Origin of the sequence: Flavobacterium oreochromis, from assembly GCF_019565455.1 — a bacterium.
GTDB classification, from domain to species: domain Bacteria; phylum Bacteroidota; class Bacteroidia; order Flavobacteriales; family Flavobacteriaceae; genus Flavobacterium; species Flavobacterium oreochromis.
This window is the reverse complement of sequence record NZ_CP067377.1, coordinates 1-230,686: the sequence shown is the minus strand read 5'-3', so window position 1 is coordinate 230,686 and position 230,686 is coordinate 1. Positions and strand designations below refer to the sequence as shown.

Annotated in this window: 215 protein-coding genes, 8 tRNA genes, 4 rRNA genes, 28 pseudogenes and 1 CRISPR repeat array (1 of these 256 cut by a window edge); of the genes and pseudogenes, 177 read left to right on the top strand and 78 right to left on the bottom strand. The window is 30.5% G+C overall.

All coding sequences use genetic code 11. From position 1 onward, the window contains the following. The 3 genes in view from pbpC to JJC03_RS01180 are tightly spaced (at most 45 nt apart) and all read left to right on the top strand, a layout consistent with a single transcriptional unit that may run on beyond the window. Positions 1–1,064, top strand: the final stretch of a protein-coding gene (pbpC, locus tag JJC03_RS01190) for a penicillin-binding protein 1C (RefSeq protein ID WP_235873842.1). Its footprint begins 1,327 nt before the window's first position; 1,064 of the gene's 2,391 nt are visible here — the last part of the coding sequence; its start codon lies beyond the left edge, outside the window; the stop codon is at positions 1,062–1,064. Positions 1,065–1,109: 45 nt separating this feature from the next. Next, positions 1,110–1,886 carry a UbiA prenyltransferase family protein gene (locus JJC03_RS01185; RefSeq protein WP_235873841.1) on the top strand — a complete coding sequence of 259 codons (777 nt, stop codon included), beginning with the start codon at positions 1,110–1,112 and terminating at the stop codon, positions 1,884–1,886. Then, positions 1,876–2,106 (top strand): hypothetical protein, encoded by a 231-nt coding sequence (locus JJC03_RS01180; protein ID WP_088445015.1) that lies wholly within the window; start codon positions 1,876–1,878, stop codon positions 2,104–2,106. The genes JJC03_RS01185 and JJC03_RS01180 overlap by 11 nt, the downstream gene beginning before the upstream one ends. Here the strand turns inward: JJC03_RS01180 and JJC03_RS01175 are convergent. The 15 genes from JJC03_RS01175 to JJC03_RS01110 all read right to left on the bottom strand — a co-directional run bounded on the left by JJC03_RS01175 (position 2,096) and on the right by JJC03_RS01110 (position 13,575). Then, entirely contained in the window at positions 2,096–2,536 is a 441-nt protein-coding gene (locus JJC03_RS01175) for an SRPBCC family protein (protein WP_235873840.1), read from the bottom strand. The genes JJC03_RS01180 and JJC03_RS01175 overlap by 11 nt on opposite strands. A gap of 108 nt (positions 2,537–2,644) precedes the next feature. Continuing rightward, complete coding sequence (locus tag JJC03_RS01170; protein ID WP_235874321.1) at positions 2,645–3,625, bottom strand: TIGR01777 family oxidoreductase; 981 nt, start codon at positions 3,623–3,625, stop codon at positions 2,645–2,647. After that, positions 3,619–4,104 carry a hypothetical protein gene (locus JJC03_RS17095; protein ID WP_258932057.1) on the bottom strand — a complete coding sequence of 162 codons (486 nt, stop codon included), beginning with the start codon at positions 4,102–4,104 and terminating at the stop codon, positions 3,619–3,621. Before JJC03_RS17095 ends, JJC03_RS01170 begins: the two co-directional genes overlap by 7 nt. Before the next feature lie 169 nt (positions 4,105–4,273). After that, entirely contained in the window at positions 4,274–4,435 is a 162-nt protein-coding gene (locus JJC03_RS17090; RefSeq protein WP_258932056.1) for a hypothetical protein, read from the bottom strand. Positions 4,436–4,487: 52 nt separating this feature from the next. Beyond that, complete coding sequence (locus JJC03_RS01160) at positions 4,488–4,868, bottom strand: hypothetical protein (RefSeq protein WP_103714846.1); 381 nt, start codon at positions 4,866–4,868, stop codon at positions 4,488–4,490. 7 nt (positions 4,869–4,875) lie between these two features. Beyond that, complete coding sequence (locus JJC03_RS01155) at positions 4,876–5,232, bottom strand: hypothetical protein (RefSeq protein ID WP_235873839.1); 357 nt, start codon at positions 5,230–5,232, stop codon at positions 4,876–4,878. Then, positions 5,213–5,944 carry a YqjF family protein gene (locus JJC03_RS01150; RefSeq protein ID WP_235873838.1) on the bottom strand — a complete coding sequence of 244 codons (732 nt, stop codon included), beginning with the start codon at positions 5,942–5,944 and terminating at the stop codon, positions 5,213–5,215. Before JJC03_RS01150 ends, JJC03_RS01155 begins: the two co-directional genes overlap by 20 nt. Before the next feature lie 65 nt (positions 5,945–6,009). Beyond that, a complete protein-coding gene (locus JJC03_RS01145; RefSeq protein ID WP_088400234.1) occupies positions 6,010–6,513 on the bottom strand; it encodes a GbsR/MarR family transcriptional regulator in 504 nt (167 codons plus the stop codon). Positions 6,514–6,612: 99 nt separating this feature from the next. Next, positions 6,613–7,350: a hypothetical protein gene (locus JJC03_RS01140; RefSeq protein WP_235873837.1), complete on the bottom strand. Its 738-nt coding sequence runs from the start codon at positions 7,348–7,350 to the stop codon at positions 6,613–6,615. A 1,046-nt stretch (positions 7,351–8,396) separates the two neighbouring features. Continuing rightward, positions 8,397–9,074, bottom strand: coding sequence for a SanA/YdcF family protein (locus JJC03_RS01135; RefSeq protein ID WP_258932055.1), 678 nt, complete (start codon positions 9,072–9,074; stop codon positions 8,397–8,399). A 57-nt stretch (positions 9,075–9,131) separates the two neighbouring features. Next, entirely contained in the window at positions 9,132–11,159 is a 2,028-nt protein-coding gene (locus JJC03_RS01130) for a M3 family metallopeptidase (protein WP_235873836.1), read from the bottom strand. A gap of 230 nt (positions 11,160–11,389) precedes the next feature. Beyond that, positions 11,390–11,872: a 5-(carboxyamino)imidazole ribonucleotide mutase gene (gene purE, locus JJC03_RS01125; RefSeq protein WP_088400238.1), complete on the bottom strand. Its 483-nt coding sequence runs from the start codon at positions 11,870–11,872 to the stop codon at positions 11,390–11,392. A gap of 57 nt (positions 11,873–11,929) precedes the next feature. Next, positions 11,930–12,130 (bottom strand): hypothetical protein, encoded by a 201-nt coding sequence (locus JJC03_RS01120; RefSeq protein WP_235873835.1) that lies wholly within the window; start codon positions 12,128–12,130, stop codon positions 11,930–11,932. Positions 12,131–12,229: 99 nt separating this feature from the next. Continuing rightward, on the bottom strand, positions 12,230–12,391 hold the full coding sequence (locus JJC03_RS01115) for a hypothetical protein (protein ID WP_235873834.1): 162 nt from the start codon (positions 12,389–12,391) through the stop codon (positions 12,230–12,232). Positions 12,392–12,417: 26 nt separating this feature from the next. Then, entirely contained in the window at positions 12,418–13,575 is a 1,158-nt protein-coding gene (locus JJC03_RS01110; protein ID WP_088445020.1) for a 5-(carboxyamino)imidazole ribonucleotide synthase, read from the bottom strand. Between the two features lie 719 nt (positions 13,576–14,294). Between JJC03_RS01110 and hpt the strand changes: the two genes are divergently transcribed. The 5 genes from hpt (at position 14,295) to JJC03_RS01085 (ending at position 19,201) form a co-directional block, all read left to right on the top strand. Further along, the gene (hpt, locus tag JJC03_RS01105; RefSeq protein WP_088400244.1) at positions 14,295–14,828 is read left to right on the top strand and encodes a hypoxanthine phosphoribosyltransferase; all 534 of its coding nucleotides are present in this window, start codon (positions 14,295–14,297) and stop codon (positions 14,826–14,828) included. A gap of 37 nt (positions 14,829–14,865) precedes the next feature. Then, positions 14,866–15,438, top strand: coding sequence for an adenylate kinase (locus JJC03_RS01100; RefSeq protein WP_088400246.1), 573 nt, complete (start codon positions 14,866–14,868; stop codon positions 15,436–15,438). A 113-nt stretch (positions 15,439–15,551) separates the two neighbouring features. Beyond that, positions 15,552–16,835: a hemolysin family protein gene (locus JJC03_RS01095; RefSeq protein ID WP_088400248.1), complete on the top strand. Its 1,284-nt coding sequence runs from the start codon at positions 15,552–15,554 to the stop codon at positions 16,833–16,835. A gap of 65 nt (positions 16,836–16,900) precedes the next feature. Further along, positions 16,901–17,908, top strand: coding sequence for a GTPase ObgE (gene obgE / locus JJC03_RS01090; protein WP_088400250.1), 1,008 nt, complete (start codon positions 16,901–16,903; stop codon positions 17,906–17,908). Between the two features lie 36 nt (positions 17,909–17,944). Continuing rightward, a complete protein-coding gene (locus JJC03_RS01085) occupies positions 17,945–19,201 on the top strand; it encodes a M43 family zinc metalloprotease (RefSeq protein WP_088400252.1) in 1,257 nt (418 codons plus the stop codon). A gap of 582 nt (positions 19,202–19,783) precedes the next feature. On the opposite strand, the gene JJC03_RS17085 is transcribed toward JJC03_RS01085, so the two are convergent. Both JJC03_RS17085 and JJC03_RS01080 read right to left on the bottom strand, forming a co-directional pair. Beyond that, the gene (locus JJC03_RS17085; protein ID WP_258932053.1) at positions 19,784–19,909 is read right to left on the bottom strand and encodes a hypothetical protein; all 126 of its coding nucleotides are present in this window, start codon (positions 19,907–19,909) and stop codon (positions 19,784–19,786) included. Positions 19,910–20,000: 91 nt separating this feature from the next. Continuing rightward, on the bottom strand, positions 20,001–21,458 hold the full coding sequence (locus JJC03_RS01080; protein WP_088445023.1) for a M28 family metallopeptidase: 1,458 nt from the start codon (positions 21,456–21,458) through the stop codon (positions 20,001–20,003). Between the two features lie 548 nt (positions 21,459–22,006). Between JJC03_RS01080 and JJC03_RS01075 the strand changes: the two genes are divergently transcribed. The 15 genes and pseudogenes from JJC03_RS01075 to JJC03_RS01005 all read left to right on the top strand — a co-directional run bounded on the left by JJC03_RS01075 (position 22,007) and on the right by JJC03_RS01005 (position 49,523). Next, entirely contained in the window at positions 22,007–22,723 is a 717-nt protein-coding gene (locus tag JJC03_RS01075) for a ribosome-inactivating family protein (RefSeq protein ID WP_235873833.1), read from the top strand. Positions 22,724–22,735: 12 nt separating this feature from the next. Beyond that, positions 22,736–23,287 (top strand): hypothetical protein, encoded by a 552-nt coding sequence (locus tag JJC03_RS01070; RefSeq protein ID WP_235873832.1) that lies wholly within the window; start codon positions 22,736–22,738, stop codon positions 23,285–23,287. A gap of 113 nt (positions 23,288–23,400) precedes the next feature. Continuing rightward, on the top strand, positions 23,401–23,916 hold the full coding sequence (locus tag JJC03_RS01065) for a hypothetical protein (protein WP_103715482.1): 516 nt from the start codon (positions 23,401–23,403) through the stop codon (positions 23,914–23,916). 135 nt (positions 23,917–24,051) lie between these two features. Then, positions 24,052–24,837 carry a hypothetical protein gene (locus tag JJC03_RS01060; RefSeq protein WP_088398894.1) on the top strand — a complete coding sequence of 262 codons (786 nt, stop codon included), beginning with the start codon at positions 24,052–24,054 and terminating at the stop codon, positions 24,835–24,837. Between the two features lie 79 nt (positions 24,838–24,916). After that, positions 24,917–25,402 carry a hypothetical protein gene (locus JJC03_RS01055; RefSeq protein WP_235873831.1) on the top strand — a complete coding sequence of 162 codons (486 nt, stop codon included), beginning with the start codon at positions 24,917–24,919 and terminating at the stop codon, positions 25,400–25,402. 2 nt (positions 25,403–25,404) lie between these two features. After that, complete coding sequence (locus JJC03_RS01050) at positions 25,405–35,085, top strand: S8 family serine peptidase (RefSeq protein ID WP_235873830.1); 9,681 nt, start codon at positions 25,405–25,407, stop codon at positions 35,083–35,085. A gap of 148 nt (positions 35,086–35,233) precedes the next feature. Next, positions 35,234–37,384, top strand: a pseudogene (locus tag JJC03_RS01045) (S46 family peptidase). 255 nt (positions 37,385–37,639) lie between these two features. After that, entirely contained in the window at positions 37,640–38,635 is a 996-nt protein-coding gene (locus tag JJC03_RS01040; RefSeq protein ID WP_258932052.1) for a hypothetical protein, read from the top strand. Then, entirely contained in the window at positions 38,598–40,835 is a 2,238-nt protein-coding gene (locus JJC03_RS01035) for a hypothetical protein (protein ID WP_235873829.1), read from the top strand. The genes JJC03_RS01040 and JJC03_RS01035 overlap by 38 nt, the downstream gene beginning before the upstream one ends. Positions 40,836–40,839: 4 nt before the next feature. Beyond that, positions 40,840–41,511, top strand: coding sequence for a tetratricopeptide repeat protein (locus JJC03_RS01030; protein WP_235820633.1), 672 nt, complete (start codon positions 40,840–40,842; stop codon positions 41,509–41,511). A gap of 628 nt (positions 41,512–42,139) precedes the next feature. After that, entirely contained in the window at positions 42,140–43,372 is a 1,233-nt protein-coding gene (locus JJC03_RS01025; protein WP_235873828.1) for a hypothetical protein, read from the top strand. A 311-nt stretch (positions 43,373–43,683) separates the two neighbouring features. Further along, positions 43,684–45,039, top strand: coding sequence for a hypothetical protein (locus JJC03_RS01020; protein WP_235873827.1), 1,356 nt, complete (start codon positions 43,684–43,686; stop codon positions 45,037–45,039). Positions 45,040–45,041: 2 nt separating this feature from the next. Then, on the top strand, positions 45,042–45,605 hold the full coding sequence (locus JJC03_RS01015) for a hypothetical protein (protein ID WP_235873826.1): 564 nt from the start codon (positions 45,042–45,044) through the stop codon (positions 45,603–45,605). A 231-nt stretch (positions 45,606–45,836) separates the two neighbouring features. After that, a CRISPR array of direct repeats spans positions 45,837–46,597; the repeat unit is 36 nt; unit sequence GTTGTGAAAGCCCTTATTTTGAAGGGTAAATACAAC. A gap of 289 nt (positions 46,598–46,886) precedes the next feature. Next, the gene (locus tag JJC03_RS01010) at positions 46,887–48,242 is read left to right on the top strand and encodes a UDP-N-acetylmuramate--L-alanine ligase (protein WP_088445325.1); all 1,356 of its coding nucleotides are present in this window, start codon (positions 46,887–46,889) and stop codon (positions 48,240–48,242) included. Between the two features lie 972 nt (positions 48,243–49,214). Further along, a complete protein-coding gene (locus tag JJC03_RS01005; protein ID WP_235873825.1) occupies positions 49,215–49,523 on the top strand; it encodes a GIY-YIG nuclease family protein in 309 nt (102 codons plus the stop codon). Between the two features lie 795 nt (positions 49,524–50,318). Here JJC03_RS01005 and JJC03_RS01000 read toward each other — a convergent pair. From JJC03_RS01000 to JJC03_RS00925, 17 genes and pseudogenes are all read right to left on the bottom strand, one after another. Next, positions 50,319–51,722 carry an MATE family efflux transporter gene (locus JJC03_RS01000; protein ID WP_235873824.1) on the bottom strand — a complete coding sequence of 468 codons (1,404 nt, stop codon included), beginning with the start codon at positions 51,720–51,722 and terminating at the stop codon, positions 50,319–50,321. Then, positions 51,716–52,351: an IucA/IucC family C-terminal-domain containing protein gene (locus JJC03_RS00995; protein WP_374226255.1), complete on the bottom strand. Its 636-nt coding sequence runs from the start codon at positions 52,349–52,351 to the stop codon at positions 51,716–51,718. Before JJC03_RS00995 ends, JJC03_RS01000 begins: the two co-directional genes overlap by 7 nt. A 42-nt stretch (positions 52,352–52,393) precedes the next feature. After that, positions 52,394–53,508 (bottom strand): annotated as a pseudogene (locus tag JJC03_RS00990) (IucA/IucC family protein); the annotation flags it as partial. Positions 53,509–53,721: 213 nt separating this feature from the next. Further along, positions 53,722–54,318: a GNAT family N-acetyltransferase gene (locus JJC03_RS00985; protein WP_088398883.1), complete on the bottom strand. Its 597-nt coding sequence runs from the start codon at positions 54,316–54,318 to the stop codon at positions 53,722–53,724. Between the two features lie 11 nt (positions 54,319–54,329). Further along, positions 54,330–54,863 carry an IucA/IucC family C-terminal-domain containing protein gene (locus JJC03_RS00980; RefSeq protein ID WP_258932566.1) on the bottom strand — a complete coding sequence of 178 codons (534 nt, stop codon included), beginning with the start codon at positions 54,861–54,863 and terminating at the stop codon, positions 54,330–54,332. Positions 54,864–54,922: 59 nt separating this feature from the next. Further along, positions 54,923–56,668: a GNAT family N-acetyltransferase gene (locus tag JJC03_RS00975; RefSeq protein WP_235873821.1), complete on the bottom strand. Its 1,746-nt coding sequence runs from the start codon at positions 56,666–56,668 to the stop codon at positions 54,923–54,925. A 79-nt stretch (positions 56,669–56,747) separates the two neighbouring features. After that, positions 56,748–57,386: an acyltransferase family protein gene (locus JJC03_RS00970; protein WP_235873820.1), complete on the bottom strand. Its 639-nt coding sequence runs from the start codon at positions 57,384–57,386 to the stop codon at positions 56,748–56,750. Further along, complete coding sequence (locus JJC03_RS00965) at positions 57,356–57,841, bottom strand: heparan-alpha-glucosaminide N-acetyltransferase domain-containing protein (protein ID WP_235873819.1); 486 nt, start codon at positions 57,839–57,841, stop codon at positions 57,356–57,358. The genes JJC03_RS00970 and JJC03_RS00965 overlap by 31 nt, the downstream gene beginning before the upstream one ends. Further along, positions 57,841–58,680, bottom strand: a complete 840-nt coding sequence (locus JJC03_RS17080) for a SidA/IucD/PvdA family monooxygenase (protein ID WP_258932565.1) — start codon at positions 58,678–58,680, stop codon at positions 57,841–57,843. Before JJC03_RS17080 ends, JJC03_RS00965 begins: the two co-directional genes overlap by 1 nt. A 26-nt stretch (positions 58,681–58,706) precedes the next feature. After that, positions 58,707–59,162, bottom strand: coding sequence for a SidA/IucD/PvdA family monooxygenase (locus tag JJC03_RS17075; protein ID WP_258932050.1), 456 nt, complete (start codon positions 59,160–59,162; stop codon positions 58,707–58,709). A gap of 6 nt (positions 59,163–59,168) precedes the next feature. Continuing rightward, positions 59,169–59,978: a pyridoxal phosphate-dependent decarboxylase family protein gene (locus JJC03_RS00955; protein WP_235873818.1), complete on the bottom strand. Its 810-nt coding sequence runs from the start codon at positions 59,976–59,978 to the stop codon at positions 59,169–59,171. Between the two features lie 50 nt (positions 59,979–60,028). Beyond that, positions 60,029–60,436: a pyridoxal-dependent decarboxylase gene (locus JJC03_RS00950; RefSeq protein WP_258932564.1), complete on the bottom strand. Its 408-nt coding sequence runs from the start codon at positions 60,434–60,436 to the stop codon at positions 60,029–60,031. 472 nt (positions 60,437–60,908) lie between these two features. Further along, positions 60,909–61,523, bottom strand: a complete 615-nt coding sequence (locus JJC03_RS00945; RefSeq protein ID WP_088398878.1) for a LuxR C-terminal-related transcriptional regulator — start codon at positions 61,521–61,523, stop codon at positions 60,909–60,911. Positions 61,524–61,559: 36 nt separating this feature from the next. Next, positions 61,560–61,907 carry a DUF6686 family protein gene (locus tag JJC03_RS00940; RefSeq protein WP_088444274.1) on the bottom strand — a complete coding sequence of 116 codons (348 nt, stop codon included), beginning with the start codon at positions 61,905–61,907 and terminating at the stop codon, positions 61,560–61,562. Between the two features lie 2 nt (positions 61,908–61,909). Beyond that, positions 61,910–63,031 carry a PepSY-associated TM helix domain-containing protein gene (locus JJC03_RS00935; protein ID WP_088444275.1) on the bottom strand — a complete coding sequence of 374 codons (1,122 nt, stop codon included), beginning with the start codon at positions 63,029–63,031 and terminating at the stop codon, positions 61,910–61,912. Positions 63,032–63,088: 57 nt separating this feature from the next. Continuing rightward, positions 63,089–63,577 (bottom strand): TonB-dependent receptor domain-containing protein, encoded by a 489-nt coding sequence (locus JJC03_RS00930; RefSeq protein WP_374226254.1) that lies wholly within the window; start codon positions 63,575–63,577, stop codon positions 63,089–63,091. A gap of 17 nt (positions 63,578–63,594) precedes the next feature. Continuing rightward, positions 63,595–65,193 carry a TonB-dependent siderophore receptor gene (locus tag JJC03_RS00925; RefSeq protein WP_235873817.1) on the bottom strand — a complete coding sequence of 533 codons (1,599 nt, stop codon included), beginning with the start codon at positions 65,191–65,193 and terminating at the stop codon, positions 63,595–63,597. A 146-nt stretch (positions 65,194–65,339) separates the two neighbouring features. On the opposite strand from JJC03_RS00925, the gene radC reads away from it, so the two are divergent. The 6 genes from radC to JJC03_RS00895 all read left to right on the top strand — a co-directional run bounded on the left by radC (position 65,340) and on the right by JJC03_RS00895 (position 69,844). Beyond that, positions 65,340–66,023: a RadC family protein gene (gene radC, locus JJC03_RS00920; RefSeq protein WP_088398874.1), complete on the top strand. Its 684-nt coding sequence runs from the start codon at positions 65,340–65,342 to the stop codon at positions 66,021–66,023. Then, positions 66,024–66,653 (top strand): ABC transporter ATP-binding protein, encoded by a 630-nt coding sequence (locus tag JJC03_RS00915; RefSeq protein ID WP_088444277.1) that lies wholly within the window; start codon positions 66,024–66,026, stop codon positions 66,651–66,653. After that, on the top strand, positions 66,650–67,849 hold the full coding sequence (locus JJC03_RS00910) for an ABC transporter permease (RefSeq protein ID WP_235873816.1): 1,200 nt from the start codon (positions 66,650–66,652) through the stop codon (positions 67,847–67,849). The genes JJC03_RS00915 and JJC03_RS00910 overlap by 4 nt, the downstream gene beginning before the upstream one ends. Next, complete coding sequence (locus JJC03_RS00905) at positions 67,842–68,321, top strand: hypothetical protein (RefSeq protein ID WP_088398871.1); 480 nt, start codon at positions 67,842–67,844, stop codon at positions 68,319–68,321. The genes JJC03_RS00910 and JJC03_RS00905 overlap by 8 nt, the downstream gene beginning before the upstream one ends. A 121-nt stretch (positions 68,322–68,442) precedes the next feature. Continuing rightward, entirely contained in the window at positions 68,443–69,132 is a 690-nt protein-coding gene (locus JJC03_RS00900; RefSeq protein ID WP_088444278.1) for a YjjG family noncanonical pyrimidine nucleotidase, read from the top strand. 1 nt (position 69,133) lies between these two features. Beyond that, the gene (locus JJC03_RS00895) at positions 69,134–69,844 is read left to right on the top strand and encodes a hypothetical protein (protein WP_235819321.1); all 711 of its coding nucleotides are present in this window, start codon (positions 69,134–69,136) and stop codon (positions 69,842–69,844) included. A gap of 49 nt (positions 69,845–69,893) precedes the next feature. Here the strand turns inward: JJC03_RS00895 and JJC03_RS00890 are convergent, their stop codons facing one another. Then, complete coding sequence (locus JJC03_RS00890; protein ID WP_088444279.1) at positions 69,894–70,730, bottom strand: hypothetical protein; 837 nt, start codon at positions 70,728–70,730, stop codon at positions 69,894–69,896. Positions 70,731–71,149: 419 nt separating this feature from the next. Here JJC03_RS00890 and JJC03_RS00885 point away from each other — a divergent pair, with 419 nt between their 5' ends. Beyond that, entirely contained in the window at positions 71,150–71,860 is a 711-nt protein-coding gene (locus JJC03_RS00885; RefSeq protein ID WP_235873815.1) for a C1 family peptidase, read from the top strand. A 374-nt stretch (positions 71,861–72,234) separates the two neighbouring features. On the opposite strand, the gene JJC03_RS00880 is transcribed toward JJC03_RS00885, so the two are convergent. Beyond that, positions 72,235–73,512, bottom strand: a complete 1,278-nt coding sequence (locus tag JJC03_RS00880) for a replication-associated recombination protein A (protein WP_088398209.1) — start codon at positions 73,510–73,512, stop codon at positions 72,235–72,237. Positions 73,513–73,867: 355 nt separating this feature from the next. Here JJC03_RS00880 and JJC03_RS00875 point away from each other — a divergent pair, with 355 nt between their 5' ends. Beyond that, positions 73,868–74,428, top strand: coding sequence for a rhomboid family intramembrane serine protease (locus tag JJC03_RS00875; protein WP_309597712.1), 561 nt, complete (start codon positions 73,868–73,870; stop codon positions 74,426–74,428). A gap of 34 nt (positions 74,429–74,462) precedes the next feature. Here the strand turns inward: JJC03_RS00875 and rlmB are convergent. The 6 genes and pseudogenes from rlmB to JJC03_RS00850 all read right to left on the bottom strand — a co-directional run bounded on the left by rlmB (position 74,463) and on the right by JJC03_RS00850 (position 81,678). Beyond that, positions 74,463–75,198: pseudogene (rlmB, locus tag JJC03_RS00870) on the bottom strand (23S rRNA (guanosine(2251)-2'-O)-methyltransferase RlmB). 59 nt (positions 75,199–75,257) lie between these two features. Then, a complete protein-coding gene (locus JJC03_RS00865) occupies positions 75,258–76,733 on the bottom strand; it encodes a SusD/RagB family nutrient-binding outer membrane lipoprotein (protein ID WP_103714518.1) in 1,476 nt (491 codons plus the stop codon). A gap of 1 nt (position 76,734) precedes the next feature. After that, a complete protein-coding gene (locus JJC03_RS00860) occupies positions 76,735–79,233 on the bottom strand; it encodes a TonB-dependent receptor domain-containing protein (RefSeq protein WP_258932048.1) in 2,499 nt (832 codons plus the stop codon). Further along, positions 79,181–79,948, bottom strand: a complete 768-nt coding sequence (locus JJC03_RS17070) for a TonB-dependent receptor plug domain-containing protein (protein WP_258932046.1) — start codon at positions 79,946–79,948, stop codon at positions 79,181–79,183. Before JJC03_RS17070 ends, JJC03_RS00860 begins: the two co-directional genes overlap by 53 nt. Before the next feature lie 78 nt (positions 79,949–80,026). Continuing rightward, entirely contained in the window at positions 80,027–80,938 is a 912-nt protein-coding gene (locus tag JJC03_RS19055) for a BamA/TamA family outer membrane protein (protein WP_374226253.1), read from the bottom strand. Positions 80,939–81,258: 320 nt separating this feature from the next. Then, complete coding sequence (locus tag JJC03_RS00850; RefSeq protein WP_235873814.1) at positions 81,259–81,678, bottom strand: hypothetical protein; 420 nt, start codon at positions 81,676–81,678, stop codon at positions 81,259–81,261. A gap of 169 nt (positions 81,679–81,847) precedes the next feature. Between JJC03_RS00850 and rpsL the strand changes: the two genes are divergently transcribed. The 37 genes and pseudogenes from rpsL to ctlX all read left to right on the top strand — a co-directional run bounded on the left by rpsL (position 81,848) and on the right by ctlX (position 105,664). Next, complete coding sequence (rpsL, locus tag JJC03_RS00845) at positions 81,848–82,228, top strand: 30S ribosomal protein S12 (protein WP_014166289.1); 381 nt, start codon at positions 81,848–81,850, stop codon at positions 82,226–82,228. A gap of 80 nt (positions 82,229–82,308) precedes the next feature. Then, a complete protein-coding gene (gene rpsG, locus JJC03_RS00840; RefSeq protein WP_088398200.1) occupies positions 82,309–82,785 on the top strand; it encodes a 30S ribosomal protein S7 in 477 nt (158 codons plus the stop codon). An 11-nt stretch (positions 82,786–82,796) separates the two neighbouring features. After that, positions 82,797–84,941 carry an elongation factor G gene (gene fusA, locus JJC03_RS00835; RefSeq protein ID WP_088398199.1) on the top strand — a complete coding sequence of 715 codons (2,145 nt, stop codon included), beginning with the start codon at positions 82,797–82,799 and terminating at the stop codon, positions 84,939–84,941. An 11-nt stretch (positions 84,942–84,952) separates the two neighbouring features. Further along, on the top strand, positions 84,953–85,258 hold the full coding sequence (gene rpsJ / locus JJC03_RS00830; RefSeq protein ID WP_014166286.1) for a 30S ribosomal protein S10: 306 nt from the start codon (positions 84,953–84,955) through the stop codon (positions 85,256–85,258). A gap of 116 nt (positions 85,259–85,374) precedes the next feature. Further along, entirely contained in the window at positions 85,375–85,992 is a 618-nt protein-coding gene (gene rplC, locus JJC03_RS00825; protein WP_235873813.1) for a 50S ribosomal protein L3, read from the top strand. Continuing rightward, positions 85,992–86,620, top strand: a pseudogene (rplD, locus tag JJC03_RS00820) (50S ribosomal protein L4). Before rplC ends, rplD begins: the two are co-directional and overlap by 1 nt. Positions 86,621–86,626: 6 nt before the next feature. Then, positions 86,627–86,914, top strand: a complete 288-nt coding sequence (gene rplW, locus JJC03_RS00815) for a 50S ribosomal protein L23 (RefSeq protein WP_088398196.1) — start codon at positions 86,627–86,629, stop codon at positions 86,912–86,914. Positions 86,915–86,924: 10 nt separating this feature from the next. Beyond that, on the top strand, positions 86,925–87,749 hold the full coding sequence (gene rplB, locus JJC03_RS00810) for a 50S ribosomal protein L2 (RefSeq protein WP_088444284.1): 825 nt from the start codon (positions 86,925–86,927) through the stop codon (positions 87,747–87,749). Between the two features lie 6 nt (positions 87,750–87,755). Further along, positions 87,756–88,034, top strand: a complete 279-nt coding sequence (gene rpsS, locus JJC03_RS00805) for a 30S ribosomal protein S19 (RefSeq protein ID WP_014166281.1) — start codon at positions 87,756–87,758, stop codon at positions 88,032–88,034. An 8-nt stretch (positions 88,035–88,042) separates the two neighbouring features. After that, positions 88,043–88,453 carry a 50S ribosomal protein L22 gene (gene rplV, locus JJC03_RS00800; protein ID WP_088398194.1) on the top strand — a complete coding sequence of 137 codons (411 nt, stop codon included), beginning with the start codon at positions 88,043–88,045 and terminating at the stop codon, positions 88,451–88,453. A gap of 5 nt (positions 88,454–88,458) precedes the next feature. Continuing rightward, entirely contained in the window at positions 88,459–89,202 is a 744-nt protein-coding gene (rpsC, locus tag JJC03_RS00795; RefSeq protein WP_088398193.1) for a 30S ribosomal protein S3, read from the top strand. 18 nt (positions 89,203–89,220) lie between these two features. Further along, positions 89,221–89,646, top strand: coding sequence for a 50S ribosomal protein L16 (gene rplP, locus JJC03_RS00790; RefSeq protein WP_060383161.1), 426 nt, complete (start codon positions 89,221–89,223; stop codon positions 89,644–89,646). A gap of 12 nt (positions 89,647–89,658) precedes the next feature. Continuing rightward, a complete protein-coding gene (gene rpmC, locus JJC03_RS00785) occupies positions 89,659–89,850 on the top strand; it encodes a 50S ribosomal protein L29 (protein WP_014166277.1) in 192 nt (63 codons plus the stop codon). A gap of 18 nt (positions 89,851–89,868) precedes the next feature. After that, complete coding sequence (rpsQ, locus tag JJC03_RS00780; protein WP_088398192.1) at positions 89,869–90,126, top strand: 30S ribosomal protein S17; 258 nt, start codon at positions 89,869–89,871, stop codon at positions 90,124–90,126. Between the two features lie 2 nt (positions 90,127–90,128). Then, positions 90,129–90,496, top strand: a pseudogene (gene rplN / locus JJC03_RS00775) (50S ribosomal protein L14). A gap of 11 nt (positions 90,497–90,507) precedes the next feature. After that, entirely contained in the window at positions 90,508–90,819 is a 312-nt protein-coding gene (gene rplX, locus JJC03_RS00770) for a 50S ribosomal protein L24 (RefSeq protein WP_088398191.1), read from the top strand. Positions 90,820–90,821: 2 nt separating this feature from the next. After that, positions 90,822–91,373, top strand: a complete 552-nt coding sequence (gene rplE / locus JJC03_RS00765) for a 50S ribosomal protein L5 (protein WP_088398190.1) — start codon at positions 90,822–90,824, stop codon at positions 91,371–91,373. Between the two features lie 3 nt (positions 91,374–91,376). Further along, positions 91,377–91,646 carry a 30S ribosomal protein S14 gene (gene rpsN, locus JJC03_RS00760; protein WP_088398189.1) on the top strand — a complete coding sequence of 90 codons (270 nt, stop codon included), beginning with the start codon at positions 91,377–91,379 and terminating at the stop codon, positions 91,644–91,646. Between the two features lie 80 nt (positions 91,647–91,726). After that, positions 91,727–92,125, top strand: a complete 399-nt coding sequence (rpsH, locus tag JJC03_RS00755) for a 30S ribosomal protein S8 (RefSeq protein WP_088398188.1) — start codon at positions 91,727–91,729, stop codon at positions 92,123–92,125. Positions 92,126–92,138: 13 nt separating this feature from the next. After that, the gene (gene rplF / locus JJC03_RS00750) at positions 92,139–92,684 is read left to right on the top strand and encodes a 50S ribosomal protein L6 (RefSeq protein WP_088398187.1); all 546 of its coding nucleotides are present in this window, start codon (positions 92,139–92,141) and stop codon (positions 92,682–92,684) included. 11 nt (positions 92,685–92,695) lie between these two features. Beyond that, positions 92,696–93,049 carry a 50S ribosomal protein L18 gene (gene rplR, locus JJC03_RS00745; protein ID WP_088398186.1) on the top strand — a complete coding sequence of 118 codons (354 nt, stop codon included), beginning with the start codon at positions 92,696–92,698 and terminating at the stop codon, positions 93,047–93,049. A 6-nt stretch (positions 93,050–93,055) separates the two neighbouring features. After that, positions 93,056–93,580 carry a 30S ribosomal protein S5 gene (gene rpsE, locus JJC03_RS00740; protein ID WP_088398185.1) on the top strand — a complete coding sequence of 175 codons (525 nt, stop codon included), beginning with the start codon at positions 93,056–93,058 and terminating at the stop codon, positions 93,578–93,580. Positions 93,581–93,592: 12 nt separating this feature from the next. After that, a complete protein-coding gene (gene rpmD / locus JJC03_RS00735) occupies positions 93,593–93,775 on the top strand; it encodes a 50S ribosomal protein L30 (RefSeq protein WP_088398184.1) in 183 nt (60 codons plus the stop codon). Between the two features lie 12 nt (positions 93,776–93,787). Further along, a pseudogene (gene rplO, locus JJC03_RS00730) lies at positions 93,788–94,239 on the top strand (50S ribosomal protein L15). Between the two features lie 14 nt (positions 94,240–94,253). Then, positions 94,254–95,600, top strand: coding sequence for a preprotein translocase subunit SecY (gene secY / locus JJC03_RS00725; protein WP_088398182.1), 1,347 nt, complete (start codon positions 94,254–94,256; stop codon positions 95,598–95,600). Position 95,601: 1 nt separating this feature from the next. Then, positions 95,602–95,817 carry a translation initiation factor IF-1 gene (gene infA, locus JJC03_RS00720; protein ID WP_026725626.1) on the top strand — a complete coding sequence of 72 codons (216 nt, stop codon included), beginning with the start codon at positions 95,602–95,604 and terminating at the stop codon, positions 95,815–95,817. 1 nt (position 95,818) lies between these two features. Further along, complete coding sequence (gene ykgO / locus JJC03_RS00715) at positions 95,819–95,935, top strand: type B 50S ribosomal protein L36 (RefSeq protein ID WP_014166264.1); 117 nt, start codon at positions 95,819–95,821, stop codon at positions 95,933–95,935. Between the two features lie 2 nt (positions 95,936–95,937). Beyond that, a pseudogene (rpsM, locus tag JJC03_RS00710) lies at positions 95,938–96,311 on the top strand (30S ribosomal protein S13). 11 nt (positions 96,312–96,322) lie between these two features. After that, complete coding sequence (rpsK, locus tag JJC03_RS00705; RefSeq protein WP_088390203.1) at positions 96,323–96,706, top strand: 30S ribosomal protein S11; 384 nt, start codon at positions 96,323–96,325, stop codon at positions 96,704–96,706. 121 nt (positions 96,707–96,827) lie between these two features. Next, positions 96,828–97,432: pseudogene (gene rpsD, locus JJC03_RS00700) on the top strand (30S ribosomal protein S4). Between the two features lie 25 nt (positions 97,433–97,457). After that, the gene (locus JJC03_RS00695) at positions 97,458–98,450 is read left to right on the top strand and encodes a DNA-directed RNA polymerase subunit alpha (RefSeq protein ID WP_088390205.1); all 993 of its coding nucleotides are present in this window, start codon (positions 97,458–97,460) and stop codon (positions 98,448–98,450) included. Positions 98,451–98,511: 61 nt separating this feature from the next. Next, on the top strand, positions 98,512–98,997 hold the full coding sequence (gene rplQ, locus JJC03_RS00690; protein WP_235873811.1) for a 50S ribosomal protein L17: 486 nt from the start codon (positions 98,512–98,514) through the stop codon (positions 98,995–98,997). An 89-nt stretch (positions 98,998–99,086) separates the two neighbouring features. Further along, a pseudogene (gene carA, locus JJC03_RS00685) lies at positions 99,087–100,195 on the top strand (glutamine-hydrolyzing carbamoyl-phosphate synthase small subunit). Positions 100,196–100,254: 59 nt separating this feature from the next. Next, the gene (gene eno, locus JJC03_RS00680; RefSeq protein ID WP_235873809.1) at positions 100,255–101,547 is read left to right on the top strand and encodes a phosphopyruvate hydratase; all 1,293 of its coding nucleotides are present in this window, start codon (positions 100,255–100,257) and stop codon (positions 101,545–101,547) included. A 703-nt stretch (positions 101,548–102,250) separates the two neighbouring features. Then, the gene (locus tag JJC03_RS00675) at positions 102,251–103,534 is read left to right on the top strand and encodes a citrate synthase (RefSeq protein ID WP_235873808.1); all 1,284 of its coding nucleotides are present in this window, start codon (positions 102,251–102,253) and stop codon (positions 103,532–103,534) included. A gap of 124 nt (positions 103,535–103,658) precedes the next feature. Continuing rightward, positions 103,659–104,615: an arginase gene (locus JJC03_RS00670; RefSeq protein WP_088398177.1), complete on the top strand. Its 957-nt coding sequence runs from the start codon at positions 103,659–103,661 to the stop codon at positions 104,613–104,615. A gap of 88 nt (positions 104,616–104,703) precedes the next feature. Next, a pseudogene (ctlX, locus tag JJC03_RS00665) lies at positions 104,704–105,664 on the top strand (citrulline utilization hydrolase CtlX). Between the two features lie 107 nt (positions 105,665–105,771). Here the strand turns inward: ctlX and JJC03_RS00660 are convergent. Continuing rightward, a complete protein-coding gene (locus tag JJC03_RS00660) occupies positions 105,772–106,407 on the bottom strand; it encodes a MarC family NAAT transporter (RefSeq protein WP_088398175.1) in 636 nt (211 codons plus the stop codon). Positions 106,408–106,517: 110 nt separating this feature from the next. Here JJC03_RS00660 and JJC03_RS00655 point away from each other — a divergent pair, with 110 nt between their 5' ends. Beyond that, positions 106,518–106,874, top strand: a complete 357-nt coding sequence (locus JJC03_RS00655) for a CoA-binding protein (protein ID WP_088398174.1) — start codon at positions 106,518–106,520, stop codon at positions 106,872–106,874. 100 nt (positions 106,875–106,974) lie between these two features. On the opposite strand, the pseudogene JJC03_RS00650 reads toward JJC03_RS00655, so the two are convergent. After that, a pseudogene (locus JJC03_RS00650) lies at positions 106,975–108,494 on the bottom strand (sodium:solute symporter). A gap of 137 nt (positions 108,495–108,631) precedes the next feature. Here JJC03_RS00650 and JJC03_RS00645 point away from each other — a divergent pair. From JJC03_RS00645 to JJC03_RS19360, 33 genes and pseudogenes are all read left to right on the top strand, one after another. Beyond that, a complete protein-coding gene (locus JJC03_RS00645; protein WP_235873807.1) occupies positions 108,632–109,009 on the top strand; it encodes a hypothetical protein in 378 nt (125 codons plus the stop codon). After that, on the top strand, positions 108,997–109,152 hold the full coding sequence (locus tag JJC03_RS00640) for a hypothetical protein (protein WP_165764194.1): 156 nt from the start codon (positions 108,997–108,999) through the stop codon (positions 109,150–109,152). Before JJC03_RS00645 ends, JJC03_RS00640 begins: the two co-directional genes overlap by 13 nt. Positions 109,153–109,236: 84 nt before the next feature. Continuing rightward, entirely contained in the window at positions 109,237–109,857 is a 621-nt protein-coding gene (recR, locus tag JJC03_RS00635) for a recombination mediator RecR (protein ID WP_088398171.1), read from the top strand. 178 nt (positions 109,858–110,035) lie between these two features. Next, positions 110,036–110,821, top strand: coding sequence for a polysaccharide biosynthesis/export family protein (locus JJC03_RS00630; RefSeq protein ID WP_088444319.1), 786 nt, complete (start codon positions 110,036–110,038; stop codon positions 110,819–110,821). Continuing rightward, positions 110,821–111,090: a hypothetical protein gene (locus JJC03_RS18505; protein ID WP_309597711.1), complete on the top strand. Its 270-nt coding sequence runs from the start codon at positions 110,821–110,823 to the stop codon at positions 111,088–111,090. Before JJC03_RS00630 ends, JJC03_RS18505 begins: the two co-directional genes overlap by 1 nt. 8 nt (positions 111,091–111,098) lie before the next feature. Further along, entirely contained in the window at positions 111,099–112,253 is a 1,155-nt protein-coding gene (locus JJC03_RS18500; RefSeq protein ID WP_309597710.1) for a GumC domain-containing protein, read from the top strand. 119 nt (positions 112,254–112,372) lie between these two features. Further along, on the top strand, positions 112,373–112,633 hold the full coding sequence (locus JJC03_RS18495) for a YveK family protein (RefSeq protein WP_309597709.1): 261 nt from the start codon (positions 112,373–112,375) through the stop codon (positions 112,631–112,633). Continuing rightward, a complete protein-coding gene (locus tag JJC03_RS18490; RefSeq protein WP_309597708.1) occupies positions 112,633–113,289 on the top strand; it encodes a tyrosine-protein kinase family protein in 657 nt (218 codons plus the stop codon). The genes JJC03_RS18495 and JJC03_RS18490 overlap by 1 nt, the downstream gene beginning before the upstream one ends. A gap of 1 nt (position 113,290) precedes the next feature. Continuing rightward, positions 113,291–114,256, top strand: coding sequence for an SDR family oxidoreductase (locus JJC03_RS00620; protein WP_088398169.1), 966 nt, complete (start codon positions 113,291–113,293; stop codon positions 114,254–114,256). Between the two features lie 7 nt (positions 114,257–114,263). Further along, a pseudogene (locus JJC03_RS00615) lies at positions 114,264–115,534 on the top strand (nucleotide sugar dehydrogenase). A gap of 31 nt (positions 115,535–115,565) precedes the next feature. Further along, positions 115,566–116,929: pseudogene (locus JJC03_RS00610) on the top strand (nucleotide sugar dehydrogenase). 13 nt (positions 116,930–116,942) lie between these two features. Beyond that, positions 116,943–117,992: a dTDP-glucose 4,6-dehydratase gene (rfbB, locus tag JJC03_RS00605; RefSeq protein WP_103714529.1), complete on the top strand. Its 1,050-nt coding sequence runs from the start codon at positions 116,943–116,945 to the stop codon at positions 117,990–117,992. 69 nt (positions 117,993–118,061) lie between these two features. After that, positions 118,062–118,934, top strand: coding sequence for a glucose-1-phosphate thymidylyltransferase RfbA (gene rfbA / locus JJC03_RS00600; RefSeq protein ID WP_235873806.1), 873 nt, complete (start codon positions 118,062–118,064; stop codon positions 118,932–118,934). Positions 118,935–118,944: 10 nt separating this feature from the next. Then, the gene (locus tag JJC03_RS00595) at positions 118,945–119,946 is read left to right on the top strand and encodes a mannose-1-phosphate guanylyltransferase (protein WP_088444290.1); all 1,002 of its coding nucleotides are present in this window, start codon (positions 118,945–118,947) and stop codon (positions 119,944–119,946) included. Between the two features lie 5 nt (positions 119,947–119,951). Then, positions 119,952–120,293, top strand: coding sequence for a phosphomannose isomerase type II C-terminal cupin domain (locus JJC03_RS00590; protein ID WP_088444291.1), 342 nt, complete (start codon positions 119,952–119,954; stop codon positions 120,291–120,293). A gap of 9 nt (positions 120,294–120,302) precedes the next feature. After that, positions 120,303–121,055: an oligosaccharide flippase family protein gene (locus JJC03_RS00585; RefSeq protein WP_235873804.1), complete on the top strand. Its 753-nt coding sequence runs from the start codon at positions 120,303–120,305 to the stop codon at positions 121,053–121,055. 2 nt (positions 121,056–121,057) lie between these two features. Continuing rightward, on the top strand, positions 121,058–121,561 hold the full coding sequence (locus JJC03_RS00580; protein WP_235873803.1) for a hypothetical protein: 504 nt from the start codon (positions 121,058–121,060) through the stop codon (positions 121,559–121,561). 183 nt (positions 121,562–121,744) lie between these two features. After that, positions 121,745–122,266 carry a hypothetical protein gene (locus tag JJC03_RS00575; RefSeq protein ID WP_235873802.1) on the top strand — a complete coding sequence of 174 codons (522 nt, stop codon included), beginning with the start codon at positions 121,745–121,747 and terminating at the stop codon, positions 122,264–122,266. A gap of 310 nt (positions 122,267–122,576) precedes the next feature. Continuing rightward, the gene (wzy, locus tag JJC03_RS00570; RefSeq protein WP_235873801.1) at positions 122,577–122,930 is read left to right on the top strand and encodes an O-antigen polysaccharide polymerase Wzy; all 354 of its coding nucleotides are present in this window, start codon (positions 122,577–122,579) and stop codon (positions 122,928–122,930) included. Beyond that, a complete protein-coding gene (locus JJC03_RS00565) occupies positions 122,876–123,970 on the top strand; it encodes a glycosyltransferase (RefSeq protein ID WP_088444294.1) in 1,095 nt (364 codons plus the stop codon). Before wzy ends, JJC03_RS00565 begins: the two co-directional genes overlap by 55 nt. 589 nt (positions 123,971–124,559) lie before the next feature. Next, positions 124,560–125,345 carry a glycosyltransferase family 4 protein gene (locus JJC03_RS00560; RefSeq protein ID WP_235873800.1) on the top strand — a complete coding sequence of 262 codons (786 nt, stop codon included), beginning with the start codon at positions 124,560–124,562 and terminating at the stop codon, positions 125,343–125,345. Continuing rightward, positions 125,335–125,619, top strand: coding sequence for an LbetaH domain-containing protein (locus tag JJC03_RS00555; RefSeq protein WP_235873799.1), 285 nt, complete (start codon positions 125,335–125,337; stop codon positions 125,617–125,619). The genes JJC03_RS00560 and JJC03_RS00555 overlap by 11 nt, the downstream gene beginning before the upstream one ends. Further along, positions 125,603–125,932 carry a DapH/DapD/GlmU-related protein gene (locus JJC03_RS18485; protein ID WP_235873798.1) on the top strand — a complete coding sequence of 110 codons (330 nt, stop codon included), beginning with the start codon at positions 125,603–125,605 and terminating at the stop codon, positions 125,930–125,932. The genes JJC03_RS00555 and JJC03_RS18485 overlap by 17 nt, the downstream gene beginning before the upstream one ends. An 83-nt stretch (positions 125,933–126,015) precedes the next feature. Further along, a complete protein-coding gene (locus tag JJC03_RS00545; protein ID WP_088444297.1) occupies positions 126,016–127,149 on the top strand; it encodes an NAD-dependent epimerase/dehydratase family protein in 1,134 nt (377 codons plus the stop codon). Continuing rightward, a complete protein-coding gene (locus tag JJC03_RS00540; RefSeq protein ID WP_235873797.1) occupies positions 127,149–129,089 on the top strand; it encodes a WaaS/CpsH family glycosyltransferase in 1,941 nt (646 codons plus the stop codon). Before JJC03_RS00545 ends, JJC03_RS00540 begins: the two co-directional genes overlap by 1 nt. Then, positions 129,089–130,045: an MraY family glycosyltransferase gene (locus tag JJC03_RS00535; protein WP_235873796.1), complete on the top strand. Its 957-nt coding sequence runs from the start codon at positions 129,089–129,091 to the stop codon at positions 130,043–130,045. The genes JJC03_RS00540 and JJC03_RS00535 overlap by 1 nt, the downstream gene beginning before the upstream one ends. Continuing rightward, positions 130,045–130,482: a cupin domain-containing protein gene (locus JJC03_RS00530; RefSeq protein WP_235873794.1), complete on the top strand. Its 438-nt coding sequence runs from the start codon at positions 130,045–130,047 to the stop codon at positions 130,480–130,482. The genes JJC03_RS00535 and JJC03_RS00530 overlap by 1 nt, the downstream gene beginning before the upstream one ends. Further along, positions 130,478–131,598, top strand: a pseudogene (locus tag JJC03_RS00525) (DegT/DnrJ/EryC1/StrS family aminotransferase). Before JJC03_RS00530 ends, JJC03_RS00525 begins: the two are co-directional and overlap by 5 nt. Positions 131,599–131,624: 26 nt before the next feature. Then, complete coding sequence (locus JJC03_RS00520; RefSeq protein WP_374226241.1) at positions 131,625–133,598, top strand: polysaccharide biosynthesis protein; 1,974 nt, start codon at positions 131,625–131,627, stop codon at positions 133,596–133,598. Between the two features lie 3 nt (positions 133,599–133,601). Then, entirely contained in the window at positions 133,602–134,378 is a 777-nt protein-coding gene (locus JJC03_RS00515; protein ID WP_103715372.1) for a polysaccharide biosynthesis/export family protein, read from the top strand. 8 nt (positions 134,379–134,386) lie between these two features. Continuing rightward, a complete protein-coding gene (locus tag JJC03_RS00510) occupies positions 134,387–135,064 on the top strand; it encodes a Wzz/FepE/Etk N-terminal domain-containing protein (RefSeq protein ID WP_235873793.1) in 678 nt (225 codons plus the stop codon). A gap of 77 nt (positions 135,065–135,141) precedes the next feature. Continuing rightward, the gene (locus tag JJC03_RS00505) at positions 135,142–136,734 is read left to right on the top strand and encodes a polysaccharide biosynthesis tyrosine autokinase (RefSeq protein ID WP_235873792.1); all 1,593 of its coding nucleotides are present in this window, start codon (positions 135,142–135,144) and stop codon (positions 136,732–136,734) included. Between the two features lie 1,910 nt (positions 136,735–138,644). Further along, a pseudogene (locus tag JJC03_RS19360) lies at positions 138,645–138,968 on the top strand (hypothetical protein); the annotation flags it as partial. A gap of 910 nt (positions 138,969–139,878) precedes the next feature. On the opposite strand, the gene JJC03_RS00495 reads toward JJC03_RS19360, so the two are convergent. Next, a complete protein-coding gene (locus JJC03_RS00495; protein ID WP_088398149.1) occupies positions 139,879–140,622 on the bottom strand; it encodes a tyrosine-protein phosphatase in 744 nt (247 codons plus the stop codon). A 127-nt stretch (positions 140,623–140,749) separates the two neighbouring features. Between JJC03_RS00495 and JJC03_RS00490 the strand changes: the two are divergent. From JJC03_RS00490 to JJC03_RS00305, 42 genes and pseudogenes are all read left to right on the top strand, one after another. Further along, positions 140,750–141,612, top strand: a pseudogene (locus JJC03_RS00490) (ABC transporter permease). A gap of 15 nt (positions 141,613–141,627) precedes the next feature. Further along, positions 141,628–142,353: pseudogene (locus tag JJC03_RS00485) on the top strand (ABC transporter ATP-binding protein); the annotation flags it as partial. Further along, positions 142,349–142,717: a hypothetical protein gene (locus JJC03_RS00480; protein ID WP_235873791.1), complete on the top strand. Its 369-nt coding sequence runs from the start codon at positions 142,349–142,351 to the stop codon at positions 142,715–142,717. The pseudogene JJC03_RS00485 and the gene JJC03_RS00480, both read left to right, overlap by 5 nt. Continuing rightward, entirely contained in the window at positions 142,711–142,890 is a 180-nt protein-coding gene (locus JJC03_RS00475) for a hypothetical protein (protein ID WP_235873790.1), read from the top strand. Before JJC03_RS00480 ends, JJC03_RS00475 begins: the two co-directional genes overlap by 7 nt. A gap of 1 nt (position 142,891) precedes the next feature. Further along, the gene (locus JJC03_RS00470) at positions 142,892–143,569 is read left to right on the top strand and encodes an FkbM family methyltransferase (protein WP_088398146.1); all 678 of its coding nucleotides are present in this window, start codon (positions 142,892–142,894) and stop codon (positions 143,567–143,569) included. Position 143,570: 1 nt separating this feature from the next. Next, a complete protein-coding gene (locus JJC03_RS00465) occupies positions 143,571–144,578 on the top strand; it encodes a glycosyltransferase (protein WP_088398145.1) in 1,008 nt (335 codons plus the stop codon). Between the two features lie 7 nt (positions 144,579–144,585). Then, entirely contained in the window at positions 144,586–145,482 is an 897-nt protein-coding gene (locus tag JJC03_RS00460; protein WP_088398144.1) for a glycosyltransferase family 2 protein, read from the top strand. After that, positions 145,470–145,628: a hypothetical protein gene (locus tag JJC03_RS00455; protein ID WP_235873788.1), complete on the top strand. Its 159-nt coding sequence runs from the start codon at positions 145,470–145,472 to the stop codon at positions 145,626–145,628. Before JJC03_RS00460 ends, JJC03_RS00455 begins: the two co-directional genes overlap by 13 nt. Positions 145,629–145,657: 29 nt before the next feature. Further along, positions 145,658–146,137 (top strand): methyltransferase domain-containing protein, encoded by a 480-nt coding sequence (locus JJC03_RS00450; RefSeq protein WP_374226252.1) that lies wholly within the window; start codon positions 145,658–145,660, stop codon positions 146,135–146,137. Positions 146,138–146,504: 367 nt separating this feature from the next. Continuing rightward, a complete protein-coding gene (locus JJC03_RS00445; protein WP_088399109.1) occupies positions 146,505–147,176 on the top strand; it encodes an acylneuraminate cytidylyltransferase family protein in 672 nt (223 codons plus the stop codon). Positions 147,177–147,185: 9 nt separating this feature from the next. Continuing rightward, positions 147,186–148,226 carry an N-acetylneuraminate synthase gene (gene neuB / locus JJC03_RS00440; RefSeq protein WP_088399111.1) on the top strand — a complete coding sequence of 347 codons (1,041 nt, stop codon included), beginning with the start codon at positions 147,186–147,188 and terminating at the stop codon, positions 148,224–148,226. Further along, a complete protein-coding gene (locus JJC03_RS00435) occupies positions 148,226–148,804 on the top strand; it encodes an LbetaH domain-containing protein (protein WP_088399113.1) in 579 nt (192 codons plus the stop codon). Before neuB ends, JJC03_RS00435 begins: the two co-directional genes overlap by 1 nt. Before the next feature lie 40 nt (positions 148,805–148,844). Then, positions 148,845–149,665: pseudogene (neuC, locus tag JJC03_RS19045) on the top strand (UDP-N-acetylglucosamine 2-epimerase). After that, the gene (locus tag JJC03_RS18470) at positions 149,644–149,976 is read left to right on the top strand and encodes a UDP-N-acetylglucosamine 2-epimerase (RefSeq protein WP_309597705.1); all 333 of its coding nucleotides are present in this window, start codon (positions 149,644–149,646) and stop codon (positions 149,974–149,976) included. The pseudogene neuC and the gene JJC03_RS18470 overlap by 22 nt, the downstream one beginning before the upstream one ends. Further along, on the top strand, positions 149,973–150,473 hold the full coding sequence (locus JJC03_RS17060; protein WP_258932040.1) for a hypothetical protein: 501 nt from the start codon (positions 149,973–149,975) through the stop codon (positions 150,471–150,473). The genes JJC03_RS18470 and JJC03_RS17060 overlap by 4 nt, the downstream gene beginning before the upstream one ends. After that, positions 150,470–151,366 carry a CDP-glycerol glycerophosphotransferase family protein gene (locus tag JJC03_RS17055; RefSeq protein ID WP_258932039.1) on the top strand — a complete coding sequence of 299 codons (897 nt, stop codon included), beginning with the start codon at positions 150,470–150,472 and terminating at the stop codon, positions 151,364–151,366. The genes JJC03_RS17060 and JJC03_RS17055 overlap by 4 nt, the downstream gene beginning before the upstream one ends. Position 151,367: 1 nt before the next feature. Beyond that, positions 151,368–152,123 carry a class I SAM-dependent methyltransferase gene (locus tag JJC03_RS00420; protein WP_088399117.1) on the top strand — a complete coding sequence of 252 codons (756 nt, stop codon included), beginning with the start codon at positions 151,368–151,370 and terminating at the stop codon, positions 152,121–152,123. Then, positions 152,123–152,926, top strand: coding sequence for a hypothetical protein (locus JJC03_RS00415; RefSeq protein ID WP_088399119.1), 804 nt, complete (start codon positions 152,123–152,125; stop codon positions 152,924–152,926). Before JJC03_RS00420 ends, JJC03_RS00415 begins: the two co-directional genes overlap by 1 nt. Before the next feature lie 13 nt (positions 152,927–152,939). Beyond that, entirely contained in the window at positions 152,940–153,293 is a 354-nt protein-coding gene (locus JJC03_RS00410; RefSeq protein WP_235873786.1) for a glycosyltransferase, read from the top strand. After that, positions 153,251–153,685, top strand: a complete 435-nt coding sequence (locus JJC03_RS00405) for a glycosyltransferase family protein (RefSeq protein WP_235873785.1) — start codon at positions 153,251–153,253, stop codon at positions 153,683–153,685. The genes JJC03_RS00410 and JJC03_RS00405 overlap by 43 nt, the downstream gene beginning before the upstream one ends. 180 nt (positions 153,686–153,865) lie before the next feature. Next, positions 153,866–154,657: an acyltransferase gene (locus JJC03_RS00400; RefSeq protein WP_235873784.1), complete on the top strand. Its 792-nt coding sequence runs from the start codon at positions 153,866–153,868 to the stop codon at positions 154,655–154,657. Next, a pseudogene (rffA, locus tag JJC03_RS00395) lies at positions 154,654–155,771 on the top strand (dTDP-4-amino-4,6-dideoxygalactose transaminase). Before JJC03_RS00400 ends, rffA begins: the two are co-directional and overlap by 4 nt. A 10-nt stretch (positions 155,772–155,781) precedes the next feature. Then, positions 155,782–156,165 carry a hypothetical protein gene (locus JJC03_RS00390; protein ID WP_235873783.1) on the top strand — a complete coding sequence of 128 codons (384 nt, stop codon included), beginning with the start codon at positions 155,782–155,784 and terminating at the stop codon, positions 156,163–156,165. Positions 156,166–156,366: 201 nt separating this feature from the next. Next, entirely contained in the window at positions 156,367–156,771 is a 405-nt protein-coding gene (locus tag JJC03_RS00385; RefSeq protein WP_235873782.1) for a hypothetical protein, read from the top strand. Between the two features lie 199 nt (positions 156,772–156,970). Beyond that, positions 156,971–157,648, top strand: coding sequence for a glycosyltransferase family protein (locus JJC03_RS17050; protein WP_258932037.1), 678 nt, complete (start codon positions 156,971–156,973; stop codon positions 157,646–157,648). Positions 157,649–157,661: 13 nt separating this feature from the next. Continuing rightward, entirely contained in the window at positions 157,662–158,045 is a 384-nt protein-coding gene (locus tag JJC03_RS17045; RefSeq protein ID WP_258932036.1) for a glycosyltransferase, read from the top strand. Continuing rightward, the gene (locus JJC03_RS00375) at positions 158,042–159,184 is read left to right on the top strand and encodes a glycosyltransferase family 4 protein (protein ID WP_088399125.1); all 1,143 of its coding nucleotides are present in this window, start codon (positions 158,042–158,044) and stop codon (positions 159,182–159,184) included. The genes JJC03_RS17045 and JJC03_RS00375 overlap by 4 nt, the downstream gene beginning before the upstream one ends. Beyond that, complete coding sequence (locus JJC03_RS00370; protein WP_088399127.1) at positions 159,181–160,710, top strand: glycosyltransferase family 2 protein; 1,530 nt, start codon at positions 159,181–159,183, stop codon at positions 160,708–160,710. Before JJC03_RS00375 ends, JJC03_RS00370 begins: the two co-directional genes overlap by 4 nt. Continuing rightward, positions 160,710–161,696, top strand: coding sequence for a glycosyltransferase family 2 protein (locus tag JJC03_RS00365; protein WP_235873781.1), 987 nt, complete (start codon positions 160,710–160,712; stop codon positions 161,694–161,696). The genes JJC03_RS00370 and JJC03_RS00365 overlap by 1 nt, the downstream gene beginning before the upstream one ends. Positions 161,697–161,707: 11 nt before the next feature. After that, the gene (locus tag JJC03_RS00360; protein ID WP_088399131.1) at positions 161,708–162,841 is read left to right on the top strand and encodes a glycosyltransferase; all 1,134 of its coding nucleotides are present in this window, start codon (positions 161,708–161,710) and stop codon (positions 162,839–162,841) included. Beyond that, positions 162,838–163,287, top strand: a complete 450-nt coding sequence (locus JJC03_RS00355; protein ID WP_235873780.1) for a glycosyltransferase — start codon at positions 162,838–162,840, stop codon at positions 163,285–163,287. The genes JJC03_RS00360 and JJC03_RS00355 overlap by 4 nt, the downstream gene beginning before the upstream one ends. Before the next feature lie 20 nt (positions 163,288–163,307). Beyond that, on the top strand, positions 163,308–163,895 hold the full coding sequence (locus tag JJC03_RS00350; RefSeq protein ID WP_235873779.1) for a glycosyltransferase: 588 nt from the start codon (positions 163,308–163,310) through the stop codon (positions 163,893–163,895). Positions 163,896–164,005: 110 nt separating this feature from the next. Then, on the top strand, positions 164,006–165,226 hold the full coding sequence (locus JJC03_RS00345) for an O-antigen ligase family protein (RefSeq protein ID WP_235873777.1): 1,221 nt from the start codon (positions 164,006–164,008) through the stop codon (positions 165,224–165,226). Then, complete coding sequence (locus JJC03_RS00340; protein WP_103715593.1) at positions 165,216–166,172, top strand: glycosyltransferase family 2 protein; 957 nt, start codon at positions 165,216–165,218, stop codon at positions 166,170–166,172. The genes JJC03_RS00345 and JJC03_RS00340 overlap by 11 nt, the downstream gene beginning before the upstream one ends. Next, positions 166,159–166,833, top strand: coding sequence for a hypothetical protein (locus tag JJC03_RS00335; protein WP_235873776.1), 675 nt, complete (start codon positions 166,159–166,161; stop codon positions 166,831–166,833). Before JJC03_RS00340 ends, JJC03_RS00335 begins: the two co-directional genes overlap by 14 nt. Before the next feature lie 335 nt (positions 166,834–167,168). Then, the gene (locus JJC03_RS00330; protein ID WP_235873775.1) at positions 167,169–167,486 is read left to right on the top strand and encodes a hypothetical protein; all 318 of its coding nucleotides are present in this window, start codon (positions 167,169–167,171) and stop codon (positions 167,484–167,486) included. Then, positions 167,483–167,743 carry a hypothetical protein gene (locus JJC03_RS00325; RefSeq protein WP_235873774.1) on the top strand — a complete coding sequence of 87 codons (261 nt, stop codon included), beginning with the start codon at positions 167,483–167,485 and terminating at the stop codon, positions 167,741–167,743. Before JJC03_RS00330 ends, JJC03_RS00325 begins: the two co-directional genes overlap by 4 nt. Then, entirely contained in the window at positions 167,744–167,941 is a 198-nt protein-coding gene (locus JJC03_RS00320; protein WP_235873773.1) for a hypothetical protein, read from the top strand. 35 nt (positions 167,942–167,976) lie between these two features. After that, positions 167,977–168,420, top strand: a pseudogene (locus tag JJC03_RS19040) (class I SAM-dependent methyltransferase); the annotation flags it as partial. A 1-nt stretch (position 168,421) separates the two neighbouring features. Continuing rightward, positions 168,422–168,760 (top strand): hypothetical protein, encoded by a 339-nt coding sequence (locus JJC03_RS18465; protein ID WP_309597703.1) that lies wholly within the window; start codon positions 168,422–168,424, stop codon positions 168,758–168,760. Next, a complete protein-coding gene (locus JJC03_RS00310; RefSeq protein WP_309597775.1) occupies positions 168,730–169,428 on the top strand; it encodes a glycosyltransferase family 4 protein in 699 nt (232 codons plus the stop codon). The genes JJC03_RS18465 and JJC03_RS00310 overlap by 31 nt, the downstream gene beginning before the upstream one ends. 171 nt (positions 169,429–169,599) lie before the next feature. Beyond that, complete coding sequence (locus JJC03_RS00305; RefSeq protein ID WP_235874313.1) at positions 169,600–170,928, top strand: exopolysaccharide biosynthesis polyprenyl glycosylphosphotransferase; 1,329 nt, start codon at positions 169,600–169,602, stop codon at positions 170,926–170,928. A 141-nt stretch (positions 170,929–171,069) separates the two neighbouring features. Here JJC03_RS00305 and JJC03_RS19355 read toward each other — a convergent pair whose 3' ends face one another. The 3 genes from JJC03_RS19355 to JJC03_RS00295 are packed head-to-tail and all read right to left on the bottom strand — an operon-like array spanning position 171,070 to position 173,313. Continuing rightward, a complete protein-coding gene (locus JJC03_RS19355) occupies positions 171,070–171,327 on the bottom strand; it encodes a hypothetical protein (RefSeq protein ID WP_445297851.1) in 258 nt (85 codons plus the stop codon). Between the two features lie 44 nt (positions 171,328–171,371). After that, a complete protein-coding gene (locus tag JJC03_RS00300; protein WP_258932034.1) occupies positions 171,372–172,178 on the bottom strand; it encodes a lipoprotein N-acyltransferase Lnb domain-containing protein in 807 nt (268 codons plus the stop codon). 58 nt (positions 172,179–172,236) lie between these two features. Then, on the bottom strand, positions 172,237–173,313 hold the full coding sequence (locus JJC03_RS00295; protein ID WP_103715629.1) for a putative type IX sorting system protein PorV2: 1,077 nt from the start codon (positions 173,311–173,313) through the stop codon (positions 172,237–172,239). Positions 173,314–173,425: 112 nt separating this feature from the next. Here JJC03_RS00295 and JJC03_RS00290 point away from each other — a divergent pair. Both JJC03_RS00290 and JJC03_RS00285 read left to right on the top strand, forming a co-directional pair. Next, positions 173,426–174,165 (top strand): annotated as a pseudogene (locus JJC03_RS00290) (CDP-alcohol phosphatidyltransferase family protein). Continuing rightward, a complete protein-coding gene (locus JJC03_RS00285) occupies positions 174,166–175,020 on the top strand; it encodes a glycoside hydrolase family 25 protein (RefSeq protein WP_235873772.1) in 855 nt (284 codons plus the stop codon). A gap of 127 nt (positions 175,021–175,147) precedes the next feature. Here the strand turns inward: JJC03_RS00285 and JJC03_RS00280 are convergent, their stop codons facing one another. Then, positions 175,148–175,891 (bottom strand): M43 family zinc metalloprotease, encoded by a 744-nt coding sequence (locus JJC03_RS00280; protein ID WP_235873771.1) that lies wholly within the window; start codon positions 175,889–175,891, stop codon positions 175,148–175,150. A gap of 956 nt (positions 175,892–176,847) precedes the next feature. Here JJC03_RS00280 and JJC03_RS00275 point away from each other — a divergent pair. The 8 genes from JJC03_RS00275 (at position 176,848) to JJC03_RS00250 (ending at position 184,406) form a co-directional block, all read left to right on the top strand. Beyond that, entirely contained in the window at positions 176,848–179,139 is a 2,292-nt protein-coding gene (locus tag JJC03_RS00275; RefSeq protein ID WP_088399157.1) for a TonB-dependent siderophore receptor, read from the top strand. Between the two features lie 128 nt (positions 179,140–179,267). After that, positions 179,268–180,107, top strand: a complete 840-nt coding sequence (locus JJC03_RS17040; RefSeq protein WP_258932033.1) for an ankyrin repeat domain-containing protein — start codon at positions 179,268–179,270, stop codon at positions 180,105–180,107. Between the two features lie 11 nt (positions 180,108–180,118). Further along, positions 180,119–180,487: an ankyrin repeat domain-containing protein gene (locus tag JJC03_RS17035; RefSeq protein WP_258932032.1), complete on the top strand. Its 369-nt coding sequence runs from the start codon at positions 180,119–180,121 to the stop codon at positions 180,485–180,487. A gap of 5 nt (positions 180,488–180,492) precedes the next feature. Next, positions 180,493–180,744: a hypothetical protein gene (locus JJC03_RS17030; RefSeq protein ID WP_258932031.1), complete on the top strand. Its 252-nt coding sequence runs from the start codon at positions 180,493–180,495 to the stop codon at positions 180,742–180,744. Between the two features lie 3 nt (positions 180,745–180,747). Then, positions 180,748–181,224, top strand: a complete 477-nt coding sequence (locus JJC03_RS00265; RefSeq protein ID WP_088399161.1) for a DUF2271 domain-containing protein — start codon at positions 180,748–180,750, stop codon at positions 181,222–181,224. A 7-nt stretch (positions 181,225–181,231) separates the two neighbouring features. Beyond that, positions 181,232–181,765 carry a PepSY-associated TM helix domain-containing protein gene (locus JJC03_RS00260; protein WP_235873770.1) on the top strand — a complete coding sequence of 178 codons (534 nt, stop codon included), beginning with the start codon at positions 181,232–181,234 and terminating at the stop codon, positions 181,763–181,765. Between the two features lie 8 nt (positions 181,766–181,773). Continuing rightward, entirely contained in the window at positions 181,774–183,429 is a 1,656-nt protein-coding gene (locus tag JJC03_RS00255) for an NADPH cytochrome P450 oxidoreductase family protein (protein WP_235873769.1), read from the top strand. Positions 183,430–183,509: 80 nt separating this feature from the next. Next, positions 183,510–184,406, top strand: a complete 897-nt coding sequence (locus tag JJC03_RS00250; RefSeq protein ID WP_374226239.1) for an FAD:protein FMN transferase — start codon at positions 183,510–183,512, stop codon at positions 184,404–184,406. 711 nt (positions 184,407–185,117) lie between these two features. Here the strand turns inward: JJC03_RS00250 and JJC03_RS00245 are convergent. The 5 genes and pseudogenes from JJC03_RS00245 to JJC03_RS00225 form a co-directional block, all read right to left on the bottom strand. Continuing rightward, a complete protein-coding gene (locus tag JJC03_RS00245) occupies positions 185,118–186,320 on the bottom strand; it encodes an IS256 family transposase (RefSeq protein WP_235873768.1) in 1,203 nt (400 codons plus the stop codon). Positions 186,321–186,527: 207 nt separating this feature from the next. After that, the gene (gene lptB, locus JJC03_RS00240) at positions 186,528–187,268 is read right to left on the bottom strand and encodes an LPS export ABC transporter ATP-binding protein (protein ID WP_088399169.1); all 741 of its coding nucleotides are present in this window, start codon (positions 187,266–187,268) and stop codon (positions 186,528–186,530) included. Between the two features lie 95 nt (positions 187,269–187,363). Continuing rightward, positions 187,364–187,725, bottom strand: a pseudogene (locus JJC03_RS00235) (carboxymuconolactone decarboxylase family protein). Beyond that, a pseudogene (gene tatC, locus JJC03_RS00230) lies at positions 187,718–188,534 on the bottom strand (twin-arginine translocase subunit TatC). The pseudogenes JJC03_RS00235 and tatC overlap by 8 nt, the downstream one beginning before the upstream one ends. Continuing rightward, positions 188,535–189,501 (bottom strand): annotated as a pseudogene (locus JJC03_RS00225) (KpsF/GutQ family sugar-phosphate isomerase). A 236-nt stretch (positions 189,502–189,737) separates the two neighbouring features. Here JJC03_RS00225 and recQ point away from each other — a divergent pair. Continuing rightward, positions 189,738–191,933: pseudogene (gene recQ / locus JJC03_RS00220) on the top strand (DNA helicase RecQ). Positions 191,934–192,587: 654 nt separating this feature from the next. Here the strand turns inward: recQ and JJC03_RS00215 are convergent. The 6 genes from JJC03_RS00215 to JJC03_RS00190 all read right to left on the bottom strand — a co-directional run bounded on the left by JJC03_RS00215 (position 192,588) and on the right by JJC03_RS00190 (position 193,174). After that, positions 192,588–192,660, bottom strand: a tRNA-Lys gene (locus tag JJC03_RS00215). 20 nt (positions 192,661–192,680) lie between these two features. Further along, positions 192,681–192,753 (bottom strand) — tRNA-Lys (locus JJC03_RS00210). Between the two features lie 28 nt (positions 192,754–192,781). Beyond that, positions 192,782–192,866 (bottom strand) — tRNA-Leu (locus JJC03_RS00205). A gap of 38 nt (positions 192,867–192,904) precedes the next feature. Continuing rightward, positions 192,905–192,977: transfer RNA gene (locus JJC03_RS00200), tRNA-Lys, on the bottom strand. A 20-nt stretch (positions 192,978–192,997) separates the two neighbouring features. Then, a tRNA-Lys gene (locus JJC03_RS00195) sits at positions 192,998–193,071 on the bottom strand. Between the two features lie 30 nt (positions 193,072–193,101). Then, positions 193,102–193,174, bottom strand: a tRNA-Lys gene (locus JJC03_RS00190). Between the two features lie 125 nt (positions 193,175–193,299). Here JJC03_RS00190 and JJC03_RS18460 point away from each other — a divergent pair. Continuing rightward, complete coding sequence (locus tag JJC03_RS18460) at positions 193,300–193,527, top strand: shikimate kinase (protein ID WP_309597702.1); 228 nt, start codon at positions 193,300–193,302, stop codon at positions 193,525–193,527. 2 nt (positions 193,528–193,529) lie between these two features. Continuing rightward, positions 193,530–193,820 carry a shikimate kinase gene (locus JJC03_RS18455; RefSeq protein ID WP_309597701.1) on the top strand — a complete coding sequence of 97 codons (291 nt, stop codon included), beginning with the start codon at positions 193,530–193,532 and terminating at the stop codon, positions 193,818–193,820. Here the strand turns inward: JJC03_RS18455 and JJC03_RS00180 are convergent. From JJC03_RS00180 to JJC03_RS00170, 3 genes are read right to left on the bottom strand one after another with little or no spacing between them, the layout of a single operon-like run. Then, positions 193,808–194,305, bottom strand: a complete 498-nt coding sequence (locus JJC03_RS00180) for a phosphoribosyltransferase domain-containing protein (protein WP_088400209.1) — start codon at positions 194,303–194,305, stop codon at positions 193,808–193,810. The genes JJC03_RS18455 and JJC03_RS00180 overlap by 13 nt on opposite strands. 8 nt (positions 194,306–194,313) lie before the next feature. Then, positions 194,314–194,895 (bottom strand): class I SAM-dependent methyltransferase, encoded by a 582-nt coding sequence (locus JJC03_RS00175; RefSeq protein WP_088445346.1) that lies wholly within the window; start codon positions 194,893–194,895, stop codon positions 194,314–194,316. Next, complete coding sequence (locus tag JJC03_RS00170; protein ID WP_088400205.1) at positions 194,882–195,277, bottom strand: RNA-binding S4 domain-containing protein; 396 nt, start codon at positions 195,275–195,277, stop codon at positions 194,882–194,884. Before JJC03_RS00170 ends, JJC03_RS00175 begins: the two co-directional genes overlap by 14 nt. Before the next feature lie 76 nt (positions 195,278–195,353). Between JJC03_RS00170 and JJC03_RS00165 the strand changes: the two genes are divergently transcribed. Next, positions 195,354–196,286, top strand: coding sequence for an FKBP-type peptidyl-prolyl cis-trans isomerase (locus tag JJC03_RS00165; RefSeq protein WP_123867188.1), 933 nt, complete (start codon positions 195,354–195,356; stop codon positions 196,284–196,286). 61 nt (positions 196,287–196,347) lie between these two features. Here the strand turns inward: JJC03_RS00165 and JJC03_RS00160 are convergent, their stop codons facing one another. The 5 genes and pseudogenes from JJC03_RS00160 to JJC03_RS18450 form a co-directional block, all read right to left on the bottom strand. After that, positions 196,348–196,998: an alpha/beta hydrolase gene (locus JJC03_RS00160; RefSeq protein WP_235873767.1), complete on the bottom strand. Its 651-nt coding sequence runs from the start codon at positions 196,996–196,998 to the stop codon at positions 196,348–196,350. Then, complete coding sequence (locus JJC03_RS00155) at positions 196,998–197,333, bottom strand: hypothetical protein (RefSeq protein WP_088400199.1); 336 nt, start codon at positions 197,331–197,333, stop codon at positions 196,998–197,000. The genes JJC03_RS00160 and JJC03_RS00155 overlap by 1 nt, the downstream gene beginning before the upstream one ends. After that, on the bottom strand, positions 197,333–198,589 hold the full coding sequence (locus JJC03_RS00150; RefSeq protein WP_088400215.1) for a dihydroorotase: 1,257 nt from the start codon (positions 198,587–198,589) through the stop codon (positions 197,333–197,335). Before JJC03_RS00150 ends, JJC03_RS00155 begins: the two co-directional genes overlap by 1 nt. Then, a pseudogene (locus JJC03_RS00145) lies at positions 198,586–200,507 on the bottom strand (BatA domain-containing protein). The gene JJC03_RS00150 and the pseudogene JJC03_RS00145 overlap by 4 nt, the downstream one beginning before the upstream one ends. Before the next feature lie 102 nt (positions 200,508–200,609). Further along, positions 200,610–200,870, bottom strand: a complete 261-nt coding sequence (locus JJC03_RS18450) for a hypothetical protein (RefSeq protein WP_309597700.1) — start codon at positions 200,868–200,870, stop codon at positions 200,610–200,612. A gap of 489 nt (positions 200,871–201,359) precedes the next feature. Here JJC03_RS18450 and JJC03_RS00135 point away from each other — a divergent pair, with 489 nt between their 5' ends. Both JJC03_RS00135 and JJC03_RS00130 read left to right on the top strand, forming a co-directional pair. Further along, on the top strand, positions 201,360–201,644 hold the full coding sequence (locus JJC03_RS00135) for a hypothetical protein (protein ID WP_235873766.1): 285 nt from the start codon (positions 201,360–201,362) through the stop codon (positions 201,642–201,644). Between the two features lie 124 nt (positions 201,645–201,768). Further along, positions 201,769–203,415: an ATP-binding protein gene (locus JJC03_RS00130; protein ID WP_235873765.1), complete on the top strand. Its 1,647-nt coding sequence runs from the start codon at positions 201,769–201,771 to the stop codon at positions 203,413–203,415. Between the two features lie 148 nt (positions 203,416–203,563). Here JJC03_RS00130 and JJC03_RS00125 read toward each other — a convergent pair whose 3' ends face one another. From JJC03_RS00125 to JJC03_RS00100, 6 genes and pseudogenes are all read right to left on the bottom strand, one after another. Next, positions 203,564–204,940, bottom strand: a complete 1,377-nt coding sequence (locus JJC03_RS00125) for a DEAD/DEAH box helicase (RefSeq protein WP_235873764.1) — start codon at positions 204,938–204,940, stop codon at positions 203,564–203,566. A gap of 786 nt (positions 204,941–205,726) precedes the next feature. Beyond that, positions 205,727–206,845 (bottom strand): DNA polymerase III subunit beta, encoded by a 1,119-nt coding sequence (gene dnaN, locus JJC03_RS00120; RefSeq protein WP_088400189.1) that lies wholly within the window; start codon positions 206,843–206,845, stop codon positions 205,727–205,729. Positions 206,846–206,944: 99 nt separating this feature from the next. After that, the gene (gene gldG, locus JJC03_RS00115; RefSeq protein ID WP_088400187.1) at positions 206,945–208,612 is read right to left on the bottom strand and encodes a gliding motility-associated ABC transporter substrate-binding protein GldG; all 1,668 of its coding nucleotides are present in this window, start codon (positions 208,610–208,612) and stop codon (positions 206,945–206,947) included. Between the two features lie 33 nt (positions 208,613–208,645). Next, positions 208,646–209,344, bottom strand: coding sequence for a gliding motility-associated ABC transporter permease subunit GldF (gene gldF / locus JJC03_RS00110; protein WP_235873763.1), 699 nt, complete (start codon positions 209,342–209,344; stop codon positions 208,646–208,648). Positions 209,345–209,416: 72 nt separating this feature from the next. Continuing rightward, positions 209,417–209,712 (bottom strand): annotated as a pseudogene (locus JJC03_RS00105) (putative quinol monooxygenase). A gap of 35 nt (positions 209,713–209,747) precedes the next feature. Beyond that, complete coding sequence (locus JJC03_RS00100) at positions 209,748–210,569, bottom strand: SAM hydrolase/SAM-dependent halogenase family protein (RefSeq protein ID WP_088400181.1); 822 nt, start codon at positions 210,567–210,569, stop codon at positions 209,748–209,750. A 94-nt stretch (positions 210,570–210,663) separates the two neighbouring features. Here JJC03_RS00100 and JJC03_RS00095 point away from each other — a divergent pair, with 94 nt between their 5' ends. After that, positions 210,664–211,614, top strand: a complete 951-nt coding sequence (locus tag JJC03_RS00095) for a PhoH family protein (RefSeq protein ID WP_088400179.1) — start codon at positions 210,664–210,666, stop codon at positions 211,612–211,614. Positions 211,615–211,779: 165 nt separating this feature from the next. Here JJC03_RS00095 and JJC03_RS00090 read toward each other — a convergent pair whose 3' ends face one another. The 3 genes from JJC03_RS00090 to JJC03_RS00085 are packed head-to-tail and all read right to left on the bottom strand — an operon-like array spanning position 211,780 to position 213,412. Beyond that, on the bottom strand, positions 211,780–212,208 hold the full coding sequence (locus JJC03_RS00090; RefSeq protein ID WP_088400177.1) for an Rrf2 family transcriptional regulator: 429 nt from the start codon (positions 212,206–212,208) through the stop codon (positions 211,780–211,782). Positions 212,209–212,216: 8 nt separating this feature from the next. Further along, the gene (locus JJC03_RS17025) at positions 212,217–212,612 is read right to left on the bottom strand and encodes a ferredoxin reductase domain-containing protein (protein WP_258932029.1); all 396 of its coding nucleotides are present in this window, start codon (positions 212,610–212,612) and stop codon (positions 212,217–212,219) included. Between the two features lie 8 nt (positions 212,613–212,620). Beyond that, complete coding sequence (locus JJC03_RS00085; protein WP_258932028.1) at positions 212,621–213,412, bottom strand: globin domain-containing protein; 792 nt, start codon at positions 213,410–213,412, stop codon at positions 212,621–212,623. Positions 213,413–213,572: 160 nt separating this feature from the next. Between JJC03_RS00085 and JJC03_RS00080 the strand changes: the two genes are divergently transcribed. The 9 genes from JJC03_RS00080 (at position 213,573) to JJC03_RS17015 (ending at position 221,061) form a co-directional block, all read left to right on the top strand. After that, entirely contained in the window at positions 213,573–214,565 is a 993-nt protein-coding gene (locus JJC03_RS00080; RefSeq protein ID WP_235873762.1) for a phosphoribosylaminoimidazolesuccinocarboxamide synthase, read from the top strand. Between the two features lie 46 nt (positions 214,566–214,611). Further along, positions 214,612–214,845 (top strand): hypothetical protein, encoded by a 234-nt coding sequence (locus tag JJC03_RS00075; protein ID WP_235873761.1) that lies wholly within the window; start codon positions 214,612–214,614, stop codon positions 214,843–214,845. A 241-nt stretch (positions 214,846–215,086) separates the two neighbouring features. Beyond that, positions 215,087–216,022: a hypothetical protein gene (locus JJC03_RS00070; protein WP_235873760.1), complete on the top strand. Its 936-nt coding sequence runs from the start codon at positions 215,087–215,089 to the stop codon at positions 216,020–216,022. Between the two features lie 602 nt (positions 216,023–216,624). Then, a complete protein-coding gene (locus JJC03_RS00065; protein ID WP_123895765.1) occupies positions 216,625–218,031 on the top strand; it encodes a hypothetical protein in 1,407 nt (468 codons plus the stop codon). Between the two features lie 393 nt (positions 218,032–218,424). After that, the gene (locus JJC03_RS00060; protein WP_258932026.1) at positions 218,425–218,919 is read left to right on the top strand and encodes a cyclase family protein; all 495 of its coding nucleotides are present in this window, start codon (positions 218,425–218,427) and stop codon (positions 218,917–218,919) included. Then, the gene (locus JJC03_RS17020) at positions 218,892–219,185 is read left to right on the top strand and encodes a cyclase family protein (RefSeq protein WP_258932025.1); all 294 of its coding nucleotides are present in this window, start codon (positions 218,892–218,894) and stop codon (positions 219,183–219,185) included. The genes JJC03_RS00060 and JJC03_RS17020 overlap by 28 nt, the downstream gene beginning before the upstream one ends. Before the next feature lie 572 nt (positions 219,186–219,757). Further along, positions 219,758–220,090: a hypothetical protein gene (locus JJC03_RS00055; protein WP_235873759.1), complete on the top strand. Its 333-nt coding sequence runs from the start codon at positions 219,758–219,760 to the stop codon at positions 220,088–220,090. After that, the gene (locus tag JJC03_RS00050) at positions 220,053–220,310 is read left to right on the top strand and encodes a hypothetical protein (RefSeq protein ID WP_235873758.1); all 258 of its coding nucleotides are present in this window, start codon (positions 220,053–220,055) and stop codon (positions 220,308–220,310) included. The genes JJC03_RS00055 and JJC03_RS00050 overlap by 38 nt, the downstream gene beginning before the upstream one ends. Next, positions 220,279–221,061, top strand: a complete 783-nt coding sequence (locus tag JJC03_RS17015; protein ID WP_309597773.1) for a M43 family zinc metalloprotease — start codon at positions 220,279–220,281, stop codon at positions 221,059–221,061. The genes JJC03_RS00050 and JJC03_RS17015 overlap by 32 nt, the downstream gene beginning before the upstream one ends. Positions 221,062–221,179: 118 nt before the next feature. On the opposite strand, the pseudogene JJC03_RS00040 reads toward JJC03_RS17015, so the two are convergent. After that, positions 221,180–222,266: pseudogene (locus JJC03_RS00040) on the bottom strand (M42 family metallopeptidase). A 186-nt stretch (positions 222,267–222,452) separates the two neighbouring features. On the opposite strand from JJC03_RS00040, the gene JJC03_RS00035 reads away from it, so the two are divergent. From JJC03_RS00035 to JJC03_RS00005, 7 genes are all read left to right on the top strand, one after another. Continuing rightward, the gene (locus JJC03_RS00035; RefSeq protein WP_309597772.1) at positions 222,453–223,058 is read left to right on the top strand and encodes a DUF4294 domain-containing protein; all 606 of its coding nucleotides are present in this window, start codon (positions 222,453–222,455) and stop codon (positions 223,056–223,058) included. 751 nt (positions 223,059–223,809) lie between these two features. Next, positions 223,810–225,326, top strand: a 16S ribosomal RNA gene (locus tag JJC03_RS00030). Positions 225,327–225,395: 69 nt separating this feature from the next. Then, a tRNA-Ile gene (locus JJC03_RS00025) sits at positions 225,396–225,469 on the top strand. Between the two features lie 90 nt (positions 225,470–225,559). Next, positions 225,560–225,633, top strand: a tRNA-Ala gene (locus JJC03_RS00020). Positions 225,634–225,803: 170 nt separating this feature from the next. Beyond that, a 23S ribosomal RNA gene (locus tag JJC03_RS00015) occupies positions 225,804–228,674 on the top strand. A 172-nt stretch (positions 228,675–228,846) separates the two neighbouring features. After that, a 5S ribosomal RNA gene (gene rrf / locus JJC03_RS00010) occupies positions 228,847–228,956 on the top strand. Positions 228,957–229,289: 333 nt separating this feature from the next. Beyond that, positions 229,290–230,686, top strand: a 16S ribosomal RNA gene (locus JJC03_RS00005). Together the 16S, 23S and 5S rRNA genes with 2 tRNA genes alongside form the textbook arrangement of a ribosomal RNA operon.

Genomic DNA, 230,686 nt, shown 5'->3' with positions numbered 1-230,686 from the left:
ATCATTATGGTTTGTCATTAATTTTAGGTGGAGCCGAAAGTAACTTGTGGGATTTGAGTAGAACGTATGCCAATCTTACATCAACTTTAAATTTTTATCAAAGCAACAAAAAATATCGAACTTCAGAATTTTGTGAAATCAATTATAAAAAAGATTTTGTACAAGATTTTGGAAATGATCAAGACGAAAAAAATATAGTAGGGGCAGGAGCTATCTATTTAACTTATCAAGCGATGAAAGAAGTAAACCGTCCAGCAGAAGATGAAGCTTGGCGTTTTTATGATTCTTCTCTCCAAATTGCTTGGAAAACGGGAACAAGCTTTGGGAACCGAGATGCGTGGGCTATAGGGACAAACCGTGATTATGTGGTAGGCATTTGGGTAGGAAATGCTTCAGGGGAAGGTAGACCACAACTAACAGGTATTGATAGTGCGGCACCTGTTTTGTTTGATGTTTTTAATTTGTTGCCTAGAAAAAAATGGTTTTCTCAACCACAAGATTTAGTTTCGGTAGATTGTTGCGTTCTAAGCGGATATTTGGCTAAGGATGATTGTCCAAAAGTAAAACAACTCATTCCTAAAAGCGGAATGAAAACCAAAGTGTGTCCATATCATAAAATCATACATTTGGATAAAACTGGGCAATATCGTGTGAATAGCACTTGTGAAGAGGTCGATAATATTGTTACCCAGTCATGGTTTGTGTTGCCTCCTGTGATGGAATGGTATTATAAAGGGTTTCACATTGATTATAAATCACTACCACCTTTTCGTTCCGATTGTCAAGGAGCAAATGTAAGTTCTATGGGGTTTATTTATCCAAAAGCAAATAGCAAAATATACCTCACTAAAAATTTTGAAGGCAAAATCCAACCAGTGATTTTTAAAGTAGCACATTCTAATCGAGAATCAAAAATATATTGGTACATTGATAACGAATTTAAAGGTACAACTGAAACCTTTCATGAAATGCCAATTATAACCTCTACTGGAAAGCATTTAGTAACCGTTGTAGATGAAAAAGGAACTGAATTAAAACAGTACGTGATTATTGAAAATGAATAGATTGCTCCATAAGTTTTTGATTTTTATCTCATCGGAAGTATTCATGTGGCTTTTGCAGTTTTTGCTTTTGTCCAAATCACTGCTGAGGAATTCCAACTTCAAATAGATAAAAACATAAGTTGGTTTGCTTTTTTTGGGACAATTGTTGGTTACAATTTTATCAAATATGATGAATTAGCTAGAGTCAAAAAAGTGGTTTGGCATACTCAGCTGAGGTTAGTTGTTTTGCTAAGTTTTGTGTCAGCTATTGTTTGTGGGTATTATTTTTTTCAACTGAACAGATTAACACAACTGACAGCAGTAGTGTCGTTGTTGCTCACAGGGTTTTATGCCCTGCCCATAGTGCCTAAAAAGACCAACTTTAGAAACTGGAGTGGAGTCAAAATTTATCTAGTAGCATTAAGTTGGGCAATTGTAACGGTGTTATTGCCTGTTTTTTATTCAGAAACGTTGATTGGAGAATCGATATGGATATATTTCCTGCAACGATTTCTGATTGTATTTGTACTAATGCTTATTTTTGAAATAGTCGATTTATCTAAAGATGCTTTAAGTTTACAAACCATTCCGCAACAAATAGGAGTGAAGAAAACAAAATGGTTGGGGTATGTTTTGTTGGTGATAGTTATAGGTTTAGAAATGAATTTTAATTTTAAATTTCAAATTTCGAATGTATTAATTGCTATGGCTTTGTTTTTTGCCACTCCCAATAGTTTGAAATATTATACGTCGTTTTGGGTAGAAGCGATACCGATTGTTTGGTGGGTGTTTAATCTTTTTGAATTAGAAACTATTTTTAGAATTTTCGAAGATGAAAGTTAGAAATTATTTTGATGTTGCCCATTATTTAGGTATTTATCAGATACGTTTAAGAATGTTAGAAGAAGGGGTTACAAAACCAACGCCCGAAGGAGAAATAATTATAAGAACAATTGTTGAAAAACTTTCGAAGATGCCGTTGGATGAAAAAATTATTTTATCGGATAAAAAAATGTTTGATAGTAATGGAAACTTAATTGTTGATTTTAATATTATGAGTTAATTTTCAAAAACTCATTCCTTTCCTCAATCAATTTTCTCAAATATTTTTTCAAAACCAAAAAATCAAAAAATCTGCCTAGCAATCCATAAGGAACTGAATAATGAATCGTGTCTATCATTAAAGTCATATTTCCTTGTTCAATAAATTGATGATGAACAAAAGACTTAAAATGTCCATCAACCATTTCATCAGTAAACGAATCGTATTTGTTCATTTGAGTTATTAAGCTTTTATGGGTTAGATAGCATCCAAAATGTTTTCCTCGCCAAGTAACTGTTTCTCCTTCTTCTATAAGTCCGTTTTGTTTTCCTGCGATTATTCTTTCATTGGTAGATGCCAATGATTCTTTGTGGAAATCTAAATTTCTAGAGGCGTTGAATACCGTTTGTATTTTTGAATTGATAATGGTTTTTAGATGGAGTGTGGTCATTTTTATCAAGTTATTTGTTACACAGAGTCACACAAAGTTTAATTCACAGAGCTACACAAAGTTTTTTTAGCGAACATTACGATTACTTTGTGTTCCTTGTGGTTAAGGTTAATTATTACTTGATAGTAATTTTTCTTTGTGAAACTTCGTGCCTACTTTGTGGAACTCTGTGTAACTATTTTTATATAACAATTCCTTAAACGCCTCCCTCAAATCTCCAAATTTAAAAACAAATCCATTTTCTAATAATCGCTTCGGAATCACATTACGGCTTTTTAAAACCAACTCAGTTTCTGTTCCTATGATTTTAGCACCAAATTCTAACATTCGCTTGCCTAGAGGTGTTCCAAAAGGGATATTCATTTCTTTTCGAAGTGTTTTCATAAAAGTCTTGTTTTGCACAGGCGTTGGTGAAACAATGTTGATGACTCCTGTGATTTCTTTTTCGATGATAAATGCCAATGCCCTTGCAAAATCTTCTTCGTGTATCCAACTGATGAATTGTTTCCCGTTTCCTTGTTTACCACCAAATCCCATTTGTGTTAGGTTTTTTAGCGGTAGAAAAGCACCTCCTTTTTTGCCTAATACGATAGAAGTTCGTAAAGCGGTTTTCAATGTGTTAGGCGTTGCGGTTTCAAAAAAAGCGTGTTCCCAAGATTTGGCTACATTCATAGAAAAATCATCACCAATTTCACCTGTATATTCATCCATCTGTTTGTCTTCAGAATGACGATAAATGGTAGATGTGGAAGAGTTTAACCAATGTTTAGGCGGATGCTCACATTGCAAAACAGCTTGGTTTAGAATTTTTGTGCTATCAATTCGGGAAGAAAGAATTGTTTTTTTGTTTTCTTCATTGTACCTGCAATCTACAGATTTTCCTGCAAGATTGATTAAGACATCTGTATTTTCTAATTGTTTTTCCCAACCCGTTAATGTTTTTGCATTCCAATGTACGTAATGAACATTGTCTTTTGTTTTAGCTCTTCCACGAGTTAGAACAATGATTTCATTATTGTCTTTTTTGAAGTACTCCACAAGAACTTGCCCTAAAAAACCTGTTCCTGCACTAATAACTATTTTCATAATACTTGATTTAAAATGAGAAAAAGAATGAGGAGTCGATATAATACCCAAGTAGCTGATAGATACTTTGGAAGTTGTAAAATTGTTATTCTTTTAGTATGTTCGGCTAACATTAGTGTTACAGTGATTCCAAACCAAGCCAATGCTACCATTGGATTTATTTTTATAAATAGGCTACTCAAAAGAATAGGGGTGAGCAATAGACAACCGTATAATGAAACGGTCATTACATTGCCTAAGTAATTCAAGATTGTTTTATAATCCCGATTCAAAAGAAAAAGACTTTGAAATACAAGTTGTCCTATGGCAATTGCTGCTTCTCTGCTGATATTGCTTTTTGGGATAAAAGGAATGTCTTCAGAAAATTTGAAAAACACTATGGTTGTTATACCTAAGCCAAAAAATAGATAAAATAATCTGTACTTTACGTTGAAAGAAGGTTCGCATTTGCAAGATTGTTCTTTCTTTTCAGTACTCGGCATTATTACTTTTCGGTTATAAGAAATAAAAGAATAGAATTTCTTTAGTAAAAAGTTAATAGCTTTAAATTCTCCAATGGTTTTAATTAAAGGAAAAGAATGACCAATAATTTTGAGTAAACTATCTATACCATAAATGACTTTTTGGTTTTGATAATCGATTAATGCAATCTCATTTGCTATCTAAGAAAGGAATTTCGTGAGTATTGATTTCTTGATAGGGTTTTCTACCATTTTTATCCAACATTCCTGTAGCTATAAACGCAGAAGTGTAGGTTTGGCATAACGGACATTCTTCGTAGTAGAGGATGGTTTGGTTTTTTAGCGTTTTCATCTCATTTTTTTAAAACCCCGACAGATTTTTAAAACCTGTCGGGTTTAATTCTTTATGCTGTTTGGAAGTTTGCATCTCTATTTTGACGGGCTTTTCTTTTTCCTCTAAAGAATAAGTACAAATTGAAGAAAAGCATTATACCTAAGTAAATAGAAAAACCACCAATTTTATAACTCAAATCTTCCACCAGTTCTTGATAGGTGTTTTGCGTAAGGCTTAATTCTAAAATCATTAACGCAAAACCAAGGTTTAGTAAATAAAATCCAGTTTCAAATAATTTGTTGGTCGCCAACGCAATTTCTTCTCTTCCATTAAAAATGTCTAGCATAAATGTTTTGCTATTTTTGAATAATGTTTTTGACACATAATAGGTTAAGAAAAAAGCAATAGGTAAATAAAAAGCATAACCGATTAAAATTTTTGAAGTTTCCATAATAGTGTTATTTAATTAATTTTTGAACGTAATTGGTAAGTATATAAATGTTTGAATAATGTAAGAACGAAAGGATGAAGGCAATAGTTGCTACTTTGATAGATAGTATTTCAATGAGTTGTTCTATAGTGAAAATTTCTTTCCAAGTGATTAATGTAGTGGCGGCATAGCCAATATTGACTAAATAATAACCAACCAATAAAACTTTATTAATCTGTTGACACAATTCTGAATGGTCAGGGATTAATCTGTCAACGTAGATATTTCCGTTTCGATAACAAATTTTTCCAACCACTAGAATAATGTAAAATATTATCGCTAGAAAAATAGAATAAGCAATGATGTTATAATTGTTTGTTTCCATTGGTTTTGATTTTTCTTTTGTTCTCCACACTAATTTCAGAACCTTCGGCAAGAAATACTGAAACAGGTTCTACGTCATTAAGAAAAGCAAAGTCGTTTCCATACACACTTTCAAAATCAACATCTATTTCATAATTTTTAATGTGATACTGATTCCATTTGGGGTGCTTTACTTCGTATTCATAGGTTTTTTTGTCATTATATTTAGTGTAACCAAAATAATGTTCCATTATAAATTCGGCTTCGCTCCCTTCTTCAATCGGCATCAGAAAATCATAAGCATTCACTTTGATGAAATTGGTCTTTTGTTGATTTTGCCAACTGTAACTTACTTGGAGTACTTCGGCTTCCAATTTATTTTGATGGTTCATTACCCGTGTTCTGTAATGTTCTTTGTAAAAAGTATTGGCTACAAAAGTGATGGCCCTTTTTGGTACAATTTCTTGGATAAAAACCACACCTCGTTTCCATTGACCATTTTCAAAACGTTTTACATAAAAACGAAGATTTACTTCTTCAAAATCAGTGTGTTTCGGAATTCGAAGTCCTAATACTTTAGTATCATTGAACATAAATCCTACTAAACTCACAAAACAGTTACCATTCCAAATGTCGAGTTCTGTTCCTGCTGGAAGGTATTTTTCTAAATTCTTTGGATCAATGACATAATTTGCCATTACCAAATTGTTCCATTGTGCGGTTAGAAAGCTCATAACTTTTAATTTTTATTGTTTGTTTTAAACTTTCAGAAAAAAATGAAAGTTTTGATTAAATTTTTTTACTTCATAAATTTAACTAACAACTGCGCTAACCAATTGTCTTTGTATTCCGTGATTTTATCCAAAACATTATCTGCTTTTAAAACAAAATCATAGAGTTTAGTGGTTTGCTCCACAAAATGTTTTTCTTCAGCAGAAGCATTGGCATCAATAGAAGATACTTCTTTTAAAACTTTCAGAGCAGGTTTGATTTCGCGTTTACTTCTTTCTCTAGAAATTTTTACCGCTAATTCGTCTAAATCTTTTTCAGCTGTAAAAAACTCACGACGTTCACCCGCTTTAAATTCTTTGTAGACAATTCCCCAATCCATTAAAGCACGAATATTCATACTTGCATTTCCTCGAGAAATTTGTAATTCCTCCATAATGTCCTCCATCGAAACCGCTTCGTTAGAGACCATCAACAAGGCGTGAATCTGAGCCATCGTTTTGTTGATGCCCCATTGAGATCCTAATGCACCCCAAGTTTGAACGAATTTATTTTTTGCTTCTCTGAATTCCATAGTACAAATGTATAACAAAGTTTTTAAACTTTCAAAAAAAAATGAAAGTTTATTTGTTTTCTGAACTTTAATAAGTTGTTTTTGAGTTAATAGTTTGTATTATATGTTAATAGCGTTTGATAATTCATTGTGAATGTAATTGAAATAATATGTTTTTATGTTTTTCAGGTAAAATTTTAAAGTAGGTATATCAATTTTTTGTAGAATGAAATCAATTATTTCTTTAGTTGTACTTTCATTTTTGTTATAATGATAAGTAGTTTGAACTACAGTTTTAAGAAATTTAATTTCGTCTAATTGATGTGCAATTTCTTTGTATTGATTAAAAATTTCTAGATTGTGAGAACTAGCTAACATGTCAAAGAGGTCATTTTCTTTGCCATCTAATTTTTTAATTTCAAAATAGAAATCAAAAGCTTCAATATTTCCGCTTTGATAACTATAACGTGCATTTGTTAGCACAGCTTGTCTGTATTTTTTGAATTTTTCCGTGCTTGCATTTTCTTTGATAAAATTATAATGCTCAATAGAATAGATGTATTTTCCGTACTCAGATAATATTTCAGCAAGTTTTAGATTGTCCTTGTTTTGTGTGTATAGATCAATTAATATTTCAGCATACGGCAGGTCGTATTCAGTTTTGGAATTTCCAGCTATTTGTTCAAGGCAATAATTTTCAGCTAATTCAGTTTCATTATTTTTTAGCAACTCTTTTATTAATAATATATTGTATGCGTTTTGAAATCTTCTAGGTTTGAAATTGTTGGAATATTTTGCAAAGAGATTATTTTCAGTGAAAATAATTAAAATGATAGAGTCTAATTCGTAGGCTAACAAAGGGAAATTTTCTTTGTAATTTGAATAAAGTGCTTGGTGTTTTTCTTCTAAATATTGAATAAAAAAGTTTTTTTGAAACTCATTTGTTTTTGATAATTCATAAACATTTTTGCAAAGTTTAAATCGTTTATGTGGAATTTAGGTTCAAAAATTGAATCGATAAAAAAACGAATTGCATTTTGCCATTCTTCAATTTCTTTAATATTAAAAAGTGATTTTAGTTTGACATTGTATAAATTTTCAATAAGCTTAGTAATACGTGTGCTTGTAATATAATAGGAATAATTAAACTCCTCTATTTCGTGGATTAAAAAATTAAAGAGGCTATGGTTTTCAGGAGTAAATTTTAAAAAGATGAAATCTAAAATAGGCTTTAGTGAAACATTAAGATTATCTACAATCTTTTTGACTTCGCTTGTTTCAACTTTTTTTCTTTTTCCAATAATTGAAGTTATGCTTTCTTGTATAGTGTTTTTTATGAAACTTTTATCAATAATAATTGTACTGCTTTCAAAATGTTTTTTGAAATTAAATGCTAATTCTTTGTTTTTATTTAAAGTTTTTGATAGCCAATTTCTTAAATCTTCTGCATTGATTTTTTCAAGGATTTCATCGGTTTCTGAAAGTTTCTTTTTGGGAGCTTTTTTTACAACTGATTTTTCACTTCTGTTTTCAGATACAAAAGTAACTAAAGCAATTATGTGTGTGCAAATTCCGCCTAAATCACAATCGCAACTTGTTGATTTTATATTTTTTTATTATCTAGTACTAATTGTACGTCGTAGCTTTTATTAGCTTCATCTACATAAGCAACGAAATTGTTTTTTTCTAATTCGTCTAAATCTCTAACATTTAGTTTTTTTTGCTGATTTTAATTTTAGTTTATGTTCGGTAATAAAATTAGAAATTGTCATTGGTAGTGATTTGATTTGTTAGAATAAATATGTGAATGTTATATTAATTTTAGAGTTGAAGCACTATTCTATATCGCTTGGCAATCCAGATTTTTTTTAAAAAAACGGTAAAAACTAGTTCAATCATAGATTTTACCTTTTATCCTCTTTACTATAATTTGATATTCCATCTATAGGTATTTGTGTTCCTAAGAATTTAGGTTTTCGATTTCTTAAAACATCTATAAATGCTTTCAATCTAGAAAAGTATTCCCTAAATCGAGCGTAATTGTAACCTTTGTATTGCCCATTATCAGCAGAATACCCCACAGATTTTACACCTAATTTATTGCCTATAAAAATAGCTCTATTTAAATGGTATTTTTGTGATATTAAAATAGCTTGATTGATTTTGAAAATAGTTTTTGCTCTGCTCATTGTAGAGTAGGTGTCAAAACCCGCATAGTCAAGATAGATTTTAGTGGTATCAACACCATGCTGGTAACAGTAGGTTTTCATTACAGTTAGTTCGTCATATTCTTCTCTACCATTATCGCCAGAGAGTAAAATTTTGTTTATTTTCTTGGATCGATACAGTCGAATACCAGCATCTAATCTGTCTTTTAGGTATTTACTGGGTTTATCACCCTTTATACCTGCTCCAAATATGATACCTGCACTCGTTGTTGGAAGATTTTTGGATGAATTGTAAATTAATGAATTTGTTACCTTTTTTACGTAGCTATTTACACCTATACTACTTATGATTCCAATTAATGTGATAAGTATAATCTTTTTGAGGTGTTTTTTAAAGATAGTATAAACTTTCAAAATGAATGTTTTTAGAAACCTGTCAATTGAAAAAACTGACAGGTTTAGTGTAAATAATTATAGTAACCCCGCTCTTTTTAATAAAGCTTCTGGTTTAGGTTCTTGTCCTCTGAATTTTTTGTATAAAGTCATAGGATGATCTGTGCCTCCTTGTGATAAGACATAGTCTCTAAATTTTTCCGCTACTTCTTTATTGAAAATGCCATTTTCTTTGAAATAGTCAAAAGCATCAGCATCTAAAACCTCGGCCCATTTGTAGCTGTAATAGCCAGATGAATAACCCCCTTGGAATATGTGAGAGAAAGAAACACTCATACAGTTTTCTGCTACATCAGGATATAATGCTGTATTTTGCATCGATTCTTTTTCAAAAGATTTTACGTTAGAAATTCCACTTGGATCCTGACTATGAAAATCCATATCTAATAAACCAAAACTCAATTGACGTAATGTTGCCATTCCTTCTAAAAAGCTTGCGCTTTCTTTAATTTTATCTACATATTCCTGTGGAATCACCTCTCCAGTTTCATAATGTTTGGCAAATAGAGCTAAAGCCTCTGGTTCGTAACACCAGTTTTCCATTACTTGACTTGGAAGTTCCACAAAGTCCCAATAAACAGATGTTCCTGAAAGACTTGGATAAGTTGTATTTGCCAACATTCCATGTAGTGCATGTCCAAATTCATGAAATAGGGTGGTTACTTCATTAAATGTTAATAAAGATGGTTTTGTAGGGGTAGGTTTAGTAAAGTTGCATACAATAGAAACATGTGGGCGTTCGTTTATTCCATTTTGAATGTATTGGTGTTTGAAAGAGGTCATCCAAGCACCATTTCGTTTCCCTTGTCTAGGGAAATAGTCAGAATAGAAAATAGCGACTAAGTCACCGTTTCTATCTGTCACTTCAAAGGTATGTACTTCTTCATGGTATTTGTCAATATCGAATACTTCAGTGAAAGTTAAGCCAAATAACTTGTTTGCAATTTCAAAAGCGCCAGCTTGCACTTTTTGAAGCTCAAAATAAGGTTTTAACTTTTCGTCATCTAAATTGAAAAGTTCTTGTTTTAATTTTTCTGAGTAATAAGCGCCATCCCATTTTTGTAATTGCTCTATATTGTCAATTTTTTTAGCAAATGCAGACAGCTGTGTATATTCTCTTGCAGCAGCAGGCTTTGCTTTGGTTAAAAGATCATTTAGGAAAGATTTGACTTTTTCTGGCGTTTGCGCCATACGTTCTTCAAGAACAAAATGAGCATGTGTAGGATAGCCTAACAAGTTTGCTCGTTCATGTCGTAGGTTTGCAATTTTTATCACGATTTCCTCATTATTGAAATCATTATTTTGAAATGCTTTTTTACCGTATGCAATAGAAAGCTCTTTTCGCAATGCTCTGTTTTCAGCATAGGTTACAAAAGGAAGGTAACTAGGCATATTTAATGTAAATAACCAGCCTTCTTTGTTTTTACTTTTTGCTAAGGCTTCCGCGGTTTCAATAGTGTCTTCTGGTAATCCTTTTAAGTCTTCTTTGTTAGTTATGACTAATTCATAATTGTTTGTTTCAGCTAATACGTTTTCTCCAAACTTTAAGCTTAATTTAGATAATTCAGCGTCAATTTCACGTAAGCGGTTTTTCTTGTCTTCAGGAAGTAATGCTCCATTACGAGTAAAACCTTTGTATTTTTTGTCAAGTAAAGTGACTTGTTCTGTAGTTAATTCTAATGAATCTTTATGTTCGTAAACTTTTTTGATACGATTAAATAAGTCTGTATTTAAAGTAATATCGTTACTGAATTCTGTTAGTAGTGGGGAAATTTCTTGTGCGATTTGTTGCATTTCTTCAGAAGTTTCGGCTGAATTTAGATTAAAGAAAATACTGGTAATTCGATCTAATGTTTGTCCACTAAATTCTAATGCTTCAATGGTATTTTGAAAAGTAGGTAATCCTGGATTTGTAATAATTGTATTAATTTCTTGTTTTGCTAATAATATTCCTGCTTCAATTGCAGGTTTGTAATCTCCCATTTTTATTGAGCTAAAAGGAGCTGTGTCGTATTTTGTTTGAAATTTATTTATTAAAATTTCCATAATATTATATTTTTTTAATTTTTTTGTGAAATGATAAAATATTTGTATGTTTGATTTATCTCTTTTGAGTGATTTGCTAAGAAGTTATAATGTTTTAAAAAATAGATATTGATTTAGCCCAATCGGTATTCATTCATGTTTGTGTTATTTTTAAGCTCCAATTGCCACTGGAGCTTTTTTTATGCCGAAATTAAAGAAAAAGGTATAAAAAAATCCCTACAGGGATTTTTCTATTTTTTTAGATTTTCTGCTGCAGTTAGTACAGCTTGTTTTAAGCCTTCCTTATAGGTTATTATTTTATTCAATATGGATTGATTTTGTGATCCTATGATTTGCGCTGCCAAAATTCCTGCATTTTTGGCCCCATTTAAAGCTACTGTTGCTACAGGTACACCACCAGGCATTTGTAAAATCGACAATACTGAATCCCATCCGTCTATCGAATTACTTGATTTTACTGGTACACCTATTACGGGTAACGGACTCATTGAGGCTACCATACCTGGTAAATGTGCGGCTCCACCTGCACCGGCTATAATCACTGCTACATCTCTTTTGTGTGCATTGTTGCTAAAATCAAATAATTTCTCAGGGGTACGGTGTGCAGATACGATATCGACTTCGGTTTCTATTCCAAATTCTGCTAATATATTTATGGCATCCTGCATGACTGGCATGTCTGAAATACTGCCCATTACGATGGCTACTTTCATTTTTAGGCCCCCCTATCCCCCAAGGGGGAATCCTATTAGAGGGAAATAGGTTTTATGTTAATTGGTTTTTATGTTATAATCAAAAACTTCAAAATTACTACTTTCTGATTCTTTTATCAATACGACTTGTTCGGTAGTTTTTCTCTTTTCATACTCTACATATAATTTATATCTAATTGCTAAATTATTGTTGGAATATTCCTTTTCGATAATTTCCTTTTTGATCAATTTACCACAAAAATTGTTTTTTGTTTCCATTATATCTTTAAACTTTACAAAAGGTGTTTTTTTGATAAAACCTAAAACTAATCATTTTACTTAAAAAATTTATATTGTTTTGATTAGAGTAGAAAGAATTTAAAATTTCATCAGGAGTATAAATTTTCTCTTTTTATTTGTTGATTTTGATAATACTTTTCCATTTTTATCTACTACTACTTCATTAACATTTTTTTTATTTTGAGAATGAATTGATAGAGTAGTTAAAAGAAAAAATAAAATTGGTAATTGTATTTTCATTTTTAAAATTTATTTTAAAAAGTTTCCTAAGAACTAATCACTCGAATACTATTTTTTACTTCTTCAGCAATCCGTCTAGCTTCCTTCATATCTTCGTTAACAATGGTAACATGTCCCATTTTGCGGAAAGGTCGTGTTTCGCGTTTTCCGTAAATATGTGGGGTTACACCATCGATAGCCATGATTTTTTCAATGTTTTCATAAATAACTTGTCCAGAATAACCTTCTTCTCCTACTAAATTTACCATAATTCCTGCTGTTTTGCTAGCAGTGCTACCTAATGGTAAGTTTAAGATAGCACGTAAATGCTGTTCGAACTGTGAAGTGTAACTGGCTTCTATACTATAATGACCAGAATTATGTGGTCGAGGAGCTACTTCGTTAACTAAAATTTCATCATTTTCAGTCTGAAACATTTCTACTGCTAATAAGCCAACATGATCCATAGTTTTAGAAACACGAAGTGCAATTTCTTGTGCTTTCTTTGCTAACTCCTCACTTATTCTAGCTGGACAAATAGTATATTCTACTTGGTTGGCTTCTGGATGAAATTCCATTTCTACGACAGGATAGGTTTTAACTTCTCCTTTTGGACTGCGTGCTACGATAACAGCTAATTCATTTTTAAATGGAATAAGGGCTTCTGCCAAGCATTCAACTTCAGGTAAATGAATTAAATCCATTGTTGAACGAACAATTTTTACTCCATTTCCATCATAACCACCTTGAGCAGCTTTCCAAACAAAAGGAAAATCCAATTCATTCTTTTCTAAAGCTTTTTTTAAATCGTTTATATCTACAAATCGTATATAAGCTGAGGTTGGGATATTATTTTCGGTATAAAAATCTTTTTGGCATCCTTTGTTTTGAATTAATCGTAATGTTTTAGGGGAGGGGAAAATAGGTAAGCCATCCTCCTCTAATTTTTCTAGAGCATCTAAGTTTACATGTTCAATTTCAATAGTTAATAAATCAACCATTTTTCCGAATTCATAAACGGTATTAAAATCCATTAAACTTCCTTTATAAAAGGTGTTGCATCCCATTCGTGAGGGAGCTTCTTCATTCGGGTCTAAAATAAATGTTTGGATGTCAAATTTTCGTGTTTCATACAGGAGCATTTTTCCTAATTGACCACCTCCTAATATTCCCAATTTAAAATCGGAAGAAAAATAATAATTCATTGTAGTTGTTGTGTTGTGTTGCGCAAATATACTATTTTTTAAAAACGCATTTAGGTAAAATATTAACACAAAAAAAAATACCCCGTTTGGGAAGGGTATTTTAATGAAAGACGACTTTGGGTTAAAAGTACGCTTTGAAATAAGTAGGGTGTTTGTATAGTTTTTTAGTTTGTTTTGCTTGATTCAAAATTAGAGAAAAATCTGTTAAAGAATATACGGTAAAACCGTATGTTTTGTTAAAGTTTATTTTTCTTGTTTTGGTTGTTAGCTAAAGTGTTGAAATTGAATGTTTTTTGTTGGATTTTTGTTTAATGAAATAGATCGAATTATTTGTCTGTTTATTGTTATTTCTGAATCAAAATAATCATGATAATTATTTTTTAATGTTACTTGTGTTTAAACTAAATTATAAGAAGAAAATGAAGGAATGATGTTTTAACTGTACATGATTTTATTGAATATGTAATTCAAATAGAGATGTTTTGAATTGTTCTTTTTGAATTAGATGAGGTTTTAGTTTTTACTGATTTTAAATTCTGATAAAATATTAAAAGAAATTGTTTGGTTTATTAGTTAATCAAGGGAAAGGTAATAAGTGTTTTAGGTGTTAAAATTGTTTTAAAAGAGTGTGAAAAGTAGATAAAAACTTAAGGGCTAAAAATCTTAAATCTAAAATCTTTATATTATCTTTGCCGTTTATTTTTTTAAACAACACAAAAATGGAGATTAAGTTACACGATAAATATTTTAAACCGTTTATCGGGTTTGAAGAACTTGATTTCGCTATAGCTAATTTAGCCCAGCAAATCAAAAACGATTTTCAAGAAGAAGTACCCGTTTTTATAGGAGTACTCAATGGCTCGTTCATGTTCTTATCAGATTTAATGAAACACTATGACTCTTCTTGTGAGGTTTCCTTTGTGAAATTAGCCTCTTATGAAGGAATTAGCACAACTCATGAAGTAAAACAGTTAATTGGTCTAAATCAAGATTTGCAAGGTAGAAGTGTAGTTATAGTAGAAGATATTGTAGATACAGGGAATACGATAGAGGAGTTAAAAAATATTTTTAAAAATCAGGGAGTTAAAAGGCTGAAGATAGCTACTTTATTTTTTAAACCAGAAGCTTATACAAAAGAGATTAAATTAGACTACGTAGGGATTAGAATACCTAACAAGTTTATTGTGGGGTATGGGTTAGATTATGATGGATTAGGTAGGAATTTAAAAGAAGTGTACCAGTTAGCAGAATAACAATATAAGAATAACAAAATAAAAAATTTAGAATAAAATGATTAATATCGTTCTTTTCGGAAAACCTGGAGCAGGAAAAGGGACTCAAGCTGAATTTTTAACAAAAAAATACAATTTAACCCATTTATCTACTGGAGATATATTCCGTTTTAATATTAAAAGTGAGACAGAGTTAGGAATGTTAGCTAAATCTTATATTGATAAAGGAGATTTAGTGCCAGATGATGTTACTATTAATATGTTACAATCAGAAGTAGAAAAAAATCCTAATTCACTTGGTTTTTTATTCGATGGTTTTCCTAGAACTATTGCTCAAGCAGAAGCACTTGATAGTTTCTTGATAAGTAAAAATCAGACTGTAACAGCTACTATTGCTTTAGAAGCAGATGATGAAATATTAGTACAACGTTTATTAGAACGTGGAAAAACATCAGGACGTACAGATGATCAAGATGAAGAAAAAATAAGAAATAGATACCAAGAATATAATGAAAAAACAGCCCCTTTAATTGGTTATTACCAAAATAAAGGAAGATTTCACGCAGTAGATGGTATTGGAACAATTGAAGAGGTTACAAAACGATTAAGCTCAGTGATAGAGAATTTATAAGATTTAGTTTTTGGTTTTAAGTTTCAAGTTCAAGTGTTATATTTGTAAATAAAATGTTATATTTTAAATGTTTTGTAACTTAAAATCTTGAGTGAATCAAACGAAGATAATTAATGGAAATAGTCATAATATTCTTGCTGATACTGTTAAATGGAGTTTTTTCCATGTCAGAGATCGCACTCATATCAGCAAGAAAAAATAGGTTAGAAACCGCTGCCAAAAAAGGTAATACGAGTGCGAAAACAGCATTGGATCTTGCTAATTCACCAAATAAGTTTTTATCAACTGTACAGATAGGAATTACCTTAATAGGAATTTTAACAGGTATTTATTCAGGAGATAAAATTACACATGATGTACAAGAATTCTTTGCAATTTATCCTATGACTGCTCCGTATTCTAAAAGTTTAGGAACAGGTGTAGTAGTAGTGGTATTAACTTTTTTTTCATTAGTGTTAGGAGAATTGCTACCTAAAAGAATTGGTTTAAATTATCCTGAAATGATAGCAAAAGCTGTAGCTGTACCAATGAAAATGATTTCGGTAATAACGGCTCCTTTTATTTGGTTATTAACCACCTCGACTGAGTTTATATTAAAAGTTTTAAATATTAAACCAACTGCAGACGGTAAAGTTACAGAAGAAGAAATAAAAGCTATTATCAAAGAAGGTACGGAAGGAGGAGAAGTACAAGAAATCGAACAAGATATTGTAGAGCGCGTTTTTCATATTGGAGATAGAAAAGTTAACTCCTTAATGACACACCGTAAATCAGTTGTTTATCTTTCATTAGAAGATCAAGTAAGTGAGTTGAAATTGCAAGTTTTGGAAGAATTACATTCAGTATATCCTGTTTGTAAAGATAACTTAGACAATGTCGTTGGAGTTGTTTTCTTAAAAGATTTATTTGCAAGTTTTGAAAAAGGAGGTGATTTTGATTTACGTTCTATAACAAAAGAGCCCGTTTATTTTATAGAACATACATCTGCTTATAAAGCATTAGAAAATTTTAAAAAGACAAAAGTACATTATGCTTTTGTAACGGATGAGTATGGAGTCCTGCAAGGTATAATTACTCTTAATGATATTTTAGAAGCACTAGTAGGAGATGCCGCAGAGTTTTATGAAGAAGAATTTCAATTAATAGCCAGAGAAGATGGTAGTTGGTTAGTAGATGGACATTATTCATTACATGATTTTTTGACTTACTTTGATATGGATGATTTAATTAATGATTATGAAGTCACAACAGTAAGTGGTTTAATTATGACAGAATTAGGTTCTATTCCTAAAGTAGGAGAAAAACTCATTTGGAATCGAATGGAATTGGAAGTAATAGATATGGATGGAGTAAAAATAGATAAAGTAATTGTTCGTTCATTAAAAGAAATAAATTAGTTTATGATCGCAGTTTTCAGCTATAGCAGTTGAAAACTGCGATTTTGACTGAATAGTAAAAAGTTATGACAGAAGGGAATTTTGTAGATTATGTAAAAATATATGCAGCTTCAGGTAAAGGAGGTAAAGGATCTTCTCACTTACATAGGGAGAAATTTATTGAAAAAGGAGGACCTGATGGAGGTGACGGTGGTCGAGGAGGACATGTTATATTAGTAGGTAATAAGAATCTATGGACATTATTTCATTTAAAGTTTCTAAGACATGTTAAAGCAGGTCATGGAGGAGATGGTGGTTCTTCTCGTTCCACAGGACATGATGGGGAAGATAAATTTGTAGAAGTACCTTTAGGAACTGTTGTAAAAGATAAAGATACAGATGAAGTATTATTTGAAATTACAGAAGATGGACAAAAAGAAATTTTAGTAAAAGGAGGAAAAGGAGGGTTAGGTAACTGGCATTTTAGAAGCGCAACGAATCAGACACCTAGATATGCTCAACCAGGAATGCCAGGTAATGAGATTGATGTTATTCTAGAATTAAAAGTTTTAGCAGATGTAGGTCTAGTAGGGTTTCCTAATGCTGGAAAGTCTACATTATTGTCTGTGTTAACTTCTGCTAAACCTAAGATAGCAGATTATCCTTTTACAACATTAAAACCTAATTTAGGAATTGTAGCATATCGTAATTTTCAATCTTTTGTTATTGCTGATATTCCAGGAATTATAGAAGGAGCAGCAGAAGGTCGTGGCTTAGGACATTATTTTTTACGCCATATTGAACGTAATTCTACTTTACTATTTTTAATTCCAGTTGATGCAGATGATATTAGAGCACAATATGATGTGTTGATTGATGAATTACGTAGGTATAATCCAGAACTTTTAGATAAGGATCGCTTAGTAGTTATATCTAAATCAGATATGTTAGATGATGAGTTAAGGTCAGAAATGAAACAGCAATTAGATCAGGATTTAAAAGGTATTCAATATTTGTTTATTTCTTCTGTAGCCCAACAAGGAATAATTGAGCTAAAAGATAAATTATGGCAAATGCTTAATACGGCAGATTAGATTTTTTTAAAAAAATTAACATATATTATTTAAGTGATGAAGATAAGTTTTAAGTTGTTTTTATTGGTTTCCGTTTTAGGATTTGCACAGAATAGAGAATGTGGTATGCAGTCCTATATGGACAAATATTTAAAAGACTCAAAAAATAGAGCCATTCATTATGATTTACAAGAAAAATTTCAGAAGAGGCTTTTAAAAAATACAACGGAAAAAGCAGAATTAAGTAAGCTGGCTGATCCCATAAAAATACCCGTTGCTGTTCACTTTCCCATGTTAACTTCGGCTACTGAACAAGATAAAAAATGTATATTAGATTTAGTACAAAGCCAATTAGATATATTAAATGCGGATTATAATGCAACTAATAAAGATATTTCTAAATGGAATGAAAACACAAGTCTATATCCTAATATTTTTAGTGGCAAAATGAATGTTCAATTTATTTTGGCTACAAAAAATCACCCAAAAGTAACAGGTTTAATAGATGGTATGCCTGCTATCACTTTTGGAACGAATTTTTTAGGAGGAACTGATTCTGATTTAACATGGAAGGGTTATATGAATTTTGTGATTCGTGATCTTGGTTCTGATGAGTTAGGACATTCCCCTTTAGGAGGAAAACCTTCACAAGGACATACCGTAGTAATTAATACCTATTGCTTTGGTAGTGGAGCAGGTTGTCCCGGATATAAGCCTGCAACAAGATTTAATTTAGGTAGAACATTAACACATGAATTAGGACATTTCTTTAATTTGAAGCATACTTTTGCAAATAATGATGGTTGTGGAGATGATGATGATGGTATAGCAGATACCCCAAAAATTGCTATATCAAGCTCTGGTTGTCCTAAAGTAGGCTCAATTCCAGGATGTGTGCCAAATCAGAAAGCGTTAACTATGAATTATATGGATTATGTAGATGATGCTTGTATGTATATGTTTACAGAAGGACAAGCTCTTGTTATGAAAAGTTATTATGATGTAATATCAAGTCAGTTTGTTAAAAATGTTTTTGACTCAGTTCCAGTAGTTGTAGTTGATCCTCAAGTAAAAAAAGATTTTAGTATTCATCCAGTTCCTCTTGATGATATATTAAATGTCAGATTTGAAAAAGCACCATCTTCTTGTGCTATTCAAATTATTGATAGAGTAGGTAGAATGGTTTATGAAGTAAACGATACGCAAGTAGAAATAGAAGAAAAATATGACATGTCTTTTTTAACAACAGGAGTTTATTTTGTAGTGTTAAAGTTTGATAATCAAGAGGTTATTAAGAAGATAATGAAACGGTAAAAAATATTATGACTGTTCCTAAATAATCAATACAGATTATTAAACAGAAATAGATAAATTAAAGAGGCTGTCCTAAAAGTAAAAAATCAACACACAGTTTGTCACTCCGACGGAAGGAGGATTTTCATAGTCAGTACTATGTGATTTCTCCCCTTGGTCAAAATGACAAGATTGCGGACTTTTTGGACAGCCTCTTTTTATTTTTATAAGTTTTTATTTTAAGTTCAAACTGCTCATATATTTAATTTGGTGTAAGTATATGATTAGACTATGTGGTCTTTTTTCATAATAAAAGATTACTGTTTGTTTTTGTTGTTCTTTAAAGTGTTCGATTGTTCGGGTGATGAATTTTTCGCATATTAATTTGATATTCTTTTTCAACTATATTCATCATCATATCAAAAATGAAAGCTTTTTCTTCTACAAAAGCTTTCTACTTTTCTAATAATTTAACTTTAGCCTCAAGTTCTATTATTTTTGCTCTGGTGATTTTCGCATATTGAGTGGTGTTTGATTTTTCTAATCAAGATTACTAAATTTTCTTAACCAACCTCAAACTGTAGGATTACTTTGAATGTCATACTATTTACGTGATTGAGTAATAGAAATTTTACTTTTTTCTATTTCTTGAACTACTTGTAATTTAAAAGACGTTGTGTAGTCTTTTTGGGTTCGCTTTACATAATCTGATTCTTGAGTGTTTTTCATCACAATTACATTTTGTATCGTTATTTCAAGATAAGACAGTATTAAGATTAAAAAGAGGTAGCTGAAAATTTCAATTACCTCTTTTTTATACTTACCTTTCTAGTTTAAAATTAGGGAGTAAACTTGGTCTTTTTGCTTCATTAGCTACTTTCCAAGAAGTTCGATACATCCATTCAGTCATTTTATGAAGTTTTTTAAAATTAATATTTTCTGATTCATCTTGTGGTGTATGATATTGATGATGTAAAACAGAAGTGAAAAAAACCGCAGGAATACCTATTCTTGCATAAGGAGCATGGTCACTTCTAAAGTAAAAATATTCAGGATGTTCAGGTAAATCCCAATCTTTTAAAAATTTAAACTGAGTACTTTCGTTATTGGCATCAATTGCCATTCGAACTAAATCATCTGAATTTTTATGAGGGTTTTCTCCTCCTAGTAAGGCTGCTTCTTCTAAATTATTACGTCCGATCATATCACCATTTAAAACAGCTACTATTTTTTCTTTAGGTACCACTAAATGTTGTGTATGATAGCGAGAACCTAATAATCCACGCTCTTCTGCTCCATGAAAGACAAATAATATACTACGTTTTGAAGGTTGTTTTTGATATGCTCTGGCCATTGCAAGCATTGCAACACAAGTACTGGCATTATCATCAGCACCATTGTAAATACTATCATTCATCACCACGTGTCGAATTCCGTCATGATCTTGATGTCCACTGATTAAAACATATTCTTCCTTAAGTTTAGGATCTGTGCCTTCTATTTTTCCTATTAAGTTTACAGATGGATATTGGTAAGTTTCAGTTTCTAAACGAATCTCAATTTCTGGATTTTTAATTAACCATTCCTTATTAGATCTTTTTATCCAAAATAAAGGTAAAGTGTTTTCAACTTTATCGCGTAAACCCTCTATTCCATAAATACCTCTTGTCATTTGAGGGAGTACTTCTGGCCAACTTTTTTCTGAAATATCATCTGTAATGAAAATAATTCCTTTACCTCCTAGCTTTTTTACTTCATTATAATATTTTGTTTTGATGAAACCGGGATAACGACGTTCAAAAAGTGTCATTTCTTTTTGAATGTTCGCGTCTGAAATTTCAATTGCAACTATTTTTCCTTCTATGTTTTTTGAAGCTAATTCATTTGGTTCCGCCTTTCCTACATAGATAATAGTAGTTTTTAGATCTGCATTTACTACATCAGCGACTAAAATATCTTTCCAAAGCTTTAGGTTTTTATCGCCTATTTTTATGTAACTATTAGGGCTTATTTGATGGCGGTACATATCGAAGAATTGATAATAAGTACCAAATTCACCTGCGGGTTGCATACCCGTTTCCTTCATTTTATTTGTAAACCAAGTGGATACTTTTAGTTCGTCTAATGTGCCTGCTTCTCGTCCTAAAAATTGATCTCCTGCTAGTTGATACATATCCGTTCGAAGGTCTTTTTCTTTAATTGCTTCGATTAAGGGTTTTTTATATTCCTGTGCTTGCGCTGAAAAAGCAGCTAAATAAATCCATAAGATTTTTTTCATCTTTATTTATAATTGAATTAAAATATTTTTTAAAGTATGTTTAATTTTCTAAACGTCCAATTTAGAAAATATAGTTTTCATAATATTTGTATTTATTGAAATATTTTAAAAGTTCTTTTAATAATAAAAGTTAGAAAGAAGTATATTCTATAGAATTTAATACGTTTTATTTTGTACTAATTAGGAGTATAAAAGTTATTGTTTTTATATTCTTAAGTTGAAAATATTCGATACATCAAAGAAAATAAAATATAAAAGTTGAGTAATAATGAATTCAAATATCCTCTAAACTTAAAAAAAGAAAATAACGGAATTATCATGTAAAGTAAGTGTTTTTAATATAATTATAAGAGTACAGTAGATAATTTTAATGATCTAAAAAATGATAAGTGTAAAAAAGATTATTGATGACTGGTTAGAATGATTTCTATTATTGTTGGAAACTAATAGATAATCAGTTAGTTACTTTGTGGTTTTTTAGTTTTTGTATATAATTAAAAAAACTTTTTGTTTACTTTTACCTTGTTAATCAAATAAAATTTGTGCATATGTTAAAAACTTTATTACTGGTCTGTTTGCCTTTTGTATTTTCTAATATTATTGAAAAAAAAGAAATTAGTAGAAAAAAGATTTATCAAATAGATAGATCAGATGTAAAAAAGACTAGAGTTTTAGGAGTCTTTGATTTAAATCTAGAACCAACCGCTTATTCTTCTAATATCCAAAGTATAAGAGATGCTTTTAGAGGAAATGCTAATATTGCTAACGTATTAAAGGTTAATATTAAAATTAATGAGGCTACTTGTCTTTTGTATCTTAATGCAGCTTTTGAAAGTAGAGCCTGTATTCCTGCCCCAAATGCTTCATTATACGTTGTAGGATTTAAGGGAGGAGATGGAAAAGATTATTTATTTAATATAGAACCTTTTCCTAATATAGAGTTAAAAGGCCTTAATAGTGTTACTCTTTCAGTAGATGGTTCTTATAGAAGTTTAGGTTGTGCTTCTTCACTACCTATCATTAATAAGGCTGAATTGGAAACCCTAGTTAGGACTATTAGTGGTTTTAAAGGGGCGGTAGTTTCCTCTGCGTTATCTTCCGCATTAACTAAAATTATTATTATGACTTGTGAGGCATCTCGTTTTAAGTCAGTTGAAACAGATGTATATAATATGTTAAGAAGCTCTACTCCTTTTGACGCATCAACTCGTTATGATATGATTAAAAGATGGAATACAACGTTACTAGGAGATAATAATTTTTAATTTTTTAAACTTATGAGATTTTATATAGTACTTCTGTTTTTTATAAGTGGATTTTCACAAGATCCTTGTAGTCGTTTTGCTATTATATCTTCTGCTTTTCAAACGAATCAACAAAAAGAGGAATTAAGAGAATATATAGATAGAGCAAAAGATGCTATTAAGGAATTTATATCAAGTAGTGGAGGATCATGTGCTGATGCTATACGTGTTAAATCGGTACTGTCTTCTAAGGGTTTTTCAGTAGGTAGTGGAGCCACTTTTGCTTATTGGAAATGGCATTATCCACAATATGAATCGTATAATCATACTGCTGTAACCATAATTTTTAAAGGAAAAGAATACATACTAGATCCCACTCATAAGCAATTTAGAGGAGTTGATCCTTTAGATGAAGATATCATTTGCCTTCCAGCTGCTGATTGGATGAAAGAATTAGTTACAAGAACTAAAGGGCAAAATCCAGTTTTAGAACATCAGTTACGTAGTGGAGAGTCATTATATGCTTTTGTTTGTCCTGAATGTACTAAACCTAAATTAACTGAACAACAAAAAAAAAGCTGTTGAAGAATTTGACAGATTAGATGATATACGATTAAAAGCTCAAATTAGAAGAGAGATTAACGATAGAAGGCAAGAGCGTTGTGTTATTTTTTAACTTTTTACTCCCATGTAATTTTATGAAAAAAAATATTTTTACTTTATATTTTTTATTTTTCTCCTTTTTTGCTTTTGCACAAAATGGTTTTTATCCTGTTATGGATCCTATAAAATCAACTAATAGCCATTGTTTAACTGAAAATTGTTATTACTGTTCTACAGCAGCATTGTTAAATACAACCGTTACAGATTTAGTAGCATCAACAGGAATTATGCAGCAAGATACGGCTCAAATAGATGAAATTATTGATTTGTTTAGAAATGCTGGAGTTAGTGTACGCTGTATTACAGATTTAGATGAAGCTACAGCTTATTGTCTTCTTTCAACTTTACCGAATGGACAAAGTGCAGGACTAGCTTATACTCGTCAAGGAGGGAGCGGACATATGATCGTAGTTACTCGTGATACAGGATATTATAATAATGGTGTTAATCCTGGTTTAAAATGTATTGATTATCAGTCAAACCCACCCAGAATTACAGGTTTTCCATATGAAGGAGGTAATTTAGTTTATAATATATTTGCTAAAAATTAAATAATGAATAAAAAAGCTATTTAATTAAAAAAAAGTTTAAAATATAAAAAATTGTAGAAAATATTCTACAATTTTTTTTTATACATATTTTATGTGAATTGTAACTTTATAGTATTATGTTAAAAAAAATATAAAATGAATCAAATTTTACCTAAACCTACTATCCCCCTACTTTTAGGGACCGTTTTTTCTCTTTTTGCATTTAAAAATGTATATCAAAAGAGTAGTTTTGATCCTGAAGTTCAGCGGGATATACAAATTTTAAAAAGCCATAGTTTTGTAGTTTCAAATCCTCATCTTGCTATTGCAATTCGAGATGCACTACGAGATATTAAATTAGTTACTTCATTAAACAGAGAAGATACTAGACAAGGAGGTTCTACAATTTGTAAATACGATGCTGAAATAGGCTTACCTAAAAATTATCTTATTGGTTACTCTAAAAATAGTGCAGGGACTCTTTTACATGAATTAGTTCATGTTTCAGTAAATCAAAAATTTCTTCAAGATTTTGTTAATTACAAATCTCCTATAGCTCAGAATCCTCATATACCTCAGTACACTTCTGACGGAGTCAGATTAAATGAAAATTTAAGACAAACTAAATGGATGGACCAAACTGAAAATGCTAAGCGAACATTACAAATGCAGCAAATTGCTAGTTTGGCGGATGCTTGTACAAAATTAAAACCTGAAGTTAAGGCTTATATAAAAGATAAATGTAGTTATGCGTCTATAAACCCACATATTGAATACTCAACTACTGTAGTTCAATTAGCTTATTATATGTTTTTACAAGGGTTTCCTGTAAAAAATGCCCCTGTAAATACACCAGAAAATAATTTATATGTAGAAATTGATAAAGCATTAATAGAAGATTTAAAAGCGCGTAATGTTATATCAACCTCATGTTCACTTTAATCCCCATAAAACTAAAATAAACTAAATTTAACCTAATTTATATGCGATTATTTTTATTTTCCCTTTTACTGGGCTGTCTTTGCAAGCGCAGTCAAAAATCCCTGTGGTATATGCCACCTCTACTGTTGAAGCAGAATCTATTCAAGCTCCTAATAATTTAGATTATGCTTATGATGATGATGTTAATTCAGCTTATCATTCTAAATGGTCTATTAGTGGAGTACCAAACACACTACAATTTTATTTGAGTAACACATGCTCAAGTGTTAGTAAGTTAATTTATAAACCTAGGCGTTTAGGACTAAATGGGATTTTTACAAAAGTTACTATATCATATAGTCTTGCTAGTGCACCCACCGTTTTTATTCCAATACCAGCAGGAAATAATGGAGAATTTACTTGGATTGCGGATAATATGGATAAAGTTATTAATTTATCACAACCTATTAACAATCCAGCAATTTTTAAATTTGAAGTAAGTCAAGCATTTGGCAATTTTACAAGTTGTGCTGAAATGGAGTTTCAAGGAGTAGTTATTGGTTCAGGGATTAAAACATGTAATTAAATATGAGACATAAAATTTTATTTTTTTTACTGTTTAACCTGTCCTCCTTTTCTCAAATTCAAACAAATACTTTAGAAACAGGATTTTTTGGACCTTTCATGCCACAACAAAATGTTTTGTGGAATTCAATTCAAACTAAAAAAGAAGCCTTTGATAAAAAAATACAAAAAGAATACGATTTAATAAAAGATTGTCCAAATAAAGCTAATTTGGATACACTTAATGGAAAATTAATTTATGAAGAACTTGTTAATAATACAATAAAAGCTAATAAGGCTTCACGATTTGACGCATTAGGACACGATTATATAAATGAGCAAATAGCTAAATATATTAATGGTGCTAAGTCTTTTGGCTCCGTAATTATTTCTGAGATAGGAGGTTTTGCGGATATAGCAAGAGATTATTTTAAAAATTTTAAAGATAATTTTCGTGAAATAGGAGGTATTCATGCTATAGATGAACATGCCGAGGATGTTACAGCTGTTATGATGGGAGGTGATCCTGCCAAGTTTCAACGTGGTGTTTTTGTTGGTAAAAATACTAGTAATAACATTATAGGTCAGTATTCCGTTAGTGGAGGAATAGGTTCCTTAAGAGATTATAAAGATGAATTAAAAAAAGATCCTACAAAATTTTTTACTATTAATTGTTCATGGGGAGCTCCTTTTCAATGGACAATTTCAAAAGGATTACCTTATTGGCGTGGAGGTTTTAACGGAGATGATTATCGTGATAGATTGAAAGATATATCCTATAAAGAAAAAGAGTATAACCAATTTGCTTACCTGAATAATAATCAAGCAGTAATGCTATTTGCAGCAGGAAATCATGGACATAGAGGATCTGAAGAAATTGATTCAAAAATACAAATAGGTTCAGATATCTATGTAGATGATCAAAACGGGAAAAAGATTAAAATCCCTTATGGAAGTAATGGTGTATTATATCCAAAACCTTCACAAATTACAGGATCTATTAATTCTTATGCAGGAGGAAAAAATCTTATAACTGTAGGTGCTACAAGTATGTTAAATGATGCTGGAGACTATGCTATAACAGAATATACTTCTATTGGTCCTACTACGGATGGACGTATTAAACCTGATATTTGTGCGGAAGGACAAACTATTAATTTTAATTTTCAAAAGGCAGAAGGGACATCATTTGCTACGCCACTAGTTAGCTCAATTGTTTCTGCATTTTCAGAAGAATATAAAGCAAACAATGGTTTCTATCCTACAGCCACAACAATTAAAGCTTCTTTGATTAATAGTGCATTAGATATAGGAGATCCAGGTCCTGATTATACGTCTGGTTGGGGACAGTGTAATGGTGAAGAATTATTTCGATATTCAGCTAAAAATGCTTTAGTTATTCAAGATATAAAGACACTAAGAGCTAGTTCTGAAATTATATATCAAATACCATTATATTATCCTGGAGGAGATGTACCTAAAATTACAGCAGCATGGATGGATGAAGATTCAGGATTTGGATTAAATGCTAATTTAGATCTGACATTACAATCTCAACAAGGAGACGTTTATCTACCTTATTTGTTAGATGCTAACAACCCTAAAAGTCCTGCTACTAATGGTATAGATAAGATTAATACCGTAGAACAAATTTCTCCAGGATTCTTATCAAAAGGATATTATACTCTTATTGTTAAAGGAGAATCTTTAAAAAGAAACCAGCTTAATTGTCCTTTAAGTATCGTTATGTCTGGTTTTTTACCTTATGTTGATATAGATATGGATGTAGCTAATACACAAGGTAATGTTGGAGACTTATTTAAAATAGGTTTTGTGCAACAAGCAAATCCATTAGATAACAAAGTTCAAACCGTAGAATTTGTCAAAGCAGTTTTAACTAATAAAAAATCGGGGAATAATTATGAGTTAAGTAAAGATTCTTCTTTATGTCTATTGGGAGATGTATGTTTTTCTAAAGGATTAAGTGAAATAGGACAATATGATGTAGAAATTTTTATAAAAGTTATCAATACAGATGGTTTGGTAGTAGAATCCTCTCGAAAATTTACAAGAGTATATGAAGTAATTGGGAAATTTACAATGCCTACAGTTGATTTTGATGTTCCAGATCTAGAGCTAGTTCCAGGTCAATTTGAATCCGCTTATATAAATATTCAAGCAGAAGATACAGACTCAAATAACTATCCTCAAAAATTTGATTTATTTTTAAATTATAATGGAAAAGAAATTCAATTAGGAGGGCAAGAATTAAAATGTAAAGGAGACTTCATAAGTAAAAAAATTGAGATAAACTTTCCTGGAACTTTCTATTTTACAGTAAAAGATAACTTAAACAACAGGAATTTAGATTCAAATAAGGAAACTTTATCTTATGCCTTTACAGTTGCAGATAAGAAACTATTATTAGATTTTACCCAACCTGATTGTGAAGATAATTTTAAAGTTTTAGTTAAAAATCCTTCGCCAGATATTACAGATTATGAATGGACTAAATTTTCTGCTTCAGGAACTACTATTACAGACAAGACCGTTCTTAGTGAGTTGCCTTTAAAAAATAGTGACTATACAGCTGTAAAGGTTAAAGAAAATTCAAAAAATAATTATTTTATAATATCAGATCAAACCTTTAAAAAATTTTTACGTTATAATGATAATAACGGAACAAATTTTAAGCCAACGGTAGAAGAATATAAACAAGATCCAACTGTACTATTACCAGGAGATTTCGCTTTTTATTATGATACAGCTAATCGAAAAATTATTTCTAAGTCTAATAAGAATTATGCTTTAAAATTCGTTGGAAATTCTGTGATTTGTACAACAATTGATCAAGCTGATTTTTTTGATCTAACAAGAGATAGTAATAAAAATGTACTTTATGCTGTAAAGAATACTACAACAAATAGTTATTTAAATATTACAAAAGAAGGTACAATAGAAATATCATCTGCAGAAAAAAAGATAATGTTGTCTATGGGCCTAAAGTCTACACCAAGTAATTCGGATAAAATAGATTTGCCAAATTCAGAAATACCAGCTATTAGCTTATTAGAAACAACTACAGAAATTTGCCCAACAAAAGGAACGAGCTCTTTTACATTAACAGCTCAGGCTACTGATCCTAGTAAACAAACTGTACTTCAGAATTTATTATCTTCAAACCCTAATGCAAGTGTTCAATTTGTTAAAGACGGAGTTATTCAACAGAATAGTAAATCATTAACTGCTACAGGTACTAGTTCGGGTATTTATCAAGCAGTTGTAACTACAGGTTCCTGTTATAAACGTTCTGAAGCAGACTTTGTAAAATCATGTAATCAAGAAGAAAACGAAGCATATGATAATACACCTAAACCAGGTCCTGGAGGAGGAGCGTTAGTAGCAATAGCAGGAGCAGCGGGAGGTGCTATAGCCAGTGCAGGTCAGTTTGTAGTAGGGATATTGGGGGGCTTATTTGCTATACCAAGTGGTTTTGTACCTAATATTCCGAATGGAAATGTTTTGAAAACACGTTTTAATACTCTTAAAATTGAAGATAATGTTAATACAATCTTTACTAATTCATACAACGAATATAAAGATTATGACTTAGGAGCCAGTTCTAAAATGGCCTTAACGTCAGGCGTAGATTACTATTTTTCAGTTGCTCAAATCAATAATGATGGGACAAACAATTTTAATAAACCTAAGTTTTTTATTGATTTAAACAATGATGGTGTCTTAGCTGCTAGTGAAGACGTGTTATTTAAATCAGTATTGGTTTCAGGACGATATAAATTTACACTACCAACTAATTTAACCGTTAATACTTCTACTAAGGCTCTCTTTTACGCATCGTCTAGTGGAGCTAAACAAGAAATATTATTAAAATTACAATTAGAAGTTAAGACAAAATTTACAAAGATTGAAGTAAAAGAAACAGGAGGAACAACCCTTTTTACATATAATTTTCCAAACCCATATAGCGGATATGCTAATTATGATATCAGTTCAGTAGCTCCAGTAGCTATTTATACAACAGGTCAGACATATCAATTTTTACCTAATCAAATAAATAGTGATGGAACAACATCCTATGATAAACCAAAATTTTTTGTTGATTTAAATGGAGATGGAATTTTACAAAATTCAGAAGATCTATTATTAAATAGTAGTTTAATAGCTGGTCGTTATGATTTTCAGTTACCTCCATGTTATATTAATGGTAGTTCTGTTTTAGCTAAATATGTAGCTATTGCAGGTACTTCAAAACAAGAAATTTTATTTAAAGTAGGGTTGTTAAAAACCCGTTTTGATCAGATTACTATTACTAATTCTTCAGGAATTAAAATATATGATAAACGTTTTGTTGGTGCCTATTCCGGATATTCAGATTTTGATCTATCTAGCGAAGCTACTTATAGCTTTTATAAAGTAGGAGAAACATATAAGTTTATTTCAACTCAACAAAATGGAGATGGAACAACTGTTTATGGGAAACCGAAATTTTTTATTGATTTAAATGCTGATGGAATATTACAAAGAGATGAAGACGTCCTTTTAAATAGTAACTTTCAGAACGGAGGTTATAATTTTCAATTACCATCTTCACTCAGTTATGGTAATGCAATATTGGCTAAATATGTGGCTATTTCAGGAAGTGCTAAACAAGAAATTACTTTAAGAATACAATTAGGTCTTAAAACAAAATTTAATTCCATTCAGATTAATGATTCTAGTGGTGTTTCTATGTTTAATTATAATTTTCAAACTCCTTATAATGACTATGCTAATTACAATATATCTTCAGTTGCTCCAGTTGTAAATTATACAGCAGGTCAGATTTATCAATTTGTATCAACTCAAATGAATAATGACGGAAGTCAAGTATTTGGTAAACCCAAGTTTTATATTGATATAAATGGAGATGGGATTTTACAAAATGATGAAGATGTTTTATTAAATAGTAGTTTAGTAAATGGATATTATGAATTTCAGTTGCCAGAATGTTTTGTTATTGGTAATTCTGTTTTGTCAAAAATTATAGGCGTATCTGGTTTAGCATCACAAGAAATAACGCTTCAGATAGGGCTTTTTAAAACAAGATTTAATCAAATACTCATTACAGAATCTTCTGGTATAAAGATGTATGATAAACGTTTTGTGGGGTATTATGAATCTTATTCTGATTATGATATGTCTTCTAATTCTAATTATAGTATATTAAAATCAGGAGAAACGTATACATTTAGTTCAACTCAGCTCAATAGTAACGGTTCTGCTATTTTTGGTAAACCAAAATTCTATATAGATTTTAATAGAGATAATAATTTTGCAGAAGATGAAAATGTATTAAACAATGCAATCTTAAAAAATGGTAACTACGATTTTGTAATTAATCAAAAAAAGACCACAGGAAGTTATAAAGCTATGTATGTAGCTATAAGCGGGCAGGCTCGACAAAAAATTAAATTCAATATTGATTATAAATTTGTTCCTAACTTTTCAATTGCAATATCTGATAATCCTAAATTATGCGTGAGTGATAGTCATAAATATTTAGTTAATATTACAGGTGATACCGCTATTAATTATCAGTACACTTGGTATCTTAATAACGTACGTCAATCAGTTACTACTTCTGATATTACTTTTACAGGTACCACTCTAAATAATAGAGATGTATTAAAATCAGTGGTCTTTTCAGATTTAGATCCTACTACTATAAAAGAAACTTCAATAGTAATTGAAAAACAAACGTCGCCTTCAAACATTATCATTAATGGTTTACGTCCTTTCTGTTCAAATGATGATAACCTACCTCTAATTTTGAATGTTACCGGAGGTACAGGAACATTTATTTATAAATGGTTTAAGAATGGAGTTAAATTAGTAGAAGGAACAGATATGTCAGCTTTTGCTATTATTCCTAGAGAATGGTCAAATGATGATCGTATAAAAGCATCAGTATCATATCAATGTGCATTAGGAAATTGGGTAGAAACTTTTTCACAAGAATATTCAATAGTTAAAAATGTATCACCAAGCGTTGTATCAGTAAGCGGCCTACGCGGATTTTGTAATTCAGATTCTATAATTTTATCAGCAAATGTAACAGGCGGTTCAGGAAAATTCTATTATTATTGGACTAAAAATGGTACACGTGTATCAGAGGGTTACGAAAACTCTAATTATACCTTACAAGGCGGTCAGTGGAATAATGGAGATAAATTAAAATTAGTAGTAAGTTATCAGTGCGTATCAGGTAGTTGGGTAGAAACCCCTTCACAAGAATACACTGTAGAGAAATATACTTCACCAAGCTCTATAGCGGTAAATGGTTTAGTACCATTTTTAGATAGCGAAAGTCTGAACTTAAGCCTAACACAAACAGGAGGTACAGGTCGTTACTACTACTATTGGACTAAAAATGGAGTTCGTGTTTATGAAGGTTATGATCGATCGACATATACCTTACAAGGGACTCAGTGGTCAAATGGGGATAAACTGCGAGTAGGTATTGCCTATCAGTGTGTAGCAGGTAATTGGGTAGATGTTTTAACTACAGAATATACAATAGATAAACGTAGTTACCCAACAGCCGTTTCTATGTCAGGATTAGGGATATTGAGTGATTGTGAAAGCTCCTATAGGATTACGCCAGTAGTGACAGGAGGATTAGGATTAGATCGCTTATACTATATATGGTATAAAAATGGTCAGCGAATAACAGAAGGTTTTGATAAGACCAGTTATACAGTAGATAATGCAGGTTGGTCTCATGGAGATAAACTAAAATTACAAGTAGATTATTTAACTCGTATAGGCGGTTCTTGGTCAAATTTATATTCACAAGAAGCGGTCATTAATAAAAAGAGTTCACCAAGTTTAGTTACCGTTACAGGTTTAAAACCATTATGTGACTCAGAAACCATTGGGTTATCAATGAACTTAACAGGAGGTTCGGGTAATTTATATTACTATTGGACTAAAAATGGAGTAAAAGTATCATCAGATGATGCCTTACAATATAACTTAAAATGGAATGAATGGTCTCATGGCGATAAATTAAAAGCAGTCGTTACCTACCAATGTGCTAACGGGACATGGAAAGATGTTTTTTCACAAGAATATTCAATAGTTAAAAATGTATCACCAAGCGTTGTATCAGTAAGCGGCCTACGCGGATTTTGTAATTCAGATTCTATAATTTTATCAGCAAATGTAACAGGCGGTTCAGGAAAATTCTATTATTATTGGACTAAAAATGGTACACGTGTATCAGAGGGTTACGAAAACTCTAATTATACCTTACAAGGCAGTCAGTGGAATAATGGAGATAAATTAAAATTAGTAGTAAGTTATCAGTGCGTATCAGGTAGTTGGGTAGAAACCCCTTCACAAGAATACACTGTAGAGAAATATACTTCACCAAGCTCTATAGCGGTAAATGGTTTAGTACCATTTTTAGATAGCGAAAGTCTGAACTTAAGCCTAACACAAACAGGAGGTACAGGTCGTTACTACTACTATTGGACTAAAAATGGAGTTCGTGTTTATGAAGGTTATGATCGATCGACATATACCTTACAAGGGACTCAGTGGTCAAATGGGGATAAACTGCGAGTAGGTATTGCCTATCAGTGTGTAGCAGGTAATTGGGTAGATGTTTTAACTACAGAATATACAATAGATAAACGTAGTTACCCAACAGCCGTTTCTATGTCAGGATTAGGGATATTGAGTGATTGTGAAAGCTCCTATAGGATTACGCCAGTAGTGACAGGAGGATTAGGATTAGATCGCTTATACTATATATGGTATAAAAATGGTCAGCGAATAACAGAAGGTTTTGATAAGACCAGTTATACAGTAGATAATGCAGGTTGGTCTCATGGAGATAAACTAAAATTACAAGTAGATTATTTAACTCGTATAGGCGGTTCTTGGTCAAATTTATATTCACAAGAAGCGGTCATTAATAAAAAGAGTTCACCAAGTTTAGTTACCGTTACAGGTTTAAAACCATTATGTGACTCAGAAACCATTGGGTTATCAATGAACTTAACAGGAGGTTCGGGTAATTTATATTACTATTGGACTAAAAATGGAGTAAAAGTATCATCAGATGATGCCTTACAATATAACTTAAAATGGAATGAATGGTCTCATGGCGATAAATTAAAAGCAGTCGTTACCTACCAATGTGCTAACGGGACATGGAAAGATGTTTTTTCACAAGAATATTCAATAGTTAAAAATGTATCACCAAGCGTTGTATCGGTAAGCGGCTTACGCGGATTTTGTAATTCAGATTCTATAATTTTATCAGCAAATGTAACAGGCGGTTCAGGAAAATTCTATTATTATTGGACTAAAAATGGTACACGTGTATCAGAGGGTTACGAAAACTCTAATTATACCTTACAAGGCAGTCAGTGGAATAATGGAGATAAATTAAAGTTAGTAGTAAGTTATCAGTGCGTATCAGGTAGTTGGGTAGAAACCCCTTCACAAGAATACACTGTAGAGAAATATACTTCACCAAGTTTAGTTGCAATTACAGGGTTACGCTCATTATGTAATTCAGAAGAGTTATCTTTAAGAGCTAATCTTACAGGAGGCTCTGCTAATTTTTATTATTATTGGACTAAAAATGATGTACGAGTTTACGAAGGATACGGCAGAAATACCTATCTACTAAAAGCATCAGAATGGTCTCATGGAGATAGGATACGATTAGTAGCTAGCTATCAGTGTGTATCAGGAGCTTGGATTGAAACATCTTCACAAACTTATGTAGTAGAAAAAACTACCTCACCAAGTTTAGTTGCAATTTCAGGTTTACGTTTATTATATGGCTCTGGAGATCAATCCTCTTTAAATGCAAATCTTACAGGAGGAACGGGTAGCTTTTATTATTATTGGACTAAAAATGGTTCAAGAGTTTATGAAGGATACGGTAGATCTACTTACACATTAAAAGGATCCGAATGGTCTAATGGAGACAGAATAAAATTAGTTGCTAGTTACCAATGCGTATCTGGAGCTTGGATAGAAACTCATTCTCAGGAATATACAGTGCAAAAAGTAGAAAGACCTAACTTAGTATATGACTATAGTTATGCTTGGCCTGGTTTTCATCAGTTTTTATGGAAATACCCTGATGGACAAATTGTTAAGGGAAGAGATGTTGCAGAAGTAACTTGGAGTTGGAATCAAATGGGATTTCCAGATCAAAATTATACTAGAACATATTATCCTGGAGAAACAGATGGTATAATGGAAAGTAGAAGTACATTTTTAATGAATTGTATTTTAAGTAGAGGGAATGTAACTTCTACCATTAAAATGAAAGATGGTAGAGTTTACGTTACAAGAATCTACGTTCCATGTTATGGAGGAGATAGTCCTCTGTATCAAGAAACATCTAGATTAAATCAAAATGTAAATATCAACCATGATTGTAAAATTTATCCAAATTACATTTCTCAAAGTGAAGAGGTAATAACATTAGATTGTGATAATTATGACGATATTAAAACGATTGCTTTAATCAATGCAATTGGACAACGTTTTGAATTGAAATTTGATAGACTAGCTAAGAAAATTTATTTACCAGCAAATATGAAAAATGGTATGTATTATATTAACTTAGAAAAATACCAATCAGAAAGTTCAGTTTATAAAATATTAGTGAAATAAATTATATAAATGATTTTTATAAAATCAGGCTTGAGAATTTCTCAAGCCTGATTTGTTTTAAAACTTAAAGATGTTAATTTCAAGATTGTATTGATTTATTCTTAAAATATCTTTTATATTCGCAACGCAAAAGATTATAATTAGTATTATGAAAAAATTAGTTCTATCTCTAATTGCTGTTATTATGCTTGTGCCAGCAAGTGTAAAAGCGGATGAGGGAATGTGGTTTTTAATGTTTATAGAACGTTTGAATCACCGCGATATGCAAAAATGGGACTTCAGTTAACTTCTGAAGAAATTTACAGTATCAATAACAATAGTTTAAAAAATGCTATCGTTCAGTTTAATGGAGGATGTACAGCAGAAATGATCTCTAAAGAAGGATTAGTATTAACTAATCATCACTGCGGTTATGATGCTATTGCTGAATTATCGACTGCAGAAAAAAATCACTTAAAAAACGGTTTTTGGGCAGGTTCTAAAAAAGAAGAGTTAAAACCTTCTAGTTTATTTGTCCGTTTCTTTGTACGTATGGATGATTGTACTAAAAGAATCCTTTCTGTCGTAAATGATAAAATGACAGAAGCAGATCGTGAAAAAGCTATAAATGCAGAAATCGCTAAAATTGAAAAAGAGAATAATGAAGGAGGAAAGTATGTTGTTTCAGTGCGTTCTTTTTTTCAAGGAAATGAATATTATTACTTTGTTTACCAAGATTACAAAGATGTACGTTTAGTAGGTACCCCTCCTGAAAGTCTAGGTAAATTTGGTGGAGATACTGATAACTGGGAGTGGCCTCGTCATACAGCTGACTTCTCTATGTTTCGTGTATATGGGGATGCTAACGGAAATCCAGCAGAATACTCTGAAAACAATGTGCCTTTACAACCTAAACACCATTTACCAGTTAATTTAGGTGGTGTGAAAGAAGGTGATTTTGCTATGATTTTAGGTTATCCGGGGCGTACCAACCGTTGGATGCCAGCAGGTGGAATTGAGCAAAACGTAAAATTTGCTTATCCTGCTTGGGTAGAAGGAGCTAAAACAGGTATGGATAATATGAAGAAATATATGAAACAAAGCGATGCTTTGAACTTGATATATGCTTCTAAATTTGCTTCTACTGCTAACTACTGGAAAAACCGTCAAGGGATGATTGACGCGTTAACTAAATTTGGTACGGCTAAAACTAAAGCAGCACAAGAAGCTAAATTTAATACTTGGGCCAATAAACCAGAAAATAAAGAACAATACGGAAACGTAGTAGAAACAATTAATAACTACTACAAAATGACAAACGAAAAATCACGTCATGATAACTATATGATGCAGATGTTCCGTACCTCTAACTTTGCTACTATTGGAAGAACTTTAGGAAAACAATTAGAAAATTATGTAAAAGCTGATGCTGCTAAGCGTGCGCAAATGGCTCCTGCTATTACTGAAATGGTTGACGAATTGTACAAAGAAGTACACATTCCTGCTGAAAAAGATATCTTAGCTGCGCAATTAAAATTATATGCTACTAAATCAGTTGGATATCCTATTGCTCCTAAAGTGGCTGAATTAGCAAAAGCAAATCATAATGATTTTACAGCTTATGTAAACACAACTTTCGATTCAAGTTTATTTACTTCAAAAGAAAAAATCCAAGCCTTCTTAGCAAATCCTAGTGAACAAGCACTCACTACTGATGCTTTATATGTATTATCAAATGATATGTTAGCTCACTTTGCTTCAAAATCAGATGCAATTGCTAAAGCTCAAAATGATTTTGGTGCTGCTTTCCGTAAATTAGTACAAGGATTACGCGATTCTAAAATTGGAGATATAAAATATCCAGATGCTAACTCTACTTTACGTTTAACCTATGGTAAAGTACGTGCATTACCTGCTGACAAGCGTAATGATGCGGTAGTGAACAACTACACTACTTTAGCGGGTCAGGTTAAAAAAATACAAAAAAGGGGATGCTGAGTTTGACTTACCAACTCGCGTTATTGAAATGAACAAGAACAAAGACTTTGGTCGTTATGCTGACAAAGATGGTTCGTTACACGTAAATTTCTTATCAGATAATGATATTACAGGGGGTAACTCAGGTTCGCCAGTATTAAATGGTAAAGGTGAATTAATCGGTTTAGCTTTTGATGGTAACATTGAAGCTATGGCAGGTGACGTTATCTTTGACAAAAAATTACAAAGAACAATCAATTGTGATATTCGTTATGTGTTATGGGTAATTGAGAATTTCTCAGGTGCTAAACATATCGTAGACGAAATGACATTGGTGAAATAATAACTGCAATAGCGGTTGTAGACTAAAGCCGAACTCGATTGAGTTCGGCTTTTTTATCCCAGAGTACGCATTAGAAATTATTGGGAAACGGAATTTTTTAATAAATTCAAATGCTCACGGAAAATTTAAAAAGAAAGAATAGTGAACTATTTTGATGCCTAAAATTTGTGTACGTGCTTAAAGTTGAAGAAAAATAAAGTTGAGTAGATTTCTAATGCTAATTTGGGTTTATATCTTTGCCTAGCTAAAAACAACATGAAAAAATTAATCGTATTATTCTTTATCGGAATTGTTCTTTCGTGCGAAAAGAAAGAACAAACGGCTGTTTCTTTTTATTATTGGAAAACGCGTTTTCATTTGTCGGAACCAGAAAAACAAGTACTTACTAACAATGAAGTGCAGCAATTGTACCTCCGTTATTTTGATGTTGCCTTGGTAAATGGGTTACCAATGCCCATAGCCCCCATTCATTTTAGCCAAAAAAAAGTTACACAAAAAATTATCCCTGTTGTTTTTATAAAAAATGAAGTGTTCTTAGATAAACATTTACAAGTTGCTGATCTGGCGTATAAGATACTTAAGCTAGTGCATCAGATTAACAAAGTAAATGCGTTAAAAGTAGCGGAAATACAGATAGATTGCGATTGGTCTTTAGCGAGTAAAGAAGCATATATGCAGTTTTTGGCATTGCTAAAAAAACAAGCTAAAGAAAAAATATCGGTTACCATTCGTTTGCATCAAATAAAATATTTCAAAGAGACTAAAGTACCTCCTGTAGATTCTGGGGTGTTGATGTTTTATAATATGGGGCAGTTAAGCGCAAAAGGGACCAACTCTATTTATGATGCAGAAATTGCAAAAAAATATCTATACCATTTAAAAGACTATCCGTTGCGTCTTTCGGTAGCTCTGCCTATCTTTTCATGGTGGGTACATACGCGAGGAAACCGCATTATTAATTTGATTTCTAAAATGGAGATAGCAGATTTTGAAAATAATCCTAATTTTGAAGTCCATGAAAATACAATACGAGTAAAAAGGAACAGCTTGTACAAAGGATTTTATTTTCAAGAAAATGATGGTTTGCGGTTAGAGGCTATTAGTAAAGCCGATCTTGAAGAAATGAAAGACTTACTTCAGGATCGATTACCGCAGCAATCAAAGTCGATTATTTTTTATGATTTAGATCAAACAAACTTTAAATATATTTCAGATGAATCTTTTTTCAAGACCTTTGTCTCTGATTTTTAAATCGCTGTTAGTTGTAACTGCTGTATTTTCTTTTTGTGCAGAAGGCGATTGGGATTGGTTTTCGGGGACTTCTAGTTTTGCTCCCGAAGCTTTTATTACGGACAAATCCTATGAACCTCTTTTTTATAGTAATCATCTTTTCTATTCGAGTATGTACGATTGGGGGGGAGAATATGATTCGAGGTTTTCAGATCGTTTTGAAAAAACAATTATTGCAGATTGGAAAAAATATTTAGGAAATAAAATCCCTGAGACCGATTTGAAATATTACATTTTTTCTGATTCGGCTCGAACGGATTTAGCGGCTATTAATAAAGCCATAACAACCAAAGATGGGAAAAGCAAATGGAATAAAAAACATCTGTTAAGCGATCAGCAAGTGCGTCAGTTTTTCTTGTTCTTAAAATTAGCTAAAGCAGTGGAGCCTTATTGCACGCAATCTCCCTCGTGGAATTATGAAACCGAACGCCTAGAAGAAGTGGAGCAAATGCCGCTGAAACAAGCTAAAGCAATAGAAAGTGTTTACCAAGCGGTGAAAGATCCGTTCTTAAAATCGCGTTATTGGTTTCTGGCTATGAAATCTTATTTTTATTCAGAAAATAGGACCGAAAGTGCAACTTTTTTTAATCGCACGCAAGCTACGGTTGCTAAAGAGGAATTGTATTACCGAGCCTTGTCGTATGTGGCGGGTGTAGCATTTAAGGCTAAAAAATTTGCTACTTCCAATTATTTGTATGCCGTAGTGTTTGATCATTGTCCTCATTTGCGATCTACGGCTACTTTTTGTTTTCATCCACAAGACGAGTCTGATTTTCAGGAAGCCTTATTACTCTGTAAAAATGATTCTCAAAAAGCCGCTTTATGGACACTGTATGGGTATTATGCTGATGAACTAAGCGCTATTCAAAATATTCATCAATTAGAACCTACTAATCCGCATTTGGATTTATTATTAACCCGTGCTATTAATAAAGCCGAGGATAAAATGAATAGTAATTCAGATGACTATAGTCAAGGGACAACTTTTAAAGCGGAGGCACTGAGTCCTAAATTGTCTGCGTTAGTAGGGGAGATTGCTAAAGCAAATAATACTAAAAATCCACATGTTTGGAACTTAGCCTATGGTTTTTTACAAACGATTAATGGTAATTATACTTCCGCAGCGCACTATTATACATTAGCCGAAAAAAGTTTACCTGCCGTTCCTTTGGCCAAACAGCAGTTGAAATTGTTTAAAGTTTTTAACGAGATAGCCGCTTTGAAAAAAATGGATGAGGCTGCGCAGAAGAAGATTTTACCTCATTTAAAATGGTTGTATAAGTTAAGCCAAGAGTCAGAAGAAAATAATAATCTACGTACTTCTTTCTTAATTAGTTGGAGCAAAACATATTTAGGCAATCTCTACAAAAAACAAGGCAACATAGTCTATTCGGAATTGCTATACAATAACCCTGGTTTTTATTTGAATGCCACGCATTTAGAGAAGATGCAAGCCTACCAAGAGAGTGCACCAACCGCAGAATGGGATCGTTTTTTACTGTCATTGTATAACATAAAGCTGGATGATATCTATGAATATAAAGCGATAAAGCTCGCTTATGCTAATAATATTAGCGGTGCTGTAGAAGAAATGGAAAAGGCAGTAACCAGAAAAGATACCACCTTATATGGAAATCCCTTTAATGGAAATATAAGAGATTGTAGCGACTGTGATCATGAAGCTAGACAGGTTACTAAATATACTAAAATTAGTTTTTTGCATAAAATGAATGAAATACAAGGAATAATAGAAAGAGGCGATGGGGCCTTTACTGATTATTTGTTGTTGGGTAATGCTTTTTATAATATGTCGTTTTATGGTAATGCTCGTTTGTTTTATGATAATAAAATAATAGATCAATACTATACAAATTATATAAATGATACCTATAAAGGCATGTTAGTAAATGATCAGCAAGCAGGTTTGTATTATCAAAAAGCTTTAGCTGCGGCAGAAAATGACGAACAAGGAGCCAAGGCGGTGTATATGCTAACTAAAATAGAACGCAATGCTTTTTATCAAACACCAGCATTTAAACCTTATCAAGTAGATTTTGTCTTTTTTAAAGGATTCAAAATACTTAAAAATAAATATAAACAAACGAAATATTATCAGGATGTTATCAATGAATGTGGTTATTTTAGAGCATATGCCAATTAAAAAAATGCTGTTTTTATTTTTGTTTGTTCAATCTCTTTTCGCTCAACAGCCTCTTGAGCAAGCATTAGAGTTATGCAAACAAAAGAAATTTGCCCTAGCTAAACCTTTATTAGAAAATTTACTCAAGACCGATCCTAAGAATGTTGAAATAATACAAAAGCTGGGTGAAATAGCTTTTTATAACAAAGATTGGGACCATATGGTACATTATGGAGAAGAATTAGTTCATATAGAACCTCAAAAAGCAGATAGTTGGTTTAAATATGGTAGTGCTTTAGCAATGAAAGCAAAAAATGTTAATAAATTAAGAGCATTAACCATGGTAGGCGATATAGAAAACGCTTTTTTAAAAACTTTAAATTTAGAACCTAAACATATAGGAGCCCATTGGGCATTAATTATTCTGTACTGCGAATTGCCCAAATTATTTGGAGGAGGACAAGAAAAAGCCAGTCAATATGCTAAGGAACTCATTACTTTTTCTCCTGTAGATGCCTATTTAGCGCAAGGGTATATAGCCGTACAGTTTGATGCTTACAAAAATGCCGAGTTTTGGCTAAAAAAAGCCTATCAACTCGGTCATTCAAAAGTTACCTTCGAAAAGTTATATGATTTATATCAAAATAAAATGAAAGATAAAACCAAGGCAGAACAACTAAAAAACGATTTCAAATAGAAATCGTTTTTTAGTTTATTAGACCTAACCGATTTTAAAAATCGGTTAGGTCTAGGCTTGAGAGCAGTTGATAAACCCATCTAATCATATGAAAGAAGTAGTAGGGAAGATAATTGAATTTTGGTATGTAATTTTTTAAGGCATATTCAAAATAGTAAGTACGAGTTCGGTTGTGTTTTTTTATCAATTTATTTTTGTGTACAATCCTAACTCAAATGATTAATAAATATGTTGACTTTTAGAAAAGTTGCTTACAACTCTACTCATACACTCCTAAAACGAAGCTTCGTTTGGTACTTTTTATTTGAAAATTTGTATTTTGGCAATGAATATACAAGCTAAGACAAGATGAATAATTCAGTTAAATTCAACTATTTTTTTAAACACAAAGGCAACATAGGGCCCATTTGCGAAAAAGCGTGTCGAAATTTTAAATTTATAACACAAATACAGCCGCAAACTGCGCAAAATAATACTCAAAATAGTAATACAGTACTTAAAGAAAGAATACACCACCGTTTATTTTATTTTACACTAGGGCATAAGTATAAAACAATAGCTACTAAAAGTCTATTTGATTATCAATATAATGAGGATCAAAAAAAGACGTCCCTCATAATTTTTGAGTTTGCAAAGTGAGAATATCGATTTTTGGGATTATTTTTATTCGTATGATCAAAATTTTAAAGAAAAAGGTTTGTTGAATGATATAAGAAACATTAATAGTCATTTTATACACGATTTTAATGCATTGAATATGGACAGTACCAGTTTCTTTAATAATCAAAAAAACAAATTTGAAAACTTTATCGAGGAAGCTTTTTTACTCTCATCTATTGCTAATTATTGTGATGAAAAGAAAATACAACAAGAAAATTTTTACGATGATAATGAAGTAAATCACTTAAAAGGATTAGTGGTTTTTTTGCAAGAAAAGTTTTTTCCAAAAGAAAATCTAAATAATACTATTTCAGAAATAGAAAAGGAACTGGAGAAAACAGATTTAAATGACGATGACAAACAAAAAAAGCAAAGTAAATTAGCCGAACTTACTACCATTATAGAAAATATAGATGCCTTTGCTCGTTTAGATTATAAAGAAGCGATAAAAGAGTTGCTTTATATTAATGTGAAAACCGATTTTGATTTTGAAATTGATAACGAACCTGCTTTTACTATTACAAAAGGAACGTATCTATCCTATAATGCTACCCTATTTATTGTTTCTCTGTTTTTGTACAAAGATGAAGCCAGTAAACTAGTTTCAAAAATTCAAGGATTTAAAAAAACGAAAACACAAGAAGAAAGAAAGAAGCCTACGATTATCACCTTTTTCTCTAAAAAACCAAGCAGTCAGGATATTGATAATGATGAAAAACAGTTAACTAAATTTCGTGATATAATACAGTATCTTGACAAATACCCTACAGCTTGGAATAGTGAAATGAAATTTGCTAGTTTAAAAGTAGAAGAAAATGCTAAAAAAGCTGTTCCTTATCTACCAGAAAACAAAACAGGTATTATGTTTCCTAAAATGACAAATGCCCTAGTAGAGATTATTTTTGAAAAAGAGTTAGTTAAAACCTATCTTACTAAAAGTGATAGCAAGGAGCAAAATAAAATTGATACTTTTAAAGAAGAAACATTAAATAGCCTTCAATGTAAAAATGAATTTGTATATTATTGCAAACATTTATTAGTTAAGTATAATAGAAAGTTTAATTTGGACGGAAATAAAAGACAAAATTTTGATGATTTACTTTTAATACCAAAAAAAATACAAGATGCAAAAACAAAAGTTGAATTATTGAAAAAGAGATTTCTAATCCAACTATCAATTTTAAAAAGAAAGAAAAATTAGAGAAGGATAAGAATGAAAATGAATCCATAATCAGAAAATTTGATGAAGGTGTTAATAAAAAAGCACCTACTACAGAAAAACTGGAAAAGAGAATAAAAGAAAATACTTTTTTAATTTCTAATGGCAGAAACCAAGATCGATTTTTAGAATTTGCTACTCATTTTTTAGCTTCCCAAAATTATTTTGGCAAGGATGCCCTGTTTAAATGTTATGCTACACAAACCACAGAAGAAAATGAAGAATTAAAAAAGCATAAAAACATTAGCTTAACTAAAAAGGAATTTGACAAACTAAAATACCATCACGGCAGGTTGGTTGATTTTGTAGCTTATGATACCGTAAAAACTTGGGACAATCCATTTGTATTTGAAAACAATGCAATAAGCATAAAAATTAAAACATCAACTGAAACATTATTGATTCCTATTTCTAAAAACTTAATCATCTACTTTTTAGAAAATGCTTTTTATCTACTTAATGATAAAAGGCTACCCAATATTGAAGGCAAAGGAAAAAATGTTTTACTAGATTATTTTAATATCTACAAAAGCAATTTTGATAAACAAATACAATTAATAGAAACTAACACCTTTCAAAAGGAAGATAAAAATACGTTGTCAAAATACCTGCCTAAACGATTATTGCAAAATGTATATGCTGAAAACCGAAAGGGCAATAATAATACACTCGAAAAACTTTTGTTAGAAACCCAGCAACAAGAAAAACGTTATAAAAGACTACTGGAACTAGCAAAAGAAAATGGTGTTTTAGCAGATTTTGAAAAAAAGAACAAAGGCAAGCAGTTTAAACTTCGTTTTATGAAAAAGGCTTGGAACCTAATGTATTTCAAAGCCATTTATAAGGAGAACAAAGGAGAAGATTCAACAAATCATCATAAACATTTTCATATCACAAGAGAAGAATTTAATGATTTTAGTCGTTTTTTATTTGCATTTGATTTACCACATTATAAAGAGAATTTAAAAATTCTGTTAGATGCTAAAGATTTTTTTAGGAATCAAGAATTTGCACAATTGTTTAACAATGCCAATAGTTTTGAGCAATTGTATGACAAAACAAAAGAAAAATACACCCATTGGTTAACAACACCACCTCCATTTAAAGAAGATAGCTACAAATTAGAAAACTATGCCTTTATAAAAGATTTTAAAGCACTAAAAAATGCACAAATACCACAATTTATGTTGGTTATAAATCTTTCTCAATTTCTAGATTTTTTAAAGAGCAGACCTAATTATCACTTTAAAGTAGAAAATGGCAAACTAATATTTACCACTTTAGTTAAAAACGAAAAATACTTAAATGAGAAGTGGTATAATCCTATAGAATTAAATAATGAAGAACAAAAAAGCTATCGCTATTTAACTAAAAAATTACTTAAAGCAAAGCTTGAAGATTGTTTTTTATATGAAATTGCCTGCACTTATATAAAACAAGAACATATAACCATAACTAAAAACAGTATCAATGCTATACTTCAAAAATCGATAACTATACCAGTAAGTAAAAAAACTGATTCAACTATTTTATACGATATTGAAGTCCCTTTTAAACATCTAGTATCTTTCGAACGTATTTTAGTATTCAAAAAGAACAAGAAAAAGTTTACAACGAATCCTTTTTTGAAAATCTTCCTGTTTATCTAAAAATGATAAAAGAGGAATACGATCAAGATCCTATTCAATTAAAAACGTCAAAATCTATGATTGGCATAGCTAATAAATTATTGAACAATAATAAAATAAACTTTGATGAATTTAAAAAAGTAGAAAGCTATCTACTTACTACTTCAAATAAATTTTCTAGAGTTTTAATGGAATTGGAGGGGTATTATTGTCTAAAAGAAGAAAACGGCACTACCCTACTGAAAGAGGAGAAGCAAAACTTTACCCCTACTTCTCCATTCGATCAATTTTATATCAGTTTTGCCAAATTTTCCAATTTGTCTGTAAACTATGAATTAGAAGATCTAGAAGGAAGAAATTATAGAAATAATGTTTATCATTTTAATTTCCCAAAAGAAGTTTCTTATGTGAAAAAATTAATAGAAATAGAAGAAAAATTTATTGAAGAAGAAATAGTTAATGCCAATATTGATGTTTCTTCATTAGTTACTTTTTATGACATACCTATAAAAAGAATACGTGAGGTATTGACTGCGTTAAAAGATACGCTTCATGATGACTTATTTGCAAAAGCAAAAAGAGTTTAAATGAAGAGGAACAAAAAAGCAATAGGTTAGTTCGCAGGAAAGAAGAAGAAATCTATATTAATGATATAATCAAATCAAAAGTGTCAATATAAAACAAAGCCAAGCTCTTTGACAAACTGAACTAGGATTAAAAAAATGACTATTTTTGTACTCAATACACCCAAAAAAGGTTATTTTTTTCTTGAAAATATATCAAAATCCCTGATGAATACTGGCTTTACTCGATTGAGGGTTGTGAAAGCCCTTATTTTGAAGGGTAAATACAACTTAATTGTGTTGTTTACTAATGGTTTAATTGTTGTGAAAGCCCTTATTTTGAAGGGTAAATACAACCTGCGTTGTCAACAAAAATTGGAGCTGATAGTTGTGAAAGCCCTTATTTTGAAGGGTAAATACAACTAATAAGGAACGCATATATTTAACTAGTGAGTTGTGAAAGCCCTTATTTTGAAGGGTAAATACAACATTAAATATTATACTAATTTATTAGCTTAAGTTGTGAAAGCCCTTATTTTGAAGGGTAAATACAACTGCAATTCCTCTTCTTTATCGAGAATGTTGTTGTGAAAGCCCTTATTTTGAAGGGTAAATACAACAGTTTCATTTTTTGGGCGAATGATGTCAAGGTTGTAGAAAGCCCTTATTTTGAAGGGTAAATACAACTCATTCCCGCCAATTTCTACTATAGAAATTGTTGTGAAAGCCCTTATTTTGAAGGGTAAATACAACTACGTTTTAGATGTGCCGTAATAATTGTAAGTTGTGAAAGCCCTTATTTTGAAGGGTAAATACAACAAAAAGGCTCATCTGTTGGGTTGTAGCCATGTTGTGAAAGCCCTTATTTTGAAGGGTATATACAACAATTTGGTTTTGCAAACCGTTTCTAGTACGTTGTGAAAGCCTTTATTTTGAAGGGTAAATACAACGCCACCAAAGGGAAAATTCTTGTAATTTGAGTTGTGAAAGCCCTTATTTTGAAGGGTAAATACAACGGTAGCCATTCCCATAACATTCAAAGTCTGGTTGTGAAAGCTCTTATTTTACTCACGCTGTTTCTATTGTTTTTTATGGGAGTTCGTGAATGATTATTTGAAGGGTAAATACAACTTGGTTGAGTAGTGAATGTTAATAAGCTTAGTTGTTTATTTCTTGCCAATTATTTTTAGTGTATGTTTTCCAACTAAATTATTTCTAATAAAAAACCGATGACTTATATTTGAACAATATAAAATAGGTTGAAGAATTTATAATTCTGAATACGTTAAATTTCTACACTTACAAATGAGAACACACTTCATAGCCATAGGCGGTGCAGCCATGCACAATTTAGCACTAGCATTACACAACAAAGGGTACAAAGTAACAGGTAGCGATGACGCTATTTTTGAACCTTCTAAATCACGATTAGAAGCCAAAGGATTATTACCAGCCGAATTAGGTTGGTTTCCAGAAAGAATCACATCGGATATTGAAGCGATCATTTTAGGAATGCATGCCAAAGCGGATAATCCCGAGTTAGTACGTGCTCAGGAATTAGGGTTGAAAATTTATTCGTATCCCGAGTTTTTATACGAACAATCTAAAAATAAAACCCGTGTAGTAATCGGGGGTTCGCATGGTAAGACAACGATTACTTCCATGATTTTGCATGTGATGAACTATCATAACATCAAAGTGGATTATATGGTAGGTGCTTTGTTAGAAGGTTTTGATACCATGGTGCATCTAACAGAAGAAAATGAATTCATCGTGTTAGAAGGCGATGAGTATTTGACTTCACCTATTGATTTGCGACCAAAATTTCATTTGTACAACCCAAACATCGCTTTGATTTCTGGGATTGCATGGGATCATATTAATGTGTTTCCAACGTATGATAACTATGTAGAGCAATTTGAAATTTTTATTCAGAAGATTACTAACGGTGGAATTTTAATCTATAACGAAAACGATGCTGAAGTAAAACGCGTTTCTGAAAATGCGGATAATCCTATTCGCAAGATTCCTTATTTCACGCCTGAATATGCAGTTGAAAATGGAAAAACTTTATTAGAAACACCAGAAGGAGCAATGCCAATTGAAGTTTTCGGTGCGCATAACTTAAATAATTTAGCAGGAGCTAAGTGGGTTTGTCAATGTATGGGAGTTGATGAAGCCGAATTCTATGAGGCGATTGCCACTTTTAAAGGAGCGTCTAAACGCTTAGAAAAAATAGCTGAATCAGCTAACAGAGTGGCTTATAAAGATTTTGCACATTCGCCTAGTAAAGTGTCGGCGACTACAAAAGCGGTAAAAGCACAATATCCCGATAGAAAATTAGTGGCATGTTTAGAATTGCATACGTATAGTAGTTTGAATGCTGAATTTTTAAAACAATACGAAGGCGCTTTGGATGCTGCTGATGTGGCAGTTGTTTTTTACTCACCTGATGCCGTAAAAATTAAAAAATTAGAAGAAGTAACTTATGAGCAAATCGCGCAATCTTTCAAACGTGATGATCTAGTTATTTATACCAATCCAGCCGATTTTAAAAACTATTTGTTTAGCCAGGATTTAGATAATTCGGCTTTATTGTTAATGAGTTCAGGGAATTACGGAGGATTAGATTTTGAAGAGGTAAAAGGGTTGATTGGATGATTTACCTTGTTAGGTCATTGCGAGGAGGCACGACGAAGCAATCTAAAGTTGCGTGATACTAGTTTTGAATTGGATTATCACTGAAAAAGCTGAAAATAGTTTGGTACATCATAAATGCTGAATGAGAGGATGTCTGATAAAATTATTTTAGATTGCTTCGTGCCTCGCAATGACGTTGCGTTGAGGGATGACGGTAGTTAACTAACCTCTCTATTTGAAGTTTAGTATTTCTCAGCGTGTAGTCATTGCGAGGAGGTACGACGAAGCAATCTAATGGACTAAGTCTTGGTTACTCAAAATGAAGCAATCTAAAATAGGTTTGATATCTAATCAGATACCGAATGAAATTATTTAAATCATAATTTTTTAGATGGCTTCGTGCCTCGCAATGATGTTGCGTTGAGGGATGACGGTAGTTAACTAACTTCTCTATTTGAAGTTTAGTATTTCTCAGCGTGTAGTCATTGCGAGGAGGTACGACGAAGCAATCTAAAGTAGCGAGGTACTAATCTTGAACTGGATTATCACAGAACAAGCTGAAAATAGTTTGACATTTAATAAATGCTGAATGAAAGGATCTATGATGAAACTATTTTAGATTGCTTCGTGCCTCGCAATGACGTTGCGTTGATGGTTTATGTTTAGAATTGGCGTTTAGGTAATAGTATTCTCAATTTAACACCTAGTATTTCTCAGCGTTCAGTCATTGCGAGGAGGCACGACGAAGCAATCTAATGGATTAGACTTTAGTTACACAAAAGTGAAATAATCTAAAAGTAGTTTGATGTATAATCAAATATCGAAGGAAATAATTGCAATCATAATTTTTTAGATTGCTTCGTGCCTCGCAATGACTTTGAGTTGAAGGATTACGGTAGTTAACTAACTTCTCTATTTGAAGTTTAGTATTTCTCAGCGTGTCGTCATTGCGAGGAGGTACGACGAAGCAATCTAATAAAAGACGAGTAACCTATGAAACCCGGTTTTATTTACATAATCACCAATTATACGAATACAACATTATACGTTGGGGTAACATCTAATTTGCCCCAACGTATATTAGATCATAAAGAAAAACGTTACCCCAATTCTTTTTCAGGACGATATAACCTTAATAAATTGGTGTATTACGAATCATTCCAAATGATAGGGGATGCCATAGGTAGAGAAAAGCAAATCAAAGCTGGTTCAAGACAAGCTAAAATTGATTTGATACACAGTATAAATCCGGAGTGGAAGGATTTGTATGACGAGATTACAGATATCCTGAATTTATTTTAGATTGCTTCGTGCCTCGCAATGACTTTGAGTTGAAGGATTACGGTAGTTAACTAGCTTCTCTATTTGAAGTTTAGTATTTCTCAGCGTCTAGTCATTGCGAGGAGGTACGACGAAGCAATCTAAAGTAGCGAGGTACTAATCTTGAACTGGATTATCACAGAACAAGCTGAAAATAGTTTGACATTTAATAAATGCTGAATGAAAGGATCTATGATGAAACTATTTTAGATGGCTTCGTGCCTCGCAATGACGTTGCGTTGATGGTTTATGTTTAGAATTGGCGTTTAGGTAATAGTATTCTCAATTTAACACCTAGTATTTCTCAGCGTTCAGTCATTGCGAGGAGGCACGACGAAGCAATCTAATGGATTAGACTTTAGTTACACAAAAGTGAAATAATCTAAAAGTAGTTTGATGTATAATCAAATATCGAAGGAAATAATTGCAATCATAATTTTTTAGATTGCTTCGTGCCTCGCAATGACGTTGTGTTGAAGGATTACGGTAGTTAACTAGCTTCTCTATTTGAAGTTTAGTATTTCTCAGCGTGTAGTCATTGCGAAGTGCGAAACCTCTTTAATTAAATGATCTACTTTTGAGATAGACTCCGCATTTGAAATTTTTATATAGATTACTTCCTACCTCTTTAATAGATAATAAAACAAGGAAGATTTTTATAACACTATGTTTTAATTTAAATGAAAAACGAATCTTAGCGTTATTAGGTAAGAAGTAATCCTTAAAAAGTCATTCTTTATTCTAAATGTGTAATAAAAATAAATTATTTAGTTGTCATTAGCCGAAATTACACTGCTGCGTTGAGGTAATTTTTTTCCATAAAGTAAAATAAAGAAAACAAAGAATGGTTTCGGTAATGGGTACGAGCCAAATAGCGTATATATATTCTTGTTTTTGAAATTCTATTAGATAATAAGCAAAAGGTATTTGAAAAATCCAAAAGCCTAAGAAGTTTACTAATGTGGGAATTTGTGTATTACCAGCACCATTAAATAAATTGTTGAAAATCATAGAAACTCCATAGGCTATATAACCTAAGCTTATAATTTTCATAGCTTCTTTTGCTCGTATAATAGTTTGTATGTCATTAGTGAAAAATAAACTAATATTTTCTGCAAAAAATAGGTTTATTAAAGTAATTCCTAAACAAAGAAATAGGGTGTACTTAAGTACAATTTTAGTTAAAACTTTAATTCTTGTTAAATGATGTGCGCCTAAATATTGTCCAGTTAATGTAGCAACAGCATTACTTAATCCCCAAATAGGGAGTATGAAAAATAACATTACTCTAACAGCAATTTGAAACCCAGCGGAACCATATTCTCCACCATTTTTAGCAATCAGTTGTGCTAAGTATATCCAACTTAATGAAGCTAATATGTATTGGAATATACCAGGTGTTGCAATACTAATAATAGATTTAATAATAGGAAAATCTAATTCAAAACGTTTTTTCTGAAAGCCTATAGATTTTCTGATTTTGCGAATGCAATATAATTGATAAAGAACACCTATAGCTCTTCCGCTAACGGTTGCCCAAGCGGCACCTTCAATTCCTAAGGCAGGGATAAAGATCCAACCATTTATTAGTAACGGACATAGTAGAAGATTAAAACCATTAGCTATCCAAAGACTTTTCATAGCAAGTAAAGGATTTCCTATACCTCTAAATATTCCGTTAATTAAAAATAATAAGAGAATAAATAGACTGTTACTAAAAATAATTTTAGGATAGCTTATTCCATAATTAATAGCTTCTTGTGAAACATTTAAAGAAGTAAAAATAGCTGGGGCATAAAAATAGCCCAAAGTGCTAATTATTAAGGAAATAATAGAGGCTATGATTAAAGCTTGTATAATGATTTTTCCTGTATTATCTACCTTTTTTTGACCAATAGAGATAGAAATTAGAGCACTAATAGCTACGCTAAATCCTACTGCAATAGAATATATAATTGTATTTATAGATTCAGTGAAACCTATAATTTGGATTGCTAATTGACTATTAGGTAAATGTCCTACAAAGTATAAATCTACTAATGAAAATACAGATTCTAGTATTAATTCTAAAATCATAGGGATGGCTAATAACCATATTCCTTCCTTAATTCCTATGGTGTTAAAATCAACTACATCATTATGTTTAAGAAATTTAAATTTTGCTTTGATATCTTTTACCATATTGGTTTATATTGATGAATAGGATTTTCTAATGCTCCTACAAATTGTAAACTAGAAGCAGGATCTGCTAAATTCAGCATTTGTTTATTGTTTTTAAGTTGTAAGCGATTTAGGCAGCAGGATTCAAATGTTTTACTAAAGAGATCATGTTGTAAAAAGGATGTTTTAAGTTGAGGGTTTTTTAGTTGGTATTCAGCTATAGAAGAACCAACAATTTCCCAAAAAATTTCTTCTTTTAAGATCTTGTATTGATCTAAAATAGCAGATAAGAACCGGAAAAAATGCTGAAAAATATCATTTTGAATGCTTAATACTTTCAACTTTTCTGGAAGATTGATTCGTATTCTTTCTGCTTTTTCAGGTAAAGGGGTACTAGTATTAAAAAGCATAATTTCTTCTGTAATGTCTTTCATAAAAACACGTTGAACTAGATGATTTTTTAATACAAGAATAAGATTTTCTCCATGAGGCATAAATACCAGTTCATGTGTGTAAAAACAATGCACTAAGGGAATTAAATATGCTTGTATGTACTGATTAATCCATTGTTTTGCACTAATTCCTGATTTTTCAATAAGGTATTTAATAAAAGGTTTTCCTTCATAGTCTATATGAAGTAATGCTGCCATGGTAAAACAGGTTTCATTTTTTTGAAGTTTTGTAATAGGACTTTCTCTCCAAAGAGTGGCTAGCATTTTATTGTGAGGAATATTTCTACCAAGGCTTTCCCATAAAATATTACGATAACCTAAAGTGGCAATTTCGCCTAAAATAGTAAATCCTTTTGATTGTAAAAAGAATCGTTTTTTATGAGGTTTTCCAACCAAGTGGTTATAATAGGAGTACTCTCCATATAGTAAGGAGAAAGTCCACGCATAAAACCCATATTAACAACAGATAAAGCTGTTTTTGTAAAATATTTATTATGATTAGTAAGGTTAAAAAAAGTACGTATTGATTGTTGTGCAGAGTGAAAATCAGGAGCAAAACCTAAAGGAATTAACTTTTTTTGAGCAATATCATTAGTGAAAATTAAAGTAAGTTTATTATCCCATTGCCAAGGATGTACAGGAAACCAATAATATTCGTTAGGATTTACTTTTTCAGATTCTAATACTTTTTCAAAATGAATTTGAGTGTCAATATCTAATTCTGTTTTAAGTAATTGCTCATAATTAAGTGTTTCAATACAGGAAAATTGAGCAGAACTTTTATGTCCTGCTAACCATAATAATTGAATAGAATTATTAGCTTCAGGAGAAAAGGTTTTAAAATCTATACTGCTAAAACCATTTTTACCACTATTAGCTAGAAAACAAGGATGTCCTTCTGTAACAGCGTGTTCAATGGTTTGATAATCTGTGTTAGGGAGTTCATTAGCAAGAATTTTTTCATTCGTAATTTTATAACCAGTACTATAAAGAGTGGCATTGATTTCCTCTAGATAAGTAGGTAATAAATCAGTTGGGATTTCTAGTACTTCTTTAAATTCTATTATGAAGCTAACTAGACACAAGGGGATGTGATTCCCATTACAATCTTGTTTTGTAATACTTTCGTAAGGAATGTACCAATGATTAAGAGCTTTTAAATCAGCAGTAAAACTATAGGTATATTCATTGTTTATGGTATTTACATAGTATTTGTTTAATTTCTGATTATAAATGGGATTAATGAGGGCTTCATGTGTAAACTCTGAAATAGCTTTTCGGATAAGAATTTTATTTGCCTTTTCCCAGTTAGCTGATTTTAGATGGTTTATGTTTTCTTTCAGAATATTAGCCATGTATGTTTTTGTATTCATAATTTTATTTTATAAAGAAATGTCCGAAAAGTAAAGAATCAATATTTAGTTTGTTATTTAAAAGTACTAAGGGGTAAATCTTAATAATTATTATCTAACTGTATCAATTAATTTGAAAAAAATCTGTTGAATTTTCTTTTAATTTAGATAAGCAGTTTTACCTTTTCGGACAGTCTCATTGAAAAAGCTTTAAGATTAATTTTTCTCTGTCATAGCATTATAGTATTGTTGTCTTGTACAAAACTCTAATCGTGCTTTTTTATGTGGTAATTCAATAATTTTTTGAAAAACAAATCCTGCTTTTTTATTCAAAATGTGAATTTTTTTATTTTTTGCGTCAGGTTCTACAACTACCCGTTTTACATTAGAATCACTGAAAATAAAGTCTAAGATGAATTTAAAAATATGCCAAGTAAAACCACTTATTTTTTTATCAGGAGGGGCTACTAAGATGTGCATTCCTATATCTCCTTTATTCACTTGATAATGTTCTTTTATGATGTCTTCTTGAGGATCATAACATTCTAATAAAAAAGCAGTTTTTCCTTCAAAAAGGCCTATGTATACGTAAGTGTTTTCTACTAGTTTTTGATAAATAGTTAGAACTTGATCATAACTTAAACCCATCATTCCCCAATAAATAGCATATTCTTTTTGAACCCATTCATAAATTATAGGTAGATCGTGAATTAGGTCAAACTTTCTTAATTCAAAAGCCCCTAATCCATTTATTTTTTTACTAAAGCAAATGATGTTTTTTATATTCTGATTTGATTGCTGTGTATTGTTCATACGGTCTTTGTTTAAGCTATTACTTTTTTGTACGGAGCAATAGGATTGGAAATTCTACCTTGGAATTGTAATAAGGCTACGGGATCGTCAAGATTAATCATTGTTTTATTATTATTGAGTTGTAATCTGTTTAAGCAGGACAATTCAAAATCAGCAGCAAAAAGATCGTATTTTTCAAATTTAGTTTCTAAATGTGGATGTGCTTGTTGGTATTCCTGAATGCTTTCTGCTACTAGATTCCAAAAGCGATTTTCATCATATTGTATTTGAGAGACTAATATACCTGCCATAAAACGGAAGAAACCATCAAAAACGTCAATAAATATTGAGAGTAATTTTACTTCTTCAGGTACTTCGGCATACATTCGTTCTAAGTTTTTGGGAAGTTGAATTGTTGGGTTTAGAATGACCGCTTCTTCCGTAATATCTTTCATAAATGAACGAACAGGAACGTGATCTTTCAAGCCTAAAATTAAGTTTTCACCATGAGGCATAAAAACGAGATCATATTCATAAAAACAATGAAGAAGAGGGGTAAGATAAATTGAAAAATAAGTTTTTAACCACTGGTCAGTACTTAGTTTAGATGCTTTGATTACTTCGGTTAAAAAGGCATTTCCTTTTTGTCAAGATGTAGCAATGCAGCCATTGTCATTAATTGTTCTCCTTTTTGAAGGTATTTTACAGGGCTTTCTCTCCATAATGAAGCAATCATTTTATTGTAAGGATTATGTTTTCCGTAACTTTCAAAATAAGGATTAATATAACTAATAGAAGCTACTTCTCCTAGCATACTAAATCGGACTTGTTGTAGGTAACTATCATTTTTGAGTAAATCGTCTAACCATTTTGCCATTTCAGGTGCACTCCCTAAGTAGTAAACAGGAAGTCCACGCATAAATCCCATATTTAAAATAGATAAAGATGTTTTAGTATATAATTTTTGAGGATGACTCACATTAAACAATGTTCGAATAGATTGTTGGGCTTGATGATAATCAGGTCCATAACCTAAACAAATTAAATTACCTTGTGCTATTTCAGGAGAAAAAATAGTGGCTAATTTGTTAAACCATTGCCAAGGATGAGTTGGCATAAAGAAATAGTCGGATGGATTCTTTCCGTGTTCTTTAATTATGATATTAAATATATCAATAGTTTCATCTCCTAATTCTTGATGTATTAGGGTGTCATAATCTAATTCTTGAGTACCTGCATAAACGGTTCTATCTTTCTTACCGGCTAACCAAACTAATTGAAAATGATTGCCCGTTTCAGGAGTGTAGGCTTGATAGTCAGTACTATTAAAACCTATTCTTCCATTATTAGCAACAAAACCAGGATGCCCTTCGTTCATAGATTGTTCAATGGTTTGAAAATCAGCATGAATTAATTGATAAGAAGCTAGACTATCTTTGTCTAATTTATATATGCTACTTTGTAGTGTGCTGATTATTTCTTCTATATAAGAAGGGAATAATTCTTCTGAAATACCAATGGTATTTCTATATTCATTGAAAAATAGGATGGCATCTATTTTTTCTTCTGAATTATAATTTTTAATAATTGAATTTTCATTAATTAGCCAATGGTTAAGAGCTAGTTTTTTTGCCTGAAAGCTGTATGAAATTTCACTATTGTCACTGATGATTTGGTAGGTTTCTATCCCATTTTCTGAAGAAATAAATGTAGGGGTAAAAATATTTTCGTGAGAAAATTCACTAATTGCTTTTTTAACTAATAATTTATTAGCTAGTGACCAAGTTTCTTCTTTTATATGAGTAGTGGCAATTTCAGGATTTTCAATTTGATTAAATAATTTTGATATATTTAATGAGGTAGTATTTTCTGAATCCATTGTTTTAATGAATTGCCTTCTAGTACAAAAAGATAATCGGGCTGTTTTATGAGGTAATTCCACTATTTTTCCATCTTTAAAACCAATTCGATGGCATATTTTAAACATTTTCTCATTTCGAATATCAGGTTCTACAACAACTCTTTCAATTGTAAGATCAGAGAAAATAAATTTCATTATAGAAGTAAAAATATGCCAAGTAAATTTATGAATGGGTTTATTAGTAGGTGCTACTATTACATGGATACCACAATCATGATCCTTTACTTTGTAATAATCAGATATAGGATCCTTTTTAGGATTATATTTCTCTAATAGAAATGAAACTTCGCCATTTACTTTTCCTAAAAAGACTTCTGAATGTTGTATGATTTTCTCATATTCATTTTTAATTTCATCTACGTTTTTACCAATCATTCCCCAATATTGAGCATATTCTCTATTAACCCAATCGTGAATAATAGGAATATGGATAGGGATATTAAGGGGCACAAAATCAATTGTTCCTAACCCTTTTATTAGAGTAGAAAATATAATTTCTGATGTGGTATTTACTGTGTTTTTTTCATTTTTAACTACTTATTGGTTGTTTTTCAAACGATATAATGCTGAGTGACTGTAATTTTCGGTATAGAATATTAAGTGCTAAAGTGAATATTGTAAATAAGATAATGAGCCCTAAAACATGCCATTGATCTAAATTCCAGAATCCAAAAACATACATTCCCCAATTAATTAGAGTCCATTGAATAAAGTAAATGCTAGTAGTGTTTTTACTTAAATAAATTATTGTATTGAAGAATCGAGAGTTAGGGTTAAATAACTTAACTAGTTGGTTAGATATCCAAAAAGAAAGCATCATAATACCTAGTAAAATGATAGTACCTCCAGGTCCTAGGTGGTAATAATCTCCAAAATGATATTTGTAATTTGTGAATACAAGTATGAACCCTAACAAAATTAAACCCAAACTTTGTAACGCTAGATTCTTAAAGAATATCTGGGTGTCATTATTTATTTCTTTTAATTGTTTACCGAGGAATACTCCGATAAAGATAAAAGCACTCCAAGGAAATACAGGAAAGTATACATTGTATTGATTGCTAAAGAATAAATCCGTTACATATTCAAGCCCTATGATGTTTATATTAATTCCGCTGACTTCTTTGGATATTACAATTATAAAGAGTCCAAAAAGAAATATATCCATTTACTATTTGTTATTTGATTAATAAAAGCAATGAGGATTAAACTTAATCCTGCTAATTGTAAAATATCTCCAAGTCCTAAGAAAAATAATTCTGTTTGGAGTGTTTGTGTTTTTAAATGATAAGCATTTAAAAAACGATAAGGTAAGCCTCCAAATATGAATTCTGGGATTATAAATTTTACAAAATTTAATGAATAGCCTATAAACAATATGTATAAAGCTCTTTTTATAATGGCATAAAAAGATTGTCTTCTAGAAAAAGTAAATGCTATTCCCATAGCAATAAGATACATAGCAGCTCCGCGTCCTAGCCAAATTATTATTTGACCTATTATTGTATCTGTTTGGGTTTTGAGTGTACCGTATATAAGCATTGTGTGTACAATGACTAAAAAAAAGACACTTATACCTCTAGTAAAATCTATTGCAGCAATTCTATTGTTTGTCAATCCCATTATAATTCTAGGTTTGATTTTTGTTTTTCTGTTTCAGTAATGCCAAATTGTTGGAAGGCAATTTGTTTTTCAATAGGATAAATTTCTTTACCTGTGATTTCTTTAATAATATAAGAGTTTCTATAGCATGCCATTCCTAAATCAGGAGTTACAAAACCATGTGTATGTAATTCAGCATTTTGAACAAAAATTGTATCACCTTCTGTGTCAATAGTATAATTACGGTTAGTTGCATAGCGTCCTTTATTATCCCAGTTAATTTTATGACGAATTTCATTAATAAATGAAGGAATAGTGCTAGAATAACCAGTTGCTAGTATTAGAGCCTCTGTGGTATGTTCAAAATTTTTATCCTGTTCCGTATGATGAAGTTCTAATTCAAATTTTTGTGATATTTGATTGTACTTAGAATTGATACAGGCAGCGTTAGTTCTTAAATTGACATCAATGGGATGTAAGACTTTTTTATAATATATAGTGTCAAAAATACTTCCAATTAAGTCTTTGTTAATTCCTTTATATAATTCTTTTTGGTTTTGAATTAAATGATCTCGTTTTTCTTCAGGTAAATTATAAAAATAATCTACGTATTCAGGAGAAGTCATCTCAAGGGTTAGTTTGCTATAGTCCATTGGAAAAAAACGAGGAGATCGAGTAATCCAGTTTAGTTGATAGCCATAGATATCTATTTCTTGTAATAAATCATTGAAAACTTCGGCCGCACTTTGACCACTTCCTAAAACCGTAATAGATTTTTTTAATTGAAGTTTTTGCTTATTAGCTAAATAATCAGAAGAATGTATAGCTTGGCTTTTGAGTGATTGACATGAGTTAGGAATGTATGGCGTTGTTCCTGTACCTAAAACTAACTTACGACAAGCATAAATATTTTCTTTTTGGTTTTAGTGTCTTGTACAGTAACTAAATAGATTTTTTCTTGCTCATTGTAATCTATTAAGGTTACTTCTTTGCCAAAATAAACATTAGGTAATTTATTTATAGCCCATTGGCAATATTGATTGTATTCGTTACGTAGAAGTAAGAAGTTTTCACGAATATAAAAAGAGTATATTTTCCCTTTTTCTTTTATATAATTTAAGAAACTAAAGGGACTTGTAGGGTCAGCTAGTGTAACTAAGTCAGCTAAAAAAGGAATTTGTAAAGTAGTGTCTTGCAAAAGCATTCCAGGATGCCAATCAAATGATTCATTTTTATCAAAAAATAAACCATTTAAATTCTCTATAGGATTTGTTAGACAAGCTAAGCCAAGATTAAATGGGCCTACGCCAATTGCAATAAAGTCATACGTTTTATTTTTCATGAGATTTTAATTTTTAATTGAATATTGTTGACCATGATAAGTGATTAAATCAATGATTTCATCTATATCATTTGTAGTTGTTAAAGGATTTAGAAGAGTGAATTTTAGAAAAACTTTTTCGTTCACTTTCGTACTGGTTATAATAGCCTTTCCTTCATTAAAAATGGCTTTTCTTATATACGAATTTAAATTACAGTAGGAAGAATTGTGTTGATCTTCAAAAGGAGTATATCTAAAAACGATTGCGCTGATTTCTGGTTGATGAATAATTTCAAAATCATTTCTGTTTTTTAATACACTAGCTGTGTAGAGTGCATTTTCTATAGCTGTTTCTAGATATGAACTTAAACCTTTTACACCTATACAGCGAAGTGTAAACCATAATTTAAGCGCATCAAATCGTCTAGTTGTTTGAATAGATTTTTTAACCATATTAGGAATTCCTTCCTCTTCTTGTTCCTTAGAATTTAAATAATCAGCATGGTATTTTATATAGTCAACAAATGATTTATCACGCATAAAAAAACCACTGGAACTAACAGGTTGGTAAAAAGTTTTGTGATAGTCTATTGTGGCAGAATCAGAAAGCTCTATTCCTTTTAATTTATTTTTATGTACTTCACTAATTAATAAACCTCCACCATAGGCAGCATCAACGTGAAACCATAGATTGTTTTCTTTCGCAATTATTGCTATTTCTTCTAACGGATCGATTGAACCAAAATCTGTAGTACCAGCTGTTCCTACTATAGCTATAGGTATATCTCCATTCGTTTTTAGTTGTTCTATTTTGGTTTTAAGTTCCTGAATGTTCATTTTAAAGTTTTTGTCTACTGGAACTTGTACAACAGCATTTTGTCCTAAACCTAATAGGCTAAGATTCTTTTTAGGCTAAAATGGCTTACCTCAGAACAAAGTACTTTAAATTTTGATGCTTCTGCTGGTAGCCCTTCCATAACAGGATTTATGTTATATCTTGTTTTAATGTAATGGTCTCTAGCTAATAAGAGCCCCATTAAATTAGATTGTGTGCCTCCACTTGTAAAAATACCTTCACCTTGTTTAGGATATTTTAATAATTCAAGTGTCCATTCAATTAATTTTAATTCAATATATGTTCCACCTGTACTTTGATCCCAAGTATCCATGGAGGAGTTTAGAGAAGAAATAAAAGCTTCTGCAACTAAAGTAGGAGTAAGGATAGGACAATTTAGATGAGCTACATATTTTGGATGGTGAAAAAGAATGCAATCATCAAGGTATATTTTTTGAATTTCATTGAGTACTTTACTTAAAGGTAGACCATTGTCATTGTCATATAAGTCTATTTTATTTATTAATTTTTGTAAGGATGAAATACTTTTGCCTGTATAAGGAGTTATTCTTTTTCATTATTTTTAATGATTTGCTTTACAGCTTTTTTCATACTTTTTTTGTAAATACTCAAGTTTTCGGTTTTTTCAGAAAAAATGTGTAAGTTGCTGTTTAATAGTTTTTTATTTCCTTTTTTAGGTTTAGTTTTAATAGTTGAAATCAATTCGCTCATGATTTATTTAGATTAAATAAAAATTACTAAGCAAAGTAAGAGTTAGAAAATTGATTTATCAATACCTTTATTATTGGTTTTTTTTTACTTTCATGATAGTATACTAATACCCGATATAGGGTATTTTAAATGTTTTAATAAAAATAATAAAGCCTTCTTGATTTAATCCAGAAGGCTTTATATAATGATAATTTAAAAGTTTAATTATTTATAATATTATTTTTTAAGCTATAAAGAATTAGATTGGTAGTTGTATTAACACCTATTTTTTTCATAATGTTTTTTCTATGTGTGCGAAAAGTATGAATACTGATACATAGTTTATTTGAAATTTGCTCATTAGTTTTACCTTCTGTTAGCATTTTTAAGATGCAATGTTCTTGTTTTGTTAAATTGAAATCTCGTGGTTTGTAAAAACTTTTTGAAGGAAAGTATTCTTCATTTTTATCTATAGACTGAAATAGTTCTATGATTTGAGATTCAGAACAATCTTTACTGATAATAGCATCAACTGAGTTAATAATGTTTGGTTTTATTGTTGTATGATTCTTGAGATAGATTTCGTTAGAAGTCATAATAATGAGTTTAATCATTTTATTTTCTTGTTTTAGATGAATAATTTGATTCAGTGAATCATTATTAAGACTAGTAGGGTCAAAGAAAAGATAGTTTATGATTATTTTCTGTGTTAAATTTTCTAATTGATAAAAAGTATCTAATTCATAATTTTTAGATTTAATTAGTAATTTATGTATAAAGGAGTTAAAAGCTTTTCGAAATAAGCTTGGAGTGTCTAATATGGCTACTGTTTTCAAGCATTAATAAAATTATAGATTTATTGAATAAAAAATTTAATTCCAGTTTATGGATAAAATGTCATTTTCAACTAATTTGAAAAATTCAGTTTTATTAGGTTTTGTTAAAACTTGAAGTTCAAATAATTCTATTCTATTTATCATAATGATAAAATTATCTTGAAGAGTAGGGATAGGAATCTTTTTTTCGTATACAGAATGTTCATACTCTCTTTCCCAAAAGACAGGATTCATTCTTTTTAAATACTTATAAAACGCATCTAATTCTTCAGCAGACATACTAAAGTTTAGATTGTTAAAAGTTAGTTGGTATTTTTGGCAGCCTTTTAAAAAGATGAGCATACCATTATTTGTTTGATTAATGATTGAAAAGTTGCAACACATAATTATTTATTTTTACGTCCCCACCAAATTAAAAAACCTGTTATTGGTAATGATGCTATTAAAAGACTTATTAAAAATGCGAAAATTTTACCTGCTAATCCACCAATGGCTCCCGTATGTATATCATAATTCATACGTAAAAGCTTGTCTGAATTGTCAGCATCTTTGAGTTGACCCCATAAATGATTGACTTTTTTTTCCTCTAAAGAATATTGATCAAAATAGCGATAATCTGTTCTCCAAAGAGTATTAGATTCCGAATTAGAATTACAAGCTATAGAAGTACTATCATTTAGAGGTGGATGTATTTCAATTGATTGAGCATTAGGATATTCTGATTTCATGATAGACCAAGCTTTGTCTAGAGATAATGAGCTGTTTTTTAAGTTTTTATTCTTATAAAAAGCAGTAGGTTCTTGATAAATCATGGATTTTTCTCCGCCTATAGCTTTGTAGTATAAATATCCAAACCAAGGAAATCCCCAAACTAATCCTGTAATAATAAAAATTAATGCAAATAAGGAAGTATAGAATCCGATTATATTGTGTAGGTCAAAATTTTTTCTTTTCCATTTAATTCCTTCTTTCCATTGAAACCATATTCTTTTTTTAATTTCTTTATTTCGTTTAGGATACCAGAGTATGATTCCTGTAATAACTAAAAACATAAAAAGTAATGTAGCGGTTGCTACTATAATTTGTCCAATAGAATGTGGTAGCCATAAGTACATATGACCTTCAAATATAAAATGGAAAAAACCTGTATTTAGATCACTTATTTTAATGATTTTACCATTATAAGGATTTAGATATAATACAATATGATAACTAGGAGAATCTTTATAAAATATGATTTCAGCAGCTTTATTAGTACCATTATATTTTATAGCATGTATTTCTTTATTTGGAAATTTTTTTGTAGCTATATTCCTTAATATGCTAGGAGTTAAAAGAAGACTATTTTGTGTTTTGACTTTAGGATGTTGTTGATTCCAAGTTTGAATTTCTTCTTTAAACGTATATAAAGCTCCCGTAGTAGCCACGATAAAAACAATAATGCCTGAGATTAGCCCCAACCAAAGATGTATTTTTCGTGTTTTTTGTTTAAAACTATTTTTTTTCATCTTTCTGTTAACCTTTAGACACTTTTAATTAAAAGTGCCTAAAAGTTTTTTATACTATTAAAATTTATAAGTTATCATAGCTCTCCAGTTTCTGCCTGGTTCACTTTGCCAATAAGCAATTGTCCCTGCTATTCCTCCAGAATAAAGATATTTGTTGAAAAGATTATTTACATTTAATGCTATATTTAATCCTCTATATCTCCAGTTGATTCCAGTATCTACTCGTAAGTAATCAGGTAATATGGTTTTATTATCCATTCCCCAATTAGATGTAGAACGATCTACTAAATACTGATAGCCTAACATAGTTCCAAAACCTTTAAAGATTGATTCTTCTTTAAAATTATAATTGATCCATCCATTTGTTGTGTGTTTTGAATGACCTTCAATTCTTTTGCCAATGTTTAAAGGATTTGTGTCTTCTATTGTTTTTACTTCTGTAAAGGCATAATTTAAGACAATGTTTAATTGAGGGGATAGTTGTCCTTGTATATCAAATTCTAGACCTTCAGATCGTACTTTACCTATCTGTAATTTGTTGTTGATGTCATAAGGATCTGTTACTAATACATTTTTTTCGTAATTTGATAGGCGGATATAGTAGTTTTTAATTTATCTTTTAAAAAGGATTTTTTAAATCCAGCTTCAATGTTATTAGCATATTCTGGATCAAATGTTTTTCCTGTTCTATTGGTACCATAGTTTGGTATAATAGAATTGTCATATTGTGAGTATAGAGTGAAATTTTTTGTTAAATCAAAACTAATTCCTGCTCTGGGTGTTATTTTTTTAATAGTAATTTCATTTTTATAATCATCATTTGTTTTTCCATTAAAATAGCGTCCAGCAAGAGTTACTCTAAGTTTATTGTTTAACAACCATATTTCATCTTGTGCATAAACTGATGTATATTCTGTTCCGCTACCAATATTGGTTAATTCTAAATTTCTATCAAATTTAGGGTATACCGCATTACCATAAGACGGTTGAAAAAGATTAAAAGGGATTGGATCATAAGTAGCTATATGTGACCAATCATATTTACTGTTTAGTTTTTTATAGTCTATACCACTTAAAAGTTTGTGAGTTATTCCTAAAAAGGTTACTTCCCCGTTTAGATAAATTTGAGCTAATTCATTTAATGCTTTGGTGTCAAAGTTGTTCAGCATTCTTTGGGTATAACCAAGAGGATGTATAGCATAAACCCAATTCGTATAACCCAATTGTTTGTACTGCATAATCATGTATTGAGAATTGATAGACCATTTAGTATTAAAATTATGATTGAAGTCAATAAATAAATTTACTTCTTCTATATCTGAACTTGGATAATTTTGATCTATATGAGAAATGTCTCTATCTAAACTTCCAAGTCCTTTTTCAGCAGGAGCAAAAACATATGATGCACTTAGCATTTGTTTTGCCTTTTGATAAGTAAATTCAGTTGTTATTGATGTATTATCATTAAATTCATACTTAAATGATGGAACAATACTATATCTAGAATTATTTTCAAATTGTCTATTTGTTTCGGAATACTGATACATACTATTAAAACGGTATTGAAGCTTACCATTTTCGGTTAATGCTCCTCCTAAATCTAAGGAGGCTCTATAAAAATTAAAGCTTCCACCTGAGAAACTAACTTCATTGACTGGTTTTTTAGTAGGCTTTTTAGTTACTACATTATAAATACCACTTGGTGCTCCTGCTGAAGTCATAAAGCCAGATGGACCTTTTACAAATTCGATATTCTCTACCATAGATAAATCAGTTGCTAATGGTCCGTATCCAATATCTATATTCATCCCATTTCTAAAAGAGGGAAGTTTAAAACCTCTCATATTTATATTAGCATAATTGCCAAAATGTTCATTCATTTGAGCACCACTTATATTACGGGTGACATTTTCCATCATTGTAGTAATATTCTGGTTTTTTAAAAGTTCATTCGTTACAATTTGAATGTTTTGAGGAATTTTTGAAATCTCAGTCTTTAATCTTAAACTGCTAGAAACTTTATTAGAAGCAAATTTGTTTGCGGTTCCAGATATTGCAATTTCTTTTATGCTATTGATCGAATCCTTGTAGATTCTTTTTTTTTGTCCATATGTGTATATAGACATAGTGGCTAATAGAATAATTAAAATAGACTTATACATATTTATTTAGATTAATTAAAAATAAAAACAAAGTAATCTATAAAAAAAATAAAAAACAAGTTTATTTAGAATAAATAAAAATAAAAAAATTGATGATTTTTTAAAAAAAAGATATTAAATTGTAATCTGTTATAAACCAGATAAATATGTATACGCCAATTAATCAATGGGCCGAGGATGATCGACCACGTGAAAAATTTTTAACAAAAGGGAAAATAGCTCTGTCAGATTCTGAGTTATTAGCTATTCTTATAGGTTCAGGGACTCGTAACGAAAGTGCTGTACAGTTATGCCAGCGTATTTTAGCTTCTGCAAATAATAATTTAAATCAGTTAGGTAAATTATCCATTCAACAGCTCATAGAGTTTAAGGGAGTTGGAGAAGCAAAAGCATTGTCTATAGCCGCAGCATTAGAATTAGGACGTAGGCGCAAAGAAGAAGCGATAGAAGAAATTACAACAATAACATCTAGTTCGCAAGTATATTCGTTAATGCAGCCCGTAATAGGGGAATTACCTCATGAAGAATTTTGGGTGCTATTCTTAAATAATTCGAATAAATTAATTTATAAGACACAAATCAGTAAAGGAGGAATTACAGGAACTATTGTAGATACTCGATTAGTTTATAAGTTAGCATTTGATCATTTTGCTACAGGGATAATTTTATTACATAACCATCCATCGGGAAGACTTAATCCTAGTGAAGCGGATATAAAGTTGACTAAAAAAATAATAGAAGCAGGGAAACATTTAGATATTTTAGTTTTAGATCATTTGATAATAACAGAAAAGGCGTATTTTAGCTTTGCTGATGAAAATCTGTTATAAATGATACAAATCAAACAATTAAAGTATAGTTATTCTAATCATAAAAAATTGCAATTTCCTGATTTTAGCTGTTTCCCATCTCAAGTTCTTTTAATCACAGGGAATTCAGGTGTTGGTAAAACTACTTTATTACATTTATTAGGAGGTTTATTGTTACCTGAATCAGGTGAAATCTTAATTGATAATTGTGCTCTAGAATCTTTAAATGAAAGTGAAAGAGATCATTTTAGAGGAAAAAATATAGGTGTTATCTTACAAAAAAATTATTTTATAGAATCCTTAAATGTTTTAGAAAATGTTTTGATAGCTTCTTATTTTGGAAAACAAAAGGAGGAAACGATTAAAGCAAAAGAAATTTTAAATCACTTAGGATTATCGGATCATTTTTATAAAAAGACTTATCAATTAAGTTTAGGACAACAACAGCGTGTATCTATAGCAAGAGCTTTGATAAATGAGCCCAAAGTAATCTTAGCAGATGAACCTACTTCTAGTTTAGATGATGAAAATGTAATGATATTAGCTGATTTATTAGAAAGTATAGCTAAGGTATATCAAACAGCAATGATAGTAGTTACACATGATGCTCGTTTAAAAGATCGTTTTCCAAATCAAATCCGATTAATATGATAGCAAAATTAGCTTGGCGAAATATTTGGTTTAAACCTTTAAATACCTTTTTGAGTATTATACTTCTTGCTAGTAGCGTGGGAATAATAACACTTTTAATATTATTACAAAAGCAGTTTGAGGATCAATTTTCATCTAATGCTGATGATGTTGATTTAGTTCTAGGAGCTCAAGGAAGTCCTTTGCAGTTAGTTTTATCTTCTGTATACCAGGTAGATGCTCCTACAGGTAATGTTAATTATGATTCTGCGAAAGTATGGATGCGTCATCCTTTTGTAGAGAAAGCAATTCCATTAGCTTTTGGAGATAACTATGATGGTTATAAAATTTTAGGAACTACTGTAGATTATTTGAATAAATTTGATGCTAAAATAATTGACGGTAAAAAAAAATTAAATGATTTTGAAGTTATTGTAGGAGCTACTGTTGCAAAAAGAATGAATTTAAAAAAGGGAGATACTTTTTATAGTATACATGGAGAAGCAAAAGAAGGGGAAAAGCACCAGACAAGACCCTTTAAAGTTGTTGGATTATTAAAGTCTACAGGTAAAATTATAGACAATGTAATTTTGTGTTCTATTGAAAGTGTTTGGAGAGTACATGAAGAAACTAATCATGTGAATGAAGTAGAACATACTGAAAAAGAATCGAAAGAAATTACCTCGGTTTTATTAAAATTAAGAAATAAAATGGCTATTATGATGTGGCCACGAATAATTGCGTCTAATACTAAGATGCAAGCAGTTTCTCCTGCAATTGAAATTAATAGATTATTTACCTTATTTGGGGTTGGAATTCAAGCATTATCTTATTTAGCTTATGGTATTATGATTATTTCAGGTCTTAGTATTTTTATAACCCTTTATAATCGCTTAAAAGAACGTAAATATGAATTTGCTTTATTACGTTTACAAGGAGCAACTAAAAGACAATTAATGTTATTAGTTTTATTAGAAAGTATGTTTTTATGTTTAGTTGGTTTTTGTTTTGGAACGATAATTGGTAGATTTGCCCTAAAAATAGTTTCAAAACTTTCAGAAGAGGATTTTAAAATAAGTTTTAACCCATTTGAATTTATTTGGGAAAAAGAAATTTTATTGTTAGTAATAACTTTTTTACTAGGTGTTATTTCAGCTTTAATTCCCGCTATGAAAGCATATAAAATGAATTTGTCAAAAACATTAGCAAATGCGTAAATGGATTGTATTGATTGCTATGGTTAGTTTTACCTTAGTAAGTTTTAAAAAAGCAAATAATAATATTCAGAAAACGTTTCAAAAAATAACAGTTACAAATGATACTTTGACATGGAAAAAATTAGGGTATATTAAATTTGTCAAAAAGCAGCATAAAGATTATGGAATGATTGATTATCCTGTAATTAGCCCTGAAATTAAAATTCGAAATAATAAAAAAGTAATTATTTCAGGATTTATAGTTCCTATTGATAATGTGAATTATGCAATTAGTAAAAATGTTTTTGCTTCTTGTTTTTTTTGCGGAAAAGCAGGACCAGAGACAATAGCTGGTTTAAAATTTAAAGAAGGGAAGAAAAAACTTCGTACAGATCAATATGTAACAATATCAGGAATATTAAAGATTAATGAAACAGATGTGGATAACTGGATGTACAATTTAGTTGATGTAGTAATCTTAAAAGGAGAGTAGTAAGGAGCGGAGCCTCTATAGATTTGAAATTTTTATTAATCGTGTTTATTCATTTATGAAAAAGTTTTGTTGAAAAGAGTTATATAATAACGAAAAAAATAGCAATTAAGACTTATAAAAAATGAAATATGATCATATACAACATATATTCTTTGATTTAGATCATACACTATGGGATTTTGATTTAAATTCACAAAAGACATTTGAACTAATTTTAGAACCAGTATTTCCAAAATTAAATATTAATGATTTTATTAAGATTTATAATCCTATTAATCAGGCATATTGGAAATTGTACCAAATGGATGAAATTACTCATGAGGAATTACGTTATAGAAGATTAAAAGATACTTTTGAACGATTAGAGATGGAAGTTTCAGATTTTTTAATTGCTAAAATATCAGAAGATTATATTGTTAATTTGCCTACTAATAATTCTTTGATAGCAGGATGTATTGAGGTACTTGACTACCTTTATCCAAGATATAATTTACATATAATAACTAACGGAGCTGCCGATGTACAATTTAAAAAAATCAAAAATTCAGGTATTGATCACTTTTTTTATACTATAACTAATTCTGAATTAGCAAGTGCTAAAAAACCAAATAAATTAATTTATGAATACGCATTAGAAAGAGCAGGTGCTAAAAAGGAAGAAAGTATTATGATTGGAGATTGTATCCAAGCTGATGTTGAAGGTGCTTTGAAATTTGGAATTGAAGCTATTTATTATAATCCAAATTGCCAACCTGTTAAAGAAAATATAGAACAAATTAGTTTTTTAGTTGAATTGAAAAATAAATTTTAAAATGAGTAAAAATTTAGTCGTGGTTTTAATGAATTTCATTTCGTTAATGAGTTTTGGACAATCATTAAATGATTATAAGATAGTATTAATACCTTCCAAATTTGCTTTTCAGAATGAAGATAATCAGTATAGGATTAATTCTACTGTTAAAGTATATTTAAAACAAAAGGGATTTGAAGCATATTTATCTAATGAAAAATTACCTGAAGATTTTTTAGATTATAATTGTAATAAGCTTTTAGTAAATGGAATTGAGGAAAATACAATTTTTTCTACCAAAATTAAATTTGAGTTTAAAGATTGTAGAGGAAATCTTTTATTTACTACTGATTTAGGTGAAAGTAGAGAGAAAGATATTGCTACAGCTTATAATTTAGCTACAATTCAGGCCTTAAATTCTTTTAGCAAATCTAATTATAAGTTTTCGGGTAAAGATTTTGATGAAGAAATTATTCAAGCTAAGTTAAAAGAAATGAATAAAGAGGTAATTACAGAGACTAAAGTGATTACAGAAAAAACGGAGCTTTATTATAAAGTAATAGATAAAATAACTAATGAAAATTTGGTTTTATATAAAACAGCTAATCCTCTGGTTTTTTTAACCGTTTTTAAAAATCGTAATGGTATAGTAATTCAAAAAGAACAAAATTTCTTTTTTGAATTTATAGACGGAGAAAAAGTACTCTCAGAGAAAATAGATATCAAGTTTTAAATAAAGCCCCCTAAAATTTAGTATAGGGGGCTTTTTCGTTGTCAAAGTATTATAATTTAGCTTTTTCTTTTATATTCTCAATAATCTTGTCGCTATTAGGATTGAAATTATCCCAAAGTTTCCATTGATTGTTGATTTTCTTAATAAAATAAACTTGTTCATTAGTAAAGTTTACAATTTGTGTATTTGTTCCATTAGGATTGGTAAGGGTTAAATTCCAATATTCATTAGTTGAAATGATTATTAATTTCTCATCTTTAGAGATGAATTTAAAATTGAATATTTCATAGTTTGAATGATTATTTTCATAGTTGTAAATATATCCTTGTTGTACTAATTCATTTAAGTTTCTTGTAATTCTTTTTAATAAAGGGCTTTCTATGTCTAGAATTGAGTAAAAATCTTCTATTTTAAAATTTGGTACTTTTTTGATGCTATATAGCTCTAAATAACAGAAATGTTTAATCATTTTAAATAAATCTTCTTCAATGACTGAAACTTGGTTTTCTGAATTTTCTTTTTCATTAATCTTTTCTACTTTTATGTTCTTAGGTTTTGTCTTATTTACGATAAATTCATCTAGGTTTTGAAATCCTAAAAATATAGCTAGTTTATTTAATGTTTTTATAAAACGTATATCGTCTGTATAAACCTTATCTTTTTTAATTTCAAAAATTCTTTTTAAAGTAGTAGCAGATATTGTAGTTCCAATTTCTAATCTTTTTTTCTCGTCAATTAATTTAGTTCTTTTTAATTCGAATTCAATAATTTCAGACAGATAAATATAATGTGCTCTTTTCCAAGTTCGGGTGTTATTTAAGAAACTATTGGTAATTTTTGGGTCTTTTAAAATAGAAAAGATTAATATTTCTACTATCTCTTTCATGCTTTTGAATGGTATTGAAGTGTATTGTTCTACAAAATTAACGTATTTATATTTATGATTGCTTTTAATTTTAATTTATGGTTAATATAAGTTTATCTTTTGTTTTTTATTAACAAAAAGTTGTTTTTTAATTTGCGCTATTCTTAACCTAAAAATATTGTAAAATGGAAACCCCCCTTTTTTTTAAAAATTTTTACTAACTCTATTTCTGTATTAGCTTCAACATTTTTGTTTGTATCTTGTCAGACAGAAAAGCTAGATAGAAATGAAAAAAATGAAGAACTAGCAAAAAGGAAGAGTTTAGGAAATTAGGAGTACCTGAATTTTCTGAGTCTTATTTAAAATCTATTGATCCGTTAACCCCTGCTGAGTATAAGCAGCATGTAAGGAATTTACGTCCAGACCTTTCTTCGCAACAGATGCGCGAAGCATTAACTGAAACACTTCCATCTTCTTTTGTTTTACCTGCTATGCCTATTGGTGATCAAGGAACAGAAGGCTCTTGTGTAAGTTTTGGTATTGGTTATGCAGCACATAGTATAACCAGATATATTAATAATCCTATACATAATAAAGATTGGAAAGGGGCTATTAGGAGTGCTGCTTTTGTTTATAATCAAATTAAGTTGTCTGATTGTGCTAGTGGTTCAATGCCAGATGATGCTATGAATTTGTTGCAGAGTAAAGGAGAATGTAGTCAGCAGCAGATGCCTTATGTAGAAGGAAGTTGTTATACTCAACCTAATTTTAAGCAATTTCAATATGCAAGTGAACGAAAAATTAGTGGGTGGAAAAATATAACAGCTACTAATGTAGATGATTTGAAATATTATTTGAGTAAAAATTATCCTATTCCAGCTTGTTTTAACTATAATGCTTCATTTCAAGCTATCTCACAAAACAACTTTGTTTGGGATAAAGTTTATGGAAAACGAACAGGAGGTCATTGTGTTTGTATTGTAGGGTATGATGATTTAACGAAACAGTTTAAAGTACAAAACTCATGGGGTAATACATGGGGAAAATCGGGTTATTTTTATGTTACTTATGATGCAATTAAGCAAGGAGCTTTTGTTTGGGCTGCTATTATGTTCCCTAATCTTAAACAAGATACGCCTCAAGGAATCTAATAGAATAAGGTTGTGCCTCTTTGATCATTATTATTCTATTATTGAATAAATTATTTTTTTATAAAATTATTAATTAATTTTTGTTAGAGTGTAGTAAAGGATAAAATCTTTAAAAGTTGATTAATGATTTTCTAAAAGAAACTCTCCAAAAACTAAAAAACGAACGACCTTGTCACTCCGACCGAAGAGGAGTCTCATAATGAATATTATGTGATTTGCTTCGCTTATTCGGACAGAATTCTAGGGACTCCCTTTGGTCATAATGACAAGATTACAGATTTTTAGGATATGAAGAATATGTTAATTTAATACTAAGAAGAGAGTTTGTAGGGGGTGCTTCTTATAAAAGTAATTTTCTTTTTAAACAATTTTTTTTAATATTTATATTTATCCTTCCATCTGTTTCTTAGAAATTGACGCAGTTCTCGTTCTCTTGCATTTTCTCCTGGTTCAAAAAACTTTGTTTCGCTAATTTCATTAGGAAGATATTCTTGTTCTGAAAAATTATTTGTGTAATCATGTGAATATTTATATTCTTCACCATATCCTAATTCTTTCATAAGTTTTGTAGGTGCATTTCGTAAGTGTAAAGGGACTGGTAAATCTCCTGTTTGTTTAACTATTTGTTGAGCTTTTCCTATAGCTATATAGCTAGCATTACTTTTAGCTGAAGTTGCTAGATAGATTGCACATTGACTTAGTATAATTCGGCTTTCTGGATATCCAATTGTAGTAACCGCTTGAAAAGTGTTGTTAGCCATAATTAGAGCTGTTGGGTTAGCATTTCCAATGTCTTCGCTAGCTAAAATTAGCATACGTCTTGCGATAAATTTTACATCTTCACCTCCTTCAATCATTCTTGCTAGCCAATATACCGCACCATTCGGGTCACTTCCTCTTATAGATTTTATAAAAGCAGAAACTATATCATAATGTTGTTCACCTGTTTTATCATATAAAACAGTATTTTTTTGTACTAAATGTAATACTTTTTCATTAGTGATTTCAATTGGAGACTCATTAGATGAGTTGATGATTAATTCAAATGTATTAAGGAGTTTTCTACCATCGCCACCGGAAAGTCTTAAGAGAGCCTCTGTTTCTTTTAAGATGATATGTTTATTTGCTAATATTGTATCTGTCTTTAAAGCTCGTTTAAGTAGATTTTCTAAATCTTCTTTGCTAAAAGCGTTTAAAATATATACCTGACAACGTGACAAAAGTGCGGGGATGACTTCAAAACTTGGATTTTCTGTAGTTGCTCCAATTAGTGTTACCCATCCTTTTTCTACCGCTCCAAGTAAAGAATCTTGTTGTGATTTACTAAATCGATGAATCTCATCAATAAATAAAATAGGATTTTTAGAGGTAAATAGACCGCCACTCTGTTTGGCTTTGTCTATAACTTCTCGTACTTCTTTTACTCCAGAATTGATTGCACTTAATTCATAAAAAGGGCGATTACTATTTTGAGCAATTATTTGAGCTAAAGTCGTTTTTCCTGTGCCAGGAGGTCCCCATAAAATGAGTGATGGTATTATGCCACTCTTGATTTGGTTTGTTAAAGAACCTTGATTACCAACTAAATGGGTTTGGCTGATGTATTCTTCTAATGATTTAGGTCGTATTCTTTCTGCTAGTGGTGCTTCCATAGGGAGTAAAATTAAATATTTCTGACAAAAAATCATTAAAACAATTTTGGATCTTTTTTTGATCAGGATTTTGTCTTAAATTAATATTGATATTAGTTTATTTTTAATTGATATTTAAATAGAAAAATTAGGTGTGATTTATAATAATATAATTTAGAGATATGAAAGAACATGAGTTTAAGTTTACCCCATCTGTAGTATTGTTGCCTTTATATTTAGTGTTGTTTCTTTGGATTGTTTTTTGGATTGAACAACAATTTAAGATTAGTTTTTCCAATTATGGTATTTATCCAAGAACTTTTTCAGGGCTAAAAGGTATTTTGTTTAGTCCTTTTTACATGGAGATTTGGGGCATTTGTTTAATAATTCACTAGCATTATTGTTTTTGTTAGCTAGTTTACGTTTTTTTTATAGAGACAATTCTTTTCAGGTGTTATTTTATGGGATTTTATTGTCCGGTATCGGAACGTGGTTAATAGGTCGAGAGAGTTATCATATAGGGGCTAGTGGTTTGGTATATGTATTAGCTTCTTTTATTTTTTTTAAAGGCATTCAAACACGTTATTACCGTTTAGTAGCTTTATCTTTTACTGTAATATTGTTGTATGGAGGAATGATTTGGTATATATTTCCAAATGCAGAGACGCATATTTCATGGGAGTCTCATTTGTCTGGTTTTTTGGTAGGATTACTATTTAGTTGGTTGTATAGTTCACCGTTGTACCAGAAGCCAATGATTTATGATTGGCAAAAACCAGATTATGATTCTTCAAAAGATCCTTTTATGAAACATTTTGATGGAAAGGGTAATTTTATTTCAAGTTCCAAAATGAGAGAATTGGAACTTGAAAAATGGAATTATTTTGTTTCTAATTTACCAGTGATTTATAATTATAAAAAAAGGAAGATTAAATAGTTTTATTAATACTAATAAAATTAATAGCTCTTAATTATTGTCTCTGTCTAACTGTTTCGTATAAGAAGGCACCACAAGCAACAGAAACGTTTAGAGAAGAGATTGTTCCATACATCGGTAATTTGGCTTTTTCATCTACAATTTTCAAGATAGAAGGATTCACTCCTCTATCTTCACTTCCCATGATGATTGCTAATGGCTGATTTAGATCAATGTCATAAATATTATGATCTGTTTTTTTCGGTTGCGGCTATTGTTTTAATCCCTGATCCTTGAAGAAAAAAAAACAGCATCTTTTATATGATCCACTTTGCAGATAGGTATATTAAATATAGCACCTGCAGATGTTTTAACAGTATCTCCATTAACAGGAGCAGATCCTTGTTTTTGAATAATAATTCCATCTACACCAGTACATTCTGCAGTACGAATTATAGCTCCAAAATTACGGGCATCACTTAATTGGTCAAGAATGAGTAAGAGAGGATTTTTTTTCTTTATGAGTATAGATTCAATTAAATTTTCTAAGCTGACAAAAGAAATAGGTGCAATAGTAGCAACTGCTCCTTGGTGATTATTAGATGTTAAACGATTTAGTTTTTCAACTGGTACATAACTAAAATTGATGTTGTTTTTTTTAAGAGCTTTGAGTAATTCCTGCATTAATTCTCCTTGTGTTTCTTTTTGTATAAAAACTTTATCAATTTCTTTTTTGCTTGAATAGCCTCTAAAATGGCTCTAATTCCGAAAATTTGGTTGTCTTTTTCCATGAGGTAAAGATAAAAAAAAACCACCAAGTTTAAAATTTGGTGGTTTTTGTTGCAAAAAATTAATTTTTATCCCAGAAAATTTTGGTGTATAATTTATCACCGCCAATGGCTTCAGCCGCTTGCGTATAATTTGATCCATTTATTGTTGATTCAGATGTTGGATAAGTATATCTGACTGGAACTTTTTTATCTGCAGCTGTAACTGCTTTCGTTGGAGCTTTTAATATTGGGTAATCTAATCTTCTATAAAAAGTCCAAGATTCAAAACCTCTATTATACATTGCTATCCAAGCTTGCATACCTATCTTTTCTTTCCAACTACCACTAGCCGTTAAATAGTTGATGGTAGGTTGAATTAGATAATTATTAATTTCACTATTTGGGATATTCCAATATGTCATTGAAGCAGTAATTCCTGCATTATAATAATATTCAGCACTATTTCCAACTGCATAACCTCTTTCTGCAGCTTCTGCTAATAGGAAGTTAATTTCTGCTGCGTCAATGAGAACCCCAGGAGCATCTGATTTTTTTATAGCATCTCCAATATGTGAGTAAGATGTAGCGTATGGATTAGCATTCTGAGCTCCATAAATTCCTCCTATGTATTCACTACCTAATTGAGTGAAGAATATTTTTCTTCTTGGGTCACTAAGTGAATTCATATAATCTACGATCGTTTTGGAAGGGACAAAATCATTTCTATTACTAGCCACCAAATTGTCATATATAGGATTATACGTAGGAGCAGATGGAGAATATGAAAATAAGGCATTATCTGCATTAGATGAAATTACACCTTTGTTTATGGCAGATTCTACTGTTTGTTTAGATAAAATAGGGTTGGAATCACTTAGGTTTATTCCTAGTTTTACTTTTAATGAATTTCCAAATTTCAGCCATTTTTCTACATTTCCTTGGTATATCAAATCCCCATTTTTAAAACTACTACTTTGAGTATTTAGTTTGTTAATGGCAATGTCTAATCTGCTAATTAAATCAGAATATATTGTAGCTGCATCATCATATTTAGGCAGGATGTTGTCTTGGTTTTTCAATGACTCACTATAAGGGATATTTCCAAAAGTATCAACTAAATTTTGATAAGTATATACCTTTAAAATTTCAATTATAGCTTTTTTGTTAGTTTGAATTTTACTCCATTCTGTTGTTGATATATCATCTGGTTTGGTCTCTTTTTGAATGATTTCTTCAGCAGATTTTAAGTTTCCTAAAACGTCTCTATATAGGTTGTTCCAATGGAATCCAGGTATGTTTCGGTTGATTAAGTTATATCTTGATTCAGCTGTATATAATGTTGCCGCCCAGTATTGAGAAAAATATCTAAAAACATTTTCGTTAACACTTGGTGAACTTAATTGATCTGATATTCCTTTTTGGGAATTACTTAATAAAGATTCAGCTGAAACGTCATAAGCTTTTTTGGAGTCATCGTTAAAGTTTATATCCTCAGTAATACAACTAGTTAATAATAACGATGAAATTGCTGTTAATTTTATAAATGTACTTTTCATTTTAGAAGTTGATTTTCACGTTAAATGAATATGTCTTGATAGCAGGCATAACACCTGATTGAAACCCTTGGACATTTCCCGCTGATGAGCCTGCTTCAGGATCACTATATGGTGTGTTTTTGTGTATTATCCATAAGTTGTTTCCTAATAAGCTAAAGCTAACGTTTGATAAGTCTAATCGTTCAGTAAATTTACTAGGTAAATTATAAGTTAAGCCTACTTCTCTAAGTTTAACATAGGAAGCGTCATATATATAAGCTTTATTAGGATTTGTGTCTGTACTAAAGGCAGTCCCTCCAGATGAAGAGGCGTCAACAACAATATTGTTTGGTTGTCCGTTTGCTAAGACACCTGGTAAAATGATACCTCCATTGTTTTCATCTCTAATAGGAAAACCTAAGTGATTTAATCCTGTTGTTTCTGGATATATTCCAGTTTCTCGGCCATAAGCTTGGTCTAAAGAATAAACACTACCTCCCTTTTTTACATCAATTAAGAAGTTTAATGAAAAATCATTATAACGGATTTTATTACTTAAACCTCCAATCCAATCAGCTTGAATCGTTCCAAGTACCTTGTTGTTTTCTGTTAAATAAAATCCATTTGCACCAACAATTTTATTTCCATTTGTGTCATATACGTAATCACTACCTCTTAATGTGCCATATGCTTCTCCTACAGTTGCATTTAGAGATACCCCTCCTTGGAAATTAGCTAAAAGAAGGTTGTCTCTTCCTTGATTAAGGGATTTGACTTTGTTTACGTTTTTAGACCAGTTAATACCTATTTCCCATGATAATTTTTTTGTTTTTATTGGAGAACCTGATAAAGCAATCTCAATACCTTTGTTTTCCATCTCACCTGCGTTTACACGAGCTGCAGTATAACCTGTCGCTGCTGTTTGCGGGACGTTAAAGATTTGGTCTGTTATGTTGGTCTTATATACAGATAAATCTAAATTTAATCTGTCATATATTCCTAATTCTATACCTGCTTCTAATGATTTTTGAATTTCAGGTCTTAGTTTTGATTGATCATAATAGGTTGTAGCGTTTCCGAATAAAGGGTTTCCGTTTATAATGCCATTGAATGCTCTGGATCCTAATCTTCCATAAGCAGGGTCATTACCAACTTCTGCATAACTTACTCTTAATTTAGCTAAGTTTAACCAGTCTTTTTTAATTATTTCTGATAAAATTAGACTAGAACCTACAGAAAAGTAATTGTATTGATTTACTGATGCACCTAATAATGCTGTACTTTCATCATGACGTATAGTTCCTTCTAAATAAAGGATTTTTTTATAATCTAATGTTCCCTGAGCGTAAACACCACTTTTTTCATATTTTATTTCTGATTGTATTGGTGCAAGAAATACATTAGAGTTTTGTAATGAGTATAGATAAGGTTTAGCAAGTCCTCCAGTAGTTGAGCCAAATAAACTTCTTGTATTTGCTTTTTTAAAAGTATAGCCAGCTAGAGCTCTTGCTCCAAAATCTTTTGTAAGGTTGAATTTATAAGTAGCAATTAGGTCATAAGTTTGTTGTAGGAAATCTCGTGTAAAAATACTGTAGCCAGAAGAAGCATTTCCTCCTGTAATACCGAAATTCTCAGCGTGACTACCTATAGCTTTTCTTAATTCTTGATTGTCATATGAATATTCTAGTGTTGCTCTACCTAAAATGTTTAAGTTTTTGTTAATATCATAGCTTAAACTACTACCTGTTAAAACACGAGTTCTGGTATCTGTTTCGTAGTTTTCATATCGATCCCAGTATGGGTTATTCCAGAAATTTGGTCTTAAATCTCCGTTTGTAGGGTCTATTTGATTCCAAGTGATATTTTGTTTTGTTCTGAAATATTCATTTTCTAATTCTTTTATGTCCACATTGATTGGCCACCATTGTCTAAAGCCAGTCATGATGTTATCACCGTAACCCGTAGCATTTCTTCCTTTTGTACTTTGATCCGTGAAAGTGATAAAAGTGTTTGATTTTAATTTGTTGGTAAAATCTCTTGAGAAACTACCATTGATAGAGTTTTTATTTAGGCTACTATTTGGTAAGATTCCGGCTTCGTTATTATTAGTGTATGAAAAATTGTATGTAGATTTTTCATCTCCACCGTTTAAATTAATGTTGTTTACAGTTGAAAAAGCAGTTTTAAAGAAGCTATTAGGGTCGTTAACAGCTGCAACCCAAGGGGTGGCTTTGCCATAATTAGGATTTCCTACGACAAATGAGTTCCATTGGTATACTAACTGGTTTGGATTAAAAACGTTTCCGTAAGAGGCATCATCTCCTGTTGAAGCTACGGTAGCATTTGCATTGCCGAAAATGTTGGCAGAGTAGTTGCTATGCTCTCCTGCATAACCTCCTCCGTACTCTTTTTGATATGTTGGAAGTGTTTGCTTGTTCGCATTTGAAATGGAAAGTGTTGAGCTTATACTAATTCCTAATGCAGTTCTTTTTTTCCCTTTTTGTTGTAATAATAATAGCACCGTTAGCAGCTTCACTCCCATATAAAGCAGTTGCAGAAGTTCCTTTTAGTACATTTATAGATTCTATGTTGTTAGGGTCTATATCAGAAGCAGAGTTACCAAAATCAAAGCCTTGTCTTCCACTTGCTGTATCAGAATCATTTAAATTAGCATTGTTAATAGGTACGCCATCAATTATAATTAAAGCTTGATTGTTACCTGTTAAACTTTTTGTTCCTCTTAAGACAATATTACTAGAACCTCCAAAATTTGAGTTGTTTCTAATTTCTAAACCAGCAACTTTTCCTGATAAATTATTGATAAAATTGTTAGTTGGAACCTGATTAATTGTTGCTGCATCAAGTTTTTGTGTTGAATAACCTAAGGATTTTTTCTCTCTAGATATTCCTTGGGCAGTGACAACAACTTCTCCTAATACTTTAGAATCATTTTGCATAACAGTATTCATTATGCTAGAAGCGCCAACTGTTTTAGAGATTTCTTTCATTCCTATAAAAGAGAATGTTAAAATATCTCCTTCCTTAGCTCTGATTGTGTACTTTCCATCAAATCCAGTTGAAGTCCCTCGTTGTGTACCTTTGATTAAAACATTTACTCCAGGTAATGGTCCAGAATTATCTGTTACCACTCCAGTAACGGTTTTTTCTTGTGCAAAAGAAAACTGAACCGTCAACACTACTAGTAGTGTGTAAATCCATTTGAATTTTGATCTCATAAAATAATAATTGATTAGTTTATGCAAATATGTAAAATAAATTTTAAAGTTTATTTTTTTATTTTGTTTTTTTTAAGGTTATTGTAAATTAAGTGATAAACTTATGTGGAAAATAGAATTTTTAATATTTAAGTTTTGGTTTTTACTTATTCCGTTGCTATATTGTATGTGAATAAGGTTTTTTTTATTTGTTAAATAAAATCCTATTCCTAAACTTTTTAAATTGTTTTTTGTTTTTTGTGTTTCGTCTTCAGTGTATGCGTAATCTAAAATACTGTGTATGTATAAATTGCTATTTACTTTATATCTGTATTCTGAAATAATAGAGCTTAAAAGATTGCATTGAAGGCTATTGTCGTTAAATCCTCTTATAGAATTAATGCCCCCATATCGGAATAATTCATTCGTTAAATATTGATTGCTATTTAGGTAGTAATTTTGGCTTTTAATAAAAAAAGTGTTTCGGTTATTTAGTTCAAATTCATGGGATAGCTCTATTGATGTAAAAAATTGTGTTGTATGATTAGTGAAATTATTTCTTTTTCCTGTTCCTATTTTGAAAGTTAAATTGGTTTTTTCAGGGAAAAGAGTTTTGTTGTTATTGTGATTTATGTGTTGGCAGCTTAGTGTGTAGAAAAAATTTTTGTAATCAGTCAGTATTTTTGAATTTGCATTTTGTATGTCACTTGATTCTGTTTCTTGGTAACCTATGTAGAAACGAGTGTTGTAATTAAGTAAATAGCCTAGTTCTATTTCGGATTTTGTTTTTTGGAATGTTGTGTCTTGTTTGAAAATATTTAAATTTCCTTTTAGTATTAGTGGGCTTTTGAAGATATAAGGTGTTTCAATGTTTAAGTTGAAAGTTGTTTGTTCTTGTCCATTGTTTTTCCAGTATACATTAAAATGTTCTCCCCAATTTAGTGTGTTTAATAGTTTTAGGTCTAAATAGCCATTTAATTTTAAGGTGTTTTTTTGAGTTGTAAAACCAATATATCCATCAAAGGTGCTTCTTTTTTGTTTTTCTAGGTAAATGTAAATGGATGTTGAGTCGTTTTTAAAAAGGATTTCGGCATCTTTTGTTGTTTTGCAAAAAGGGAGTTTTTTAAAATCTTTGTTAATTTTTTTTAATTGATTTTCATTGAAGACTTTTTTATTGTGGTTTTTGAATATATTTTGTAAGTGATTTTTAGGAAAATTTTGATATCCATTTATATTAATTCGATTGATTGTTCTTTTTGAGTCTTCAATGATTGTGATTTCTGATAATAAATTTTGTTTTTTTTTTTTTATGTTAGAAAGTTTTATTTGAGTTAAGGGGAATCCTTTTTTTCTAAGATTTTAGTAAAATTTAGAAGTGCTTCGTTTGTTTTTTTGAAATCTATTTTTACAGTGTCTTCATTTGTTTCAAGAAGTTTTTTGTAAGGACCAAGGCGGATGTGGGTTTTTTTTATGGGATAGCCTAGTTCGTATTTGATGTATTGTGTAGTGTCGTTAATTTTTTTATTTGTAAGTATTTTGTGTTCAATATAGCCTCTTTCAATAAGGTTTTTTGAAATAGATGTTATTTCTTTGTTTAAATAGCTATTTTTAATGTGTTTGTTGGGAGAGGTGATTGAGTCGAGAGTTTGGTTTTCAATGGTAGAGCTTCCTTCGATTTTTAAAAATAAATTTTGTCCCCAATTTTTTTGAGGTAAGAATAAAAACAAGAAAAGGTAGAGGAGATGTTTCAAGAGTTGTTATTTTGGGTAAAAATAACGTAAAAAAACAACTTTAATTATGTTGAAAATAACTGTGCTGAAAATTAATTATTTAGAGTTTGTTTTTTGGAAATTAATCTATACATTTGCAACCCCGTAAATTGCGGGATTTTATAAACAAGTAAATAATTTAGTATTAATTATGCCAACAATTCAACAATTAGTAAGAACTGGAAGAGCCAAATTAACTAAGAAGAGTAAATCGGCTGCTTTAGATTCTTGTCCTCAAAGAAGAGGGGTTTGTACGCGTGTGTATACTACTACGCCTAAAAAGCCAAACTCAGCAATGCGTAAAGTTGCGCGTGTGCGTTTGACTAATGGTAATGAAGTAAATGCTTACATCCCAGGTGAAGGACATAATCTTCAAGAGCACTCGATAGTATTAGTTAGAGGTGGAAGGGTAAAAGATTTGCCAGGAGTTAGATACCACATCGTACGTGGTGCTTTGGATACAGCCGGAGTTAACGGTCGTTTACAAAGAAGATCTAAATATGGTGCTAAACGCCCTAAAGACAAAAAGTAATTAATGTTTAACCGTTTAGGGTTCTAGTTTAAGTTTTAAACTTCTAAACTTCTAAACATCTAAACTTTTAAAAAAAAGAAATGAGAAAAAGACAGGCCAAAAAAAGACCTCTTTTACCAGATCCAAAGTTTAACGATCAATTAGTAACACGTTTTGTTAATAACTTAATGTGGGATGGTAAAAAATCGACTGCTTTTGCAGTATTCTACGATGCTTTAGATATCGTTGAAACTAAAAAGCAAGATGCTGAAAAATCAGCTTTAGAAATTTGGAAAGATGCTTTAACGAATGTGATGCCTCACGTAGAAGTTCGTTCTCGTCGTGTAGGTGGTGCTACATTCCAAATCCCTATGCCAATTCGTCCAGATAGAAAAATTTCTATGTCAATGAAATGGTTAATTCTTTATGCTAGAAGAAGAAATGAGAAATCTATGGCAGCTCGTTTAGCGTCTGAAATCTTAGCTGCTGCTAAGGAAGAAGGTACTGCTGTTAAGAAAAGAATGGATACTCATAAAATGGCGGAAGCTAATAAGGCATTCTCTCACTTTAGATTTTAATTCGTAAAGAAATGGCAAGAGATTTAAAATATACTAGAAATATTGGTATTGCTGCTCACATTGATGCGGGTAAAACTACCACTACAGAGCGTATTTTGTTCTATACAGGTAAGTCTCACAAAATTGGTGAGGTGCACGATGGTGCTGCTACTATGGACTGGATGGCGCAAGAACAGGAAAGAGGTATTACAATTACTTCTGCAGCTACGACTTGTACTTGGAATTTTCCAACAGATCAAGGTAGAAATATTGCAGATTCTAAACCGTATCACTTTAATATTATTGATACTCCAGGTCACGTTGACTTTACAGTAGAGGTGAACCGTTCTTTACGTGTGTTAGACGGTTTAGTATTTTTATTCTCTGCGGTAGATGGTGTTGAGCCGCAGTCTGAAACAAACTGGAGATTAGCTGATCAGTATAGAGTTCCGCGTATGGGATTCGTTAATAAAATGGACCGTCAAGGGTCTAATTTCTTAGCAGTTTGTCAGCAAGTAAAAGATATGTTGCGTTCTAATGCTGTGGCAATTACGTTACCTATTGGAGAAGAGCAGGATTTTAGAGGGGTAGTTGACTTGGTGAAAAATCAAGCTATTGTATGGCATGATGAAACACAAGGAGCTACTTTTGATATTATTGATATCCCTGCTGATATGGTTGATGAAGTAAAAGAATATCGTTCTAAATTAATCGAAGAGATTGCTTCTTATGATGAAAACTTATTAGATAAGTACATGGAAGATGAAAACTCGATTACTGAAGAGGAAATTAATAATGCTTTACGTGCAGCTACTATTGATATGGCTATTATTCCTATGTTATGTGGATCTTCATTCAAAAACAAAGGAGTTCAGTTTATGTTAGATGCTGTTTGTAAATATTTACCATCTCCTTTAGATAAAGAAGGTATTGAAGGTATTCATCCTGATGATGCTGATTTATTAGAGGAGGATCAAACAAAAATCGTACGTCGTCCAGATGTAAAAGAGCCGTTTGCAGCTTTAGCATTTAAAATTGCTACTGATCCTTATGTTGGTCGTTTAGCTTTCTTCCGTGCTTATTCTGGTCGTTTAGATGCGGGTTCTTATATTTTAAATACTCGTTCGGGTAATAAAGAGCGTATTTCTCGTATCTATCAAATGCACGCTAACAAACAAAATCCAATCGAATATATTGAGGCTGGTGATATTGGGGCGGCAGTAGGTTTTAAAGATATCAAGACAGGTGATACCATGTGTGATGAAAAGAATCCTATTATTCTTGAATCAATGAAATTCCCTGATCCGGTAATTGGTATTGCTATTGAGCCTAAAACAAAAGCTGACGTAGATAAAATGGGTATGGCTTTAGCTAAATTGGCTGAAGAAGATCCAACGTTTACAGTTAGAACTGATGAGGCTTCTGGTCAAACAATTATTTCTGGTATGGGTGAGCTTCACTTAGATATCTTAGTTGATCGTATGAAACGTGAGTTTAAGGTTGAAGTGGATCAAGGCGAACCTCAAGTAGAGTATAAAGAAGCGTTTACTAAATCAGCTCAACACCGTGAGGTTTATAAAAAACAATCAGGAGGGCGTGGTAAATTTGGTGATATCGTTTTCCGTTTAGAGCCTGCAGAGCCAGGGGCTATGGGGTTAACATTTGTTAATGAAGTAAAAGGTGGTAATGTTCCTAAAGAGTATGTTCCAGCTGTAGAAAAAGGTTTCAGAGAAGCAATGAAGCAAGGTCCTTTAGCGGGATATGCTGTAGATAGCTTAAAGGTTACTTTATTAGATGGTTCATACCACCCAGTGGATTCAGACGCATTATCTTTTGAATTAGCTGCTAAATTAGGTTATAAAGAGGTGGCTAAAGCAGCTGGTGCTGTTATTCTTGAGCCAATCATGAAAATTGAAGTTATTACTCCAGAAGAAAATATGGGTGATATTGTAGGTGACTTAAACCGTCGTCGTGGTCAAGTAAATGATATGGGGGATAGAAATGGTGCTAAAACTATTAAAGCTAATGTTCCATTATCAGAAATGTTTGGTTATGTAACTACTTTAAGAACTTTATCTTCAGGTCGTGCTACTTCAACTATGGAATTTTCTCACTATGAAGAAACTCCATCTAATATTTCAGAGGCAGTAATCAAGAAAGCAAAAGGTAACGCTTAATTTTTAAGAAAATGAGTCAAAAAATCAGAATAAAATTAAAATCTTACGATCATATGTTGGTTGATAAATCAGCAGAAAAAATCGTAAAAACTGTAAAAAGTACAGGTGCAGTAGTTACAGGTCCAATTCCTTTACCTACTAACAAGAAGATTTTTACTGTGTTACGTTCTCCGCACGTGAACAAAAAATCAAGAGAGCAATTTGAAGTTAGTTCATACAAAAGATTGTTAGATATCTATTCTTCATCTTCAAAAACTATCGATGCTTTAATGAAATTAGAGCTTCCAAGTGGGGTAGAAGTTGAGATTAAAGTGTGATAAATCACTCAAATTAAAATATTTAAGCATTATGTTTTGAAATTCAAAACATAATGCTTACTTTTGCGCACTCAAAATTAGAGTTATATATATTATTAATAATTAATTAGTTAAGTATGTCTGGGTTAATCGGAAAGAAAATCGGAATGACTAGCATCTTTGATGAGAACGGGAAAAATATTCCTTGTACTGTTATTGAGGTAGGTCCTTGCGTAGTTACCCAAGTCAGAACCAAAGAGGTTGACGGGTATGAAGCTCTTCAGCTTGGTTTCGATGACAAAACTGAAAAGCACACAACTAAAGCTGCTGAAGGTCACTTCAAGAAAGCTGGAACGGTTGCTAAGAAGAAAGTTGTTGAATTCCAAGGATTTGAAAATGAGCACAAATTAGGTGATGTGATCACTGTGGATTTATTCGCTGAGGGTGAATTTGTAGATGTTCAAGGAGTTTCTAAAGGGAAAGGTTTTCAAGGGGTTGTTAAACGTCACGGATTTGGTGGTGTTGGACAAGTTACTCACGGTCAGCATAACCGTTTAAGAGCGCCAGGTTCAGTAGGTGCTTCATCTTATCCATCTAGAGTATTCAAAGGAATGCGTATGGCTGGAAGAATGGGTGGAGACAATGTAAAAGTTCAAAATCTTAGAGTTTTAAAAGTAGTGGCTGAAAAGAACTTACTTGTTGTTAAAGGATGTGTTCCTGGTCACAAAGACTCTTATGTAATCGTTCAGAAGTAATGGAAGTAAAAGTATTAGATATCAACGGAAAAGATACTGGAAGAAAAGTACAGCTTTCTGATTCAGTTTTCGCAATTGAGCCTAATAACCACGCTCTTTACTTAGATGTGAAACAATATTTGGCTAACCAACGTCAAGGAACTCACAAATCTAAAGAAAGAGCAGAAGTTGCTGGAAGTACTCGTAAAATTAAGAAACAAAAGGTACAGGTACTGCTCGTGCAGGTTCTAAAAAATCTCCTTTATTTAAAGGTGGTGGAACTGTTTTTGGTCCAAGACCAAGAAGTTATTCTTTCAAGTTAAATAAAACTTTAAAACGTTTAGCTCGTAAATCGGCTTTAACGTTAAAAGCGAAAGAATCAAATTTAATCGTATTAGAAGACTTCAATTTTGAAGCTCCAAGTACTAAAAATTTCATTAACGTATTAAAAGCGTTAGGGTTAGAAAATAAAAAATCATTGTTTGTATTAGGTGGTATTAACACAAATGTGTATTTATCATCTCGTAACTTACAGAAATCTTCTGTTATTACTAACTCAGAATTAAGTACTTATGCGATATTAAACGCAAACAATTTAGTTCTTTTAGAGGGTGCTTTAGAAGGAATTGAAGAAAATTTAAGCAAATAATAGGCCATGAGTATCATTATAAAACCTATCGTTACAGAAAAAGTAACTAAAGACGGAGAAGTATTCAACCGTTTTGGTTTCGTTGTAGATAAAAAAGCTAACAAAGTTCAAATTAAGAAAGCTGTTGAAGCTGCTTATGGAGTAACTGTTGTAGAAGTAAATACAATGAATGTACGTCCAGATCGTACTACTAAATATACAAAAAGTGGTATGATAGCTGGTAAAACCAATGCTTATAAAAAAGCAATCGTACAAGTTAAAGAAGGAGAAACAATTGATTTTTACAACAACTAAGTAAAGTAAGATGTCAGTAAGAAAATTAAAACCTATTACCCCAGGTCAGCGTTTTAGAGTTGTGAATGGTTTTGACGCCATTACAACTGATAAGCCGGAGCGTTCATTAATCGCACCGAAAAAATCATCTGGAGGTAGAAATAGTCAAGGAAAGATGACTATGCGCTATACAGGCGGTGGTCACAAACAAAGATATCGTATCATTGATTTCAAAAGAACTAAAGATGGTATTCCAGCTACAGTTAAATCAATTGAATATGATCCAAACAGAACTGCTTTTATCGCATTATTAGCGTATGCTGATGGTGAAAAAAGATATATTATTGCTCAAAATGGTTTAAAAGTTGGGCAAACTGTAGTTTCAGGTGCTGATGTAGCTCCTGAAATTGGGAATACTATGCCGTTAAGCAAAATTCCTCTAGGTACAGTAATTTCTTGTATTGAGTTACGTCCAGGTCAAGGTGCAATCATCGCTCGTTCTGCAGGTACTTTCGCTCAGTTAATGGCTCGTGATGGTAAATATGCTACTATTAAAATGCCTTCTGGTGAAACAAGATTAATTTTGTTAACTTGTTCTGCAACTATCGGTGCAGTTTCTAACTCTGATCACCAATTAATCGTTTCTGGTAAAGCAGGTAGATCTAGATGGTTAGGTAGAAGACCAAGAACTAGACCAGTAGCAATGAACCCTGTTGATCACCCAATGGGTGGTGGTGAAGGACGTTCATCTGGAGGTCACCCACGTTCAAGAAAAGGTTTACCAGCTAAAGGTTATAGAACCCGTGCTAAACAAAACCCGAGCAACAAGTATATTGTAGAACGTAGAAAGAAATAATAAGATATGGCACGTTCATTAAAAAAAGGACCTTTCGTACACTATAAATTAGAAAAGAAAGTATTGGAGAATGCTGAGGCAGGAAACAAGAATGTTGTTAAAACTTGGTCTAGAGCTTCAATGATTACTCCAGATTTCGTAGGACAAACAATCGCAGTTCACAACGGTCGTCAATTTGTTCCAGTATATGTTACTGAAAACATGGTAGGACATAAGTTAGGTGAATTTTCACCAACTAGATCTTTTAGAGGTCACGCTGGAGCTAAAAATAAAGGTAAAAAATAAAAGAAGACATGGGAGTTCGTAAAAGAGAAACAGCAGAAGCAAGAAAAGAGGCTAACAAGTCTTTGGCGTTTGCTAAGTTAAATAACTGCCCTACTTCACCTAGAAAAATGCGCTTAGTAGCAGACTTGGTAAGAGGTCAGAAAGTTGAAAATGCACTAAATATATTAAGATTTAGTCAAAAAGAAGCTTCAAGAAAATTAGAAAAATTGTTGTTATCTGCTATTAATAACTGGGAACAGAAAAATAGCGAAGGTAATGTAGCTGAAGCTGGCTTATTTGTAAAAGAGATTAAAGTGGATGGTGGTATGATGTTAAAAAGATTACGTCCAGCTCCACAAGGTCGTGCACACAGAATTAGAAAACGTTCTAATCACGTTACAATCGTATTAGGATCAATTAATAACACACAAAGCAATTAATAAAGATGGGACAAAAGACTAATCCAATCGGAAATCGCCTTGGTATCATCAGAGGATGGGATTCTAACTGGTATGGTGGTAATGACTACGGTGATAAAATCGCTGAAGATTACAAAATCAGAAAGTATATCCACGCTCGTTTATCAAAAGCTAGTGTGTCGAAAGTAATTATCGAAAGAACTTTAAAACTTGTAACCGTTACTATCACTACGGCTCGTCCAGGTATTATTATTGGTAAAGGAGGGCAAGAGGTAGACAAGTTAAAAGAAGAACTTAAGAAAATTACAGACAAAGAGGTTCAAATCAACATTTTTGAGATCAAAAGACCTGAGTTAGATGCTTATTTAGTAGCTAATAGTATTTGTCGTCAAATTGAAGGTCGTATTTCTTATAGAAGAGCTATCAAAATGGCTATTGCTGCTTCTATGAGAATGAACGCAGAAGGTATCAAAGTGATGATTTCTGGTCGTTTAAACGGTGCTGAAATGGCGCGTTCAGAAAGTTTCAAAGAAGGTCGTATTCCTCTATCAACTTTCAGAGCTGATATTGATTATGCTTTAGCAGAAGCTCATACTACTTATGGTAGAATGGGAGTTAAAGTATGGATTATGAAAGGTGAAGTTTACGGTAAGAGAGATCTTTCTCCACTTGTAGGTATGGATAAAAAATCTGCACAAGGAGGTAAAGGTGGTGATGCTCCACGTGGTGGAAAGTCAAACGGTAAACAAGGAGCTCGTAAAAGAAAGTAATTTTTAAATTAAAGAAAAATGTTACAGCCTAAAAGAACAAAATACCGTAAGGTACAGAAAGGTAGAATGAAAGGGAACTCGAATAGAGGTCATGAACTTTCAAATGGAATGTTTGGAATTAAATCTGTTCACGAAACAGGTGCTTTCTTAACTTCACGCCAAATTGAAGCGGCTCGTATTGCAGCGACTCGTTATATGAAACGTGAAGGGCAATTATGGATTAAAATTTTCCCAGACAAACCTATCACTAAGAAGCCTCTTGAAGTACGTATGGGTAAAGGTAAAGGTGCAGTTGAATACTGGGCTGCTGTTGTTAAACCAGGAAGAATTATGTTTGAGGTAGGTGGTGTGCCACTAGCTGTTGCAAAAGAGGCTTTACGTCTTGCAGCTCAAAAATTACCAGTAAAAACTAAATTCGTCGTTGCTAGAGATTTCGAAGCATAATATAAGAAGATTATGAAACAATCAGAAATTAAAAATCTATCTGCAGCTGAGTTACAAGAGAAGCTAGTTCAATTAAAAAAGACCTATGCTGATTTAACAATTGCTCATGCTATTTCTCCAATCGAGAATCCACTTCAAATTAGAAGTATCAGACGTTCAGTAGCGAGAATCGCAACTGAATTAACTAAAAGAGAGCTTCAATAATAGTATTCAGCTGAAAAGATGGAAAAAAGAAATTTAAGAAAAGAGAGAGTTGGTGTAGTTACATCTAACAAAATGGACAAGTCTATTGTTGTTGCTCAAGTAACTAAAGTAAAACACCCATTATATGGTAAGTTCGTGTTAAAAACTAAAAAATATGTTGCACACGACGAAAAGAACGACTGTAACATTGGTGATACGGTAAAAATCATGGAAACTCGTCCATTAAGTAAAACGAAATGTTGGAGATTAGTTGAAATCATTGAAAGAGCTAAATAATTATGGTACAACAGGAATCAAGACTAAAAGTAGCAGATAATACGGGAGCTAAAGAAGTTTTAACTATCCGTGTTTTAGGTGGAACAAAAAGACGTTACGCCTCAGTTGGTGACAAAATTGTAGTAGCTATCAAAGATGCAACTCCTAACGGAAACGTTAAGAAAGGTGCGGTTTCAACTGCAGTTGTTGTTAGAACTAAAAAGAAGTAAGAAGAGCAGATGGTTCTTATATTCGTTTCGATGATAACGCTTGCGTATTATTAAATGCAGCAGGTGAAATGAGAGGAACGCGTGTATTCGGTCCTGTAGCTAGAGAACTTCGTGAAAAACAATTCATGAAAATTGTATCATTAGCACCAGAAGTGCTTTAATTATTATTACGATGATGAAGCTAAAAATAAAATCAGGAGACACTGTGAAAGTTATCGCTGGTGACCATAAAGGTGCTGAAGGTAAAGTTTTACGTGTAATTCGTGAGAAGAACAAAGCGGTAGTTGAGGGTGTAAACATGGTGTCTAAACACACTAAGCCAAGTGCTCAAAATCCTCAAGGTGGAATCGTTAAAAAAGAAGCTCCTATCCATGTTTCTAACTTAATGTTAGTAGATGCTAAAGGCAATACTACTAAAGTAGGTTTTAAAGTAGAAGGAGATAAGAAAGTAAGATTTTCAAAAAAATCTAATCAAGTATTATAGTGATGGCTTATATACCTAGACTAAAAGAAGAATATAAGAGCAGAGTAATTGCTGCTCTTACAACAGAATTCGGTTACAAAAACGTAATGGAAGTTCCTAAATTGGAAAAAATCGTTTTAAGTAAAGGAGTTGGTGCTGCAGTGTCAGATAAAAAATTAATCGATTACGCTGTTGAAGAGTTAACAAAAATCACAGGTCAAAAAGCAGTGGCTACTATTTCTAAAAAAGACGTTGCGTCTTTTAAATTAAGAAAAGGAATGCCAATTGGTGCTAAAGTGACTTTACGTGGAGAAAGAATGTATGAGTTTTTAGATCGTTTGATCACAGCTTCTTTACCACGTGTAAGAGATTTTGGTGGTATCAAATCTACTGGTTTTGACGGTAGAGGTAATTACAACCTTGGAGTTCTTGAGCAAATTATCTTTCCTGAAATTGATATTGATAAAGTAAATAAAATTTCAGGTATGGATATTACTTTTGTAACATCTGCTAAAACAGATAAAGAAGCAAAATCATTATTAGCTGAATTAGGTTTACCTTTTAAAAAGAATTAAGACATGGCTAAAGAATCAATGAAAGCCCGCGAGGTGAAAAGACAAAAAACGGTAGAAAAATATGCAGAGAAAAGAAAAGCTTTGTTAGAAGCTGGAGATTATGTATCTTTGCAAAAATTACCAAAGAATGCTTCGCCAGTTCGTTTACATAATCGTTGTAAATTAACAGGTAGACCAAGAGGGTACATGCGTCAATTCGGTATTTCACGTGTTACTTTCCGTGAAATGGCAAACTCAGGATTGATACCAGGTGTTAAAAAAGCTAGCTGGTAAGATTATAAAAGAGATTATTAACAGGTTATAGGTTCAACCCACGAGTGTGGGTTGAAAACCATAACCGCAATTTTGTTTATATGTATACAGATCCAATTGCGGATTTCTTAACAAGAATTAGAAATGCATCGAAAGCAAGCCATAAAGTGGTGGAAATTCCTGCTTCTAATTTAAAAAAGGAAATCACAAAAATCTTATTCGATCAAGGTTATATCCTTAGCTACAAATTCGAAAATGAGACTGTTCAAGGAACAATCAAAATCGCTTTAAAGTATGATAAAGATACAAAAGAAGCGGTAATCAAGAACATTCAAAGAATTAGTAAACCAGGTTTACGTAAGTATGCAGGTGCCGCTAAATTACCTAGAATTTTAAATGGTTTAGGTGTTGCTATCGTTTCTACTTCTAAAGGAGTAATGACTGATAAGCAAGCTAGACAATTAAATGTAGGTGGTGAGGTAATTTGTTACGTATACTAAAAAGAGTTAAGAGATGTCAAGAATAGGTAAAAGTCCAATCGCCATTCCTGCTGGAGTAACTGTGGAATTGAAAGATTCAGTTATTACCGTAAAAGGGAAATTAGGGCAACTTTCTCAAGAGGTTACTGATAATGTAACAGTAACTGTTGAAGAAACTCAAGTTCTTGTTTCAAGAGCTGCAGATAGCAAAGAAGAAAGAGCTCAACATGGTTTATTTAGAGCTTTAATCAATAACATGATTACTGGTGTATCTACTGGTTTTACAAAAGAATTAGAATTAGTGGGTGTTGGATACCGTGCTTCTAATCAAGGTAATAAACTTGATTTAGCTTTAGGGTATTCTCATAATATCGTTTTAGAAGTAGCTCCAGAGGTAACTGTGGAAACTGTTTCTGAAAAAGGTAAAAACCCTATTGTAAAGCTAACTTCTTATGACAAACAATTAGTAGGACAAGTAGCGGCTAAAATCCGTTCTTTCCGTAAGCCTGAACCTTACAAAGGAAAAGGTATTAAGTTTGTAGGTGAAGTATTAAGAAGAAAAGCAGGTAAATCAGCTTAAAAAATAAGATTATGTCATTAACAAAATCTGAAAGAAGACAAAGAATACAGTACAGAATTAGAAAAATTGTTAGCGGTACTGCTACAAGACCTCGTTTATCTGTATTCAGAAGTAACAAAGAAATCTATGCTCAGCTTATAGATGATGTAAATGGTGTTACGTTATTAGCTGCTTCTTCTCGTGAAAAAGAAGTAGATTCTAAAGGTACTAAAGTTGAAGTAGCAGCAGCAGTTGGTAAATTAGTTGCTGAAAGAGCTTTAAAAGCAGGTATCGATACAGTAACATTTGATAGAGGTGGTTATTTATACCACGGTCGTGTTCAATCATTAGCAGAAGGCGCTAGAGCGGCTGGATTAAAATTCTAAGAAATTATGTATCATAATTATAAAAACGTAGAACTAGTAAAACCAGGAGGTCTTGAATTAAAAGATCGTTTGGTTAGTGTTAATCGTGTTACTAAAGTTACTAAAGGTGGTAGAGCATTTGGTTTCTCAGCTATCGTAGTAGTAGGTGACGAGAACGGTGTGGTTGGACACGGATTAGGAAAATCTAAAGACGTTTCTGAAGCTATTGCTAAAGCAGTAGAAGATGCTAAGAAAAACTTAGTACGTATTCCTTTAAGTGGTCAATCTGTACCTCATGAGCAAAAAGGTAAATTCGGTGGAGCGAGAGTATTATTAATGCCTGCTTCTCACGGTACTGGAGTTATTGCAGGTGGTGCTGTACGTGCGGTTCTAGAATCAGTAGGGGTTCACGATGTATTATCTAAATCTCAAGGTTCTTCTAACCCTCACAACGTAGTAAAAGCTACTTTTGATGCTTTATTGCAAATGAGAAGTGCAGCGACTGTTGCTAAGCAAAGAGGAGTATCTTTAGAGAAAGTATTCAAAGGTTAATTCAAGGAAATTATGGCTAAGATATTAGTAAAACAAGTAAGAAGCGTTATTAATTGTCCTCAGGATCAAAAGAGAACAATGCAAGCTTTAGGACTTCGTAAAATGGGTCAAGTAGTTGAGCATGAAGCAACTCCTGCTATCCTTGGAATGGTAAATAAAGTTAAACACTTAGTTTCTTCAGAAGAAGCTAAATAACAAATAACTGTTATGAATTTAAGTAATTTACAGCCAGCTGAAGGTTCAACACATAACCAAAATAAAAGAGTAGGTAGAGGAGAAGGTTCTGGTAAAGGTGGTACTGCCGCACGTGGTCACAAAGGAGCTAAATCTCGTTCAGGATACTCTAAAAAATTGGTTTTGAAGGTGGTCAAATGCCTCTTCAAAGACGTGTTCCTAAGTTTGGATTCAAAAATATTAACAGAGTTGAATATCAAGGTGTAAACTTAGATACTTTACAAACTCTAGTTGATAATGGTGTTGTAACAGATACAGTAGATTTCGCTACTTTAGTTGCAAGCCGTTTAGCTACTAAAACTGAAGTTGTTAAAATTTTAGGTAGAGGTGAGCTTAAAGCTAAATTAAAAGTTAGTGCACACAAATTCACAGCATCTGCTAAAGCTGCTATCGAAGCTGCTGGTGGAGAAGCTATAGAATTATAAATTTTCTAGACACGATGAAAAAATTTATTGAATCGTTACAAAACGTTTGGAAAATTGAGGAACTAAGAAACAGAGTCCTATTTACTTTAGGACTTCTGTTAGTTTATCGTTTCGGAGCCCACGTAACATTACCGGGAATTGATGCAACTAAGTTGCAGGGATTAACTAATCAAACTGACAAAGGTATTGGTTGGTTAATTAACGTATTTACGGGAGGTGCTTTTTCACAAGCATCTGTTTTTGCGTTGGGTATCATGCCTTATATTTCTGCTTCTATTGTAGTACAATTAATGGGGATTGCTATTCCTTATCTACAAAAATTACAAAAAGAAGGTGAAAGTGGTAGAAAAAAAATGAACCAAATTACAAGATGGTTAACTATTGGTATTACCTTAATTCAAGGTCCTGGTTATATTTATAATTTATACCGTACTTTACCTGCTGATGCTTTCTTGTTAGGATTTAATTCGTTTGCTTTCTTATTTTCTTCTGTGTTGATATTAGCTACTGGTACTTTATTTGCTATGTGGTTAGGTGAAAAAATTACAGATAAAGGTATTGGAAACGGTATTTCGTTGTTAATCTTAGTAGGTATTGTTGCTCGTTTACCACAAGCATTTGCTCAGGAGTTTTCATCTGCTGTTTCTCAAAACAACGGAGGTTTAATGAAGATTGTTGTAGAAATCATCGTGTGGTTACTAGTAATTATTGCCTGTGTTTTAATGACTATGGCAGTTAGAAAAGTAGCAGTGCAGTATGCACGCCGTACTGTTTCTGGAGACTTAGAGCAGGACTTAATGGGAGGAAATCGTCAGTTTATCCCTTTAAAACTAAATGCTTCAGGTGTTATGCCAATCATTTTTGCGCAAGCTATTATGTTTATACCTGCTGCTGTAGCTGGTTTATCATCTTCGGAAACAGCTCAATCAATCAGTACAAGATTCCAAAACATATTCGGTTGGGAGTATAACTTAGTGTTTGCTACGTTAATTATAATTTTTACGTACTTTTACACTGCGATTACTATGCCAACTACAAGAATGGCTGATGATTTGAAAAGAAGTGGTGGTTTTATACCAGGTGTTAAACCCGGTTTGGAAACAGCTGACTTTTTAGATCATGTGATGTCTTTGATTACATTTCCAGGGGCTATTTTCCTAGCATTGTTAGCTGTGTTCCCAGCTATTGTTATGAATGTATTAGGAGTACAGCAACAATGGGCTTTGTTCTTTGGAGGTACATCACTCTTGATTTTGGTTGGAGTTGCAATCGATACTATTCAACAAATCAATTCATACTTGTTGAATCAACATTATGATGGTTTGATGAAAACGGGTAAAAACAGAAAAGCAGTAGCTTAATATGGCAAAACAATCAGCAATTGAACAAGACGGAACTATTATTGAAGCATTATCAAATGCTATGTTCCGAGTAGAGTTAGAAAACGGGCATGTTGTAATTGCTCACATTTCTGGAAAAATGCGTATGCACTACATCAAATTGTTACCTGGTGACAAGGTGAAGCTAGAAATGAGCCCTTACGATTTGTCTAAAGCAAGAATTACTTATAGATACTAAAATGAAAGTAAGAGCATCAATTAAGAAGAGAAGTGCGGAATGCATTATCGTTCGTAGAAAAGGAAGATTATACGTTATTAACAAAAAGAATCCTAGATTTAAACAAAGACAAGGATAATTATGGCAAGAATAGCAGGGGTAGATATACCTAAAAACAAAAGAGGTGTCATCGCTTTGACATATATCTTCGGAATAGGAAAAAGCAGAGCTATCGAAATTTTAGAAAAAGCTCAAGTAAGCCAAGATAAAAAAGTTCAAGAATGGAATGATGACGAGATCGGAGCTATCCGTGAAGCAGTTTCTTATTACAAAATTGAAGGAGAATTACGTTCTGAAACTTCATTAAACATTAAACGTTTAATGGATATCGGATGCTACAGAGGTATTCGTCACAGATCAGGTCTTCCTTTAAGAGGTCAAAGAACTAAGAATAATTCTAGAACAAGAAAAGGTAAAGAAAAACTGTTGCTAACAAGAAGAAAGCAACTAAATAATAAGTAGTAATATGGCGAAAGCAAATACAAAAAAACGTAAAGTTGTTGTTGAGTCTACTGGTGAGGCGCACGTAAGTTCAACTTTTAACAACATCATCATTTCTTTAACTAACAAGAAAGGTGAAGTTGTAGCTTGGTCATCTGCTGGTAAAATGGGTTTCAGAGGTTCTAAAAAGAATACTCCGTATGCAGCTCAAATGGCGGCAGAAGATTGTGCAAAAGTTGCTTTAGAAGCTGGTCTTAAAAAAGTAAAAGTGTTCGTTAAAGGACCTGGAAACGGAAGAGAGTCAGCTATCCGCTCAATCCATAACTCAGGTATAGAAGTAACTGAAATTATTGACGTTACTCCATTACCACACAACGGATGTCGTCCTCCAAAAAGACGTAGAGTTTAAGGATTTCTGAATTTTCAGAATCTTTATAATTTGATTTAATTAAGTATAACTAGGTTGGTAATAGATTATCGGAGGATAAATTAGACCTGAATTCATAATCTCAACCTTAAAAATTTTTAAAATGGCAAGATATACTGGTCCAAAAACTAAAATTGCTCGTAAATTTGGCGAAGCAATCTTCGGAGATGACAGAGCCTTCGAAAAAAGAAACTACCCTCCAGGGCAACACGGTTTAGCTAAAAAAGAGGTAAAAAATCTGAATATGCTATCCAATTAATGGAAAAGCAAAAAGCTAAATATACTTATGGTATTTTAGAGAAGCAATTCAGAAATTTATTCGAAAAGGCTTCTGCTGCTTCTGGTGTAACAGGTGAAATCCTTTTACAATTATGTGAAGCTCGTTTAGATAACGTAGTTTACAGAATGGGTGTGGCACCTTCAAGAAGAGCTGCTAGACAAATTGTAACTCACAGACATATTACAGTAAATGGTGAAGTGGTTAACGTTCCTTCTTACCATTTAAAACCAGGTGACAAAGTTGCTGTTCGTGAAAAATCTAAATCATTAGAATCAATCGAACGTTCTTTAGCTGCTGCTTCTCAAGTATATGAGTGGATCGTGTGGAATAATGATACTAAAGAAGGTACTTTTGTATCAGTTCCTCAAAGATTGCAAATCCCTGAGAACATCAAAGAACAACTAATTGTCGAATTGTACAACAAATAATAATAATTGACATCAGTCGAAATTTATGGCAATATTTAATTTTCAGAAGCCCGATAAAGTTATCATGATCGATTCTACTGATTTCGAAGGAAAATTCGAATTCAGACCTCTTGAACCAGGTTACGGATTGACTGTTGGTAACGCTTTAAGAAGAGTTTTACTTTCTGCTCTTGAGGGTTATGCTATCACTTCTATTCGTATCGAAGGAGTGGATCATGAGTTCTCTACTATACCTGGTGTTGTAGAAGACGTAACTGAAATTATCCTTAACTTAAAACAAGCACGTTTTAAACGTCAAATTGAAGATATCGATAACGAATCAGTTTCTATTTCTTTATCAGGTAAAGATCAAATTACTGCTGGTGATTTTCAAAAATTTATTTCAGGTTTCCAAGTGTTAAATCCTGAATTAGTAATTTGTAATTTAGACAGCAATGTAAATTTGAACATGGAGATGACCATTGAAAAAGGTCGTGGTTATGTTCCAGCAGAGGAAAACAAAAAACAAAATGCTGCAATCGGTACTATATTTACTGATTCTATCTTTACGCCTGTAAAGAATGTGAAGTACGCTATCGAAAACTTCCGTGTTGAGCAAAAAACGGATTATGAAAAATTAGTTTTTGAAATCAAAACAGATGGTTCTATCCATCCTAAAGATGCTCTAACTGAAGCTGCTAAGGTATTAATTCACCATTTTATGTTATTCTCTGATGAGAGAATTACTCTTGAGGCTGATGAAATTGCTCAAACAGAATCATATGATGAAGAATCATTGCATATGAGACAGTTGTTGAAAACTAAGTTAGTTGATATGGACTTATCTGTAAGAGCATTAAACTGCTTAAAGGCTGCTGAAGTTGATACATTAGGTGACTTAGTATCGTTCAACAAACATGATTTAATGAAATTCCGTAATTTTGGTAAAAAGTCATTAACTGAGCTTGATGAGTTAGTTGCCAATAAGAATTTAACATTCGGGATGGATTTATCAAAATATAAGTTAGATAAAGAATAATTTCTTCATATTTTGCTCTCCAAGGTGGATTGATGCAAGATGAAGTTTAAAAAGCAACGTCATGAGACACGGAAAAAAAGTAAACCATTTAAGCAGACAGGCTGGGCATAGAAAAGCTATGTTAGCTAATATGGCTTGTTCATTAATTGAACATAAACGTATTAATACAACTGTTGCTAAAGCTAAAGCGCTTAAACAATTTGTTGAGCCATTAGTAACAAAATCTAAAGAAGATACAACTCATAATCGTCGTATTGTTTTCTCTTATTTAAGAAACAAGTATGCTGTTACTGAATTATTCAGAGATGTAGCTGCGAAAGTTGGTGACCGTCCAGGAGGATACACTCGTATCATTAAGTTAGGTAACCGTTTAGGAGATAACGCTGATATGGCAATGATTGAGTTAGTAGATTTTAACGAAATCTACAACGGTGGTAAGAAAGAAGTTAAAAAAGCTAAAAGCCGTCGTGGTGGTGGTAAAGCTAAAAAAGCTGAATCTGCTGCTGAAACTCCTGCAACTGAAGGATCTTCTGAATCTGCAGAATAATATGATGCTCAATTCATAAATATAAAAAAGGATAAACTTTTTGGTTTATCCTTTTTTTTTTGAATAAATTTGCCAAACTTTTTTAAACAATGCAACACACAACGAAACAGTCTGCCATTTTGCTCCTTGCAGACGGAACAATCTTTCACGGAAAATCAATAGGTATTTCGGGTAAAACTTTTGGTGAAGTATGCTTTAATACTGGAACTACTGGTTATCAAGAAATTTTTACTGATCCTTCATATTTTGGTCAGATTATGGTAACTACTAATGCTCATATTGGGAATTATGGAGTTAACTCAAAAGAAATAGAATCTGATAAAATTATGATTTCTGGACTTGTTTGTAAAAACTTTTCTCATTTTCATTCACGTCCAGATTCTGAAAGTAATTTGTTTGATTATTTTCAAAAACAGAATTTAATTTGTATTTCTGATGTTGATACGCGTGCATTAGTGAGTTATATTCGTGATAATGGGGCTCAAAATGCTGTTATTTGTACTGATGGAACCTCAATTGAAGAGCTGAAAAAGAATTAGCAGCTACTCCAGATATGAAAGGATTAGAGTTAGCATCTAAAGTATCAACAACTATGCCTTATTTTTTTGGTAATGAAAATGCAACGTATAAAATTTCTGCCCTTGATTTAGGAATTAAAAAAAATATATTACGTAATTTGGCTCAACGTGATTGTTATATAAAAGTTTTTCCATATAACGCTTCTTTTGAAGAGCTAAAAGAGTTTAATCCAGATGGGTATTTCTTATCTAATGGACCAGGAGATCCAGATCCATTGCATAATGCCCAAGAAGTTGCTCGTCAAATTTTATCTGAAGACAAACCTCTTTTTGGTATTTGTTTAGGTCATCAAGTAATTGCTTTGGCTAATGGCGTTTCGACTTATAAAATGTTCAATGGTCATAGAGGAATTAATCATCCTGTTAAAAACTTAATTTCAGGTCGTGGTGAAATAACATCTCAAAATCATGGTTTTGCTGTTAATAAAGAAGAATTAGAAAATCATAATGAATTAGAAATTACACATGTTCATTTAAATGATAATACTGTTGCAGGGATGCGTATGAAAAATAAAAAATGTTTTTCAGTTCAATATCATCCTGAAGCAAGTCCAGGTCCACATGATTCTTCTTATTTATTTGATCAATTTGTTCTAAATATTAAAGAAAATAAAAATTAAATAATTAACTATTTTAGAAATTGTATAATTAATTCTAAAATCTAAAAACTTAAACAAAAATGAGTATTATAATAAAAGTTCATGCTAGACAGATCTTAGATTCAAGAGGAAACCCTACAGTAGAAGTAGATGTAGTTACAGAAAATGGTATTTTAGGTCGTGCGGCTGTTCCTTCAGGAGCTTCAACAGGGGAACATGAAGCAGTTGAATTACGAGATGGAGGTAGTCATTTCATGGGTAAAGGGGTTTTGAAAGCTGTTGAAAATGTTAATACTACAATTGCAGAGACTTTAGTAGGTATTTCAGTTTTTGAACAAAACCTAATTGATAAATTAATGATTGATTTAGATGGAACTTCTAATAAATCAAAATTGGGAGCAAATGCTATTTTAGGGGTTTCATTAGCGGTGGCTAAAGCAGCTGCTAACGAATTAGGCTTGCCTTTGTATCGTTACGTAGGGGGTGTTTCAGGAAACACATTGCCGGTACCTATGATGAACATCATTAACGGAGGTTCGCACTCGGATGCACCTATCGCTTTCCAAGAATTTATGATTATGCCTGTAAAAGCAACTTCTTTTACCCATGCGATGCAAATGGGTACTGAGGTTTTTCATAATTTGAAAAAAGTATTACATGATAGAAATTTATCTACTGCTGTGGGTGATGAGGGTGGTTTTGCACCAAATTTAGCAGGTGGTACTGAGGATGCCCTAGATTCTATCAAATTAGCAGTTGAAAAAGCAGGTTATGTTTTTGGTGAAGACATTATGATTGCCTTAGATTGTGCTGCTTCTGAGTTTTATGTAAATGGTAATTACGATTATACGAAGTTTGAGGGAGCTACTGGAAAAGTAAGAACTTCTGCTGAACAAGCTGATTATTTAGCTGAATTATGTGCTAAATACCCTATTGTTTCGATCGAAGATGGTATGTATGAAGATGATTGGAATGGGTGGGAATTGTTGACAGATAAAATTGGTGATAAAGTACAGTTGGTAGGTGACGATTTGTTTGTGACAAATGTAGAGCGCCTTTCAAGAGGGATTGCTGAAAATATAGCAAACTCTATTTTGATTAAAGTGAACCAAATTGGTACTTTAACAGAAACGATTGCAGCTGTAAATATGGCGCATAATGCAGGTTATACTTCGGTAATGTCTCACCGTTCAGGAGAAACGGAAGATAATACAATTGCTGACTTAGCGGTAGCATTAAATTGTGGTCAAATCAAAACAGGATCGGCATCACGCTCAGATCGTATGGCTAAATATAATCAATTATTACGCATTGAGGAAGAATTAGGAGATGTGGCTTATTTTCCTGGAAAAAATGCTTTTAAAGTAAAGTAATTTATTCTTAATATTTTAAAAATCCTGATTATTTTGAAATAGTCAGGATTTTTTTATGCTTCAGGTCTCAGTCTAGTGTGTTTTGTGGTATAATGGTAGTGTTGGAATTTTTATTAGAACTAATTCATTTATATTTGTTTTTGACTCTTACTTTCGTGGGGATGGAATGTGTTTAAGTCTTTAGTTGAACTGATAAAACAATTTTATGTGAACATTTGTGTAAGGATAAGTTTTGTTTGAATCTCCGTTAACAAGCTTCGTGTTAGAACTAATAAAAAGATTTAGTGACCTATCTCTTTGATTTTTTAGTTATTGATGATTTGTCTCTCTTTCATTTTTTATCTTTAGTTTAAAATTTCTATTTGATCCTATAGATGTTAAGTGAGTTTTTAATAATCTCTTAATTTTACTTTCGATAATTATTTGAAACTAAATAATTCGTTGTTTTTTCAAGGAAAATAGAAATGATTATAGTTGAAAAAAATGTAAGACTACTAGTGAATTTTAAAATTGATTGTTCTAATGTGATTTTTTTAAAATAGATCTTAGTTAACTAGTGTTTTTTTTCTTTTCTAAAATTATAAAGAAATTGTAAAACATTTATTAAATTTGAAGAAAAGCATTAGGTAAAATTTTTAGTTTAATCTCAAATTCTTATTTTTGTTAATCCAAATTTTAATAAGATAAATTCCATAGAATAATTATGTCAAAAACTGCGATATTAGAGATCGATGGCAATAAGTATGAGTTCCCAGTGATGGTGGGTTCAGAAAATGAAACAGCTATCGACATTGAAAAATTACGTGCTTTAACAGGTGCCATTACGATTGATCCAGGGTATAAAAACTCAGGTTCTTGTGTAAGTGAAATTACTTTCTTAGATGGAGAGGAAGGGATCTTACGTTATAGAGGATATGCTATTGAAGATTTAGCAGAAAATGCTACTTTTCTAGAAGTGTCTTACTTGATTATTTTTGGTGAATTGCCTACTCAAGCACAATTAGAAAAATTTGAAACAGATATTCGTAAATATACTTTGGTGAACGAAGAAATGAAGAATATCATCGATGGTTTCCCTAAAACAGCCCATCCAATGGGGGTGTTGTCATCATTAACTTCAGCATTAACTGCTTTTAATCCTAAAGTAGTAAATGTGGAAAATGAAACGGAGATGTATGAAGCTATTTGTAAGACAATGGGTAAATTCTTGGTGATTGCAACGTGGACTTACCGAAAAATGATGGGATTCCCATTGAATTACTATGATAATACAAAAGGATATGTAGAAAACTTCATGCGTTTAATGTTTGAATTACCTACAGGTCCTTATAAAACTAATGCAACAGTTATTAATGCACTAGATAAATTGTTTATTCTTCATGCTGATCACGAACAAAACTGCTCTACATCAACAGTAAGAATAGTAGGTTCTTCACATGCAGGGTTATTTGCTTCTATTTCAGCTGGAGTTTCTGCATTATGGGGACCCTTACATGGAGGAGCAAATCAAGCAGTTCTTGAAATGTTAGAACAAATTCAAAAAGATGGAGGAGATGCTCAAAAAGCACTAGAGAGAGCTAAAGATAAAGAAGATCCTTTCCGTTTAATGGGATTCGGTCATAGAGTATATAAAAACTTTGATCCTCGTGCTAAAATTATTAAAAAGGCAGCAGACGAAGTATTGGCTGAATTAGGTGTAAATGATCCTATCTTAAGTATAGCTAAACAATTAGAAGAAGCTGCTTTAGTTGATCCATATTTTGTGGATAGAAAATTATACCCGAATGTAGACTTTTATTCAGGTATTATTTATAGAGCATTAGGAATACCTACTGATATGTTTACAGTATTATTTGCTATTGGTCGTCTTCCTGGTTGGATTGCACAATGGAAAGAAATGCGTTTAAATAAAGAACCTATCGGTCGTCCACGTCAAGTATATACAGGTTATCCGTTAAGACCATTTGTTTCTATGGATAAAAGATAATTTATATATGAATTAAATATAAAAAAGCTTCTTCTCTCAAGAGGCTTTTTTTATATTTGCTATCGAAACAGATGAAACAGATTACTGTATAATAAGCAAGTAACTATCATCCAATCTAAATCTTATGAGTAAGTCAATTACTTTTTTAATAAACAAATCAGAAATCGCAGCAGGCACACGTGGTGCTTCTCTAGGTCCAGATGCTGTTATTACCGCAGCTAGAAAAAAGGAGAGTTATATCTTTGGAGAAAATCCTATTGAAATTATTCAGGATGTAAATGCTTATTTAGATAAGCCAACAAAATTTCCTTTTGCAAAACGAATAGACGGCTTGGTAACTATTTATGAAAAGCTTAATTCAAAAGTTTCTTCATTATTGAAAAATGAACAATTTCCAGTTATTTTAGCAGCGGATCATGGGTCAGCTGGAGGTACTATAGCGGGTATTAAAACAGCTTATCCAGATAAAAGAATTGGTGTTATTTGGATTGATGCACATGCAGATATCCATACCCCTTATACAACACCATCAGGGAATATGCATGGAATGCCATTAGCTTCTGTAATGGATATAGATAACCTTGAGTGTCAGATAAACAAACTTGACGAAAAAACAGTTGATTATTGGGATAAACTAAAAAATGTAGGAGGAATTAGAAAAAAGCTAAACCCTCAAGATTTAGTCTATATAGCTGTACGTGATACAGAACCTGAAGAAGAAGCTGTTATTGAAAAATTAGGTTTAAAATGGTATACCGTACAAGATGTTCGTAATTTAGGAATATGGACTTTAGTTAATAATATCAATGCACAATTGCATCAATGTGATGTAATTTATATCTCGTTTGATGTAGATTCTATGGATCCTATTCTAACTTCGCATGGGACAGGAACTCCAGTGCCTAATGGAATTACACCTCAAGAAGCAAAAGATTTGTTAGTACATTTAATTTCTAATCCTAAAACGACTTGTGTAGAGGTAGTAGAGGTAAATCCTTGCCTAGATGAAAAAACAAATGCGATGGCAGAAATAACTTTAGATATAGTAGATTCTATAGTAAATGTAGTGAAGAATAGATAATTGTTTTTAAAAATAATATGAAGTCTTCTCAATCACTAAAAATTAGTAATTTAAATAGTGTTTGAGAAGGCTTTTTTACTAAATAAATATGCAACAAATAACAAATTCCATTTTAATGGTACGACCTGTTTCATTTAGAATGAATGAACAAACAGCAGTAAATAATTATTATCAAAAAGAAGTAAGTACTATTTTACCAGCTACCGTTACTACTAAAGCGCAACAAGAGTTTGATGTTTTAGTTGAAAAACTTCGTGAAGTAGGAGTTCATGTGCAGGTAGTTCAAGATACCTCTGATACAGATACACCTGATGCTGTTTTTCCTAATAATTGGATTTCCTTTCATGAGAATGGTGATGTGGTATTATATCCTATGTTTGCTGAAAATCGTCGTTTAGAACGTCGTGAAGATATTTTAGATATATTAGAAGAACAAGGCTTTTTTATTCAAGATATAATGGATTATACACTTGCAGAAGAAGGCGGATTTTTTTTTAGAAGGTACAGGAAGTATGATTTTAGATCGTGTAAATCAAAAAGCATATTGTGCTTTGTCTCCGCGAGCTGATGAAGAATTATTTATTGAGTTTTGTGAAGATTTTGAATATACACCTGTTTTGTTTAAAGCTTTTCAAACAGTTGACGAAAAAAGAGAATTGATTTATCATACCAATGTAATGATGTCTATAGGCGATAATTTTGCAATTATTTGTTCAGAATGTATAGATGATAAAACTGAAAAGAAAAATTTAGTTGAAAATTTAAAGAATGATGGTAAAGAAATTATTTATATTTCTGAAAGTCAAGTAAATAATTTTGCTGGTAATATGTTGCAAGTAAAAGGAGCTGATGATAAAACGTATTTAGTTATGAGTGAGTCTGCTTATAAGTCGTTAAATAAGGGACAAATTGCGCAAATTGAGAAGTATACAACTATTTTGTATTCTAATTTAGAAACTATAGAGACTTATGGAGGAGGGAGCGCTCGTTGTATGATGGCAGAGATTTTTTGCCTAGAGAATAATAAAAGAGAGGATGTCCAAAAATAAAAAATCAACCCACCGTTTGTAACTCCTAATAGAGGAGAACTAATTTGATGATAGGATTGCAGACTTTAGGACATCCTCTTTTTATTATTCTTTTAGATTTAAATTATTTACTTAATTAGGTTGCTGTTTTCTATGATTTTTAGAATAGCATTAACTATATATTGTACCCCGATAGCGATTACAAAAAAACCAACGATTCTAGAAATTGCTACGATTCCAGCTTCTCCAAGAAAACGTACTAAGTAATGAGCGCTATTTAATACTAAAAAAATAGAAATGGCTACAGCTAAAATAGCACTAATGGCTAAGCTAATTGCCATCCAATTATTATGTTCTTGATAAAAAGCAATTAATAGAGAGATTGAGCCAGGACCAGCTAATAAAGGCATAGCCAAAGGTGTAAGCGCAATTGCATGTTTTTGCTGAGCTTCATCTTCAACTTTTTTATTTATACCTTTACGTTTTTTTACCTTCCCAGATAATAAGCCAAACCCTGAATTCGCTATAATCATTCCGCCAGCAATACGTAATGCTTCTAAACTAATACCAAAGAATCGTAAGACATATTCTCCTAAAAAATAAGCTACTGTCATAATGATAAAAACATTTATTGCAGTCCATTTAGATGTTTTCGTTAATTCTTGACGAGTGTATCCATTAGTAAGTCCTACGAAAACAGGAACAGCACCAATAGGGTTAAGGACGGAAAATAAGGCAGCAAAGATGTAGAAAAATAAATCCATAGTTTTTTTGTAAAATTAAATTTCTAAATTCCTTTAGAAGTAAAGAAAATGTTAAGTTATAGTTTACTAACTTTAAAAGTAGTAAATTTATTCTTTTAAAAATAGTAAAAATGAAAACATTAGTTTTAGGAGCATCTAGTAACCCAGAGAGATATTCATTTATAGCAATGAGCAGATTATTGCAATATGATCATGAAGTCGTTGCCATAGGTTTGAAAAATGAACGTGTTTTTGGAATAGAAATTCAAATAGGATTTCCTGTTTTAGGAGATATTCATACTGTAACTTTATATTTAAATCCACAACGTCAAAAAGAATATTATGATTATATAATAGCATTAAAACCAAAGCGAGTTATTTTTAATCCAGGTACTGAAAATCCTGAATTTTATGAGTTATTAAAAGAAAATCATATTAAAGTAGAGGAAGCATGTACATTAGTACTTTTAAGTACTAAGCAATATTAATAAATAATTTTTTTAAAAATTAAAATTAGATGAAAATAAGAAAAAGAGACTGTCTAATTTTTTTCGATAGTCTCTTTTTAAAATTAGGTTTGTTATATTTTTAAAAACGTGTATTGTTTTTTGTAGATTTACTAATGAAAAGTAATCCAATAAAAGTTATTAATCCGTTTATGATGATTAATTCTTCTGCTATAGTATAACCATAAAACCATTCAGCAGAGTGAGTGGATAAAAAATAACAGATAGCAGGAGAAATTAAACAGATAATAGGGACTAAGTTGTCTTTTACAGTTTTGTTTTTCATAAATAATCCAAAACCATAAAGACCTAGTAGAGGACCATAAGTATATGAAGCAATTTTAAAAATCATTTTGACGACAGAAGCATCATTTACAGTATTGAAAAAAATAATTACTAAAAATATTAAGGTCGAAAATCCTAAGTGTACAATATGACGGGTATTTTTTAATTTTATTTCATTGATTGAATTTTCTTTAAAAGGGTTATCAGATTCTTTTTTTCCATTTCTAAGAAATCAATGCAAAATGAAGTCGTTAATGCGGTAAGTGCAGAATCAGTAGTGGCAAATGTAGCGGCTGTAAGACCTAGTAAGAAAACGATAGCAGGTATTGTTCCTAATGATTTTAAAGCTATTTCAGGGAATAAAAAATCAGTTCGAACTACGTCATCAACCATAGGTATTGTAATACCATTTTTTTCTGCGTACATGTATAATAATGCTCCCACGCTTAAAAAGAAAATATTAATAATAATAAATATTCCTGTAAATGTAAACATGTTTTTTTGGGCTTCATTTATATTCGGGCAACTTAAATTCTTTTGCATTAGGTCTTGATCTAGACCAACCATTGCAATAGTAACGAAAATTCCTCCTAAAATTTGTTTCCAAAAATAATTTCCCTTTAAATAATCGTCAAAGAAAAATATTTGAGAATATTGACTGTTTTTTACTTTTTCGAAAGCTTCTAATGTTGATAAGTCTAGACTTTTACAAATGAAATAAATCGTTAGAAAGACAGAAGAAACTAAAAAGAAAGTTTGTAATGTATCAGTAATTATAATCGTTTTTAATCCCCCTTTATAAGTGTAGGCGAAAATTAAAAGTAAAGATAAAAAAACAGTTACCGTAAAAGGGATCTGATAATAATCAAAAACATAGCGTTGTAAGACAATAACTACAAGATAAAGACGAAATGCAGAACCTATAGTTCTACTAATTAAAAATATTGAAGCTGCCGTTAAGTAACTGGTTTTTCCTAACCGTTTTTCTATATAACCATAAATGGAAGTTAAATTCATTCGGTAATATAAAGGGAGTAATACTGTAGCTACAATAATAAACCCTAACGCATTTCCTATTACAAATTGAAAATATTTAAATTGTAATTCTGTATTACCAACTTCACCAGGGACAGAGATAAATGTTACACCTGATAATGCAGTTCCTATCATTCCAAATGCAACTAAATACCATTTAGAATTTTTATTAGCTTTAAAAAAAGCATCATTTCCACTATTGTCTTTACTCATAAAGTGAGAAATCATAAATAAAATCCCGAAGTAGATAATGATCAGCGAAAGAATAGCAAAAGGACTCATAAGTCAAACAAATAATTTTAGTTTTGTTTTGCAAGATAGAAAAAACTTAATTCATGTCCGAAGAAGTTACTTTTTTTTAAAAGAAGAGAAGTCTGTGATTTATGGTTTTTTAACTGTAGAAAAAAATAGCATCTATCATGTTTATTAAGTTTGTAGAACTTTTTCATTTCGTTTTGTTAATTAAAACTTCTGTATACATTTGTACTGTAAATAATGATTTTGATATGAAAAAACTTTATAAAATAACCATTCTAATATTCTTTTTGTTTAGTGGAATTATCTATTCAAAAAATAAAGAGAAATATGAGTTATTAATGAAATTCTTTTTCAATGGAGCTACTTATACTACTAATGAAGGAAGTTCAATTACTTTTATGAAAAAAGGAACTGATAAATACGAGGTTACTGGATCGTCAGGATGTCAGTTTAAAATAAAAGATTTAATTTTAGAATTAGTAGAAGAAGAAGGAACTAAAAAAAATATAGTTTTTCAAAATGTAAAATGGATTTTTTAGGAGGAACTATTAATAATGAATTTGCTGAATTGTCTTATTTGTTTAAAAAAGGAGGTGTCATTTATATGGACCAAGTAGGAGATTTAGAGATTATTTATGAAGGGATAGGAGGAGAAAGAAAAATGAAATTTAAAAAGAAATAATTTTTAATATTCTTATTGATTGTTTTTGAAATCCAAATCTGAAAGTATTTGGATTTTTGTTTTTATAAAGCGTAATTTTGCCTCATGGATTTTTCTTCAAAAATATTAGAAAATGCAGTAGAAGAGATTGCACAATTACCAGGAATTGGTAAGCGGACAGCTTTACGTTTAGCATTACATTTGTTAAAACAACCAATAGAACAAACAACTTTTTTGACAGATGCTTTGTTAAAAATGCGAAATGAAATTAAGTTTTGTAAGTCATGCCATAATATTTCAGATATAGATATTTGTGAGATTTGCTCCAATGAAAATAGAAATCAAACATTAGTTTGTATAGTTGAAGATATTCGAGATGTAATGGCTATTGAAAATACAGGGCAATATCGAGGAGTATATCATGTATTAGGTGGAAAAATTTCACCTATAGAAGGGGTGGGGCCTAGTCAATTAAAAATTAATTCTTTAGTAGAAAAAATAAAAACAGGTAGCGTTAAGGAAGTTATATTTGCCTTGAGTTCTACTATGGAAGGAGATACTACTAATTTTTATATTTATAGGCAAATAAAAGATTGTTCGCTGATTATATCTTCATTAGCAAGAGGTATTTCAGTAGGAGATGAATTAGAATATGCAGATGAAATAACTTTAGGACGTAGTATTTTGAATCGAATTCCATTTGAAAATTCATTAAAAACTCCTTAGAAATTTAATTTTTAAAGTTTTTCTATTTACAAAATGAAAACTATATTTGTTTCTTTAAAGTAGATAATACTGGTGTTTTTTAATGAAGGATAAGAATTGGGTTTTTATTATAAAAAGCTATTTCCTAAATTTTATTAATTACATCAATAAAATATGAACAGATGTTATAATGCCTCAAATGAATAAATTAACTGTATATTTATTAATTTTTATCTTATTTGTTATTTCCTCTTGTATATCTAACAAAGATGTGGTTTATCTACAAGGTGATAAAAAAGTGATAACTTTAGAACAAGTTGCACTAAAACCGTATCGACTTCAGATTTCAGATGTGTTGTCTATAAAAATAAAAGCATTAGATTCTAAGTTAGTAGAAATGTTTAATGTTTCAAACGGTGGACAAGGAGAAGCTTCAGCAGATGGTTTATATTTTGATGGATATACAATAAATGATCATGGATACATAAGAATTCCTGTTCTAGGTGATTTGCAGGTAGTTGGTTTAACTTTGGAAGAGTTAAGGGTCAAAATAGAAAAACAACTTTTATCAGATTATTTTCGTAAAGAAGCTGATGTTTTTGTAGTTGTAAAATTGGGAGGTCTTCGTTATACAATTAATGGAGAGATCAAAACACCAGGAACAAAAGTGCTTTTACAAGAGAAACTAACAATTTTAGAAGCAATAGCTAACAGTGGAGATATTCTTATAACTGGAGATAAAAAAGAGGTAGTGTTAATTCGTCAACTATCTCAAGGTGCTGAAATTCATACGCTTGATTTGACGAGTGTTGATTTATTAAAATCGCCTTTTTATTACATTCAACCGAATGATTATATTTATATAAAACCTGTTAAACAAAAAAATTGGGGATTAGGTACTAATGCTTTGCAGTCTTTTACAACTATTGTTAGTGCGTTATCATTAGTACTTACTACTTTTTTATTAGTCAAAAATATTAAGTAATGCTAGATATTAAGGATTTTAATTTTTTGGAATCTCAAAATACTTTTGATCTTAAGTCTTTTTTAAATAGGGTTTTGGGTTATTGGTATTGGTTTGTAGTTACATTATTAATAACCTTTTTTATAGCTTATCAAATAAATATTAGAAAACAGAAGATTTTTAGCATGGCTACTACTGTAGCTTATAAAGAAGAAAGTAATCCTTTCTTTACTTCTAATACAAGTTTAGTATTTAATTGGGGGGGACTTCTGATCAAGTACAGACGTTAATTAGTACTTTGAGATCAAGATCTCATAATGAAAAGGTTGTTAAAGAATTACGTTTTTATATTCAATATCTACAAGAATCTAAATATAATTTAGAGGATGTTTATGGGATGACCCCTTTTGTCATTGATGCTAATGTGAATTATCCTCAATTGTTAGAAAAACAAATAACAATACAGTTTATTACAAAGAAAGATTTTATTCTTTCAACTCAATTTGATGAAAATACTACAACCTTATATAACTATTCAAAAGACGAGTTAAGTAGAGTTCCTGTCGTTAAAGGAGTTTTTTCAAAGAGATTTAAAATTGGAGATCCTATAATTTTACCTTTTTTAAATCTTAAATTGAAATTAGTTAAAAATCCAGGGTTTTATGAGGGAGTGAAATATATAATTACCTTTGCAGATTTTAATAGTACAGTAGCTGCTTATCAAGGAGTAGAAATTGAAAATGATTCAAAAACATCAGCTATTGTTAGATTAAGTATGCAAGGAACTAATAAATTAAGATTGGTTGATTATCTTAATGGAACTGTTAAGTTTTTGATTAAAAGTCAGTTGCAGGCTAAAAATCAATTTGCTCAAAACACAATTGATTTCATAGATAGTACCCTTGTGGCTATGGAAAGGGATTTGAAGAATACAGAAAATGAATTAAAGACTTTTTCTAAAGGGAAAAATATTTTTGAATTGGAAGAAGGAAGTGGTGGTGTAAAGTATTCGGATAAATTATCAGAGTATGATGTTGAGAAAGAATTGTTAAATAGAAAATATGCTTACTATAATTCATTAAAGAGTTATTTAATAAAAAATTCTGATTTTTCTAAGTTACCAGCGCCTTCTGTTGCAGGTATTGATGATCCTAATATTTTAATTAATGTAGGGAAATTGACTCAATTGTCAACTGAAAGAGCAGAACTATCCTATACTTTAAAAAATGATAAGAAGTTTAAGGATTTTGATGCTCAAATGGAAGCCTTAAAAGTTGTTTTATTAGAAAATATAGAATCAGCAAAACATTCTGTAAATTCTGATTTAGCTGCTGTAAATAAGAAAATAGTTACAGCTGAATATCAAATAAAGAAATTGCCAGAGCAGCAGCAAGAGTTAGTTAAAATTAATCGTAAATATGATTTAAATAAAAATATTTATAATTCTTTTTAGAGAAACGTAGTGAAGCTAATATCGTAAAAGCTGCAAATCTTTCAGATATTCAATTTATTGATCCAGCGAAAGATGTAGGAGGAGGTTTAATAGGACCCAAAACTAGTACAAATTATGTTTTGGCTTTTTTAATAGGTATTTTATTTCCCTTAAGTATAGTTTTTATCTTAACTGTTTTAGATAATTCAATTAATAAAGTAGATGATATTGAAAAACTGACCCAAATACCTGTTTTAGGTGTTGTTGGGGTTAATCATATGTATTCTAATTTAGCTGTTTTTGAAAAGCCAAAATCACCTTTAGCTGAAAGTTTTAGAGGTATACGTTCGTCTTTACAATTTTTATATAAAAACAAATACATACAGGGGCAAAAGTATTGATGATTACTTCCTCAGTTGGAGGAGAAGGCAAAACATTCTGTTCTCTTAATATCGCTTCTGTATTTGCTTTTAGCGAAAAGAAAACAGTAGTAGTAGGTCTTGATTTGCGAAAACCAAAACTATTTGAAGATTTTAATCTTACCAATAATGAAGGAGTTGTTAATTATTTGATTGGACAAAAGAAATTAGAAGAAATAATTAAAAATACACATATACCTTATTTAGATTTAATTAGTTCAGGACCTATACCGCCTAATCCTTCAGAACTAATTCTTAGTGAAAGTATGGAGGAATTAATAAATGAATTAAAAAAACATTATGATTATATAATATTGGATACCCCTCCAATAGGCTTAGTAGCAGACGCATTAGAATTAATACCTTTTTGTGATACATCTATTTATGTCGTAAGGCAAGGGGTGACTAAAAAGGAAATGTTGCGTATCGTAAATGAAAAGCATAAATCAGGTGTTTTGAAAAACATTAGTATTGTTTTTAATGGCTATCATAATAAATCAAAATATGGTTATGGTTACGGAGATGGCTATGGTTATGGTTATGGAGCGTATGGAGATGGTTATTTAGAAAATCAGCCTAAAAAAACTTGGTGGAAAAAGTTTAGTATAAAATTATCAGATAAAGATAAAAAAAAATAAAGTGAAAATCGTAATTACAGGCTGTGCTGGATTTATTGGGTCTAATTTAACAGAATATTTTTTAGGAAAAGGATACGAAATCGTTGGTTTGGATAATTTTTCTACAGGCTATTTTAAAAATATAGAACACTTACTAAGAAATAGTAACTTTAAATTTATAGAAGGAGATATTAGAGATATTGAGATTTGTAAAAAAGTAGTTCAAGGGGCGGATTGTATATTGCATCAAGCAGCCTTAGGATCTGTTCCTAGATCATTGCATGATCCGTTAACATCTAATGAGGTAAATGTCAATGGCTTTTTAAATATGTTATGGGCTGCTAAAGAGGCGGGAGTTAAGAGATTTATATACGCAGCAAGTTCTTCTACTTATGGTGATTCGCAAAGTTTGCCTAAAGTTGAAGAAATTATAGGAAGACCACTTTCTCCCTATGCTATTACCAAATACATAAATGAATTATATGCAGATATTTTTGGTAAATCTTATGGGATTGAAACGATAGGTTTGCGTTATTTTAATGTTTTTGGTAGAAAACAAGATCCTAATGGAGCATACGCAGCAGTTATTCCTAAATTTGTAATGCAATTTATGAAATATGAAAGTCCTGTGATTAATGGTGATGGGGAGTACTCACGTGATTTTACTTATATAGATAATGTGATTCAGATGAATGAGTTGGCTATGTTAACTCAAGACTCTAGAGCTATAAATACTGTTTTTAACACAGCATTTGGAGAAAGAACAACATTAAATCAAATGATTACTATTTTACAAAAGGAATTAGCAAAAAAAGACTCTAAAATTGCAGATGTTAAAGTGGTTTATGGTCCAAAAAGAAATGGAGATATTCCTCATTCTTTAGCTTCCATAGAAAAAGCACAAATTATATTAGGATACCAGCCTAAATTCTCTTTACAAAGAGGGTTGGAGCAAGCTATTCATTGGTATTGGGAAAATTTAGAATAAAAGCATAATGAAAATAGGTGTAATTGGTTTAGGATATGTAGGTTTGCCGTTAGCAAGATTGTTAGCAACTAAATACGCAGTAGTTGGTTTTGACATAAATCAATTAAGAATTAAAGAGTTAAATCAAGGGGATGATTCTACTTTAGAAATAAGTTTAGAATTATTAAAGTCTGTATTGAAGATAAAAGATGATTCTAATTTAGGTTTATATTGTTCCTCTGATTTAAATGATTTAAAAGCTTGTAATTATTTTATAGTTACAGTTCCTACACCTGTAGATAAACATAATAAACCAGATTTAGCTCCTCTTTATAGGGCGAGTCAAACGGTTGGTAAAGTCTTGAAAAAAGGAGATGTTGTGATTTATGAGTCAACTGTTTATCCAGGGGCTACAGAAGAAGAATGCGTACCTGTTTTAGAAAAGACTAGTGGTTTGAAGTTTAATGTTGATTTTTTTGTAGGTTATTCACCAGAGCGTATAAATCCAGGTGATAAAAATCATACCGTTGATAAAATATTAAAAGTAACTTCAGGTTCTACTTTAGAGATAGGAAAGAAAGTAGATGATTTGTATAAATCAGTTATAACAGCAGGTACACATTTAGCTCCATCTATTAAAGTTGCAGAGGCGGCTAAAGTTATAGAAAATTCACAACGTGATATCAATATAGCATTTGTCAATGAATTAGCAAAAATATTTAATTTATTAGATATTGATACGCAAGCAGTACTTGAGGCAGCAGCTACTAAATGGAATTTTCTTCCATTCAAACCAGGTTTAGTTGGTGGGCATTGTATAGGAGTGGATCCTTATTATTTAGCTCAGAAGGCACAAGAAAAAGGATATCATCCAGAAATAATTTTAGCAGGTCGTCGTCTAAATGATAGTATGGGGGAATATGTTGCTTCTCAGGTAGTTAAGCTAATGATTAGAAAAGATATTGTTATAAATAAAGCAAAAGTTTTAATGTTAGGTATTACTTTTAAAGAAAATTGTCCTGATGTACGAAATACAAAGATTGTAGATGTAGTGACTTCTTTAAAAGAATATGGTATTGAAGTAATGGTCTATGATCCATGGATTGATGTAAAAGAAGTTGAAAGAGAGTATGGTTTGATAGCTTCAACAAGTTTACCTAATGAGCTTTTTGATGCAATCGTTTTAGGGGTTGCTCATAATGAATTTTTATCAATTGACTTCGATAAATTTAAAAAGAAAAGGCAATTATTTATGATGTAAAAGGAATATTACATTGTAATGTCGACGGAAAGTTGTAGCTTTGTAAACTTTCTTATTAATACTACTTGAATGAAGGTAAAGAATATTTGCTGTATAGGTGCAGGTTATGTTGGGGGACCTACTATGGCAGTAATAGCTCAAAAATGCCCTGAAATTAATGTAACAGTTGTTGATTTAAATGAAGTAAGGATTGCAGCTTGGAATGATTTAGACCTTTCAAAGTTACCAGTATATGAACCTGGACTCGATAAAGTTGTATCAGAAGCTAGAGGTAGAAATTTATTCTTTTCTACTGAAGTAGATAGAGCTATTGATGAGGCTGATATGATTTTTATATCAGTAAATACACCTACTAAAACTTATGGTGCAGGTAAAGGTATGGCTGCAGATTTAAAATACATAGAACTCTGTGCTCGTCAGATTGCACGTGTAGCAAAAACAGATAAAATTGTAGTTGAAAAATCGACGCTTCCAGTAAGAACAGCTGAAGCATTAAAAAGTATTTTAGACCATACAGGTAATGGTGTTGCTTTTCATATATTATCTAATCCTGAGTTTTTAGCCGAAGGAACTGCTGTAGAGGATTTACATGCGCCAGATCGTGTATTAATTGGAGGCGAAAATAAAGATGCAATTCAAGCATTAGTAGAAATATATCAACATTGGGTCCCAACAGAAAGAATTTTGACTACAAATGTATGGTCTTCCGAACTTTCTAAGTTAACAGCTAATGCTTTTTTAGCTCAGCGTGTATCTTCTATCAATGCTATTTCAGAAGTTTGTGAAAAGACAGGAGCAGACATAAACGAAGTAGCCAAGGCAATAGGAATGGATTCTCGAATAGGAGCTAAGTTTTTAAAAGCATCAGTAGGATTTGGTGGTTCTTGTTTTCAAAAAGACATCTTAAATCTTGTTTATATTGCTAAATCTTATGGTTTAAATGAAGTTGCTGATTATTGGGAACAAGTTATCATTATGAATGATCATCAAAAACATCGTTTTGCTAAAAATATCGTAAAAACCTTATATAATACAGTATCAGGGAAAAAAATAGCAATATTAGGTTGGGCTTTTAAAAAGATACAAATGATACACGTGAATCAGCAGCTATAAATGTGGCTAAAGATTTGGTAGCGGAACAAGCTAATGTAACGGTTTATGACCCTAAAGTTGCAGAACAACAAGTTTTGATAGATATAGGACAAAAAATAGAAGAGTTAAAAGTAGTGACAGATCCTTATTTAGCTTGTAATGAGGCACATGCTATAGCTATTTTGACTGAATGGGATGAATTTAAGGAGTACGATTGGAAAAAAATATATGATACTATGTTAAAGCCAGCTTTTATTTTTGATGGTAGAAATATTTTAGATCGTAGTTATATGCAAGAAATAGGTTTCGTGTATTCAGCAGTAGGGTCATCTTCAAACTAAATGATTTTTTAAAATGAGAAAAAATATATTAATTACAGGTGGAGCAGGATTCATAGGTTCACATGTAGTAAGACAATTTGTTAAAAAATATTCAAATTATCATATCTATAATTTAGACGCTTTGACTTACGCAGGTAATTTAGAAAATATAAAAGATATACAAGATGAGCCTAATTATACCTTCTTAAAGGGAGATATAGTAGATGCTGATTTTATTGATCAAATCTTTCAAGAATATCAATTTGAAGGAGTTTTACATTTGGCAGCTGAGTCACATGTAGATCGCTCAATTACAGATCCTTTAGCTTTTGTTAAAACTAATATAATAGGGACTGTTAATTTGCTTAATGCTGCTAAGATGATTTGGGGGGATAATTACGAAGGAAAACGTTTTTATCACATATCTACTGATGAAGTTTATGGAACTCTAGGAACGTCAGGTTTATTTACAGAAACAACATCTTATGACCCTAATTCACCCTATTCAGCTTCTAAAGCAAGTTCCGATCACTTTGTACGTGCATATGGAGAAACTTATGGATTACCTTACGTGTTGACTAATTGTTCAAATAATTATGGTCCCTATCATTTTCCAGAAAAATTAATTCCTCTTTTCATTAATAATATTATCAATAAGAAACCATTGCCTGTTTACGGAGATGGTAATTATACTCGTGATTGGTTATTCGTAAAAGATCATGCGGTTGCAATAGATTTAGTTTTTCATAAGGGAAAGAATCATGAAACCTATAATATAGGAGGTTTTAATGAATGGAAAAATATTGATTTAGTTCGTTTACTTTGTCAAAAAATGGATCAGAAACTTGGTCGAAATGAAGGAGAATCAGCTGAGTTAATTACATATGTAAAAGATAGACCAGGACATGATTTGCGTTATGCAATCGATGCCTCAAAAATAAATAAAGAATTAGGTTGGTCACCATCTGTTACCTTTGAAGAAGGTTTAGAAGAAACAATTAATTGGTATTTAGAAAATACAGGATGGCTAAATAATGTCACTTCAGGAGAATACGCAAAATATTACGAAAAACAATATCAATAAAACAAACTAATAAAGGAATAATGGACTTTTATAAAGTCTTATTTTTTGCTTTTGGCTAAAAAAATAATTATGAAAGGAATAATTTTAGCAGGAGGTTCGGGGACTCGCTTGCATCCTTTAACGCAAGTGGTATCAAAACAATTGTTACCTGTTTATGATAAACCCATGATTTATTACCCGCTTTCTGTATTAATGTTAGCAGGAATAAAGGAGATTTTAATTATTTCTACACCTCATGATTTGCCTAATTTTAAGCGATTATTTGGAGATGGAAGCCAATTGGGAATGCAATTGTCGTATGTAGAACAACCCTCACCTGATGGATTAGCACAAGCATTCATTTTAGGACAAGAATTTATAGGTGATGACGATGTGTGTTTAATCCTTGGAGATAATATTTTCTACGGTGCAGGATTACAAAACTTATTAACGAACGCTGTAAATATTGTAAAGGAAAAGAATGAAGCTACAGTGTTTGGATACTATGTAGATGATCCCGAACGCTATGGTGTAGCTGAATTTGATCCTAATGGTAAAGTATTATCAATTGAAGAAAAGCCTGTAGAACCAAAATCTAATTTTGCAGTAGTAGGACTTTATTTTTATCCAAATTCAGTTGTTGAAATTGCTAAAAATGTAAAGCCATCAGATCGTGGCGAATTAGAAATTACTACCGTGAACCAAAGGTACTTGGAACAAGGTGAATTAAATCTGCAATTAATGGGACGAGGTTTCGCTTGGTTAGATACTGGTACACATGAATCGTTAACTGAAGCAACCGAATTTGTGAAAGCTGTAGAAAAAAGAACAGGTTTAAAAATTGCATGTATTGAAGAGGTAGCTTATCGTAAAGGATTTATTTCTAAAGAGGAATTTGGTAAATGTGCAGAAGGACTTGGTAAGAGTACTTATGCGGAGTATTTAAGAAAAGTTTCTAAATAGGTTGCTAATTATGAATAAGATAAGTACAGTTATATTGTCAGGAGGTATAGGTAGTCGTCTTTGGCCACTTTCTAGAAAGAGTGTGCCTAAGCAATATTTACCTTTGTTTAATAATAAAAATTTATTTTCATTAACTATTGATAGAAACATTAGTATAACTAATAAATTTATACTTGTAGGTAACGAAAGTAATGTTGAGTTAGGCTCTAATGAATTTACTAATTTAGGAATTGATTTTTTAAAGATTACTGAAACTTTACCTAAAAATACTGCTGCAGCTATTGCTTTTTCAGCTTTTGCTTCAAATTTAGATGATATTTTACTTGTAGTACCTTCAGATCATATTATAGTTGATGTTGAAAATTACCATAAAAGTGTTAATCATGCTATAACTTTAGCAGAACAAGGTAATATTGTTACTTTTGGTATCATACCAACTAAACCTGAAACTGGTTTCGGATACATTGAAAGCGATGGTGAAAATGTCATTAGTTTTAGAGAAAAACCAAATAAAGAAACAGCGATTTCATTCCTTAATGCAAAAAAATTCTTCTGGAATAGTGGAATGTTTTGTTTTAAAGTATCGGTATTGTTAGATGAATTGCTTAAATTTGAACCTAAAATATTTGAGGCCTCTAAGTTTGCGTGGGATAATTCTATTGATGGAATTCTACAAACTTCTTACATGGAGAATATTATTTCTAAGAGTATTGATTATGCAGTTATGGAGAGAAGTAATAAGATCAAAGTAGTTTTAGGAGATTTTGGTTGGTCTGATTTAGGTTCTTTTGAATCTTTATATGAGTATTTTGCTAATAACGGAAATGAACCTGATGAGAATGGTAATATGTATATAGGTTTTAAGGATAAATTTTTTCAATTTCTTGGACTTCAAAATACAATTTTAGTTGAAACTGAAGATGCTAATTTAATTCTTAGAAAAGAAAATTCTCAGGAGGTAAAAAATATATATGAAAAATTAGAGAAAATTGACTCTCCTTTAATAAAATAAAAGATATGGAACACGATGTAAGACCTTGGGGTGAATATTGGGTGTTGGGAAATGCCTCAACACATAAGGTAAAAAGAATTTTAGTTAATCCTGGAGGAAGACTTTCTTTACAATATCATTTTAAAAGAAGTGAAGTGTGGACAATTATAGAAGGTATAGGCACTATAACTATTAACAATAATATTCAAGATTATTGCCCTGGACAAGTTGCTCAAATACCTCAGGGAGCTCACCATAGAATCGAAAATAAAACGAATAACCCTTTAATTTTTATCGAAGTTCAATACGGTACATATTTTGGCGAAGATGATATTGTAAGGGTAGAAGATGATTATAATAGAAAGTAAGTTTATTTGATGAAAGAAAAAATTAATAAGATTTTACGCATTGCTAAAGAAAATAAAAAAGTCATAGAGAATTATTTCTTTATGACTATTTTGCAAGTTTTAAATTCTTTTTTCTATTTATTGGTATATCCATATTTAATTAGGGTTTTAGGTGTAGAATCTTATGGAATATTTGTTTTTGCTAACTCTATTGCTGCTTATTTTTTATTTTTTGTAAACTTTGGCTTAGAATTACCATCTGTAAAAACAGTTTCAGTAAATGTTGATAACAATATTGCTTTAAGTAATATTTTATCTCATATTTTTACAGCTAAGCTTTTTTTGTTTGTTATATCTTCGATAGTTTTTTTGATACTCCTTTTTTCTGTACCGATATTTATAAATAATAAGTTACTTTTTACTATACTTTTTGTTACGAACATTTCTGCAATTCTTTTTCCTCAGTGGTTTTTTCAAGGAATTCAAAAAATGAGAGTTGTTACATACATACAAATTTTATCTAAGTTTATTACTTTGCCATTTGTTTTCTTTTTCGTGAAATCAAAAGAAGATCTTTTAATATATGTTGCAATTATGTCATTAGGTAATGTTTTGGCAGGTATAATTGCTTTTTTTATAGTTCTCTCTAAAGGCCTAAAAATTACTATAAAACCATTATCTGAATCATTCATTTATTTGAAGGAAGCTCTTCCTTTTTTCTATACATACTTAGCAGGAACTATTAAAGAATATAGTATTCCTCTTTTTATTGGTTTTTTTTAACAATGAGAGATGTAGCAATCTATGATTTAGCATTAAAAGTTGTTATTATTCCTCGAATGTTAATTATGAGTATAAATGCGGCAATTTTTCCTAAGTTAGTTAGAAATGTTAACGCTTCAATAATAAAGAAAATTATTAAGGTTGAGTATATAGTGTCGTCAATTTTAATTATTTTATTAATATTATTCGGAAATTTATTGATTAATATATTGGGAGGTAATGGTTTTGAAATGTGTTTTCCTTTAGTATTATTTTTAAGTACTACGATTATGAGTTGGTTGGTTGTTACAGCATATATTAATTTTGTGTTTATTCCTACAAACAATAATTACTATGTAACATTGAATCAGATAGTTTCTTTATTTACATGTCTAATTTTCTGTCTGTTAATTTTTGTTTATAAAAATGTTTTAATTTTTGGAATAGCCATTTCTTTTTCTGCTATTTCAGAGATTTTGTTCTGTAGATTTATTGTCAGAAAAAATAGTATGTTAAAATCGATATGAATAACTTTATATATGTCTAAATTATATTTTTTAATTATTTTTCTGGTATCTTTACTTATATGTTTATTCGCTCCAAGTGTATATAATTATTCGTATTCAGTTCTTTGTTTTTGTATTACTATTTTTTCCTTTATTTCGTATCTATTAATAAGGAAAAAGAAAAACTATTTCGATTTTGATAATATGTTTTTTGTTTCATTTTTATTCGTTACTTTTTATTATACGGTATATATGTATGAAACAGATCCTTATAGGTATGTATTTTATGAGTTATATTTTGATAAAAACACATTACCATTGTCATCAGGGTTATCTTTGTTAAGTATATCTGGTTATATTTTTGGTGCAGTGTTAGTCAATACAAAAAAAAGAAGTTCTTCATCACTTAAGACTATTGATTTTACCACTTTTAAAAGTATAAATACTACACCACTTTTTTTACTCTCTTTGTTTTTTTTACTATTATATGTTCTAACAGGAGGCTATGAACAAATAATGATGCAGTATATAGGAGGCGGGGTTGATGTGGTTCAAGAAGGGGCTATTAGTCAGTATTTCTTTGCTATATTTCCTGCTTTTATGTTGTCAGGAATAATTGGAGAAGCTATTAATTTAAAAATACACAATAATAAAAGTATTGTTTTTTTAAAGATTAACAAAGTCGCTTACATATGTGTAGGCTTAATTTTTTTATGTTTTTCTTAATTGGTAGTAGAACTATACCTATACAGATTGTTTTAACCATTTTGGGGTTGTATTCACTATTGTATAAGCCAGTCTCGTTAGTTAGGTTTTCTTTTATTATTTTTGTTGGTATTGTTTTATTTGCAGTTATTGGTTTTTTTCGACAAGTTTCAAATAAATATGAGGAATTTCATATCGAAGATTCTGCAATGGATTTTATCGTAAATAATCGAAATACATATGTGGCAATAGATTATGTAAAGGAAAATGGCTTTACTTATGGTGAATCCATGTTGTCCCCTCTTTTAGCACCCATACCTTTTTGCAATCTATGGTAGTTGCAATCTTTGGTTTCGATCAAGATAATATGCGCTCTGCACTTATTACTACAAAGGCAACTTTTGGAGAGGTTGGTACGTGGGGGCTAGGAACAAATATAGTCGCCGATGTTTATCTTGCTTTTGGAATAGTAGGTGTCTTTTTTCTTTTTCCTATATTAGGGTACAGTGTTAATTATGCTAGAATGAATGCCTTATCTTCTATTAGAAGTTTTATTAGTTATGCTGTAATAGTTGGGTTTTCTGTTTATTTAGCAAGAGCAGAATATTTTTATTTTCTTAGATTTTTATTATGGTGTATCATAATTCTATCAATTACTCTAAAAATTCAAAAAAGATTAAAATAGTATTAATAATAGGAGATATAGCTAGATCAGGAGGGACAGAACGTTCTACAATTAATTTGGCTAATATGTTAATATCAAAACATGAGGTTGTAGTGGTTAGTTTGTCAGAAAATAGGCCTGTTTTTTTTGAATTAGATCAGCGAGTAACACTTGATTTTTTATCAATGAAGCCGATGACTATTAAACTGACTTCAAAAATAATCTGGTACATTGAATTTTTTTCAAAAATGAAAAAAACAATAGCAAGGCATAAGCCTGATGTAATTATAGGAGAAGGGCATAATATTAGTGGAGTACTTCCTTTTGTAAAAGGAACAGAAAAAATAAAAAAAATTGCTTGTGAACATATAGATTACGATTCTATCCCTCTCCTTTCAAGAGTATTAATGAAAATAGGATACTCTAAGTTGACGGCAGTTGTAACTTTGTCTACTATTGCATTGAATAAGATAAAACATTTAAATAAAAATATAAAAATCATTCCTAATTCCTTACCATTCTTTACTGAAGCGGTTTCTAATGTGACAGAAAATACAATCATTATGGTAGGTAGATTAAGTCAAGAAAAAGGATATGATCGGGTAGTACCCATAGCTAAAAAGTTGCTAAATGAATTTCCACATTGGAGAATCAAAATATTTGGTAATGGTGACAAAGAGATGGAATTAAAAAAGTTATTTAAAAATGAAGGTTTAGATAATGTATTGTTTTTTTCACCAGTAAAAAATATTGTTGATCAATATATGGCAGCATCCATTTTTATGATAACATCATATAATGAAGCACTCCCAATGGTTATACTAGAGGCACAACATTGCGGTCTACCAGTAGTTGGTTATTTTTGTGAAGGAACTCAGGCTTTAATCAAAGAAAATATTACAGGATATGTTTTGGATAATGAGGACGATTTTTACGAAAAACTGAAAAAATTAATTTCTAATCAAGATTTAAGGTTAAAAATAGGAGGGAATTGTAAAATGGAATCTTTGAAATATTCTCCTGATATGATTTTAAAAAAATGGGAAAGCTTGCTTTCTTAATAAAGATTCTTAAAGTTTAATTGTAAAGACTTATTCTAATTCGAATAAGTATAACCTTTTTCGGATAAAAACAAATATAAAGAAGGTTAGAGTACTTTAGGACGAGGATAGGAATCTGCTAAAAGCTAGATTTATATTTTTGTAAGTTATAATATCTTGTGTTTTAGTAAAAAAATATTGATTTTTTTTAGATATAGTAATACTGAATTTTATGAGATATTTACTAATTTTTAATATATTGTAAATTGTTTTAAACAAACAATAACTAATTAAATAATGAAAATCATTTTTGATAATATAATTTATTCGCTTCAAAGATCTGGAGGGGGGTCTGTTTACTGGACAGAGTTAATTAAAAGATTTAATAATTTGACAGACGAAGAAGTTTCTTTTTATGAACCAATTGAAGAAAATGAAAATATTTTTAGAAAAGACCTAACGCTTAAAAATGTAAAAAATGAAACTTTCTTGAAATTAGCTATTAGAAGATATCTTAATTTTACGATTCCTATCACGTCTAAGACAATCTTTCATTCTAGTTATTTTAGAATTTCAAAATCAAAAAAAGCTATAAATATTACCACAATCCATGATTTTACCACTGAAAAATTTAGAACAGGTCTGGCTAAATGGGTCAACTTGTATCAAAAAAAAATATGCCGTTTTAAATTCCGATGGTATTATTTGTATATCTGAAAATACAAAAAAAGATTTAGTAGCTTTTGTCCCAAATGTAGATAGAAGTAAGATAAAGGTAATTTATAATGGAGTAAGTAGAGAATTTTATCCAATCCATACCGATTTTACAATTTCAGCCCAATCCTCTGATTTTGAGGCTTTACAAGATTATAAATATTTGTTGTATATAGGTCATAGGACCAGTTATAAAAATTTTCCATTAGCTGTAAAAGCAGCAGCTCAGTTTAAAGGAGAATTTAAACTGGTTATTATAGGGGAACCTTTAAACAAGGGAGAGGAAAAAATGTTAGATGATTTACTGAAAGTAAAAGAAAGTTATTTCGTGTTTAGTAGACTGGATAATGTAAAGTTAAATTTGCTTTATAATAAGGCATTTGCCTTATTGTATCCTTCTTCTTATGAAGGTTTTGGTATTCCATTGCTAGAAGCAATGAAAACGCATTGCCCTGTAATTGCTTCAAATAATTCCTCCATTCCTGAGGTGGCAGGAAACGGTGCTGTTTTGCTCGATCAAATAGATGAGTTTAAAATAGCTAGTGCAATACAGCAATTGAAAAATATTGAATTTAGGAATAAATTAATTAAAAGAGGTATAGAGCAAAGTGCTAAATTTGATTGGGATTTAACATTTCAGCAATATTTGAATTTTTATAAGGAATTATATTATGAAAGATAGGATTATTCAATATGGTATATGGGGAATAGTTAGAATGAGTGTCAATTTAATTAGAACAAGAATATTTTATTCTAAAGCAAGAATTATACGTTTTCCTTTTGATATTAGAGGAAGCAAATTTATTAATTTTGGAAAAGGATTTACTTGTGGGCCAGGGTGCCGTTTAGAAGCTTATCCTCAGCAAAATGAGAGAGTATTGTTTTTTGGGAATAATGTGCAGTTAAACGATTATGTTCATATAACAGCCATGAAAAAAAGTGTTTATAGGCAATAATGTTCTATTGGCAAGTAAAATATATATATCAGATTGCTCGCATGGTAGCTACGCTGGCAACACAGATGATAGTCATCCTGATATATCACCAAATAAGAGACAGTTATTTGCAAAACCAGTTGTAATTGAAGATAACGTATGGTTAGGTGAATTTGTTTCTGTTTTACCAGGTGTTACCATAGGAAAAGGAACTATTGTGGGAGCTAATTCAGTAGTTAGTAAATCATTACCGCCTTATGTGATAGCTGTTGGAGCACCAGCAAAACCAATAAAAAAATTTAATTTTTCCATAAAAATGTGGGAAAGAATATAATGAACCTTTTAAAATAAAAAGCAAAGATATTAAGAAAATGAGTGTGACAATGTCTTGTGTAATAATAAATAAATAGAAAACTGATGAAAATTTTAATTACAGGAGGAGCTGGATTTATAGGCAGCAACCTTGCACTGAAACTAATTGATAAAGGATATAAAGTTACAGTTTTAGATAATTTATCACCTCAAATTCACGGTGAAAAACCTGAAAAGACGTCTCCTTTATATACTTCTATTAAAGATAAAGTTACTTTTATTAAAGGTACAGTAACTTCTCGTTTAGATTGGGAAAAAGCATTAACCAATCAAGAGATAGTGGTACATTTTGCTGCTGAAACAGGAACTGGACAATCTATGTATTGTATTGAAAAATATACTGAAGTAAATATACAAGGAACGGCAATTATGCTCGATGTTTTAGCTAATAGTCCAGCACATACCGTAAAAAAGGTTGTTATTGCTTCTTCACGTTCTATATATGGTGAAGGGAAATATAGACATCCAGAGTTGGGTATTGTTTATCCTACACAAAGAAATGAAAAGGACATGCTTGATGGTAATTTTGAAGTTAATTTTCATGATGGAAAAACACTTGAATTGCTAGCTACCTGTGAAGAATCAAAAATTCATCCTTCCTCAGTTTATGGTATTACTAAGCAAAATCAGGAACAAATGATTATGACTGTTTGCCCTACTTTAGGTATTGCTCCAGTAGCTTTTAGATATCAAAATGTATATGGTGCAGGGCAATCTTTATCAAATCCTTATACAGGTATTTTGTCCATCTTTTCAACTCAAATTCGTAATGGTAATGGGATAAAAATTTTTGAAGATGGATTAGAAAGTAGAGACTTTGTTTACATAGACGATGTTGTAGATGCTACCATCTTAGGTATTGAAAAAGAAGAAGCTAATGGAGAGGTTTTTAATGTAGGAACAGGAGTGCCTATAGATGTAAATGCCGTAGCAAGTACTCTAATTAAAGCTTATATGATAGAAGTGCCAGTTACTATTACTGGTAATTTTAGATTAGGAGATATACGTCATAATTATGCCGATTTAACTAAGATTAATAACTTATTAGGATTTAGACCCAAAGTGGATTTTACGAGTGGAATAGCTAAGTTTACAGAGTGGGTTTTGCAACAAGAAATTAACGAAGATAAATTAGATAGTTCCCTTAATGAAATGCGGAAGAAAGGTTTGTTAAAATAATGGTAAAGGAAGTTTTACAAGGGAAAAAAATCTTGTTTTTATCTGTAAGTTTCTTTAGTTATGAAAAAATAATAAAGGATAGACTTACTAGTTTAGGGGCAAATGTTTTTTTTTATGACGAAAGAGTTTCAAACTCTATCTTAGCAAAAGGGTTGATACGTTTTAATAGAAATTTATACAAACATCAAATCGATACCTATTATAAAAAAATTATTTCAAAAATTGAAAATGAAAGGTTTGACTATTTTTTAGTAATTAAAGGTGAAGCAATTCCATTATTTTTTTTAGAAAAAGTAAAAGCATTAAACCCTGAAATTAAATCGATTTATTATAATTTCGACTCATTTGTTAATAATCCTAATGGTTTATTGAATTTAGATTATTTTGATATGAAGTTTACATTTGATAGATCAGATGCTATAAAATATAATTTACATTTTAGACCCTTGTTCTTTTCTAACGAATATGAAGAATTATATAATAATTCAAAAGATAATATGCTTTCTTCTTTTGAATACGCTTCTTTATTTATTGGATCAGCACACACTGATAGATATTTAATTAGTGAAAAAGTAAGTAATTGGTGTAAACAAAAGAGTTTAAAATATTATTCGTTTTATTTTTCACCTAGCAAATTAGTGTTTTATTTTAAAAAGAGGTTTGATCGTTCGTTTAAAGATTTTGACATAAATAAAGTGTCTTTTAATAGTTTAAGTCATAACCAGATAATTAATTTGTATAGCAAAACTTTGTCTATTTTAGATATTAACCATCCATCACAAGTAGGTTTAACTATGCGTACTTTTGAGGTATTAGGATCTGGAAAAAAATTAATTACTACAAATGCTGATATAATTAATTATCCTTTTTATAATCCTAATAATATATTAATTATAAATAGAAAAAATATAATCATTAATGAAGATTTTTTTAAAGAAAACTTTGTAGCTCTAGAGGATACTGATCGTAGGATGATGTCTTTAGACGGATGGTTAGATTGCTTATTTAATATGCAACAAGATGAATATTGGTACGGAAAAAAAAGTAAACTTGCCATTTTTGGGACAAATGGTTTTGTAGGAAAAAATATTGTTTCTCTTTTAACAAACACGGTTTATAATGTGAATTTAAGAGAAGCCCATTGGGAAGAAATGATACCAATAGATTCAGATGTCTTTATTAACTGTATTGGAAAAGCACATGATCATAAAGGAACAGTATCAGAACAAGATTTTTTTGAATCAAACTATCAAGTGGTGAAAAAAATTTACAATGCCTTCTTACATAGTAATGCTCAATTATTGATACATATTAGCTCAATAGCTGTGGTAGAGGAAATCGTTTCAGATGATTTTTTAACTGAAAATTCAAATCTAAACCATACTTCTATATATGCACGTTCTAAATATGAAGGTGAAAAATTTTTATTAACTCAAAAAATACCTGAAGGGAAAAAAATAATAATTTTGCGGCCACCTATGATACATGGTCCTGGAGACAAAGGTAGTTTAAGTTTGTTGTATAAGTTTATCAGAAAAAGAATGCCTTATCCTTTATTAGTCTTTAATAATAGAAGATCATTCATTGCTATTGATAATTTTTGTTTTTTTATACAAAAAATAATTGATAATAAAGCTAGTATTTCGGGAGGAATTTATCATGTAGCTGATGATCAGCCAGTAGCTACTAATCAAATAGTAGACATAATAAAAGAAAATAAAGGAATAAAAAGCAAAGATTTTAAAATTCCAAAATGGATTATCTTTACAATTGCGAAATTAGGAGACTATGTTCCTATACCATTAAATTCTCTTCGGTTAAAAAAAATGACATCTACATTATTAGTTTCAAATCAAAAAATTAAAAAAGAATTGAATATAAAGAAATTGCCTATAACAGCTCAAGAAGCTCTTGTGAAAACAATTAAATCATTTAATTAATGGGGTATATTTTTATATTTTTTGGATTATTTGTACTTATTAATATATATTTTAAAATAGCAGATACGTACAATATTATTGATAAACCCAATCATAGAAGTGCACATACAGAAATTACTATTAGAGGGGGAGGTATTATATTTTGGTTTAGTGCAATCATAATATCAGTGCAATATTTTCAAGAATTAAAATGGTTTTTACTAGGTATAACTTTAATGAGTTTGGTCAGTTTTTGGGATGATATACAAAGTTTGCCTAATAAAATTAGATTGATTGTTCATTTTACAGCAATTACTCTAGCTTTTTATTCGTTGGGATTATTCTCAATTTTTCCCATTTATTTAATTATAATTGCTTATTTTTTATTCGTAGGAATTATTAATGCTTATAATTTTATGGATGGTATTAATGGTATAACAGGCTTATATACATTGGTTTTCTTCTCCGCAATGTATTGGGTTAATCAGAATGAATTAATATTTACTATTTCTGATTTTTTATTATACCCAATGATTGCAAGCTTAGTATTCCTGTTTTATAATTATAGAGGAAAAGCAAAATGTTTTGCTGGAGATATAGGAAGTATTAGTATAGCTTTTTGGATTGTTTACACATTAGTATTGTTAATGCTTAAAACAAAATCGTTTGTTTGGATGTTGTTTTTATCAGTATATGGAGTTGATACAGTAGTCACAATAATGCATAGACTTTATTTAAAAGAAAATATTTTTGAGGCACATAGGCATCATTTTTATCAAGTCCTTTGTAATGAAATGAAAATTTCACATAAAAAGGTATCTTTAGTATATGCAGTTGTACAGTTATTGATAGATATGATCGTTATACGTTATGAGAAGCAAATAAATGATGTAATGATGTTTTTTATGATTCTTTTACCTTTAATTTTATTGTATACTTATAAGTTTTCGTTAATTAAAAAGCTTAATTTGAGATAATGAAAAATACGGATTTTCCTAAGATTTTGGAAGGAGGATATTTTGAAGATCATAGAGGAAGTGTTCAGTTTGTAAATGATTTTCAATTTACTAATATAAATAGATTTTATATAATTAAAAATTCAGAATCTGATCGATTACGAGCTTGGCAAGGACATAAACTAGATGAAAAAAATTTTTATTGTGTTCAAGGTTCATTTAAAATAGGATTTGTAAAAATTGATAATTGGGAAAATCCTTCTAAAGATTTAATTGTAAATACAGAAATATTATCAGCAAATGAATCTAAAATATTAAAGATTCCTCCAGGATATGCAAATGCTATTTTGAGTTTAGAAAAAGATTCAAAATTAGTTTCTTTTTCCACCTTGCCCTTAAGCATGGTAGAAGAAGATGATGTAAGATATGATTCAGATACATGGATAATCAATGATTAATCAACGCATTTTTTTGTCGAGTCCCCATATGTCTGGAAATGAAAGTCTGTTTGTAAAAAATAAAGAGACTGGATTCATAGAGATTAATAACGGAAACTGCTCGGAATTTGAAATCAGTTTAGAGAAATATTTATGTGAAAATAGAAATGTAGCAGTTTTAAATTCAGGGACAGCAGCATTGCATTTAGGACTCATTTTATTAGATGTTCAAGCGCATGATTATGTTTTATGTCAATCAATGACCTTTTCTGCTTCAGCAAACCCAATTATTTATTTAGGAGCAAATCCAATTTTTATAGATAGTGAAAGAGATACGTGGAATATGTGTCCTCTTGCTTTAGAAAAAGCTATTCTTGATAAGTTGTCTAAAGGAGTAAAGCCTAAAGCTATTATAATAGTACATTTATATGGTATGCCTGCTAAAATAGATGAAATAATTGTTATCTCAAATAAATATGAAATACCAATATTAGAAGATAGTGCAGAAGCATTAGGGAGTTCTTATAAAGATCAAAAATGCGGAACTTTTGGAGATATTGGGGTGCTTTCATTTAATGGGAATAAAATTATAACGACTTCAGGAGGTGGAGCAATTATTACTAAAAAGAAGAGTGATAGAGATAAAGCTATTTTTCTTTCTACCCAAGCAAGAGATAATGCCCCACATTATCAACATAGTCATATCGGATATAATTATAGAATGAGTAATATTTGTGCAGGAATAGGAAGGGGACAAATGCTTGTTTTGGAAGAATATATAGAGTTGAGAAGAAGAATAAATCAATTTTATAAAGCATTTTTTATAAATATTTCTGATGTAACTATCCTTAGTGAGCCATCAAGTGATTATTATTCAAATTATTGGTTAACTACAATTGTTTTAAAATCGTATGATGAAAGAGAAAATTGCGATTAGCTTTTGAAAAAGCTAATATAGAAACTAGACCTTTGTGGAAACCTATGCATCTTCAACCGGTATTTAAATCATGTTCTTATTATGGGGAAAGAACTTCAGAGGATTTGTTTGAAAGAGGATTGTGTCTTCCGTCAGGATCTAATTTGACAGAAACTGAAAAAGAACGAATTCTCTCGGAACTTCAATTATTTTTTCAGTAATTTGCAATGTAGAAAATTAGATGAAATTGGGATATAATGTTTTTTTAGAAGTGAGAGAATATTTGAACAAGAAAATTAATGATAGAATCATATCTAAAATTAACTTGGATAACATAGGTTACTTACCTAGATGGTCAGTTCTCTTTTTAGATATTTTTGTAATTAGTTTCGCTACTGCTTTAACTTACTATTTATTTAAAGGAATTAATCTTAAGTTTATAACGGCTCAATATGAAGGAATTAAAATTCCTCTGTACTTTTTTGTTAATATTTTCTTTTTTTGGATATTCAAAACCTATTCAGGAATTATTAGACATTCTTCTATAATTGATGCTGTTAAGATATTGTTTGCTCAATCTTTATCTTTCTTTACATTAGTTGTCATAGATGCTATTAGTAAGACTTTTTTTTCTATAGATCTATACTTTACAACAGCATTATTAGTTAATTCATTTATAGTTTTTTGTTTACTTTTTTTTTATAGAGTATTAGTTAAGAAAATATTTGAAATTTATTTCTCAAATATATTAGTCGGAAAACAGCAAATATTACTTGTTTATGGTTCAGATGCTAACGCTATTGCAGTAGCAAATGCTCTTTTAGCAGAAATCCCCAAACGTTTTCATGTAAAAGGTTTTATAGATAAATATCAATCTAATGATTCTAAAAGAGCATTAGGTTTACCTATATTTAGTGTTAAAGAAAATCTTTCAGAATTATTTGAAAAAAATGATATATCAGGTTTAGTTATTGCAGATAAAAGCCTAACAAAAGAAGAACAAATTGACTTAGTAGATGAATGTTTAGAACTTGGAGTTAAAGTTTTTACAGTTCCTCTTGTTTCTGATTGGGAAAATCAAAAAGAAATTTCAAATAAAATAAAAAGTTTCGAAATAGAAGATTTGTTAGATAGAAAACCTATAATTTTAGACAATGAAGCTATTTCTCTTACCCACACAAATAAGACTGTTTTAATAACAGGAGCGGCTGGCTCTATTGGGAGTGAGATCGTTAGACAAGTAATAGGCTTTAAACCTAGTGTTTTGTTATTAGTAGATCAAGCAGAGACTCCTTTGTACAATTTATTAATAGAATTGGAAAAATATGATACTTCATCTATTGAAATCATTGCTAAGGTAGCAGATATAAGAGATAAACAACGTTTAGAAAATTTGTTTAAAAAATATCTACCTAATATTATATATCACGCAGCAGCATATAAACATGTTCCTTTGATGGAAGAAAATCCATCACAAGCTATTTTTGTAAATGTTATGGGTACTGGTAATTTAGCTGATTTAGCAGTTCAATATCAAGTAGATCGTTTTGTCATGGTTTCAACTGATAAGGCTGTAAATCCAAGTAATGTGATGGGAGCAAGTAAAAGAATTGCAGAAAAATATGTTCAATCATTACATTTTGAATTATTAAAAAAAGGAATTAAAACAACCAAATTTATTACGACTCGATTTGGAAATGTTTTAGGATCTAATGGTTCGGTAGTACCATTGTTTACAAAACAAATTTCGGAAGGAGGTCCTGTAACGATTACCCATAAAGATATAATTCGATATTTTATGACAATTCCCGAAGCTTGTCAGCTTGTGTTAGAAGCAGGGACTATGGGATGCGGAGGAGAAATTTACATATTTGATATGGGAAAGCCTGTTAAGATTTATAGTTTAGCAGAAAAAATGATAAGGTTAGTAGGCTTAGTTCCTAATGTAGATATAGAAATAAAAGAAATAGGATTAAGACCAGGTGAAAAATTATATGAAGAATTATTAAAAGATGATTCAAAGACCTTACCCACTCATCATGAAAAAATATTAGTAGCTCAAGATGTAATAGAAGATTATGAAGAGATAAGAAAAAATATTCAATTGTTGATTGATACTACTTTTAAATATTCTAATCATAATATTGTAAAATATATGAAAATGATTGTGCCAGAATTTAAAAGTTTAAATTCTGATTATGAAATTCTAGATAAAAATTGATGTATGAGAAGTAAAATTTATTTATTTGTTTTTGGAATAATTTCTTTTTTTGTATTAGGTTGTTCTCAACAGAAGAAGATAGCATATTATTCAGATCTATCTAATAATTCAAGTTTTGAAAACGTAGTGTTTTTTGAACCCAAAATACAACCAGATGATTTATTGTTAATTACAGTTTCAGCTCCAGACCCTGATGCAGCAGCCCCTTTTAATTTAGAAAGTACAACGGCACCAAGTGTAAGTAATCAAGGAATGTCTGGTCCAAGACAACAACAATTATATTTGGTAGATCAAAAAAATCAAATAGAATTTCCTATTATAGGGGCTTTAACTTTTGGAGGTTTGAAGAAAGAAGAGGCAATCAGTTTATTAAAAAATAAATTAAAAGTCTATATTAAAAATCCTATTGTTAATATTCGTATAATGAACTTTAAAGTAAGTGTTATAGGTGAGGTTGTAAGACCAGGGAGTTTTAATGTGGTTAGTGAGCGTATTACGTTGCCTGAAGCGTTAAGTTTAGCTGGTGATTTAACAATTTATGGAAAAAGAGATAACGTTTTATTAATAAGAGAGAATGAAGGTCGAAAATCATACCATAGAATAGATTTGACAAAGTCTGATTTTATGAATTCTCCTTATTACTATTTGAAACAGAATGATTTAATTTATGTAGAGCCTAACAGAGCAAGGGCTAATGCTTCTACATTTAACCAAAATATACCTGTTTGGATTTCGTTGAGTTCTGTTCTAATATCACTAGTACTATTGTTTAAAAAATAATAATTAAGATGCAAAATAATTTTATGCCAGTAGAAGAAAATATAAATGAAATAAATATAAAACAAATATTAAATAAGTTTTTACGTAATTGGTATTGGTTTGTTATTTTGATTTTGTTATGCTTGTTATTATCCAAAATTTATTTACGTTATGCTACACCTACATATCAAGCTTCGACTAAAGTATTAATAAAAGACGGAGAATCAGGAGGATTAGTGTCTGAACTATCTGTTTTAGAGGATATTGGTGGTTTGGGAGGAGCTAAAAATAAGATTGATGATGAAATTGAAATTTTAAAGTCTAGAAATATAATAAGAAAAGCCTTGTTATCAGGTGGTTTTTATATAGATTATTATGCTATTGGTCGGATTAAATCTACTAATCTTTATGGTAAAAGTCCAATAAAGATTCTTTTTGAGAATAAAGAAAAAATAGATTTAGATACAACTCTTAGAATAGAATTAAGAGGAGCTAATAAATTTACTTTATACAACCAAAATAAAGAATTAGTAGGAGAATATCATTATAATGATATTATAAAAAGTCATAAATTAGGTAATTTTATTATAGAAAAAGTATTTATATCGGATAACAAAAAAAAGATTAAACATTATAATGGAGGAACGTATCAAATAGATATAAAAGACCTTGATAAAGAAATTAATTTAGTTCAAAAAAGATATTAGTTCAACCTCTCAATAAAAAAACAAATGTAGTAGAAATTAGTATTACCGATCCAGTTCCACAAAGAGCGGTTGATTTTTTGGATAATTTAGTACTTAACTATAATCAAGATGCCATAATTGATAAAAATTTGATATCAGAGAAGACAGCAAAATTTATTAATGATCGTTTAGCAATTGTAACAGAGGAATTACAAGGCGTAGAAAAGAATATAGAGAAATATAAAAGAAATAATAACCTTACAGATATTCCTGCAGAGGTAGAGTTAGATTTGAGAACAGAGTCTACGTTTAATGCGGAACAAGTTTCTGTGGGAACTCAGTTGTCAGTAGTAAATATGATGATTGCACAATTGAAGGAAAATAAGATGGATGTTTTGCCTATAAATCTGATTCCTTCTGATAATTCATCTGCTGCGGTTCTTATTAATGAATTTAATACATTAGTTATAGAGCGTAATAGATTATTGAAAAGTGCAACATCTGATAATCCAAATATAGAAAAATTAAATGATCGTATTTTAACTTTAAGAGGAACGATCGCCCAAAGTTTAGTTAAACAAAAATCAGCTTTGGAGTTTAAAAATGCAGGTTTAATAGGAGAACGTAGTTCTTTAAATTCAAAATTAAATCAAATTCCTAAGTTAGAAAGAGAATATAGGGGGATATTTCGTCAGCAGCAAATAAAAGAAGAACTCTATTTGTATTTGTTTAAAAAGCGAGAGGAAACAGCAATTACGTTGGCTGCTACAGCACCAAATTCTAAGATAATTGATAAAGCTTATGCTTTAGAAGGGATTATCTCACCAAAGCCTTTAATTGTTTATTTTGTCGCAATTTTAATAGGTTTAATAATTCCTATTGTTGTTATTTATTTAAGGGATTTATTAAATACAAAAGTTCAAAGTAAAGCGGATTTAGATAAATTAGGCATTCCATTCCTTGGAGATGTTCCTCATTCTGATTCTCATGAGCAAATCATTCAGTTAGAAAGTCGTTCAAGTGCAGCTGAGGCTATGCGTATTGTGAGAACTAATCTTGAGTTTATTTTAAACTCAAAAAGAGGATCTAATGCTAAAACTATTTTCTTAACTTCTACCTTACCAGCAGAAGGGAAGACATTTATTACTGTAAATCTTGCAGGAACTATAGCTTTAACAGGGAAAAAAGTATTATTAATAGGATTAGATATTCGAAATCCTCGTCTAGATGATTATTTACAATTACCTAATAGAGGGGTTACTAATTATCTTACAACTGCAGATCAATTGATTGAAGATTATATTGTTAAATTGCCTAATTATGATTCTTTTGATGTTCTTCCTGCGGGAGTTATTCCTCCTAATCCAGCAGAACTTTTAATGGGGCAAAAACTAGAAAAAATGTTTGATTATTTAAAAGGACAATATGATTATATAGTAGTTGATACAGCTCCTGTGAGTTTAGTAACGGATACCTTACTTATTGCAAAAAATGCTGATGCTTTTATATATGTAGTTAGAGCTAAATACCTAGAGAAAGAATTATTAAAAATTCCGAATACCATATATAGAGAAGGAAAATTACCAAATATGTCTTTAGTATTAAATGATACAGATGTAATAAATGGATATGGGTATGGATATGGATATGGTCAAGAAATAAGAGAAAAAACTTTTTGGGAAAAAAATTAGAGATTTATTTATTCTGAAGTAAAATATAAATCTGACGATTTCTTTTGTGTAACATGTTTTTATGATAATATAGAAGATATTCTTAAGGCAAAGAATTTTGTCTAGAAGTTTAGATAAATCTATAATTAATTTTCATGATATGAGTTCGATATTTTATCGGACTCATTTTGTTAGAATTTAATTTTTTCGTTACTGTGATAGATAACGAACGTATTGATAAACTTCTATTTTAAAGTGAATTATAAAGAAATGTTTAATGTAAAGAACTATTTTTTTACTTTTGGGCTTATAAAAATATTATAAAAATGAGGAGTAAGTTTTTTAAGGTTTGTTTAAGATATTATATATTCTTTTTTTTCCTTTTTTCTTTTAAAAATTATGGACAGTCAATAACTTCGTTTACTACTTTTGGTACTTTTGATCAGTATGTTCCCGTTCTATTGAGCAATGTCAATCAAAATGGAATAAAAGAAATAAGTATTTATAGGAATTTTATTCATGAAGATAGGAATTGGCTTGCACATGGTACAGTCACAATACATTCAATTGGTTTTGGATGGGGATCTGCGGGTAATTCAATAAAATTAGAAAACTTTACTCATGGGGTGGAAAATCCAGACAATTCGGGTTTGATAATTTCACCAATAGGAAGAGTAGTTTGTGATTGGTCAAATAATAATGTTGTTGTTTTTTTAAGAGGAGGGACAACTTATAGGACAGATGCTACTGTAATACAGAATAATGGGGTTTATCAAGATGTTGCTAAACAGCAAAATTTCACTTCCGTTTCGATAAAAGATCCTTTGTATAATATTCCAAAAGGAATATATTATTCGGATTTTGATATAAATGCAAAAAATAGTCTTTTTTGTGCCTTAGGAAATGGTAATGTAGGTATTGGAACGGTATCTCCAACAGCTAAATTTGAAGTTATAGGGGATGTAAGAGCATCTCAAGCTATTTTTACATCTACAATAGCTAATGGAGCAGTTTTCCCTTCTCCTCCAGAGACAAATGATTCTTGTGTCGTTTTATCAGCAGGAAGTGCATTAGGAACAGGGCCAGGATATAAAAAAACTAGAATGTTGAATTTTTTTGATTTTCCAAGTAAGATTGCAGGTGATAATAAAGGAGCTACGGCATTTTTTAATATTATAGATAGAAATGATATGGATCGTTTTAGAATGATAGGAACGGCGGGGATGGATGGTACTTTTCTTATGTATAATAAAAAACAAGAAGAAGTTTTTAAAGTTTTTGAAGATGGAAATGATAATACATCTCTTGAGATGGAAAAATCTAATTCTAAGGTTATTATAGGAGGTAATTCGAGTAATCCAAAAGCTCAGAATGTAAAATTGTTTGTAAATTCTGGTAATTCGAGATTTGATGGAGGTGTTTTTATAGATGCCAATTTGGGGATTGGAACAATAACACCTAGTGCTAAACTAGAAATTTTTGGTAATATGGAAACTGCTACTAATATGATTTTATCTGCAAATTATCCAGATAAGTACAGATGGCGTTTTATTACTGCTGATAGAGGAAATGCAATTGATTTAGATTTTACTAGTTCAGATGTAGGGGATGTGCAAGAGTCTGTTTTAAAATTATCTCGATCTAATAGTGGAAGACCTGAATTTCAGCTTTATAATAATGCAATTGTAGCTAATAATGGAGCTGTAGGGATAGGAACTGTTGAACCACAAGGAAAATTTCATGTGGGCGATAATGCGAAATCAGGTGTGATAATAGATAATAGGATTGGAAGTGTAATTAGTCAGATTCCAGCGCAAATTGCATGGGCAGAATCTGGAAATTTAGGAAGTGCAGGTGATTTAATTATTAGTCCAAGAACTGATGTATCATGTAGTTTAAAGGTTTTTACTAATGATGGTACAAATATTTCTGAGCGTTTTAGGATTTCAGGTAAAGGAGATGCGGCTCTTCAAGGTAAATTTGAGGCCAAAGAAATAAAAGTTACGATTACCCCAACAGCTGATTTTGTATTTGATGAAAAGTATAATTTACCAACTTTAGAGGTAGTAGAAAAGCATATTAAAGAAAAGAAGCACTTACCTGAGATTGCCTCTGCTAAAGAAATGGAAAAAGAAGGAGTAAATTTAGGGGATTTTCAGATAAAGCTTTTACAGAAAATTGAAGAGTTAACACTTTATGTCATAGAACAAAATAAAAAAATTAAAGAACTAGAAAGTCAAGTGAAAAATAAATAAATTACTACTATGATATGAGTTGAACTATAACGTCTATCATCAATTCTGATAATTATGAGCTCGATATTGTATCGGGCTCATTCCTTTAAATTAGACTTGATTCTTCTGGTGCAGTAATTTATATATTGCATTATTCTCTTTTTAATTGCTTAATACAACTAAACTTTTTATAAAAAAGTTTAGTTGTAAGTGCTCCAAAGAAATTTTAATAATTGTATTTGCGACTTGAGATTTTTAGCTTTCTCTTGGGATTAAATTAAGGCTTGTAATTTTTTTTAAATATTTATGTTTTAAACGTAAAGCTTCATTTTATAAAATAAGTTTCCTCTTCTCTTGCTAATGGTTTGTCAGATTTACACTTTTTACGTTTATAGTTATTTGTTAATCTTAGTTTTCCTTTGCTTTTAGGAGGGCATGTCTTTAATTCTAAAGTTAGTAAATTCTTGAATAGATTCAAATACTAATGAATCAAAAGAGAAGAAGTATTAAATTTTAAAGAAGGTTATAGTGTAGAGAAAAAGATTCGTTTTTATAGCTTAAAGGCATTAAATTAAAATGCGAAGAATATTTTTTGTTTTTCTAGTTAATAAATCTTCTTTACGGAATACTTTATGATAAATTAACGATTTTTGAGTAAAGGATACATTTAGTTTTGTTAGTTTATAAACTACATTCTAGGAAGTAATCCTTAACTAATATTGATTTCTATGTGTTCTAATTTAAATACATAATCATGCCTGATTTTTTTATAAAAAGCCCCAAATAGGCTCTAACTTTTTTGGGGCGGTGTGTTTTTAGGATAGCCTCATTATTTTTATTTACACAGCTTATGGTATAGTATTATTTTTCAATTGAAATATTGATAAAAATATTGCATAACTTTTAAAGTTATTTATTTAATTGTAATTTTTTAATGATTTTTTTTGAAAAAAATATTATTTTGGATGACTTCTTTTAGTACGTCTGTATTTTTTATTTCTACTTTTGATAGAAAAGCTTTTAGATGTTTTTCATGGTGAACATCGCTTCCTGCAAAATCAATTAATCCTTCTTTTAATAATTGATCTGCTATGTTTTTTACTTCTTTACCATAATAACCAACAGTAGATAGTAAGTTTAATTGAAATTTACATCCTGCATTTTTTAGTTTTTTATAAGAATCAAATTGCTGATGATAAAATAAATAACGTTCAGGGTGTGCTAATATAGGAGTATAGCCTGCTACTTGTAAATCAAACAGGATGTCATATAAATTGATAGGAGCATTTAAATATGACATTTCTACTAGAACATATTGGTCTTTTAAAGTATGAATTTCTTTCTTTTTAAAAAGAGAGACAAAATGATCGTCCATTAAGTATTCTGATGCAAAATCAACAGAGAAATGTAAGCCTCTTTCATTAAGTTCTTTTATTGTGGTATCATAACTATTCGTTATAGATTCATAGGTGTTATCATAATAACCTGAAAAGGTATGAGGAGTAGCCATGAATTTTGAAAATCCATAATCAGATAAAGTTTTTATCAATCTTATTGTATCCTCTATATTTTTTGCTCCATCATCAATTCCAGGTAAAATATGGGAATGTATATCAATGAATTGATTTTCAGTAAAATCCCTTAAAAAAGGTTTTGGTTTTTTAAAAAATAACATGTATATTCTTAGTTTCTATATCTTTTACAAAGGTATGTATTTAGATAATCTTTACATAATGATAATTTTTCTTTTTATTGTATTTGATAGTATATTTTATTAAGTTGCATCCTTTAACCAAGAAAATATGTATACTCCTCAAGAAGATAATTGGGATCAAATTATTACAGCAGAATCTTCACTTTTAGATTTGAATTTGAAAGATGTTTGGAGATATAGAGATTTGTTATTAATGTTTGTTAAACGTGATATTGTTACGGTTTATAAGCAAACAATTTTAGGGCCTCTTTGGTATTTTATTCAACCATTATTTACAGCAATAACTTTTACTATTATTTTTAATCGAGTTGCAGGTATTGAAACAGGGAAAGTGCCTTCTTTTCTTTTTAATTTAGGAGGGATAATAGTTTGGAATTATTTTACAGCATGTCTCAATGAAACGGCTGATACTTTTAAGAAAAATGCTAATATTTTTGGGAAAGTATATTTTCCAAGGATTATAATGCCTTTATCAACTGTCATAACTAATTTAGTAAAATTAGGAATTCAATTTGTTATTTTTATTGGATTTTATTGTTTTTATATCTTATTAGGAATGAAAAATGTAATAAATTTTAATTTACTTTTTTTCCCCTTTCTTATAATTCTTATGGGATTTTTAGGACTAGGATTGGGTATGATAATATCGTCATTAGTAACTAAATATCGTGATTTGTCTTTTTGATAGTATTTGGAGTACAGTTGCTAATGTATGTGTCTGCAGTAATATATCCCATGGAATTAATAAGTCAAAAGTTGCCAAAATATGGTTGGCTAGTAGAATATAACCCATTGGCCTACATAATAGAAACATCAAGATTTATTCTTCTTAATCAAGGAAAAGTATCCTTTTTTGGATTGGTTTATACAGTTATAACTACAATAGTAATTTTTTTAGTAGGATTAGTGATTTTTAATAAAACAGAAAAAAGTTTTATTGATACAGTTTAAAATGAAAAAAAAGATATAATATTAGATGCTGAAAATATTTCTAAGCAATATCGTTTAGGAGTTGTGGGGACAGGAACCTTGAGTCACGACATTAATCGTTGGTGGCATAAAATAAGAGGGAAAGAAGATCCTTATTTAAGAGTAGGAGAATCAAATGATAGAAGCATAAAGGGACAAAGTGATTATGTATGGGCTTTAAGAGATATTAATTTTGAAGTAGAAAGAGGTGAAGTTTTAGGAATAATAGGTGAAAATGGTGCAGGTAAGTCTACATTGCTAAAAATTTTGTCTAGAGTAACGACACCAACCACAGGAATTATAAAAAGTAAGGGAAAAATAGCTTCTTTATTAGAAGTAGGTACAGGATTTAATCCTGAGCTAACAGGTAGAGAAAATATTTATTTGAATGGTGCTATTTTAGGGATGACTAAAGTTGAAATTACTTCTAAGATAGATCAAATTATAGATTTTAGCGGTTGCGAACGTTATATAGATACTCCAACCAAACGTTATAGTAGTGGAATGACCGTTAGATTGGCATTTGCTGTAGCAGCTTTTTTAGAACCAGAAATATTAGTTGTAGATGAAGTTTTAGCTGTAGGTGATGCTGAATTTCAAAGGAAAGCAATTGGAAAAATACAAGATATTTCTCACGGAGAAGGACGGACTGTACTTTTTGTAAGTCACGATATGACGGCTATTTCGGCTTTATCATCATCAGTTTTGATTCTAAATAATGGAACTTGTTCAGAAAAAAATAGCTACAAATGAAGGGATTGAACAATATTTGAAATTAGAGAGAACAAAAAAACTTCATGTACTTAAAAGAAAGTCAGACGGAGAAATATTTGTCGAAAAAATATTAATTAATAATGAAGAAGAGATACAAACCCAAATTTCTGCAGGTAGCCCAATAAAATTAAGATTTGAATTTAATAAAGCTATTAATCAACAAGATGCAAAGTCAATCGCATTTTATGTGGTTTTTAAAAATGAATTAAATTACCCGATCTTTACTATTTCAAATAGATATGATAAAAATTATATAGTTGATAACGGAATAATTACGGCTATTGAATGTAATTTGCCTTCTTTTTATTGGTAGAAGGTAGGTATAAAGGAACTACATGGATGTCTTATAAAGGAGGTTTTGCTGATGAAATAAAAGATGCAATTGAAATTGATATTATTTCATCTGATTTTTTTTCAACAGGGCAGATGCCAGTAAGTAGAAAGCATGGCCCTTTTTTAATGCCTCAAATTTGGAAAGCTAATTAGGATGAAAAATAAGATTAAAGAGTTTATATATAGAAGGTATAATATTAGTTTTTCAAAATCAGGAGATGATATTCAATTGATGAAATTGATTAATGAATCCTCTCCTGGAGTTTATGTTGATGTTGGTTGTTGGCATCCAATAAAGGCATCTAATTCTTATTATTTTTCTTTAAGAGGATGGCGTGGAATTTGCATAGATCCTAATCCTGAATTTAAAAAAATGTATAATAAACTTAGGTCTAGGGATACGTTTGTAAATTGTGCCATTGGAGATAAAAAAGAAAATTTGAAATATTATTTATTAAATGATTCTTGTAGTTCTATGAATACATTAGATTATGCTTTTATTCAAAAGCATAGGTTAGAATCAGAAATAAAAGAAGTTATAGAAGTACCTCTTTTTAAATTAAGTGAAGTTTTAGAGAAAAATTTAAGACCAAATGATAGATTGGATTTTTTTGATGTTGATGTAGAAGGTTATGATTTAGAGGTCTTAAAAACTAATGATTGGGAAAAATATAGACCGAAAATAATTTTAGTAGAAACAGATTCAGAAATTTTTGAAGATGTTAATTCAAAGATGACTTTGTATTTGGATTCTGTAGGATACAAATTGGTTGGTAAATCAGTGATTAATGAAGATTTAGGAAATCTTTTTTTTGTAGACAAGAAGATTTGAAATGAGAGAAGGTAATAATCCACATAAAGATTTAGAAATTAAAAAAAATGATTATTTATTTCAAATAGTCATTCCAGTTTATATTCCTCATTTTGAAGGATATTTTAAAGAAAGTTTTAAGATTTTTAAGTTAAGTGTAGAATCTGTTTTAAAAACAATTTCTTATAAGACATTTATAACTATCATCAATAATGGTTCCTGTAAAGAAGTTAAAGAATATCTAGATGAATTAATTTGTCAAGGTAAAATACATGAAATTGTTCATACAGAAAATATAGGAAAGCTTAATTCGATAATAAAAGGGTTAAGTGGTCATAATATTCCATTAGTAACTATTGCTGATGCAGATGTCTTGTTTTTAGAAGGATGGCAAGAGGAAGTTTTTAGTATATTTCAAAATATTCAATCTAGTGGTGTAGTTGGGTTAACTTCACAATTTGGGATGTTTAAATATTTATGTGAAAACTTTTTGTTTTCAAATTTATTTAATAGTAACTTAAGATTCGAAAAAATTGTAGATTCAGAATCATTAATTCGCTTTTATGATAGTATAGGTTGGAAAAGAAATTATAACCCTCTCTATCTTGAATACACACTGAAGTATAATGAAAATAATAAAAAAGTGATTGTAGGGTCTGGACATTTTGTTGCAACGTATAGAAGAGAATTACTTACTGATTTGAAAACATATTTACCTTTTAAATTAGGAGGGATAAGTGAATATTATATTGATAAATTGACACTTGGATATAGTTTGAACCGATTTACGACTGATAAAAATTATGCCTATCATATGGGAAATGTTTTTGAAGATTGGATGCAAACTGAACTAGATGCTATAAAAATAGTTGAAATTAAAAAAAATGATTTACCAAGTATAAGAGTTAGATTTTCTAAATATAGAATTTATAAAAATATTTTTTTGAATAAAATTTTTAATCTAAAGTGGTTTTATAGATTTTTTATTAAATGGAAAAAAATTCCACAAGAATATATTTCAACTTTTTAAAAATTTAATGTCAACTTTTTCAATCCAAATAACTACCAAGAATCGTTTAGAAGAGCTTGAAATTTCTCTTCAAAAACTTTGTTTTTTATTTGATAATAAAAATATTGAAATAGTTATTTATGATGATGGTTCAGAAGATAATACTTTCGAATTTGTAAAAAGGAAATATCCCAATATAAAATTGTTTAGGAATAATAAATCAAAGGGTTTGATATATTGCCGAAATTTTATGTTGAATAAAACAACAGCTGATTATACCATTTCTTTAGACGATGATTCTAATTTTGTGGCGAATGATTTTTTAGAAATAATTGATGATTTTTTTCAGAAAAGTCCAAAATGTGGTGTTATTGCAGCTAGGATATTTTGGGGAAAAGAGCTTCCTAAAAGTATAATTTCAACAGAGACAATTATTAGAGTAAGAGGTTTTGTAGGTTGTGGGCATGTGTGGAATATGAAAGCATGGAAAGATATTCCCAATTACCCTGATTGGTTTGTTTTTTATGGAGAAGAAGAGTTTGCAAGTTACCAGCTGTTTAATAATGATTGGGAAATTTATTATCTCCCACAATTATTTGTACATCATAGAGTAGATGTACGCGGAAGAAAAAAAGATCCTGATTATATAGAAAGAACACGTAGGTCGATAAGGGCAGGTTGGTATTTAATGTTTTTATTTTATCCTTTGCAGAAAATCCCTCGTCTATTTATATATTCAAACTGGATGCAATTAAAATTAAAAGTATTTAAAGGGGATGTAAGAGCTTTAAAAGGGTTGCTTTTGGCAAAACAAGATTTGTTTCTAAATGTTTTTAAATTATTTAAAAACAGGAAAGCTCTAAGTATTAAAAAATATAAAGATTATAAACAACTAGACAGTGCAAAAATATATTGGGAAGAATAAGTATGATAATATATAAAAACTTAGATAGAGGACAATGGGCTGAGCAAAAATTAAATTCAGTATTTGAACTATTAGTGAATAAAACAGTTAGTGATATTGGTTCGGGATTTGGATGGTTTGGAACAATTGTTAAAAAAAAGGTTTAGAATGGCAACCTTTTGATTATGTTACAAAAATAAAAGAATCTACAATTTGGGATTTAAATGATTCAGTGCCAGAAGATAAGAAACAGCCTGGTTTTGTTATTTTTTTAGAGGTTTTAGAACATTTGTCAAATCCGGAATTGGGAATAAAAAATATTTCAGAGCATATTGAAAAAGGGGGATATATGGCTTTGTCAACTCCTAATCCTTTAAGTGCAAAGAGTAAATTTGAAATGTTTTTTAAAGGACAATTATATGCTTTTCAACCTAAACATTTAATTGAACATCATGTGTTTGTGCCATTGCCACATGTAGTTAAATTTTATTTAGAAAAAAATGGATTTGAAATTATAGAAGAAGCAGTCATTGGGAATGATATTATTTTTCCAAAAATTCAGTTTAGTCTTAATTTTATGAAGTCTTTGTTTAGATTTTTAGTTTTAAAGTTTTTAGTATTTTTAGATCCAAGTTCAATAGGACATACACAAGCTTTTTTTGTTAAAAAAAGATAGCTTTTTGTAAAAAATATTATTTGATATTTGATTCTGAAATCAGATGGATTATAAATGTAATTTGGGATCAAATTAATTTTGTGGTTTGATTTTATGGAAGATTTTTACATTATTAAAAAACAAATGAATATTGTGAATGTTTTTATGTTTTGTTGAGTTATTTTTGTGAAATTTATTTAAAAAAATGAATTTATATGAAGATTATTGAAACGAATGGAGCCTATTTTGAAAAAGGTAAAATAAAGAATACAGAATTGAAATGTTATTGCATTTTAAATATTCTAATTTAGTGATCTTGTATTTGATTCTTTTTTTTAGATTAAAACTCATTTGTAATAAAATATATTGATTTCTAGAATGAAATTTTATGAATAAGTCTACAATAGCAATAATTCCAGCTCGTGGCGGTTCAAAACGGTTGCCTCAAAAAAACACAAAAACAATAGGAAATCTCCCATTAATTGTACATAGTATTCTATACGCTAAAAAACATAAATTTATAAATGAAATTTATGTAACTACAGATGATAAAACTATAAAAAAAATAGCATTAGAGTATGGAGCAAAAGTTATTGATAGACCTGATTCACTTTCAGGAGATTTAGAACCTACAGTATCTGCACTTAAGCACGTTTTACTAAATATAAAAGATGATGTTGCTAATGTAGTTTTACTTCAACCAACTAATCCACTTCGTCCAGAAAACTTACTAAAAGAAGCTTTTCTTATTTTTCAAGAAAAAAAATGCAATAGTTTATTTACAGTCAGTCAAAATCATCAAAAGTTTGGAAAAATTATAGATAAAAAATTTATCCCATTTAATTATGAAATAGGGCAGAGAAGCCAAGATTTAGAACCTTTATATTTCGAAAATGGATTGTTATATATTAGTAAATCAGAATTAATTTTTAATAATAGTATTATTGATAGAAATGCCTATCCTATGATTATTGACCATCCATTTTCTGAAGTGGATATAGATACAATTGAAGATTTTGAATATGCTGAATATTTATTTAATAAAAAAACTAATTCATAATATAAGATAATGAAACCATATATAGAAATAGCAGGAAGAAAAATTGGTCAAGAGTATCCTCCGTTAGTTATTGCAGAAATAGGAATTAATCACGAAGGATCATTAAAAGTAGCTAAAGAAATGGTAGATGCTGCTTATCGAGCAGGTGTAGAGGTTGTAAAACATCAAACTCATATTGTAGCAGATGAAATGAGTGGAGCTGCTAAAAAAGTAATTCCAGGAAATGCAGATGTATCTATTTATGAAATTATGGAGCGTTGTGCATTAAATGAAGAACAAGAACTTGAACTCAAAAAGTATGTAGAAAGTAAAGGAATGATCTTCATATCTACTCCTTTTTCAAGGGCTGCGGCTGAAAGATTAAAAAGATTTGATGTACCAGCTTATAAAATTGGTTCAGGAGAATGTAATAATTATCCCTTGTTAGAACATATAGCTTCTTTTGGAAAGCCAGTAATACTTAGTACAGGTATGAATACAATACAAAGTATTCAAAAAGCAGTTGGGATTTTTGATAAACATAATGTGCCAGTAGCATTATTGCATACAACAAATTTGTATCCAACACCTATTCATTTAGTACGTTTGGGAGCTATGATAGAAATGCACCAAGCTTTTCCAGACAAAGTTTTTGGTTTGTCTGATCACACATTAAATAATAATGCCTGCCTTGGGGCAGTCGCTTTAGGAGCCTCTATTTTAGAACGTCATTTTACGGATCATATGAATAGAACAGGGCCAGATATTATTTGTAGTATGGATGAAAAGTTTTGTAAAGATTTGATCATCAGTAGTGCAGAAATAGCATTAATGAGAGGAGGAATAAAAAAACCAGCTAAAGAAGAGCAGGTAACAATAGATTTTGCTTTCGCAACAGTTTGCAGTATTGCTCCTATTAAGAAAGGAGAAGTATTGACTAAAGAAAATATTTGGGTAAAACGTCCAGGAACAGGTGATATTTTAGCTGAACATTTTAATTCAATTTTAGGTAAAGTTGCAAAAAGAAATATTGAAAACGATGAGCAATTAACTTGGAAAGATTTAATCTAATGAAAGAATTTATAGATTTTTTACTGACAAAAGTATTCCAAAGTCGACCAATTCCTCATGAAATATTAGAAAAAGCATTCAAAAAAACGATATTAGATATAAATTATCATTTTCCAGATCTAACTGAAAACGAAATTAAAAGCAGAATACAAACTAATAACAACGAGTTAGCTGTTTTTTTATTTAGAATTGGAAGTGAAATTCATCTAAATAAAATGGAAGAATTAAAGTTTCAAATTCATTGGTTATTAAAAGAATTGTGTTCTTGTGAAGTTTATTTTAATAATGAAATTGATTTAGGTTTTTATATTGTTCATGGAGAAGGAACAATAATAGGGAGTAGGAATAAAATAGGAAAAGGGTTTAAAATACACCAAGGTTGTACCGTAGGTCATAAAAAAAATGGAGAAGGGAAGGGGAATAAAATTGGTAATGATGTTGTAATGTATGCAAACTCTTCGATTATAGGTGAGTTAGAAATAGGGAATAATGTTATTATAGGAGCTCATGTTATGATAGTTAAAAATGTTTTAGATGATAAAATAATTATTTCTAAAATTATGAATATTCAAAAATGAATTAATATGATTTAAAATCACGTTAATTTAAATCAAAAAAATGAAAGTGAGTAAAAAAGTATTATTTCTAACAGGAACACGAGCAGATTTTGGTAAAATAAAATCATTGATTCAAATACTAGAAGATCATTCAAAATTTGAAGTATATGTTTTTGTGACAGGTATGCACCTTCAAAAAAAATACGGGTATACTTTAATTGAAATTGAAAGATGTAAATTTTCAAATGTGTATACTTTTGAAAATTATACCCATGAGATTACTATGGATTTGACATTAGCCAAAACGGTTGAAGGCTTATCAGCATATGTTAAAGAATGTACTCCAGATATGATTGTAATTCATGGTGATAGAGTTGAGGCTTTAGCAGGAGCCATTGTAGGATCTTTAAATAATATATTAGTTTCACATATTGAAGGAGGTGAAATATCTGGAACTATAGATGAGCTATTGAGACATGCAACTAGTAAAATGAGTCATATTCATTTTGTTGCAAATGGACAAGCCAAAAAAGATTAATTCAAATGGGTGAATTAATACAATCTGTTTTTGTTATAGGTTCACCAGATATAGATATCATGTTTTCAAATAATTTGCCTAATTTATCTATTGCTAAACAATATTATGAAATAGAATTTAGTCAGTATGCAATAGCAATGTTTCATCCTGTAACTACAGAAGCTATTTTTATGAAAGAATACGCTCAGAATTTTGTACAAGCACTACTTAATGATAATCATAATTATGTAGTTGTTTTTCCTAATAATGATTTAGGGAGTAACGAAATTTTGCAAGCTTATGAAAAGTTAAAAAAAATTCCCGTTTTAGAATTTTTCCATCATTGCGCTTTGAATATTTTTTAACACTTTTAAAAAACTCACAGTTTATTATTGGCAATAGTAGTGCGGGTATTCGAGAAGCACCTTACTATGGTATACCTATTATAAATATAGGAACTCGACAGAAAAATAGAGCGCTGCATGCGGATATAATTCATGTTGAATATGATACAAAGAGTATTTCTGAAGCTCTTTTAAAAATTAATCAACACAAAGTATTATCAATATGTAATGATTTTGGACAAGGAAATAGTGCAGAATTATTTTTAAATTCACTTTTAAAAGATGATATTTGGAATTTAAATCATCAAAAGCAGTTTAGAGATATTGAATGAATAAGTTAGGATTAGTAATAACTGATGGAGTAGGATACCGAAATTTTATTTTAAGTGATTTTCTTACTATTGCTTCTGAAAATTTTTCAGAAGTAATTATTTTATCTTGTTTACCAAAATTAGCTTACGATGATTTGAATTTGAATGTAACCATAATTGAATTACCTGTTTTTGAAGAAGGTTTTTTTACATGGTTTTTTAGAAAAACTAAAGAAATTGCGCATTTGAAGTTACATTTAAAAGACAATTTCGGTATTTATGATAATTTAAATACAAATCATAATAAAAACAAAACAACAAGAGGTTGGGCAACCAGAAGAATTTATGATATAACAAAATTTTGGAATTCAGAAAAATGGATTTTAAGATTTGAGAAGTTACAAAAACTTACATTTGTAAATCATAAGATTACTAAAAGTTATGGTAAACTTCTGAAAGAAACACAAATAGATGTTCTTTTTTTACTCACCAACGCCCACCTTATATCGCACCATTGACATCAGTTGCAAAAAAACTTAATATTCCTACAGTTGCCTTTATTTTTAGTTGGGATAATTTGGCATCTAAAGGTAGAATGGCATTTAGTTTTGATCATTATTTGGTATGGAGTCAATTAATGAAAAATGAGCTGTTGGAATTCTATACTTCTATCCAAGAAAAGCAAGTAGAAGTAGTTGGAACACCTCAATTTGAACCTTATGTGCTAGAGAGATATGGATGGTCTAAAGAGGATTTTCTTACTAAATTCCAACTTGCAGCTGATAAAAAAATAATTTTATTTAGTTGCGGTGATGTTTCAACAAGTCCAAATGATCCTATTTATATTGAAGTGATTGCAAAAGCAATTGTTAATAATAAATTGGAAAAAACTCAATTAATAGTAAGAACCTCTCCAGCAGAAACACCAGAACGATTTCAAGAATTGGCTCTAAAGTATCCTTTTATAAAATGGAATTATCCAAAATGGGTACAAGCACGTTCAAACCACCAAGAAGCTTGGTCACAACGTATACCTACAGTTGAAGATATTTCCGACTTGAAATCTGTATTGAAATACTGTGATGTTTGTGTTAATATGCTTTCAACCATGAGTCTTGATGCAATTTTATTTGATAAACCTGTAATAAATACCGTTTTTGGAGATGGTAAAAATGGATTGGTTAATGATCAAAGATTTTTGCATTACAGACATATACAGCAGATTATTCAGACAGGAGCTGTCGATATTGCTGAAAAAGAAAGTGAATTAATTAGTAAAATTAATGTTGCTTTAGCAGATAGTACTGTAAGACAAAAACAGCAATTGGAGTTAATTAATCTTGAAATTGGTATTGATTTAGAAAAAACTAATTCTATAATTATTGCAGAGTTATTAAATAAAACTAGTTAAAATGAAGCCTCTAAAAAATAAATTATCAATAGAGCAAAAAATGTTATTGCGATACAAATTACGTTCAATTATAGCTCATTTTTATTCATTTAATCTGACTAAATTAGCTCAAATTCATAGAACAGATAAGTATGGTGGGCATTTTTACACTCAGCATTACCAACATTTTTTTAGAAAATTTAAATTTAAAAAAATGAATGTCCTTGAAATAGGTGTGGGGGGATATGACGATCCTATTAGGGGAGGTAATTCTTTAAGGATGTGGAAGTCTTATTTTCCGTTTGCAAAAATTTTTTCTATAGATATATATGATAAGTCTAAACTACAGGAAAATAGAATAAAAATTTATAAAGGAAGTCAGGTAGATGAGAATTTACTAAAAGGAATCTGTAAAGAGGTAGGAGAGTTTGATTTGATAATTGATGATGGTAGTCATATTAATGATCATGTGATTAAAACATTTGAATATTTATTTCCTAGACTCAAAAAGGGAGGCTATTATGTAATAGAAGATACACAAACGTCTTATTGGAAAGAATATGGAGGCAGTTCTGTAGATAGAAATAAAGAGGGTACTATTTATCATTATTTCAAAGAAAAAATAGACGCATTAAATTACAAAGAATTTGAAATTGAAAATTATTCTCCTACGTATTATGATAAAAACATAGTTGGAGTTCATTTTTTTCATAATATGATTTTTATTCACAAAAACGATAATGATGAGCATTCAAATTATAATAAATACTCTCAATAATGATCAATACTTCCAAAATTGCTATAATAACAACAGTTATCAACTGGGATTTATATGATAAAAGTTCTCAATATTTTCCTAATCATACTGATAAATATGTAATTGATGGAACAGAAGGAATGCATGGGATTGACAGTATTTATTATATGATGAAAAAATTCCAAAATTTAGATTATGATTGGTTAATAATGGCAGATGAAGATGTACTTTTTTTAGAATCCAATGGAGTATTTGAAATCATAGAGTATATGCACGCCAAAAATTATATTGTTTGTGGGGTTAGAGATGGAGGTGAAATAGGTATAAGATCGTTTAGCCCGTATGTCATTAATACTTTTTTTTCGATTATTAACTTGAAAAAATTAAAAGTAATATGGGATAAAGAGGAAGTGAGTAAAAATCAATATTTCATAACAAATGAATTTAAGGATGAATTAAGCGGATTAAAAGAGATGTTTGATGAAGAAAGTTTATATGAACCCTACTATCGTTTTTATTTTTGGTTACGTAGGAAAGGTGAAAAAATACTATTTTTAAACGCAGAAATTCCATTTGAAGATAAAATAACAACATTGGTATCTACTCCAAATAATATTAACTTGTTATACCATACATGGTATGCAAGAGCTTATGGTAATAATGAAAAGCATACGAAAAGAATAGATAAAATTTTTGATTTATTATATTTTAATAATACTAAAGAAGAAAAAATTGTAGTTTGGAAGGATCGAACTTATTTTCTTAGAAAATTTTTCAGGAAAGTAAAAAAAAGAATTCAAATGAGATTAGAAAAAAATAAATAAGGAATAAAAAAGCATGTCTGAATTACCAGTTATATCATTTGTAAGTCCAGTTTATAAAGCAGAAAACATATTACCTGAATTAGTAGCAGAAATTAATAAGGTTGCTATAGATTTAGCTGTTACTTTTGAAATAGTTTTAGTTGATGATAGAAGTCCTGATAATTGCTGGCAAGTAATGCAAGTACTGGCTAAAGAAAATGAAAATATAAAATGTATCAGACTTTCTAAAAATTTTGGTCAATATCCTGCGATTATGGCTGGATTGTCACAAGTTAAAGAATGGATAGTAGTTTTGACTGTGATTTACAAGACCAGCCCAAAGAAGTGTCTAAATTATACTATAAAGCTTTGGATGGTTTTGATGTAGTTTTTGCAAGAAGAAAATTAAGAAAAGATTCTTTTTATAAAAAAATGACCTCAAAAGCTTTTTCTTTAATGTACGGTTATTTTACGGATACTAAGTTTGATAATACAATTGCTAATTTTGGAATTTATAATTCAAAAGTAATTAAAGAAATTGTGACTCTTAATGATTATATAAAATCCTTTCCATTGTTTGTTAAGTGGGTAGGTTTTAAAAATACAGTAGTAGAAGTTGGACATTCAGAACGTTATGTAGGAGAGACAAGTTATACATTTAAAAAATTACTAAGTCTTGCTTTTAATACAATTATTTCATTTTCAAACAAGCCATTGAAATTGTTTGTTAAATTTGGAATTATTATATTTCTATTAGCTTTTGTTTTGGATGTTATATAATATATGAATATTTAATAGGTAGAATAACAGTTTCTGGTTATAGTTCTTTAATAGTTTCCATCTGGTTTTTATCTGGTATAATTATAACAATTGTAGGTATAACAGGTATATACATAGGTAAAATTTTTGATCAAGTAAAAAATAGACCTTCTTTTATAATTGACGAAATACTAAAAAGAAATGTATAAAAACATATTTTCAGAGCATATTAAAATTGGTAAGAATACGATTATTGAACCAACCGTAATTATAAGAGGTATAAACGGTAAAGCTAAAAGTATCGAAATTGGTGATAATTGTTATATAGGACATAATGTTCAAATAATTTGTGATGAATTTTCACTTGGGGATTATTCTAAAATCCAGCACGACACGAATATTCACGGATATTTACCTTGTAAAATTGGTCATAATGCCTGGATTGGTCAATATACAATTATAGATTTAATTGGAGGTACAACTATCGGGAATAATTATGGTATTGGAGCACATTCTCAAATTTGGAGTCATATTAAGTTTGGCGATACTCTAGAAGGCTGCCGTTTTTTGACAGAAAAACCAATGAATATTGGGAATGATGTATGGTTTGTAGGACATTGTATTGTTTCACCTATCGAAGCGAAAGATAAATCAATGGCGATGGTAGGTTCTGTTATCACTAAAGATATGGAATATAATACTATTTATGCAGGTTCTCCTGCTAAATCAATTTCAGATAAAGTTGGATTCCAATTTAAGGAAGTGATAATTGAAGAAAAGCTAATCAAAATGAATCAATATTTGTTAGAATCAAAAATTGATGTAAAAAAGCTTAGAATTGTTTCAAATACTAACCAAATAGATATAAATGATAGTGATGTGTCTTATTTTAATGTATCAAATAGAACTTATACAAAAAGAGGGACAGATGAAGAAATTCAATTTATGAAGTTTTTACTACCTGCAAAAGCAAAATTCACCTCTATATTATGATACCTTTCAACAAATCATACCTTACAGGTAATGAAACAAAATATATAGAACAAGCTGTAAGATCGGGGAAAATATCTGGTAATGGAGCTTTTACCCAAAAATGTCAGGCGTTTTTTGAAAAAAAGACGATTTCAAAAAAGTGCTTTTAACAACTTCTTGTACCGATGCACTTGAAATGTATGCTATTTTGGCTAATATTCAAACTGGGGATGAGGTAATCATTCCTAGTTATACTTTTGTTTCTACTGCTTTAGCTTTTGTTAGGCAAGGAGCTACAATTGTTTTTGCAGACTCTTGTCAAGATAATCCTAATATTGACGTTAATAAAATTGAGGAATTAATCACAAATAAGACAAAAGCAATAGTTCCAGTACATTATGCAGGAAGGGCATGTGATATGGATGTAATTATGAGCTTAGCTAATAAATACAACCTTGTTGTAATTGAAGATGCAGCTCAAGCAATCGATTCGGATTATAAAGGAAAGCCTTTGGGCTCAATTGGAAATTTGGCAGCTTTTTCATTTCATGAAACAAAAAATATCATCGCAGGTGAAGGAGGAATGCTGGTAATTAATGAGAAAAAAATTATTCAACGAGCAGAAATTATTTGGGAAAAAGGAACCAATAGAGCAGAATTTTTCAGAGGTGAGGTAAATAAATACGGTTGGGTAGATACTGGGTCGTCTTTTTTACCTTCTGAAGTAATTGCTGCTTTTTTGTGGGCTCAAATAGAAAATTTAGATAAAATTCAAGAAAGAAGAAAAGAAATCTGGAGGTATTATGAGACGGAATTAAAAGAATGGGCCGATAAAAATGAAATTGAATTAATTAAGCAAATAAAGAGTGTTACAAATAATGCTCACATGTTTTATTTAGTTTGTAAATCTATAGAACAAAGAACAGAATTGATTAACCATCTCAAAGAAAATAATATTCATGCTGTTTTTCATTATATAAGTTTGCATTCAAGTTCTTTTTATATAGATAAACACGATGGTAGAATGTTAGAAAAAAGTGATAAGTTTACAGACAGATTACTTCGTCTACCTATGTTCTATGAGTTAGATGAAAAGAAAGTTGTAGAAGTGATAAAAATGTTTTCTCTATTATAGAAAAGAAAAAATGAAAGAAAAAATCAATATTGTTTTTTATTTTTTAGTTATTATTTATTTACTCATCTCTTCTTCTTATTTCTTGTTTAGATTACCAACAGGTGATGAGCTTTTGTTTATTAGTAATTTAAATGAAATAAAAGAGCTAGGGATTATTACAGCAATTAAAAATAGGATTTGTATTCCTTATATGTTGATCTCTTATCCTTTGTCATTTGTAATCAAAGATTATTTAGCACTTAGATTTACAAATGTTTTTTTAACTATGGGATTTATTGCTTATGTTAATTTTAGATTAAAATTTAGAGAAACTATTTTTTATCTTCTCTTTTTATTAGTAGTACAAGTTATTTTTATTTTGGTACTAATGATGCGTTGTTTTCTACTTCATTAGCTGTTTTTTTTATTGAAGTTTTTTTATTTCTCAATGATGAAATTAAAGAACTTAAATTAGCCTTTTTAGCATTGTTAGTGACCTTTTTACTCGTGAATTAATACTGGTTTTTGTACCTGTAATTTTCCTGTCACTTGTACTGTTAATAAAAAGGGTTTTAAAATAAAAGATTTTAAATTATCTTTAATTTTTACAATTTTTATGTTTTTGTTAAACTTACCTTCAATAATTAATAATCATAAATTATCATACGATAATAAAGATGTAAAAGAATATAAGGTTAATTGGGTACAAAGACAATATTTAGCACAGTTAATGGTTAATCAAGGACTTATTCCTAATCAGAGTCATCCTACTTGGGAACAGACTGAAGAATATGTTGATAAGAATGGCGAAAATTCATTGCCTAAAACTACCTTAGAATCTATTTTTTTTGATTTTAGATTGACACTAAAAGAATTTATAAAAGACTTTCTTGAAGTCTTATTTATGAGTTTTAGACAAATTGGTCCTGTTTTATTAGTTACCTTTTTTAGTATTTGGATTTATTTCAAAGGGGAAAAAAAGAAAAAAACTTTCCATATCCTAGTGTCTCACTTATTTTGATGATGCTTATCTTTTCATTTATTATCATTTCTTTTGTTGAGATTAGATGGTTGAGTTCTGTGTATCTTCTTTCTATTGTTTATTTTTCCTATATGCAAAAAAAGAAGTATTTGTCTCAAAGAATGTTTCGGTATAGTTACCTTGTATTTTTAGTATTGTGTGTTTACGGGATCTATAATCTAGTTTTAAGATTTTAAAAGTGAAAAATATAGCTATTTTATGTAATTATCAACTTCTAGAATCACGTATAGGAGGTATGGACTATTTTTTTTGGAGATTTCAGGAAGCCATAGTGTATGATGGATGGAATGTAGTTTGGTTTTTTCCTAATGATGCAAAATTTAAAGAATATTCTAAGTTTACCATTATTTCGTTAGGCAATGATAGTATTGAAGAAGTCTTTATTAAATATACGGATGAGAAGAAGATAGAATGGGACTATGTAGTAACACATTTTATAGAACTTTGCATACCTTTTTTTAAATCTATAAAAAGACTAAATACTAAGGTTAAGATTATAGCGGTGGATCATAATCCTAGACCCTTAGGAGGTTTTCTATTAAAGAAGAAAATAAAAAAAATAATAAAAGGTTATCTTTATTCAAAATACATAGATGTTTTTGTAGGAGTTTCTCATTACACAGTAAAAGAAATCAAATATGATTTTAGGTTTTTGAAAAAATCAGAATTAAAAGTAGTTTATAATGGTATTCAAACAGACAAGTTTTCAAAAAGAGTAAACAGAAAAAAGAGTGAACCCTCCTTTTTAGTGGCTTGCCATCTAAGAGAAAGCAAAGGAATACAAGATTTAATACATGCAGTATACTTGTTGCCAATCACTATAAAAGAAAAAAATTTGCATAGACATTTATGGTGATGGTCCGTATAAATTGGAGTTGCTGGAGTTGTGTGAAAAATTAAAGCTAAAAAATAATTTCAATTTTAAAGGAAGTGCAGCCAATCTTTACGAAATCTATGCTTTATATGATTATCTTTTGCAACCAACACATATGGAGTGTTTTAGTTTGTCTATTTTAGAGAGTTTAAGTGCAAATGTTCCAGTAATCACAACTCCAGTAGGAGGGAATGAAGAAGTCATTAAACATGGGAGTAATGGTTATATTTTTCCGACCAAGGATTATAAAAAATTAGCAGAGATAATAGAAGGTTTGTTTTTGGGGAAAATTGGAATAATCGAAGATGTTTCTACCAAAATTGAAAATGAATTTTCAATTGAAAAAATGGTTGAAAACCATGTGAAACTATTAAAATGAAAATAGCATATTTAACACCTGAATATCCACATATAGCTACTGCCCCTTCGGGTGGTATAGGAACTAGTATTAGAAATTTAACAAAATCTTTAGTTCAAAAAGGGCATCAATCTGTAATATTTTTATATGGACAAAAGCAGGATAAAGTTTGGGATGATGAAGGAGTGACTATAATTTCTATCAAAAATGTAAAGTTAAAAGGCTTTTCTTGGTATTTTACTAGAAGAAAAATTGAACGATTGATTAATGAATGGTTTGATAAAGGGGCTATACAACTAATAGAGGCACCTGATTGGACAGGAATAACCGCTTTTATTAGGCCTAAAAAATGTCCTGTGATTATAAGATTACACGGAAGCGATACCTATTTTTGCCATTTAGATAATCGTAAAGTGAAAAGATGGAATCGTTTTCTTGAAAAAAAAGCCTTAGCCAATGCAGATGCACATATATCAGTAAGTGCTTTTACAGCAAAAATGACGAATATGTTATTTAATCAAAATAAAACATATCAGATAATTCCAAATGGAATTGTTGTAAAGGATTTTACTTCTTCAAGTAGTTGTAATAATAAGACATTACTATATTTTGGTACTCTTATACGAAAAAAAGGCTTGCTAGAATTACCTTTGATTTTTAATAAAGTTATAGAAAACTGTCCTCAAGCTAAATTAATCTTGATAGGGAGGGATTCAACTGATATTATTTCAGGGAGAAGTTCTACTTGGGAAATAATGAAGGAACTTTTTTCTCCACAAGCATTTCAAAATGTTGATTATATTGGTGGTTTACCATATCAAGAAGTAAAAAAACATATCGACCAAGCAGCAGTTTGTGTTTTTCCATCTTTTGCAGAAGCACTTCCTGTATCTTGGATTGAAGCTATGGTAATGGAAAAAGCGATTGTAGCTTCTAACATTGGGTGGGCAACTGAAATGTTAGAGCATCAATCTAGTGCTATGCTCGTGAACCCAAAAGAACATCAAGCATATGCTGCAGCTATCGTTGAATTGTTAGAAAATAAAGAAAAAAATATACAATTTGGAGAAAATGCTAGAAAAATAGCCTTGGATAAATTTGATCAAAAAAAAATAGTTGAAAAAAACTGTGAATTCTATAGTAGAATTATAAATAAATGAAAGAGTATGTAACCATATCAGGAGAAGTGTTGTTATTCACTGGTCAACCTAATTTAGAATTATTGGAGGAGTTATCCAAAGGAGCTGGTGATGTTTGGCATAGTTCTATGGACCATGGATTCAAAAATATTTTTCCAGAATTGATTTATCAAACAGCGCTATTTTGGTGGTTTTTGAATGATATTGAAAACGTTAAGCATGCTGTAAATTGGAGAGTAAACGCCAAAGCTTTTGTGGTTAGAAAATCAGTTTGGGAAAAAGTAAAAGGTTTTGACTCCTCTTATAATACAGTATTAATGCAAGGTTTAGATTTTGGTTACCAGTTATTAAGGTATCAGGGAGGAGTTCCTATGTATGTTAAAGGACTTTTTGCTTTAGACAATAATCTACCTTTAAAAATAAATGTAGTTGATCGATATCGTTTTTTTAGAAAACATTTTGCTAAGCAGCACTTGTATTATATGTTTTTTAGAAAAGGAATTTGGTATTTTACAGAATGGAAGGGCTTGTTAAAAAGTAATAATCAAAATAGATGTAATGAGTATGTAAAAATAGCTCCACGTCAGCTAAATCCCATTCAAGGTAATCCAAATGTAAGTTATGTATTGCCAACCATGTTGCGTCAGGAATTTACTTTACAATTGTTACACGATTTAGAACAACAAACATATCCGCCAAGTCAAGTAGTAGTAGTAGATGCTACACCCGTTGAAAAGCGTATACAAAATATTTATAACAAAGATAATTTTTCTTTTCAATTAATAGTAAAATGGCAAGAAACCAAGGGTAGTTGTCGTGCTAGGAATGAAGCCATTGAACTTTGTAATGGAGATTATATTATTTTTGGTGATGATGATATTTGTATATCTGAGGATTTTATCGAAAAGCATATTCAATTACTACAAACCTATAATGCAGAAGCGTGCAATGGTTTAGATATTAAAGCAGATCATCCACAGCAGAAATTAAGTGATTTATTTCCAAAACTTGAGAAATTAGGAGATACCAGATGGTTTGTCGGATGTTCCCCAACTTTTAGCAATGCTAATTCATGTGTTAAAAAAGAGGTAATAGACCAACTGATAGGGAATGATGTTAATTTTGATGGTGGCTATGGGGAAGATTCTGATTTTGGTTTTTCAATTTTAAAAATGGGTAAAGTACTTTTACATAATCCATTTTCTGCTAATTTGCATTTAAAACCAGTTCAAGGAGGTTATCGTTTTTGGGGAGCTGAAGCAAAGAAAAAGGGTAAATTAAGAAAGACACAACCTTGGGAGTTAGATATTCCAGTGAAAAATATAACACCAGTACCAAGTCCTACTATTACGTATGGACTTTTAAAACATTACCCAGAAAATCAATTTGTAGAATATACCATAAAACATTTCCTACTTTATTTGATAAAAGGTAAAATTCAACACTTGCCATTCAAAATTTTTAGATTACCATATAAAATTCTTCAGTTTAAACGATCAGTATTTTATGCTAAAAAATTAATTCAATTGGGAGTAAGATACAAGTGATGAGATTTACAGTAATAATTTGTACCTATAAAAGAAAAAAGTCATTATACACCTTATTAGAGTCAATAAGGTTGCAATCATGTTATCCTAATGAAATATTAATTGTAGATGGCTCACCAGACACAGAGACAAAAAATATGATTTTGGAGCAAGATTATACAAATCTTAGCTATTATCAAGTTTTAGAAGAAGATCGAGGTCTCACACGTCAAAGAAATTTTGGAATTAAAAAAGTAAATGATGAGTCGGAAATAATTTGCTTCTTAGATGATGATGTTATTTTAGAAGCTAATTATTTTGAAGAATTATTACAAACATATCTTGTATTACCTAAAGCATTAGGAGTAGGTGGTTTTATAACAAATGAAGTTCATTGGGAAAAAAGTGAAAAAGAATTAGGACTAAATTATTTTTATTTTGACGGATTTGTTAGAAAAGAACCTAGTCGATTTAAACTACGAAAAATACTTACGTTAGATTCTAATTGTCCTCCGGGATATTTTCCATTATTTTCGCATGGTAGGAGTTTAAGTTTTTTGCCTCCAAGTGGCAAAATTTATCCTGTAGAACAGTTAATGGGAGGTGTTTCATCTTTTAGGAAAAGATTATTTAAAGAAATTTACTTTTCAACTTATTTTGAAGGGTACGGTTTGTATGAAGACGCTGATTTTACCATCAGAGCTTCAAAATTAGGTGAATTATATTGTAATACTAATGCAAAATTAGTACATCATCATGCACCTTCTGGACGACCTAATATGGTTAAATATGGTAAAATGGTAGTAAGAAATGGATGGTATGTTTGGAGAGTTAAAAACTCTAATCCTAAATGGATAGATAGATACAAATGGCACTTAATAACAGGAGTTTTACTCCTTATTAGAATGACAAATATCTTAAAAGGAAGTAAGAAGAAAGAAGCTTTTCAAGAATCTTTAGGAAGAATTTGGGGATGGATTAGTATATTTGTTAAAAAACCTCAATAAATAAAATATTGATGCGGTTTGTAGTAATTACTCATGTACAACATATAAAGAAACATAATCAAATATTTGGTTATGCCCCTTACATAAGGGAAATGAATTTATGGTTGAAAAATGTAGATGAATTAATTTTAGTAGCACCTAAATCAAAAGAATTCATCGATCCTATTTGGTTACCTTATGAACATAAAAAAAAGATTTGGTTTGAAGTACCTAATTTCAGTATTACAAGTCTTGGTGCTTTTTTAAATTTCATAAAGACTTTACCAATTTTGATTTTTCAAATTATTAAAGCTTTTCAACAAGCAGATCACATTCATCTACGTTGTCCTGGAAATATGGGGCTGTTAGGAGCTATACTTCAGATTTTTTTTCCAAAAAAAATAAAAACAGCTAAATATGCAGGGAATTGGGATCCAAAAGCGAAGCAACCTTGGACTTACAAATTACAAAGATGGATTTTATCAAATACTTTACTAACAAAAAATATGCAAGTGTTAGTCTATGGAGAGTGGCCCAATCAAACAAAAAATATCAAATCTTTTTTTACAGCGACTTATTCAGAAAAAGAACGATTAGAGGGATATTCTGATGAAAAATTTAATGAATTAATTCAAAAAGAAATAAAATTTTTATTTGTAGGAACTCTAACACTTGGTAAAAGACCATTGTATGCAATACAAATGGTAGAAAAATTACTCAAACTAGGTTATACTATTTCCTTAGAAATATATGGAGATGGGATACTGAAGGAACAACTATTTTTATATGTAAAAGAACATAATTTAGAAAAAACTATTTTTATAAAAGGAAATCAAAGTAAAGAAAACTTAAAAGAAGCTTACCTAAAAGCACATTTTTTAATTTTACCATCAGAAAGTGAAGGTTGGCCTAAAGTAGTAGCAGAAGCTATGTTCTGGGGAACTATCCCTTTAGCCTCTAGAGTATCATGTGTGTCAAATATGCTTAATAATAATGAGCGAGGAATTTTATTAAATTGGAATTTAGAGGAAGATATACAACACATAACTGATCTTATAAAAAATGAAAAACTGCTAAAGATGACAAGTCAAAAAGCACAATTGTGGTCACAAGACTATACGGTTGAACAATTTCAATTAGAAATTAATAATTTATTAATGTCATGAGGATAGTTCAACTAATAGATAGTTTGCAAGTGGGGGGAGCTGAGCGTATGGCAGTAAATTATGCGAATGCCTTATCTAAAGTGGTTAAATTTTCAGGTTTAATAGTTACAAGAAAAGAAGGTTTACTTAAAGAACAAATTACAGATAGTGTACAATACCTTTTTCTTAATAGGAAAAAAATTTTAGATTTTGATGCGTATCTAGTTTCAAGAAAATACTTAATACATAATAAAATAACTCATATCCAGGCGCATAGTTCTTCTTTCTTTTGGGCTTTTTTATTAAAATTAACTATTCCTAATATTAAAATTATTTGGCATGATCATTTTGGGAATAGACCTAATATTTCAAACAAACAAAAGTTTATTTTACAACTTTGCTCCCTTTTCTTTTATCGTGTTTTAAGCGTTAGTAATCATTTGTCAAATTGGGCAAAAAAGAATTGATGTGTAAAAAAATACTGTATTTGCCTAACTTTGTTGTTTTAAATGAAGAAAATAATCAAGTTTTTTTGAAAGGGACAAAAGGAAAAAGGATTTTATGTTTAGCTAATTTAAGAGTTGAGAAAAATCACCTGATGCTTTTAGAAGTAGCTTTTAAATTAAAAAAAGAATTTCCTGAATGGACCTTTCATTTAATAGGGAATGATAATAATGATTCATATTCTGCTTTAATAAAAAAAAAGATAACTGAATTAGAATTAGAACAAAATGTTTTTGTTTATGGAAGTTTTTCTAATGTAAATTATATACTTAATCAATCTGATATAGGGGTTTTAACCTCTAATTTTGAAGGATTACCCATGGCTCTTTTAGAATATGGTTTTGCAGGTTTACCAGTTGTTACTACAAACGTGGGAGAGATCCCTAATGTCTTTAAATCAGACTTTGGTTTTATGGTTGAATTTAAAAATGAAAAGCTTTTTTTAAATGCTCTAATTTCATTAATAAAAAATCCAGAACGTAAAGAAAAAGGTATAAAATTCAGTATGTTTGTAATTGAACAATTTAGCGAAAATGCTATATTAAAAAAATTCTTAGAATACTGTGTTTAAGAAATGTCAAATATAAATACTTCAAATATATTCGGAAATGTAAAAAATAATAAGATATTAAAAGGAGCAATCTATTTAATGATGCTTTCTTTTTTTACAACCTTCCTGTAATGGGGTATAGTATTACAGGAGAAAACGAATTAAGGATTTATGATTTTGCAGGAGCTTATATAGTGTGGTTTTATTTTAATAATAAGATTTATGTAAGAGACTATATTAATAAAATATTTTTTTTTAGATACTTTCATCAATTTATTGTTTGGACGAGTATTACAATGTTATTTACATTATCGTTTTCTCTTGTTTGTGATCGAATATTGTGGTTTTTTCAATCAGTTTTATATCTTTTTCATTTTTGGCTTTTTTATTTGACAGCAGTATTTCTTTCTATACTGATAACAGATCTTCGGTTTTTAAAAAAAATAGTATCTTTTATTTTATTAGTAGCAATAATAGCATTTGTAATTGTTATTTTACAAAATCTAAATATTATTCCTTTTTTATGGTCTGATAGGTATTTTTTAAGTTACCATGGATTTTTATCTGGTACATTTGGTCCTAATAAAATTGTAGTTGGAATTTCAGCTATTATCGTTTTTGTTTTTTCATTAGGATTAATTAATGATAAACGTGTTAGTATAAATAAAATTCTTTTGGTAGCTACTATAGTTACTACATTATTAGTTATAGGTTTAAGTGGTTCTAGAACCACTTATTTAGGAATGCTAGTTTTTACAATTTATTATGCTTTAAGAAATACTTTTAAGTTTTTAATTTCTATTATATTTTTATCTTTTATTTTTATTTGTGTTTCGTCTTATGATTCGACTATTTTAAATAAAATCAATGAGACCTTTGAAAAAAGGATCGAAAACAAGATAAAAGATCCTAAAACCCTAAAAGAAGGAAATGTTAATGAATTATATGAAGATTTAGGAGCAGGAAGAAAAAATTTGTCATTAAAGTATGTTGATTACCTTTTAGAAAATCCTTATATAATACCTTTTGGTATAGGTTTTAATAATAGATTGATTATAGGTTTTTCAGCTCATAATATTTATTTAAGTTTAATAAATGAAGTAGGTCTTGTTGGTTTTTTCTTTTACTTTAGATGGCTTTTCTCAATTCTATTGTTACGATTAAAACCTTTTACTCAGCTAGAATATGCTCTGAAAGGAATGGTTTTGGCTATGATAGTTACACTTTTTTTTGGAGAACATTTGTATGTTTACAGACCTATATTTGGTTTATTTGGGCTATTTTTTTCAATTGTAGTTTTGTTAAGCTCACCTGTTTTTTGTTATATTGCGAAAAAAGTATATGAGGAATAGCAAAATAGCAATTATAATACCTTACTATAATGCAGGAAAACAAATAGTTGATGTTATTTCTCAAATTCCTAGTTTTATTCATACCGTAGTTATTATTAATGATAAAAGTCCTGATGTCTTTCCAGAAAAAAAAATTTTAGAAAATCTTAATAATCAAGTAAAAATTGTTTATTTAAATAATGATACCAATATAGGAGTTGGTGGTGCTACTATTAAAGGATTTTTATATGCAATAGATAATGATTTTCAGATTGTTATTAAAGTAGATGCTGATAATCAAATGGATTTAAAATATTTGCCTGATTTAATAGAACCATTACAAAAAGGAAAAAGTCAAATGGCAAAAGGAAATCGTTTTAGAGATATTAATGCGTTATCCAAAATGCCTTTTATTAGAAGAATAGGAAACCTAGTCCTGTCTTTTATTACAAAAATGGCTACAGGTTATTGGCATAATTTTGATCCTACTAACGGTTATTTTGCAGTTCATGTTAATACACTCAAAAAGATAAATTTTAATAATCTAGCCAACAGATACTTCTTTGAAACATCATTACTTTCAGAAATGTATTTTACAGGGGCTAAAATAAAAGATATTTCAATGCCTGCTATTTATGCAGATGAAAAGTCACAAATGAAACTTTGGAAAATACCTTTTGAGTTTAGTTTTAAATTAATGAAGCTATTTGTTAAGAGAATTATAAAACAATATTTTTTATATGATTTTAATATAGGTTCAGTATATCTGTTTTTTGGATTACCTCTTTTTTTCTTTGGTATTATATACGGAATTTATAATTGGGTCTATTATTATACCAAACAAATTTTAGCTCCTACAGGAACTATTATGATCATTACACTTTCAATTATACTTGGTTTCCAAATGTTATTACAAGCTATTCAATTTGATATATCTCAAGCTCCAAAAGTAAATGAAGAAAATTAATTGTGTACCTATTGGGTTTATTGTATTTTTTAACTTGATAATAGCATCAGGCTTTTATTGGCAGCAGCAAGAGGCAACGGTTTTAGAATTATCAAGTGATTTAGCTAATATAATTCCTATTTGTAAAAAAATAGATGACCCTTCCTTATTTTCTAAAGATTTATTTTTAGAAGATTTAAAAGATGTAAAGTATTATACACCGTTTTATGTACAAACCCTTCGTTTTATCGCTAAGACTGTAAATCATGATTATATAAAAGCACTAAATATTTTAGGTTTCATTACCCATTTTATCTTTGGTTTATTTTGGTATTTAGCATTTGCAAAAATGTATAGACTCCCTTGGATTGCTTTTTTTATGTCTATATTAGTTCGAGGAATTGTTTGGCCTCCAGGAGGAGAGCTTCTGGGGATTTCTGAGCTCTGGACCATCATGCCTCGCACATTATTTCAAGCAATTTTACCAGTGCCATTTATTATTTATATTTATACAAAAAAAAATAAACTATTACTGGCTTCTTTATCATTAGGTTTTATTTCTAATTTTCACCCTATTTCAGGAATTGGTGCCTTTACCCTATATTGGGCCGCATATGTCAGTTATAGTTTTTTAGAAAATAACAATAGTATAAAAAAATACTTTATGAAAGCGTTCTTATAAGTACTTTTTTTACAATAGGAATTCTACCCTTTATTATTAATTACTTTAGTAATATAGAAAATGTAATAAATATTGATAGACAATTTTTTAATCATGCTTTTTTAACTAGAATACCAGAGACTTTTATTAATCCTTTGAAATTTATTATTCAATGGAATAGAAATGTATTTTGGTTTTTTTTATTGAGTTTTTTACTATTTATATTTTTAGATCAATCTTTTAAAAAGAAAATAAGTAAAATTTTATTTTTTGCGATGATAGTATTATTTCTAGTATCTAATTCAATCTTTTATATAGAGTGCTTCATTAATGAAGTTTTAGATACAAATTTAAGGATGGCATTTCAATTTATACGATTTCAAAAATTTCTTTTAATTCTTTTAGAAATTAGTTTAGGCTTTTTATTGATAGAATTGATACAAAGAATGAAGCTAAAAAGTTATTATTCTATAATTATAGTGTTTATTTTTTTATTTCTATTAGTATTTTCACATACCAGTTTGATTAGTCGATTACCTTTAATAGGAGATGATTTAGGAAAATCAATTTTACCCAAGATTTTTATGGTAAATGCTGAATATCGAAATTCTAATAAATCAGATTTAAATACTATTATTGAATATATAAAAAGAATACTTCTAAAAACGAATTGATTTACGGGCATTTTTTGGTACGTGCTGGAGCGAATAGAAGCGTATGTTTAGATGGGAAAGGAGCTGGAATGCTAATAGAAGGAAATCCAATAAAATTTATAAATTGGTACACAGAATATGATCAGTTTAATAAACTGAATGTTCAAGAACAATTGCGATTTTTAAAACAAAAAGGCGTTAAATATATAGTGAGTAAAGAGAAATATTCTCTTGAAATATTAAAAGAAACGGATACATACAAACTTTATAAGTTATAAATGAAAATAGAAAGAAAAATTTTTAAAACTGCTATTCAAGAAATTTTAAGCAAGAAAGGAACAGATGAAGTATTATCAGAAGCTGCTTTTCCTGCATATGCTCATAAAAACCCTTTGATAGATTATATTTTTTGGAAACGATTAAAGATTGTAGCTAATTATATTGATAAAAAAAGAAAGATAAAACAGATGTTTTAGATTTTGGATGTGGTTCTGGTGTTTTTTCTTATGTTTTAACTTCTAAAGGATGCAATGTTACCGCAATAGATTTAAATCTACAACCTGTAAGAATACTATCCGAAAAAATAAAATTTCCTCAGCACATAAATTTTATAGAAAATGATATCTTTAAAGTTGATTTTAAACATAGTAAATTTGATTATATTGTAGCTTTAGATGTTTTAGAACATATTCCTATATCAGAATTAGAGGACTATTTAATACTTTTTACTGATCTTTTAAAAGAAAATGGAGAAATAATAATATCAGGACCAACAGAAAATATAATTTATAAAATAGGTAGAAAATTAGCAGGAAGTGATTTTACTGGACACTACCATGAAACAAATATAGCTAGAATTAAAGACGTTTTTTTACGTAAATGTAAGGTTCATACATTGTCTAAAATATTTTGGCCAATTACCTTATTTGAGGTTTTTGTGAGTAAAAAGAAATAAATTGAAGAAACTTTTATATATAGGTAATAAATTATCAGAGAAAGGATATAATGCTACCACTATTGATACTTTAAGTTTTCAATTAGAAAAAATAGGATATCAAGTAGTAGCAGTATCATCTTTAAAAAATCCTTTATTGAGAATATTAGATATGTTATTTTCAATTATTAAGAATAGAAAATTTGACTATCTATTAATAGATACTTATAGCACCTCAGCATTTTGGTACGCTTTTTTTGCAAGTCAATTAGCTAGGGGTTTAAAAATAAAATACATACCAATTTTACATGGAGGGAATTTGCCTAATCGATTAAAAAAAATCCTAAACTATCTCAATTAATATTTAATAACGCTTATAAGAATGTAGCTCCTTCAAATTATTTAATAGAACGCTTTATAGAAGAAGGTTTTTATAATGTTTTTTTTATTCCCAATACAATCGAAATTCAAAAATATCATTTCAAATTAAGGACTACTATACAACCTAAACTGCTTTGGGTAAGAGCCTTTGCATCTATTTATAATCCTAAGATGGCAGTAGATGTTTTCTCTGAAATAAAAAAAAAATATCCTTTAGCACAATTGTGTATGATAGGACCTGATAAAGATGGTAGTTTAGAGAGTACAAAAAAATATGCTTCTGAAAAAGAACTTGATGTTACCTTTACAGGTAAATTATCCAAAGAAGAATGGATTTCCCTATCTGAAAATTATGATATTTTTATAAATACAACACATTTTGATAATACACCTATTAGTATAATAGAGGCTATGGCATTAGGCTTACCTATAGTTAGTACTAAAGTGGGAGGAATTCCTTATTTGTTTTCGGATCAAAAAGAAGGATTGATGGTTTCAGATGATTCAGTAGATCAAATGGTTGAAGCGATTTGTTTTTTACTTTCTTATCCTAAAAAAGCATCACAAATTTCTATTCAAGCCAGACAAAAAGTAGAATCCTTTGATTGGGAAAAGGTCCAAGAACATTGGAAAAATGTAATTGCCTAAAAATTAATTCTTTTCTGATTATTTTAGTCTCTTAACGAAGTAGAGGGAATTCATTTTTTTATCTGCTCTTATTTTATTTAATTTGCGACCTTACAGTTAAAATATATATGATCAATAAAAAACAATTACACTTCGAAATTTCTGAGAGAAAAGTATTACTTCGCTTCTTTGATGTTTTTTTTTGTTTTTTTTGTCCTCTATTTTATAGGAGATCATTTTGACTTTAGTTATTTTACAATTTCTAATAAGAATTTTTATTGGATTTTAGTTCTATCAGTGTACTTATTGTTTTTTGGATCTGTTTTTGAAATGTATGATTTACCTACAGCAAGTAATCAAACAAGCATTTTAAAAAGTATAGTTCTGACTAGTTCACTTACCGTTTTAGTTTATTTATTAACCCCTTTTTTTACTCCTCCTTTACCTGAAAATAGATTGCAAATTCTTTTGTTTTATTTAGCAATAACAACCGCTTTAATGGGATGGAGATTACTATATGCTAATTATTTAGCATCTCATCGATTTTTAAAAAAAGCATTGTTAATTTGTGAAGAAAAAGAAATAACAGACCTAATAAATGGTTTAAGGAAAAATGATCCACATTACATAATATTAGGTTATGTGGATTTGTCTGAAATTTATTCGAAAGAAGAGGATAAACAAGTAACTAAGATATCCGTAGATGATTTAATTAATTATATAGAAAAAAAGCAAATTTCAGAAGTAGTAGTAGCTCCATCAAAATCAATAGGAATGCCTATAGAATTGTATGAAAAACTATTGTATCTTGTAGAAGGAGGTTTTTTTGTTAGAGAATATTCTCAAGTATATGAAGCTATAACTCAACGGATACCAATTCAGTTGGCTGAAAGAGATTTTTATCGTTATTTTCCCTTTTCTCGTAACAATCAAAATCAATTGTATCTGATTTATGTACGTATCATGGAAATTTTAATCTCTTTATTAGGTTTAATAATAGGAATATTAATTCTTCCCTTTGTCTTTTTAGGTAATTTATTAGGTAATCGTGGACCTTTATTATATAAGCAAGAACGTGTAGGTAAAAATGGAAAAATATTTAATATTTATAAATTGAGATCCATGTTAGTAAATGCAGAGTCTAATGGTGCTGTTTTTGCTACTTCTAATGATGTTCGTATAACTTCTTTTGGTAGATTTTTGCGTAAATCACGGTTAGATGAGGTACCCCAATTTATTAATGTGTTAAAAAATGAAATGGGAATTATAGGACCTAGACCAGAACGCCCCGTTTTTGTTAATCAAATTAATGATATGATGCCTTTTTATCAGACTAGGCACGTTATTAAACCAGGATTAACAGGTTGGGCTCAAGTAAATTATTCCTATGGAGAATCATTAAAAGATAGTTTGGTGAAATTACAATATGATTTATATTATATAAAACATAGAGGTGTTTTTATAGATCTTAATATTATGATTAAAACTATTAGTACTGTTTTGTTTTATCGAGGACAATAATTATATGTTTTGTTAGAACATGTTAACTTTTTTCTACATGTCGATTAGAATTAATAATTCAGGAAAGAATAGATATTTTGCTTTAAAAAGTCTGATCTTAAAAAAAAGTAACTGATACCTTTTAGCTTATTTAATTTGAATTTATCTTTCTTTGTACGCTCTTAGAGTAAGAATGAAATTACTGATTACTAAAGGAATTATAAGGAATAAGTGTGGCTTGTTAAGCATGAAAAATAAGTAAATTCCTGTACTAAAAAGGCAAATAAGAGTTATTTTTGAGATTATTTTAGTTTGTCTTTTTAGTATAAAATATGTTAATACTAAATAGAGAGGATTAAATAAAAGCATGTTATAATTCCATAATACTTCTTGATGTAAAGAATATAAATTTACAGTAATAAAAAATACTCCAATGCCTCCTAAAAGGGTGAAGTAAAGAATGTTTAATCCTTTTTATTGATTAAAATAAGTAGACTTAAGGAGATAAGTAGTGGTATACAGCTATTCAAAATAGAAAACCCTTTGTCTGTCTGTTTTGTAGCACTGTATAAAGTCTGATGTTTTTCGGTTAACGCTTTTCCATTATATTGAGTTGTTTCTAATACTTTCATTAAGTCAAGGGGCAAGAATAAAATTTTTGCTTGTTCATCAGGACGATGACCAAATATGATATTAATACCTAAATTTAGCCAATATTGTTTCCTTTGATAATTATATAAAACTTCTCTATACGTTTCTCTTTTGTGTAACGTATTTTTAATAGGTTTTTCTTTTAAAACAGAATTAAGGATGTCTATTACCTTTGTTGTACAATTACGATCAATAAATTTGTATGTGTAATATTTATTTTTAGAAAATACAGACTTATTTAGTTCTTGAAATAATTTGTTTTTTTCTCTAGAAGAAAGGTTTAGTTTCTGTTCATATATGCTACGATTATCTTCTCTATAACTATATTCAAAATCAGCATAAGGATAAACGGCTGCATAATATTGTAAATCACCTTTAGTAAACTTTAATATAAAATTAGGTGTTCTAAAATCAAACATTCCATAATTGTATACTACATCAAACCCAGCAATAGGATCTTTAACGCGTAAAGCTGTGTGGCCATATAAAGTATGTGATTCTTGAGCTACATCTACAGTTAAAATACTAAATACCGCTTTTTCAGAAAGAGAAGGTATTTGTGAATAAGAGCAAAAAGAAAGTTGTATGAAAACTAATAAAAATATAATTTGTTTTTTCATTGTTTAATGTCTTAGATGAATCCTATCCTTTTAAAAATCTTGTAAAATAACCCTATGTTTATCTAAAAATAGATAAATCTACCTTTAAAGAAAAAACATTAGAATATAAAGCTGCACTTTGATTACCTATATCAGTTAACGCATAATCAACAGAAATACCTTTATAGTGAAAACCTAATCCAAAATTAGGTTGGAAGCCTATGCTTTTTTTACCATCTATTCCTAATGTGTTTTGAAAGTTACCAATACCAGTTCTTAAGAAAGCCAGGTCATTATAACCAAATTCAAAACCTATAGCAGGTGAAAAACTTAATAAGTCTGATGAAAAAAGATCTTTAGTGCGTTGAAATTCCATATTCAGAGAGGTTGCTACTAAAAGACTCATATCATTATGAAATTCATGTTTTTTAGCTAATCCTATTTGAGCCTTGGGTAATGTTATTTCAGATGTAGCTGGTAATTCTTGATTTTGTAAAGGAGTTTGAGTTTGCGCATCTTGAATTTTTTTAAATTCTTTTTCGTTAATATTCCAAATATTATAAGTAGTTGTAACATCACGTACTAGAAAACCTATTTTCCAATTATTCTTCTCAAATTGCATACCTACATCAAACCCAAACCCCCATGAACTTGCAAAATCCCCAATGATTCTTCTGATGATTTTGGTATTAACACCATATTTTAGTCCTTGAATTGGTAAATTACGAGCATATGAAAATGTTACTCCATAATCAGCAGCGGAAAATAAACTGATTCGATTATAATCAATTGCTCCATTAGTATCAATTAGTTGAGTCGTATTTAGTATATTATCAACTCCAAAACGAATTATAGATGCACCCCAAGCACTTCGGTCATCTATTTTCTTTGCATATGCTAAATAATCATATTGAGCAATGTTTGCAAAATAGCTAGCGTGCATAAAAGCAGCTTCACTATCCTCAATTTTTAATAATCCAGTAGGATTCCAATAGACAGAATTTACATCACCCGTATGTGCTACCATTGTATTAGCCATGCCAAAAGCTCTTGCATCGACACCAATATTCATAAACTCATTAGAATATTTACGAGCCGTTTGTGCTTGTACAATGTTTAGAGTAACTAAAAAACTAAAGGTCAATATCTTTTTCAAGGGAACAGTTTTCGCAAAGATCAAATAAAAATCTGATATATTAAACTCTAGAACTTATAAACTTATTGTATTACCTTTGTAAGCTAAAAACTAAGAAATATAAAATTATTTTATGTCAATAAAGTCACAAATTCCAAATTTAATTACATTATTAAACTTGTTCTCAGGTTGTATAGCTATTGTTTTTATTTCACAATTACAGTTCGAGTGGGCCTTTTTCTTTGTGTGTTTAGGAATATTCCTCGATTTTTTTGACGGATTTTTTGCTCGCCTTTTAAAAGTACAAAGCCCCTTAGGTGTACAATTAGACTCATTAGCAGATATGGTAACCAGTGGAGTAGCTCCAGGATATGCCATGTTTCAGCTATTATTAAAAGCAATGGGAGGAACTCAAAGGATAGAGGTTAATGCGTGGGACAATTCTGTTATGTTAGTTCCTTTTCTAGGTTTTCTTATATCATTAGGAGCTTGTTTTAGATTAGCTAATTTTAATATAGATACACGTCAGACAGATTCTTTTATAGGAGTACCTACACCTGCTAATTCATTATTTGTTATGAGTTTGCCATTAGTTATTCAGCATACAAGCATTTTACTGATTACAGAAATTTTACAGAATCCTTATGTACTTTTATTAATTACAGTTTTAAGTACTTATGTAATGAATGCAGAGATTCCTTTATTTTCTCTAAAAATAAAACAGTTTACCTGGTCTAAAAATATGTTGCAAGTTTTTTTATTATTTTGAGTATTATATTGTTATTGGCTTTTAAATATTTAGGAATTCCTTTAATTATTATAGCTTATATATTATTGTCTGTTATTAATAATATATTTTTGAAAAAGGCTTAAATGGCTCAAAAAAGTATTCTAAAACAGTTAAAAAGGAACAAATACACGAGCAAAAAAAAGTTCGCAAACGAAAGTGTCTTTTTTTTCAAGTTCCTTATTTTTCAAATTGGTAATGATATTAAGTATTGTAGTTCTTTTTACAGTCAGAAAAATATCATTGCTCGCTATTTAGGTTTTACTACTGATAAAATTATTTATGCAGAAGCTCGTTCTATGCCTATAGATGAGGTATTAGATACACATATTGAAAAATCTTTTGGGATTGATCTTTCCGAATATCAAGATGATATTGATTGGTCTAAAATAAAAGAGATAGAAGGAGGATATCCCATAGAATTTGTTTTTATCAGAGCAACAGCAGGAAGTAATAAAATAGATAAGAAATTTAAAAAATATTGGCTACGAGCAAAAGAAAAAGGATTTATAGTAGGAGCTTATCATTATTATAGACCCAATGAAAATTCAATTGAGCAAGCAGAAAACTTTATAAAACAAGTTACCTTAATAGAAGGTGATTTTCCTCCTGTACTTGATATAGAAAAACTACCCAAAACTCAATCAATAGATCGTCTAAAAATAGGATTAAAACGATGGTTAGAAAAAGTCGAGGAACATTATGGAGTAAAGCCCATTATTTATAGTAGTGAGAGTTATTATCAAGATTTTTTAAAAGATGATTTTGAAGATTATCCTTTTTGGATTGCTAATTATACCGCTTTTTATAAAAAGATAGATTCTGAATGGTCTATATGGCAGTTAACAGAAAATGGAAAAATTCCAGGAGTTAAAGGACCTGTAGATGTTAATATTTATAACGGAACCTCTGTTACAATGAAAGATTTATTAATTCATTAATTGAGAATATAGTAGAATAAAAAATCCCATTTTGAAATTTGTCTAAACTTTTGGGTGCAGTCTATTTCAAAATGGGATTTTTATTATTGTTAAACAAATAACAATCTGTTTTTTAGATTGGAATAAATTATTTTTTTAATCCTAATTTTTGATGAGGTTTCCCATCTTGGAATGTGAAAAACATCTTATTAGCTTGTCCTTTCGTAAACATTGTTCGTTGCTCATCTGCAGCATAGTCCATGTAGTTAACAAACATTTGAGAATATTCTATACCATTACAAGTTTCTTTTAAAGGGTATTTTTGAAAGCCATAATGCTCTTTTGGTGCAGGAGGGGTATCTGATACTAAATCATCACCACAATTGCCTTTAGGGCCTGAAAGATGGTGTAATCCAAAATAATGACCTATCTCATGAACAAGGATTTTTCCTTTAGTATGTCCAAATTTAATAATATCTTGATTGGTTGGTTTTGGATCATAAAAGTATAATGAATTTAGAGCAATTCCCCAATATGTTCTGTCACCTGTTAAAGGAGAAGCATATCCTGCAAAATCATCACCATCTTCATCATATAAGCTATCCAAAACCCATATAGTTAATGTTTTTTCAGTATCATCAGCTAACATCCCATGTTCTTGTGTTTTAAACCATTCTTGTTGACCATAAACAGCATCGAAATCAGTTTGTTTTCTGTTTATACCTTTTAAAACAAAAGAAATTTTTGTGTTTCCAGAAGCAAGTTTTGAAAATTCTTGAGGTGTATTCTTTAAATCACCATCTTTCCCTTCAAAAGATTCATTTAAAATTTGGATTTGCTTTTGTACATCTAGATCTGTTATTTTACTTCCTTTTAGACCCTTTTTGTACAAAATATTAATTTGAACCGAATTTCTCTCTTTTCTTTAAGAGTATAAGTTTTTTTAGAGTCAAAAGAATCATCATATCTATTTATTAGATTATTGGAGATGGTATTTTCTGCATGACTTGCAGTTTTATTCTCTGTTATATCTTCTTTTTGACAAGAAAATACTGTTAAAGATGCAAATAGCATCGTAATAAATAACTTTTTCATACGATATTATATAATTTAGTTTAATTCTAGATTAGTTGTTTAAGTTTTGTTATTGAAAAATTAATTTCTTAAAACTATAAACATTATGAAAAATAGAGATTTAGTGATTCATCACTAGATTCTTGATATAATTTTTAACTTTTTGCAAAGGAATACTATGTACAGATAAAGCGACTTGGGTTAGTACAAAGCTAGTGTGTTTTTTATTAGCATTTGTTAAAATGCGAATATTAACTTTTATTAAAAACAATAAGTGTTTGTTTTTTAGTTTTTTGTAAATTTTTTTTATGTTTTTTTTATGTTTTGCTTAACTTTTTTTTTTGTAAATAATTATTAATAATTTAAGTAAAAACAAATTTTTAGTTTGACAGAAGAGTTTTGCCTAAGCATATAACCTAGATATCCGTTTGTTTCTAATATTTATTATAATTTAAAAGGAGCTAAAAAAGTAATGAGGATATAATTTAGTTTGATTGCAATCTATTTGTTTAAATGAATAATGAGAAAATCGAATAGAATAGATACAAGATAATATGTTCTTCTTATTGAGGTAGTTGTAGAATAAAAAGATTATTTATCTTTTTTAGATGATGCTTATCGTTGTAATATTCAAATTTTCTGTATTAAATAAAGCGAGTTATGTTTGCTAAAAAAATCAATATTTATTTAGAATAATTAAAAATAATATTTTCTTTTTAAAATTCTAATCTTATATTTGCAGTCCAAAAACAATTTAAAATTAGTCTAAATAAAATGAAGATATATTGGTTAGCATGTTTGTTATTCTTGTCAGGACAAAGTTTTGGACAAGATAAGTTTCAAGGAGAAACAGAAGAAACAATTGAAAATGATACGGTAAGAAAAAAAAGATATTCTTTAAAGGAAATAGAAATAAGACAGCATAAGCAAAAAAAACTTGTTTCTACTGTTCGTACTGGATTAAAATCTTTTGATAATCCTCAAAGTCTTCAGTCTATAGGAGCAGAAGTAATTTCTCAACAACAATCGGTACGTTTAAGTGATGTTGTAAAAAATGCAAATGGAGTTTATGTAGGATCAGCAAGAGGAGGAGCCCAAGAAACTTTTTGGTCAAGAGGTTATGATATGGGGACGAATAATATTTTTAAAAATGGATTTCGTCAAAATGGAGGTTCTATGCCAGAAGTTATCTCTTTAGAAAAAGTAGAGTTCTTAAAAGGAAACAGTGCTTTGTTATATGGAAATGTAGCTCCAGGAGGAATCCTAAATTTAGTAACAAAAACACCTTTGTTTGAAAGAGGAGGAGAAGTGTCTTTTCAAACAGGAAGCTATGATTTTTATAAGCCTATTTTTGATTTTTATGGTCCGCTTTCTAAATCAATTGCTTATAGAGTTATTGGAAGTTTTGAAAAATCAAAAAGTTTTAGAGATGTTGTAAGTAGAGAACGTTATTATATTAATCCATCTTTTTTATTCAAAGCAACAGAAAAAACAGATGTTCTTCTTCAAATGGATTATTTACATGATAATTGGACACCTGATTTTGGAACGGGAGCTTTTGGTAAAACAATTTTAGATGTACCTATAAATCGTTACTTGGGAGCTAATTGGTCTAATGGACAAACTCGTCAAGGATCATTATCAGCTCTTTTAAAACATCAAATTAATGATTCTTGGAAGTTTATAGCAAATATGTCTTTTCAAAATTATTTAAGACAATTCGAAGGGACTGATAGAATTCAACCGTCTAGTTTAACAGGTGATTTAACTAGAAAATTAGGCAAAAATAAAAATGTTGAAACATTATTAGGTCAACAATTCGGATTACAAGGTTGTTTTAAAACTTTTGGCTTAAAACATGAATTGTTTATGGGGCTAGATGGAGAAACTAGTTACGCTGATAGTTATTCTTATATCTTTTATGAAAAACAATTAAATGGTCAGTTTGTGTCTGTTACGGATTATGATAAGGTTAATATTTTTAATCCTATTACATTAATAAATGAAAAAGGATTTCAAGAAAATTATAATTCAGTAATTACAAAAAATGTAGGAAAACGTTTTGGATTTTTTGCTCAAGATTTAATCTCTATTCATAAAAAAATAAAATTATTAGCAGGATTACGCTGGTCATGGCAAGAAATGCAAACTACTACATACAATGCAAAAATAGATGATGGTAAAAATTTAAGCCCTAAAGCTCAAACACCTTTTAAACTTAATTATGAAGCAGATCAAGACAGTAATCCAGTCGTAGGCGCAATACAAGTAGATAAGGCTTTTTCTCCCAAATTAGGTTTAGTTTTTCAGCCTCTACAATCAGTGTCAATTTTTGGTAGTTATTCTAATTCATTTACTCCTAATACAGGTATTGATATTTATAATAACCCTATCAAACCATCTATTATAGATCAATATGAAGCAGGTCTTAAAACTGAGTTTTTTAAAGGAAAATTAGCAACAGGTATTACTGTTTATACTATTGAAAATAATAATTTGGTTCAAATGGCAAGTACTACATTAGAGGGTAAGGCCAACTCAAATTCAAATATTAAAGAATTATCAGGAAAAACAAGAAGTAAAGGAATAGAAGTAGATGTTACAATAAAACTTAACGAAGGATTTAAGATAAATGCAGGTTATAGCTATAATGATATGCGTTTCGTAAAAACATCTGGATTAGTAGGAAGTTCAGTTGAAGGTGATCGTTTAGCTCGTACACCAGATCAAACGGCTAATTTAAGTTTCTTTTATACAGTACAAAGCGGATTCTTTAAAAATATTTCAATAGGAGCTGTAGGAAATTATATAGGAAATCGTATAGGTGGTTGGAATAATCGTTATGCTAAAGATAAAAATGGAATATTATTTGTGGAAGAACGAGAAATTCCAGTTAATAGTTATGCAGTTGCTGATGCAACAGTAGGATATACTTATAAAAATATAAGTATATTATGTAAACTGTCAAATGTGACTAATACTTTAAATTATACAGTACATGAAAATTATAGTATTAATCCAATACCGCCAAGACAATTTATGGCAACATTAAAATATCAATTTTAAAAGGTTTTGTTTTTGTGAAAGGCAATAGTATAGCGTTAAAAACTATACTTTTGCCTTTATATATTTTAATTCATATTGTGTAAAAATTGCATTAATAAATTATAAGTGTTAAAACGTTAAGAAAATAAATGAATAGAGTCTATTTAATAGGGATAATGATGTTTAATATAATATCATTTGCTCAACAAAAAAACACATTATTAGAAGTAAGTTTTTGGAAGAAAGCCCCAGATCTAACATCCGTTCAAAATGAAATAGCAAAAGGGAATAACCCTTCAGAGTTAAATCCTTCCGCTTTTGATCCTGTGACACTTGCTATAAATAATAGTGTTTCAAATCAAATAATTTATTATTTACTAGAACAAAAAGGAAATGAGGTTAATAAATTGACTCATGATGAAAGAACTTATTTACATTGGGCAGCAGCTAAAGGAAATATAGAATTAGTAGACTACCTTATAAAGAAAGGAGCTAATATCCATCAACAAGACTCTCATGAAGCTACTCCTTTAGTTTACGCATTAGGTATAGGTACTGTTAAAACTGAATTATTCGAAGTTTTTTTTAAAGCAGGTTTAGATCCTAAAAAAGTATATAAAGATAAAGTAACCTTATTAATGTTAGCAGTTCCTCATGATAAAGATTTATCAATTACACAATTTTTAGAAACTAAAGGGCTAAGTGTAAAAGATCAAGATGCTTTGGGCAAAACAGTTTTTGATTATGCTGCTAGAACCGGTAATCTTATCAATTTAAAGAAGCTTATTGAAAAAGGAAGTAAATTTACCCCTAATGCTTTATTAATAGCAGCTGAAGCGACTAGACGTACAGCTAATTCGTTAGAAGTTTTTCAATATCTTATAGAAGACCTTAAGTTACAACCTACAATTACGACTTCAAATGGAGAAACTATTTTACATTTAATAGCTAAAAAGAAAATCAATTACCTGTTATTCAATATATTTTAAATAAAGGAGCTTTGTTAGAAGCTATAGATAAAGAAGGAAATACTATTTTACATAAAGTCGTTGGAGGTCGTGATTTAATAACTGTTAATTTTCTATTAGAAAAAAGAATTAATGTTAATAAAGTAAATGTTAAGGGAGAATCTGCATTAATACAAGCTATTAAGTCAAGTTCAGTAGAAATTATGAATGCATTGGTTTATAATGGAGCTTCTATTGATTTGCTGGATAATGAAGGACAAGGTTTAGCATATCATTTAGTTCAAAATTATAGAGCTCCTAGAAATGGGAATGATGATTTTGTAGAAAAATTAAAATGGTTAAAAGAAAAAGGAGTTGATTTAAAAAAACATCAAAAAAAGGAAATACCTTATATCATTTAGCAGTAGTGAAAAATGATTTAGAATATCTAAAAAAAATAGAAGGCTTAGGAATAGAAATAAATGCTAAAAATGAAGAAGGATTAACAGTTTTACATAAAGCAGTTATGGTAGCTAAAGATGAAAAAATAATAAACTATTTACTTACTTTAGGCGCAGATAAAAAAATAAAAACTGATTTAGACGAAACCGTTTATTCTTTAGCACAAGAGAATGAAATACTAACGAAAAAACAAATAAATTTAGATTTTTTAAAATAAAGTATGAGCAATTACACAAAATATCTTACACTAATTATCTTTTCATTATTTTTTAATAATACAACAGCACAAAGCTCTAAATACAAATGTATGTTACAAATGACAAACTATGTCGGAGAAGGAGCTTATGTAGTAGTTTCGTTAATAAACCCAAAAGGACAGTATGAAAAGACCTTGTATGTTATGGGAGATGATAAAAAATGGTATAAAGAGATAAAAGAATGGTATAAATTTTATAATAAAAGAACTAAAGTAGACGCTAAAACAGGAGCCTCTATAGCAGGAGGAGATAGAAGTGTAACTATCTTAGAAATAGAGGATGCCAAGCTAAACTCTGGCTATAAAATTCGTTTTGAATCAGCAGTAGAAAATCAAAAATACCATGTTACAGACCTAGAATTTCCATTAACTACAGAAGCCTTATTAAACAAAGTAGAAGGAAAAGGATATATTCGTTTTGTTAAGTTAAATAAAATTTAGTTTAGCCATGACCTTATCTATTTGGCGTTGGGCTCATTTTACTTTAGCTATTATTACTGCTGTGTTTTTAGTTATAGCTTCAGTTACAGGAGCTATTTTAGCTATTGACTCTATAAGTCAAGAAATACCATCATCCTATAAAGCTTCTAATTTTAAAAACATTCATTTAGATCATGTAATAGATTTAGTAAAAAAAGAATTTATAGAAGTAAATGAATTAACCGTTACTCCAAGTCATACTGTAATAGTAAAAGGGTTAGATGATCAAGCTAATGAAGTTAATGCCTATATAAATCCAAATACAGGTAAAATAATAGGAAACCTAAAGAAACAATCAGAATGGATAAAATGGATAACATCTTTACATAGATCACTTTTTTTACATCAAACAGGAAGAATTATTTTAGGTATTAATGCTTTCCTCTTATTTATTATAACCTGTACAGGAATAATTTTGCTGCTAAAACGTCAAAATGGTTTTAAAGGATTTATAAAAAGATTAAAAAAGATCATTGGTATTCTTACCTTCATGTACTATTAAGTCGTTGGATGATTATTCCTATTTGGATTATAGCATTAACAGGAACTTTTTTAACGATTTATAATCTTAATGTATTTGAAAAAAAGACAGTTATAAATCATAAAAGTATTATTTCAAAGAAGCCAATTTCAGAAAGACAAATTAAAGATTTCCCAATTTTTAAAACTCTTTTATTATCCGATGTACAAAAAATAGAATTTCCATTTACAGATGAAGTAGAAGAACATTTTACTTTAAAATTAAATGATCGAGAAATTTTAGTTAATCAATGGGATGGAAGTATTCTTAGTGAAGTAGAAATATCTAAATGGATTAGATTAGAAAAACTTAGTTTAGATTTACATACAGGTAGAGGGACTATTCTTTGGTCACTCATATTATTAGCAACCGTAATGAGTATTTTATTCTTTATTACGTCTGGTTTCATTATATCCTATAAACGTTTGCGATATAAAGAAGTAAATAAATATCCTTTAGTAGATAGTGAATTAATCATTTTGGTTGGATCTGAAAATGGAAATACTATGCGATTTGCTACTACAGTTCACCGTCAATTTTTAAAACAAGGGATAAAGTCTTTTATTACATCTATTAACCAATACCAAGTATTTCCCAGTGCACATACTATTTTAGTTTTTACTTCTACATATGGCGATGGTAATGCCCCGTCAAATGCTTATCATTTTGAAGAACTACTTTTAAAATACAAACAATTAACTATGATAAAAACAGCTGTAGTAGGTTTTGGCTCTAGTCAATATGTTAATTTTTGTGGATATGCTAAAAAAGTAGAACAATTATTAAAAAAACAAACCTGGAATCAAACACTACTAGATCTGCATACAATTGATCAGCAGTCAATGGTTAATTGGTTACAATGGATATCAAGTTGGAACGCTGTTAGTAACAATCATTTAAGTACCCTAGAAAATAGTTATTTAAATAAAGAAGAAGAAGGTATTTTATTCAAAGTAATTGCCAAAACAGAAGTAGAAAATAACTGTTCTAATTTTATATTAATTCTTTCACCTCTAAAAAAAAATAAATATCAATCAGGTGATCTGTTAGCTATTTATCCAGAATTATCTTCAAAAGAACGATTGTATTCTATAGGGAAAATAGATGATACAATCCAATTAATGGTTAAGTTACATTCTAATGGATTGGGATCTGGATTTTTATATCAATTAAAAGAAGGACAAGTTTTAAGAGGAATAATTCTACGGAATCCTAAATTTTATTTGCCTCAAGACAAAAAAGTTATAATGATTGCTAATGGTACAGGAATAGCACCTTTTATGGGAATGATAGCAGAATCTGTTACTAAACATTCTTTGTATTTATATGCAGGTTTTAGAGAAGAAAGTACATTTGTTAAAAAACTACAAGATCAAGCAGAAGGATATAAAAAGCAAGGAAAATTAGAGCAATTTAGATTTGCTTTCTCTAGAACAGGAAATCGTTATCATGTAACTGATTTAGTAAACCAAGATTTAGAATTTATATTAAAGTTATTACAAGAAGGAAATGTTCTGATGATTTGCGGTTCAATAGCTATGTTGAAAGATATAGAAGAACTGTTAGAAAATTATATTATAAAACAGACAGCAGACGATTTGAATTTTTATAAATCTAAAGGACAAATTTTAACTGATTGTTATTGATGAATAGAGTTGTTTTTTTATTTTTTTTTGTTTCATTGACTGTACAGACACAAGTTCAAAGACATCGAGCTGTTACCCTTATGGGAAGCCGATTTGATATAACAATAGTAGAAAAGGATAGTATATTAGCAGAAAGAAGAATAGATGAAGCTATAGTAGAAATTGATCGGATAGAAAATTTAATTTCAGAATGGCGTCCTGAAACTCAAGTTTCAAAAATAAATCAGTATGCAGGAGTGCAGCCTGTAAAAGTAGATACAGAAGTAATTCAACTTACAAAATCAGCCTTGTTTTTTTCTGAAATTACAAAAGGCGCTTTTGATATAAGTATAGTTGCAATGGATAAAATTTGGAAATTTGATGGTAGTATGACAGTTATGCCAACAGAAATAACCATAAAAAAATCAATAGAAAAAGTAAATTATAAAAATATAGTTATTGATACTTTAGCTTCTACTATCTTTTTAAAAGAAAAAGGAATGAAAATAGGTTTTGGCTCTATAGGTAAAGGTTATGCAGCAGATCGAGCACGTATGATGTTAGAATCAAAAGGAGTTATAGGAGGGATTATCAATGCGTCAGGTGATTTGAGTACTTGGGGAAAACAAGTAAATGGTAAACTATGGACTATTGGAATAACAAACCCTTTTGATAAAGAAGAGTTTGTAGAGATAGTAAAGCTAGGACGTTATGCTGTAACCACTTCAGGGAATTATGAAAAATATGCCGAAATAGGTGGTAAACGTTATGCACATATTATCAATCCTAAAACAGGGTACCCAAGTCAAGGAATTTGTAGTGCTACTGTTTTTGGTCCAAGTGCAGAAGTTGCTAATGGATTTAGTACATCTATCATGGTTTTAGGCATTACAGAAGGAATGAAGTTGTTAGCTGACTATCCTGATTATTCATGTGTTTTAGTTACTGATAAAGGAAAGGTTTTTAGATCTAAAAATTTTAAGAAAATAAAAAGCTAGATACTATTGATTTTTGATCATAAATTAATTTTTTAAAAGTCATGAGCAAATTTAAAATTTCTAACTATTAGTGCAACAATGATGCTATTGATCTCTAAAAGAAGGAAATTCAAGACAACGGAGCTACAGAAATAAAAAGATAATGAATAAAAGGAGCTTGTATGATAAGACATCCTAAAAATATTACAGATGCATAAGTCATTATAAGAATCATAACATACTACTGGATCAATTTAATGATTTTATCCTAGAATGTGCTGTTGATATGGATGCAAATCTAGTGTGTACTTATAAAAATATACCTGTAGTAGTATTTTTTACTACAGAATTTAAAAGTTTTTAATAAATTATGTAGCTTCAAATAATGCTTGTTATAAGGGAAGTAAAAAAACTAAATTAAGGGTATTTGCCTAAAAAAGGTGATTTTAAATACAGAGATAATGTACTTTATCTAATTAATTGGGTAGTACTTTTGAGAAGTTTACTTATTTAATTTGTGGTTATAAAAAAATCTAGTTGATAAGTCAGCTGTTAGCAGTTTTATTATCCTTTTATAATATAGAAAATGATAAAAATACACAGTATCCAAAAAGTAAAAATCAACGTACCACTTGTCATTGCAACCCAAGGGGGCTGAATAGGCGAAGCAAATTACATAATTTTGGACACTATCCTACAAAGTGTGTAAGTTAAAAAGTTTAGGCTTGGATTTTATAATCTGAGCCTTTTTTCAAATATAAGATTAAATTGGTTTAAAACAATACCCCAATTTTGTATTGGCATCGACCATTTTTTAGTTGCTTCTTTTAAGGCAAGGTAAACCGATTTTATTACCGCCTCATCTGTTGGAAACGACATTTTGTTTTTGGTGTACTTGCGAATTTTCCCATTAAGATTTTCAATTAAATTTGTGGTATAAATAATTTTGCGGATTTCTAACGGGAAGTCAAAAAAGATGGTTAATTCGTCCCAATTTTCCCTCCAAGATTTGATAGCATATCCATATTTAGATTCCCATTTTTGAGCAAAATCTTCTAGAGCTAACTCGGCGGCTTGTTTTGTTGGTGCTGTATAGACTAGTTTCATGTCGGTTGTAAATTGCTTTTTATCTTTCCATACGACATATCTACAAGTATTTCTTATTTGGTGAACCACACAAATCTGTGTTTGTGATTCAGGAAAAACAGAACGTATGGTTTGAGTAAATCCGTTTAAATTATCGGTAGCCGTTATTAAAATATCTTCCACTCCGCGGGCTTTTAAATCGGTTAAAACACTCATCCAGAAGCTTGAACTTTCATTCTTACCTAACCACATACCAAGAACTTCTTTTCGTCCTTCATGATTAAGTCCTACTGCTAAATAGATAGTTTTATTGATTACTTTTGAGTTTTCACGAACTTTGAAAACAATTCCATCCATCCAAACAATTAAGTAAACTTCATCTAATGGTCTGTTTTGCCAGGTTACTATCTCACTTGCTACTGCATTAGTAATTCTTGAAATGGTAGAAGTTGAAATGTCAAAATTATACATTTCTTTGATTTGCTCTTCAATATCACTAACACTCATTCCTTTAGCATAAAATGAAATGATAACATTCTCTAAACCATCAATAATATTATGTCTTTTAGGGACTAAAACAGGTTCAAAACTACCTTCTCTATCTCTTGGGACTTTAATTTGATCTTCTCCAAAGGAAGTCTTAATCTTCTTGGTTCCATGACCATTACGATAATTGCCGTCAGAGGTTTTTTGATGTTTTTCGGTATCTAAGTGAGCATCTAGTTCGGCATTGAGCATGTGTTCTACTGCTCGTTTATGCATTTGCTTAAAAAAGGAAGATAAATCTTCTCCATTTTTAAAGGATTTAAAAAAATCCTTGTTGTTTAATAAGTCTTCTTTGTCTATCATAACTATGTAAATATATAAAACGTTAAAAAGTTATTTCCGAAAAATTTTAGCTCTTTTAAGCGAGCTAATTTTTCAGAATAACTTTTTAACTTACACAGTTTGTGTTATACTGCCTAATTTGATTAAGACTCCTCCTTTGGCAGGAGTTAGAAGTAACGTGTTGATTTTTACTTTTTGGACAATCTCTTTCTCTAGAATTGTGAAAAATTAAAATTCTAATTTTTTTCTTCTTAACTCAAAATTTTGTCCTAGGTATACCCTACGTACCATTTCATCCTCTACTAATTCTTCAGGTACACCCGCTTTTAGAATACCTCCTTCAAACATTAAGTAGGTTTTGTCTGTAATGGCTAATGTTTCTTGTACGTTATGGTCTGTTATCAAAATGCCAATATTTTTGTTTTTTAATTTGGCGACAATGCGTTGAATATCTTCTACAGCTACTGGGTCAACACCAGCAAAGGGTTCATCTAATAAAATAAATTTAGGATCTGTTGCTAAGCATCTTGCAATTTCCGTTCTACGACGTTCTCCTCCTGAAAGTAAATCGCCGCGATTAGTACGAATATGATTCAAAGAAAACTCTTCTATAAGAGCCTCCATTTTTTCTTCTTGCTCGTCTTTAGTTAGATTCGTTAATTGTAAAACACTCATAATGTTATCTTCGATACTCATTTTTCTAAATACTGAGGCCTCTTGAGCAAGATAACCAATCCCATTTTGAGCTCTTTTATACATTGGAAAATCAGTAATATTCATATCGTCTAAGTAAATATTGCCTGAATTAGGTTTTACAAGACCTACAATCATGTAGAAAGAAGTGGTTTTACCTGCACCATTTGGACCTAAAAGGCCGACAATTTCACCTTGATTTACTTCAACGGATATTCCTTTTACTACGGATCTTTTTTTATATGTTTTAACTAAGTTGTCTGCTCTTAATATCATTCTTTTGAATTATGAGATTTTAATTGTGAATGTAATTTAGTAAATACTATTACTTAAAGGCTTTTTCTAACTTTATTTTAACCAGTCTGAAATTACTACTCTTGTCTGTTGTTGTTGCTTGCTTCTAAGGCTTCCCAGAACTCATATGCTCTTCTTAAATGCGGAATTACAATGGTTCCTCCAACAAGTGTTGCAACACTCATAGCTTCCATCATTTCTGCTTTGTTAATTCCTAAATTGTAACAGGTTTCCAAGTGGTATTTAATACAATCATCACAGCGTAAAACAGCAGATGCAACGAGTCCCATTAATTCCTTTGTCTTAACATCAAGAGCTCCTTCTGTATACGTATTTGTATCTAGATTAAAAATTCGTTTGATGACCTTGTTGTCATCACCTAATATTTTTCGTTCATTTTAGAACGGTAGTCATTAAAATCTTTTACTAAATCAGCCATTTTGTTCTTTTAGTTGGTTCTTATATACAATTCTAGAAATAAGTATACTCATTTCATAAATTAAAAGCATAGGTACAGCCACTGTTACTTGACTGACAACATCAGGAGGAGTAACAATAGCAGCTATAATTAATACGATTACAATAGCGTATTTTCGCGTATTTTGTAAAAAACTAGGTTTAATTAATCCTAATTTAGTTAGTAGATAGATGATAATTGGCATTTCAAAGAATATTCCACCAGCTAATACAGATGTTTTGACCATTCCAATATAAGAGTCAAGATCAATATCATTTTTTACTACGTTGCTTATAGAAAAAGAAGCTAAAAAGTTTACTGACATAGGAACAATTACGTAGTAGCCAAATAAAACACCTGTAAAAAATAAGATAGAAGCTGAAATAATAAATAGCTTAGCATATTTTTTTCATTATCATATAGAGCAGGGCTAATAAAACGCCATAATTCCCATATTATATAAGGAAAACCAAGTATAAAGCCAGCCGTAATACACATCCATATGAAAACATTAACTTGTCCTTCCATACTTGTGTTTTGAATGGTAAAAGGAAGCTCTTCAATACAAATTGTATCAGCAAAACCAAGAAAGTGTGAAGCATCACAAAAAAAGCGATACGTTACAAACTCTACTCGAGTAGGACCAAAAATGATTTGATCAAATATGAAATCAGCAAAAAGAAAACTACGATTGCTAATATGACAATTGCAATAGTACTTCTTATAAGTAACCATCTAAGTTCTTCTAAATGGTCTAAAAAAGACATTTCTGATAAATTTTTCTTCGCCATTTATATAATCCCTTCTTTTAAAATATCATGTATATGTAATATACCCACGTAATTCCCTTTTTCTTCAACTACTAGTTGAGTGATTGAAAAGTCTTCCATTGTATGGAAAGCATCTATTACCATGGCATCTAAAGCAATTGTTTTTGGGGTTTGAGTCATAATATCTTTTGCTTTTAACCCAGAGATAGTTTCAGTTGTGTTTAACATTCGTCGGATATCTCCATCTGTAATAATTCCTATTAGCTGTTTGTTGCCTTCTATTACGGCTGTTACACCAAGTCTTTTTTCTGATATTTCAACAATTACATCTTTTATAGGTGAGTCAGGATGAACAAAAGGTTTATGTGTTCGGTCTAATAAATCACTAACTCGCAGCAAAAGCTTTTTACCCAATGCTCCACCAGGATGATATTTAGCAAAATCTTCACTCTTAAAATCTCTTTTTGCATTAGACAAATAGCTAAAGCATCTCCTAGTACTAGTTGAGCCGTAGTACTATTAGTTGGAGCTAAATTATTAGGGCAAGATTCTTTACTTACATAAGCGTGTAACACGAGATCAGATTCTTTACCTAAAAAGAATGAAGGTTAGCCGTCATTCCTATTAATTGGTTCCCAAAACGTTTTAGTAAAGGAACTAATACTTTTATTTCAGGACTATTTCCGCTTTTTGATATACAAATGATAACATCGCCATCTTGTACCATACCTAAATCACCATGTATGGCTTCAGAGGCATGTAAAAACATAGAAGGTGTTCCTGTAGAGTTAAATGTGGCAACCATTTTTTGAGCAATGATAGCACTTTTTCCAATACCTGTAACAATTAGTCTGCCTTTTGCATTATATATAAGTTCTACTGCTTCAGCAAAATCATCGGTTAGATAGTTTACTAGGTTTGCTATAGCTTCACTTTGTTCTAATAATGAGGCTTTAGCAGTCGAAAGAATGGTGTCTTTGGTAGTCAAAACAAGGGTCTCTTTTAAAAATTTGTACAATGGTAAAGAAATTTGTATCTTTATGTAAGTGCAAATTTATAAAAATACCTAGTTGAAAGGATTTTTTATTTGATTGAAATTTTATTAATTTTGTTTAAAATTTCCCAAAAATATACAAACACATTTTTTTTTACTAGTTGGGGATAGTATAAAAGCTGTTTGGTTTTCATCGTTTCGTAAATTTATCAATAGAAAATAGTTGAAGAATGAGTTCTGACCCAATTGATTTACACAAAGAGTTAAAGAAGTATTTTGGATTTAGCCAGTTTAAAGGATTACAAGAACAAGTAGTGAGGAGTATCGTATCTGGAGAAAATACTTTTGTTATTATGCCTACAGGTGGCGGAAAGTCATTATGTTATCAGTTACCTGCGCTAATCCAAGATGGTGTGGCTATAGTTGTTTCACCTCTGATTGCATTAATGAAAAATCAGGTAGATGCCCTCAGGAGCTTAGGCTCAGGGGATGCCATTGCGCACGTTCTTAATTCTTCATTAAATAAAACAGAAATTAATCAAGTTAAGAAAGATATAGCATCTGGTTTGACCAAATTGTTATATGTAGCACCTGAATCTTTAACTAAAGATGAGTATATTGAATTTTTAAAAGAACACAAGATTTCTTTTGTGGCTATTGATGAAGCTCATTGTATTTCAGAATGGGGACATGATTTTAGACCTGAATATAGAAATTTAAGAAACATAATTAGAGCTTTAGGTGAAATACCTATTATTGGGTTAACAGCTACAGCTACCCCTAAAGTACAAGAAGATATTCTTAAAAATTTAGAAATGTCGGATGCTAATGTCTTTAAAGCATCGTTTAATCGTCCTAACTTGTTTTACGAAGTACGAACAAAAACTAAAAATGTAGAAGCGGATATTATTCGTTTTATAAAACAACATAAAGGGAAATCAGGAGTTATTTATTGCCTTTCTAGAAAAAAAAGTCGAGGATATTGCTGAAGTGTTAAAAGTTAATGGTATTTCAGCTGTTCCATATCATGCAGGACTTGATGCTAAAACGAGGGCGAAACACCAAGATATGTTCTTGATGGAAGAGGTAGATGTAGTTGTGGCTACTATTGCCTTTGGTATGGGGATTGATAAGCCAGATGTGCGCTTTGTTATTCATCATGATATACCTAAATCTTTAGAAAGTTATTATCAAGAAACGGGAAGGGCTGGAAGAGATGGAGGAGAAGGTCATTGCTTAGCTTATTATTCCTATAAAGATGTTGAAAAATTAGAAAAATTTATGGCAGGTAAACCTGTAGCAGAGCAAGAAGTAGGTTTTGCTTTATTACAAGAGGTTGTTTCTTATGCAGAAACATCTATGTCTCGTCGTAAGTTTTTACTGCATTATTTTGGTGAAACATTTGATAATGAAACAGGGGATGGAGGAGATATGGATGATAATATGCGTAATCCTAAAAAGAAATCAGAAGCCCAAGAGAACGTTGTTAAATTATTAGAAACTATTCGCGATACAAAAGAAATTTATAAAGCAAAAGAAATAATTTTAGCTTTAATAGGTAAAGTAAATGCAGTTATTAAAGCTCACAAAACGGATGCTCAGCCATTTTTTGGAAAAGGAAAAGATCAGGATGAGAAATATTGGATGGCATTGATTCGACAAGTGATGGTTGATGGTTATATTCGTAAAGATATTGAGACTTATGGTGTTTTAAAGATGACTGATAAAGCCTATGAGTATCTAAAAACGCCAGTATCTTTTATGATGACAGAAGATCATGAATTTCATGAAAGTGAAGATGATGCAATAGTTACTGCTGCTAAATCTTCAGGTACAGCGGATGAGGTCTTAATGGCTATGTTAGTTGATTTACGTAAAAAAGTAGGTAAAAAGAAGGAGTTCCCCCATATGTTGTTTTTCAGGAATTTTCATTAGAAGATATGGCTTTGAAATACCCTGTAACTATTACTGAATTAAGTAATATTCAAGGTGTAGGTGAAGGAAAAGCAAAAAAATATGGAAAAGCATTTGTGGATCTTATTGCTAAATATGTAGAGGAAAATGAAATTATAAGACCAGACGATCTAGTTGTTAAATCTACCGGGGCTAACTCAGGATTGAAGCTCTATATTATTCAAAATATAGATAGAAAACTCCCCTTAGATGATATTGCTAAAGCCAAAGGTTTAGATATGGATGCTTTGTTAAAAGAAATGGAGCAGATTGTTTATTCGGGTACTAAATTAAATATCAGCTATTGGATTGATGATATATTAGATGAGGATCAACAAGAAGAAATTCATGATTATTTTATGGATTCTGAATCAGATAAAATTCAAGACGCTTTAGATGAATTTGATGGAGATTATGATACAGAAGAATTACGACTTATGCGAATTAAGTTTATTAGTGAGGTAGCAAATTAAGTAGTGAAAAATAATATTTATAAAGCGGAATAGAGTAGGTCTATTCCGCTTTTTTTATTGTTATAGGGTTTGATTTAGATTTAGTTGTGGGGTGTTTAAAAAGTTTTTTTTTATTAGTTTAAGAATCATTTAATAAATTTTGGCATGGGTTAATTTGAAGAAATGAAATGATTTTCTTGTTTTCAGTCAAAACTAATATTTAGCCTTTTGTATTGTAATGTTTAATCATTTATTTCTTGGTTTAATTTATAAATGAGAAAATCATTTTTAAAAACTCTGTTTGTCTTCTCTTTAAAAGTGTTTTTGGCTGTCCTTATGGTCATTTGTTGTTTATGCGTTAATGTCTTTCCTTTTAATATATTTTGATAAATCAATAAGAAATGTTGTAAAGCTCTGTTTGAACAATGTATCAAGTTTTAGTGGCTTTTTTGTTGTAATGGTTGTTTTTAAAACTTCGATTGTGTTTTCTTTTTTTTGTATCGTTAGTTTTATTGTAGTTCTAATTTTCTTGTGATAAGTATCTGTTGTGAAGGAAGGATAATACGTTTTATTGTTTAGTATAGATGATGTTGTTTGTGAATATTTATTTCTCAGAACTTATTTTGATGAAATAGAAATAAAAAGAGGTTACTCATTTTGAATAACCTCTTTAAGTGACCCCGCTGGGGCTCGAACCCAGGACCCCATCATTAAAAGTGATGTGCTCTACCAACTGAGCTACGGAGTCAATTTTTTATCAATATGTAGTGACCCCGCTGGGGCTCGAACCCAGGACCCCATCATTAAAAGTGATGTGCTCTACCAACTGAGCTACGGAGTCAATTTTTTTAATTTTTAATTTAATTTTGTGGTGACCATGATGGGACTCGAACCCATACGTCTTGCGACACCACCCCCTCAAGATGGCGAGTCTACCAATTCCTCCACATGGCCATTGAGAATGAAAAAGCCAAACTGAGGTTTGGCTTTAGTGACCCCGCTGGGGCTCAGACCCAGGACCCCATCATTAAAAGTGATGTGCTCTACCAACTGAGCTACGGAGTCAATTTTTTATCAATATGTAGTGACCCCGCTGGGGCTCAGAACCCAGGACCCCATCATTAAAAGTGATGTGCTCTACCAACTGAGCTACGGAGTCATGCTTAAAGAAATATTGTTTTTTGTTTAGTGACCCCGCTGGGGCTCGAACCCAGGACCCCATCATTAAAAGTGATGTGCTCTACCAACTGAGCTACGGAGTCAAAAATATTTCTTGTTTGCGGGTGCAAATATATTACCTTATTTTTGATTTTTCAAAGAAAAGAGGGGTTTATTTCTGTTTTTCTTTGTTATTTTTTGTAAGTAATTGATTTTTAAATTGTTTTGTATGGGTAAAATTGTGCTAGTTGGTTATATGGGGTCAGGTAAATCAAGTATTGGGAAAATTTTAGCTGATAGGTTATCGTTAGAATTTGTAGATTTAGATGATCTGATAGTTAAAGAAACAGGGAAAACTATAAAAGAAATTTTTGAAACTGATGGGGAAATTTATTTTCGTAAGTTAGAACATACGGTTTTTAAAAAACAATTACTCAAAAAGAATCTTTTGTTTTAAGCTTGGGAGGAGGTACTCCTTGTTATGCAGGAAATCATCTATTATTACAACAAGAAGATGTGTTATCTGTTTATTTAAAAGCTTCAATTGATTTGCTGGTTACTCGTTTAGTTAAAGAAGCGGATAAAAGACCTTTGATAGCAAACTTGAATAAAGAAGAAATGAAAGAGTTTGTGGCAAAACACTTATTCGACAGAAACTATTATTACAATAGCTGTAAAAAAATAATTTCTGTCGATAATAAGAATTTAGAAGAGGTTTGTAAAGAATTGATTGCTCTTTATTCTAAATAAGCATATTGATTGTTGTTCTCAAATACCACATGAACATGTTCTAAGATAGAAGTTGATAGAGAAATTCCTTTAAAATCAGCTTTTATAGGGTATTTTTTATGGTTGCGATCTACAAGTACAGCTGTTTTAAATTTCTGAAGAGGAACTTCTAAAAAATGCTTTACTCCATATATAAGGGTGGTTCCTGTATTAAGTACATCGTCTACTAGTACAAGTCCTTTATTACTATATTGTTCTTTTAGTAAACTTGTTTGTATAGGAGAGCTAGGATTTTTTTTGTCTATTCTTACTTCACAAAATTGAATAGATAAAGGTGTGATTTCTTTTAGAATACCCACTAATTTTTGAGCTAATATACTTCCATTTCCTTGTATACCTGCAATAATTATTTCTTCTTCCTCAATAAAAGTTTCGTATATCTGATATGCAATACGTTTGATTTTAAATTCTATTTCTTTATTATTAAGAATAATATTTGTGTCCATTTGTATTGTTATTTTTTTGTAAATATAAAAAAGAGTTCTTTACCTTGTCTTGGTTTAATTGAATTGTAAGCCGTTTCTAATGTTTTTATATTGAAATGAGGTGAAAATAAAGTTTGATATTCTTCTTTTGAACCACCAAAAGGAGGGCTTTCGCTTGTTAAAGGAAACTCAAATAATAAACCTGCTATTTTGCCTTGTGGAATTAATAAAGAATTCATTTTTAATACGTATTCTTTTCGCAAAGAAGGAGAAAGTGCACAAAAAAAAGTTTGTTCTATAATTAGGTCGTAATGATCTTTATGTGAGAAAAAATCCTCACATATAATTTGATGATTGGGTACTTTAGGTAGCCTTTTTTTGATGTTTTTAATAGGTGTTTGGGCATAATCAAGAACATGAGTGTTTTTAAAACCTTTCTGAATTAAATACTCAAATTCATATGAGTTTCCTCCTCCGGGAATTAGAATTTTAAGATCTTTATTTTTTAATTGATCAATATAAGATTTTAGAGGTTGAGTAATGGAGCCAACATCCCAACCTATTTCATTTTTTAGATATCGATTTTCCCAATAATTATTATTCAGATTCATCTTCAAATTCATTTTCAAAATCTAACTCAAATTCGTCTAGATCACGACGATCTTTTTTGGTAGGTCTACCTTCTCCATATTTTCTATAATGAGCTTTAGAAAGTTTAAGCATTTCTAGATGAGCAAATGCTTCTTCTGGTGTTTCATCTCTTCTGTATATGTCTACTAGTTTTGCGCCTACTCGGTTTGCAGGGATATCTAAAACTTGAATGCTATAGGTAATCTGGTCTTTTCTAAAAGTAACTTTGTCTCCAGGAAAAACTTCTTTAGAAGGCTTAGCTGTAATTCCATTTACTGTTATTTGGTTTTTTTTACAGGCTTCGGTTACCATGTTGCGAGTTTTGTAATATCGTACACACCATAAATATTTATCAATACGCATAAAATCAAAAATCTTAGTTAAATTAGTATACAAAAATAATTCAAAATTGTATCTTGCGTGCAAATTTTAGAAAAGAATGAGTAAAATTAATAGATTGATAGGAGTTGTGTTATTTGTCACTTCTCTGGTGTCTTGTAATAAGAGTGATACGCCAAGTTTAACACCTCCTAAGCCATATTCAGAACAGATACCAGGAGAAATTCTAACAATCGAAAAGTTTTTTGAAGATTATCACATGGATGTAGATGCGGATAAAAACATTGAATTTGTAAAGAGAACAGGTTCTAAAGCAAATTTAGCTTCTATAAAAGATCAGTACGCTCCTAAATTTAAAATTGTACGTTACAATGATTATGATTTTAAAGTGTACTATATCAATCATAATGGAGGTGAAGAATTAAAGCCTGAACTAGCAAGAACACCTTGTCCTGTAGATTCTGTTTTAGTAACCTACCAAGGTATGTTGTTAAATGAAAAAACAGGTTTTGATCAAGAAAAAATCTCTTTTAATAAATACCAATCATTTGATCAGGCGCAAAATCCAGTTCGTTTAGATTTAGATAAGGTAATAGTAGGTTGGACAAGAATGCTATCCTTAATGACTCCAGGAACTATTACTGTTGATCCTGTTACTAACGTTCAAAGTTTTAAAGATTTTGGAGCTGCAGTATTGTTTTTACCATCAGGGTTAGGATACTATGCTAATTCACAGGCTAATATACCTGCTTATTCTCCTTTAATTTTTAATGTTAAGTTAATTTCAATGAAAAGAAAAGATCATGATTTTGATGGTTTTACTACTCTTCAGGAAGAATACAGTTTTGATATGTTAAATTTAAATGCTCCTTGGATTAATTTGAAGTTAGACACAGATGGAGATGGATACCCTAACTATCTAGATCGTGATGATGATAATGATGGGATATTTACAAAGGATGAAGCAATAGGAGATGATAATCATAATGGTATTCCAAACCATTTAGATAAAGAAGATAGAAGAAGAAAATAATAAGCTATCATTAGAATAAAAAGAGGCTTCCTAAGAAAAATGGATAGCCTCTTTTTTATTTTTATTCAGTTTCTAATAGCCAATTTTTGAAATCATAAAAATTCTGAGGTGATACTCCATGACCTACAGGGTATTCTTTGTAAACATTTTTAATTCCCAAATTGTTTAGTATAGGTTGTGCTTTGCGTGCCCATTCTACAGGAACAACTTGGTCTACATTACCATGTGAAGCAAATATTTGTAAATTGTTAAAGATATTCTGATCATAATCTTCTATTGCAATTTCTTGATTAAAATAACCACTTATGCCAACTATTCGCTGGATTTTGTTAGGGTATGATAACGCAGTAGCATAACTTAAAATACATCCTTGACTAAAACCAATTAGTGTTACCTTATTAGAATCTATAGGGTAATTGGCTATTAATTCATCAATAAAGTTACTTATTAATTCTCTTGAACTACGAGCTTGATCTAAATCTGAAAACTTGTTTTCATCTGCATCAAAATTAATAGCATACCAGGCATAAGCATTAGGCATTAAATGATAAGGAGCACGAGCAGATATTACGTAATAGTGATCTGGAAGTTCAGAAGCAAATGAAAATAAATCTTCTTCATTGCTTCCATATCCATGTAATAGTAAGAGCAAAGGGTTTTTGTTTTTTTTAACTTTGGGTTCCTTAACGAGATGGTATAAAGATAGGTTCATTAGATAGTTTTAAAAATTTTTTGAAATAAAGTTCCTAATAAAGGTAATGGGCGAGATTCTCCTTTGCTTGCAGTGTATAAACCATAAAAGCTTAATAACGAGATGAAAACCCACATACTTATTGTTGCCATTGGAATACTAAAATTTGATAGCATCAGTCCTAATGCTATAAAAGTGACTGTTAAGCCTAAGCCTTGTCTTACATGAAAAGAACCAAATTGAGTTTTATCTTCTCCGCTATTCATTGATAATCCAATAAGCGGTCCAACTATTAGTATATAACTTATTATAGCTGTATTTTTTCCTTTTTTAATATCGTTTGAGTCTGTATTCATTATTCGTTTTTAATAAATTGGTTGTTGTTAATAATTCCAATTACTTTTCCTTTCATAGGCTGGTTTATAAAGGCGGAGTTTTTAGATTTAGATAGAATATTTTCTTTTAGGAAAATCCAGTTTTTATTAGGACTGAAAAGTGTTAGATTGGCTATTTCTCCTTCTTTTATGCTTGATTCTTCTATTTTAAAAACTTTTCGCCCCGATGTTAATTTTTCTACTATCACTTCCGTTGGAAAAATGGTTTCTAAAGCACTGTAGCAGCTTTCTAATCCTATTGTTCCATTTTTAGCTAAGTCAAACTCTAAGTTTTTGTTTTCAATATCTATAGGGTTGTGATCACTTGTAATGCAATCAATAGTATTGTCTAGAATACCTTCAATAAGGGCTTTACGATCTTTTTCTGTTCGTATAGGAGGTGTTACTCGGTAATTAGAATCAAAACTTGTTAGTATTTCGTCATTTAATATTAAATGATGAACAGATACACTGCAACTTACTTGTAACCCTTTCGTTTTTGCTTGTCTTATCAATTCGACAGAATAAGCTGTTGAAAGGGTTGGTATATGGAGTTTTCCTCCTGTATATTCTAAAATATATAAATTACGAGCTATAATTAATTCTTCTGCTAGAGAAGGAATTCCTTTTAAACCTAGTTGGGTAGAGATTATACCTTCGTTTACAATTCCTTTTCCTTTTATGTTACTATCCATAGAATAGGTAATAACTTTTCCATCAAAATCTTGTGTGTATTGAAGGGCTATTTTTAGGATGTTAGCATTGTCTAAATTTTTATTGTAATCACCAAAAGCAATAGCTCCTGTATTTTTCATGTCTACAAGTTCTGCCAAGTCATTTCCGTTGCTGTTTTTAGTAAGTGCTCCAATGGGGTATATATTTGTAGCACTCTGACTTGCTTTTTCTTTTACAAAATAGATTTGGGCTTGATTATCTAAAATAGGAGCAGAATTAGGTTGTAGTAAAATAGCAGTAAAACCTGATTTACTAGCTACTCGTAATCCATTGCTAATTGTTTCTCGATCTTCAAAGCCAGGCTCTCCTAAAGAAACACTTGTATCTATCCAGCCTTTTGAAATATGTAAGTCAGGGAACGTAATTTCTTCATAATCATTCGGAATAGGGAGGTTTTTTCCTATCTTTTCTATTTTTCCATTACTAATTTGAATATCAGTAATTTCTTTGTTTAGAGGGTGATTTTTTTCAATAATTCGAGCGTTACGGATAATTAAGTTCATTTTACAAATTTTTGAATGAGCAATTCGATGATCAAAAATAATAAGGCTAAAATAAGAAACCATTTCCAGATTTGTTGGTCAGTACGTTCAATCTGAAGAGTTTCAAAAAAATTATTTAAGCTATTGATAGTATTTATATTGTTTTTATTAGGGGGAGTTGTTAACTGACTTTCTTTACGATCGTAGTTAAAACTAATAGGATAAAGAGCTTTTTGATTTTGGGTAATTTGATAATTACCTGCTTTTTTAGGATTATCGCCACAACTAAATTTTAGTTTATTATCTAAAATTTGTTGGATAGGAATAAAATTTTCTTCTTTGTTTGTAATAGAAACGACTTTATCTTTGTTTAGTAGTACATCTATTATACTGGGTTTATTTTGTCCAATGGTTTGATATTGTATTCCATTTTTACTAGTAGAAACACCCATTTTGTAAAAAGTAGGAACAATTAAAGGGGCATTTTGAAAATTAGTATTTTCTTTATTTAAAGGAGCAGAGAAAATATATAAGACACCTGTATTTTTATATAATGTGTTTAAGAAAGAAGATTGATCTTCATATGTAAGCGCTTGAGATGTACTATTTTTTATCTCAAAAGATTGTTTTACACTTGGATATTGAAAATTATTTGTTCTTTTTTCAAATACATCAGCATATAAAGGATTTGAAAAGTCGATTTTGCTGATTTTCTTTTCTCGCTTTTGTAAATTGCCAAATTCAATGGTTGTAAAATTTTTTAAAAAAGCATTTAAATTAGAAGATTCTATTTTTTCAGATGGTATAATGACTAAACTTCCTCCTTTTTCTACGAACTTTTTCATGTTAGTGGGCATAGCCAAAGGGATGTGGTCTAATTCATTTAAAATAATACAGTCTTGATTTTCTATATTTCGATAATCTAATTGACTTACCGCAATATTTGAAAAAACAAATTCAGGTTGTGTGTAAATTCGAGTAAGAAAATTAGATTTTTGACTATCTCCTATACTGAGAACTTTTATAGTTTTAGGTTTTGAAAAGTTAAAGTAAAATGTGTTGTCAAAAGTTAAACTATTGTCATTTAATGAAATGTAACCGTTAAATGTTTCTTTTGGGATTGTAAATAATAAGGTTTGTTTATTTTTATTTAGAGGCATAATGGCCTTGGCAATTAAAGTATTTTGGTTATATAGTGAAACAGGAATTGATTTTGCTTCTTGAAAGTTAGAAGAAACTAATGCCCCAATTTCATAGAAATTATCAAATGTTTGATTTATGAAAACACTGTCAATAGCTGCATTTGTTGTTTTTTCAGCTTCAGGTATTAAAAAATAAGTTTTGTTATTTGCAGGTAATTTTGCTAAAGATTTTGTTTTTAAACCAAAAGCATCTGTGATAATTAAAATATCTTTCCCTGTGTTATTATTGTGTGATTTAGATTTAGCCAAACTATGTTCAAGTGAAAAAGGAACTGGACTGTAATTTAGATTCTGAAGATCTTTAGCAATTGCTTTTATATTAGTGTTCCAAAAATCAGTATCATTTGTTAACAAAGAAAAGTTCATTTCCTCAGGCACGTTTTTTAATAAATCTTGTACGGTTCGTTTTAGTAATTCTCCTTTTGTACCTTTTGCTTGCATACTAAAAGAATTGTCTAATAGTATAACAAGCTCATTATTTTTACCTGTTTGGTCTAATGCTTTAAAAAAAGGTTGAGCAAATGCAATGACCAAACTAGTTATTAGTAAAAGTCTTGTAGCTAGTAATAAAAATTTTTTGATTTTTGAACTTTTGCGTGTTTGAATAATTAATTCTTTTAGAAAACGAACATTTGTGAAGTATTCTTTTTAAACTTGCGTAATTGAAATAAATGCACAATTACTGGAATGATCAGTAAAAAAAGACAATATAGGATTTCAGGATGTTTAAATTGCATTTATATTTTGAGTTTGTCAAAGATACATTTTTAGATTGAATCTTAGAATAGATTAGGATGTTAATAGATTTATTAAAATAATTATTAAATACACATTAAAATTTAAGAAGAAAAAGCCCTTTTCTTTAATTTTTCTTTATAAAATTCTTTCTCTGCTATATAGATAGTTTTTGTAATTTCACAAAATATGATTTCTCCTGTTTTATTCGTGATATGTGTTACTTTAGTATGTTCTATTTCTTTATCTGTTTTTACCTTTTCAATAATTTCATTTATCTCTTCATTACTAAAATGAAAAGTAGCATAAACGTTTTCTCTTGCAGGTTTTTTTGAAACGGATAAAAGCTGTTTTATCCCATACAATATAATTGTCTTCTAAAAGGTACATTAATTGAGTCATAGGAATAGGATCAACGGCAGAAAAAGGCTACCCCCAAAAATAGAGCCAACATAATTTTTGTTTTTGTAATTATGAGGAATTTTTACATATATATTTTTTAAATCATTTGAAATATGGGTTATTCGAGCTGTGCTTCGTCTGTACATAGGAGATAAATTAAAACCATATTTTAAGAAAATATGAGGTTTTATAAATTTTTGCGCGAATTTAGATAGTTGTTGGTACATTTGGGGTTAATTCATTAAAATTAATTTAAAACAGTTTTAATTGTCAAAAATAAACTATTTTTGATTAATTTCCTTCCTTTAAAAATCAAATGGTCAGAAGATGTATCGTTTTTTTATAATTATATTCAGTTTTATTATAGGGATTAATGATGCTTCTGCACAACAAGTAGATGCTGTAAAAAGACTGAGTTAAAACTCCAAAAATCAAAACAGGCTCTCAAAGAATTGAATACAAAAGAGTCTATGAAATTAGCTCAAGAAGGATTATTAGAATCATTTCAGTTAAATAATAATTCCTTAAAGTCTAAAGCTTATATGGTTTTAGGTTGTAATTTTGTTGAATTTGCAGATAAAGAAAAGGCTAAGAATTATTTTTTTAAATCATTATATTATGCTAATCTAACGGAAGATGATACTCTTAAGAATTTAGTATACAATAATTTAGGAGCACTTTACTCTTATTATGAAAATGATTTTGAAAAGGGAATTGATTATTACAAAAAGGCTTAGTTTACACAGAAAAAATTAAAAAACCAATTCAAACGACTTATAACTCCCTTAATATAGCAGGAGCTTATGTTGATGAAGGTTACTATGAAGAAGCAATTCCCTTTTTAAAAAGGCTGCTTTAAATATGAAATATCATAAAGAAATTGAAGCTAGATTAACCTATAATGTTTTATGGGCTCGTTATTATAGCTATAAAAACCAAAAACGCAAAGCAGAGTATTTTTTTGAAAAATCAATTCAATGCGGGGTAACTCAAAAAGAAGATATATTAGATAGTTATTTGGCAGAAGTTTATAGTGATTATGCTGTGCATTTTGAAAAATTTACGGACTATAAAAAAGCTTTAAAATACCAAAAATTAAGTTCTGAATATAATAAGAAAGTTTATAGTCAAACGCGATCAGAATCAGTTAAAAACTATGAAGATGCTATTAAAATAAAAGAGTATGAAGGGCATATAAGTTATATTCAAAAGGAAAAAGAAGAAAAAGAACTGAGTCTTAAAAAAACCTACGTAATTATTGTTCTGTTTATGATTATCGTGGGATTTTTAATTGTTTTAGTCTACGTATTGTTTAAAAATAATCGTAGTAGACGCAAAAGTTTTATACGTTTACAAAGGATTAATAATGAATTAGAAAAAGCTAGAGATAAAGCAGAAGAATCTACCCGAATAAAATCACAATTTGTCTCAACTATTACACATGAATTAAGAACCCCTTTATATGGTGTTATAGGTATTTCTGATTTATTAGCAGATGAATACCCAGAAATAAGAAATAGTAAGTATTTAGAATCTTTAAAGTTTTCAGCTCAATACCTATTATCTTTAGTAAATGACGTTTTACAAATTTATAAAATAACCGAAAAGAAAATTATTTTAGAAAAAAGTAGTTTTAGCCTCTGGGATAAATTAGAAGCTATAAAAAATAGCTTTTATATGCAGTGTGTTAATACAAAAAATGAAATAAATTTAGATATTGATTACAATATACCCGAAAGAATTATAGGAGATGGTCTTAGACTTTCTCAAATATTAATGAATTTGATAAGTAATGCTCTTAAGTTTACAGAAAAAGGAACAGTAGATGTAAAAGTTAGATTAATTAATGAAATAGATAGTCAATTGTGTCTAGAATTTATTGTAAAAGATACAGGGATAGGGATAGCTAAAGAAAATCAAGAACGTATTTTTGAAGAATTTGTTCAAATAGAACGTCGAGAAGAAGACTATCAAGGTACAGGTTTAGGACTTCCTATTGTGAAAAAATTAGTAGCACTGTTTGGAGGGAGTATTTCTTTAGAAAGTGAAGAAGGAAAAGGGACAAAAGTGATTTTTCAATTAAATTTTGAAATAGATAATCAAGTTTTTTTACCTAATTTGTTTGTAGATAAAGAGGGAGATAGTGACTTTAAAATACTTTTAGCTGAAGATAATAAGATTAATCAAATAGTAACAGAAAAAATATTACAATCTTTTGGATATCAAGTTGTAATTGCTAATAATGGATTAGAAACAATAGAAGCATGTAAAAAAGAAATCTTTGATATTATTCTTTTAGATATTAACATGCCAATTTATGACGGATATGAAGCAGCTACACAAATTAGAAATTTAAATATTACTACTCCTATCATAGCTTTAACAGCTTTTGATAAATTTGAGATTTTTGATAAATGTAAAAATGCAGGAATGAATGATGTATTAGTAAAACCTTTTGAAAAAGAGGAGTTATTAGAAATGTTAAACCATTATAGAGTTAGAAAGTAAATATGTTGAACCCTTTTTTTAAATAAAAAGAGGCTGTCCAAAAAGTCCGCAATCTTGTTCATTTCGACCAAAGGGAGAAATTACATAGTATTGATTATAAGACTCCTCTTTACGTTGGAGTGATAAACTATGTGTTGGTTTTTTACTTTTAGGACAGCCTCTTCCATTCTTTAAGTTTAATTATTTTTTCTTTCGTTTTTCTGCGTTTTCGCTCAACAGCTCGATTTCTAGGAGCTGTTTTACGAGGTTTTCTTTTTCCAGGCCCACCTAAGTTTACTTTCTTATTTTTTTCTGATTTTTCTTGAAAAGCACTGTTTTCTGATATTTTAGGCTTTTTAAGCAAGTGTTTTATTTTTTGTTTTTCTTTTTCAGGACCTATTAATTGTGTTGAAATCTCTACATTTTCAGGAAACTCTAAAATAGGAATTTCAAGGTTCATTAGCATTTCAGCTTCTATTTTGATATCTTCTTCTCTAGGTGTAATAAAACTAATAGCAATACCTTCACTATCTGCACGTCCAGTTCTACCAATACGATGAATATATTGCTCTGGAATTTCGGGCATTTCAAAGTTTATGACATGTGTAATGTTGGAAATATCTAACCCTCTAGCCATTACATCAGTAGTAATAATACCTTTTATTTCGCCTCTTTGAAAAGAAGACATAGTAAGCAGACGATAATTTTGAGATTTATTAGAATGAATAATACCAAATTGTTCAGGGAATTCAACTTCAATTTTATCATGAAGCATATCTGCAATTTTTTTATTATTGACAAATATTAGAATTCTTTCTAAAGACTCATCTGTTTGTAATAACTGCTTTAATAAATTTACTTTAGTATTAAAGTTAGGAACATGATATGATAATTGTTGTATTTTTTCTATTGGAGTACCTGATTTAGAAAGTGTAATTTCTTCTGGAAAGTCAAAATAATCGTTTAGCATTTCATCTACTTCATCAGTCATAGTAGCAGAAAAAAGAATATTCTGGCGTTTAGATTTTAACATGCTTAAAATTGAAGTAATTTGAGGGCGAAAACCTAAATTTAGCATTTCATCAAATTCATCAATAACTAATTTGCTCACTTCTTGTAAAGATAAGACTCCATCTAAAGCTAGATCCATTACGCGTCCAGGAGTCCCAACTAGAATATCTATTCCTTGGTATACTTGATTTTTTTGAGTATTGATATTTACGCCTCCATAAATTCCTAAAGTTCGAACAGACATATATTGAGTGAGTTTTTCTATTTCATCCACTACTTGTACGACCAATTCTCTAGTAGGAACTAAGATCATCATTCGAGGATTATATGTTTGAGCAAATTTATATTGCTTTAGTAAAGGAAGTAAATAGGCGAAAGTCTTCCCAGTACCTGTTTGAGCAATTCCCATTACATCTCTACCAGACATGATTACATTAAATGATTTTTCTTGAATAGGAGTAGGAGTGACAAATTTTAATTCGTCTAATGCTTTTTGTAAGGATTTGGGTAAATTAAATTGCTCAAATGATGACATGTCTCTAATTATATTTTTTGCAAAGGTATTGTTTATAGTCGATATTTGTCAAATAAAGCCATAAAGTTCACTTGAAAAGTAATGTTTTTACAATATTTCAATCATATTCTACTATTGGTCTCAATAAAAATTATATCCTTTGAAAAAAATAAGTATTATGTTTAATGTCAACATATTATTGTACTTAACAAAAAGCTATGAAAGGTTCTGAATTTTGACTTATTAATTTATAGTAAAAATAATGGAGGATACTCAAAAAAACTACTCTTCTTAGTACTACTTTTTCATTCTCTGAGAGTCTTAAAAGCAGGAGATATTGCCAAGCACTTTTCCTTGTGCCTAAAAAATCATGATTAACATTAAAAAAAACTGAAGAAGGGAGTGTTTTTTTAGAGATACTCAATGCTGTGAAAAAGTTGGTTTTAACTATAAACAATATAGCCTGTCTGAAATAGGGATTATAATGAAAGAGAAAAGCTTAAATAAAGTTATATTTTTAAAAATCAGGCAGTTATTTTTTGATGTTTATAAAAGAATATAAAAGTTAAGTAATGGGAAGTTACATTATTCGGAATGTGATCAAAAACAAATAATTGCTAAATTTTATAATATTAAGCTGAAAAAAATAGATTAGTTGAAGAGAAATTAAAAAAGTTAATACAAATAAAGATTGTTATTTCATTCAATTATATTAGAAAATAGGGTTTACTTTAATTAAAGTAAACCCTATTTATTATGACTAGGATACTTTTAGGTAGTGCCTAAAAATTGTCATTTTTTTTTTTTTTAGCTATTAAGCATTACAGGCATTACTAGCATGGTTACCGTTTCGCCTTCGTCTAATCCGTCAGCAGGAGTTAATATACCTGCACGATTTGGCATAGACATTTCTAACTGAATCATATCACTTTGTAGATTGGTAAGCATTTCCATTAAGAAACGTGAGTTAAAACCAATTTGCATATCATCACCTTGATAGTCACAAGTAAGACGTTCTTCTGCTTTATTTGAGTAATCAATATCTTCTGCAGAAATATTTAATTCGGCACCAGCAATTTTAAGTCTGATTTGATGGGTTGTTTTGTTAGAAAAAATAGCCACACGACGAACAGAACTTAAGAACTGTGTACGGTCTATTAATAGTTTGTTTGGGTTTTCTTTTGGAATTACGGCTTCGTAATTAGGATATTTTCCATCAATTAAACGACATGTTAAGACATAATTATCAAAAGAAAAAGTCGCATTAGCATCGTTGTATTCTATTGTAACTTCTGCATCTGAAGAAGCTAAGATCCCTTTTAAAATAGTTAATGGTTTTCTAGGCATGATAAAATCAGCAACTTGGGAAGCTTTTACATCAGTTCTAGCGTATTTAACTAGTTTATGAGCATCTGTAGCTACAAAAATTAGCCCTTCTGGTGAAAACTGGAAGAAAACACCACTCATTACAGGACGTAAATCATCATTACCTGCTGCAAAAATAGTTTTACTAACAGCTGTAGATAGTACTTCCGCAGGAACTAATGTTTTAGAAGGATCTTCTAATACAACTGCTTTAGGAAATTCAGCACCTGGTGAGTATGCTAAAGCATATTTACCAGATTGAGAGCTAATTTCAATAGTATTATTCTCTTCTACTGTAAAAGTTAGTGGTTGTTCAGGAAATGTTTTTAAAATTTCCAATAATAGTTTAGCTGGTACAGCTACACTTCCTTCACTTGTAGAATCTATGCTTAGAGAAGCCGACATAGTAGTTTCTAAATCTGAAGCAGAAACCACTAATTGGTCTTGTTTTAATTCAAATAAAAAATTGTCTAAGATAGGTAACGTATTACTACTGTTTATTACACTACCTAAGACCTGTAGTTGTTTTTGTAAATAAGAACTCGATACAATAAATTTCATCGCAAATTATTTAAGTAAGTAACCTTATGGTGTATAGATTTTTAGTTTTTACAAATATATCGTAAACTAATTAGTTTTTGAAATTATTTTTTTAAATAATTATCGAGCAAATTTTCGTTTTCTTAAATAGTTAAAAATAAGGCCAAATAGTGCTAAAATAATTAAGGGAGCACCTACTGTAATGAATTGAATATAGGTGTATTCTTCATATACTTTCTCTTTATCGAGTAGAGGAAGATCAACTTCTTTACTACGAATGTTGATTAATCCATTATCATCTAATAGAAAATTTACACAATTCATTAAGAACTCTTTGTTTGCATATAGCTGATTTGTCCATTTATCAAAGCCTAATTCCATAGGCTGTCCATTTTTATCAAGCTGATTTTTCATGATATCACCATCTGAAATAATTATCATCTTAGTTTCCTTACCTACGTTTTTAAAATCAGTTGATTTAAAAGCTAATACACGATTTTCAAATACAGAATGAAATTTCCCTTCTAATAGTACTGCTACAGGGAAATTTCCTGGAACATATTCTTTCGCTATAGGTTTTTCATTTACCATTTCTAGATTTACCTCTACAGGTGTGCCTATTGTTCTAGAATATGGTGATGATTTTAATAAAATTGTTTTCTTTATATTGTTTTTTAACGTATCAATAGGATTGGCAAATTCAAATTTAACACCGTCAATATTATTTACAATAGGATGTTTACTTTCTGTATAAACAAATGGAGAATACAACCACGGATAGTTTTGATATTGTGTTTCGCTACCTTTTTTACCTGTTGCAAGAGCTATTCGTACAGCTTGCATATCCTTGATTAGAATAGGATTTATACGGAGACCATATTTGAAGAATAAGTCATTCAGACCTAAATTGTTTGCAAAGGCTAAAGTGCTTCCTGTTTGATTTAAATCTTCCATAGAAACATTTACAGCGTCAATTAACCAAAGTGATTTTCCCCCATTTATTACAAATTGGTCTAATACCTGTTTTTCTGCATCTGTAAAACTAGATTTTGGTTTTGCAATAATTGCTAAATCAAATGTTTTAAGTGCTTTTTCTATTAATTCAGGTTTCGTTTTTGCAGAGTCTAAGGGGAAAGGAGCAATAAAATAATTATCACGAACAGTTTGTAAAAAATCTGCTTTTAAAATATCAGGCAGTTCATTTTTACCTTTTATAATAGCAATTTTTTTCTTTTTTTCTGTTGTAATTTTATGAAACGCATCTATAAAGGCATATTCTAAATGTTGTACAGAATGAATTATTTTTTGTTCTGTACTAGCACCCATACGATTTTTTAATAATGGTACTTTAGTGCTTTTTCCTTTATATGTAGCAATAGCCCAAGGATAAACTACCTCTTGTGATTGTTTTCCCTTGTCATCAACAGTTATTTTGATAGGGGTTAATCCGCGTTCATAAAATTGTTGCATTACAGCTTCTGCTTCATCGGGATTTTCTAGAGGATTAACAAATTGGAATATGATATTAGAATTATAAGCCTTTAATTCTTCTAGTATTTGTTTCGTTTCTAACTGTAAACGCTTAAATTCTGTCGGGAAATTACCTTCTAAGAAGACATCTATATAAAGTGGCTCTTGCGCATTTTTTAGAATAGATAAAGAAGTTTCTGATAATGTGTATCTTTTATCTTGAGTTAAATCAAAACGTTTGAAAATATAGTGGCTGATGATATTTATTGCGACTAATCCAAGGATAAGACTGATCATTTTTTTTGCAGTATATTTCATCTTATTTCTTGTGGTTTTTAAGGTTAATAACGGTTAGTGTAAAAAGAAGAATAGTATACTTGTAAAATAAATTAAGTCGCGAGTGTCAATTACACCTCGGCTAATACTTTTATAGTGATAATCCATTCCTAAGGACGCTATAAAATCATTAAATTTCCCTAAAAAGGTGAATGTAGAAATTCCTTGAAATCCAAAATAGAATAAAAAACAAAGGAATACAGCTACTAGAAAAGCAATAATTTGATTGTCAGATAGAGTAGAAGTATAAATACCAATAGAAGTATAAGATCCAATTAAAAATAATAAACCAAAATAAGATCCTAATGTACTCCCAAAATCTAAATTTCCTTCAGGAAGTCCTAGATCATAGATTATTTTTACATATACTAGTGTGGGAAGGATAGCGATGAGAATTAATAAAAATGCACCTAATGATTTTCCTCCTACAATTTCGCTTAAACTCATAGGTTTAGTAAGTAAAAGCTCAATCGTTCCTTGTTTTTTCTCATCTGCAAAACTTCTCATAGTTACTGCGGGAATTAAAAATAATAAAATCCAAGGAGCAATTGTAAAAAAAGGAGCTAGATCTGCAAAACCTGAATTAAGAATATTATAATTACCTTCAAAAACCCATAAAAATAATCCAGTTATGAGTAAAAATAAAGCTATAACTAAGTAACCAATGGGGGATCCAAAAAATGATCGAAATTCTTTTAAAAGTATGGCTTTCATAAAATTGTATATAGGTTAAAAGTTTAATTATTAAACTTTCTAATGAAACAAAAGTAGTTGAATAACCTTAAGTTAAACTAAAGAAACTAGTTTATTTACACTCCAAGCTTCTGGTTTATCATTGAATAACTTTTTGGTAAAACTCCAAACTTCATCAAATAGTGCAGAATTTCGGTAGTTTTCTAGGTCTTCTGCACTTTCCCAATAGCTATAAGTAAAAAAATGCAAGGATTATCTTGATCTTGATAAAGTTCTAATAAGCGATTACCAGGCGAATTTCGAATTTTATCTTTTATTTGTTCAAAATTTTCTAAAAAAGAGGGAATGTTTTCTTGATGAAAACTAAGTTTTACTATTCGGGTTAACATATGGCTGCTTATGTATTTGTGATTATTGTGTAACTTTATTCAAAAATAACGCTGACTGTATCTCTATATTTTAGACCTAATAGTGATTTAGCTGTACCAGTAGTGTTTGGATTACTCTTGAAAATAGCAATTTCAAGATAGCCTGCTTCATTAAAAAGTGCTAATTTTTCACCTTCATAGTCTTTTAGCGTATAACCTTCTCGGATATTAAAATCAGAATAAGAACGATGTATTTTTTTGATGGTTTTATTACCAAATTTTATTTCAAATTTTTTCTCAATACTTAATTTTTCAAAGGAATTTCTGGTAATGTTTGTTACACAATTTCCGTAGTGGTCTATGTATATAACATTTCCTTTTATTTTATTTGTCTCTACTATTTCTTGTAGTTGATTTTGCGGCTTTAATTGTTCAATTTTTTTGCCAATTACATCCAGTTGTCCTCCTTTTGCAATATGACAAGCAACAGCTAACAAGATATCCGTATCAGTAGCTGTTTTAGGTAGATGATTAGCAACATTTATTTCAGTTATACTATCTGGTTTCTGATTTTGACAAACTAAACTCATAATTCCGTTATCAGCACAAACAAAGTAGTGTTCATTCCAATATACAACAAGATGTTTTGTAGTACTAGTTTGTTCACTATCTACCCCAATTAGATGAACCGTGCCTTTTGGAAAATTATAATATGCTGCACTAATTACGTAACTAGCTTCTATTATATTAAATAAATCTATTTGGTGAGAAATGTCAACAATTTGAGCATTAGGGATTTGTGTGAAAATTTTTCCCTTTAGTGCACCTACAAAGTGGTCTTTGAGTCCAAAATCGGTAGTAAGTGTAATTATTGACATTCGATTGTTTATAACTATTGCTGTATTATTGAGGCAAAATTAGTAGATTTGGGATAAACAAAACGAATTTATTTTTAACTAAATTAACCTCACTTTGAACGAAAGAGTTATAGAATTAGAAAATATTGCCCCTAAAGAATTTTGGGGAGCCCATGATAAACATTTAGAAAGTATAAAAAAATATTATCCAAAACTTAAAATTGTAGCTAGAGGTACAACATTAAAAGCTTTTGGAGAAGAAGAAGTTTTAGATGAATTTGAAGTACGTTTTCGTAGACTAATGTTACATTTTACTCGTTTTAACAGTATAGATGATAATGTTATTATGCGAATTGTAGAAGGTGATGTACAACAAACTAACCAAATGTCAGATCATGATAAAATATTAGTACATGGAGTAGGAGGAAAGTTGATAAAAGCAATGACTCCTAATCAGCAATTATTAGTAGATACTTTACAAAAAAATGATATGGTTTTTGCTGTAGGACCAGCAGGAACAGGAAAAACTTATACAGGGGTTGCTTTAGCTGTTAGAGCATTAAAAGAAAAACAAGTTAAAAGAATTATATTAACTCGACCAGCTGTAGAAGCAGGAGAAAATTTAGGTTTTTTACCGGGTGATATGAAAGAAAAATTAGATCCCTATATGCAGCCACTTTATGATGCCTTACGTGATATGATTCCTCCTCAAACTTTAGAAGATTATATTATGAAAGGTATTATTCAAATTGCCCCCCTTGCATTTATGAGAGGTAGAACATTAGATAATGCGTTTGTTATATTAGATGAAGCTCAAAATACTACGCATAGTCAAATGAAAATGTTCCTTACTCGTATGGGGAAAAATGCTAAATTTATTATTACAGGAGATCCAGGTCAAGTAGATTTACCTCGTAGAACGATATCAGGTTTAAAAGAAGCTCTTTTAGTCTTAAAAAATGTAGAAGGAATAGGAATTATTTATCTAGATGATAAAGATATTGTACGTCACAAATTAGTTAAAAAAATTATTGATGCGTACAAGAGTATAGAAAATCAAGATTAAGATTTAAAAAAAAAAAATATTTTTTTAAATAGGAAAAATAAAAAAAGCTTATTAAAGAAGCGATTATCCATGATCTAAACTAAATAAAGAATGAAAAATTTTTTGAATTTAGAAAAGTTAAGACAAGTGTAATACTAGCCGTAGCAATAAGAGTTTTTAGAAATTTCATTGCTTAATAAGTATATTATTCCAGTTTTTAAAACGTAGATCCTCTAATGTATATTCGTTTAGTGTTTGAATAAATGTATTATATCCTTTTTGGAATAAATGTTTTAATTGACATTCACTACTAGGAAAAATACAGGGTTTTGCATTACAGTCAATAATAGGATCTTCATCTTGTTCTAATAAATGAATTAGATTACCAATAGGAGTTTTCAAGGTTTTTTCAGCAATACGTATACCACCTCCCTTTCCTCTTTTGGTTTCTATTAAATGATGATGGGAAAGAAACTGAATCACTTTAATTAAGTGATTTCTAGATAAATTAAAAGTACTCGCAAGTTCATCTAAAGAAGTAGATTCTTCTTTATTCAGATGAATTAAATAAATCAGTACCCGCATAGAAAAATCAGTAAAGTGATTCAGTTTCATAAATTTTTTTAATTAAGATTTAAAACCTGTGGACCAAATTCTTCAAAATGAATTGAATTTTTATCAACACCTAAGTTAATAAGTGATTGGTACTGAGATTTTATAAATAATTCAGGTCCACAAATATAATATTTAGCATTTGCTATCAAAATTTCTTCTTGATGATTCTTTAAATTAATACGTCCTCTTCTTATTGTATCAGTTTCAGAATCTATTTGCTCATAATAAGTATAGGATCTTAAATTTTTATCAATTTCAACTATTTCTTCTACTTCATTTTTAAATGCCTGTACTTTTTCGTTACGACAGCTATGTATCCATACAGTTTGATTGTTATAATCTTTTTGGCTTTGTAACATACTTAATAAAGGGGTAATACCTATTCCTCCGCTGATTAATACCATTGGATAATCTACTTTTTCTTCAATATTAAAAATTCCCGCTGGAGCTGATAATAATACTTCGCTACCTTCTTTTTATTATGTAAAACATTTGAAACCAATCCATCAGGATTGCTGTTACTTCCTTTTTCTAATTTGACAGATATTCTATAGTACTTTTCGTTAAATGATGAAGATAGGCTATATTGTCTTGGTTGTTCGTGTCCTAATTCCTCTATATGAGTTTTGATTGTAATGTATTGCCCAGGTAAATAATCAGCAATAGCCTTATTGTCCTTTGGAGTTAGATAAAATGATTTTATCTCTTCGCTTTCTTCAACTATTCTTGTAATAACAAAGCTTCTCCATCCTTTCCATCCTCCTTTTTTGTTAAGATTATTTTGATACATTTCTTCTTCTATTTGTATCATTATTTCAGCTAATTCCCAATAAGCTTTAGCCCAAGCACTCAACAAATTTTCAGTTGCTGATTCTTCTAAGACTTCTTTTATAGAAGCAATAAGATGATTACCTACTATTTCATACTGTTCCTTAGTAATATTAAGGCTAACATGTTTATTTCCAATTGATTTAAGCACATCTATTAATACACTTGGATTTTCTATGTGTTCTGCATAAGCTAAGACAGCCATGGCTAATGCCGTTTGTTGTCTTCCATTTGCTTGATTTCCTAAATTAAATATGTTTTTTAGCTCAGGATTATAAGTAAACATTCTATTGTAAAAATGTTTTGTTAATAGTACACCATTTTCTCTTAATACTGGAATAGTAGCTTTAATTAATTCTTTTTCACTTGTTGTCATTATAAATTATATTTTATAAAAACAAATATATTAAAAAACCTTAATAAGTTGTATTTTATATACAACAAATAAAAAAATGATTTATCTTGTCAATAAATAGGAAAGCTTTACTTTTGTAGTACTCTTTACAATAAATGTAAATTATAACAACACAACACAAATGAGCACTATTACTTCTACCCAGTTTAATTTTCCTGGGCAAAAATCAGTTTACCACGGAAAAGTACGTGAGGTTTATAATATTAATGATGAATTGTTAGTTATGATAGCCACTGATCGTTTATCAGCTTTTGATGTTATTATGCCAAAAGGAATTCCATATAAAGGTCAAATTTTAAATCAGATAGCGACCAGATTTATGGAGATGACACAAGATATTGTTCCTAATTGGCTAGTAGCAACACCTGATCCTAATGTAGCAGTAGGGCATTTATGTCAACCCTTTAAAGTTGAAATGGTTATTAGAGGTTATTTATCAGGACATGCAGCTCGTGAATATGCTTTAGGGAAACGTGTATTGTGCGGTGTTACAATGCCTGAAGGAATGAAAGAAAACGATAAATTTCCAGAGCCTATTATTACACCAACAACTAAAGCGGATGTAGGCGTACATGATGAAGACATTTCAAGAGAAAACATTTTAGCACACGGAATCGTTTCAGAAGAAGATTATCTAATTTTAGAAAAATATACACGTGCTTTATTTCAAAGAGGAACAGAGATAGCGGCCTCACGGGGATTAATCCTAGTTGATACAAAATACGAATTTGGTAAAACAAAAGAAGGAAAAATAGTCTTAATTGATGAAATTCATACACCCGATTCCTCTCGTTATTTTTATGCTGACGGTTATCAAGAAAGACAGAATAAAGGAGAAAATCAAAAACAATTATCAAAAGAATTTGTTCGTCAGTGGTTAATATCCAATGGGTTTCAAGGAAAAGAAGGACAACAAATACCGGAAATGACTAACGAATACGTAGAAACAGTTTCTGATAGATATATAGAATTGTATGAAAATATTATAGGAGAAAAGTTTCAAAAATCTGATATTTCAAATATTCATGATCGAATTGAAAAAAATATTTCTGAGTTTTTAAAAAAAGTAAATAACTTGATTTTATACCTATCTATACTCCATAATTACAATTAGAGTATAATAACTTAATAAAAAGCATTAATTGAAGACACTATTTTTTATGAGAAAGATAATTTTATTTCTTTCTATTACTTTATTCTTATCTTGTAGTAAAGATACAGAATTTATTGATTTAAATACAACTAATAATTCCATTAATGTAGCTTCTTTAGTCCCAGATGAAAAAGAGTTAAAAGAATATTTTAATATAGAATTTACTCAAGATATCGATCAGGCTATTAATAATATAGAGACCATTAAAGAATTAAAAAAAATAGGAAGAAAAAAATATTAGTCGAAAATACACTAGTAGAAACAAAAGATGCTAAAAAGGAACAATTATTGTTAAAATTTCAGGTAAAGTAGATAATAATGCTTTTTCAAGGACCTATACATTTTTAGGGTTTATTCAAAGTTCATATGATTCACATATAGCAAGAAATATTAAGATAAAATGGAAAGCTGAATTTCAAAATAATCCTGAAGAGTTAGCAAATATAGATTTTGATGCTCTTTACCGATTAAAAAAAACAGACTTGTTTAGTATAGAATATTTAACTAAATGGGTTGATTTATATTCAACTAAACCCAATACAAATCAATTATATAAATTTACTTCTGAGGATTTAAAAGATATTAAAATAGAAAAAGTAGTATATGATGGATATTCAGGTATTGATATTAATTTAAAGTATAAAAATAATGAATCTGTAGCTGTTTTTTTAAAATTTGACAAAGACAATTATTATAAGACAAAAGTATCTTTAAATGAGAATGAAATAAAAAAATATTATGCTCAAGGTGTGTATCAGAATTTTAATTCTTTCTATAGAAGATTAACTAATCTTTCTAATGAAAATGATTTCGTTTTAAAAATAAAATCACTCGGCGGTTCACCAAACATCCTATTTAATAAAGAACTTAATACTATATCATGTGAGTTTTTATTATTAACAAAAGAAGGTGATCAGTTAGCTTATTTTACTCATGAATTTAAAGGATTTAAACCATTGTCTGATTTATCCAAAGAATTAGTAGTTCAAACAACTGACGATTTAAATCTTTATATGAAAGAACTATTAAAAGATACCCCTGATGGTGATGTAACGGGAATAATTTCAAAAGGAAGGATATCTTTAAATTTATACGAAAAAACTCAATTTGCAATTATTCGAAAAGATCATATAATTGACAATATAGATCAAAATTTAGTGATTCGTTTGCCAAATAACCAATTAGCTTTAAAATTAAAGAATGCAATTGTGAAATCAGTAATAGGAAGCATTGATTTTTCAGCTTTATTACCTTCAAGTGAAAATGCTATACATCAAGATATTTTATTATTTAATCCTGTTTTTAAAGTATATTCAGCAATAAAAACACATGACAAATTAATAGTTGAATTAGAACTTAAAAAAGCTAATTTTTTAACAATACAGAATATTCAAAAAACAATTGAAATAAAATTATAAAAAATAAACAGAATATTATGTATTCTAAAGCAGTATCAAGTGTAAAAAAATATAGAAAATAAAAAATAGGCTGTTCTAAAAGTAAAAAATCAACACACAGTTTGTCACTCCTACGTAAGGAGGAATCTCATATCAGTACTACGTGATTTCTCCCTTTGGTCGAGATGACAAGATTGCGGACTTTTTGGACAGCCTCTTTTATTTTAATATATTTAAAAATCGATCGATTACTTTAATTTCTATGAGTAAAAAATGACAGCAACTATTCTTCCTGATTTTTAAGTTATATAATTAGACATTTTTTAGCTAAGTCGTTGTTTTTTTATCGTGATAAGAAGTAAAATTGTTAATACTAAGTTTATCATTACCTGAAATAAATCTTTATTCTCTTTATAAATGTCAAATGTTGTTTTTTTATGTTATATCTTGTTAATTAATGACTTAGAGTGTTGAAGTCTTAATTTTTTTTTTTTTTCTTGATGGTGTTGTATTTTTTTAAACAAAAAAGTTTAATTATTTAGTTTTTGGCATTATATTTGCAGAATTCATTTGGATTTTAATTTATATTAAATCTAAATAAAACTTATAAAAAATATGATGTTATGAAAAAGATGATTTTATTCCTTTTTGTTAGTTCAATACTATCGTGTAGTAAAGATAAAGAATTAGCAGATTTAAGTAATGGTAATAATAATAATAATGAAGTTACTTCAAATAATGAAACTTCAGTAGATCCAACTGAAAATGAATTAAGAAAATATTTTAATATAGAATCAACTCAAGATATTGACCTAGCAGTTAATAATATTACAACTATTAAAGATGCAAAAACAATAGGAACAAAAGAAATAGTAGTTCAAGAAGCTATAATAGAAACTAAAAACATAGAATTAGGAACAATTAGTACTAAAGTTTCAGGAAAGATAGGAACTAAAGAATTCTCGAAAAAATATACATTTTTTAATTTTGTGCAAAAACCTTACGATTCATATATGGCAAGTAGAGCATATATGAGATGGAAGCCAGAATTTGAAAAAGATCCAGAAATATTGACAAGTATAGATTTTGATGCTTTATTCCGCTTGAAAAAGACAGATTTATTTACGATTGAATATTTAAGCAAATGGATAGATATATATTCTAGTAGCCCAAATCCTAACGTATTCTACAAATTTACATCAGAGGATCTAAAAAACACAAAAATTGTAGACGTACAATATAGAAATGATGGATTATATTTTAAAATTAAATATAAAAATCAAGAAGGTAAAAGTATGTCTTTATCTTTTGATAAAGACGAATATTATAAAACAAAAGTAGTTTTAGATAAGGATGAAATTAAAAAATATTTTGCCGAAGGTGTTTATCAAAATTTTAATGACTTTTATGGGATCCTAACAAAATTGTCAAGTGGAAATGAATTTAACTTAAAACTGTCAGATAATAGTAATCCTCGTTTAGATAGAAGTAGTAATACTATTTCATGTCATTTAACTCTATCTACAAAAAAAGATGATGAATTAGCTGTTTTCGAATATCAATTTACAGGATTTAAATCACTATCTGATCTATCTAACGATTTAGTAGCCCAAACAACATTTGAATTGAGCTCATATATGGAGCGTTATTTACAAAATGTTCCTGATGGAGACGTAACAGAAAAGCTTAGTAAGACATTGCGTATTTGGGTTAAAAAAGTAGAGTTTGGTATTATTAGAAAAGATAATATTATTAATACTTTAGGAGGAAATCAAATTATTCGATTACCACAAGGTCAATTGGCTCTAAAATTAGAAGTCAGCAAAGCTACTCAAAATGGAGTTTCTGTAGAAGCTTTGTCAACTATAAGCAGAAGAGCTATGCATCAAGATATACTATTAGTAAACCCTTATTTTGGAATAAAATCAGCAATTAAAAAACAAGGAAAGCTAATTTTTGAATTAGAGTTACAATATGTTAATGAGGAATCATTAAAAGATGTTAAAAGAAAAATAGAAGTTCAATTGTAAAAAACAGTATTTATTACATATTCTTTTTTTTAAATAAATTGTAAACTGAGGGTGTACTAAAAGTCTCTAATCTTCCTGTTTCGACCGAAAAAAATATATAATGTTGATTATACGATTCCTGCTTAGAGCAGGGTAAAAAAACGGTCTATTGATTTTTTACTTTTTGAACAACCTCAGTAAAAACCTCCTAATCCTCAAAACAAATCTCTTTTAAAAGAAATATAATATACCATTAAAACCTTATTAAAATCAATCATAAGGTTGTAGTATTACTAAATGAGATTAGGAAGATACTTGTTAAATAAAAAAAATATTCTATATTGTATTTAGATTAAAATATCCCGATAATTTTTTATAATTATTCTACTTTTCATTAATTTTTAAAAAACACTCATGAAAATAATTGATTTATCTAAAACAGTTTATCAAAATCCAAATGATCCTTTCTTTATGAAAGTTAAAATCAAACATAAATCTCATAAAAAATCTAAATGGATTATAAGATTATTTGGATTGCCTTTTAATTTATTTCCAAAACATTTTACAGGATGGGCTGATGATATGATAAAGCAATTGGGAGTACATGCAACCACACATTTAGATGCTCCATATCATTATGGGCCAATTTCTGAAGGTAAACCTGCCAAAACAATTGAACAAATACCTTTAGAATGGTGCTACGGAAACGGAATTGTTATAGATATGAAACACAAAGAAGATTTTGAAATAATAACAAAAGACGATATTCAAAAATTCTTAGATCAGCAGCAGATCAATATTCAGCCAGGAAATATTGTTTTAATAAAAACAGGTCGAGATAAACATATATACGAAAAAGATTATTATAAAAAGGAACAGGTATGTCAGCAGAAGCAACATTGTTCCTAATTGAAAAAGGAGTAAAAGTAATGGGGATTGATCAATGGGGATGGGATTTACCATTGCCTTATCAGATAGAACAAGCAAAAAAACAAAAAAGGAATGACATTTTTTGGGAAGGTCACTTAGTAGGAGTAGATCATGAATATTGTCATATGGAACAGTTGGTAAATTTAGATCAACTTCCATACACCGGTTTTAAAGTCGCTTGTTTCCCTTTAAAGTTAAAAGGAGCTTCAGCAGGACCATCTAGAGTTGTGGCTATATTAGAATAATAAAACAATTGACCTACTTTTAAATAAATACCTATTGAGTATATTGAACATACTCAATAGGTAGATTTAAATAACAATTAGATAATAAAAAAATAACTAGTTCAAAAAAAATATTCCCCTAAAACCTAATAGTCAGTTAGAAAAAATATTTTAATAACACTTAAGTATCCAAGTTGTTAAGACTATTCATATAACTAAATTTTTCTCCTTAAAGTAAACTACTTTATTCTAAATAAAGTAATCTTTATTTTTAAATAGAATCTACAAACTAAACACTACTTATTACAATCCAAATTAGAATTATCATATAAATTCAACAAATTAATTGTAATTAACTACTTCTAAATAAATATAAAAGACGAACTAATCAATTAGATTAATGCCCTTTTATCAAGGAAAAACAACTTAAAAAAAATAAAATTTAAAAGTATTTCAATTATAAATAACTGTATAAAAATGAAATAGTAATATTTCAATAATCTTTGAGATAAATATATTTCTTGAATAATATTTTGAAAACCCAGCCTAATATTTAAATAATAATAAAATAAATCACTATGAAAATGATTAAAATGAAAAAAATTCTTTTAATATTAGTATTAATAATGAATTATTTTGCTTTTGCTCAGAATGTAAGATGTAAAATTTTAGAAACTAATAGTCAAGAAAACAAAAACTTAAGAGCTAATGGAATAGTACAATGGGATCAAGAAGTGCAACTGCCTCAAATAACAGATATTGATTTAGAAGAAGAATTTATAATTCCTGTTGTTTTTCACGTCTTTGATGAAGGATACGTTTACTATCCAGAAAAGAAAAAACGTTCACCTAACGCCTATTATGAATCTGATCAGAAAAAAATAACAGTTGAAAAAAATTCAAAAAGCCCTGGAAAAAGTAAATGAAGATTTTAATGGTTTAAATAATGATTATAATACAGTAGATCCAGATTTTGAAGCCATAAAATCAAAACTTAATATAAAATTTAAGTTGGCCAAAATAGGTAAAAAGGAAAATATAGAGCAGATGGCTGCGTTATTTTTTATAAAGATGATGAAAAAGGCTTTGGGAACAATGATGAAAAAAATAAAAAATCTTATACAAAAAAAAATATGCTTGGGATAACAATAAATATCTTAATGTATATATACAAAATGATCTTTTTGATGATCAAATAAATAACTCAGGAGTAGCAACTTATCCAAATCAAGAAAAAACAAATAATAACTTTTCCAGAATAGTTTATAGTGGAACATCACTTTATGGTAATGTTGATAATGAATTTGCATCAACACTTACTCATGAATTTGCCCATTTTTTAGGACTAATACATACTTTTGAAAATGGTTGTGGAGGAACAGATAAAGTAGACGATACACCTCAAGAAGATTCTCTTGTAGATAATAATAATTGTAATCCAGTTTTTAATTGTAATATGCAAAAAGTTAATAATGAAAATTATATGGGATATAATGGATCATATGGATGTTACAAAATGTTTACAAAAGGACAAGTAAAGCGTATGTATAAAGCATTGCATCATTCTAGTAGAAAAAATTTATGGCAAGAAAAAAATTTAGTAGCTACAGGTTTAAAAGAAGGAGAACTACTATCAGATTATCAAATAGATAAACAAGATAATTTTAATATATACCCAAATCCCTTTAATTCTAAAATCGAAATTATGCTAAAGGAAGATATAAAAGAGATTAAATTATTTAGCATTTTAGGTGAAGAAATAATTGTAAATATTCAATATTTAAACAATAGTTTAATTCTAATAGAAAAACTAGAAGCTTTAAAAGAAGGCTTATATCTAATGAAAATAACAACTTCCTCAGGGAAAACAATATCAAAAAAAATAACGAAAAGATAGATTCAAAAATCTATTTTAACACATTAGCTAATTATCACCTGATATTTTATAATACAATTTCCTAAAAAAACCTAACCTGAAAATCTATATGTTTTTCAGGTTAGGTTAATATTATAGATTATTTGAAATAAGAAAAATCTTCGTTATTTTCAATTTTCAATAAACTTTCATAAATCAGTTTAATAACATTTTCAACATCTTCTTTATGTACCATTTCAACCGTTGTATGCATATAACGTAGAGGTAAAGAAATTAAAGCAGATGCTACGCCACCATTGCTATATGCAAAAGCATCCGTGTCAGTTCCAGTTACCCTTGAGCTAGCATGTCTTTGAAAAGGAATTTCTTTTTCAGAAGCTGTATCAACAATTAAATCCCTTAGTCTGTTTTGAACGGCAGGAGCGTATGCTATAACAGGACCTCGACCTATTTTTAAATCACCTTCAATTTTTTTATCAATCATAGGAGTTGTAGTGTCATGACATACATCAGTTACAATTGCAACATTAGGCTTAATCGTTTGAGTAATCATTTCAGCACCACGTAATCCAATTTCTTCCTGTACTGAATTTACTATATACAACCCAAAAGGTAAAACTTTATTGTTCTCTTTAAGTAAACGCGCCACTTCCGCTATCATAAAACCACCCATTCGATTATCTATAGCTCGGCAAACAAATTTATCATTATTCAAAATCATGAACTCATCAGGATAGGTAATAACACAACCCACATGTATCCCTAGAGCCTCTACTTCCTCCTTATTACTACATCCACAATCTATAAAGATATTATGTAAGTTAGCACTTTCTTCCTTTCCTCTTCCTCGCGTATGGATTGCAGGCCAGCCAAAAACACCTTTTACAATACCATTTTTAGTGTGAATATTCACCCTTTTAGAAGGTGCAATTTGATGATCAGAACCACCATTACGTATAACATATATTAAACCATCTTCCGTAATATAATTTACATACCATGATATCTCATCACTATGTCCCTCTATTACCACCTTATAAGGAGCATCTGGATTTATAATACCAACAGCTGTTCCGTATGTGTCCGTAATGAATGAATCTACATAAGGTTTAAGATAATCCATCCAAATTTTTGACCTTCACTTTCATATCCCGTAGGAGAAGCATTATTTAGATAACGCTCCAAAAATTTATAGAAAAGTCATTTAATATTGATTCTGTATTCATAAAAAAAATTTTTGCTAAAATAAAAAAATGGTACAACACTTGTAGAATAAATGTATAATTTTGAGCCAAAAATAAAAAATCAATGTATAAATATAACATAACGGGAATATTTCTATTTTTTTCAGTATTCAGTATTACTGCTCAAGAAGTAAAAGTTGATTCTACCGAAATTGAAAAAAATTAGATATAAAAGACACAATCGCACAAGTCTCATATCAATTAGAAGAAGTTATAGTAACCAATCGAGCGTACAATTTCAAAACAGAAGAAGAACGAAAACGTTTTATGATTCTAAAACGCCGAGTTATGAGAACTTATCCCTATGCAAAGATAGCAGCTGAAAGATTAGTAGCCCTTAATCAAGGAATGAAGCTTTTAAAATCAGACCGAGATAAAAAAAAATACTTCAAAATAGTTGAAAAATTTTTAACAGAAGAATTTGAAGAACAATTAAAAAAATTAAGCAGAAAAGATGGGCAAATTTTAGTTAAATTAATACATCGTCAAACAGGAACTACCACTTATGATTTGATTTCTGAATTAAAAAGTGGATGGAAGGCTTTTTGGGCAAATAACACAGCAAGTTTATTTGATATAAATTTAAAAACTAAATATGAACCAGATTTAGTTGCAGAAGATTACCTTATAGAAAGTATATTATATAGATCCTTTATAGATGGTAAACTAGTTTCACAAGAGTCTAAATTAGGGCACAATTATAATGAACTTCAAAAAAGCTGGCGCCAGAAAGTAAAAGAATATAAAGAAAGACATCCCGAACTCCAAAAATAAACTATTATTAAGAAGGCTATTTTAAACTTAAAAATAGCCTTCTTTAGTTAGTAAAGTTTTGATTTAATATTATTTTTCTTCATCAAAATATAAGAGCAATAAAAATTCATAAACCTTTCATTATTTTCCTTCATTCAAGTAACTACAACATATACCTTAGAAAAATCACTATGTAATAAGAGTCAAAATGTTTTAGGATCATCTAAACAATAAATTTAAAACAAACAAAGTTCCAATCTAAAAACACTATATAAAGTATACCTCTTTAAAAAAAGAAAAACTATTTCTAATTCATAAACCCCTCGATTAAAAATAACTCATTATATATAAAATCCTTTAAAACCCATCAAAATTTAAAAATAATAATAAAAAAACAAGATAAAAATCCGTAACTTATTGATACGTAGTTGGTAATAAAATAAAATAAAAAAAACACCTCAAAACCTTGCAAGAAACAAAAAAAAGATAGTATCTTTGCACCCGCAACAGCGAAGTTCTTTAAGTTAATGTTAAGATGTTTTTCGAAGCTTACTTCAAAAAAAGTTTTCAAAAAACACTTGCAAATTTAAAAGAAATTTTACCTTTGCACCCGCTGAGACGATAAGTCAAAAGCGACAAAAAGTAAAGAAAAAGTTCATAGACATATTGGATTGACAGCACGTTTTAATAGAGATATTAAGACAAACAAAATTTAAGAGAGTAAGAAAACTAGCGACTTTGTCAAAAAACTAGAGCGCAAGCTCAAAAAAATACGATGAAGAGTTTGATCCTGGCTCAGGATGAACGCTAGCGGCAGGCTTAACACATGCAAGTCGAGGGGTAGAAGGAGTTTGCTCCTTTGAGACCGGCGCACGGGTGCGTAACGCGTATGCAATCTACCTTGTACAGGGGGATAGCCCAGAGAAATTTGGATTAATACCCCATGGTATTTTTAAATGGCATCATTTAATTATTAAAGTTCCAACGGTACAAGATGAGCATGCGTCCCATTAGCTAGTTGGTGTGGTAACGGCATACCAAGGCGACGATGGGTAGGGGTCCTGAGAGGGAGATCCCCCACACTGGTACTGAGACACGGACCAGACTCCTACGGGAGGCAGCAGTGAGGAATATTGGTCAATGGGCGCAAGCCTGAACCAGCCATGCCGCGTGCAGGATGACGGTCCTATGGATTGTAAACTGCTTTTGTACAGGAAGAAACACTCCCTTGTGAGGGAGCTTGACGGTACTGTAAGAATAAGGATCGGCTAACTCCGTGCCAGCAGCCGCGGTAATACGGAGGATCCAAGCGTTATCCGGAATCATTGGGTTTAAAGGGTCCGTAGGCGGTTTTATAAGTCAGTGGTGAAATCTGGTCGCTCAACGATCAAACGGCCATTGATACTGTAGAACTTGAATTACTTGGAAGTAACTAGAATATGTAGTGTAGCGGTGAAATGCTTAGAGATTACATGGAATACCCATTGCGAAGGCAGGTTACTACGAGTTAATTGACGCTGATGGACGAAAGCGTGGGGGAGCGAACAGGATTAGATACCCTGGTAGTCCACGCCGTAAACGATGGATACTAGCTGTTTGGAGCAATCTGAGTGGCTAAGCGAAAGTGATAAGTATCCCACCTGGGGAGTACGCTCGCAAGAGTGAAACTCAAAGGAATTGACGGGGGCCCGCACAAGCGGAGGAGCATGTGGTTTAATTCGATGATACGCGAGGAACCTTACCAAGGCTTAAATGGGAGACGACAGATTTAGAAATAGATCCTTCTTCGGACGTCTTTCAAGGTGCTGCATGGTTGTCGTCAGCTCGTGCCGTGAGGTGTCAGGTTAAGTCCTATAACGAGCGCAACCCCTGTTGTTAGTTGCCATCGAGTCAAGTCGGGAACTCTAACAAGACTGCCGGTGCAAACCGTGAGGAAGGTGGGGATGACGTCAAATCATCACGGCCCTTACGCCTTGGGCTACACACGTGCTACAATGGACGGTACAGAGAGCAGCCACCACGCAAGTGGGCGCGAATCTATAAAACCGTTCTCAGTTCGGATCGGAGTCTGCAACTCGACTCCGTGAAGCTGGATTCGCTAGTAATCGCAGATCAGCCATGCTGCGGTGAATACGTTCCCGGGCCTTGTACACACCGCCCGTCAAGCCATGGAAGCTGGGGGTACCTGAAGTCGGTGACCGCAAGGAGCTGCCTAGGGTAAAACTGGTAACTAGGGCTAAGTCGTAACAAGGTAGCCGTACCGGAAGGTGCGGCTGGAACACCTCCTTTCTAGAGACATAAAAAAGACCTAGGGTCTTACTCTCGCTGTTAGTTCAAAAAAAAAGACTTAAAATACAGAGTCTCGTAGCTCAGCTGGTTAGAGTACTACACTGATAATGTAGGGGTCGGCAGTTCGAGTCTGCCCGGGACTACTTTTAACAAGTATTTTAAGAGAAAAGGAAATTTTAGAAGTTGAGTCCTTGAATTTTGAAATTTGAGATTTAAATTTTGAAATTAAAAACGGGGGATTAGCTCAGCTGGCTAGAGCGCCTGCCTTGCACGCAGGAGGTCATCGGTTCGACTCCGATATTCTCCACGAAAAAAATGATAATTATCAATTGATAATTGTTAATTGATTAAAGTTCATTGACATATTGAGATAAACATACAAACAAGTAGAAAGAACACAAAAAAATGTGAATTTTAAATTGTGAATTATGAATTGATTCATCATTTATAAATTAACATTTATAATTAAAAAAGAAACAATAAGCAAAATAAGGGCGTATGGGGGATGCCTAGGCTCTCAGAGGCGAAGAAGGACGTGATAAGCTGCGAAAAGCTGCGGGGATTGGCACATACGAATAGATCCGCAGATATCCCAATGGGGCAACCCACTATGTTGAAGACATAGTATCCGATAGGAGGCGAACCCGCTGAACTGAAACATCTAAGTAGGCGGAGGAGAAGAAAACAAAAGTGATTGCGTGAGTAGTGGCGAGCGAAAGCGCATTAGCCCAAACCAATGTTGTTACGGCAATATTGGGGTTGTAGGACCACAATATTTCTTGTAAACTGAATTAGAATAACCTGGAAAGGTTAACCAAAGAGGGTGATAGTCCCGTATAAGTAAGGGATATAAAGAATAGTGGTATCCTGAGTAGGGCGGGGCACGTGAAACCCTGTCTGAATCTGGCGGGACCATCCGCTAAGGCTAAATACTCCTGAGAGACCGATAGTGAACCAGTACTGTGAAGGAAAGGTGAAAAGAACCGTGAATAACGGAGTGAAATAGAACCTGAAACCATACGCTTACAAGCGGTCGGAGCATCATTAAGATGTGACGGCGTGCCTTTTGCATAATGAGCCTACGAGTTAACGTTGCTGGCAAGGTTAAGCACTTCAGGTGCGGATCCGTAGCGAAAGCGAGTCTGAATAGGGCGCTTTAGTCAGTAGTGTTAGACGCGAAACCGTGTGATCTACCCATGGACAGGATGAAGCTGTGGTAACACATAGTGGAGGTCCGAACCCGTTGACGTTGAAAAGTCTTGGGATGATCTGTGGGTAGGGGTGAAAGGCCAATCAAACTCGGAAATAGCTCGTACTCCCCGAAATGCATTTAGGTGCAGCGCTGTGGTCTAGTTATATAGAGGTAGAGCTACTGATTGGATGCGGGGGCTTCACCGCCTACCAATTCCTGACAAACTCCGAATGCTATATAATATACACAGCAGTGAGGGCTTGGGTGCTAAGGTCCAAGTCCGAGAGGGAAAGAACCCAGACCATCAGCTAAGGTCCCCAAATGTATGCTAAGTTGAACAAACGCGGTTTGATTGCATCGACAGCTAGGATGTTGGCTTGGAAGCAGCCATTCATTTAAAGAGTGCGTAACAGCTCACTAGTCGAGCGATCGAGCATGGATAATAATCGGGCATAAGCATACTACCGAAGCTATGGACAGAATATACTGTGGTAGGGGAGCATTCTAACATCGTAGAAGGTTTTTCGTGAGGGATGCTGGAGAGGTTAGAAAAGAAAATGTAGGCATAAGTAACGATAATGGGTGCGAGAAACACCCACACCGAAAAACTAAGGTTTCCGCAGCTATGCTAATCAGCTGCGGGTTAGTCGGGTCCTAAGGCAAAGCCGAAAGGCGCAGTCGATGGCCAACGGGTTAATATTCCCGTACTACTTATAATTGTGATGGAGTGACGCAGTGATGAAAGTACCGCGAACTGACGGAATAGTTCGTTAAAGTACGTAACTATAAGACCTATAGGCAAATCCGTAGGTTTTGGTGAAATACGATAGTACTCGGAATCTTCGGATGATGGGATAGAGTACCTAAGGGCTGCCAAGAAAACCTTCTAAACTTAGATTATAAGTACCCGTACCGTAAACCGACACAGGTAGTTGAGGAGAGAATCCTAAGGTGCTCGAGAGATTCATGGCTAAGGAATTAGGCAAAATAGACCTGTAACTTCGGGAGAAAGGTCGCCAGCGCAAGCTGGCCGCAGTGAAGAGGTCCAGGCGACTGTTTATCAAAAACACAGGGCTCTGCAAAATCGTAAGATGACGTATAGGGCCTGACACCTGCCCGGTGCTGGAAGGTTAAGAGGAGATGTTATGAGCAATCAGAAGCATTGAATTGAAGCCCCAGTAAACGGCGGCCGTAACTATAACGGTCCTAAGGTAGCGAAATTCCTTGTCGGGTAAGTTCCGACCTGCACGAATGGTGTAACGATCTGGACACTGTCTCAGCCATGAGCTCGGTGAAATTGTAGTATCGGTGAAGATGCCGATTACCCGCAGTGGGACGAAAAGACCCTGTGCACCTTTACTATAGCTTAGTATTGACCTTGGATAAGTGATGTGTAGGATAGGTGGGAGACTGTGAAATGGCGTCGCTAGGCGTTGTGGAGTCATTGTTGAAATACCACCCTTTGCTTATCTGAGGCCTAACTCTCAAAAGAGAGGACATTGCTTGGTGGGTAGTTTGACTGGGGTGGTCGCCTCCAAAAGAGTAACGGAGGCTTCTAAAGGTTCCCTCAGCACGCTTGGTAACCGTGCGTAGAGTGCAATGGCAAAAGGGAGCTTGACTGAGAGACATACAGGTCGATCAGGTACGAAAGTAGAGCATAGTGATCCGGTGGTTCCGCATGGAAGGGCCATCGCTCAAAGGATAAAAGGTACGCCGGGATAACAGGCTGATCTCCCCCAAGAGCTCACATCGACGGGGGGGTTTGGCACCTCGATGTCGGCTCGTCACATCCTGGGGCTGGAGAAGGTCCCAAGGGTTGGGCTGTTCGCCCATTAAAGTGGCACGCGAGCTGGGTTCAGAACGTCGTGAGACAGTTCGGTCTCTATCTACTGTGGGCGTTAGAAATTTGAGTGGATCTGACTCTAGTACGAGAGGACCGAGTTGGACTAACCGCTGGTGTATCTGTTGTTCCGCCAGGAGCATCGCAGAGTAGCTACGTTGGGAAGGGATAAGCGCTGAAAGCATATAAGCGCGAAACCCACCACAAGATGAGATTTCTTTTAAGGGTCGTGGAAGATCACCACGTTGATAGGCTATAGGTGTAAAGGCAGTAATGTCATAGCCGAGTAGTACTAATAACCCGTAAGCTTATTGTAAGCCTCCCCCTTGCCCTGTAAAGGAGGGGGGAAGCAGATTCTTTCTTTAAATGAATATTTATCTCAATATGTTAAAATATTGCTAGCTATAAGCTACAGTGAAAAGTAACTAGTAAAAAGTGAAAAGTCAAAGACTTATCACTATGAGCTAATCATTTATCACTTACAACCTTAAGGTGGTTATTGCGGCGGGGCTCACCTCTTCCCATTTCGAACAGAGAAGTTAAGCCCGCCAGCGTCGATGGTACTGCAATTATGTGGGAGAGTAGATCGCTGCCTTTCTTTATTCTGATTAGTAATTAGAATTTACATAAAAATCCCCTGAAAAGCAGGGGATTTTTTATCCTCGCAAAATAGAAAAGTTCCTAATTAGATTGAAAACAAGCTTTTAAAAATTTTTGAAAAAAAAGTAAAAAAGTCTTGTAAAAGCTAAAAGAAACACTATCTTTGCACCCGCTAAGACGATAAGTCAAAAGCGAAAAAAAGTAAAGAAAAAGTTCATAGACATATTGGATTGACAGCACGTTTTAATAGAGATATTAAGACAAACAAAATTTAAGAGAGTAAGAAAACTAGCGACTTTGTCAAAAAACTAGAGCGTAAGCTCAAAAAAATACGATGAAGAGTTTGATCCTGGCTCAGGATGAACGCTAGCGGCAGGCTTAACACATGCAAGTCGAGGGGGTAGAAGGAGCTTGCTCCTTTGAGACCGGCGCACGGGTGCGTAACGCGTATGCAATCTACCTTGTACAGGGGGATAGCCCAGAGAAATTTGGATTAATACCCCATGGTATTTTTAAATGGCATCATTTAATTATTAAAGTTCCAACGGTACAAGATGAGCATGCGTCCCATTAGCTAGTTGGTGTGGTAACGGCATACCAAGGCGACGATGGGTAGGGGTCCTGAGAGGGAGATCCCCACACTGGTACTGAGACACGGACCAGACTCCTACGGGAGGCAGCAGTGAGGAATATTGGTCAATGGGCGCAAGCCTGAACCAGCCATGCCGCGTGCAGGATGACGGTCCTATGGATTGTAAACTGCTTTTGTACAGGAAGAAACACTCCCTTGTGAGGGAGCTTGACGGTACTGTAAGAATAAGGATCGGCTAACTCCGTGCCAGCAGCCGCGGTAATACGGAGGATCCAAGCGTTATCCGAATCATTGGGTTTAAAGGGTCCGTAGGCGGTTTTATAAGTCAGTGGTGAAATCTGGTCGCTCAACGATCAAACGGCCATTGATACTGTAGAACTTGAATTACTTGGAAGTAACTAGAATATGTAGTGTAGCGGTGAAATGCTTAGAGATTACATGGAATACCCATTGCGAAGGCAGGTTACTACGAGTTAATTGACGCTGATGGACGAAAGCGTGGGGAGCGAACAGGATTAGATACCCTGGTAGTCCACGCCGTAAACGATGGATACTAGCTGTTTGGAGCAATCTGAGTGGCTAAGCGAAAGTGATAAGTATCCCACCTGGGGAGTACGCTCGCAAGAGTGAAACTCAAAGGAATTGACGGGGCCCGCACAAGCGGAGGAGCATGTGGTTTAATTCGATGATACGCGAGGAACCTTACCAAGGCTTAAATGGGAGACGACAGATTTAGAAATAGATCCTTCTTCGGACGTCTTTCAAGGTGCTGCATGGTTGTCGTCAGCTCGTGCCGTGAGGTGTCAGGTTAAGTCCTATAACGAGCGCAACCCCTGTTGTTAGTTGCCATCGAGTCAAGTCGGGAACTCTAACAAGACTGCCGGTGCAAACCGTGAGGAAGGTGGGGATGACGTCAAATCATCACGGCCCTTACGCCTTGGGCTACACACGTGCTACAATGGACGGTACAGAGAGCAGCCACCACGCAAGTGGGCGCGAATCTATAAAACCGTTCTCAGTTCGGATCGGAGTCTGCAACTCGACTCCGTGAAGCTGGATTCGCTAGTAATCGCAGATCAGCCATGCTGCGGTGAATACGTTCCCCGGCCTTGTACACACCGCCCGTCAAGCCATGG

What these genes read in the sequence shown, in the direction of transcription:
- JJC03_RS00890 (WP_088444279.1), bottom strand. Translation starts at nt 70,730, where the DNA reads ATGAAAGAGATAGTAGAAATATTAATCTTTTCTATTTTAAAAGACCCA.
- JJC03_RS00075 (WP_235873761.1), top strand. Translation starts at nt 214,612, where the DNA reads ATGAGAAAGATAATTTTATTTCTTTCTATTACTTTATTCTTATCTTGT.
- JJC03_RS00375 (WP_088399125.1), top strand. Translation starts at nt 158,042, where the DNA reads ATGAAAATAGCATATTTAACACCTGAATATCCACATATAGCTACTGCC.
- JJC03_RS00535 (WP_235873796.1), top strand. Translation starts at nt 129,089, where the DNA reads ATGGGGTATATTTTTATATTTTTTGGATTATTTGTACTTATTAATATA.
- JJC03_RS00460 (WP_088398144.1), top strand. Translation starts at nt 144,586, where the DNA reads ATGTCAACTTTTTCAATCCAAATAACTACCAAGAATCGTTTAGAAGAG.
- JJC03_RS00865 (WP_103714518.1), bottom strand. Translation starts at nt 76,733, where the DNA reads ATGAAAAGTACATTTATAAAATTAACAGCAATTTCATCGTTATTATTA.
- JJC03_RS00655 (WP_088398174.1), top strand. Translation starts at nt 106,518, where the DNA reads ATGAAAACATTAGTTTTAGGAGCATCTAGTAACCCAGAGAGATATTCA.
- rplX (WP_088398191.1), top strand. Translation starts at nt 90,508, where the DNA reads ATGATGAAGCTAAAAATAAAATCAGGAGACACTGTGAAAGTTATCGCT.
- JJC03_RS01030 (WP_235820633.1), top strand. Translation starts at nt 40,840, where the DNA reads ATGCTGTTTTTATTTTTGTTTGTTCAATCTCTTTTCGCTCAACAGCCT.
- JJC03_RS17085 (WP_258932053.1), bottom strand. Translation starts at nt 19,909, where the DNA reads ATGAAAAACACTCAAGAATCAGATTATGTAAAGCGAACCCAAAAAGAC.
- rplP (WP_060383161.1), top strand. Translation starts at nt 89,221, where the DNA reads ATGTTACAGCCTAAAAGAACAAAATACCGTAAGGTACAGAAAGGTAGA.
- JJC03_RS00250 (WP_374226239.1), top strand. Translation starts at nt 183,510, where the DNA reads ATGGGAAGCCGATTTGATATAACAATAGTAGAAAAGGATAGTATATTA.
- JJC03_RS00170 (WP_088400205.1), bottom strand. Translation starts at nt 195,277, where the DNA reads ATGCGTATTGATAAATATTTATGGTGTGTACGATATTACAAAACTCGC.
- neuB (WP_088399111.1), top strand. Translation starts at nt 147,186, where the DNA reads ATGAAACCATATATAGAAATAGCAGGAAGAAAAATTGGTCAAGAGTAT.
- gldF (WP_235873763.1), bottom strand. Translation starts at nt 209,344, where the DNA reads ATGAAAGCCATACTTTTAAAAGAATTTCGATCATTTTTTGGATCCCCC.
- gldG (WP_088400187.1), bottom strand. Translation starts at nt 208,612, where the DNA reads ATGAAATATACTGCAAAAAAAATGATCAGTCTTATCCTTGGATTAGTC.
- JJC03_RS01010 (WP_088445325.1), top strand. Translation starts at nt 46,887, where the DNA reads ATGAGAACACACTTCATAGCCATAGGCGGTGCAGCCATGCACAATTTA.
- JJC03_RS01050 (WP_235873830.1), top strand. Translation starts at nt 25,405, where the DNA reads ATGAGACATAAAATTTTATTTTTTTTACTGTTTAACCTGTCCTCCTTT.
- purE (WP_088400238.1), bottom strand. Translation starts at nt 11,872, where the DNA reads ATGAAAGTAGCCATCGTAATGGGCAGTATTTCAGACATGCCAGTCATG.
- JJC03_RS00640 (WP_165764194.1), top strand. Translation starts at nt 108,997, where the DNA reads ATGGATTTTTTAGGAGGAACTATTAATAATGAATTTGCTGAATTGTCT.
- JJC03_RS00435 (WP_088399113.1), top strand. Translation starts at nt 148,226, where the DNA reads ATGAAAGAATTTATAGATTTTTTACTGACAAAAGTATTCCAAAGTCGA.
- rpsH (WP_088398188.1), top strand. Translation starts at nt 91,727, where the DNA reads ATGTATACAGATCCAATTGCGGATTTCTTAACAAGAATTAGAAATGCA.
- JJC03_RS00330 (WP_235873775.1), top strand. Translation starts at nt 167,169, where the DNA reads ATGGCATTTCAATTTATACGATTTCAAAAATTTCTTTTAATTCTTTTA.
- JJC03_RS00150 (WP_088400215.1), bottom strand. Translation starts at nt 198,589, where the DNA reads ATGAACTTAATTATCCGTAACGCTCGAATTATTGAAAAAAATCACCCT.
- JJC03_RS00255 (WP_235873769.1), top strand. Translation starts at nt 181,774, where the DNA reads ATGATTATTCCTATTTGGATTATAGCATTAACAGGAACTTTTTTAACG.
- JJC03_RS00410 (WP_235873786.1), top strand. Translation starts at nt 152,940, where the DNA reads ATGTCTGAATTACCAGTTATATCATTTGTAAGTCCAGTTTATAAAGCA.
- JJC03_RS00540 (WP_235873797.1), top strand. Translation starts at nt 127,149, where the DNA reads ATGGTAAAGGAAGTTTTACAAGGGAAAAAAATCTTGTTTTTATCTGTA.
- rpsJ (WP_014166286.1), top strand. Translation starts at nt 84,953, where the DNA reads ATGAGTCAAAAAATCAGAATAAAATTAAAATCTTACGATCATATGTTG.
- secY (WP_088398182.1), top strand. Translation starts at nt 94,254, where the DNA reads ATGAAAAAATTTATTGAATCGTTACAAAACGTTTGGAAAATTGAGGAA.
- JJC03_RS01160 (WP_103714846.1), bottom strand. Translation starts at nt 4,868, where the DNA reads ATGGAAACTTCAAAAATTTTAATCGGTTATGCTTTTTATTTACCTATT.
- JJC03_RS00340 (WP_103715593.1), top strand. Translation starts at nt 165,216, where the DNA reads ATGAGGAATAGCAAAATAGCAATTATAATACCTTACTATAATGCAGGA.
- JJC03_RS00910 (WP_235873816.1), top strand. Translation starts at nt 66,650, where the DNA reads ATGATAGCAAAATTAGCTTGGCGAAATATTTGGTTTAAACCTTTAAAT.
- rpsG (WP_088398200.1), top strand. Translation starts at nt 82,309, where the DNA reads ATGAGAAAAAGACAGGCCAAAAAAAGACCTCTTTTACCAGATCCAAAG.
- JJC03_RS00595 (WP_088444290.1), top strand. Translation starts at nt 118,945, where the DNA reads ATGAATAAGATAAGTACAGTTATATTGTCAGGAGGTATAGGTAGTCGT.
- JJC03_RS00305 (WP_235874313.1), top strand. Translation starts at nt 169,600, where the DNA reads ATGTTTTTTTTTGTTTTTTTTGTCCTCTATTTTATAGGAGATCATTTT.
- JJC03_RS17090 (WP_258932056.1), bottom strand. Translation starts at nt 4,435, where the DNA reads ATGAAAACGCTAAAAAACCAAACCATCCTCTACTACGAAGAATGTCCG.
- JJC03_RS00065 (WP_123895765.1), top strand. Translation starts at nt 216,625, where the DNA reads ATGAAAAAGATGATTTTATTCCTTTTTGTTAGTTCAATACTATCGTGT.
- wzy (WP_235873801.1), top strand. Translation starts at nt 122,577, where the DNA reads ATGGTAGTTGCAATCTTTGGTTTCGATCAAGATAATATGCGCTCTGCA.
- JJC03_RS00585 (WP_235873804.1), top strand. Translation starts at nt 120,303, where the DNA reads ATGAAAGAAAAAATTAATAAGATTTTACGCATTGCTAAAGAAAATAAA.
- JJC03_RS01070 (WP_235873832.1), top strand. Translation starts at nt 22,736, where the DNA reads ATGAGATTTTATATAGTACTTCTGTTTTTTATAAGTGGATTTTCACAA.
- rpsL (WP_014166289.1), top strand. Translation starts at nt 81,848, where the DNA reads ATGCCAACAATTCAACAATTAGTAAGAACTGGAAGAGCCAAATTAACT.
- JJC03_RS00175 (WP_088445346.1), bottom strand. Translation starts at nt 194,895, where the DNA reads ATGAATCTGAATAATAATTATTGGGAAAATCGATATCTAAAAAATGAA.
- JJC03_RS00080 (WP_235873762.1), top strand. Translation starts at nt 213,573, where the DNA reads ATGAGCACTATTACTTCTACCCAGTTTAATTTTCCTGGGCAAAAATCA.
- obgE (WP_088400250.1), top strand. Translation starts at nt 16,901, where the DNA reads ATGACAGAAGGGAATTTTGTAGATTATGTAAAAATATATGCAGCTTCA.
- rplW (WP_088398196.1), top strand. Translation starts at nt 86,627, where the DNA reads ATGAGTATCATTATAAAACCTATCGTTACAGAAAAAGTAACTAAAGAC.
- recR (WP_088398171.1), top strand. Translation starts at nt 109,237, where the DNA reads ATGGATTTTTCTTCAAAAATATTAGAAAATGCAGTAGAAGAGATTGCA.
- JJC03_RS00180 (WP_088400209.1), bottom strand. Translation starts at nt 194,305, where the DNA reads ATGGACACAAATATTATTCTTAATAATAAAGAAATAGAATTTAAAATC.
- JJC03_RS18490 (WP_309597708.1), top strand. Translation starts at nt 112,633, where the DNA reads ATGATTACTTCCTCAGTTGGAGGAGAAGGCAAAACATTCTGTTCTCTT.
- JJC03_RS17075 (WP_258932050.1), bottom strand. Translation starts at nt 59,162, where the DNA reads ATGAAAAATAAAACGTATGACTTTATTGCAATTGGCGTAGGCCCATTT.
- eno (WP_235873809.1), top strand. Translation starts at nt 100,255, where the DNA reads ATGAGTATTATAATAAAAGTTCATGCTAGACAGATCTTAGATTCAAGA.
- JJC03_RS00645 (WP_235873807.1), top strand. Translation starts at nt 108,632, where the DNA reads ATGTTTATTAAGTTTGTAGAACTTTTTCATTTCGTTTTGTTAATTAAA.
- JJC03_RS01095 (WP_088400248.1), top strand. Translation starts at nt 15,552, where the DNA reads ATGGAAATAGTCATAATATTCTTGCTGATACTGTTAAATGGAGTTTTT.
- JJC03_RS00630 (WP_088444319.1), top strand. Translation starts at nt 110,036, where the DNA reads ATGAATAAATTAACTGTATATTTATTAATTTTTATCTTATTTGTTATT.
- JJC03_RS00260 (WP_235873770.1), top strand. Translation starts at nt 181,232, where the DNA reads ATGACCTTATCTATTTGGCGTTGGGCTCATTTTACTTTAGCTATTATT.
- JJC03_RS00165 (WP_123867188.1), top strand. Translation starts at nt 195,354, where the DNA reads ATGAGTAAAATTAATAGATTGATAGGAGTTGTGTTATTTGTCACTTCT.
- JJC03_RS00495 (WP_088398149.1), bottom strand. Translation starts at nt 140,622, where the DNA reads ATGTTATTTTTTAAAAAACCAAAACCTTTTTTAAGGGATTTTACTGAA.
- JJC03_RS17040 (WP_258932033.1), top strand. Translation starts at nt 179,268, where the DNA reads ATGAATAGAGTCTATTTAATAGGGATAATGATGTTTAATATAATATCA.
- JJC03_RS00515 (WP_103715372.1), top strand. Translation starts at nt 133,602, where the DNA reads ATGAGAAGTAAAATTTATTTATTTGTTTTTGGAATAATTTCTTTTTTT.
- rplE (WP_088398190.1), top strand. Translation starts at nt 90,822, where the DNA reads ATGGCTTATATACCTAGACTAAAAGAAGAATATAAGAGCAGAGTAATT.
- rpsQ (WP_088398192.1), top strand. Translation starts at nt 89,869, where the DNA reads ATGGAAAAAAGAAATTTAAGAAAAGAGAGAGTTGGTGTAGTTACATCT.
- JJC03_RS17025 (WP_258932029.1), bottom strand. Translation starts at nt 212,612, where the DNA reads ATGGTATTAATCAGCGGAGGAATAGGTATTACCCCTTTATTAAGTATG.
- JJC03_RS01115 (WP_235873834.1), bottom strand. Translation starts at nt 12,391, where the DNA reads ATGAAAATACAATTACCAATTTTATTTTTTCTTTTAACTACTCTATCA.
- JJC03_RS01120 (WP_235873835.1), bottom strand. Translation starts at nt 12,130, where the DNA reads ATGGAAACAAAAAACAATTTTTGTGGTAAATTGATCAAAAAGGAAATT.
- JJC03_RS00090 (WP_088400177.1), bottom strand. Translation starts at nt 212,208, where the DNA reads ATGAAACTGAATCACTTTACTGATTTTTCTATGCGGGTACTGATTTAT.
- rpmD (WP_088398184.1), top strand. Translation starts at nt 93,593, where the DNA reads ATGGCTAAGATATTAGTAAAACAAGTAAGAAGCGTTATTAATTGTCCT.
- JJC03_RS00470 (WP_088398146.1), top strand. Translation starts at nt 142,892, where the DNA reads ATGAAAAATAAGATTAAAGAGTTTATATATAGAAGGTATAATATTAGT.
- JJC03_RS00985 (WP_088398883.1), bottom strand. Translation starts at nt 54,318, where the DNA reads ATGAACAATACACAGCAATCAAATCAGAATATAAAAAACATCATTTGC.
- JJC03_RS00160 (WP_235873767.1), bottom strand. Translation starts at nt 196,998, where the DNA reads ATGAACCTATCTTTATACCATCTCGTTAAGGAACCCAAAGTTAAAAAA.
- JJC03_RS01130 (WP_235873836.1), bottom strand. Translation starts at nt 11,159, where the DNA reads ATGGAAATTTTAATAAATAAATTTCAAACAAAATACGACACAGCTCCT.
- JJC03_RS00100 (WP_088400181.1), bottom strand. Translation starts at nt 210,569, where the DNA reads ATGTCAATAATTACACTTACTACCGATTTTGGACTCAAAGACCACTTT.
- rfbB (WP_103714529.1), top strand. Translation starts at nt 116,943, where the DNA reads ATGAGAAAAAATATATTAATTACAGGTGGAGCAGGATTCATAGGTTCA.
- JJC03_RS00935 (WP_088444275.1), bottom strand. Translation starts at nt 63,031, where the DNA reads ATGAAAAAAAATAGTTTTAAACAAAAAACACGAAAAATACATCTTTGG.
- JJC03_RS00915 (WP_088444277.1), top strand. Translation starts at nt 66,024, where the DNA reads ATGATACAAATCAAACAATTAAAGTATAGTTATTCTAATCATAAAAAA.
- JJC03_RS01065 (WP_103715482.1), top strand. Translation starts at nt 23,401, where the DNA reads ATGAAAAAAAATATTTTTACTTTATATTTTTTATTTTTCTCCTTTTTT.
- JJC03_RS00390 (WP_235873783.1), top strand. Translation starts at nt 155,782, where the DNA reads ATGAAAGAAAAAATCAATATTGTTTTTTATTTTTTAGTTATTATTTAT.
- JJC03_RS00965 (WP_235873819.1), bottom strand. Translation starts at nt 57,841, where the DNA reads ATGGGATTGACAAACAATAGAATTGCTGCAATAGATTTTACTAGAGGT.
- JJC03_RS18505 (WP_309597711.1), top strand. Translation starts at nt 110,821, where the DNA reads ATGCTAGATATTAAGGATTTTAATTTTTTGGAATCTCAAAATACTTTT.
- JJC03_RS00335 (WP_235873776.1), top strand. Translation starts at nt 166,159, where the DNA reads ATGAAGAAAATTAATTGTGTACCTATTGGGTTTATTGTATTTTTTAAC.
- JJC03_RS00970 (WP_235873820.1), bottom strand. Translation starts at nt 57,386, where the DNA reads ATGGATATATTTCTTTTTGGACTCTTTATAATTGTAATATCCAAAGAA.
- JJC03_RS00355 (WP_235873780.1), top strand. Translation starts at nt 162,838, where the DNA reads ATGAGGATAGTTCAACTAATAGATAGTTTGCAAGTGGGGGGAGCTGAG.
- JJC03_RS00995 (WP_374226255.1), bottom strand. Translation starts at nt 52,351, where the DNA reads ATGGCAGCATTACTTCATATAGACTATGAAGGAAAACCTTTTATTAAA.
- rpsS (WP_014166281.1), top strand. Translation starts at nt 87,756, where the DNA reads ATGGCACGTTCATTAAAAAAAGGACCTTTCGTACACTATAAATTAGAA.
- JJC03_RS00670 (WP_088398177.1), top strand. Translation starts at nt 103,659, where the DNA reads ATGAGTAAGTCAATTACTTTTTTAATAAACAAATCAGAAATCGCAGCA.
- JJC03_RS00125 (WP_235873764.1), bottom strand. Translation starts at nt 204,940, where the DNA reads ATGTCATCATTTGAGCAATTTAATTTACCCAAATCCTTACAAAAAGCA.
- JJC03_RS00590 (WP_088444291.1), top strand. Translation starts at nt 119,952, where the DNA reads ATGGAACACGATGTAAGACCTTGGGGTGAATATTGGGTGTTGGGAAAT.
- JJC03_RS17095 (WP_258932057.1), bottom strand. Translation starts at nt 4,104, where the DNA reads ATGCCGAGTACTGAAAAGAAAGAACAATCTTGCAAATGCGAACCTTCT.
- JJC03_RS00675 (WP_235873808.1), top strand. Translation starts at nt 102,251, where the DNA reads ATGTCAAAAACTGCGATATTAGAGATCGATGGCAATAAGTATGAGTTC.
- JJC03_RS00660 (WP_088398175.1), bottom strand. Translation starts at nt 106,407, where the DNA reads ATGGATTTATTTTTCTACATCTTTGCTGCCTTATTTTCCGTCCTTAAC.
- JJC03_RS01100 (WP_088400246.1), top strand. Translation starts at nt 14,866, where the DNA reads ATGATTAATATCGTTCTTTTCGGAAAACCTGGAGCAGGAAAAGGGACT.
- JJC03_RS00265 (WP_088399161.1), top strand. Translation starts at nt 180,748, where the DNA reads ATGAGCAATTACACAAAATATCTTACACTAATTATCTTTTCATTATTT.
- JJC03_RS00925 (WP_235873817.1), bottom strand. Translation starts at nt 65,193, where the DNA reads ATGTATAAGTCTATTTTAATTATTCTATTAGCCACTATGTCTATATAC.
- rplB (WP_088444284.1), top strand. Translation starts at nt 86,925, where the DNA reads ATGTCAGTAAGAAAATTAAAACCTATTACCCCAGGTCAGCGTTTTAGA.
- JJC03_RS00545 (WP_088444297.1), top strand. Translation starts at nt 126,016, where the DNA reads ATGAAAATTTTAATTACAGGAGGAGCTGGATTTATAGGCAGCAACCTT.
- JJC03_RS00940 (WP_088444274.1), bottom strand. Translation starts at nt 61,907, where the DNA reads ATGTGTTGCAACTTTTCAATCATTAATCAAACAAATAATGGTATGCTC.
- rplR (WP_088398186.1), top strand. Translation starts at nt 92,696, where the DNA reads ATGTCATTAACAAAATCTGAAAGAAGACAAAGAATACAGTACAGAATT.
- JJC03_RS18460 (WP_309597702.1), top strand. Translation starts at nt 193,300, where the DNA reads ATGGGTAAAATTGTGCTAGTTGGTTATATGGGGTCAGGTAAATCAAGT.
- JJC03_RS01175 (WP_235873840.1), bottom strand. Translation starts at nt 2,536, where the DNA reads ATGACCACACTCCATCTAAAAACCATTATCAATTCAAAAATACAAACG.
- ykgO (WP_014166264.1), top strand. Translation starts at nt 95,819, where the DNA reads ATGAAAGTAAGAGCATCAATTAAGAAGAGAAGTGCGGAATGCATTATC.
- radC (WP_088398874.1), top strand. Translation starts at nt 65,340, where the DNA reads ATGTATACGCCAATTAATCAATGGGCCGAGGATGATCGACCACGTGAA.
- JJC03_RS00420 (WP_088399117.1), top strand. Translation starts at nt 151,368, where the DNA reads ATGAAGCCTCTAAAAAATAAATTATCAATAGAGCAAAAAATGTTATTG.
- JJC03_RS00560 (WP_235873800.1), top strand. Translation starts at nt 124,560, where the DNA reads ATGATTTTACCACTGAAAAATTTAGAACAGGTCTGGCTAAATGGGTCA.
- JJC03_RS00245 (WP_235873768.1), bottom strand. Translation starts at nt 186,320, where the DNA reads ATGATAGACAAAGAAGACTTATTAAACAACAAGGATTTTTTTAAATCC.
- JJC03_RS00530 (WP_235873794.1), top strand. Translation starts at nt 130,045, where the DNA reads ATGAAAAATACGGATTTTCCTAAGATTTTGGAAGGAGGATATTTTGAA.
- JJC03_RS00445 (WP_088399109.1), top strand. Translation starts at nt 146,505, where the DNA reads ATGAATAAGTCTACAATAGCAATAATTCCAGCTCGTGGCGGTTCAAAA.
- fusA (WP_088398199.1), top strand. Translation starts at nt 82,797, where the DNA reads ATGGCAAGAGATTTAAAATATACTAGAAATATTGGTATTGCTGCTCAC.
- rplC (WP_235873813.1), top strand. Translation starts at nt 85,375, where the DNA reads ATGTCTGGGTTAATCGGAAAGAAAATCGGAATGACTAGCATCTTTGAT.
- JJC03_RS00400 (WP_235873784.1), top strand. Translation starts at nt 153,866, where the DNA reads ATGTATAAAAACATATTTTCAGAGCATATTAAAATTGGTAAGAATACG.
- rpsK (WP_088390203.1), top strand. Translation starts at nt 96,323, where the DNA reads ATGGCGAAAGCAAATACAAAAAAACGTAAAGTTGTTGTTGAGTCTACT.
- JJC03_RS01155 (WP_235873839.1), bottom strand. Translation starts at nt 5,232, where the DNA reads ATGGAAACAAACAATTATAACATCATTGCTTATTCTATTTTTCTAGCG.
- JJC03_RS00370 (WP_088399127.1), top strand. Translation starts at nt 159,181, where the DNA reads ATGAAAGAGTATGTAACCATATCAGGAGAAGTGTTGTTATTCACTGGT.
- JJC03_RS01110 (WP_088445020.1), bottom strand. Translation starts at nt 13,575, where the DNA reads ATGAATTATTATTTTTCTTCCGATTTTAAATTGGGAATATTAGGAGGT.
- JJC03_RS00275 (WP_088399157.1), top strand. Translation starts at nt 176,848, where the DNA reads ATGAAGATATATTGGTTAGCATGTTTGTTATTCTTGTCAGGACAAAGT.
- JJC03_RS00365 (WP_235873781.1), top strand. Translation starts at nt 160,710, where the DNA reads ATGAGATTTACAGTAATAATTTGTACCTATAAAAGAAAAAAGTCATTA.
- JJC03_RS01150 (WP_235873838.1), bottom strand. Translation starts at nt 5,944, where the DNA reads ATGAGCTTTCTAACCGCACAATGGAACAATTTGGTAATGGCAAATTAT.
- JJC03_RS00885 (WP_235873815.1), top strand. Translation starts at nt 71,150, where the DNA reads ATGCGCGAAGCATTAACTGAAACACTTCCATCTTCTTTTGTTTTACCT.
- JJC03_RS01000 (WP_235873824.1), bottom strand. Translation starts at nt 51,722, where the DNA reads ATGGTAAAAGATATCAAAGCAAAATTTAAATTTCTTAAACATAATGAT.
- JJC03_RS00565 (WP_088444294.1), top strand. Translation starts at nt 122,876, where the DNA reads ATGGTGTATCATAATTCTATCAATTACTCTAAAAATTCAAAAAAGATT.
- JJC03_RS00385 (WP_235873782.1), top strand. Translation starts at nt 156,367, where the DNA reads ATGTTTTTGTTAAACTTACCTTCAATAATTAATAATCATAAATTATCA.
- JJC03_RS01145 (WP_088400234.1), bottom strand. Translation starts at nt 6,513, where the DNA reads ATGGAATTCAGAGAAGCAAAAAATAAATTCGTTCAAACTTGGGGTGCA.
- dnaN (WP_088400189.1), bottom strand. Translation starts at nt 206,845, where the DNA reads ATGAAATTTATTGTATCGAGTTCTTATTTACAAAAACAACTACAGGTC.
- JJC03_RS00575 (WP_235873802.1), top strand. Translation starts at nt 121,745, where the DNA reads ATGTTTTTTGTTTCATTTTTATTCGTTACTTTTTATTATACGGTATAT.
- JJC03_RS17060 (WP_258932040.1), top strand. Translation starts at nt 149,973, where the DNA reads ATGAATAAGTTAGGATTAGTAATAACTGATGGAGTAGGATACCGAAAT.
- infA (WP_026725626.1), top strand. Translation starts at nt 95,602, where the DNA reads ATGGCAAAACAATCAGCAATTGAACAAGACGGAACTATTATTGAAGCA.
- JJC03_RS01080 (WP_088445023.1), bottom strand. Translation starts at nt 21,458, where the DNA reads ATGAAAAAAATCTTATGGATTTATTTAGCTGCTTTTTCAGCGCAAGCA.
- JJC03_RS17020 (WP_258932025.1), top strand. Translation starts at nt 218,892, where the DNA reads ATGTCAGCAGAAGCAACATTGTTCCTAATTGAAAAAGGAGTAAAAGTA.
- JJC03_RS00345 (WP_235873777.1), top strand. Translation starts at nt 164,006, where the DNA reads ATGGGGTATAGTATTACAGGAGAAAACGAATTAAGGATTTATGATTTT.
- rpsC (WP_088398193.1), top strand. Translation starts at nt 88,459, where the DNA reads ATGGGACAAAAGACTAATCCAATCGGAAATCGCCTTGGTATCATCAGA.
- JJC03_RS01060 (WP_088398894.1), top strand. Translation starts at nt 24,052, where the DNA reads ATGAATCAAATTTTACCTAAACCTACTATCCCCCTACTTTTAGGGACC.
- JJC03_RS00085 (WP_258932028.1), bottom strand. Translation starts at nt 213,412, where the DNA reads ATGACAACAAGTGAAAAAGAATTAATTAAAGCTACTATTCCAGTATTA.
- JJC03_RS00955 (WP_235873818.1), bottom strand. Translation starts at nt 59,978, where the DNA reads ATGAACATTCAGGAACTTAAAACCAAAATAGAACAACTAAAAACGAAT.
- JJC03_RS17070 (WP_258932046.1), bottom strand. Translation starts at nt 79,948, where the DNA reads ATGAGATCAAAATTCAAATGGATTTACACACTACTAGTAGTGTTGACG.
- JJC03_RS01035 (WP_235873829.1), top strand. Translation starts at nt 38,598, where the DNA reads ATGAATCTTTTTTCAAGACCTTTGTCTCTGATTTTTAAATCGCTGTTA.
- JJC03_RS00895 (WP_235819321.1), top strand. Translation starts at nt 69,134, where the DNA reads ATGAGTAAAAATTTAGTCGTGGTTTTAATGAATTTCATTTCGTTAATG.
- JJC03_RS01015 (WP_235873826.1), top strand. Translation starts at nt 45,042, where the DNA reads ATGATAAAAGAGGAATACGATCAAGATCCTATTCAATTAAAAACGTCA.
- JJC03_RS00905 (WP_088398871.1), top strand. Translation starts at nt 67,842, where the DNA reads ATGCGTAAATGGATTGTATTGATTGCTATGGTTAGTTTTACCTTAGTA.
- JJC03_RS01040 (WP_258932052.1), top strand. Translation starts at nt 37,640, where the DNA reads ATGAAAAAATTAATCGTATTATTCTTTATCGGAATTGTTCTTTCGTGC.
- hpt (WP_088400244.1), top strand. Translation starts at nt 14,295, where the DNA reads ATGGAGATTAAGTTACACGATAAATATTTTAAACCGTTTATCGGGTTT.
- JJC03_RS00300 (WP_258932034.1), bottom strand. Translation starts at nt 172,178, where the DNA reads ATGAAAAAACAAATTATATTTTTATTAGTTTTCATACAACTTTCTTTT.
- JJC03_RS00510 (WP_235873793.1), top strand. Translation starts at nt 134,387, where the DNA reads ATGCAAAATAATTTTATGCCAGTAGAAGAAAATATAAATGAAATAAAT.
- JJC03_RS00155 (WP_088400199.1), bottom strand. Translation starts at nt 197,333, where the DNA reads ATGAATACAGACTCAAACGATATTAAAAAAGGAAAAAATACAGCTATA.
- rfbA (WP_235873806.1), top strand. Translation starts at nt 118,062, where the DNA reads ATGAAAGGAATAATTTTAGCAGGAGGTTCGGGGACTCGCTTGCATCCT.
- rplQ (WP_235873811.1), top strand. Translation starts at nt 98,512, where the DNA reads ATGAGACACGGAAAAAAAGTAAACCATTTAAGCAGACAGGCTGGGCAT.
- rpsN (WP_088398189.1), top strand. Translation starts at nt 91,377, where the DNA reads ATGGCTAAAGAATCAATGAAAGCCCGCGAGGTGAAAAGACAAAAAACG.
- rpsE (WP_088398185.1), top strand. Translation starts at nt 93,056, where the DNA reads ATGTATCATAATTATAAAAACGTAGAACTAGTAAAACCAGGAGGTCTT.
- JJC03_RS00060 (WP_258932026.1), top strand. Translation starts at nt 218,425, where the DNA reads ATGAAAATAATTGATTTATCTAAAACAGTTTATCAAAATCCAAATGAT.
- JJC03_RS00415 (WP_088399119.1), top strand. Translation starts at nt 152,123, where the DNA reads ATGATCAATACTTCCAAAATTGCTATAATAACAACAGTTATCAACTGG.
- JJC03_RS01180 (WP_088445015.1), top strand. Translation starts at nt 1,876, where the DNA reads ATGAAAGTTAGAAATTATTTTGATGTTGCCCATTATTTAGGTATTTAT.
- JJC03_RS00360 (WP_088399131.1), top strand. Translation starts at nt 161,708, where the DNA reads ATGCGGTTTGTAGTAATTACTCATGTACAACATATAAAGAAACATAAT.
- JJC03_RS00480 (WP_235873791.1), top strand. Translation starts at nt 142,349, where the DNA reads ATGGAACTTGTTCAGAAAAAAATAGCTACAAATGAAGGGATTGAACAA.
- JJC03_RS00465 (WP_088398145.1), top strand. Translation starts at nt 143,571, where the DNA reads ATGAGAGAAGGTAATAATCCACATAAAGATTTAGAAATTAAAAAAAAT.
- JJC03_RS00285 (WP_235873772.1), top strand. Translation starts at nt 174,166, where the DNA reads ATGGCTCAAAAAAGTATTCTAAAACAGTTAAAAAGGAACAAATACACG.
- JJC03_RS01005 (WP_235873825.1), top strand. Translation starts at nt 49,215, where the DNA reads ATGAAACCCGGTTTTATTTACATAATCACCAATTATACGAATACAACA.
- JJC03_RS00580 (WP_235873803.1), top strand. Translation starts at nt 121,058, where the DNA reads ATGAGAGATGTAGCAATCTATGATTTAGCATTAAAAGTTGTTATTATT.
- JJC03_RS00130 (WP_235873765.1), top strand. Translation starts at nt 201,769, where the DNA reads ATGAAATATCATAAAGAAATTGAAGCTAGATTAACCTATAATGTTTTA.
- JJC03_RS01075 (WP_235873833.1), top strand. Translation starts at nt 22,007, where the DNA reads ATGTTAAAAACTTTATTACTGGTCTGTTTGCCTTTTGTATTTTCTAAT.
- JJC03_RS00900 (WP_088444278.1), top strand. Translation starts at nt 68,443, where the DNA reads ATGAAATATGATCATATACAACATATATTCTTTGATTTAGATCATACA.
- rpmC (WP_014166277.1), top strand. Translation starts at nt 89,659, where the DNA reads ATGAAACAATCAGAAATTAAAAATCTATCTGCAGCTGAGTTACAAGAG.
- lptB (WP_088399169.1), bottom strand. Translation starts at nt 187,268, where the DNA reads ATGATATTAAGAGCAGACAACTTAGTTAAAACATATAAAAAAAGATCC.
- JJC03_RS00055 (WP_235873759.1), top strand. Translation starts at nt 219,758, where the DNA reads ATGAAAAAAATTCTTTTAATATTAGTATTAATAATGAATTATTTTGCT.
- rplV (WP_088398194.1), top strand. Translation starts at nt 88,043, where the DNA reads ATGGGAGTTCGTAAAAGAGAAACAGCAGAAGCAAGAAAAGAGGCTAAC.
- JJC03_RS00880 (WP_088398209.1), bottom strand. Translation starts at nt 73,512, where the DNA reads ATGGAAGCACCACTAGCAGAAAGAATACGACCTAAATCATTAGAAGAA.
- rplF (WP_088398187.1), top strand. Translation starts at nt 92,139, where the DNA reads ATGTCAAGAATAGGTAAAAGTCCAATCGCCATTCCTGCTGGAGTAACT.
- JJC03_RS00555 (WP_235873799.1), top strand. Translation starts at nt 125,335, where the DNA reads ATGAAAGATAGGATTATTCAATATGGTATATGGGGAATAGTTAGAATG.
- JJC03_RS01085 (WP_088400252.1), top strand. Translation starts at nt 17,945, where the DNA reads ATGAAGATAAGTTTTAAGTTGTTTTTATTGGTTTCCGTTTTAGGATTT.
- JJC03_RS00320 (WP_235873773.1), top strand. Translation starts at nt 167,744, where the DNA reads ATGAAAATAGAAAGAAAAATTTTTAAAACTGCTATTCAAGAAATTTTA.
- JJC03_RS00695 (WP_088390205.1), top strand. Translation starts at nt 97,458, where the DNA reads ATGGCAATATTTAATTTTCAGAAGCCCGATAAAGTTATCATGATCGAT.